Origin of the sequence: Streptomyces sp. B6B3 (genome assembly GCF_039871525.1) — a bacterium.
GTDB lineage: Bacteria > Actinomycetota > Actinomycetes > Streptomycetales > Streptomycetaceae > Streptomyces.
In genome coordinates this window covers 1-168522 of record NZ_JBDPLU010000020.1, presented here as the reverse complement: position 1 = coordinate 168522, position 168522 = coordinate 1, and the positions used below count along the sequence as shown (strand labels likewise).

The following is a 168522-nucleotide window of genomic DNA, read 5'->3' as shown; positions in this document are numbered from 1 at the left end:
TCAGCGGGCCGGGAGAACTCAGGAGTCCATCCGGCGCCCACGCGGCCACCGCGAAACCCGTCTACATCAGTCAATCCAGCGGCCCCTGACGAGGTCGGCCTGGAACCGCCTACTCACGAATTAGGAGAACCAGCATGCTCCGCCGCTTCCGCAACCTCGTCCGCCTCGGCCCGATCGAGGTCGGCACCGCCAACGACCGGCACGGCAACGAGAAACACACCGCCGCCTGCACCGCGCCCCGCTGCGGCTTCTCCGCCGAGTACGACACCCGATCCGCCGCCGAACTCGCCGCCCGCACCCACCGCTGCCCCGCCCACTGAAACGGAGACGAACCGCCGTGACTGTCAGCCTGCCGCTCGTCGTGATCCTCGGCCTCATCGCCTGGGGCGCCGTGAAGTTCCTCGGCGTCCGCCCCTGGCTCGTCGTCGTGATCGCCCTGTTCGGCTTCTACCTCTCCGACACCTTCGTCGCCCCCGCCATCGACTCCGGCACCCGCTCCGGCGTCGACATCGTCAACAACGACCAGGACTGAACCCCGACACCGCGCGAACGTCCCGGGGCGGCCTCGATACCGCCAAGCATCCGCCGCCCCGGGACTGAGACCCCTCCACGACCGAACGCCGCGAAGGAGCAGTCCCATCATCACCCGCACCATCCCGCCCCCGCTGCCCGAACTCGGCAGGCTCGCCGCCACGGGCACCCTGCCCGCACTCGGGCAACAACTCTCCGGCCTCGCCGGCTGCGTCCGCCCGGTCCGCCTGGCCGGACACCGCACGGAACACCACCTCGACACCACCACGGGCGAGATCGGCGCCGCCGTCCGGCACCTGGCGTCGGAAGACCTGCCCGCCGGGCATCTCCTCGTCCGCTGCAACAACCGCCGCACCACCCGCTGCGCCGCCTGCGCCGAGACCTACCGCCGCGACACCTACCACCTCATCACCGCCGGACTCCGAGGCGGCAAAGGCACCCCGGAACGAGTCGCCGCCCACCCGCGCGTCTTCGCGACGCTCACCGCGCCGAGCTTCGGCCCGGTCCACAACCGCCCCAACGGCCGGCCCACCTGCCGCTGCGGCGACATCCACGCGCCCGATGACGAACGCCTCGGCACGGCCATCGACCCCGACCGGTACGACTACGAAGCCGCGGTGCTGTGGAACGCCCACGCCGGGGCCCTGTGGCGGCGCTTCACCATCTACCTTCGGCGGGAGGTAGCCAAGCGCGCCGGCCTCACCCAACGCGCCTTCGCCACCCACGCGCGGGTCTCGTTCGCCAAGGTCGCCGAGTACCAGAAGCGCGGCGCCGTGCACTTCCACGCGGTCATCAGACTCGACGGACCCGAGGGCGGCGCCACCTCGCCTCCCGGCTGGGCGTCCGCCGAGCTGCTGACCGACGCGATCCGTGCGGCTGCCGCCGCCGTGCTCGTGACCGGGCCGGTCGTCGACGGACGGGCCCACGCCTTCACCTTCGGCCGGCAACTCGACGTCCGCACCATCCGCTCCGCCGACTTCGACGGCGGCTCCGAGCTGACCGACCAGGCCGTCGCCGGCTACATCGCCAAGTACGCCACCAAGGGCGCCGAGACCGCGACCGGAACCCTCGACCGGCCCCTGCGATTCCTCGCCGAACTGGCGCCGCTGAACATCTCCGACCACGCCCGACGCCTCATCCGGGCCGCGTGGACCCTTGGGGCCCGCAAGGACCTGGAACACCTCCGCCTGCGCGCCTGGGCCCACATGCTCGGCTTCCGCGGTCACTTCTCCACCAAGTCCCGCCGCTACTCCACCACCCTCACCGCGCTCCGCGACGCACGCGCCGAATGGCGCCGCGTCCAGGCCGGCGAGACAAACCAGCCGGGCGAGACCACGCTCGTCCTCGCCCACTGGGCCTACGCCGGAACCGGCCTGAGCCCCGCCGAACAGTGGCTCTCCGCCTCACTCGCACCCGCCCCCGGAACCCCCGGAACGGAAGGAGAACCGACCCCGTGACGACGGCACCGATCACGAGGAAATGGCACACCACCGCCGAAGTCGCCGCCATGCTCGGCTTCGGCCTCTCCAAAACCAAGATGCTCGTCCTCACCGGCGAGATCCGCTCCGTCAAGGTCGGCCGCAACCGCCGCATCCTCCCGGCCTGGGTCGACGAATACGTCCAGCGCTGCGCCGCCGAAGCCGAAGCCGCGGGGGAGTGGGCGGCATGAGCGGCAAACGAGGCAACGGCGAAGGCTCCATCTACCCCTACCGCAACGGCTTCGCCGCCTACGCCTGGGTCACCACACCCGAGGGCGGACGCAAGCGGAAGTACGTCTACGGGCCCACCCGGGCCGTCGTCCACGAGAAGTGGATCAAACTCCACGCCGAGGCCAGCAGAGGGCCGGTGGCGACCAGCGTGCCCACGCTCGGCCAGTACCTCGCCGACTGGCTCAAGGAGGTGGTTCAGCCGGAGCTGAAGCCGAAGACGAATGAGACGTACGCGATGCACGTCCGGCTGTACATCACGCCGGGCCTGGGAGCGAAGCGGCTCGACAAGCTGACCGTCCGCGACGTGCGGAAGTGGATCAACGACCTGATGGTCCAGTGCCAGTGCTGCGCCCAGGGCAAGGACGCCAAGCGGCCCGAGCGGCACCGGGACCCCATGCAGCGGCGGCACTGCTGCGCGGTCGGCCGGTGCTGTCAGCAGTTCCCCTCCCGGCGGACGGTCCAGGACGCCCGGACGGTGCTGCGGTCGGCGCTCACGCACGCCATGACCGAGGAGTTGATACCCAAGAACGTGGCCGGTCTGGTCAAGGTGCGGTCCGTGCGGCGGAAGAAGCCGCAACCCTGGTCCGTGGAGGAGGCGCGGACCTTCCTGGAGGCCGCCCGCGCGGCCGGCGACCCGCTCTACCCGGCGTACGTGCTGACGCTGGTCCTCGGCCTGCGCCGGGGCGAGGTGCTCGGGCTGACCTGGGACAGCGTGGATCTGGACGCGGGGGAGCTGACCGTTGAGCACTCGTTGCAGCGCATCCAACGGCGGCTCGTGCACGACGAGACCAAGACGGAAGCCTCGACGGCCGTGCTGCCGCTGCCGGACATCTGCGTCGCCGCGTTGAAGCTCCGCCGGGAGGCGCAGCGGGCGGCGCGGGAGGCCGCCGGGGAGCTGTGGACGGACAACGGGTTCGTGTTCACCACGCGCCACGGGACGCCGGTCGAGCCGCGGAACTTCAACCGGCAGTTCGCCGGACGGGCCGACCGGGCGGGGGTGCGGCGCATCCGGCTGCACGACACCCGGCACACCTGCGGGTCGCTCCTGGCGGCGCTCGACGTGCACCCGCGCATCGCCATGCAGATCCTTCGACACAGCAAGATCGCGGTCACGATGGAGGTCTACACCCACGTCCCGTCCGAGGCGACCCGCACGGCGCTCCGGAAGCTCGGCCGGCACCTGGGAGAGCGGCCCTCGGCCGAGTAGCTGAGTTGCTGTACTTCGCTGCTGTACGGCACACCAAAGCCCCCGCCGATGATCTTCGGCGGGGGCTCTGACCTGCGGTGGACCTGAGGGGATTTGAACCCCTGACCCCCTCGTTGCGAACGAGATGCGCTACCAGGCTGCGCTACAGGCCCGTGGTGTCGGACGTGGAAACTGTAGCACTGGGTCGGGGGCGGGCTGAAATCCGTTACTCGCCGGCGGCGCGGGGGTGGTCGTCGTCGGCGTACTGGTCGAAGAGGGGGGTGCGGCGGGGGGGACGTGGGCTCCTGGCGGGGGCGGGGCTGGGGGGTGCCGCCGGCGCTGGTGGAGCGGGCGGAGCTCCAGGTGCCGGGGGAGTCCAGATCAACGCCGCGGGTGGTGCGGGGGGCGACGGGGGCGTTGACGTAGGTGGGGAGGGGGACGGGCGCCGGGTCCCAGGTCTCGGGCTCGTCCGGGGCCGCGCCGTCGCGGCGGCGCTGCTGGTCCTCCCACTCCGCGTGGTCGGTCTGCTCCACCACGGCCCTGGCCGGCTTCTCCGGCTCCGGGTCGGGGCGGGCGGCGGCGCTGGCCTGAGTGCGCTGGTGCAGGCGCCGGGCGGCCTCCTCGGCGCGGCGGCGGTCCAGCGCGACCGCGTAGCGGCGGTTCTCCTGGCGGCGCACGTGCACCACGTAGGCGAGCAGCAGCAGGGCGGGCACCGCCGGGACCCAGAGCAGGCCGGGGCCGGCGGAGAGCGCGAAGACGCCGCCGAGGGTGAAGGCGAGGAAGAGCACCATGGTGGTGCGCCGGCGCCGTGCGAGGACCTTGGCGCGCGCCGTGGCCGCCGCGGTCTTGCCGCCGCCGGCGGGACCGGGGCCGCCGCCGGACGCGGCCGGCTCGGCGTCGCGCGGCTGGGACGCCGCGGGCGCGGTGGCCGAGGCCGGCGCGGAGACGGGGCTGGGGCCGGTGACGGGCTCGGCGAAGGCCCGGAGGTCTGCGGAGACGTCCGGGGTGGCTGGCTCGTCGGTGGTCTCGGCCGTCGCCCCCTCGTCGGGGTCCCCCGCCGCCGCGCGCCTGCCGCGCGTCAGCAACCGCAGGGCCGTGCTGAACCGCTCCGTCGGACGGGCCTCGTTCAGCTCGTCCTGCCGGCGGAGCCACATCGGCACGAGATACGCGGCCCAGGCCCCGACGATCACTGCGAAGATGAGGCCACTGCTGCTCACGCTCACACGGTAGAGGGATTGGCGCGAGTCCATCCGCCAAATCGGGCGGTGTGTCGCCCGAACTGACGCTCCTTCCGTGTAATTCTTCGGATTGTTATAAAGCCCGGGGGTGACGGGGCCGGTGCCGGAGCCGGTGTCGCGGCCTCGCCGGGACCCGCCGAATATCGAACATTCATTTGATTTCGGCGGAATCGGCGGGGTCCGCCGAGCCCTGTCCGTCCGGTGGTGAGTCGGAGCGCGGTCGGCGCTGCCGATGCCAGCGGGGCAGCAGGCCCTCCGGCGCCTCCTCCGATGTCAGGGCGAAGACCAGATGGTCCCGCCAGGCGCCGTCGATATGGAGATAACGCGGGCGCAGGCCCTCCTCCCGGAATCCCAGTTTCTCGACGACGCGGCGGCTCGGGACGTTCTCCGGGCGAATGCAGATCTCGATGCGGTGCAGCCCGAGGGTGAGGAAACAGTGGTCCACGGCGAGCGCCACGGCCGTCGGCATAACGCCGCGGCCGGCCACCGCCCGGTCGACCCAGTACCCGATATGACCCGCGCACATCGATCCCCAGGTGATTCCGGCGACCGTCAGCTGGCCGACCAGCCGTCCCTGACACGTCACCACGAACGGCAGCATGCGCCCGGCCTGGGCCTCGCCGCGCAGGTGACGGACCATCTGGCGGAACGTGGGGCGGCGCGGAGAGAGGTGCCCGGGCGGCGCGGGCGGGATGGTCGCCTCCCAGGGGCGCAGCCAGTCGCGGTTGCGCTGGTTGATCTCCCGCCACGGGCGGTGGTCGCGCTGTCTGATGGGGCGCAGGCCGATCTCGCCGTCCACGAGTTCGACGGGCCAGTGTGTGCTCACGGCTGGTGATCGCCGCCGCGCAGCTGGTCCACGGCGTGCCGGAGCAGCGGGCGCAGCACGGTCAGGCCGTCGCGGACGCCGCCGGCGGAGCCGGGCAGGTTGACGATCAGGGTGCGGCCCGCGACGCCGGCGAGCCCGCGGGAGAGCGCGGCCGTCGGTACCTTGGCCTGTCCGGCCGCGCGGATCGCCTCGGGAATGCCGGGGACCTCGTAGTCGAGCACCCGGCGGGTCATCTCGGGGGTGCGGTCGGTCGGGGTCACGCCGGTGCCGCCGGTGGTGAGCACCACGTCGTATCCGGCGCTCACCGCGGCGCGCAGCGCCGCCTCGACGGGCTCGCCGTCCGGCACCACCTGGGGCCCCTCGACGACGAAGCCCAACTCGCCGAGCGCCTTCGCCAGCAGCGGGCCGCCGGTGTCCTCGTAGACTCCCGCGGCGGCCCGGTTGGACGCGGTCAGCGCCAGCGCCCGGTACGCGCCCCCGTCTGCGGCCCCCGCCGCCCCCGTGGTCGTCATGACGCGCGTCTCCCGTTCTCCCCGGCCTTCCCGCCGGTCTGCTCCGCGGCGGCGCGGCGCCACGTTCCCGACCTGCCGCCGGACTTCTCCTCGACCCGGACGTCCGTGATGACCGCGCCCTTGTCCACCGCCTTGACCATGTCCACGAGGGTCAGCGCGGCGACGCTGACCGCGGTCAGCGCCTCCATCTCCACGCCGGTACGGTCGGTGGTGCGGACGGTCGCCGTGATCTCCACGGCCTCGTCGGTGACGGCCAGGTCCACGGTCACGCCGGACAGCGCCAGCGGATGACAGAGCGGGACCAGCTCCGGCGTGCGCTTGGCGCCCATGATCCCGGCGATCCGCGCGGTGGCCAGCGCGTCGCCCTTGGGCATGCCCGCGCCGCGCAGCAACGCCACCACCCGCGGTGCGACCAGCACCCGGCCGGTGGCCGTGGCCTGCCGCGCGGTGACCTCCTTACCGGAGACGTCCACCATCCGGGCCGCCCCGGCCTCGTCGAGGTGGGTGAGATGCGGGGTGCTCATGAGGAGTCACGTTACTCCGCGCTCAGCCCAGCAGCACGACCGTCAGGTGTGTGCCTGGACGCACCTCGGTGGTCGCCTCCGGGATGTCGAGCAACGCGTCCGCCTGGGCGAGGGCGGCGATGAGATGGGAGGAGGCGCCGCCGACCGGGCGGACGGTGCCGACCGCCTCGCCGGGGGCGGGCGGCGCGTAGACGCCGCGCAGGAACTGCCGCCGGCCGCGCGGCGAGGTGAGTGTCCCAGGGCCCCCCTCTGCTGCGGCCGTCAGGTCGAGCCGGGCCTCGACCCGGGGACGGTGCAGCGTTTCTGGCGGGTGCCCGGCCATCGCCCGCAGCGCCGGGCGGACGAAGAGCTCGAACGAGACGTAGGCGCTGACCGGATTGCCGGGCAGGGCGAACAGCGGGACGCCGTCCAGCAGCCCGAAGCCCTGCGGCTTGCCCGGCTGCATCGCCAGCCGCCGGAAGGTCACGCCCCCGGACCCGCCGAGCGCCTCCTTGACCACGTCGTACGCGCCGACGCTCACGCCGCCGCTGGTGATCACGAGGTCGGCGCCGCCGAGCTGGTCCGCCAGCGCGGCGCGCAACGTGGCGGGGTCGTCGGCCACGGAGACGGCCCGGTGGGCCGCGGCGCCCGCCTGTTCGGCGGCGGCGGCCAGCATCGGGCCGTTGGAGTCGTGGATCTGGCCGGCCGCGAGGTCCGCGCCGGGCGGCGCCAGCTCGCTGCCGGTGGACAGCACCACCACCCGGGGCCGCGGGCGCACGGTGACCGTCGCGCGCCCCACGGCGGCGAGCAGGCCGACCTGCGGCGGGCCGAGCACCGTGCCCGCGGGGACCGCGAGGGTGCCGGGCCGGATATCGCTGCCGCGCCGCCGGACATGCTGGCCCGCGCCGGCCGGGCGGTATACCCGCACCTCGCCCCAGCCATCCCCGTCCCGCCGACCCGGGGCGGGCGACATCGCCTCCGCCGGGCCGCCGCCGACGCCGCCGTCGGTCCACTCCACCGGGACCACGGCCTGCGCGCCGGGCGGCACCGGGGCGCCGGTCATGATGCGGACGGCCTGGCCGGGACCGACCTCGGGCGCACCGCCGCCGCCCGCCGCCGCCTCGCCGACGACGGTGAGCACGACGGGGCGCTCCGCGGCGGCGTCCGCGACGTCGGCGGTGCGCACCGCGTACCCGTCCATCGAACTGTTGTCGAAGGGGGGCAGGGCCGCCGGCGCCGTGACGTCCTCGGCCAGCACGCGGCCGAGGGCGTCCGCGAGTTGCGCGTCGACCGGGTCGAGCGGTCGGATCGCCCGCAGGACGTCGGACAGATGGTCGTCGACGGAGATCAGGTCACTCAAGGTTCGGCATCTCCTCGCCGACGTACCGGCGCAGCCACGCCCGGAAGTCGGGGCCCAGGTCGGGGCGTTCGCAAGCCAGGCGGACGATGGCCCGCAGGTAGTCGCCCTTGTCGCCGGTGTCGTACCGCCGGCCGGAGAAGATCACGCCGTGCACCGGGCCGCCCAGGGACGGGTCGAGGGCCATGGCCTGCAGGGCGTCGGTGAGCTGGATCTCGCCGCCGCGCCCGGGCGGCGTCTTGCGCAGCACCTCGAAGACGCCGGGGTCGAGCACGTACCGGCCGATGATCGCGTAGTTGCTGGGTGCGTCGGCCGCGGCCGGCTTCTCCACCAGGCCGGTCACCCGGCGCACCCCGTCCCGGTCCACGGGCTCGACGGCGGCGCAGCCGTAGAGGTGGATCTGCTCGGGCGCCACCTCCATCAGCGCCACGACGCTGCCGCCGTACGCCTGCTGGACCTCGGTCATCAGGGACAGCAGCGGGTCGCGGGGGTCGATGAGGTCGTCGCCGAGCAGGACGGCGAACGGCTGGTCGCCGACGTGCGGGGCGGCGCACAGCACGGCGTGGCCGAGGCCCCTGGGGTCGCCCTGGCGGACGTAGTGCATGGTGGCGAGGTCGTTGGACTCTCGGACGCGGGACAGCCGCTCGTCGTCTCCCTTGCGGTTGAGCGCCTCCTCCAGCTCGTAGTTCCGGTCGAAGTGGTCCTCCAACGGCCGCTTGTTCCGCCCGGTGATCATGAGCACGTCGGTGAGGCCGGCGGCGGTCGCCTCCTCCACCACGTACTGGATCGCGGGCCGGTCCACGACCGGCAGCATCTCCTTGGGGGTGGCCTTGGTGGCCGGCAGGAAGCGCGTGCCGAGACCGGCGGCGGGAATGACAGCCTTGCTGATCCGGGGTCGTGGTGACGTCATGTCGGTCACCCTATCCACCGGGTGTTGGAGCGACGAGCACTTTGACGGTGTGCGTCGTGCTATGGGTGCTTTTGGCGTTGGCCGGTCGCGGGAGAGGCTGTAACCGGTCGTGAAGGGAGCGCGTGGGCAACGTGGGCAACATGGGCAACATGGACGACGACGCGGCGACGGCCCGCCGGATGAAGCGCGAGGTGCGGCGCGATCTGCTCGCGGTGCGGGCGGCGCTGGCCGACGACGAGGTGGTGCACGCCGCCGACGCGCTGGAACGGCGGGTGCTGGCGTTGCCCGAGCTCGCGGATCTGGCGCCCGGCGCGACGGTGGCGGGGTACGTGTCGGTGGGCCGCGAGCCGGGCACGGCCGGGCTGCTGGCGGCGCTGCGCGGCCGCGGGGTGCGGGTGCTGCTGCCGGTGCTGCTCCCCGACTTCGACCTCGACTGGGCGGAGTTCGAGGGCGCGGGGCGGCTGGTGGAGTCCGCGCACGCCGGGCGGTCCCGGCTGCTGGAGCCGCGGGGGCCCCGGCTCGGCAGGGCGGCGGTCACGGACGCGGCCGTGGTGCTGCTGCCGGGGGTGGCGGTGGACCGCGACGGGGTGCGGATAGGGCGCGGCGGCGGCAGCTTCGACCGGGTGCTGGGCCGGCTGGCGGCGGCGGGCGCCGAACCGGCGCTGGTCGCGCTCGTGTACGGGCACGAGATGGTGGAGCGGCTGCCCAGGGAACCCCACGACCGGTCGGTGCACGTGGCGGTGACGCCGGAGGGCGTACACAGGTTCCCCTCCGGGGAGGGGTGACCCGGGAACACCCGCCGGCGACGACGGCTCCGGACGGTGAGACGGTCTGTGTGCCGGAGGAACGGACGCGGCCGCATGCCGGCGGGAGCCCGGGCGCTGGGTGCAGGGCGCTGCCGTGACGGGGAGGGCGAGCGCGCGGCGCGGGGTGGACGAGTGACGAGGGCAGAGTGAACGGGTGCGGGCCCGTTCGCCTCGGGAGGCCGCCGGTGCGGGTCTCGGCCGGGTTCCGGCCGAGGTCCGGTTCCGGCCGGGCCGCGTGGGCCCTCGCGGCGTTCGGGACGGGCGGGGACGTGCCGCTCAGGGCGCGCGTACGGGTCTGTGCGGCGCCGCGCGCGGGGTCCGTTCGGCCGCGGGGACAGGGGGGAGCGTCGGACAGGGCGGGGATCGGTTCCCGGTGCCCGGTACCGCCGGCCCGGGTGGCGCCCGCGGCGTTCGGACCGGCGGGAACGGTGCTGCTGGGGCGGGGGGTACGGCACGCGGCGCCCGCGGCGTTCGGACCGGCGGATACGCCCGTCACCGGGTGCAACCAACGCGCGCGGCGTCCGCGTGGGGTCCCGGCGGGAAGCCGCGTCGCTAGCCCGGGGTGAGGGTCAGCGTGTCCTGGGCGGCCGCGTCGACCGCGCCCCTGGTGTGCACCCACGGCAGGTACTCGCCGGCCGCCCACATGCTGGTCTGGTCGACGTAGTTCGGATGGTAGGTGTGCCCCGACGCGCCGGAGAGGTTGATCCACAGCGAGCCGTCGAGGTCGGCCAGGTCGACGATCATCCGCATCGACGGCACCCACGTGATCTCGTACCCGCCGGCCGCGTTCCAGCCGCTGGCGTCCACCGCGTCGCTGCCGCCCGAGAGGTTGTACGGGCCGCGGTTGAGCAGCCACTGGACCGGTCCCGGGCCCTCGGTGCCGAGCGTCTGGTTGTTCAGCATCAGCCGGTGCAGCCGGCCCCAGCTCCAGGTGTCGATGTCCTTGCCCAGCTCGGCCGTCATCTCCCAGCGGGCGTCGCGCATGGCTCGGCGCAGCAACTCGTCCCGGTTGAAGGTGCCGTCCTCGGTGGCCGTGGCGGGCGTCTGCCACCAGTGGCTGTCCGGATCCTCGAGGATGCCGAGCACCACCTGGAACCACCGGTCGCCGCCGTCCGGCTGCGCGGTGTCGGGGGAGCGCTCGCCGCACTCCTCGATCAGCCGGGTGTTGCCGTTGAGGTCCTCCAGCGGCTCGGACTCGTCGGCCGGCGGGACCTCCAGGCACTGGCCCTCGACGCGCAGTTCCTTCGGCAGCTTGTTGCCGAACGCGAGCTGCAGCAGATTGCGCCAGACGGCGTTGTAGTAGGCGGCGGCGGGGGAGTCGGCGTCCTGGGAGTAGTCCCAGCCCTCCAGCAGTTGCTGGGCCTCGGAGACGTAGTCGTCGCGGATCTCGATGTCCAGCAGGTACGGCACGAGCGTCTCGGCCATCTCGTTGTGGTTGTCCAGCTGGATGTCCTGCATGTCGCCCATCGAGACCTTGCCGCCCTCCTCGATGGTGGAGGTGATCAGCTCCTCGATGCGGTTGCTGCGGGTGCCGTAGCTCCAGTCCTCGGTCAGGTGGTACTCGTACTCGTCCGGATCTATGACGGGTTGGTTGGCCGTGACGATGTATCCCCGTTCGGGGTTGTACTCGTACGGAAGGTCCCTCTGCGGGATAGAGCCGGTCCAGTCGTAGGAGGAGTCCCAACCGGGGGACGGGTACCGGCCGTCGCCCTCGCCGCGCACCGGGATGTCGCCGGGGGCCTGGTAGCCGATGTTCCCGGCGGTGTCGGCGTAGATGAGATTCTGTGAGGGAACTGCGAAGTCCTGGGCCGCCGCCCGGAACTCGTCGAAGTTTGTCGCCGCGTTGAGCGAGAAGACCGCGTCCATCGTGTTGGACGGGGTGAGCGCGGTCCAGTTGAGCGCGACCGCGTAGCCGCTGCCGCGGTCCGGCGCGTCGGCGTCCACCGGCGCGGTGCCGCCGACGTCGGCCAGCTCGGAGTCCCGGTCGGAGATGATCGGCCCGTTGACCGTGGAGCGCACGGTGATCTCCCGCGGCTCGCCGCCGGCCACCTCGATGATCTCGTCCCGCGTCTCGTACGGCACCCACTCGCCGTCGCGCAGGTACTTGCCGTCGTCCAGCTTCTCCAGCCGCAGGTCGGTGACGTCGGCGCCGAGGTTCGTCATGCCCCAGGCGATCGACTGGTTGTGCCCGATTATGACGCCGGGCATCCCGGAGAAGGTGAACCCCGAGACGTCGAACGGGCACGCCTCGGTGACCTCGTTGCAGTGCAGGCCCATCTGGTACCAGACGGACGGCAGCGACGGCGCCAGATGCGGGTCGTTGGCTAGCAACGGCTGGCCCGAGGTGGTGTAGTCGCCGGAGATGACCCACGAGTTGGAGCCGATGCCGGCTCCGTTCGGGCCGAGCAGCGAGGGGATCTCACCCAGCGTCTCGGACAGCGATCCGAGCTGGCTGCTGAGGCCCTCGGTGGCGTCGGAGTACTCCTCGCTCCGGGTGTACGGCGCGGAGTAGGACTCGGTGCCGTTGCCCGGCTCGGTGACGATCGGGGCGTGCTCGTCGTACGGGTACGCCGGGTACAGCTCGGCGATCTCCTCCTCGCTGAGCCGCCCGGCGAGCAGCGCCCGGTCGATCTCGTCCTGCATGTTGCCCGTCAGGTCCCAGGCCATCGCCTTCAGCCACGCCACCGAGTCGACCGGGGTCCACTCTTCGGGCCGGTAGTCGTTCTCGAAGCTGAGTGCCGCGTACTCGACGGACAGCTCGGCGCCGCTGTTCTCGTCGAGGTAGGCGTTCACGCCGTCCGAGTACGCCTGGAGGTACGCCCTGGTCTCCGGGGACAACTCGTTGTCGTACTCCTGCTGCGCCACCTCGTGCCAGCCCATGGTGCGCAGGAAGGCGTCGGTCTCCACCTGGCCCTCGCCGAACATCTCCGACAGCCGGCCGGCGGTCATGTGCCGCCGTACGTCCATCTCCCAGAAACGGTCCTGCGCGTGCACGTATCCCTGGGCGCGGAACAGGTCCTCGGCGGTGTCCGCGTACAGCTGCGGGATGCCGTTGGCGTCGCGTTGGACGGTGACGGGTGCGGACAGCCCGTCGAGCGCGAGCTCCCCGCTCGTCTGTGGGTAGGAAGCCCGTACGGTGCTCACCGTCCAGTAGGCGCCGTAGCCGAGCCCGGCGACGAGCACGAGGACGAGGGCGATCACGATCAGACGAGCGCGTCGCCTGGGCTTCTTGGCGCGGGGCATCTCTGTCCTTCACAGGGCAGCAAGGCAGTAGGAAGCAACCATAGACATACGGCCACCAGGGTGAGCCTACGGGGAGTCACCCGCTCAGGCCGCAGCGTTCATAGGCTGGTAAATTCTCCGCAAAGGTGGCGCATTCGCACCATCGGGACCGTCGTTCCTGGCAGCGTCGCCGCACACTGCTCCCGCGTTCGCACGATGTCAGCGTTCGAGCGAGCATCCGGGGCAGCGTTCACGGGGACGGCGTCGTGGAAACGTTCGTGAAAACGTTCATGGCAGCGTTCGTGGCAACGTTCGGAGCAGCGTTCGTGGCGACAGCGTCCGGAAGGACGGCGTCCGTGGGAGCAGAGGAGGTCCGCCGCTGACTGTCGACCGCCTCAACGAGCTGCTGCTCGGCGGCGCACTGGTCCTGCTGGTCGCCGTCGCCGCGGTGCGGCTGACCTCGCGCAGCGGGCTGCCGACCCTGCTGCTCTACCTCGCCATCGGCATGGCGCTGGGCGAGGACGGATTCGGCGTGGACTTCAGCGACGCCGAGCTGACCCGGGTGCTCGGCTACGCGGCGCTGGTGCTGATCCTGGCCGAGGGCGGGCTCGGCACGCGGTGGCGGGACATCCGCCCGGCCATCCCCGCCGCGAGCGTGCTCGCCACGGTCGGCGTCGGCGTCAGCGTCGGGGTCACCGCGGCGGCGGCGCACCACCTGGTCGGGCTCGGCTGGGAGTCGGCGCTGGTGATGGGCGCCGTGGTGTCCTCGACCGACGCCGCCGCCGTCTTCTCCGTGCTGCGCCGGGTGCCGCTGCCGCGCCGCGTCACCGGGGTCCTGGAGGCCGAGTCCGGCTTCAACGACGCGCCCGTGATCATCCTCGTGGTCAGCCTCTCCGAGTTGGACCACGAGTCCAAACACTGGCTCGAGCTGGTCGGCGGGATGGCGCTGGAGCTGGCGATCGGCCTGGTGGTCGGGCTCGTGGTCGGCCGCATCGGGGCGCTCGGGCTGCGGCACGTGGCGTTGCCGGCCGCTGGCCTGTACCCCGTCGCGGTGCTGTCGCTGACCGTCCTGGCGTACGCCGCCGGCGCCCTGGCGCACGGCTCCGGCTTCCTCGCCGTCTACGTGGCGGCGCTGGTGCTGGGCAACTCCCGGCTGCCGCACCGGCCGGCCACCCGGGGCTTCGCGGACGCGGTGGCCTGGCTGGCGCAGATCGGGCTGTTCGTGCTGCTCGGGCTGCTGGCCGACCCGAGCGGGCTGTGGCAGGACTTCTGGCCGGCCATCGTGATCGGCCTCGCGCTGTTCCTGCTGGCCAGGCCGCTTTCGGTGCTGGTGTGCCTGCTGCCGTTCCACCGGTCCTGGCGGGACCAGGTGATGCTGTCCTGGGCGGGGCTGCGGGGGGCGGTGCCCATCGTGCTCGCCACCATCCCGGTCGTCGCCGGGGTCGAGGACAGCGACCGGATCTTCAACATCGTCTTCGTGCTGGTCGTGGTCTTCACCGCGTTCCAGGCGCCGACCCTGCCCTGGCTGGCGCGGCGCCTCGGGCTCGGCGGCGGCGCCGAGGGGACGGTCGAGGTGGACATCGAGTCGGCGCCGCTGGAGCGGCTGCGCGGGCATCTGCTGTCCCTCGCCATCCCGGAGGGCTCCCGGATGAGCGGCGTGGAGGTCGCCGAACTGCGGCTGCCGGCCGGCGCCGCGGTGACCCTGGTGGTGCGCGACGGCACCAGCTTCGTGCCGCAGCCCTCCACGGTGCTGCGACGCGGTGACGAACTGCTGGTGGTGGCGACCGATCCGGTGCGGGACGAGACGGAACGGCGGCTGCTCGCGGTCAGCCGGGGCGGCAAGCTGGCGGGCTGGCTGGGGCAGACCCGTGGCAGCAGCCGGGTGCGCCGACGGCGGGAGTGAGCCGACGTGACGGTGGGAGTGAGTAGACGCGGGACCGGGGAATGTTGCACGATGGAGCGTCGTTAGCACTCACTCAGGAAGAGTGCCAGGAGGAACCCGTGCCGACGTACCAGTACCAGTGCACCGCCTGCCACGAGGGCTTGGAGGTGGTGCAGAAGTTCACCGACGACAGCCTCACCGAGTGTCCGAGCTGCCAGGGGCGGCTGAAGAAGGTGTTCTCGGCCGTGGGCATCGTCTTCAAGGGCTCGGGCTTCTACCGCAACGACAGCCGCAGCTCCTCCTCCGGCGGCAGCCCGGCCGCCGCCAAGTCCGCTGACAAGGCGGACAAGACGTCCGCCGACAAGAGCTCCTCGGACAAGGGCTCGGACAAGGGCGGCGCCTCCGGTGACAAGAAGGCCGGCTCGGGTTCCTCCTCGTCGTCCTCGTCGTCTTCCAAGTCCACCACCAGCACCGCGTCCGCGGCATGAGCGCCGGGGACGCGACAGCGTCCGACGCGGCGACCCAGACGACGACCGGTGCGGGGGCCGAGGCGGGGGCCGAGATAAGGGCCGAGATAGGGATCATCGGCGGCTCCGGGCTGTACTCGTTCCTGGACGACGTGACCGAGGTCGTCGTCGACACCCCGTACGGGCCGCCCAGCGACTCGCTCTTCCTGGGAGACGTCGGCGGCCGGCGGGTCGCCTTCCTGCCGCGGCACGGCCGCGGACATCACGTGACGCCCAGCGGGATCAACTACCGCGCCAACCTCTGGGCGCTGCGCTCGCTCGGCGTGCGCCAGGTGCTCGGCCCGTGCGCGGTGGGCGGCCTGCGCCGGGAGTACGGGCCCGGCACGCTGCTGATCCCCGACCAGCTGGTCGACCGCACCAGGAACCGCGGGCAGACCTTCTACGACGGGGAGCGGCGCGCCGACGGCACGCGGACGAACGTGGTGCACGTCACGTTCGCCGACCCCTACTGCCCGGCCGGGCGCCGGGCGGCGCTGGGCGCCGCCCGGGAGAGCGGCTGGGAGGCGGTGGACGGCGGCACGATGTGCGTCATCGAGGGGCCGCGCTTCTCCACCCGGGCCGAATCGCTGTGGCACGCGGCGCAGGGCTGGTCGGTGGTCGGGATGACCGGGCACCCGGAGGCGATCCTCGCCCGCGAGCTGGAGCTCTGCTACACGTCGCTGGCGCTGGTCACCGACCTGGACGCCGGGGCGGAGATCGGTGAGGGCGTCTCGCACGCCGAGGTGCTCGCGGTCTTCGCGCAGAACGTGGACCGGCTGCGCACCGTCCTCTTCGACGTGATCGCGCGGCTGCCCAAGGACCGCGACTGCCTGTGCGTCGACGCCCTCGGCGGTCAGGACCCCGGCATCAGCCTGCCCGCCTGAGCGAACGGCGAGCGCCGCTCAGGCCGCCGCGTCGAGGGCCAGCTGTCCGGACTCCAGCCGCAGCAGGTGGCGCTTGCGGGTCAGGCCGCCGAGGCCGTAGCCGGTGAGCGCGCCGGAGGACGCGACGACCCGGTGGCACGGCAGGAAGAGCGGTACCGGGTTCGAACCGTTCGCGGCGCCCACCGCCCGGGCGGCTCCCGTCGGCAGGTCCAGATCGCGGGCCAGCGCGCCATAGCTCGTCGTGACGCCGTACGGGATGTCGGCCAACCGGTGCCAGACCCGGCGTTGGAACGGCGTGCCCGCGACGGCGACGGTCAGGTCGAAGTCGGTCAGTCGGCCGTCGAAGTAGTCGCGCAGCTGGTCGACGACGTCCCGGAACGGCGCCTCGTCGGCGGTCCAGGCCGGGTCGGGTCCGGCCGACTCCGTCAGGTCGACGCGGGTCAGCGCATGCCCGTCGCCGACGAGAAGCAGCTCGCCGAGGGGCGAGTCGACCAGCGTGTAGCGAGGCGCCGCGTCCTGGCGCCGCTCGTGAAACCGGATCACCGTTCGGCCTCCTCCTGTCTCGATCGCCCTTCCACTCTCGGGGCGGGAACGCCCCGCCGCTGGCGGGAATCGGACATCGTCGCGGCGGCAGCATTGTGGCGGGGCGGCGGCTGACGTGACCGGTGTGGGGGACGAGGTTATCCACAGCTGTGGATCTGTCCACAGAGCGCAGCGGGATCGTCGCGGAACGTGCAGGGTGATCCGCATGAGTGCGTTCACCACCACCCCGATGTCCTCCGGCTCCGAGCTCGCGGAACCGACCGTTTCCGGTACGGCGCGCCTCCTCCCGACGACGGCGGTTCCGCCCCACCACGCCCCGGCCGGTGCGGGCACCGTGGTCCGCGTCGCGCCCTCCCCGTCCGCGACGGTGCGCGGCACGGCCGGATACGACCTCGTGAGCCCGGCCCCCGGTCCGCCCGCCCCCGAGTCGCTCCATCCCGTGCCACTCGGCTCGGGTCCGGCCGCCGTCGCCGGCCGTGCGGCCGCGCCCGGTCACGCCGCTCCGAACGTCGTGGTCCTCCCCGGGCGCCAGCCCGGGCCCGTGCCGGCGTTCCCGCCCGTGCGGCCCCGCGGCGGGCGGCACCGGCTCCGGCGGGCGGTGTGGCGCCGGCGGCGGGCGCTGGCCGTCTCGCTGGTGGCCACCGCCGCTGCCGGGTTCGCCGTCACCCTTCCCCGGGGCCCGGGCGGCGCCGACGGTCCCGTCACCGCGGCGGCGGACGCCCGGGAGGGACCGGAGAGTCGGGCCGGCGAGGCGGACGCGGGTCCCGCCCGTCTGGTGGCGGCTCCGGTGCGGATCGCCGACCCGGCGGCGGTCCGGCTGCTGCGGCCCGGGGACCGGGTGGACGTGCTGGCCGCCGCGCCGCTGCCCGGCGACGGGGGAGCCGCCCGGGTGGTGGCGCGCCGCGCCGAGGTGGCCGAGGTGCCGGCGGGCGTGCCCGAGGATGCTCTGGGCGGCGGCCTCCTGGTGCTGTCCGTGCCGCCCGAGACCGCCGCCGCGCTCGCCGGCGCGGCGGCCTCGGCGGAGCTGGCGGTGGCCCGGTGGTGATCCGATGCCCTGGCCACGGCCTTACCCGAGAGTGTGATCCCGACTGGACACGCCTCCCCGACCTGGGGCAGCGTGAGCGGATCGGACCCACGGGAGACACCGACGAGACGGGAGTGAGGGAGCGCGGTGACCGAGGAGGACAAGGGCCTCGTTGCGGGGATCAGGGTGACTCTGGCCGGCTTCAGGGAGTTCCTGATGCGCGGCAACGTGGTCGAGTTGGCCGTCGCGGTGGTGGTCGGCACCGCCTTCACGAGCATCGTCAACTCGGTGGTCGAGGGTGTGATCAATCCGCTGGTCGGTGCCTTCGGCACCCAGGACCTGGACCAGTACGAGTCCTGTCTGCGCGGCCCGTGCGACTGGAACGACGCGGGCGAGGTGGTGTCGGGGATCCCCATCCGCTGGGGTTCGGTGATCAGCGCCTCGCTGACCTTCCTCATCACCGCCGCGGTCGTCTACTTCCTGATGATCCTGCCCATCACGCGGTATCTGGCGCGCCGGGACGCCAAGTCCGAGGTGCCGCTGGCCCCGACCGAGGTGGAGCTGCTCATCGAGATCCGGGACGAGCTGATCGCCCAGCGGACGGGCGCCGCCCGGCCCGATGCGTCCGATGCCGACCAGCCCGGGCCCGAGGGCCCCGAGGCCGAGACGGCGGCGGCCGGTGCGGCCAGCGTCGCGTCCCAGCGGTCCGGTCCCGACGGCGGCCGGGCGGACTCGACCTAGCTGTGTTGTTCGGGGAGGTTGGTGACGCGGGCGTCGTCCTACAGGTGGTGCGGCGGCCGTTCCCTGAGGAAGCGCACGAGGTCCGCGGTCCCCGTGCCGCCGAGCTCCGGATCGTCGAAGGGCCGCTCGCCCCAGCCCAGGTCGGCGTCGTCGGACGCCCCGCGGTCCAGCGGGTCGTCGAAGTGGAGTCCGGTCAGCGGCCGGGGGGATCCGGGGTCGGCCGGCGGCTGCTGGCTGGTGGGCTCGGGCGTGACGGGATCCGGGTCCCGCGGTGGGCCGTCCGGCCGGGTTGTGCCGCTCATGCCGCCAGCGTACGGCGCGCCGGTCCCCGGGTGCGGCGGGACGGCCGCGGCGGCGAGCGCCTCGTGCCACCACATGTCCCGCCCGGGCACCCACGGGATCGGCCGTCCCAGTTGGGGGACGACCAGCACGCTGCGCACCTCCGGGCACCCCCAGAGGGCCCGGTCGAGGCCGGCCTTGACGTCCAGCACGGAGCCGTCCGACCGGCAGCTGTTCGCGGTGATCACGACCCTGGCGCCGGAGGTGCGGATGCGGTTGCGGACGAAGCCCAGATGGTCCCCGACGGGCAGGGTGATCCGCATCGCGCCGATCCGGATGCAGGCGAGCGTGACGACGACGGACTCCAGGGACATCGGCAGCAGCACCGCGACGGGGTCGCCGTCGCGCACCCCGAGCGAGGTCAGCGCGTGCGCCGCCTGCGTGCCCTGGCGCAGCAGCTGGGCATGGCCGAGCACGTCGGCCGGCCCGAGCCTCCGCTCGCGTCCCGTGTTCTCGTCCCCCGGGCCATGGTCATCTGGCGACATGGAGGGCAGCCTGTCGGGTGCCGATTGATGTCCGATAAACGTCCGTTGGATGTCCGAGTTGCGTCGGGCGTCGCGTGGGGAGCGGGGGGTGCCAGGGAATCGGCGCCGTGGTACGGATGGGGGCCATGAGCGATGAGCACGCCGGCGACTCCGGGGCGGCCATCCCGCCCACCGGGCCGAGGAACGCGCTGACGGACGTGGCGGGCCTCCGGGTGGGGCATGCGGGGCGGGTCGGCGACGGCTGGCTGACCGGCTGCACCGTGATCCTGACGCCCGACATGGGGGCACCTCCCGGGCCCCCAGGGCCTGGGGGAGGCACCGTGGCCGCGGTGGACGTGCGCGGCGGCGGCCCCGGCACCCGGGAGACGGACGTCCTCGACCCGCGCAACCTCGTGGAGCACATCGACGCGGTCCTGCTCGCCGGCGGCAGCGCGTTCGGCCTCGACGCCGCCGGTGGCGTGGTCGAGTGGTTGGAGGAGCGCGGGCGGGGCTTCCGCATCGGACCGCGCCCCGACCAGGTGGTGCCGATCGTCCCGGCCGCGGTGCTCTTCGACCTCGGGCGGGGTGGCGACTGGCGGGCCAGACCGGACGCCGCGATGGGCCGGGCGGCGGCCGAGGAGGCGGAGCGGGCGGGGCCCGGCGCACCGGTCGTCGAGGGGTGCGTGGGCGCGGGCACCGGAGCGACGGTGGGCGGCATGAAGGGCGGGATCGGGACGGCCAGCGCCGTTCTGCCGTCCGGCGTCACGGTCGCCGCCCTGGCGGCCGTCAACGCGGCCGGCTCGGCCGTGGATCCGGAGACCGGCGCGCTGTACGGGGAGCCCAACACCCGACCGCCGGCCGACGCGCACGCGGAGGCCCGGCGCCGGCTGGCCGCCGCCGTGGCGGAGAGCGCCCGCCGCGCGGAGGTCGCCCGCCACCCCCCGTTGAACACGACGCTTGCCGTGGTCGCGACGGACGCCGAGCTGTCGCCGGCGCAGGCCCAGAAGCTGGCCGGCGTCGCCCACGACGGGCTGGCCCGGGCGATCCGCCCCGCCCACCTGATGACCGACGGGGACACGGTCTTCGCCCTGGCCACCGGGGACCGGCCCGGGCCGGCGGGTGCGACCCCCCTCGCGGCGGCCCTGGTGTTCAACGAGCTGCTGGCGGCCGGCGCCGACGTGCTGACCCGTTCCGTGGCCAGGGCGGTGTTGGCCGCCGAGGGCGTCGACACCCCCGGCGGCCGCTACCCCTCCTACCGTGACCTCTACTGACCGGGATCTCTACTGACCGTGGCCGGGTCGCGACATGCGGCGGCCCCCGCGGCGGGTGCCGCGGGGGCCGCGTGGCGAGGGCCCGCCCGGAGGGCGGGACGCCTCAGTGCGCCATGACGGGCACCGGCTGGCCGTCGGAGAGGGCCGCGTCGCCGTCGCCGTCACCGGACCCGGCAGCCGCCGGGCCTCCCTGGTGACCCTTGCTGTTGATCAGCACGAAGGAGACCACCGCGGACAGCACCACGATGGCGAACGCCCACCAGATGGCCTCGGTGTAGCCGTGCACCATCGACTCCAACTGGAGCCGCAGCTGGTCCTGCTGGCTGGTGACGCCGGCCGCGTGCGCCGTCAGGTAGGAGGTGGTGGCGCCGGCGGCGATGGTGTTCAGCAACGCCACCCCGATCGCGCCGCCCACCTGCTGCGAGACGTTGACCATCGCGGAGGCGACGCCCGCGTCCGTGGGCTTGACGCCCTCGGTGGCCACGCCCATCGCGGGCATGAACGCCGTACCCATGCCGAGGCCGAGCAGCAGCTGCGCCGGCATCACGATGCCCCAGTAGGAGCTGTCCAGGGACAGCTGGGTGAGCAGCAGCATGCCGAGCGCGGCGACGAGGAAGCCGGGCGCCATCAGGTAGCGCGGAGGCACCCGGGTCACCAGGCGGGTCCCGATCTGGGTGGAGCCGGTGATCATGCCCACCACCATCGGCAGGAACGCCACGCCGGCCATGACCGGGGAGTAGTCGCGCACGGCCTGCAGGTAGTAGGTGAGGAACAGGAACAGGCCGAACATCGCGATGATCGCCAGGCCGAGCGCGAGGTACGCGCCGCCGCGGTTCCGGTCGGTGACCACGCGCAGCGGCAGCAGCGGAGACTTCACCCGCGACTCCACGACCGCGAAGGCACCCAGCAGCACCACCGAGGCCACGAACATGGAGATGGTGACGCCCTCGGTCCAGTCCTCCTGCTCGGCACGGCTGAAGCCGTAGACCAGGGCGACGAGGCCCAGGGAGGCGAGCACCACGCCGGGCATGTCCAGCGTCGAGCGGTTCCGCGCCGACTCGGGCTCCCGGATCACCGCCACGGCACCGGCGGCCGCGACCGCCGCGAACGGGATGTTCACGAAGAAGGTCCAGCGCCAGTCCATGTACTCCGTGAGCGTGCCGCCGAGCAGCAGGCCCACGGCCGCACCGGCACCGGCGATGGCGCCGTAGATGCCGAACGCCTTCGCCCGCTCCTTGGCGTCCGTGAAGAGCACCGTGAGCAGGGACAGCGAGGCGGGCGCGGCCAGCGCGCCGAAGACGCCCTGGAGGGCACGGGAGGCGTAGAGCATGGCCTCGTTCGTCGCGGCGCCGCCGAGCGCGGACGCGGCGGCGAAGCCGATCAGGCCGATGATGAAGGCGCGCCGGCGTCCCCACAGGTCGGCCACCCGGCCACCGAAGAGGAGCAGACCGCCGAAGGCCAGCGCGTAGGCCGTGATGACCCACTGCCGGTTGCCGTCGGATATGCCCAGGTCCTCCTGGGCCGAGGGCAGGGCGATGTTCACGATGGTGCCGTCGACGACGACCATCAGCTGGGCCAGCGCGATGAAGATCAGCGCTTTCCAGCGCAGTGGGTCGAGATCGCTGTGAGCCTTGCTCACGGCGGTTTCTGGTGGCATGAAGGTGGCTACCTTACGTGTGATCGGTGTGACGATGACGTGCTGATGAGGTCTGTGATGGAGACTCCGCGGCAGCCGGAAACTGAGCGGTCGGCCCGATTTCGGCAAGCCGGAACGGAGGCTCTGGACCGGTGAGGTCCGGTGAGGTCGACGTGGATGGTGGTGGTCGTTCGGCGCGGGACGGAGATGTGGCGGCGGCGTGGACGCGCCGGCCGCCTCAGACCTCCTGGGACCAGACCTCTTCCTTGAGGTCGGCCACCTCCAGTGCCGGGCCGGGAAGTTCGGTGCGTGCGGGGGCGCGCAGCCCGTCCAGGAAGATCTGCAGATGCCGCCGGGCCATGGTCCGACCGCCGGGGCACAGGCCGCCGGGCATCGGACGGGTCAGCCGGCCGACCGCGATCAGCAGATCGCCCGAGCCGATGTCCGAGCGCAGCTGGCCCGAGTCACGTGCCCGGTCGATCAGCCGCTGGGTGATCGAGAACACCCGCTCGCGACTGGCCACGAGCTCCGGGTGCTCCCGGTCGACGCCGGAGTCGAGCAACTCGATGCAGAGCGCCCCGAGGCAGTCGTCGGCCGTGCTCAGCATCGCCTCGCTGAGCGCTTCGAACGGATCATGATCCCCCTCCAGGAGTCTCCGCGCGCGCTCGGTGATCCGGTGGTTCACGTAGAGCAGCACGTGGAAGAGCAGCGACTTCCGGTCCGGAAAGTGCCGGTACAGCGTGGCATTCCCGACTCCGGCGCGTCGAGCGATTTCGTCCAGGGGGACCTCGCCCCCCTCCGCCACGAACGCCTCGTTCGCGGCGTCGAGGATGCGCTCCCGGTTCCGAACGGCGTCGGCACGCAGCCTCGGCCGTGCGGCGGTGTGGGTGGCGCTCACGAGAACTCCCTCTGGTTCAGGCCCTGGTGCGCGGCGAGCGCCGCACACCCTGTGCGCGTCCGGTCGGCGTCCCGCCGGACGACTGACTAAACGGAGAGGGGTTCCCCGGATATTTCGTGTCGGGGGTGTGTTCTGTGTCACAGCCTGACAGTTGGCGGAGACTGCCAGGTCAGGGCCGCGAGAAGCGGGAGTGACGAAAGCGGCGGGGGGGGGGGGCCCCGGGGCGGGGCGCCCCACCACCCGTACCCTTGATTTATCCATCGTCTGGCTCGGCATCAAATAGCGGGTGCCGAGGACAGGAGTCATCTCATGCTGATCGCTCAGCGTCCCTCCCTCACCGAAGAGGTCGTCGACGAGTTCCGCTCCCGGTTCGTGATCGAGCCGTTGGAGCCGGGCTTCGGCTACACCCTCGGGAACTCCCTGCGTCGCACGCTGCTCTCCTCCATTCCCGGCGCGGCCGTGACCAGCATCCGGATCGACGGGGTGCTGCACGAGTTCTCCACCGTGCCGGGCGTCAAGGAGGACGTCACCGACCTGATCCTCAACATCAAGCAGCTCGTCGTCTCCTCGGAGCACGACGAGCCGGTCGTGATGTACCTGCGCAAGCAGGGCCCGGGCCTGGTCACCGCCGCGGACATCGCGCCGCCGGCGGGCGTCGAGGTGCACAACCCCGACCTGGTCCTGGCCTCGCTGAACGGCAAGGGCAAGCTGGAGATGGAGCTGACCGTCGAGCGCGGTCGCGGCTACGTCTCCGCGGTGCAGAACAAGGCCGTCGGCCAGGAGATCGGCCGCATCCCGGTCGACTCGATCTACAGCCCGGTGCTGAAGGTCACCTACAAGGTGGAGGCCACCCGCGTCGAGCAGCGCACCGACTTCGACAAGCTGATCGTCGACGTCGAGACCAAGGAGGCCATGCGCCCGCGCGACGCGATGGCCTCGGCCGGCAAGACCCTGGTCGAGCTGTTCGGCCTGGCCCGCGAGCTGAACGTGGACGCCGAGGGCATCGACATGGGCCCGTCCCCGACGGACGCGGCGCTGGCGGCCGATCTGGCGCTGCCGATCGAGGAGCTGGAGCTCACCGTCCGGTCGTACAACTGCCTCAAGCGCGAGGGCATCCACTCGGTGGGCGAGCTGGTGGCCCGCTCCGAGGCGGACCTGCTGGACATCCGGAACTTCGGCGCGAAGTCGATCGACGAGGTGAAGGCGAAGCTGGCCGGCATGGGCCTGGCGCTCAAGGACAGCCCGCCCGGATTCGACCCCGCCTCGGCGGCCGACGCCTTCGGCGCGGACGACGACGGCGACACGGGCTTCCACGAGACCGAGCAGTACTGAGCACCTTCCCGGTGCCCTGAGCCACCCCCCGGGCCCTGCGGGCCCGGGGTCCGGGGGCGGAGCCCCTGGTTTCGGGGAGGGGCGGGGTGGGGGAGAAACCCCCGCGCCACCCCCTCCCGCACACATCCGCTGACATCGGTACCTGACACGGCCGGTGCAGACACGACAGGAGAGAACGATGCCGAAGCCCACGAAGGGCACCCGGCTGGGTGGCAGCCCCGCGCACGAGCGCATGATGGTGGCGAACCTCGCCACCGCGCTGTTCGAGCACGGGCGGATCACCACCACCGTGGCCAAGGCCCGGCGGCTGCGGCCGGTGGCCGAGCGGCTGATCACCAAGGCGAAGAAGGGCGACCTGCACAACCGTCGCCAGGTGATGCAGACCATCCGCGACAAGAGCGTCGTCCACACGCTGTTCACGGAGATCGGCCCGAAGTTCGCCAACCGCCCCGGCGGCTACACCCGCATCATCAAGCTGGGTCCGCGGCGCGGCGACAACGCGCCGATGGCGGTCATCGAGCTGGTCGAGGAACTCACCGTGAAGCAGGAGGCCGTGGGCGAGGCCGAGGCGGCCACCCGGCGCGCGGTGAAGGAGTCCGACCTGGCCAAGGCGTCGGACAAGGTCGAGGACGAGAACGTCAACGAGGAGCCGCAGGACGCGGCCGCCGAGGACACCGAGGACACCGAGGACACCAAGGACGAGGACAAGAAGGACTGACCCGTCCGGTCCCCGCACGGCACACCGCCGGGCCCGTCCCCATCCGGGGCCGGGCCCGGCCCTCGTTCCGGTCCCTGGTCTCCGGCCCCGGTGTCCCAGCCCGCCCCACCGCTCCCGTGCTGTGGCGGGCCGGTGTCCATGCTCAGGGAGCGTCGGGCGACCCGTCGAAACCGTCGTAGAGGACGTAGACCCGTGGCGCGCCGCCCTCGTCCGGCAGCACGTGGTCGTCGTCGGTTCGTACCCCCGCGCGGACCACGTCGCCGGTGCGGGGATCGTAGACCCGGTACGCCCGCGGCATGGCACGGGCGTTCTCCGGGCGGAGGCTCAGCGGACCGCCGTGTTCGGCGAAGGCGAGGTACAGCCGGGTCGGGTCGGTCGTCAGAGCCCGTCTCGCGCGGGCCGACTGCCAGTCGGGGCGCATGTCGGTCAGCGGCAGGCCGTCCAGGATCCGACCGACGAGGCCGACGTGGCGGGACCCGGGGAAGTCGAGGGCCTCGCGCCAGCCCGCGCCCTCGGCGAGGTAGCGCGCACTCTGGCCGGGCTCGTCGGCGCGGTGGGCCCACTGCCACAAGCTGCCCGCGCCGTAGACGACGCCCATGGTGCCGCCCGCGCACAGGTTGCTCCACGCCTCGTGGCCCTGCCACCAGCCCTCGGCCTTGCCGCGCCGCCCGCCGTGCTCGTACGTCGGCTCGCCGTTGGCGACGGCCTTGACGGGTTGGTTGCGCCACATGTCGGCGACGCGTTCCGGCACGTGCTCGCCGCCGTGGCCGGTCTGGCACCACTGGAAGTCGAGCCAGGGCGCGTCCTGGTGGGCGTCGTTGTCCGCGTGGGGGCGGTAGTGAATGCCGCGGGGCTGGTCGTAGGCGTCCCACGCCGCCGTCTCCTCGCCGCCCGCCGCGACCTGCGGGTCCCAGCCGTCGCCGTCCCCGCCGACGAGGTAGACGGCCGGGTCGGCGCCGTATCTGGCCACCAGGTAGCGGCAGTAGCGCGCGTACTCGGACGGCGGCACCACGGTGCCCGCGACGGACAGGCCCTTCCAGCCGAAGCCCTGGAAGACCGGCTGCAACACGGGCACGATCTCGTGGTCGTGGAGGATGGCCAGCAGCCGGTCGAGGTACCGGAAATAGTCGGGGTTGAGCTGGTTGAGCCGCCCCTGGGGCAGGTCCTCGAAGCCGACGTCGAAGCCCTCGTCGGCGGTGCGGTCACGCGGGCCCGTCGCGCGCATGTCGGGCTGGACGCTCATCAGCAGCGCGGCGTTGAAGCCCTTGGCGTGTCGGTCGGCGGCGTAGACGCGCGTCTGTTCCTCGGTGGCGCGCCAGGGCAGCGCCCAGGCGGTGTCGGCCACCAGCAGTGCGGGGGTGCCGTCGGCGTGCACGAGACTGCGTCGGCCAGGGGACATCCGCCAGAAGCCGTGACGGCGGAAGCGGTTCGCGGGCGCGCCGGAGCGGCCGGTGACCTCGACGCGGCCGGTGACGCCCGCGAGGCCGCGATCGGCCACGGACGCCGAGGTGCGCCAGCGCCACCGGCCGTCGGGCAGCGGGGACGCGAAGCGGAGGCGCCAGGTGGTGCCGCCGTCCCAGAAGGCCGGGCGGCGCAGGGTGAGACCCGACTCGTGGAAGAAGTCGGCCCAGACCTCGACGCTGGCGTAGGCGTCGGGGTGGTCGTGTTCGGCGGTCAGGGTGATCTCGGCCCTGGACCACGCTGCGCAGTGCGTCGGCGACATCGTCGGCGTCGTGCTCGTCATCCCGACGGGCTCCTCTCGGCTCGGCTCACGGCTCACTCAACCGGCCCGTCGGACAGGTCCGTTCGCCGACTTGACAGGTACTTGCCACGGTCTTAGTTTCCCAGGTTGTCATAAAGATGTGCTGATGAATAAATATTCGCCACGTCATCGCCTGGGCGTGTGCCGAGCATCCAGGGGAGTTGCCACCGATGAGAACGCGACGGTTAACGCGCGGTGCGGCGGTGTTCGCGGCGGCCGTGACGCTGGCCACCACCGCTGCCTGCGGAGATGACGGGACGTCCGCGGGAGCCGAGGGGGACGGCACCGGAACCATCGAGTTCTGGGACAACAACGCCGGCGCCCGCACCGAGGTCTGGGAGCGGATCATCGCGGACTTCGAGGCCGCGAACCCGGACATCGACGTGAAGTACGTGGGCGTCCCGATCACCGAGGTCCAGTCGAAGTACGACACCGCCGTCCAGGCGGGCGGGGCCAGCCTGCCGGACGTCGGCCTGGTCTCCACCTCCTTCCTCGCCAACCTCGCCGTCCAGGGGGTGCTCGACCCGGTCAACAACCGCCTGGCCGACAGCCCGCTCGACGGCCAGCTCATGCCGGCCTTCACGGAGGCGGTCCAGGCCACCACCAACGAGGACGACACGATGTACACCGTGCCGCTCTCGGCCAACCAGGGCATCCTGTGGTACCGCCAGGACCTCTTCGAGGCCGCCGGCCTCGAACCCCCGACGACCTGGGAGAACTTCTACGCCGCGGCCGAGGCGCTGACCGACCGCGACGCGGGCGAGTTCGGGTTCACCATCCGCGGCGGCCCCGGCTCCATCGCCCAGGCCCTCGACGCGATGTACTCCCAGTCCGGCATCACCGACTTCTGGAACGAGGAGCGGACCGAGACCACGGTCAACGACCCCGCCAACGTCGAGGCCCTCGAGCGCTACGTCGACCTCTACGACGCGGTGACCCCGGAGGCCGACCTCAACAACGACTCCATCAACATGATCGCGACCTTCACCGGCGGCGCGGTCGGCATGATCCAGCACAACCTCGGCTCCTACGTCGACATGTCGACGGCCTACGGTGACGACGTGGCCGGCCTGCCCATGCCCACCGCCGACGAGAGCGGCCACCACACCTTCGTCTCCAACCCCGTCGACGGCATCGGGCTGTTCTCCTCCAGCGAGAACAAGGAGGCCGCCTGGCGCTTCATCGAGTTCGTCGCCTCGCACGAGACCAACAGCGCCTGGACGGAGTCCTCCGGCTCGATCCCCGCCAACAGCGAGGCCGCGGACGACGACTGGCTCGACGGCTACCCCGCCACCGTCGCCGCCATGGAGGCCCTCAACGACGAGGACACCACCATCGTCCAACTCCCCTACTACCTGCCCGACTGGAACGACATCACCAAGGCCGACACCGAACCCGACTTCCAGCGCGTGCTGCTGGGCGAGATGTCCGCCCAGGACTTCCTCGACAGCCTCGCCCAACAGCTGAACGACGCCCAGTCCGAATGGCTGGAGCGGCGATAGGGGGCCGCCGCGACCGTCCGCGACGCCGAGGGGCGCTGACCGGCAGTCGCGCGGCGCGTGTCGGGTGACGCTGAGGGCGGGCGCGGGCAAGGGGCGCTGTTCCCCGTGGCGTACGGCCCGTCACCCGCCCCCGGCTCGCCCCGGTCCGGCGCGGAAGACCTCGCCGAGCCGGCGGGCGAAGCCGGCCGGATCGTTCACGTAGCCGACATGGCCGCCGGGGAACAGGGCGAGCTCCAGGCCGAGTCGCTCGGCGAGCAGCACCGCCGGCCGCCGGACGTCCTGCCCGACCGACTCGCGGCCGGCCGCCACCGTGACGCGGCTCCCGGACGCCGCGAGCCCGGCCAGCGCGTCCAGATCGGGCACGAAGCCGCTGAACGACCGGACGACGTGCCCGAGGAAGAACGCGCTGTTGTCCCCGGCCGTGGGCAACTCCGGCGCGGGCCGGCCGCCGAACAGGGCGTCGCTCAACGCCTCCATGGCGGGCGCCACTCCCTCGCGCCGGAACGTCGCGTGGATCTCGTCGAGCAGCACCCGATGGCCCTCCGCGGCCGGCAGCAGGCTCAGCGCGGGCGGTTCGTGCGCCACCATCGCCCGCACCAGCTCGGGCCGGCGCGCGGCCAGTTCCAGTGCGACGAGCCCGCCGGCGCAGCTGCCCAGCACCCGGGCCGGCTCGCCGTCCGCCGCGACGTGGCGCAGCAGCCGTCCCGCGTCGTCGGCGTGCACCTCGACCCGCTGCTGGTCCGGCGGCCCCTGCAGCGGGCTGCGCGACTGGCCGCGCGGGTCGTAGCAGACGACGCGGTGATCCGCGACGAGGACGGCGGCCAGGTCCTCGAAGACGGCCGCGTCGGAGTTCCCGCCGGGGATGAGCAGCAGCGGTGGGCCCGCGCCGCGCACCTCGTAGTGCAGCGTGGCGCCCGGCACCGGCAGCGTGCCGACCTCCCGCGCGCCCGTTCCCCGTGGATGCGTGACGGTCACGACACCCAGGGTAGTCGCCGTCCCGGCCGCGTGTCCGGCGGTTCCGCGGGCTCGTTGGGCAGCGCGTGACCACTCCCGCCGGTCCCGCCGGCCCCCGGCTGCTGCTCAACGCGGAACCCTTCGGCTTCGGGCCGGCGGCCGCGGCCGCCATCCTCGCCGAGGAACTGGCGCCGGCCTGCGCGACCGTGGACTACGTCGGCGACGGCCACACGCTCGACCTGCAACGCCGGCCCCCGTACCGCGACATCCACGACGTGACAGGGCTGTCCGAGGACCAACGGCTGGCCCGGCTCACGGACCTGGCACCGCGCTACGACCTCCTCGTCACGGCCATGGACCGCACGATGGCCACGCTGGCCCGGCGCGCCGGCCTCCGGGTGGCGCTCTACGACGCGCTGACCTGGTTCTGGCGACCCGACGTGCCCGCCGTGGCCCGGGAGGCCGAGCTCTACCTGGCCCAGGACTTCTTCGGGGTGCGCGAGCGGGTGGCGGCCGATCCCGCGCTCCAGCGGCACACGGTGGTGGTGCCGCCGCTGATCCCTCCCCGGCGGGACCGGAGGCCCGGCCGGCACGTCCTGGTCAACCTGGGCGGCCTGCACAACCCGCTCTGGCCTCCCGACGTCGCCGTGGCGTACGCGCGGCTGCTGCTGGCCGCCGTCCGCGCCGCCGTGCCCGCGGACCGGCGGCTCGTCGTCGTCACCAGCCGTGGCATCGCCGCCGCGCTGGACGATCCGGACGTCGGATCCCACCCCCGCGACGCCGTGCTCGACCTGATGAGCACCGCCGCCCACGCCTGCATGACCTCAGGACTCGGCAACATCTACGACGCCGCGGCCACCGGCGTGCCCACCCTGTGGCTGCCCGCCGCCAACGCCAGCCAGCCCGAACAGGCCCGCCTGCTCGACCGGCACGGCTACTGCGACGCGCGCCTGGACTGGGCCGACATCGGCCGGCCCGTCGACTACACGGCCTCCGACCGGGCGGTCACCGAGGCACTCGTCCGCGTGGTGCGCGAGGTGACCGCCGCCGGCCCGCTGCGCGACCGCCTCGCGGCCGGCATCGCCGCGTTGACCACCGGCCTCGACGCCACCACCGGAAAGGCCCAGGCCCTCGTCGACCACTTCGGCCACGGCGGCATGCGCCACGCCGCCACCGCGATCCTGCGGTGCTGCGCTCAGCACCCGTGACCCCGGGCACCGACGGCCGAGCCCGCCGGCCCGCCGCGGCGCGCCCGTCTCACGCGTGCACGCGGCGCCGCCGCCATGTCGGGCCCCGCGCGGCCGGGCCGCAGCCCCGGGTGAGCGCGACGGCCCCCGACAGCGTGGTGGTGACCAGCAGCACCCGCGAGACGCCGGCGATCCGGAAGACCTTGCGCACCAGGGGCTGCCGGGCCACCACCCCGAGGGCGACGCCGCGCCCGCGCGCGACCCGTCGCACGCCCAGCAGCACGCCGACGCCCGTGGCGGTGACGAGCGGGGCGTGCACGTCGATGATCACGGTCCGCGCGCGGGAGCGCGCGATCAGGTCGGTCAGCCAGACCTCGACGGCGCAGGCCTCGTCGAGGTCGATGACGTCGTGCAGCTCGATCACCAGGCGGCTCGGATCGGGGCGGTAGTGGATGAACAACGCACACTCCAAGGAGAGTCCCGGTGGGGCCTCTTCCTGACCGCCAGAACCCTCTAGTGCCCCGCCCCGCCGAAACCATGCGCGCACCCGACCCGATCGGGCACGGGATGTCGGGTCCGGCGGCCGCGCGCTGCCTAGCGTGGTCGTCGTACCGGAGGAAGGGAATCGGGCGGTGCTGGACCGGCTCAACCAGGCCATGGAGCACATCGAGGGCCACCTCGACCAGTCGATCGACGTGGGCGAGGTGGCGCGCCTCGCGGTCACCTCGGAGTACCACCTGCGGCGGATGTTCTCCGCGCTCGCGGGCATGCCGCTGTCGGAGTACGTCCGGCGCCGGCGGCTCACCGTCGCGGGCGCCGAGGTACTCGCCGGCCGCGACTCGCTACTGGAGATCGCGGTGCGGTACGGCTACGGCTCGGGCGAGGCGTTCGCCCGGGCGTTCCGCGCCGTGCATGGCGTCGGGCCCGGCGAGGCCCGCCGCACCGGCGCGGCGCTCGTCGCGCAGCCCCGGTTGACCTTCCGCCTCACCGTCGAGGGGAGCAGCAGCATGCGCTATCGCATCGTGGACAAGCCGGCCTTCACCGTCGTCGGCCTCAGGGCCCGGGTGCCACTGGTGCACACGCGACCGAACCAGGCGATCATCGACTTCGTGCGCGGGATCGAGCCGCGGACGTTGGAGCGCCTGGAGCGGTTGTCGGACCAGGAGCCACGGGGCATCGTCGGGGTCACCGACGATGGGGATCCGGGCTTCGCCGAGGGCAGCGAGCTCGACTACTACCACGGGGTGGTCACGTCCGCGGCCGCGCCCGAGGGCACCACCGCCCTGGCCGTTCCGGCGGGCACCTGGGCGGTCTTCACCACCTCGGGGCCGGCGCCGGAGGCCATCCAGTACCTGTACCGGGACGCGTTCACCCAGTGGTTCCCGGCCAACCCGTACCGCACCCGCCCAGGACCCGGGATCCTGCGCACCCGCCTGTCGTCGGACGGCACCGAGGCCGACGCCGAACTGTGGCTGCCGGCGGAACGGGAGCCGCGCTGACGCCTACCCGGAGGACCCGGCGGACCCGGCGGTCCGGACGGCCGCTCAGCCGGCCGTGCCCTCGCACTCCTCGCTGCCGCCGCCGCTGCGGCACTGGCCGCCGGGGCCCTGGTAGGTGTCGGAGGTCTCCGAGTCGTAGGGAGCCTCGTCGAGCCCGGCCTCGGCGCGTTCGGAGACGAGCGAGCCGAGGGCCACGAGCAGGGCGACGCCCGCCACCAGTCCCTGCAGCGTCCCGGAGATCCGTGCCTGGTTCCGCAGCAGCAGGACGCAGCTCAGCACCGCGAAGGCCGCGACCAGCCCGAACCCGATCGCGGCGACCTCCCCGACGCTCGCCTCGCCGGGGTCCGGCACGCTCGAGGGGTCCAACGCCTCGTCGAGCGAGGACCCGATGACGAACAGGAACGTGATCCCCACACCGACCGCGTCCAGGAGCAACATGCCGAACGCCAGCCCCGCGTCGGCGCCCCGGCGCATGGGAAGCGGTGGACTCGGACTCGACAGACTCATGAGGACGACCTTCGCGGAACGCCCATGCGTGCGGATGAGTACATGTACCTAGTAGATACTCACCCGTCCCCAATTCGATGGCGTCCCCCGCCACGTGACGCCACCCTGGTCCCATGACGTTACCCAGGTACCAGATCCGGGGCCGGCACACCGACTCGACGATCACCGTCTACCAGGCGTACCCGCCGCGGATCGGGCTGCCCGCGGCCCGGGACGGGCGGTTCCCGGCCGCCTGGCAGCGGGACCGGATGACGTGGATCAAGCCGTCGTTCCTGTGGATGATGTACCGCTGTGGCTGGGGCGCGAAGGAGAACCAGGAGACCGTCCTCGCCGTCGAGATCAGCCGCGACGGCTTCGAATGGGCCCTGGAGCACGCCTGGCTGTCCCACTACGAGCCCGCGCTGCATCCCGACCAGGCCGCCTGGCGGCAGGGGCTCGGGCGGGCGCCGGCCCGCGTCCAGTGGGATCCCGAACGCGACCTGGACCTCAGGCCGTTGCCGCACCGCTCGCTGCAGCTCGGCCTCGCCGGCGAGGCCGCCCGCCGGTACGCCGACGAGTGGATCGTCTCGATCACCGACGTCACCGCGCTCGCCCGGAACATCCACGCCCACGTCCGCGACAGGGACCTCGCCGCGGCCCGCGGCCTGCTACCCGCCGAACGCCCCTACCCCGCCCCCGACGCCCTGCTGGACCACCTCCGCCCCCGAGGCGGCTGAGCCGCGCGGCCCGGACTACAGGCCCTCGTTCGGGGGCAGCCGGACGATGCGTTCGCGGTCCACGGCGAGGACGCCGTCGAGGGACTCCAGGACCGGGATCTGCTGCTCCCGGATGGTGCCCGTCAGCGAGCCGATGATGGCGTGTTCGGCGACGATCGTGAGGCCGGCCCGGCGGGCCGCCGCGACCACCTCGTCGAACCGGCCGGGGGCAACGGAGACGAGGACCCGGACCGGTTCCGGTTCGGCCGTCCCGGGCCCGGTCACGGCGCCTGGAGCAGGCCCTCGCCGATGTCCACGGCGTCCTGCGGCAGGGGGTGGGCGTCGGCCAGCAGCCGGCCGCGCAGGGTCTCGGCCGAGGCGTTCGGGTCCGCCTGGGCCAGCAGCGCCACGACGCCGGCCACGTGGGGCGTGGCCATGCTCGTGCCGCTGAGCATCTGGTGGGTGCCGTCGGGGGCGGCCGAGAGGATGTCGACGCCCGGCGCCGCGATGTTGAGCTCGCCGCCGCGACCGTTGAGCCCGGCGCAGGAGAACGGCGCCACGACCAGATCCTTGCCGAGCGCGCCCACCGCCAGGATGGAGGGGCAGTTGGCGGGACGCGTGACGGGTGACACGAACGTCGGGCGGTCGCTCTCGTTGCCCGCCGCGGCGACGATCAGCGTCCCTCGCTGCAGCGCGAGCCTGGCGATGTTCTCGTAGGTCTGCGGGAAGAGTTCGCCGGGGCCGACGGGGGAGCCGAGCGACAGGGATATCACCCGCGCGCCCTTGGCGATCGCCCAGGCCAGGCCCGCGACGATCTGGCCGTCCGTGCCCTCCCCGCGGTGGTTGAGCACCTTGCCGCAGAGCATGTCCGCCTCGACCGCCACGCCGTAACGGGGCGCGTCCTCCGGCTCCAGCGGACCGGCCGCGGTGCCGATGCAGTGCGTGCCGTGGCCGTGGCTGTCCTCCACGGTCTCGCCGGGCACGAAGGAGGCCGTGGCCTTGATCCGGTCGGCCAGGTCGGGGTGGTCGGTGTCCACGCCGGTGTCGAGGACGGCGATCTTCACGCCGCGGCCGGTGAGCATGGAGAGGTTGGCCTTGATCGCCTGGATGCCCCAGGTCATGCGGAGCTCGTCCCAGGCCGGGCCGAGCACGGCGGCGCCGCGGGCCCTGATGCTCCGGTCGACCTCCTCCTCGTCGCTGCGGTAGGTCGGGAAGAACCCGGTCAGCGACTGCCGGTCCTCGGTGATCACCGAGGCGTACACCTTCCGTTCCGGCTCCGCCGAGACGATGGTGGGCTCCGCCTCGGCCGCGGTCACCAGCGCGTGCCGCCGGTCCGGCGGCACGTCGACGACGGCGATGCCCAGCTCGTCGAACAGCACCGAGACGTCGGGTCGGTCCAGGAGTTCGGGTGCCCGCTCGGCCTGGGTGCCGCGCACCCGCTCGAAGGGCATGGTGTCGACGGCGGAGCGGAGCGCCTTCATCCCGCGTTCCGGTCGGCGTTGGTCGAGCTGGATCACGTACCGACCGGTGTACTCCGGGGTCCTGCGCCCGAAGCGCGCGTCGGCGCCCTCCGGCCGGTCACCGTGGGGACTGCTTCCCATGGGCTCGTGGTTCATCGCCGCTCTCCGTTCCGTGCGAGGTTCCGTGCGAGGTGCCCCGCCCCTCACGGTCACTCCGTCGGAGGTAGTTCGCAAAACGGTGCATAGTTCTCACGGCAGTGGATAGTCGGTATCGATGGGCCGAGTGCCGGGCCGGCCGTCCCCGCTCTGCGGGAAGTCGCTGTCTGAGAAGATCGGGGCGTGAGCGAGGAAGGCGGGGTCCCGGGCGGGGACGGCTCGGTGCGGGTGCGGCTGGACCTGGCGTACGACGGGAGTGCCTTCTCCGGCTGGGCCCGGCAGCGGGGGCGGCGGACCGTCCAGGAGGAGCTCGAGGAGGCGCTGCGGATCGTCACCCGGCAGGAGACGGGGTACGAGCTGACCGTCGCGGGCCGGACGGACGCCGGCGTGCACGCGCGCGGGCAGGTGGCGCACGTGGACCTGCCGCGCGACGTGTGGGACGCGCACGGTGAGCATCTGGCGCGCCGGCTGGCCGGGCGCCTGCCGCAGGACGTCCGGGTGTGGGGCGTCTCGGTGGCGCCGCCGGACTTCGACGCGCGCTTCTCGGCGATCTGGCGGCGCTACGCCTACCGCGTCAGCGACCACCCGGGCGGCGTCGACCCGCTGCTGCGCGGGCACGTGCTGTGGCACAACTGGCCGCTGGACCTCGCGGCCATGAACGAGGCGTCGCGCGGGCTGCTCGGCGAGCACGACTTCGCCGCGTACTGCAAGCGGCGCGACGGGGCGACGACCATCAGGGCGCTGCGCGAACTGCGCTGGGAGCGGCGACCGGACGGGGTCCTGGAGTGCACGGTGCGGGCCGACGCGTTCTGCCACAACATGGTGCGCTCGCTGGTGGGCGCGCTGCTGTTCGTCGGCGACGGGCACCGGCCGCCCGACTGGCCGGCGAAGGTGCTGGCGGCGGGCGTCCGGGACTCGGCGGTGCAGGTGGTGCGTCCGCACGGGCTGACCCTGGAGGAGGTCGGCTACCCGCCGGACGACCAGCTCGCGGCCCGGAACCGTGAGGCACGCAACCTGCGGACCCTGGGCGGCGCCCCGGGCCCCGAGCTCGGCGCGAGCGGCTGAGCCCGGTCCCGGGTCCCGGGACCGGGTGCGCGCTCAGGCGCCGCCGTCGCCTTCGCCGCCGCCCTCGGCCGGCACCTCGCGCAGCGCGGCGGTGCGCAGGTCGGCCGTGGTCTGGGCGGCCTCGTCGATCGGTACCTCCAGGGACCGCTCGCCGTCCTCCCGGCCGAACTGGCCGCCGCCGATGGTGCTGTAGTCGGCCCAGACGCACAGCGGGACCTGGATCGTCTCGCCGTAGTAGTCCTCGCTCTCGCCGAGCTGGCACTTCATGACGGTGTCGCCCTCGAGGCCGTCCGGGTTCACCTCCTGGGGCTCGCCCACCATCTCGCCCGACCACTCGTCGGCAAGCAGGGCGAACGTGTCGTCCACGGCCTTCGCCGGGTCCTCGACCTCTCCCGACAGGGCGGTCGCCAGGATGGACGTGGCCGGCCGGCCGTTCAGACCCTCGGGCGACTCCAGCTCGTCGTACTCCCGCTCGGTCAGGCCGCTGATGTACCTGCTGGACGTTGGACGCATGTCCTGCGCGCCGATCTGCTCCAGGCCCTCGTCGCTGAACACCGACTCGTTCATCGTCTCGACGCGCACCAGCTCCCCGCTGCGCTTGGGGAACGCGATCTCGTACCGGGTGTCGGGATCGCTGCCGGGGCCGCTCTCGTCGCCTCCGCCGCTGGTCAGGAAGAACACCCCGCCGCCGATGATCGCGAGCGCGGCCACGACGGCCACCACGATCACCGTGGTGTTCTTCTTCCCAGCGGGCGGCGGCGGGGGCTGCGGCGGCATGCCGTACGGCTGACCCGGGCCCTGCCCGTACGGCTGGCCGGGCTGCCCGTACGGCTGCCCCGGGGCCTGCCCCGGCGGCTGCTGGCCGTATCCGGGCTGCTGTGGTGGGTAGGCGTAGCCGGGCGGCTGCCCCGGCGTCGGTCCAGGGCCCGGCGGCTGCTGCTGGCCACCGTAGGGGCCCGGCTGGCCGGGCGGCTGTCCCTGGGGCGGCGGGGGGCCGTAAGGTCCCGGCGGTTGGTGACTCATCGAACTTCCCTCCACGGAGTGCCTCGACGGCGGTGCGCCGGCTCGCGCGGCCGTTGTCGGGTACACGCGAGAGGGTCACATCGACGTTGCCGGGCATCCTGTCCGATAAGCACGGGAACGCCACCCTGGGCGACGGGACTGATGCCAAGACATGACATTGCCCGGCCCGGGCGGCGGTCTCGTCGGCCGGCCCGGGATCCCGCTCGTCCTAGCCGTCGCCGTTCTCGCGCTCCTCCACCAGCGCGCTGGCCGAGGCGGACGCCTGGGCCTCGCCGCGCTGGATGATGCACTCGAACGCGTGATCGTTTCCGTCCAGGGATGCCTGCTGGGCCGGGGTGCCGTCGCCCTCGTCGGGGGAGCCGTCGCTGTTGCCCGCGATGGTGAAGTACGCGTAGCGGCCGACCTGGTTGGTCGTGGTGCGGCAGCCGCCGAGCTGGCAGAAGTCGGGCGCGTCGCCCGCGGTCAGCGGCAGCAGGTTGGCCACCGCGTCGTTCCGGGCGGCGCGGGCCGCCTCCTCGGTCGGGAACTGCGCCACGCCGACCGTGACGGCGACGCCGTCGCCCGTGTACGTGGCGCGCAGCAGCTCCGCGCAGTCGTTGTCCGTCAGCACGGCGCCGAGGTCCTGGGTGACCCCGGAGGCGCAGTCCCGGCTGCCGCGGGTGATGACCTCCTGGTACGTGCGGCCCTCGATCTCCATCACGTCACCGGCGAAGAAGTCGTCCGCCGAGAAGGGCGCGATGTCCTTGTCCGGATCGGAGATGAAGTCCTCCGGCTCGGGCAGCGGCGGGAGCGTCGTCTCCTCGAAGGTCGGCTCGGGACGGCTGGTGTCCGGGGGCAGGTCCTTCGGGTCGGGCAGAGTGGTGGTCGAGCCGCCGTCGTCGTCGCTCTGGTTCACGATGGCGAGCGCGACGACGGTGCCGATCACCGCGGCGGCCAACACCCCGCCCCCGATGCCCCACCAACGCCGCCGGTGGCGCCGGCGCTCCGCGTCGGCCGCCAGGGCGCTCCAGTCAGGTGTCTGCGGTGGACCCCCTGGAGTCCAGACGGGTCCCCCCTGCCCATAGCTCATGGGGCGAGCTTAACGGGGAACCGACACGCCCGAGTGCCCCGGTCGGGCGGGCCGGGCCGTGCGGGGCGCGGGAGGGCGCGCACGGGAGGACGCGCGGAGTCCGGAGGAGGGTCCGGAGGAGCGTCGGGAGGAGGGTCGGGAGGAGCGGGGGAGTGTGCTCGTTTTGACCCTTCCGGTCACGGGCAGGTACGCTGCTTGGTCGATAATGCGTATGGCTTGCTCGTTCTCACGTGAGGGGCCTTGCGCCGGTTCACCAGGATGGTTTCCAGGGGGCCTGCACCGGTTGCGTCACCGTAGTGCGGCCTGTCCCCAAGATCGCCGGGTGGCCTTGTCAGGATCTCTCAACACTGAAGAAGCGAAGGCTACCGACCGTGCGTACGTACAGCCCCAAGCCCGGCGATATCGAGCGGCAGTGGCACGTCATTGACGCCACCGACGTGGTACTTGGCCGCCTGGCCTCCCAGGTCGCCACCCTCCTGCGGGGCAAGCACAAGCCGGTGTATGCGCCGCACGTTGACACGGGTGACTACGTCATCATCGTCAACGCCGACAAGGTGCACCTCACCGGCAACAAGCGGACCCAGAAGCTCGCCTACCGGCACTCCGGATACCCAGGTGGCCTGCGGTCCGTCCGCTACGAGGACCTGCTCAAGAACGCCCCCGAGAAGGCCGTCGAGAAGGCCGTCAAGGGCATGCTCCCGAAGAACACCCTGGGCCGCCAGATGTTCGGCAAGCTCAAGGTCTATGCCGGCCCCGAGCACCCGCACGGCGCCCAGCAGCCGGTGCCGTTCGAGATCACCCAGGTCGCGCAGTAGTCCGGCCACCAACCCCTAGACGAAGAGATTTCTGAGGAGAACCGTGGCCGAGACCACCAACGAATCCCTTGACACCGAGGTCCCCGAGGTCGAGGAGTACACCACCGAGTCCACCCCCGAGGAGTTCGAGGGCTCCGGCGAGGCGCTCACCGAGCGCTTCGGCGACCCGCAGCCCGGCGCCGGCACCGGCCGCCGGAAGAACGCCATCGCCCGGGTCCGTATCCGCCCGGGCAGCGGGAAGTGGAAGATCAACGGTCGCACCCTGGAGAACTACTTCCCCAACAAGGTGCACCAGCAGTCGGTCAACGAGCCGTTCAAGGTGCTGGAGCTGGACGAGCGGTACGACGTGGTCGCCCGCATCGCCGGCGGCGGCATCTCGGGACAGGCCGGGGCGCTGCGCCTCGGTGTGGCCCGCGCGCTCAACGAGGCGGACGTGGACAACAACCGCGGCGCGCTGAAGAAGGCCGGGTTCCTGACCCGCGACGCCCGTGCGGTGGAGCGGAAGAAGGCCGGTCTGAAGAAGGCGCGTAAGGGCACTCAGTACAGCAAGCGCTAGTCGGGGAGCCCCTCTGGCGGCGGCCCGGCAATCAGGCGATCTTCGCCGACGTCCCGGCAGCACTTCGTGCTGTCGGGACGTTCTTTTTATACGGTTAACACGACGAGCCGCCTTGTAACAGCATTCGGAGGATCACTGTGGGACGACTCTTCGGCACGGATGGCGTGCGCGGCGTCGCCAACGCGGAGCTCACGGCGGAGATGGCACTCGGCCTGTCGGTCGCTGCGGCCAGGGTGCTCGCCGAGCCGAGCGGAACGGCGGCCGGCCACCAGCCGGGTCCGGGGAGCCCGCCCGCGGCGCCGAGCGCGTCGCGGCCGATGGCCGTGGTGGGCCGGGACCCGCGCGCGTCCGGCGAGTTCCTGGAAGCGGCCGTGGTCGCCGGGCTGGCCAGCGCCGGGGTGGACGTGCTGCGGGTGGGCGTCCTGCCCACACCAGCGGTGGCCTATCTCACCGGCTCCCTCGGCGCCGACTTCGGCGTGATGCTCTCCGCCTCCCACAACCCGATGCCCGACAACGGCGTGAAGTTCTTCGCCCGCGGCGGCCACAAGCTCGCCGACGAGCTGGAGGACCGCATCGAGGCCGGCTACCAGGAGCACGCCGCCGGCGAGCCGTGGGACCGCCCGGTGGGCGCGGGCGTCGGCCGGGTCACCGACTACCACGAGGGCTTCGACTCCTACGTCGCCCACCTCGTCGCCGTCCTGCCGAACCGGCTCGACGGCCTGCGGGTGGTGATCGACGCCGCGCACGGCGCGGCGTCCCGGGTCGCGCCCGAGGCGTTCGCCCGCGCCGGCGCCGAGATCGTCACCATCGGCGCCGACCCCGACGGCCTGAACATCAACGACGGCTACGGCTCGACGCACCTGGACGCGCTGCGCGAGGCCGTGCTGGACAACGGCGCCGACCTCGGCATCGCGGTGGACGGCGACGCGGACCGCTGCCTGGCCGCCGACCACACGGGCCGGGAGGTCGACGGCGACCAGATCCTCGCCGTGCTGGCCCTGGCGATGCGCGAGGCGGGCACGCTGCGGCAGGACACCGTGGTCGCCACCGTGATGTCCAACCTCGGCCTGAGCCTGGCCATCGAACGGGAGGGCCTGCTGCTGAAGCGGACCGCCGTGGGCGACCGGTACGTGCTGGAGGAGATGAAACGCGGCGGCTACTCGCTGGGCGGCGAGCAGTCGGGCCACGTCATCGCGCTGGACCACGCCACGACCGGCGACGGCACGCTCACCGGCCTGATGCTGGCCGCCCGGGTGGCGGCCACGGGGCGGCCGCTGGCCGAGCTGACCGGCGTGATGGAACGGCTGCCGCAGGTGCTGATCAACGTCCGCGACGTGGACCGCGGCCGGGTCGCCGAATGCCGCGAACTCGCCGAGGCCGTCGCCGACGCCGAGCGCCGACTCGGCACGACCGGACGCGTACTGCTCCGCCCCTCCGGCACGGAACCCCTGGTCCGCGTCATGGTCGAGGCCGCCGACCAGGCTCTGGCCCACACGATCGCCACGGGCCTGGCCGACGTGGTGAAGTCGCAGCTGGGCTGACCCGGGCTGGGCTGGCCCGGGCTGGGCTGGCCCGGGCTGGGTTCGGGCTGCGCGGCGAGGCCGCCGACCAGGCTCTGGCACACACGATCGCCACGGGCCTGGCGGACGTGGTGAAGTCGCAGCTGGGCTGACCCGGGCTGGGTTGACCCGGGCGCGATCACAGTCGGCGCAGGCGGAGGCGGCGGATGGCGTGGTCGGGGTCCTTCTGCAGGACCAGCGTGGCGCGGGCGCGGGTGGGGGCGATGTTCTCCAGCAGGTTCGGTTCGTTGACGGTGCGCCAGGTGTTCTCCGCGTACGCCAGCGCCTCCGCCTCCGGCACCCGCGTGTAGCGGCGGAAGTACGATGCGGGCTCGCGGAACGCCGTGTCGCGCAGCCGCCGGAAACGTTCCACGTACCACCGGTGGATGTCCGCGGGACGCGCGTCCACGTACAGCGAGAAGTCGAAGTAGTCGGCCAGGCCCACCCGGCCCGACGGGGCCTGCTGCAGGACGTTCAGGCCCTCCACGATGAGGATGTCGGGCCGGCGCACCGTCAGCTCCGCGTCGGGCACGATGTCGTACCGCAGATGCGAGTAGACCGGCGCGCTCACCTCCTCCCGGCCCGACTTGACGTCGGCCACGAAACGGACCAGCGCGCGCCGGTCGTACGACTCGGGGAAGCCCTTGCGCCGCATCAGCCCGCGCCGCTCCAGCTCCGCGTTGGGCAGCAGGAACCCGTCGGTCGTCACAAGCTCCACCCGCGGATGCTCCGGCCAGCGCGCCAGCAGCTCGCGCAGCAGCCGCGCGGCCGTCGACTTGCCCACCGCCACGCTGCCCGCGAGCCCGATCACGAACGGTGTGCGCCGGCGCGCTTCCGGGCTGCCGAGGAACGTGCCGACGGCGCCCCGCAACCGGTCGGTGGCGGCCACGTAGAGGTTGAGCAGCCGGGACAGCGGCAGGTACACCTCCCGCACCTCGGTCAGGTCCGTCACGTCGCCGAGGCCGCGCAGCCGGTCCACGTCGTCGGCGGTGAGCGGCAGGGGCGTGCGCTCGCGCAGGGCACTCCACTCCGCGCGGCTGAGATCGACGTAGGGGGTGGAGGCGGGCACCCGCCCATTCTCCGCCCCCGGCTAGTCTGCCCGCATGTGCGGGATCGTCGGTTACGTAGGACCCCAGGCCGCTCTCGACGTGGTGCTGGGCGGGCTCGGGCGGCTGGAGCGCCCTGGTTACGACTCGGCCGGCGTCGCGGTGCTGGCGGACGGCTGCATCGCGGCGGCGAAGACCGCGGGCGCACTGGCCGACCTGCGCGGCCTGCTGCACCGGCGCCCGCTGCCCACCGGCGGCACCGCCATCGGCCATATCAGGCGGGCCACGCACGGCGAGCCGACGGACGTCAACGCGCACCCGCAGCTGGACAACTCGGGACGGGTGGCGGTGGTGCACGACGGCGTCATCGACAACCACGCCGAGCTGCGCGCCGAGCTGGCCGCGCGCGGCCACCTGCTCGCCTCGCAGACCGACACGGAGGTGGTGGCGCACCTGCTGGCCGAGGCGTTCTCCTCCTGCCAGGACCTGGCCGAGTCGATGCGGCAGGTGTGCGGCGCGCTGCGCGGCTCGTTCGCGGTGCTCGCGGTGCACGCCGACGCGCCCGACACGGTCGTCGCGGCCCGCCGCGCCTTGCCGCTGGCGGTGGGGCTCGGGGACGGCGAGTCGTACCTGGCCTCCGACCGGACCGCCTTCGCCGCCGAAGCTCCCGACGCGCCCGAGGTGGTCGAGATCGGCTCCGACGCGGATCCCCGGGTGGTGCACGTCCGGCGGGAGTTCGACGAGGTGCGGTGCGAGATCACCGACCTGGCGGGGGGAGTGGTGCGGGCGTGATCGTCGGGGTGGGCATCGACGTCGCGGAGATCGAACGGTTCGAGGCGTCGCTGACCCGCACGCCCGAGCTGGCGCGGCGGCTCTTCGTGGAGTCCGAGCTGTGGCTGCCCAGCGGCGAGCGGCGCGGGGTGGCCTCGTTGGCGGCCCGGTTCGCCGCCAAGGAGGCGCTGGCGAAGGCGCTGGGCGCGCCGCCCGGGCTGCGCTGGACCGACGCCGAGGTGACCCAGGCCGACTCGGGCCGCCCCCATCTCACGGTCCGCGGCACGGTCGCGGCCCGCGCCGCGGAACTGGGCGTCCGCGGCTGGCACCTCTCCCTGAGCCACGACGCGGGGATCGCTTCCGCGATCGTCATCGCCGAGGGCTGAGCGCGGGTCCTGCCGCCGGGCACGGGGACCGACCTCGGGCGCGGGCGTCGGCGCCGAGGGGTGGGCCTGCCGACGCCGCGCGAGTCTCGTGGGTGTGCGGCGTACACCAGGCGTACCTGGGGCGCGGGCGTCGGCGCCGAGGGCTGAGCCCGCCGCCGGCTCCCGCGAGGCTGGCCGGGGCTCCCGGATGTTCAGCGCGGGCGTCAGCGCCGTGGGGTGGGCCTGCCGGGCGTTGTCCCCTGGGCGGCAGCCCTGAGCGGGCGGCGCAGGCGGTCCCAGGCCGTGGCCAGGGCCTCGCAGACCGTGGAGGCGGTGGCCGGGGTGGGCGCGAGGCGCCCGGCGAGGCCGTGCAGGTGCGCGCCGGCCGTCGCCGCGTCCAGCGGGTCGAGGCCGGTCGCGAGCAGCGCGCCGGTCAGGCCCGCGAGCACGTCGCCGCTGCCGGCCGTCGCGAGCCAGCCGGTGCCGGTGAGGTTGACCCGGACCGGGCCGGCGCCTCCGGCCGCCGCGATCAGCGTCGTGGAGCCCTTCAGCAGCACCGTGGCGGCGTAGCGTTCGGCGAGCTCCCGGACGGCCGCCAGGCGGGCGGACTCCACCCGCTCGCGGGACGTGCCCAGCAGCGCCGCCGCCTCGCCCGCGTGCGGGGTGAGCACGGTCGGCGCCGGGCGGGCGCGCAGCCGGTCCGGGTCGAGGCCGCGCAGCCCGTCCGCGTCCACCAGAACCGGCACCTCGGCGTCCAGCACCTCGGACACCGTCTCCGCGGCCGCCGGCTCGGTGCTGAGCCCGGGCCCGACCACCCACGCCTGGACCCGCCCGGCCTGGTGCGGCGGGCCCTCGGAGACCAGCGTCTCCGGGTAGCGGGCGATGACCGCGCCGGCGGACGCGCCCGCGTAGCGCACCGCGCCGGCGCCGCCGCGCAGCGCGCCGCCCACGGCCAGGACGGCCGCGCCGGGGTAGCGCGCCGATCCCGCCGCCACGCCGACGACGCCGCGCCGGTACTTGTCGCTCTCCGCCCCCGGCACCGGCAGCAGCGCCGCCACCCGTGCGTCGCCCAGTGCCTCGACCGCGGGCTCGTCCGGCAGGTACGGGGCCAGCCCGATGTCCACCAGGCGCACCTCGCCCGCGTGCTCCCTGGCCGGGTCGACCAGCAGGCCCGGCTTGTGCGTGCCGAAGGTGACGGTCAGCGCGGCCCGGACTGCCGGGCCCCGCACCTCGCCGGTGTCCGCCTCCACCCCGCTCGGCAGGTCCACGGCGACCACCGGCACCCGCCTGGCGGCCAGCCGGGCCACCAACTCGGCGGCCACCGGGCGCAGCCCGCCCGAACCGCCGAGCCCGGTGATGCCGTCCAGCGCCAGGTCCGCACGGTCCACGGCCTCCACGGCCTCGGCCGAGGCGCCCGCCGTACCGGCCGAGGAGCTCGCCGCATCGCCCGAGGCGCCCGCCGCACCGGCGGCCGTGACGAAACGGCCGCCCGCTGCGCGCAGGGCCGCGCTGCCGCCGGCGTGCGCTCGGTCCGGGGCGAGCAGCACCGCCGTGACGCCGGCGCCGCGCCGGGCCAGGCGTGCGCCGGCGAAGAGCGCGTCGCCCCCGTTGTCGCCCGCGCCCACCAGCAGCACCACGCGCGCCCCGTACACGCCCCCCTGGCGGCGTCCCAGCAGGCCCGCGCAGGCCGCCGCCAGGCCGGCCGCGGCCCGGGCCATCAGCGTGCCCTCGGGGAGCCTCGCCATCAGCGCCCGCTCCGCGGATCGGACGGTATCGACGCGGTGGGCGGCTCGGTGCGCAGTCCTCATGCGCCCAGTCTGGCTCAGCCGTGGGGATATTCCTGCGACACTGGGGACTGATGAGCGACCATTCTCCGCCAGGCGCGGCCCCCGAGTCGTGGCGGCTGCGCGCCGACATCGACCTCGCCGCGTTGCGTGCCAACGTCCGTGCGCTGCGGGCGCGCGCCCATGGTGGAGCGGGCGTGATGGCGGTGGTGAAGGCCGACGGATACGGGCACGGGCTGCTGCAGAGCGCCCGCGCGGCCCGTCAGGGGGGCGCCGCCTGGCTGGGCACCGCGACGGCGGAGGAGGCGCTCGCGCTGCGCGCGGACGGCGACACGGGCCCCGTGCTGTGCTGGTTGTGGCAGCCCGGCGGGCCCTGGCGGCAGGCCATCGAGGCGGACGTCGACGTCTCGGCCAGCGGCCGGTGGGCGCTCGCCGAGATCGTCGCGGCGGCCCGCGCCGCCGGCCGGACCGCCCGCGTCCACCTCAAGGCCGACACGGGTCTGGGCCGGAACGGCTGCCAGCCCGCGGACTGGCCGGATCTGATCGCTGCCGCCCGCGCCGCCGAGGCCGAGGGCGCCGTCCGCGTCACCGGCCTGTGGTCGCACTTCGCCTGCGCCGACGAGCCGGGGCACCCCTCGATCGCCGCGCAGCAGGCGGCGTTCACCGAGGCCCTCGCCGTCGCCGCGCGGGCCGGACTCGACCCCGAGGTCCGGCACTTCGCGAACTCGCCCGCCACCCTCACCCTCCCCGCCGCGCACTACGACCTGGTGCGGCCGGGCGTCGCGATCTACGGCCTGTCGCCCTCCCCCGAGATCGGCGACCCCCAGGACTTCGGGCTGCGTCCGGTGATGACGCTGCGCGCCCGGCTGGCCGGCGTGAAGCGGGTCCCCGGCGGGCACGGCGTGAGCTACGGGCACCGGTACACCACCCCGGGCGAGACCACGCTCGCCCTGGTGCCCGCCGGATACGCGGACGGCATCCCGCGGCACGCCTCGGGCGGCGGCCCGGTGCTGGTCGCCGGCAAGTGGCGGACCGTCGCGGGGCGGGTGGCGATGGACCAGTTCGTGGTGGACCTGGGCGGCGACGCGGCGGCGCCCGGCGACGAGGCCGTGCTGTTCGGCCCCGGCGACCGGGGCGAGCCGACCGCCGAGGACTGGGCGCGTGCCTCGGGCACCATCGGGTACGAGATCGTCACCCGCATCGGCCCCCGGGTCCCCCGGGTCTACCTGGATGACGAGCCCGCGGGACGGGAACCGGGGCAGGTATCGGTGCAGGGACCAAACGAGGGGGAGCGACCGTGAGCTGGGCGCGGCGGGCGGGGATAGCGGGCGTGGCGCTCGGGGTGGTGGCCACGGGCGTCGCGGTGGAACGGCTCACGGTGAGCCGCTCCGTACGGCGTCAGGCGCGGCTCGCGCTGGACGCCTCGGCCCCGTTCGGCACGCTGCGCGGCACGCCGGGCACGGCGTTCGCGGACGACGGCACCGAGCTGTACTACGAGATCGACGAGCCGACGGACGACGGCGCGGGCGAGGGCCCGGGGAACGCCGACGACGGCGGCGGGCCGACCGTGGTGTTCAGCCACGGCTACTGCCTGGCCCAGGACTCCTGGCACTTCCAACGCGCGGCCATGCGCGAGGCGAACGTCCGCGCCGTGTACTGGGACCAGCGCTGCCACGGCCGTTCCGAACGCGGCCGGGACACCCCCGACGGCCGCGAGCCGGTCAGCATCGACCAGCTCGGCCGGGACCTGCTGGCCGTGCTGCACGCCGCCGTCCCCGACGGGCCCGTGGTGCTGGTCGGCCACTCCATGGGCGGCATGACGATGATGGCGCTGGCCGACCAGTTCCCCGAGTACGTGGCCCGCCGGGTGGCCGGTGTCGCGTTCCTGGCCACCTCGGCCGGCGAGCTGGCCGACGTCACGTACGGCTTCCCGGCCCCAGCGGCGCGGGCCCTCCGCCGGGTGCTCCCCGGCGTGCTGCGGGTGATGAGCTCCCAGGTCGCGCTGGTGGAACGCGGCCGGCGCGCGGTCGGGGACGCGTACGCGGGCATCGTGCGCCGGTACGCCTTCGGCGACACCAGGGCCGTGGACCCCGCCGTGGCCCGGTTCGCCGAGCGGATGATCGACGCGGTGCCCGTCGACGTGGTCGCCGAGTTCTACCCGGCCTTCGGCCTGCACGACAAGTCCGCCGCGCTGGCCGTCTTCGGCGGCCTCGACGTGGACCTGCCGCTGCTGGTGCTCGCCGGCGAACGGGACCTGATGACGCCGCCCGAGCACAGCGAGCGGATCGCCGCCGCCCTGCCCACGGCCGAGCTGGTGCTGGTGCCGGACGCCGGGCACCTGGTGCCACTGGAAGCCCCGGACACGGTCAACGAGCGGCTCGGCGAGCTCGTGGCGCGTAGCATCCTGGAATCATGAACCAGCCGTCCGACGTGATCTCCGAGACCACCGTCACGGTGCCCGACCCCGACCGCATGCGGGAGCTGGGGCGGGCGCTCGCCGCGCTGCTGCGCCCCGGTGACCTGGTCGTGCTGACCGGCGAGCTGGGCGCCGGCAAGACGACGCTGACCCGCGGCATCGGCGAGGGGCTCGGGGTGCGCGGCCAGGTGACCTCGCCGACGTTCGTCATCGCCCGGGTGCATCCGCCGCTCGGCGAGGGGCCCGCCCTGGTGCACGCCGACGCGTACCGACTGGGCGGCGGCCTGGACGAGCTGGAGGACCTCGACCTGGACGCGGCGCTGGGCGACTCGGTGGTGGTCGTCGAATGGGGCGAGGGCCGGGTCGAGGACCTCGCGGAGGACCGCCTGCACCTGACGCTGCGCCGCCCGGCCGGCGAGCCCGAGCTGGGGGACGGCGCGGACGAGGGCGGCGCGGGCGACGAGGAGCGCACGGTGATCGTGACCGGCGTCGGCCCCCGCTGGGACGGCACGGACCTCGCCGCCCTCGCGGGCCGGGGTGGCGCCGGTGGCAAGACGGGCTAGCCGGCTAGGCGGCCGGTGAGGAGACCACCACGACCGGCGTCCCGACCTCGGCGAACAGCCACATCGCGTCGCCGTCCTCCCGGTCCTGCCGGACCCCGCCGGTGCGCTGCGTGCCGTCCGGGTCGGGCGTCGAACCGTCGAGCGCCGACGAGAAGCCGAAGACGATGCCGTCGGCCGCGACGTGGAAGATCAGGATGTGTTCGACCGGGACGCCGTCCGAGCCGGTCAGCTCGGGGGTGCGGCTGCTGATCTGGTACTCACCGGCGGGCGGATCGACCGAGCTGGGGTACACCTCGTGGGTCTGGCTGACGACCTCGCCCGTGCCGTCCTCGCTGATCTCGACGAGCCACACCCGCTGCTGCTCCACCGAGTAGACGATCCGCCGGCCCTGCCCGGATTCGGCGGGCAGCGGATGCGCGGCGCCGGTGTCCTGGCCGCCGTCCTGCGCCGCCCCCGTCTCGTCGTCCGTGCCGCCCTCCGACGGTCCGGTCGTCTCCTCGCCCGAGGGGCCGGCCAGCGGGTTCTCGTCCTTCGCGGCCGATGCCTGGTAGGCGAAGAAGGAGACGACGCCCAGGGCCACGACGGTGAGCAGGGTGACCCACGTTCCCGGCCGGGGTCCGGAGGAATGGCGAGACACGATCCCGCTGCCGCCTTTCGCCGGGGGACGATCCGCTGTTGATCGCCCCGTCATCCTCGCGACGCTATCAGGAGGCTGGCGGGCCGAGGGGGAGCGGCGGAGCCGTAGGCTTGCTGGCGTGCTGCTGCTCGCCATGGACACCGCCACCCCGGCCGTCACCGTCGCGCTCCACGGCGACGACGCCGGCGCCTCGGACGCGCCCGCCCCGCGCCTGCTCGCCGCCGCCGCACAGGTCGACGCCCGGCGGCACGGGGAGCTGCTGCTGCCCGCCGTGGACCGGGTGCTGGGCGAGGCCGGGCGCGAGCTGGACGAGGTGACGGGCCTGGTCGTCGGCACCGGACCCGGGCCGTACACCGGGCTGCGGGTGGGCCTCGTCACCGCCGCCGCGTTCGGCGCCGCCCGCGGCATCCCGGTGTACGGCCTGTGCACCCTGGACGGCATCGCGTTCGCCGCCGCCTCTGCCGCCGCCGGCGACTCCGCCGGCGATCTGGCGGGCCCGTTCGTGGTGGCGACCGACGCCCGCCGCAAGGAGGTCTACTGGGCGCGCTACGCCGACAGGCGGACCCGGGTGTCGGGACCGGCCGTGGACCGGCCCGCCGACCTGCCGCGCGAGGTCGCGGAGCTGCCGGCGGTCGGCGCCGGCGCGTTGCTGTACCCGGAGATCTTCACCGGCGCGCGCGGCGAGCTCCCGGCGCACGCCTCCGCCGCCGCGCTGGCGGCGCTGGCGGCCGAGCGGCTGGCCGCGGGCGAGGAGCTACCCGCGCCGCGGCCGCAGTACCTGCGCCGCCCCGACGCCCGGGTGCCGGCCGGCTACAAGGCGGTCACCCGCGCATGACCGGGCTGCGGGCCGAGCGGGGCGCGGCGGTCGCGCTGCGCGAGATGCGGTGGTGGGACCTGGAGGCGGTGCTGGCGCTGGAGCGCGAGCTGTTCCCCGAGGACGCCTGGACGCCCGGCATGTTCTGGTCCGAGCTGGCCCGGGCCCGGGGGGCGGGCCGCAGTCGCCACTACGTCGTGGCGGAGACCGCGCCCGGAGCCGCGGGTGCCGGCGACGCCGGCGACGCGGGGGAGCTGGTGGGCTACGCCGGGCTGGCCGCGGCGCCCGGCACCGGCGGACCCGGCGACGTCCAGACGATCGCCGTCACCCCGGCCTGGCAGGGCCGCGGGCTCGGGGCGCGGATGCTGGGCGCGCTGCTCGACGCCGCGACCGGCTTCGGCTGCGGCGAGGTGTTCCTCGAGGTGCGCACGGACAACGAGCGCGCACAGCGGCTGTACACCCGGTTCGGCTTCCGGCCGGTCGGCATCCGGCGCGGCTACTACCAGCCCGGCGGCCACGACGCGCTGGTCATGCGCCGCGACCACGCGGCGGCTCCCGCCACGGCGGGCACGCAGGTGGCCCGGGAGGGCCCGGAGCAACCGGAAAACCCAGTAGGTCCTGAAGAAGCAGGGAAGCATGGCTGACGAACCGCTCGTCCTCGGCATCGAGACCTCCTGCGACGAGACCGGCGTGGGCATCGTCCGCGGGCACACGCTGCTCGCGGACGCCATCGCCTCCAGCGTCGACGACCACGCCAGGTACGGCGGCGTGGTGCCCGAGATCGCCAGCCGCGCGCATCTGGAGGCGATGGTCCCCACCATCGAACGAGCGCTGAAGGAGGCCGGCGTCGCGCCGACCGACCTGGACGGCATCGCGGTCACCGCTGGCCCCGGGCTGGCCGGCGCGCTGCTGGTCGGCGTGGCGGCGGCGAAGGCGTACGCGTACGCGCTCGGCAAGCCCCTGTACGGCGTCAACCACCTGGCCTCGCATATCTGCGTCGACCAGCTGGAACACGGGCCGCTGCCCGAGCCGACGATGGCGCTGCTGGTGTCGGGCGGACATTCCTCGTTGCTGCTCGCGCCGGACATCACCGCGGACGTCCGGCCGCTGGGCGCGACCATCGACGACGCCGCGGGGGAGGCGTTCGACAAGGTGGCCAGGGTGCTGGGGCTCGGCTTCCCCGGCGGGCCGGTGATCGACCGCAGGGCCCGCGAGGGCGACCCGGCCGCGATCCGCTTCCCGCGTGGGCTGACCGGCCCGCGCGACGCGGCGTACGACTTCTCCTTCTCCGGGCTGAAGACCGCGGTGGCGCGGTGGGTCGAGGCGCGCCGGGCGGCCGGCGAGCCGGTGCCGGTGGCGGACGTGGCCGCGTCGTTCCAGGAGGCGGTCACCGACGTGCTCACCCGGAAGGCGATCCGGGCCTGCCGGGACCAGGGCGTGGACCATCTGATGATCGGCGGCGGCGTGGCCGCCAACTCCCGGCTCCGCGTGATGGCGGAGGAGCGTTGCGCCGCGGCCGGCATCACGTTGCGGGTTCCGCGCCCGAAGCTCTGCACGGACAACGGCGCCATGGTCGCCGCGCTCGGCGCCGAGATGGTCAGCCGCGGCCGGCCGGTCTCCGACCTCGGCCTGCCGGCCGACTCCTCCCTGCCGGTGACGGAGCCACACGTGCCGGGGCAGTCGCACGGGCACGCCGACGCCCACTCCCACGCCCACTCGCACTCGCACGAGATCGCGGGCGACAACCTCTACCCGGCCGGGGGTCGCGCCCACCGATGACGACGATCGCGCTGATGTGGGAGGCACGGGCCGCGTCCGGACGCGGCGCCGACCTCCTCGCCTGGGCCCGCGCCCAGACCCTGGACCCGGCGCCGGCCCGCCGCGAGACGTTCGCGGCGGACCCGGACCGGGTCCTGGTCATCACGTGGTGGCCCAGCCCGGACACCCACCCCCCGTCCGAACTCCTCGACCCACCCCCCGACCTCCTACACCGCCCCGTCCACCGCTGGCACTTCACCCAGGTGCCGGAGGACTGACCTGGAGGGCGCCGCACGCGGCCGCCGCGAGGTCCACGCCCCGTCCCGAGTGACCTCCCGGTCCGGTCAGTCGTGCGGGGCCGGGCCGATGCTGAGGGGGTAGTCGGGGAGCCAGCCCGACGGTTCGCCGCCGTTGAGCGGCTGCAGGGCGGCGGCGGAGCCGCTCGCGCCGAGCAGCGCCAGCAGCATGGCGCCCACCATCACAGAGATTCGCCTGACCATCTCGTCCCCCTTCGTCGCCCCGCAACTCCTCACGCCGCGGGGCGTGTTCGACGGTACGGAACCGCACTCAACCACAGGCCCGCCCGGGACGACCCCCGGTCGCGACCAGGCGTGACCAAATCCGAACATTCCGGGGCGTCCGTGCCCGGGCCGGCGCCCCGCCCGATCAGTCCGGCAGCGGGTACGCGACGATCTCCTCCGCCTGGGAGTGCACGAGGTACATTCGCTCCTCGTCCCAGGCGACCGAGAAGAGCCCAACGATCCTGTCCGACGCGGATCGGAAAGGGCCCAGATCGGTCCGCCCCGTTGCGTCACGCAGGTCCCAGGCCCACAGATGGGGGTCCACAGTCGCTGGCAAGCCGGCCTCGACGCCGATCGCCAGGACCCTTCCGTCCCTGATCCCTATCGGCGTGCCCCCCTCGTTCCACTGGCGAGCCCAGAGCTCCTCGCCCGTCGCCACGTCGTAGGCGTGCAGCTCCGGGTCCCCCGCATGCTGGATGAGCGCCACCCCCTCGTCCAACCGCACCAGGTCGCCCCGAGGGGACAGGGTCTCGGGGAACCCCCCGTCGCCCAGCTGGTGGGTGGGTTCTCCCGCGTCGTCGAAGACCTGCAGGATCCGGTTGTCGTCCACGGTGAGGTCCAGGATGAGCGGGTCGTTGGAGACGATCCGGTGCACGTCGTCGTAAGTGCCGATCTCCTGGCGGAGCAACTGCTCGCCGCTCTCCGAGTCGTACACGGCAAGACCTACGCCGCTGTCGTACTCCGGGATCCAGCCCAGTTCCCGGGCACGCTCGGGCAACTCCTGGATCCGTCCGTCAGGGTCGTTCTTCACCGCGACGAACTGGCCGTTGTGGGCGACTTCGTGGGTGCACTGCACGTCGGCCGACAGCATGGTCGGCAGTCTCTCGCCGCTCTGCAGGTCGAAGCGGACCACCTCCCCACAGAACGCGACGAAGGTGAGCACCTCCTCGCCGACGCTGACCGCGTCGCCCTCGTGCGAGTACCCGTTGTCGAATTCGGCGGACACGTCGTCCTGCCACAGCAGGTCTCCGCTGTCGGCGTCCAGGGCCGCGACGGTGCCGCACGTGACGCCACTGTCCTCACCGCTGCCGAACCCCTTTCCGAAGAGAACCGCGCCGACGTCCGTCTCGTTGACGCGCTCCGAGTACGCGCACACCTGGTCGGTGCCTTCAGGGGGCTGAACTCGCCATCGTTCGGCGCCGGACCGCACGTCGACTCCCCGCATCGTCTCCCCGTCGGGGAAGACCACGGTGTCCGTCGTCACCCAGGCCTGCGGTGTCTGGACAAGGTGGCTCAGACCGTCGACGTCGTCGCCGTCGGCCAGCGGAGTGCTCCAGAGCGGCTCCACGGTGGGGCCGTCGGTCCGATCGGTCGCGCTGCCCCCCTCGTCTCCGCCTTCGCCGGTGCAGCCGCTCGCGACGAGCAGTGCCACCAGCATGGCCGCCGTCAGTGTCGAGAATCGTCGCCTCGCCATGCCGTCCCCCGTATCCCCCGGCCGCTTCCGCAATATGTCGCGTCGCATTGCCTGTTGACGTCGGCACTCAACCACAGTTGCATCCGGTGCGGCCCGTGCCGCGGGCAAGCGTGACGGGAACAGAACATTTCCGGTGACCGGTCCACCCCGGGCGACCGCGTCGCCGCCGGCGTTAGGGTGGATGGCCGTGGCCGACCATGCGGAGACACCGCCCGCCGAACGAGGCGATCCGACCGACGCCACCTCGGTCGTCCCGCGGCGGCCGCTGCCCGGTGGCTTCGTCAACCAGGTGGTGCGGGTGGGCGACACGGTGCGCCGTCCCCCTCCGGAGGGCGCCCCCTTCGTTCGCGAACTGCTCGCGCTGTTCGAACGGCACGGCTGGGCCGGCGCCCCGCGCTTCCGGGGGGTCGACGAGGAGGGACGGGAGATCCTCGACTACGTCGACGGCCACGTGCCCTGGCGGGACGACCTGCGGGCCGGCGTGCGCTCCGACGAGAGCCTCGTGCGGGTGGCCGAACTGGTCCGCGAGTTCCACGATCTCACCAGCCGCTCCGAGCTCGCCGGCGACCACGAGGTCGTCTGCCACAACGACCTGTCGCCCAGGAACACCGTCTATGCCGGAGGCGACGGCCGCTGGTACCCGGTGGCCTTCATCGACTGGGACATCGCGGCCCCCGGCGACCGAGCCCACGACGTGGCCCACGTCTGCTGGCAGTACCTCGACCTCGGGCCGGACGTGACCGACGTGCCCGACGCCGCCCGCCGGATCCGGCTGCTCTGCGACGCCTACGGCGCCCTGGACGACGAGCGTCGGCGTGGCATCGTCGACGTGATCCTGTGGTGGCAGGACCGCTGCTGGCGCGGCATCGAGGCGGCCGCCGAGCGCGGGGAGCCGGCTATGGTCCGGCTGCGCGACATCGGTGCCTCCCGCAGCGTCCGCGCGGCGCACGACTGGGTCGCCGCCCACCGCCAGAAGCTGTCGGCCGCCCTGGACTAGCCACCCTGGGCTGGCTCACCTGGGCTGGCAGCCCTGGATAAGCCGCCCTGGGCCGGCTCACCTGGGACGTCTGCCCTGGGCTGGCCGCCCTGGATAAGGCGCCCTGGTCCAGCCCGTCCCCGCCCCGATCTAGCGGGCGGGCGTGGCCACCGGGCCGCCGCGCCAGGTGGGGAGTGGCTCGTCGCCGAGGGCCGTGGCCAGGGCGGCGCGGGCCTGGAGCCGGGTGGAGTCCAGGACCGGCAGCGGTGACACCTTCGGCGTCACCAGGAGGGGTATCTCCGTGCACACCAGCGCCACCGCGTCGCACCCTCGGGCCGCCAGTCGCTCGATCACGCCCACGAACGCCGCGCGCGACTCCTCGGTGAACACGCCGTTGACCAGCTCGTCCATGATGACCCGGTGCACCAGCTCCCGGTCGGCGGCCGTCGGCACCTCCGTGGCTATGCCGCGATCGCCCAGCGCCCGGGGATACACCGCCCCCTCCGTCAGGGCCCCCTCCTTCAGGGCCGCCTCCGTCAGAAACCTGGTGCCCAGGATGCCCACCCGGCGGAGACCCTCCAGCGCGGCCCGGTCCGCGACCACCCCGGCTATGTGCAGCCCGGGGAGCGGGAGGTCGTCCCCTGGCTGGTCGAGCGCCAGATGCGCCGTGTTGTCGGGGCAGACGAAGAAGTCCGCACCGGCCCGGGCCAGCCGCTCGGCGCTCACCGCCAGCGTGGCCCGCACCGCCGCGTGGTCTCCCGCCTCCCACGCCGGCAGGCTGCGCCCGAACGCGATGTAGTCCAGCGTGATGTCCGGATACACGTGCCCGCCGAGTCGCCGCACGCCCTCCTGACAGAAGGTCAGGAACGACAGCGCCGCGCCCTCCGTGCTGTGCGCCAGGATGCCGAGATGCCTCACGGGATTCTCCCTCCTCGGCCATGAGCCTCTGTTCGTCTCAGCGAACATCCGTCCGTTATAGTGGACACCATTCCCGCATCGTTCGTCAAGTCGAACGAGCGGACTCTTACGGCGAACGATCGGAGGCCATGATGGCAGGCGGCCCCAACCCCGCGGCTCCCGCCGGTCCCGGCGACCTGACCGCGCGGATCGCCGCGGCGATCAGACGGGAGCGCGACCGCGCGGGCCTGTCGATGACCGAGGTGGCCCGCCGCGCCGGCCTGGCCAAGTCCACGCTCTCCCAGCTGGAGTCCGGCGCGGGGAATCCGAGCGTCGAGACGCTCTGGGCGCTGGGCGTCGCGCTGGAGGTGCCGTTCGCCCGGCTCGTCGACCCGCCCCGCCCCGCCGTGCGGGTGATACGCGCCGGCGAGGGCCCCGCCGCCCACTCCGAGCACGCGGACTACACGGCGGTCCTGCTCGCCGCCTGCCCGCCGCACGCCCGTCGCGACGTCTACCGGGTCACCGCCCAGCCGGGGGAGCCGCGACTCTCCGAGCCGCACCAGCCCGGCACCGTCGAGCACGTCGTCCTCAGCGGCGGTCGCGCGCTCGTCGGCCCCGCGGACGACCCGCCCGAGCTAGCCCCCGGCGACTATGTCAGCTATCCGGGCGACGCCCCGCACGTCTTCCGGGCGCTGGTTCCGGACACGACGGCGGTGGTCGTCATGGAGCACGGTTGAGGCGGCCGGGACCGGTTGGTCGGACCCGACTGGCCGAGGGCGGCCGGCAGATGGTTGCGTTTCGGTGATCGTCGCAGCTCTAGCCAGGCGGGCGATCGATGATCGACAATCGCCCGCAGGGAGGCAAAGCGCGTGTCGGAGTACATACCGCAGCAGGGGACCAGGTCGGAGTCGGGGCAGGAGTCGGAGCAGTCAGCGGGGCCGGACAGCCCGGGGGACGAGGTGCGCCGAACGCTGCGCGCGTTCCTCGACTCGATGGTCCCGGAGTACGGGCCCGGGCTCTTCGCGCTGGTCACCCAGGACGGTCGGGAGGTGTTCTCGGGCGCGGCCGGCACGGCCGACCTCGCGCGACCCCGAGCGATCTCGGAGGCCGACCGCTTCCGCGTGGGCAGCGTGACCAAGCCGTTCGTCGCGGCCTTGGTGCTGAAGCTGGTGGAGGACAACGCGCTGTCGCTGGACGACTCCGTGAAGCGCTGGTTGCCCGGCATCGTTCCCGGCGCGGACCGGATCACCGTCGAGCACCTGCTGCGCATGCGCTCGGGCATCCCGCACTACGTCCCCGCGCTGTTCGGGGATCCGCCGGACCCCTCCGTCTACGCGCGGTACCACACGCCCGAATCGCTGGTCACGCACGCCGTCGGCGCCGCCGGCTGGCAGGAGCCCGACGCCCGGCACGCCTACTCCAGCACCAACTACGTCCTGCTCGGCCTCATCGCCGAGCGGGCCACCGGTTGGCGGCTGCCCGCCCTGCTGTGGGAGCGCATCCTCAATCCGCTCGGGCTGCGCGACACCGACCTGCCCGAGGCCGACCCGCACCTGCGCGGCCCGCACGCCACCGGGTACGCGCGCGCCGCGCTCGGCGAGCCGTACGCGGACCTCACCGCCGCCAGCCCCTCCGAGTCGTGGGCGGCGGGCGGCCTCGTCTCGACGCCGCACGACGTGGCTCACTTCCTGGACACGCTGATGACCGGCGGGCTGCTCGACGAGAGCAGCTGGCGGGCCATGTCCGACACCCACCCCACGGGCGACCGCCGGGGCTACGGCATGGGGCTGATGCGCCTGGAGCTCCCGCGCGGCCACCACGCCTACGGCCACACCGGCGCCACCGCCGGCTTCAACTGCGTCGCGCTCCGCACCGACACCGGCCGCACCGTCGTCCTCTACCGCAACGCCCTCGACCTCACCAACCCCCTCCCGCTGCACACCCCCTTCGTCATGGAGGCCCTGACCAGCTGAGAAGGTCCGCGGCCCCCCGCCCGGCTACGCCGGCACGGGCTGGGCCAGGAGCATGGTCGGGGTGTCGGCGACGCGGGTGAGGATGATCGTGACCGATTTCGCTCCAGCGAGGCGGAGCTTGGCGCGCAGGGCCTCCGGGGTGACGGCGGAGCCGCGCTTCTTGATGGTGACGGTGCCGACGTCCCGCTCGCGCAGCAGCGCGCGGAGGCGCTTCACGTTGAACGGGAGCCGGTCGGTGATCTCGTACGCCCTGGCGAACGGCGTCGGGGGCGGCGGCTCGTCGGTGGTCAGATAGGCGATGGCCGGGTCGAGGAGCCGGGCGTTCAACGTCTCGGCGAGTTCGGCGACGAGGTGCGCGCGGATCACCGCGCCGTCCGGTTCGAGGAGGTAGCGCCCCGGCGGGCCGGTGGGCGCCTGCGGGCCGGCGCCGACGAGGGTGTGCGGGCCGGGCAGGACGGTGGCACGACGCGGGTGGTCGGGGTTGGTGCCGAACCACAGCACGGCCTCCTTCACCTCGCCCCGGTGCGACACCCATTCCGCCTCCGTGGCCTCGGCCGGGATCGCGGCGTGCGGCAGTCCCGGCGCCACCTTCAGCGCGGCGAGCGGGGCCAGGCCGGCGATCCGCACGGCCTCGGAGAGCGGCGGCGAGTACGCCTCCGGATCGAAGGTCCGGCCCCGGCCGCCGCGCCGCGCCGGGTCGAGGAACACCGCGTCGTGGCCGGCGAGCTCCGCGTCCGGAAGGTCGCCGATCGCCGCCTGGCGCACGGTGACGCGGTCGGCGAGGCCCAGGGCCGCCGCGTTGGCCTCGGCGACCGCGCAGGTCAACGGGTCGCGGTCGACGGCGAGCACCCGTAGCCCGGCCCTGGCCAGGGCGATGGCGTCGCCGCCGATGCCGCAGCAGAGGTCGGCCACGGTGCGCGCCCCGAGTGCCGCGATCCTCTCCGCGCGCCAGGCGGCCACCGGCGCGCGGGTGGCCTGCTCCACGCCGTCGGCGGTGAAGTACATCCGCTCGGCGTCGGAGCCGAACTTCGCCGCGGCGCGCTGCCGCAGCCGGGCCTGGCCGATGGCGGCCGAGACCACCTCCGCCGGATGGTCGCGGCGCAGCCGGGTGGCCGTGGTCAGCTCCTCGGCCGGAGTGAGCTCCCGCAACCCGGCCAGCAGGCCCGCGCCCGGCTCCGTGAGCAGCGCCCGGAAGACGTCGAGCGGGGGCACCGAGGACGGGGACGGGGAGGAGGGTGGGGAGGGAGACGACGAGGAGGATGCGGCCACACGGGTCATTCTCGCCGGACGCTCCGGGTCGGTGCGCGCGGCGGCGGCCCGGCGGCTGACACCCTCCCGAATTATGAGGATTTTCCTACAAGTAGGAAAATTGCCACGGACGTGCTGCGCGCTCGCCCTGGCGCTGCTGGCCCTGGCCTGCACGGCACCGGCCCGCCCGGGCGCCGACCCCGACCCCGCGCCCCCGCGGCCCGGTGAGCCGCCTCCGTCCGAGGGCGCGGACGCTCCCGGCGCCGCGAAACCCGGACGGTCGGGAGCCCGGGCTCCGACGGCCGGGACGAGCCGTGCCGACGTCGCGCGCCGTTGGGGCCTGGACCTGGTGCCGCTGCGTCCGCCCGCGCCTCCCGGGCCGGACGAGCGGGTGCCCCTGGTGGGCGCGGGTGGTCTCCCGCCGGTGTTCGTCAGCGTGCCCACCGAGGACCGGGTCGTCTTCCTCACCATCGACGACGGCTCCGAACACGACCCGCGTGTCCCGGACATGCTGCGGGAGCTGGAGATCCCGTTCACCGCGTTCCTCGCCGACCGGCTGGTCGACGGCGGGTACGACTACTTCCGGGAGGCGTACGAGCAGGGCGTGGCGATCCAGAACCACACCGTCGGCCACCCGGAGATGCCCCTGCTGTCCTACGCCGAGCAGCGTGCCGAGATCTGCCGCCAGCAGGAGGTGCTGGTGCGGGAGTTCGGCGAGCGCCCCACCCTCTTCCGGCCGCCCTACGGCGCCTATGACGCCGACACGCTCCGCGCGGCCGCGGCCTGCGGGGTGGACGGTGTGCCGCTGTGGACGCAGGAGGCGTTCTCCGACCGCGTCGAATGGGCCCGCCCCGACGGCAGGTTCCATCCGGGGGACATCATCCTCAGCCACTTCCGGGGCGAGGGCGACTGGGCGGGCGACGCGTCGGGGGACATGGTGGACATGCTGCGCCGGATCGTGGACGAGGTCACCGAACAGGGGTTCGCCATCGCCCGCCTGGAAGACTACGTGTGAGGCGACACGCCTCGGCTCTGCCCGGGGTTCCACGCGAGGTCGCGCCCGAGGTCGTGCCCGCACGCCCGGCGCGCGCCCTGCCGGCCGCGCCACGCCCGCACCACCACGCCGCGCCGGCCAGTTGGCACTCTGGTTGACTGAGTGCTAACCGCGGCATAGTCTCGACGCTGGCACTCTCCACAGGTGAGTGCCAGCAACGCGCGACGGGCGGATCCGGCACCCGCGACGACGGGTCCACCAGGTCGCCATTCATCCAGACACATTGACCCCGTGAGATCTCCGAAGGGGGAGGTCGGATCGTGACGACCGCCAGTTCCAAGGTTGCCATCAAGCCTCTTGAGGACCGCATCGTGGTCCAGCCGCTTGACGCCGAGCAGACCACGGCCTCCGGCCTGGTCATCCCGGACACCGCTAAGGAGAAGCCCCAGGAGGGCACCGTCCTGGCCGTGGGCCCGGGCCGCTTCGAGGACGGCAACCGTCTTCCGCTCGACGTGAAGGTCGGCGACATCGTGCTGTACAGCAAGTACGGCGGCACCGAGGTGAAGTACAACAACGAGGAGTACCTCGTTCTCTCGGCTCGCGACGTGCTCGCGATCATCGAGAAGTAGTTCGCTCGGCAGTTCGACCAGCGAGCACGGAACAAGCAGAAGCAGGCGAGACCCGAACCGCGCCCCGGGACCCCACGGATACCCGGGGCCGGGGCGCGGCTCATTGCGGCACTCATTGCGGAAGAGGACACGCAAACCCATGGCGAAGATCCTGAAATTCGACGAGGACGCGCGGCGCGCCCTCGAGCGTGGCGTCAACCAGCTCGCCGACGCGGTCAAGGTGACCATCGGCCCGCGCGGCCGCAACGTGGTCATCGACAAGAAGTTCGGCGCGCCCACCATCACCAACGACGGTGTCACCATCGCCCGCGAGGTCGAGGCGGAGGACCCGTACGAGAACCTGGGCGCCCAGCTGGTCAAGGAGGTGGCGACCAAGACCAACGACATCGCGGGCGACGGCACCACCACCGCCACCGTGCTGGCTCAGGCGCTGGTCCGCGAGGGCCTGCGGAACGTCGCCGCCGGCGCCTCCCCCTCCGGCCTGAAGCGGGGCATCGACGCCGCGGTCGCGGCCATGGCCGAGGACCTGCGCGGCAGCGCCCGGCCGATCGACTCCAAGGAGGACATCGCCGCCGTCGCCGCGCTGTCCGCCCAGGACAAGCAGGTCGGCGAGCTGATCGCCGAGGCCATGGACAAGGTCGGCAAGGACGGTGTGATCACCGTCGAGGAGGCCCAGACCTTCGGCCTCGAGCTCGACTTCACCGAGGGCATGGCCTTCGACAAGGGGTACCTCTCGCCCTACATGGTCACCGACCAGGAGCGCATGGAGGCCGTCCTCGAGGACCCCTACATCCTCATCCACCAGGGCAAGATCTCGTCCATCCAGGACCTGCTGCCGCTGCTGGAGAAGATCATGCAGTCCGGCTCCTCGAAGCCGCTGCTGATCATCGCCGAGGACGTCGAGGGCGAGGCGCTCTCCACCCTGGTCGTCAACAAGATCCGCGGCACGTTCAACTCCGCCGCCGTCAAGGCCCCCGGCTTCGGCGACCGCCGCAAGGCGATGCTCGGTGACATGGCCACCCTGACCGGCGGCACCGTGATCTCCGAGGAGGTCGGCCTCAAGCTCGACCAGGTCGGCCTGGAGGTGCTGGGCACCGCCCGCCGCGTGACCATCACCAAGGACGACACCACCATCGTCGACGGCGCCGGCAAGAGCGAGGACATCCAGGGCCGGGTGGCGCAGATCAAGGCCGAGATCGAGGCCACCGACTCCGACTGGGACCGCGAGAAGCTCCAGGAGCGCCTCGCGAAGCTGGCCGGCGGCGTGTGCGTGATCCGGGTCGGCGCCGCCACCGAGGTGGAGCTGAAGGAGAAGAAGCACCGCCTCGAGGACGCCATCTCGGCGACCCGCGCCGCGGTGGAGGAGGGCATCGTCCCCGGCGGCGGCGCCTCCCTGGTGCACTCCGCCCGGGTGCTCGCGGACGACCTCGGCAAGACCGGCGACGAGGCCACGGGCGTGGCGATCGTGCGCCGCGCCGCGGTCGAGCCGCTGCGCTGGATCGCCGAGAACGCGGGCCTCGAGGGCTACGTCATCACCTCGAAGGTGGCCGAGCTGGACAAGGGCGAGGGCTTCAACGCCGCCACCGGCACCTACGGCGACCTGGTGAAGGACGGCGTCATCGACCCGGTCAAGGTCACCCGTTCCGCGCTGGAGAACGCCGCCTCCATCGCCTCCCTGCTGCTCACCACCGAGACCCTGGTGGTGGAGAAGAAGGAAGAGGAGCCGGAGCAGGCCGCGGGCGGCCACGGCCACGCGCACTGACCCGCGCGCCGACGCGCCGCGCGGCGCGGCGGCGCGAGACGCGGACTCCGAGGGGCCCGTTCCGCCATCCGGCGGGGCGGGCCCCTTGCGTGTCGATCGCCGTCGTGTCGGTGGCCGTCGCCGGCTGTCCGGTCACACGGCGATCAGCCCCAACTGCTCCAGCAGGCCGTAGTTGTCCCAGTTCCAGTAGGACTCCGCGATCTTCCCCTCGCGGAACCGGTGGGTGGTGTGCCCGGTCAGCGTGATCCGCCGGCCGCTGGGCTCCAGCCCCTGGAACTCGCCCGAGTGCGTCCCGGTCAGCGTCCACCTGGTCGTCACCAGGTCGCCCTCGGCGATCTGGCTCTCGATGACGAACGTGGGCGCGAAGGCGCTCATGTACATGGTCGCCTCGTCCTTGAATCCCGCCAGGTCCAGCGGGTCCACGGTGTTGGCCGGATCGTGCGCCCGGTAGTCGGGGGTGACCAGGTCGTCCAACGCGTCGAGCGCCCGCGGCTCCCCGCCGAGCACCTCGAAGTAACGCCGCGCGGTCGACGTGTTCAGCTGGTCGTCCCGGAAAACGTCGAGGTTCGTGAAGCGCGGCGGCGCGTCGCACAGCGCCACCATCTCCTCGTAGATCCGGTCGGTCTCCGGCAGCTTGGAGTTCCGCATCGCCTCCTCGTAGGACGGGAACTCGACGATCTCCACGACGTGCGCGGGGTCGTCCAGGTCGCGCCCCACGATCGAGTGGGTCGCGGTCCGCTTCCCCTGGGTCAGCGAGGCCCAGTCGTCCATGAGTCGATTCAGTTCCTCGACCCGGTGCGTCGTGCAGTCGATCACCTGAACGAATGACATGGCGAGTCTTCCTCCGAACGGCGTAGTCGTGCGGTGTATGACTCTTCCAGAATAGTTCTTTTACGCCATTCGACCGATATGCCCGTTCACGACGTGGACGATCCGTCTCGCCGTGGGCCGTACCGGCGTCCGGCCCGGGAGGACAGGCCACCCAGCGCGCGCCGGGGGACCAGTCGGGCCGCGCCCATCAGCGTCTTGTAGCGGGCGTCCGGTATGCACACGGTGCGCCGGCGGGCCAGCGCCCTGAGCCCGGCGTCCACCACCCGGTCGGCGTCCAGCCACATCCACCCGGGGATGCTGTCGGTGCGCATTCCCGCGCGTTGGTGGAACTCGGTGCGCACGAATCCCGGGCACAGCGCGAGCAGTCGCACCCCGCTCCCCGCCAGGTCCCGGGCCGCACCCTCGGTGAACTGGACCACCCACGCCTTGGACGCTCCGTACGTGCCGCGTGGCAGGAAGGCCGCCACCGAGGCCACGTTCACCACCGAACCGCGGCCGCGCTCCCGCATCGGCCCGACCGCCGCGTGGGTCAGCCGCAGCACCGCCTCGCAGTGCACCTTCAGCATGCGCAGCTCGTCGGCCACCGGCACCTCGGGGAACCGGCCCTTGAGCGCGAAGCCGGCGTTGTTGACCAGCAGGTCCACGGGCCGGCCGGGGTCGGTCAGCCGGGCCTCGACCGCGGTGAGACCCTCGTCGGTGGACAGGTCGGCCACCAGCACGGCGGCCTCGATGCCGTGCCGGTCATGCAGTTCCGCCGCCTGACGTCGCAGTGCGTCAGCGGATCGGGCGACCAACACCAGATCGTGGCGGTCGCGGGCCAGCCGCCGGGCGAACGCGGCGCCGATCCCGACTGTTGATCCCGTCACCAATGCAGTTGTCATACGCCAGACGGTAGTGGGCGGACCGGCTAGCCGGCGGCGCCGGGCTGGTGGGCGTTGGCGCGCACGAGGTCACGCCGGGCCCGGCCGAGCAGTTCCTCGCGCTCGTCCTCGGTCAACCCGCCCCACACGCCGTAGGGCTCTCTGACCGACAACGCGTGCGCCGCGCACTCGGAGCGCACCGGGCAGCGCATGCACACCTCCTTCGCCGCTTCCTCGCGAGAGCTGCGGGCGGCGCCTCGCTCGCCCTCGGGATGGAAGAACAGGGAGCTGTCCACGCCACGGCACGCGGCGAGCAGCTGCCAGTCCCACAGGTCGGCGTTCGGGCCCGGTAGGCGGGAGAAATCTGCCATCAGTCTGTCCTGTCCCATCGAGACGGCGAGCGTGCGGAACACTCAGCGTTGGCTCTACGTGGATGTAAATATGACTACCAGCTGAATATAGCCTCATACACCATGAAGTGGGCAAAAGGTCTAAATGGTACGGAAATGGATGTTGGGAACGTCGGGACATGGGAATCTGGAGAGTCGCTGTCGTGTGTCGGTCCGATCACGTAGAGTGCTTCTGCTGTGGGGTTGGTAGCCGTAACTCTTTCGGGTGACCGTCGTTGAGAGTGCGTAAACGGTTGACGCAGACCACAGCCCCCGGGAGGGGGTCTGGGCTGTCAATCGCACAGGTGACGACAGACAACTGCCTGGAGGCTCACAGTGATGCGCATCAGCTGCGGAGGGCGGCCATGACATCCGTCCTCGTCTGCGACGATTCCCCGCTCGCTCGGGAGGCGCTCCGCCGCGCGGTCGCGACCGTGCCCGGCGTCGAACGGGTCACGACGGCGGCCAACGGCGAGGAGGTGCTCCGCCGCTGGGGCGCCGATCGCTCCGACCTGATCCTGATGGACGTCCGGATGCCGGGCCTGGGCGGTGTGGAGACCGTCCGGCGGCTGTTGTCGGCCGATCCCGGCGCCCGCATCATCATGCTGACGGTCGCCGAGGACCTGGACGGCGTGGCGCTCGCCGTGGCCGCCGGCGCCCGCGGGTACCTGCACAAGGACGCCTCGCGCGCCGAGCTGCGGGCGACCGTGACCCAGGCGCTGGCCGACCCGACCTGGCGGCTGGCCCCGCGCCGGCTGCGCTCGTCCGACATGGGTGCCGCACCGACGCTGACCGCCCGCGAGATCCAGGTCCTGGAGGGCATGAGCCACGGCCGCTCCAACGCGGAGATCGGCCGGGAGCTCTTCCTCTCCGAGGACACCGTGAAGACGCACGCCCGCCGGCTGTTCAAGAAGCTCGGTGCCTCGGACCGGGCGCACGCCGTGGCCCTGGGATTCCGCTGGGGCCTGGTGCGCTGACCGGTCCGCTGGGGGGTCGCAGGTCCGGCCGCTGTCTGTGCAGGTGAGATGAGTCGGCCGTGACGCGGGGGCGAGGCCACGACCGCGTGGCTCCGCCCCCCGCGCCCGCCCTCGGCACTCCCGTTCGCGCACGTCCCCGTTCGCGCCGGTACGGCAGCCGCGCCCAGCCGCCCCCGGCCGCCCGAGACGTTGGGACCGCCGCCTTCGCCGAGTCCGGAGCGCGACCGTCGGTGGGCCGGTTTCCGGCCATCCCGGGACCTGCAAGAACGCTCGCGATCGCGGCCGCAACCGCAAAAGCTTCGCGCGTGCCGCATCCTTGAAGGATGACGCTCCATGGGGACGAGCCGGTTCGGTGTGAGGGGAGGGCGCAGACGATGCCTCGAAACGCGCCGTATCAGGCACCGCAGACCGCGACGGTGAGCGCTCCCGCACCGTCACATAACGCTTCGGTGCACAACTCGGCCCACGGCGGCCCGGACCACACGGCGCCGGTGCACCATGGTCTGATGCGCGATGACGAGACCGGAGTGATCGGCGCGCTCGTCCATCGTGCGGCTCGAGGCGACGCGCAGGCCACGCACGATCTTCTGGCCCACGTGCATCCCCTGGCGCTGCGCTACTGCCGGATGCGACTGGCCCGCCTCCCAGGAGAGGCCAGGCACTTCGTGGACGACCTCGCCCAGGAGGTGTGCCTGGCGGTGCTCTGCGCCCTGCCTCGCTACCGCGACACCGGGCGGCCGTTCGACGCGTTCGTCGTCGCCATCGCCCAGCACAAGGTCGCCGACCTGCAACGGGCCGCGCTGCGGCACCCCGGCGCCTGGGCCGTGCCCGCCGACGAGATGCCGGAGTGGCCGGACGACTCGCTGGGTCCCGAGGAGCGCGCGCTGCTCAGCAGCGACGCCGAATGGGCCCGCAAGCTGCTCGCCAACCTGCCGCGTCACCTGCGCGAGCTGGTGCTGCTGCGGGTCGCGGTCGGCCTGACCGCGGAGGAGACCGGCCAGAAGCTGGGCATGACCCCCGGCGCGGTCCGGGTGGCCCAGCACCGCGCGCTCACCCGACTCCGCGCCCTCGCCGGCCGCTGAGATCTCGCCGGTCGGGACCCGCCAGTCGTGACTCGCGCGTCGGGACCCGCGCGTCGGGACCGGTCCGCCGCCGGGCCCGGCCGGCCGCACGCGTCGGCCGCACGTGCGCGATCACGTGCACGGCGGGGTTTCGGGTGGCCGTAGCATGGAGACCCCGGGCGGGGCGGAAGAGACACGGAACGAATCCGAGGTTCGGGCATAGTGCGGAAGGGCTGTCATGACTGCTGACGCGGCGGGAGTGCCGGAGAAGTTCGCGACACTCGGGCTGACGTTCGACGATGTGCTGTTGCTGCCCGGCGCCGCGGACCTCTCGCCTGGTGAGATCGACACCTCCTCCCGGCTGTCGCGCAACGTCCGGTTGAACATTCCGCTGCTCTCGGCCGCGATGGACCGGGTCACCGAGGCGCGGATGGCGATCGCCATGGCCCGACAGGGCGGCGCCGGCGTGCTGCACCGGAACCTCTCGATCGAGGAGCAGGCCGCGCAGGTGGACCGGGTCAAGCGCTCGGAGTCGGGCATGGTCACCGACCCGATCACCATCCGCCCGGACGCCACCCTGAAGGAGGCCGACGCGCTCTGCGGCCGGTTCCGGATCAGCGGCGTCCCGGTCACCGACGCCGCCGGCCGGCTGCTCGGCATCGTCACCAACCGCGACATGGCGTTCGAGCTGGACCGCGGCCGTCAGGTGCGCGAGGTCATGACGCCGATGCCGCTGGTCACCGGCCAGGTGGGCATCTCCGGCGACGCGGCGATGGAGCTGCTGCGGCGGCACAAGATCGAGAAGCTGCCGCTGGTGGACTCCGAGAGCCGGCTGCGCGGGCTGATCACCGTCAAGGACTTCGTCAAGGCCGAGAAGTACCCGAACGCCGCCAAGGACGCCGAGGGCCGGCTGATCGTCGGCGCCGCGGTCGGGGTCGCCGGGGAGGCGTACGACCGGGCGCAGGCGCTGATCGAGGCCGGCGCCGACTTCATCGTCGTGGACACCGCACACGGCCATTCCCGGCTGGTCGCCGACATGGCCGCGAAGATCAAGTCCAACACCGACCGGGTCGACGTCGTCGCCGGTAACGTCGCCACCCGCGACGCCGCCAAGGCGCTCGTGGACGCCGGGGTCGACGGCATCAAGGTGGGCGTCGGGCCCGGTTCGATCTGCACCACCCGGGTGGTCGCCGGCATCGGCGTGCCGCAGGTCACCGCGATCTACGAGGCGTCGCTGGCCGCCCGCGAGGCCGGTATCCCGGTCATCGGCGACGGCGGCCTGCAGTACAGCGGCGACATCGCGAAGGCCCTGGTCGCCGGCGCCGACACGGTGATGCTCGGCAGCCTGCTGGCCGGCTGCGAGGAGTCGCCGGGCGAGCTGATGTTCATCAACGGCAAGCAGTTCAAGTCCTACCGCGGCATGGGCTCGCTGGCCGCCATGCAGTCCCGTGGCGACCGCCGCTCGTACTCGAAGGACCGTTACTTCCAGGACGAGATCGCCGAGGACGACAAGCTGATCCCGGAGGGCATCGAGGGCCAGGTGGCCTACCGCGGACCGCTCGCCTCCGTCGTGCACCAGCTCGTCGGCGGCCTGCACCAGTCGATGTACTACCTCGGCGGCCGGACCGTCGAGGAGATCAAGGAACGCGGAAAGTTCGTGCGGATCACGGCGGCGGGGCTGAAGGAGAGCCATCCGCACGACATCCAGATGACCACGGAAGCGCCGAACTACTCGCTGCGCTGACCGCCTGGCGCATCCCGGGGCCGCGGGCCCAGTGTCGAACGTAAGCACGTGAGAAAAGTGCGTAGGTGACTGAGTTGACTGAGATCGAGATCGGGCGCGGCAAGCGCGGGCGCCAGGCGTATGCCTTCGACGACATCGCCGTGGTGCCCAGCCGCCGCACCAGGGACCCGAAGGAGGTCTCGATCGCCTGGCAGATCGACGCCTACCGCTTCGAGCTGCCGTTCCTCGCGGCGCCGATGGACTCGGTGGTCTCGCCGGCCACGGCCATCCGCATCGGCCGGTTCGGCGGCCTCGGCGTGCTCAACCTCGAGGGCCTGTGGACCCGGTACGAGGACCCCGAGCCGCTGCTGGCCGAGATCACCGAGCTGCCGGAGTCCGACGCCAACCGGCGGCTCCAGGAGATCTACGCCGCCCCGGTCCGCGAGGAGCTGATCTTCCGGCGGATCAGGGAGGTCCGCGAGGCCGGCGTGGTGACCGCCGCCGCGCTCTCGCCGCAGCGCACCGCGCAGTTCTCCAAGGCGGTGCTCGACGCGGGCGTGGACATCTTCGTCATCCGCGGCACCACCGTCTCGGCCGAGCACGTCTCGGGCGCCGCGGAGCCGCTGAACCTCAAGCAGTTCATCTACGAGCTGGACGTTCCGGTGATCGTCGGCGGCTGCGCCACGTACACTGCGGCCCTGCACCTGATGCGCACCGGCGCGGCGGGCGTGCTGGTCGGCTTCGGCGGCGGCGCGGCGCACACCACGCGGAACGTGCTGGGCATCCAGGTCCCCATGGCCACCGCGGTGGCCGACGTCGCGGCGGCCCGCCGGGACTACCTCGACGAGTCCGGCGGCCGGTACGTGCACGTCATCGCCGACGGCGGGGTCGGCTGGTCCGGCGACCTGCCCAAGGCGATCGCCTGCGGCGCGGACGCCGTGATGATCGGCTCGCCGCTGGCCCGGGCCACGGACGCGCCCGGGCGCGGGCACCACTGGGGCATGGAGGCGGTGCACGAGGAACTGCCGCGCGGCAAGAAGGTGCGGCTGGGCACGGTCGGCACCACCGAGGAGATCCTCTCCGGGCCCTCGCACACCCCGGACGGCTCGATGAACTTCTTCGGCGCACTGCGCCGCGCCATGGCCACCACGGGCTACTCGGAACTCAAGGAGTTCCAGCGCGTCGAGGTGACGGTCAGCCTGACCCGGTGACGCGGGGCAGGGCCGGTGTGGCCCTGCCCGGCGCGTCTCACCGATTCCGCCGCCAGGGGCCGGTGATGGCCAGCAGGATGCCGGGCGTCTGGATGTTGGCGTACAGCGTGCGGCCGTCGGGGGAGAAGGTGACCCCCGTGAACTCGCTGTACTCCGGCTCCTCCTCGGTACCGAGGTTCAGCTCGTTGCGGGCCAGCGCGTACGTGTCGCCGTCCTCGTTCGCGCCGAACAGGTGCTGCACGCCCTCGCCGTCCTCGGCGATGATCAGGCCGCCGTACGGGGACACCGTGATGTTGTCCGGACCGTCCAGGCCGCCGGGCTTCGAGGGATCCGCGTTCACGCCCAGCAGCACCTTGAGGGTGACCGTGCGCCGCTTGGGGTCGTAGAACCACACCTGGCCGTCGTGCGGCAGGCCCGGGCTCTCGTCACGGGCGTACGAGGAGACGAAGTAGGTCCCGCCGTCGCCCCACCACATGCCTTCCAGCTTGCGGCTGCGGGTGACCTCGTTCTGCCCGAACTGCAGCCGGATCGGGGTCTCGCGGGCGTCCCGGTCGGGCACCTCGACCCAGTCGACGCCGTAGACCGTGCCGATCCGCGTGGCGCGGGACAGGTCGTCGACGAACCGGCCGCCGGAGTCGAAGCAGCGGAACGCCTGCAGCGTGCCGGCGTCGTCGGACAGGTGGCGCAGCCGGCCCCGGCCGTGTCGGAAGCCGTGCGGCGGCACCCAGCGGTAGAGCAGGCCGTTCGGCTCCGAGGCGTCCTCGGTCAGGTAGAGGTGGCCCTGCCGGGAGTCGACGACCACCGCCTCGTGGGCGAACCGGCCGAGCGCCTTGATCGGGCGCGGCTCGCGGCAGGCCTCCCGGTCGTGGGGGTCCACCTCGAAGACGTAGCCGTGGTCCTTGGTCATGCCGTTCTCGCCGGCCAGGTCCTCGGTCTCCTCGCAGGTCAGCCACGTGCCCCAGGGGGTGGAGCCGCCGGCGCAGTTCGTGGAGGTGCCGGCGATGCCGACCCACTCGGTGACGTGCTCGCCGTCGTCCACGACCTCGACGACGGTGCAGCCGCCGGCCGCCGCCGGGTCGTACACCAGGCCCTCGGTGAGCGGCACCGGGTGGTCCCACTCGTCGCGCGGGCCGCCCAGCTCGTGGTTGACGACCAGCAGGTCGGAGCCGCGCGGGCCCTCGAAGGTGGCGGTGCCGTCGTGGTTGGAGGGGGTGGACTCGCCGCTCTCCAGGAGCGTCTCGCCGGTCCGGGTGATGACCCGGTACGAGAAGCCCTCGGGGAGCGACAGCAGGCCCTCCGGGTCGGGGACGAGCGGGCCGTAGCCCAGCCCGTGGTGGCCGGGACGGCCGATCGCGCCGGGCGCGGTGGCCAGCACGCCGACGCTGCCGGCCAGCGCGATGCCGGCGCCGGCGGCCGCGGCCTGCACGACCGTGCGGCGGCTGATCGTGGCGCTGTCTGGTTTCTCTGCTGTGGTCATGGGGCACACACTGGCGCCGTTCGGCGAACTTCGGCTGAACCACAGGCGAAGGGGTGCGTGCGCGATGGCGCCGCCTGGCGACCGCCCCGCGGTCCTCCGGCCTGCGGTCCTCCGGCCCGGCGTCCCGCAGGCCGGAGGACCGGGCAGCGGACCGGGCGGCGCATCCCTCCGGCCGTCTCGGTCACAGGCGGTGCGCGGCCCCGGCGGGGGTCGCGCCTCGGGTGTCGAGCAGCAACTGGGCCTTCGCGGCCAGCCCCTGCAGGTCGTAGACGCTGTGGTGCTGGAGCAGCAGCGTGAGGTCGGCCGTGCTCGCGGCCTCGTACAGGGCGACGGCCGGCGGCACCTCCCGTCCGGCGACCCGCCAACGCGGTACGTACGGGTCGTGGAAGGAGACCCGGGCGCCCAACTCCAGCAGCCGGGCGGCGATCTCGCGGGCCGGCGACCCCGCCTGGTCGGGCGAGTCGGGCTGTCCCGTGACGCCGAGCAGCAGGACGTGGGCGCCGCGCGCCGACTTGCCGTACTCGTTGAGCAGGGCGGCGGAGCGCCGGGTGACGTAGCCCGGCATGCGCGCGTTGATGTCCCTGGCCACGCCGACGAGGCGGAGCCGGCCGCCGGGATCCAGGGGCCCGCCGGGGCCGCCGGGTCCGAGGCCGGGGCGCGGCACGGTCCCGTCGCCCGAGGGCCAGGGCGAGGGCCAGGGCCGGGCCTCGGCGCAGCGCAGCACGTCCCACAGGTCGATGCCGAGGTCGTGGCAGAGCATCGCCATCTCGTTGACCAGGGCGGTCGTCACCTGGGTGGCGTTCGTCCGCAGCACCTGGGCCGCCTCGGCCTCGGCCACGCCCCTGGCCCGCACCACCTTGTCGGTCAGCCGGCCGTAGAAGGCGGCGGCGGCCTCCGTGCAGGTGGGGGTGAGGCCGCCGATGACCCGCGCGCCGCGGCCGGCCGGCCCGGCGCGCCCGGGGGCGCTCGCCAGATGGAAGTCGCGCCCGGCACGCAGCCCCGAGCCCTCCTCCAGCATCGGGCGCAGCACGTCCCGGGTGGTGCCGGGGCAGACGGTGGACTCCAGCACCACCAGCGCCCGCGGGCCGAGCCGCGGGGCGAGCGCCCGGGCGGCGTCCGTCATGCCCCGGAGGTCCTGTTCCCCCGCGGCGTCCACCGGCACCGGGGTGCAGATCAACGCGGTGCGCACCCGGGCCAGCTCCGCCGGGTCACTGGTCGCGGAGAAGCCACGGGCCAGCATTCGGCGCAGCTCCGGCGTGGTGAGGAAGCCCTCGGCGGGCGGGCGTCCCGCGTTGAGGTCGGCGGCGGCCCGTTGGTCGGGCGTGAATCCCACGGTGTGGATGCCGGCGGCGGTGGCGGCCCGAGCGGCGGGCAGTCCCAGGTGTTCGAGGCCGAGGACGGCGAGATCGGCGGGCATGCGGTGGGGGCTCCCTCCGGCGGGACGAGCGGCACGGGTGGCCGGTCCGTAACGCAAGTCAGCTTAGGGGCATATATGAAAGATATGGTGGATTGTTCGTCCGACCCGTCGATGATCGCGCCAAAGCGCGGGAAATGGGGGAGCATCAAGGGCAGGAGTTGGGACAAGGACAAGATGAGGCCGGATCAGGTCGAACGAGGACGCGACGACGACCGAAGCACGACAGAACGAGACGAGACGTCAGCAGAGCGGTAACGACGCAAGCCTGGGAGGCAGCGGTGAGGACGGCGGCACTGGGGCCCGACGGTCGGACCAACGCACTCGCCCGAATGGCGGAGCGGGAACTCGACGTGTTGGTGGTGGGAGCCGGTGTGGTCGGGGCCGGCACGGCGCTCGACGCCGTGACCCGGGGCCTGAGCACAGGGCTCGTCGAGGCGCGGGACTGGGCGTCCGGCACCTCGAGCCGGTCGAGCAAGCTCATCCACGGCGGGCTCCGTTATCTGGAGATGCTCGACTTCGGCCTGGTCAGGGAGGCGCTCAAGGAGCGGGGCCTGCTGCTCGGCCGCCTCGCGCCGCATCTGGTCAAGCCCGTCCCGTTCCTCTACCCCCTCCAGCACCGTGGGTGGGAGCGGTGGTACGCGGGCACCGGCGTGGCGCTCTACGACGCGATGGCCCTCTCCTCGGGACACGGCAGGGGCCTGCCGCACCACCGCCACCTCAGCCGCCGGCGCGCGCTGCAGGTGGCGCCCGCGTTGCGGAAGGAGGCGCTGGTCGGCGCGCTGCAGTACTACGACGGCCAGGTGGATGACGCGCGTTTCGTCGCGACCCTGGTGCGCACCGCCGCCGGGTACGGGGCGCACGTCGCGAACCGCGCGCGGGTCGCGGAGTTCCTGCGCGAGGGCGAGCGGGTCGTCGGCGTGCGGGTGGTGGACCTGGAGCAGGACGGCAGCTACGAGATCCGCGCCAAGCAGGTGGTCAACTCCACCGGCGTGTGGACCGACGACACGCAGAGCATGATCGCCGAGCGCGGCCAGTTCCACGTGCGGGCATCCAAGGGCATCCACCTGGTGGTGCCCAAGGACCGCATCCACTCCTCGACCGGCCTCATCCTGCGCACCGAGAAGAGCGTGCTGTTCGTCATCCCCTGGGGCCGCCACTGGATCGTGGGCACCACGGACACCGCCTGGGACCTCGACAAGGCCCATCCGGCGGCCTCCAGCGCCGACATCGACTATGTGCTCGAACACGTGAACTCCGTACTCGCCGTGCCACTGACCCGGGACGACGTGGAGGGCGTGTACGCCGGCCTGCGCCCCCTGCTGGCGGGCGAGTCGGACGCCACGAGCAAGCTGTCCCGCGAGCACACGGTGGCGCATCCGGTGCCCGGGCTCGTGGTGGTGGCGGGTGGCAAGTTCACGACGTACCGGGTGATGGCGAAGGACGCCGTGGACGCGGCGGTGCACGGCCTGGACCGGCGGGTCGCGGCCTGCTGCACGGAGGAGGTGCGACTGGCCGGCGCGGAGGGTTTCCACGCGCTGTGGAACGCGCGGGCGCGCATCGCCGCCCGGGTCGGGCTGCACGAGGCGCGCATCGAGCACCTGCTGAATCGATACGGCTCGCTGACCGAGGAGGTTCTGGAACTGGTCGCCGACAACCCGAAGCTCGGCCAGCCGCTGCCCGCCGCCGACGACTATCTCAAGGCGGAGATCGTCTACGCCTGCACCCACGAGGGCGCTCGACACCTGGAGGACGTGCTCACCCGCCGCACCCGGATCTCCATCGAGACGTTCGACCGCGGGACGCGCAGCGCGCGGGAGTGCGCCGAGCTGATGGCGGGCGTGCTGGGCTGGGACGCGGCCCAGATCGAGCGCGAGGTGGAGCACTACGGGAAGCGGGTGGAGGCGGAACGCGAGTCGCAGCTCCAGCCCGACGACCAGACCGCCGACGCGGCGCGGCTGGGCGCACCCGATACCGTGCCGCTGTGATCTGATCGAATCTCGGCCAGATGGGGGACAATGGCCGGGATAATCGGAGGGGCGCGAGGCATGGGCCAGGACAACGGGGACAGCGCGGACGGCGCTGACGCGCCGGCGGAGCGGGAGCGCACGCCGGCGGACGGTGGCACGCTGAACATGGGCGCGGCGCCCGATCCCGCGCCGGACCCGGCGCGGGATCAGGACGCGGACCGGGACCAGGAGCGGCCACCGGCCGCCCAGCCGGTCACAGAGCCGGCGGAGGAGGCGGAGAAGAGGCCCTGGTACGCGACGGCCGCCACCTCCCCGCCTCCCGCCCAATCCCCCGCCGTCCCCCCGATGCCTCCCATGCCCCCGGCACCCCCCACAACCCCACCCGAGGAACCCCCGCAGCCGGTCGCGGAGCCCCCGGCGGAGCCGGAGGATCTCCCACCGGTTGACGCCGACCCGGCGGAGCCCGGGACGATGCAGATGGCGGCGCTTCCGCCGCAGGACGCCGTGCCGGCCGAGCCGCAGGACGCGGCGCCGGCTGGGCCGGTTGACGCCGACCTGGCGGAGCCCGGGACGATGCAGATGGCGGCGCTTCCGCCGCAGGACGCCGTGCCGGCCGAGCCGCAGGACGCCGCGCCGGTTGAGCCGCGGGATGCTGCGCCGGCTGGGCCGGTTGACGCCGACTCGCCTGAGCCTGGGACGATGCAGATGGCGGCGTTGCCGCCGCGGGATGCCGTGCCGGTTGAGCCGCAGGATGCTGCGCCGGCTGGGCCGGTTGACGCTGACCTGGCGGAGCCTGGGACGATGCAGATGGCGGCGCTTCCGCCGCAGGACGCCGTGCCGGCCGAGCCGCGGGACGCGGCGCCGGCTGGGCCGGTTGACGCTGACCTGGCGGAGCCCGGGACGATGCAGATGGCGGCGCTTCCGCCGCAGGACGCCGCGCCGGCCGAGCCGCGGGACGCCGCGCCGGCCGAGCCGGTTGACGCCGACTCGCCTGAGCCCGGGACGATGCAGATGGCGGCCTTGCCGCCGCAGGACGCCCCGCCGGCCGAGCCGGCTGACACTGCGCCGGCGGAGTCGCAGGTCGCTCCGCCTGGTGAGCCGGAGGATGCGGAGCCGGTTTCGTCGCGGACGATGGGGGAGTTGCGGGCGGCGGACTTCACGCCGGTGGATCCGCCGCCCGCGGTGGTCGGGCCGCCGGAGCCGTTGACGATGCAGATAACGGCGCTGCGTGACGAGGACCACGACGACGAGGACCGTTCGTTGGGCGGTGACGCGCCGCTCGTCGGGGTGTCGGTCGCGGCGGGACTGCCGGCGGACGACGAGGACCAGTCGCTGGGTGGTGACGCCCCCCTCATAGAGCTGCCCGCGGAGAGCAGCAGCGAGCCCTCGCACTGGGAGCCCGTGCAGACCGGCCGGGTGATCGCCGGCCGGTACCGGCTCGGCGACCCCGTGGGGCGTGGCGGCATGGGCACCGTGTGGCGGGCCCAGGACGAGGTGTTGGGCCGAGCCGTGGCGGTCAAGGAGCTGCGCCTGCCCACCGGTGTGGACGACGGCGAGCGCGAGCGCCTCGTCACCCGGACCCTGCGCGAGGCCAAGGCCATCGCCACCATCCGCAACACCGGCGTGGTCACCGTCTACGACGTGGTGGACGAGGGCTCCCGCCCCTGGATCGTGATGGAGCTGATCGAGGGCCGTTCGCTCGCGGACATCATCCGCGACGACGGCCCGATGGAGCCGCACCGGGTCGCGGAGATCGGCCTGGCCGTTCTCGACGTGCTGCGTGCCGCGCACGGCGCCGGCATCCTGCACCGCGACGTGAAGCCGTCCAACGTTCTGGTCGCGCACGAGGACGGCCGCGTCGTGCTGACCGACTTCGGGATCGCCAAGGTGGAGGGTGACCCGTCCATCACCTCGACCGGGATGCTCGTCGGCGCCCCGTCCTACATCTCCCCGGAGCGGGCCCGCGGCGAGTTGCTGGGCCCGCCCGCCGACCTGTGGTCGCTGGGGGCGCTGCTGTACTGCTGCGTCGAGGGCCGGCCGCCGTACGACGAGGGCGGCGCCATCGCCACGCTCGCCGCCGTGATGCACGACCCGGTTCCGCCGCCCCGGCAGGCCGAGGAGCTGACCGAGGTGATCACCGGGCTGCTCGCCAAGGAGCCGGAGCAGCGTCTCGACGAGCCGGGCACTCGGGAGTTGCTGCTGGCCGCGGTCCGGCCGGCTGTCGCGGAGGGGGAGTTGTCGGCGTCGGGAGACAGGATCGACAGCACCATGGTGGTGGCCCCGCGCCGCACCCCGGTGCCGGGCCCGCTGCCTCCGTCCGTCTCTCCCCCGTCCGTCTCTCCCGACCCGGAGGCCCGGGACGAGGCCGCCGCCGCGTCGGCCTCGTCCACGCCCGTGGCCGAGTTCCCGGCCGCGCCCGCCGCCACCCCCACCACGCCGCCCGCCACGCCTCCCACCACCCCGCCCACGCCTCCGCCCGCGGTCGGTTCGGGCCTGAGCGCCGCCGGGGCGTATCCGGCCCCGGCCACGCCGCCGACCGGGTTCGGCCCGCCGATCGTGCCCGCCGACCCGGCAACGCCCCCGCCGCCGCCCCCCGCGAACCGGCGCCGGGTGCTGCTCATCGCCGGTGCGGTCGTCCTGCTGATCGCGCTGCTCGGCGCGGCCCTGGCGGTCACCCTCGGGGGTGGCGACGAGTCACCCGGACGGGACGACGGCGAGTCGGGCGAGCCCAGTACCGGCGGCGACGACACCGCCGACCCCTCCGAGGATCCGACCGACGACCCGACGGACGAGCCGACGCCCGATCCGACCGACGACGAGACCACGGATCCCGACGAGGGCGACACCGGAGGCGCCCCCGGCGCCACCCCGGAGAACGACCCGGACGCGTCGATCCCTGACGACCCCTCGGGCTTCTCCCAACAGATCGACCCCGAGGCCCGTTTCTCGATGTCCCTGCCCTCCGAGTGGGAGCGCGACGACGCGTCGCCCGCCGGCTCCGGCGTCTACAGCGCACCGGGCGGCGGTCCGGCCAGCGTGGGCGTCGACTTCGACAGCACGCCGGGCGAGAGCGCGCTCTCCGCCCTGCGCCTGATGGAACCGAGCGTCTCGGGCGACAACAACGACTACGAGCTCGTCAGCGTCGCGCCCGTCGAGTGGCGCGACTATCCGGCGGTGGCCGACTGGGAGTACGAGCACACCGTGGACGGGGAGCGGGTGCGCGTGCTCAACCGCGCCTTCCGCGTCGACGACGACCACGGCTACACCATCTCCGTCAGTTGCCCGGCGGAGGACTGGGACGGGGCGGGGTGCACCGCGCTGCGGGACACGGCCTTCGACTCGTTCGAACCACTCGACTGACTCTCCATCAGGCGGATCAGGAGTTGACGGGGCGTGGCCGTGGTATGTCTACGGCACGTATCGTGAGAGGCCGGTACTACCGGGGGCGTGCGCGGTGGGGAGGTGAGCCTCGTGGACACGTATGACAGGTATGACGCTTATGCGGGACGGCTGTTGGCCGATCGTTACCGCCTTCCACGGGCTCCCTCGGAGGAGTTCGAGCTCGTCGAGTCCCGTGCGTATGACACCGTCGTCGGACAGGAAGTGCTGGTCCGGCAGGTGCCGCTGCCCGAGGTGGTGGACGCCGAGGTGCTGGACGGCGACGGCGGGGAGCACCCGGGCCGGCGCGGCGCACCCCGTGACCGCGCCATCCGCGATCCGGACGACCCCACCGTGCGCCGGGCGCTGCGGGCCGCGCTGGCCGCGTCCCGGCTGCCCGACCATCCGCGCCTTGACCAGGTCTTCGACGTCTTCGTGCAGGGCGACGGCCTGTGGATCGTCAGCGAGTTAGTCACCGCAAGACCGCTCGCCGCGGTGCTCGCCGAGGAACGCCTGAAGCCGTATCGGGCCGCCGAGGTGGCGGCGGACCTGCTCGCGGCGCTGCGCATCGTGCACGCGCACGGCTGGACGCATCGGAACCTCACCGCGCGCACGGTGCTGATCTGCGAGGACGGCCGCGCGGTGCTGACCGGCCTGGCGGCCGGGGCCGCCGAGGAGGCGCTGTGCGGCTACGACCCGCTGCCGCCGGACGACACGACGCGCGACGCCTTCGGCCCGCCCGACGAGCAGCAGGAGAAGCACGCGCCCGGCGCACGGGATGAGGCGAGCGCCCCCGGTGTGCCTCCAGTGGCACCGCCCGGCCGGCTGCGCGAGATGCTCGCGGCGGACGAGGAGCGCCGCGGCCTCCCCGAGGCGTCGGCGCAGGGCTACGAGGCGTACGAGGACCTCGAGGGATCCGGCGGTTACGGGGACTACGGGGGTTACGAGGGCCCCGGCCGCTATGAGGGGCCGTCGAACGGCCTGGACACCGCCGGCGGCTGGCACCCGGGCCGGCAGGACCCGCCGGACACCGGCCGGGGCGCCGACTGGCGGCGCGGTCCGTCGGGCGCGGGGCCGGCCGGCGGCGAACCGGGCGATCCGAACGATCCGAACGAGACGGGCGGCTGGCGCCCGCGCGAGCAGGGCGGCGCTCCTGACCCGAACGGCGCGGGCGGCTGGCGCCGCGGCCCCTCGGGTGCGGGGGCGACCGGCGGCGAACCGGGCGATCCGAACGAGACGGGCGGCTGGCGGCCGGTCGGCGTGTCCGGCGAGCGCAACGGCGCGGGCGGCTGGCACCCGACCGGCCCGCACGGACAGTCTGGCGACCGGTCTTCCGGCGGCGACCGGTACGGCGATCCACACAGCGCGGGCGGCTGGCCGCCCGGTGACCGGCCCGGCGGCCCACCTGGCGCGGGCGGCCGGCGACCCGGCGACCCGCTGGGGTCCGCGGGCTCGGAGCACGCGCCGCCGGCCGGTCAGGCGTGGGACGGGCAGGAGTGGAACCAGGACTGGGGCGCCCGGGACTGGGGCGCGCAGGAGTGGGACGGCCAGGCCGGTCCCGTCGACCCGGCGCCGGGCAGCGGCTCCTATCCGCCGAGCGTGCCCGGCTGGGGCGACCGGTCCGGGCCCGGCGGGCCCGCCTCGGGCGCCGAGGGCTGGGGAGGCGCACCCAGACCGGCCGAGGGACCCGTGGACCAGGAGGGGCGCGGGCCGGCCTCTCCCATGCCAGAGGCATATCGCCGCTGGGACACCGGCGCCGTGCCGCGCGTCGAGGAGAGCCCGCAGGGCGGCGCCGCCGGGCTCGTCGCGCGCATGCGGCAACAGGGCGGACAGCCGCAGCCGGAGGAGTATCCCCCGGGCCCCGAAGGCCCGGAGGGCACCCCCACGGCGGAGGGCACCCCCCCGGCGGAGGGCGACCGGCAGCCGGGCGGCGGGTTCCCCGCCTCCTGGGACTTCGAGGGCGGCGCCGACCAGGGCGGCCGGGCCGCCATCGCGGCGGCGCGCGCCGCCGAGGAACGGGCCGCGCGCAGCGGCGCCATCGCCGCCTATCGCGCCGGCACGCAGGCCGGCGCCAACGCCACCCGCGGCGGAGCCCAGCCCGAGGGCGCGCCGCCTTCGGGACACACGAGCCCCGCCGAGCTCCCCGGCCCCCGGCGTGTCAACCAGCCCGTGCGCCCCGGCTGGGAGTCCACACCCCGGCACGTCCAGCCTCCGCAGTGGCGGGACGAGGAGCAGCCGCCGCCCGCCGAGTCCGGGCCCGCACCGGTGCCCGACCTGCCGGACCGCACAGACCGCACAGTCCATCCCGTCCCCCGCGCCGCCGTCGATCCCCTCACGGATCCGCTCACCGGCCCGCTTCCCGCGCCCCTCGCGGACTCCGTGGAACCCCCCGTGCCGGTCACGCCGGGGGTGCGCGCCGAGCGCTACCGGGGACCGGACAGCGCGCTCGCCGCCGAACGCGCCCGTCAGGCGCGGATGACGACCGTGGGCGCCGTGACCGAGCGTTGGGCGCCGGAGCAGGCGGGACCGGTCTACGAGCACTGGCGGCTCGCGCCGCCGGTGGGCCCGGCCGCCGACTTCTGGGCGCTCGGCGCCCTGCTGTTCCGCGCGGTCCAGGGCTATCCGGCCTATCCGGAGGAGTCGACCGCGGAGCTCGTCCAGGCCGTCTGCGCCGAGCAGCCCGCGTTCGCCGAGGACTGCGGCGCGCTGCGCCCCGTCGTCGAGTCGCTGCTCCGCCAGGACCCCACCGAACGCCCCAGCGCCGAGGAGCTTCGCGGCTGGCTGCGCTCGTTGCTGCGCAGCGCCCCCGAGCCGGAGGTGGGCCGCAACACCGTCACCGCGCCCCCGCCGGCCCTGGAGCCGGGCCGTCCCGCCGACCCGCGGCGGCTGCCGATAGTGCGGCGCCGCGGCGTGATGGTGGGCCCGCTCCGCCGCCGCCCGCGGCTCCGCGCCCCGCGCGGACCGCGTGGCCCGCGCCGGCTCGGCCGGGTGCTGCTGACGCTGATCCTGCTGGGCCTGGCCGGCGCGGTGGCGTACGTGCTGGCGTTCGCCCCCGGCGAGGACGGGTCCACGGACACCGGCGCCGGGCCGACGCAGGACGCCGATCCCACCACCCCGCCGCCCGAGGTCGAGCAGGAGAGCGCGGGCGGCACCGGCGCGGAACCGGAGCCCACCGGGGAGAACGAGCCCACCGACGAGGGCGGCGAGGGCCAGTCAGGCGGCGGCTCCGGCGGCCAGCCGGACGACGGCCCCGCCGTGCCCGACGGGTACCGGTCCGTCGACGATCCGGCCGGCTTCGCGCTGGTCGTGCCCGAGGGCTTCGACCGGCAGGGCGAGACGGGCGAGGGCAGCGTCGTCTACGCGGACGGTGCCCTGGAGATCGTCGTGGTGCCGGGCCGGGACAGCACCGAGGAGTTCGGGGACGACCCGATGAGCTACCAGTTGCAGCAGCAGCCCGAGCTGGCGGCGTACCGCGCCGACGCGTACGGCACGTCGAGCGAGCTGTACGACATAGCCGTCGGCGACTCCACCATGGTCACCGGCGTCTTCGGCTGGCAGGAGGGCGGCTCCGCGTCGTTCGCCTGCAACCAGGTGATCGTCCTGGACGGCCGGTTCCACGTGGTGATGGTCCAGGGCCCCGCGGGTCAGGAGGACCGGATTCGCGAGATCAACGACGTGACGGGCGACAGCTACTCCGTCACCGACTGACACCCGGCCGCGCCCGCACAGCCCTCGCCGACCCCGCTCTGACCCCCGCACCCACCCTGCGCGGTCCCCGCCCCGGAACGTCACGGGTTCGTAGCTGTCCGGGCCCTGGGCGAGTCACCCGGGAGGCCCGCCCGGTATAGATGGGGGATGGACAGTGACGGGGGACAGGCAGAGGCGAACGAGACCACCAGCTACGAACTGCGCCCGCCCGTCCCGTCCCGCGCGACGGAGGACAGGGGGCCCGAGACGGAGCGGAGCGCGGACACCCCGTCCCGCGGCACGGTCACCCAGGTGGTGTCGGCGCCGACGCCGCCGGTCGAGAGTCAGCCCGGGCGCCTGCTCGGGAATCGCTACCGCCTCACCGGGCGGCTCGGCCACGGCGGGATGGGCACCGTCTGGCGGGCCCGTGACGAGGTCGTCGACCGGGACGTCGCGATCAAGGAGCCGCGGCTGCCGGCGTCCGTCGCCGACCGCCAGCGCACCATGGTGCACGAGCGGATGCAGCGCGAGGCGCGCGCCGCCGCCCGTATCGGCCACCCCTCGATCGTCACGGTGCACGACGTGGTCGTCGAGGACGGGCAGCCGTGGCTGGTGATGGAGTTGGTGCGCGGCGAGACGCTGGCCGACGTCCTGGAGACCGGCACGCTGGAGCCCAGGGAGGCGGCGCGGATCGGCCTCGCGGTGCTCGAGGGCCTCGCCGCCGCCCACGAGGCCGGCGTGGTGCACCGGGACGTCAAACCGGCCAACGTGCTGCTTGGCGGCTACGACCAGGTGGTGCTGACGGACTTCGGCATCGCCCAGGTGGAGGGCGAGCAGGGGCTGACCGAGACCGGCGTCTTCGTCGGCTCCCCCGAGTTCACCGGCCCGGAGCGCGCGCAGGGCCAGCGCCCGGGACCCGAGTCGGACCTGTGGTCGCTCGGGGTGCTGCTCTACGTCGCCGTGGAGGGCGTCTCGCCCTTCCGCAGGAACAACGTGGCGGCCACCGTGCAGGCGGTCATCTCCTCGGAGCCCCCGTCGCCGGTCCGCGCCAGGGGCGCGTTGGGCGAGTTGATCACGAGGCTGCTCGACAAGCGGCCAGGGGCCCGGCCCAGGGCCGAGGAGGTCCGCCGGATCCTCAGGGAGGTCATCGCCGCGCCGCCGACCGACGCCACTCGGCTCGCCGTCGACGGGGCATCGCCGACCGGGACCGCGCCGCCCGTGCGGCGACGACGGCGTTGGGCGGTGGTGGGCGGTGTGGGGGCCGCCGTCGTGCTGGTGGCGGCGCTGCTGTTCGCTCCGTTCGGACCGTTCGGCGGCGACGACGGTTCCGGGCTTCCCGAGGGCTGGGACGCCAAGGAGGAGGAACACTTCCGGATGACCATGGCGGTCCCCTCCAGCTTCGAGCGGGTCACCGACGAGGAGAGCCCCGACTGGCTGCTGTACCAGTCGCGGGACGACATCTACGAGGTCCACGTGTGGTTCTGGGAGGAGACGGAGGACCGGGGGCCGTTGCAGATGGCCGCCCAGTCGCTCGACGAGATGCGGGAGAACACCACGGACTACCAGGACGTCCAGGGGGACTTCTGGGAAACGGAGTTCCAGGAGCGGGAGTCGGCCGAACTGACGCTGTCGTCCCGCCCCGCCTACATCTACGACGAGGCGGACGACCGGGTCACCCAGCGGATGTCTCTGTTCTACGAGGGGCGGGACAACCAGGTGTGGCGGATACAGGTGAACATGCCGGGCGAGCGCGGCCCGGCCCGCGACTACGGCGAGCAGTTGTACGCCGACATCGTCGCGAACCTGGAGATTCGCGACACCGAGCAGCCGGCGGCGGGCGAGGGTTGAGCCGGCAGAAAGTTATTACCGCCGGGTAGTCACGCCCGGTCGGCCGGTCCTACCCTCCGCCTATGACGACAGCGGAGTCGCGACCTGCCAAGTCCCCCGAGGCGACCGAGCCGCCGGAGCCGCCCGAACGGGTCGAACCAGCAGAACCAACCGGAGCCGCCGAACCAGCAGAACCAACCGAACCAGCCCCGGACCTCGCGCCGGAGCCCGCGCCGGATCTCGTGGCCCGGGCGGCCAAGGTGGTCACGCCCGAGCTGGTGCGTCGGCTGGTCGGCGGCGTGCCCGGCAGCGGCAGCACCGCCTGTCACAGTCCGCTGACCGGCGGCGGCCGGCTTGCGGAGCTGCCCGAGGCCACGCCCGAGGAGGTCGCCGCAGCCTTCGAACGAGCCCGCGCCGCCCAACACGCCTGGGCCGCACGCCCCGCACGCCGGCGCGCCGCGGTACTGCTGCGCTTCCACGATCTGCTGCTGCGCCGGCAGGACGAGGTGCTCGACCTCATCCAGCTGGAGACCGGCAAGGCCCGGCTGCCCGCCCACGAGGAGGTGCAGACCGTCGCCGTCGCCGCCCGCCACTACGGCCGCAAGGCGCCGGCGTATCTGCGCCCGCGCCGCCGCACCGGCGCGTTTCCCGTGCTCACCCGGGTCCGCGAACTGCGGCAGCCGCGCGGGGTGGTCGGCCACATCTCGCCGTGGAACTACCCCCTGGAGCTCTCCGTCGGCGACGCCCTGCCCGCCTTCGCCGCCGGCAACGCCGTCGTCATGAAGCCCGACACGGAGACCGCGCTGACCACCCTGTGGGCGCGCCGCCTGCTGATCGAGGCCGGACTGCCCGAGGACGTCTGGCAGGTGGTGCTGGGCGAGGGCCCGGTGCTCGGGCCCGAGCTGATCCGGCACGCCGACTACGTCACCTTCACCGGCTCCACCCGCACCGGCCGCGAGGTGGCGCGCGCCGCCGCCGGCCGGCTGATCGGCGCCACGCTGGAACTCGGCGGCAAGAACGCCATGCTGGTGCTCGACGACGCCGACCTGGACAAGGCGGCGGCCGGCGCCGTGCGCGCCTGCTTCGCCTCGGCCGGCCAGCTGTGCGTCTCCATCGAGCGGATCTACGTGCACGAGGCGGTCGCCGAGGAGTTCCAACGCCGCTTCGCGGAGCGCACCGCCGCGCTGCGCGTCGGCCCCGCCCTGGACTACGGCACCGACATGGGCCCGCTCGCCTCCCGGGCGCAGCTGGCCCGCGTCACCCGGCACGTCGCGGACGCGGTGGCGGGAGGCGCCACCCTGGTGGCCGGCGGCCACCCGCGTCCGGACCTGGGCCCGTACTTCCACGAGCCGACCATCCTCGCCGACGTCCATCCGTCGATGCTGGTGTGCGCCGAGGAGACCTTCGGGCCCGTGGTGTCGCTGGCGAGCGTCGGCTCCGACGACGAGGCCGTCGAACGGGCCAACGCCACGGCGTTCGGCCTCAGCGCCAGCGTCTGGTCGCGCGACGCCCGCCGGGCCCGCCGCGTCGCCGCCCGGCTGCGGGCCGGCGCCGTCAACATCAACGAGGGCTACGCCGCCGCCTACGGCAGCGCCCAGGCGCCGCTCGGCGGCATGGGCGACTCCGGGCTCGGCCGCCGGCACGGCGCGGAGGGCATCCTCAAGTACACCGAGTCGCAGACCATCGCCCACCAGCGGCTGCTGCCGATCGCCCCGTCCCTCGGCATGGACGACCGCCGCTACGCCGCCGTCATCAGCGCCGCACTGCGGGCCATGAAGATCCTGAGGTTGCGCTAGATGAGCACGGAGCGGCACGACGACCACGAGAACGACTCCGACCACGAGAACGACTCCGACCACGAGAACGACTCCGACCGCGCCTACGACTACGACGTGCTGGTGGTCGGTTCCGGGTTCGGCGGCTCGGTGGCGGCGCTCCGGCTGACCGAGAAGGGTTACCGGGTCGGGGTGCTGGAGGCCGGGCGCCGCTTCGCCCGCTCCGAACTGCCGCGCAACTCCTGGGACCTGCGCGCCTATCTGTGGGCGCCGCGGCTGCGGCTCTACGGCATCCAGCGCATCCACCTGCTGCGCAACGTCATGATCCTGGCCGGCGCGGGCGTCGGCGGCGGCTCGCTGAACTACGCCAACACCCTCTACGTGCCGCCCGCGGCCTTCTTCGAGGACCCGCAGTGGCGCGCCATCACCGACTGGCGGGACGAACTCGCGCCGTACTACGAGCAGGCCCGGCGGATGCTCGGCGTCCGGCTCAACCCGACCGTCACGCCCTCCGACGTGCACCTGCGGGCCGCCGCCGAGCGGATGGGCGTGGGGGACACCTTCCATCTCGCCCCGGTGGGCGTCTTCTTCGGCGACGGCCGCGACGCGGACGGCTCCGCCGAGGAGAGCACCGAGAAGGCTGCCGGGCAGCTCCCGGATGCGCCCCCCGCGAAGCGGCTCGACGGGGCAGTGCCTGACCGTGACGCGGACGGCTCCGCCGAGGAGAGCACCGAGAAGGCTGCCGGGAAGGCTCTCGTGAAGCGGCCCGACGAGGACGTGCCCGATCCCTACTTCGGCGGCGTCGGGCCCGCGCGGCGGGCCTGCCTGCAGTGCGGCGAGTGCATGACCGGCTGCCGGCACGGCGCCAAGAACACCCTGAACGAGAACTACCTCCACCTCGCCGAACGCGCCGGCGCCGAGGTGCACCCGCTGACCACCGTGACCTCCGTCGCGGAACTGCCGGGCGGCCAGGAGGGCTTCGCGGTGACCATCGCGCCCACGAACGCCTCGCCGCGCCGGCGCCGCCGGCAGCGCACGCTGCGCGCCCGCCACGTGGTGGTCGCCGCCGGCACCTACGGCACCCAGACGCTGCTGCACCGAATGCGCGACGCGGGCACGTTGCCCCGGATCTCCGACCGGCTCGGCACCCTCACCCGCACCAACTCCGAGGCGCTGGTCGGCGCCCGCACCAACCCCCGTCGCTACCGCACCCGGTCGGGGCCGGCGGCCGCGGCCGACCGGGACCGCGGCCCCGACTTCACCCGCGGCGTCGCCATCACCTCCTCGATGCACCCCGACGAGCACACCCATATCGAGCCCGTGCGCTACGGCAAGGGCTCCAACGCCATGGGCATGCTGTCGATCAAGCAGTTCCGGCAGGGCGGCCGGCTGCCCCGGCTGCTGGCCTACGCGCTCACCACCGTGCGCCACCCCCTCGTCTTCCTGCTCTCCCTCTCCAACCGCCGGTGGTCGGAGCGGACCATCATCGCGCTGGTGATGCAGACCCACGACAACTCGCTGACCACCTACCGGCGTCGCCGCCGCCCGGGGCGCGGCCTGCTCACCGCCCGGCAGGGCCACGGCGCGCCCAACCCCGACCACATACCGGAGGGCGCCGAGGCGGCCAGGCATCTCGCCGACTCCATCGGCGGCTTCGCCGGCACGAACGTCGGCGAGCTGATCGGCACCCCGCTCACCGCGCACTTCCTCGGCGGCTGCCCCATCGGCGCCGATCCGGAGCAGGGCGTGGTGGACCCGTACCACCGGCTGTGGGGACATCCGGGCATCAGCGTGGTGGACGGCTCGGCGGTCTCCGCCAACCTCGGCGTCAACCCGGCGCTGACGATCACGGCCCAGGCGGAGCGGGCCATGGCGCTCTGGCCGAACCGCGGCGAGCCCGACCCGCGTCCGCCGCAGGGCGCGCCCTACCACCGGCAGGACCCGGTGCCCCCGCACCGGCCGGCGGTCCCGCCCCGCGCCTTCGCCGCCCTGCGCTGGCAGCGAGAACAGCCTGAGGCCATGGACAGTAACTGACCCCACCGACAGGTGAAGAGCCAGAGGAGCCGGAGGCGAGAGGGACTGAGGCGAGAGGGACTGAGGCGAGAAGACCGGAGGTGAGAAGACCGGAAGTGAGAAGGGGAGTGAAGAGGCCCGCTCCCCGGGGGAATGGGAACGGACCTCTTCGGTCTCTTCAGGGCCTGCACTGCCGACGGACGTCGGCCCCACGGATCGTTTCCGATCGCTCTTGGCCCCGATCGATTGCTAGGACCACCTATCTCGATCGGAAGTTGCCCGCATTCTGATCACAAACTGGCCACGGATTGCACATGGAGCTGCACATGGAGCCGCACGCGGGATCGCGCGGCCGCCGCGACCGACGGAAGGAGGGCCCGGCCCGCCGTTACGGAGGGAAAACGGCGGGCCGGGCCCGCTGATCAGCACCGGTGACAGGGCGGCGCCGGTGCTGAGGGATGCGGCGCCCGGGGGAGGAGCGCCGCCGCCGATGGCCGTGCGGTGAGGCTTGCGCGGCCGGCTCCCGGCGTCCCGGAAGCCAGCCGCCCACGTGTGACCGGCCCGCTGTCCCCTGCTGTCCGGCCACCGCTCCGGAACGAGGTCCCACGACGCGGAGCCCTCGCCACACCGGGAAGGTCCACAACGTCTCATCGCTCCGGGGACAAACCGTTCAACGAAGCCGCGAGCGGGCCAGTCACGCGCCGTACGGGTGACTCGCCGATCACGGGTCCGGGTCCCGGCCGGACCCGGCCGACCCCAGCCGACTCACGGCCGCACTCAGCCGGCCTGGTGCTCCCGGCCGCGGCACAGCTCCAGCAGCGTCATCGCCAACTGCGTTCCGGGACGGCCCAGCTCCTCCCGGTAGCGACGCAGGATGTCCATCTCCCTGGTCAGGTCCACCTGGCGCCCGCCGGCCGCGATCCGGGCGCGCTGGATCCGTCGGGAGACCTCCATCCGCTCCCTGACCAGGGCGATGATCCGGTCGTCCAGCTCGTTGATCTCCTGCCGCGCGCTCCCGATGGCCGTTGCCGTGTCGGTGCCGTTCGTCGCGGTGTGGTCGCTCATCTCGGGTTCCTCATCCTCTGCGGTGGTGTCCGCGGTGTCTGCCGCGGTGTGGAGGAGCCCCGGAACGGTGCGGTGCCGGAAACGCGAACGCCCCGGGCCGCACAGGCCCGGGGCGCCAGGGAAGTCGCTGGTTCAGCAGCGCTCGGCTTGGCAGCCGGCCGGGCCGGTGCCATAGCTAAAGGAGAACGCGCTGCTCATGTCGGCCAGTATGCCAGGCCCGCCACGGCCTCGTCCCCTCCCCGGCCGGCCCCGGCCGGCCCCGGGCGGGGGGACGGCCGACGCGCGACCGCTCGGTAGACTCGGAGGTCAGGAACCCCATCGCCACCCGGCACGAAAGGCACCCCGTGGCATCCGCGTCCACCGCGCCCAGCACCCCTCCGCAGCCGGACACGGTCCTTGTGGTCGACTTCGGCGCCCAGTACGCCCAGCTCATCGCCCGCCGGGTGCGCGAGGCGCGGGTCTACAGCGAGATCGTGCCCTCCACCACGCCCGTGGCCGAGATCCTGGCCCGCCGCCCGAAGGCGATCATCCTCTCCGGCGGCCCGTCCTCGGTGTACGAGGAGGGCGCCCCCGGCATCGATCGCGCGCTCTTCGAGGCCGGGGTGCCGGTTCTCGGCATCTGCTACGGCTTCCAGCTGATGGCCCAGGCGCTCGGCGGCCGGGTCGACAACACCGGCGCCCGCGAGTACGGGCGCACCCGGCTCAGCGTCCGGAGGCCGGGATCGACCCTCTTCGAGGGCACGCCGGCCGAGCAGCAGTCGTGGATGTCGCACGGCGACGCCTGCTCCGCCGCGCCCGAGGGCTTCGCGGTCACCGCCACCACCGCCACCGTGCCGGTCGCCGCGTTCGAGGACGACGAGCGCCGGCTGTACGGCGTCCAGTACCACCCCGAGGTGATGCACTCCACGCACGGCCAGCAGGTGCTCGAACACTTCCTGTACCGGGGCGCGGGCCTCACCCCGACCTGGACCGCCGGCTCCATCGCCGAGGAGCAGATCGCCGCGATCCGCGCCCAGATCGGCGACGGGCGGGCGATCTGCGCGCTGTCCGGCGGCGTGGACTCGGCGGTCGCCGCGGCCCTGGTCAACCGGGCCATCGGCGACCGGCTGTCCTGCGTGTACGTGGACCACGGCCTGATGCGGAAGGGCGAGACCGAGCAGGTCGAGAAGGACTTCGTGGCCGCCACCGGCGTCTCGCTCACCGTGGTGGACGCCGCCGACCGTTTCCTGACGGCGCTGGCCGGCGTCACCGACCCGGAGCAGAAGCGCAAGATCATCGGCCGGGAGTTCATCCGGGTCTTCGAGCAGGCCCAGGCCGAGCTGTTGGCCGAGGCCGGCGCGGCCGGGGAGCCCGTGGCGTTCCTGGTGCAGGGCACGCTCTACCCCGACGTCGTCGAGTCCGGCGGCGGCACCGGCACCGCCAACATCAAGTCGCACCACAACGTCGGCGGGCTGCCGGACGACCTGGAGTTCGAGCTCGTCGAGCCGCTGCGCAGGCTCTTCAAGGACGAGGTGCGGATGGTCGGGCAGGAGCTCGGGCTGCCCGAGGAGATCGTCCAGCGACAGCCGTTCCCCGGCCCCGGGCTCGCCATCCGGATCATCGGCGAGGTGACCAGGGAGCGCCTGGACACCCTGCGCGAGGCCGACGCCATCGTCCGCGCCGAGCTGACCGCCGCCGGCCTGGACCGGGAGATCTGGCAGTGCCCCGTGGTGCTGCTCGCCGACATCCGCAGCGTCGGCGTGCAGGGCGACGGCCGCAGCTACGGGCACCCGGTGGTGCTGCGCCCGGTCAGCTCCGAGGACGCCATGACCGCGGACTTCTCCCGGCTGCCGTACGACCTGCTGTCCGCGATCGCCACCCGGATCACCAACGGGGTCCCCGGCATCAACCGGGTCGCCCTCGACGTCACCAGCAAGCCGCCGGGCACCATCGAGTGGGAGTGAGCGCACGTCAACCGCGTGCGCGCCGCCTACTTCCTTGTCGACCTCGACCTCGACCTCACGGCGATCGGCCCTCTCTGACACCCGGGTCAGCTCAGCCGCCGGGCCCGTCGCCGCGGTGGCGGGTGACGCGGTCGCGGAGGCGGTTCGCCGTCTTGCCCGCCGTCTTGCCCTTCTCGCCGGACTCCAGCAGCAGGCCGCTCACGGCGACGAAGAGGCTGACGGTGCTCAGCGCGTAGACCATGGTGAACACCTTGGAGAACCCGGTCGTCGGGGCCAGGTCGCCGTAGCCGATGGTCAGCCCCGTGGTCACCGAGAAGTAGAGGCTGTCGAGCATCGACCAACCCTCGTGCACCCGGTAGAAGACCGTGCCGGTGACGACGGTCAGCACCAGGGACAGCGCGGCGCCGCGGAACACCCGGTCCTTCCAGGCCCGCCTCGCGGACGCCACCAGCACGCCGGCCAACACGACGAAACCGAACATCCCGCCAGTCTTGGCGACACTCCGCGGGGCGCCCGGTAGCGACACCGCTTCACCGGCTCCCGGAACCCGGCTTTGCGGGAACGGCAACGTCGCTTGCGTCCCGCCGGGCGTCGGACGCACGCTGCGAGCACCGAGCCGAGCCGAGGGAGAGACCGTGAGCAGCCACGCCCACCACGCCCACCAGCATCACCAGGCCCACGAGTCCGACGGGGACGGGATCGACCTCGACTGGGAGGCCATGGCCGAGCAACTGGAGCGTCAGGGCGAGCTGCACCGTGGCGTCGTCGAGGGCACCGCCGGATGGCTCGCCGAGTGGTGGGCGGAGCGGCGGGGCGGGCCGGTGGCGCGGGTGCTCGACATCGGCAGCGGGCCCGGGATCGCCGCCGCCGTGTTCGCCGAGGCCTTCCCCGACGCGGAGGTGGTCGCCGTGGACGGCGCGCCCGCGCTGCTGGAACGGGCCGCCGCGCGCGGGGTGCGCACCCAGCGGGTGGACCTGCCGGAAGGGCTCGGCGAGGTCGGCACGGCCGACCTGGTCTGGGCCAGCCGCGTGGTGCACCACCTGGGCGACCAGCAGGCCGCGCTCGAGGCGCTGGCCGGTCTGCTGCGGCCCGGCGGGCTGCTGGCGATCAGCGAGGGCGGTCTGCCGCCGCGCTTCCTGCCGCGGAACATCGGCATCGGCCGGCCGGGGCTCCAGGCCCGGCTGGACGCGGCCAACGAGGTGTGGTTCCAGGAGATGCGCGACGCGCTGCCCGACGCCACCGAGGCGGTCGACGACTGGCTCGGCATGCTGGCCAAGGCCGGGCTCACCCCGGTCGGCTCCCGGTCCTTCCTCACCGACCTGCCGGCCCCGCTGGGCGCCGACGCCCGGGAGCACCTGCACGGCACCCTCACCCGGGTCAGGGAGGTCCTTCCCGAGTACCTCGACGCGGAGGATGTCGCCGCCGTGGACGCCCTGCTGGCCCCGGACGCCCCCACCTCCGTACGCCACCGCCCCGACGCGTTCTATTTGACCGCGACCACGGTCCACGTCGCCGCGCGGCCGGCTGGTTAGCCGGCTGACGGGGCTCCGTCGGGGGTGCCTTGCAGCTCGCGGAGTCGCGCGGCAACAGGCTCCGCCTCCGGGGTGCCGAGGTCGGTGAAGAGGCGCCGGGCGTCCTCCCACCGGGCCCGCGCGGCGGCCGGGTCCCCGAGCAGCACGTGGCAGCGCGCCATTCCGTCACAGGCCCTGGCCTGCTGGTAGCGGTCGCCGAGCCGCCGCGCGAGCTCGGCGGCCGCCTCGTGGTGGCGCAGTGCCTCGGCGGGCCCGGCCGCGGGCCCGCCGAGCTCGCGCAGCGCCGCGCCGAGCTCGTTGAGCACGCCGACCTCGGCGGCCCGGTTGCCGATCGCGCGTTGGATCTCCCGGGCCTGCCGCAGGTGTTCCAGGGCCTCCGGGCCGTCCCCGACCTGGCGGTTGATGGAGCCGATGCTGCCGAGCACGTTGCCCTCGCCGAGCCGGTCGCCGCGCGCTCGGGCGATGGCCAGCAGTTCCTTGCCCATCGTCACCGCCTCCTCGGCGGCCGCGTACGTCTTCGGGTACCGCCCCAACGGCTCGTACAGCACGCCCGCGCGCCGGCCCTCGGCGTCGTGGGAGTCGTCGGAACCGGGTGAGTCGTCGACGAGCGAGCGGGCGATGGCCATCGCCTCCTCGAAGCACGGGAGCGCCTCGTCCAGCCGCCCGAGGTGCTGGAACACCTCGCCGAGGCAGCCCGCCGCCCGCCCCTGTCCGACGACGTCGCCGGCCGCCCGGAGCGCGTCCCTGGCCTGGCGCAGCGCCTCCGCGGCCTCGGCGTAGCGCCCGACCCGCCAGTGCGTCGTGCCCAGGAACGTCAGCGCCCGGCCGCGCTGCCCCGGATCCGCCGCGCGGGCGGCGTGCGAGTGCAACGTCTCGGCCTCCGCGTAGTGCCCCCCGACGTCGAGGTAGCGGAACAGGAGCGCGGACATCCGGACATGATGCTCGGGCCGGTCGTGGTCGGACGGACGGGTCGCGGCGTGCACGGCGCCGGCGACCAGAGCGGACCGCTCCGCGTCGAGCCAGACCGTCGCGGCCTCCCACCCGGACAGCCCGGGCAGTTCGGCCGGTGCGGGAGGTCCTGGCAGTTCGGTTGGCTCTGCCGTGGGAACTGCCGGGCGCTCATGGCGTTCGTAGGGCGCGAGGTGGTCCATGGCCTGTGCCGTGGCCCGTTCGTGGTGGTCGAACAGCCGGGACAGCGCGGCGCGCCGGGCGTGCGCCGGCTCCTCGTCGTGCGCCCTGGCCGCGGCGTACACGCCCACCAGATCGTGGAACTCGTAGCGTTCTGGCGCGGGTTCGCGGAGCAGGCTGGCGGCCAGCAGGGCCCGCAGCCCGTGCCGCGTGGCCACGACCTCCTCGTCGGCCAGCGCCGCCGCCGCATGCGCCTCGATGCCCGGCCCCGGATGCAGCGCCAGCAGCCGGAACAGCCGCCGCAGCGGCGCGTCCAGGCCCTCGTAGGACAGCCGGAGCGCGGCCTCGACGCCGCCGTCGACGGTCAGCCGGGACAGGTGGTCGTTGAGGCGTTCGAGATGGTCGGCCAGGGTCCAGTCGCCGCCCTGGCGGATCCGGCTGGCCACCACGCCGAGGGCCAGCGGCAGGTGCCCGACCGAACCGGCGATGCGTTCCGCGGTCGGCCGGTCGTCGTCCACCCGGTCGTTCCCGCCGGCGCGGCGCAGCAGTTCCAACGACTCGTCGGGCGCGAACGCCTCCAACGGCAGCCGCTTGGCGCCCGGCAGCCCGGTGAGGCGGTGCCGGCTGGTGACCAGCGTGAGGCAGCCGGGGCCCGCCGGCAGCAGCGGGCGCACCTGCTCCTCGGAGCGCGCGTTGTCCAGGCCGACCAGCACCCGCCGGCCGGTGACGCGCCGCCGGAACTCCCGCACCCGGCCCGGCAGGTCGAGCAGCCTGACCCGGTCGGGGGACATCCCGAGCCGGCGCAGGAAGCCGTCGAGCACCGCCGCCGGGTCGGCCGGCGCCAGGTCGGGGGCGTAGCCGCGCAGGTTCACCCAGAGCACGACGTCGAACCGCCGGCGCCGCGCGAGGCGGTGCGCGGCGTGCACGGCGAGGGTGGTCTTGCCGACGCCCGCCATCCCCTCGATCAGGGCGATCGGCGCCGAGCCGTCGGCCAGCCCGGCTCCGGTCGGCCCGTCCCGGGTCGGCTCCCGGGTCAGACCGTCGAGTTCGGTGCGCCGCCCGGTGAACGCCGGCAGGTCCGCGGGTGGCGCGTCCAGCACCGTGACCACCGCCGCCTCGGCGGCGTCGCCGGCGATCCGGGCCCGCGCCCCGCGCCACGACGCCGGGTCGCCGCCCAGCGCCCGCACGATCTCCGCGAGCAGTTCGGTGTTCAGCCGGGCCCGTCCCGGCCGGAAGCAGCGGTGCACCGTGTCGAAGCTCGGCTCCTCCGGCACCCCCCTGGTCCGCCGCCCGGCCAGCACCCGGCGGTGCACCTCGCGCTCGGACAGCCCGGCCCAGGCGCGGAGTTCGTTGAGGCAGGCGATGAGCTCGTCCAGCGTCCTGGCACCGTCCGGCCGCGGCGGTTGGATCGTCATACCGCTCTTCCTACCCGAGCGGGCGTCGTCCGGGGGGCCAACTGACCGACATTGACCGAGAAGTGGACGCCGCGCTTCCGGCGGCGGGATCGTGGAGGTACCACGGCCGGAGGGCGGGCGGTTCCACGGTCGAGCACGGGGGAGTCCGTCGCCCGCCCCGCGGCCGTGGGCTCATGCCCAGGGATGGGGGGCCATCTGTGCAGCCGACTCCGGCGACCTCGCTGCTGATCACCACCGTCGTGGATCTCGTCACCAGGGCGACCAACGGCGCACACCGAGACGTGTCCGCGCTGGTGCGGGAGCGCCTGGCGGGCTCCGCGGAGGGCCGGGCAGCGCTCGCGGGCCTGGCGGGCAAACAGGCGCATCCCGCGGCGGCCGACGCGCTGCGGACCGTTCTGCAACGGGAGATCGCGGCGGACGCCGCGTTCACCGCGGCCCTGGCCCGCGCGGTGATCGGCGAACCCGCCCTGGGCCCGCCGCCCGCCCGGCCCCACCCCCGCCTCCCCGGCCGCTGGTGAGATCGGGCCGGCCGTTCGGACCGGCTTCCCGTCAGACCAGGCGGCGGGCGGTGGCCCAGCGGGTGAGCTCGTGGCGGTTGGACAGCTGGAGCTTGCGGAGCACGGCGGAGACGTGGCTCTCGACCGTCTTCACCGAGATGAACAGCTCCTTGCCGACCTCCTTGTACGCGTAGCCGCGCGCGATCAGCCGCAGCACCTCGCGCTCCCGCTGGGTCAGTCGGTCCAGGTCCTCGTCCACCGGGGCCGTGTCGGAGGAGGCGAACGCGTCGAGCACGAAGCCGGCCAGCCGCGGCGAGAAGACCGCGTCGCCGTCGGCCACCCGGAAGATCGCGTCCACCAGGTCGGCCCCGGTGATCGTCTTGGTGACGTAGCCGCGGGCGCCGCCCCGGATGACGCCGATGACGTCCTCGGCCGCGTCGGAGACCGAAAGCGCCAGGAAACGCACCGGGTCCTGGGCCGCCGACAGCAGCTCCGCGCAGCGGCGCAGCACCTCGACCCCGCCGCCGCCCGGCAGGTGCACGTCCAGCAGCACCACGCCGGGCCGGGTGGCCCGGATGGTGGCGACCGCCTCGTCCACGTCGCCCGCCTCGCCGACGACCTCGACGCCGGTCTGCTCGGTCTCGCCGATCTCCGCCCGCACGCCGGCGCGGAACATCCGGTGGTCGTCGACCAGCACCACCCGCGCCCGACGCTCGGGCCCGCCCGCCGCCTCACCCGCCGTGCCGCCCGCGGCGTTGTCCCGCCCGTCGCTCTCAGCCACCCGAGTCACCTGCTCGTTCCATCGTGAGTCCCGCGTCGGTCCCGGCATCCGCTGGCCGTGTCCCTCGTCTCAGCCGCCGGGTTCTCAGCCACCCGAGTCACCTGCTCGTTCCATCGTGAGTTCCACCTCCGTGCCCTCGCCGGGCGTGGACCGCACCCGGGCGCTGCCGCCGTTGCGACGCATCCGGCCCATGATGGACTCGCGCACGCCCATCCGGTCCGCCGGGACCGCGTCCACGTCGAAGCCGGGGCCCCGGTCGCGCACCGACACGAAGACCGTACGCCCCTCCACCTCGGCGAACACCCGCACCGGACCGTTCTCGCCACCGTACTTGGCGGCGTTCACCATGGCCTCCCGCGCCGCCTGGAGCTGGGCGGCCAACTGCTCGTCCAGCGGGCAGTCGCCGACGCACACCACCTCGATGGGAACGCCGTGGTGGTCCTCGACCTCGGCGGCCGTGGCCCGCACCGCCTCCGCCAGCGTACGCGCCTCGTCCTCCGGTTCGGCCCGCTGCTCGCCGCCCTCCCGCTCCGCGGACTTGTACAGCCAGTCCCGCAGCTCGCGCTCCTGGGCGCGGGCCAGCCTGGCCACCTCCCTGGGGTGCTCCGCGTTGCGCTGGATGAGGGTCAGCGTGTGCAGCACCGAGTCGTGCACGTGGGCGGCCACCTCGGCGCGCTCCTGGGCGCGGATGCGCATGGTCCGCTCCTCGGACAGGTCCTGCACCATCCGCACCAGGTACGGGCCGGCCAGCAGCGCGATGCCGACCACCACGGCGACGGCCGCCTGCAGCATCGGGCCGAGGTTGGCGGTCGACTCGGCCGTGCCGCGCACCACCATGAAGGTGGCCACGCCCGCGCACACCAGCACGGCGCCGGCCGCGCTGCGCACCAGTGGCAGCCAGCGGCTGCGGCGGGTGGCCGCGGCCCAGTCGGCGCGGCGCGAGTTGTCCGCCTGCCGCCAGACGACGGCGGCGCCGACGCCGACGATCAGCATCGGCCACAGCGCGCTGCCGGAGATCGGGAACTGGATGTTGGCGCCGAGCACGCCCAGCGCGGCGGCCAGCATCACGAACGCGAACAGCTGCCCCTTCTCGGGCCGGCGCAGCAGCCGGCCGAGCCCGCCGGGGCGCCGCTTCTCCCGGGCGCCCGGCGGGAGCGGCGCGGCGCCCAGCGGCACGACGAACCAGAAGATGCCGTACAGCAGGATGCCCAGGCCGTTCGCCGTGAGGAGGAAGAGGAAGGCTATGCGGACCCAGGAGACGGGCAGCGCCAGATGCCCGGCGAGGCCGCGCGCCACCCCGCCCAGCCAGCGGCCCTCCGCGCTGCGGTAGAGCTTCCGCACCGGCGGCGCCTCGCTGGTCATCCCCGTCATGCCCCGATCGTCACACGAGAGACTGTCGATGGACATCAGGGGATACCCCCCAGAAGACGTGGGGGAAGCACCAGGGTGTACCCCGATGCACGCGTGACCGGCGAGCCGTCACCATGGGAGGCATGACCGAGGAGAGCCGCTCCGCCACCAGCCGCACGAGCCGCGCCGACGAGCCCGGTGCCGGCACGGGTCTGGGCGAGCGGCTGTCGCGCAGCCGCGACCACAAGGTGATCGGCGGCGTCTGCGGCGGCCTCGGCCGCCACTACCACCTGGATCCGGTGATCTTCCGGGTGCCGCTGGCGGTGCTGTCGGTCATCGGCGGCCTCGGCTTCGTCGCCTACGGCCTGGCCTGGCTGATCGTCCCGTTCGAGGACAGCGAGGAGAACGAGGGGCGCCGGCTGCTGTCCGGCCGGGTGGAGGGCCCCGGGCTGACGGCGTTGCTGTTCATCGTGGCCGGCTGCGGGCTGATGCTGGCCTCGCTCGGCGACCGGGGCGGCGCCACGTGGTTCTCGGTCATGGTGCTGGCGTTCCTGGTGGCCGCGGCGTACTGGTCGCGGCGGCGCAGCGCGACCGAACTGCGCGAGGCGGAGGGCGCGCCGGTGGCCGGGGTGACGGCCCAGGTCGTGGCGGACGCCCCGCCGGAGGCACAGGCGCCGCCGGTGCCGCCCGGTCCCTCGTGGTGGCGCGGCGCCGCGGTGACCGAGTCGACGACGGCCGAGCGCGCCAGCGGTTACCTGTGGGGACCGGCCGGCGCGCGGCCCGAGGGCGACGGATGGCCAGCCGGACGCCCCGGACCCGCGGCCGGCCCGGGGGCTCCGCGTGGGACCGGCGCGACGGCCGGCACGCGTGAGCCGGCCGCGCCGCACGACCCGTACCGACCGCCGGGACCCGGCGGTCGGTGGCCGGTCGGTCGGCCGCCGGTGCCGGCGGAGCCGCGCGAGCTGTGGCTCGGCGGACTGCTGCTGCTGCTCGCGATGTGCGCCTGCGTGGTGGGCACGGCGGCGGCCTGGGGCAACGACTCGCTGAGCGACGCGCTGGTGATCGGCCTCGCCGCGGCGCTCGCGGTGTTCGGCGTCGGGCTGGTGGTCAGCGCGTTCGTCGGCCGGCTCGGCGGCGGGACCATCGTCTCGGTGGTGCTGACGGCCGGGATGCTGGCCTGCGCCGCCGCGCTTCCGGAGAACATCACCACCAGCTGGTCGGACACCGAATGGCGGCCCGCGACGGCCGCCGAGGTCGAGCGGCGGTACGAGATAGGCACGGGGCAGGCGGAGCTCGACCTGAGCGGGCTCGACCTGCGGAAGGGGCAGACGGTGGTCACCGCGGTGGAGGCCGGGGCGGGCGACGTGCGGCTGATCGTGCCGCGCGACGTGGCGGTCACGGTGCACGTGGAGGTCACCATGGGCGCGTTCACCTTCGACGAGGACGGCCGGTCGACCGGGGAGGGTCCCCTCCATTCCTGGGGCGGCGTCGGACAGGAGCGCACCGCGAGCTACCCGCCGCCCAGCGGGGTGGAGCAGCGGGGCAGCATCGAGCTGTACCTGGACATGGGCATCGGACACATGGGGGTCGAGCGGAACGTGCTGCCGGACGTCGACACGAACGTTCCCGACGGGGAGCAGACCGACCGGCCGACGGAGACGCCGCCGGAGACTCCGACCCCGCGGGAGACTCCGGCCCCCGAGGAGGCGCCGTGAGTCGGCCCATACGGCGGCACCGCTTCGAGCCCGCGCGGCTCGTGCTGGGGCTGGCCCTGATCCAGATCGCCGTGCTGTACCTGGTCAGGGTGGCCGGCCGGGACGCCCCGCCGCTGCCCGTGCTCATCGTGCTGACGCCGGTGGCCCTGGTGCTCGCCGGAGCCGTCGCCATGCTCACCCACTCCGTCCGCCGCCGCGGCCGGCAGGGCAGCAAGCCCGACTGACCGGCCCGACTGACCGGCCCGACTAACCGAAGAGCCGGCGGTTGCGGCGGGCCTGTTGGGAGCCGAGCAGCGAGTCCAGGCTGAGCGGGCCGCCGCCGGCCAGCAGCAGGGTCACGAAGCCGAACAGGTACGGCAGGTCCTGGCCGAAGTAGTACGGGTCGCCGGACCAGGTCACGGTCAGCCAGAACGACAGCGCCAACAGCGCCCCGCCCGCGGCGGCGAGGCGGGTGAGCAACCCGACGAGGATGCCCGCGCCGACCACGATCTCGGCCACCGCCACCCCGTTGTTGAACAGCCCGGGATTGTCGACGGCCAGATCCACCAACCAGCCCGCGGCGGCGTCCTCCCGGGAGAACTCCAGCATCGCCTCCATCTGCTCGGTGCTCATGACGCTGCTGAACGGCCCGACGTCGGTGAACTTGTCGACGCCGGCGTAGACGAACGTGACGCCGAGGAAGAGCCGCAGCGGCAGCAGGGCCCAGCGGGCGGCGGTGTCCCGCAGCCCACCGCCGGGTCCACCGGTGCCGGGCAGCGCCCCCCGCGCCGCCGGGCCGCCGAGTTGTTCCGTGACAGACATGGCCGTGCACCTCCGGTCGCGTGTGGGGCGGATCAGTCTGCCAGCGCGGAGGGTCTCCGGCCAGGCTGACGGCACCTCAGGCGGGTCGCGTCGCGAAACGGGTGAATCCGCGAGGTGAACCCGGGCCGGTGGGGCCGGCGTTTCAGGCGGGTCGCGTCGCGGGCCGGTTGACGGAGGAGGTGGGCGGCGGGTTCTGGTGCTCGAGACGGAGGCCGGCGCGGGATATTCGGAACCCCGCCGTGGAGCCGGCCTTTCGGCGAGAGCCGCGGCGCCGACGCGGGTGCGGGCCGACCGCCTTACGGCGCGTCGGCTGACGGTGCTGCGTCCGGGGCGGTGCCGCGCCTCGCGCTGTGCCGTGCTCCGGACTCCGCGGCGCTTCAGGCCGGGCGCGTCGCGGCGGCGAAGGGCATCGAGTCCACGGGCGCGAGCGTGATCGGCACGCCGCTCCTGGAGGCGTGGATGATCTGGCCGCCGCCCACGTAGATGCCCACGTGGCTGATCCCGCCGTAGTAGAACACGAGGTCGCCCGGGGCCAGTTCGGCGGAGGAGACGGGAGTTCCGGCGCTCACCTGGCTGTAGCTGGTGCGCGGCAGCGCCACCCCGGCGGCGGCCCAGGCGGCCTGCGTCAACCCGGAGCAGTCGTAGGCGTCGGGCCCGGTGGCGCCCCATCCGTACGCCTTGCCCAGCTGGGCGAACGCGAAGGCGACGGCCGCCGCGGCACGGGCGTTGGGCGCGGCCGCCGACGCCTCGGCGGCGCCGGGGACGCCCGCGGCGGTGCTGGCCGTCGCGTTCGCCATCAGGATGCGCTGTTGCTCCTCGGCGGTCCGGGTGGCCAGCAGGTCCTCGGCCTCCGCGAGCTTGTCGCGGACCGTGTCCCGTTCGGTGTCGGCCCGCTCCTGGGCGTCGAGCAGCACGTCGGTCTCCTCGCCGGCCTCGGTGCGGAGTTGCTCGATGCCGCGCAGCTGACCCCGGATGTCCTGGACGGCCAGCGCCTGCCGCTCGCCGGTGCGGTCCACGAGCGAGGCCCGGTACAGGAAGTCGTCCGGATCGGAGGAGAGCGCGAGTTGCAGTTCGGGGGCGAGGCCGGAGGCGCGGTACTGGGCGGCGGCGTGGGTGCCCAGGGCGTTGCGGGAGGTGTTGAGCTCGTCGGTGCGCCGGGCGGCCTCGTCCCGCAGGCGGTCCAGCGCGGTCTCCGCCTGTTCGACCTGCTCGGTGGCCGCGTTGAAGCGCTCGGTCGCCTCCTCCGCCTCCCGGTGCAGGGCGTCCACCCGCTCCCGCACCTCGGCCAGGGTGGGCTGCGGGTCGGCCAGCGCGCTGCCGTCCAGGGCGGCAGCGGCGGCTCCCGCCAGGGTCAGCGTGGCGGCGACCGAGCGCAGGGCGGGCTTCGCGCTGCCGACGGGTTTCGGCTTGCGCTGCGCCGGCCGGCGCCAGACGGAGGTCTTGCGATGCTGAGCCATGGCCCGGCACGTTAAACCGCGCCCGGGCCCGACCGCAGCTCTCTGATCGGGATCGATCGGGACTGGCCGGGACTGGTGTCAACCGTGCAATTCACGATGGGAGTTGGGCCGAAAGAGGCGGACTTCTCACTGTTCCTGTTCGGCCGCGAGAAGCGGGTCGATGATGTCACGGAACGCGTCGAGGTTCTGGGCGCCGGACAGCGGATGGCCGTTGATGAGGAACGACGGCACGCCCGTGATGCCGAGCTCGTAGGCCTCGGTCGCGTCCCGTTCGACCGCCTCGCCGGCCGCGTCGGACTCCATGTCGCTCAGCAGCCGGTCGACGTCGGGGACGCCCGCCTCGTCGGCGATGCGGCGCAGGCTTTCCTCCTCGAACCGGCCCGAGTCCTTGTTGAACTCGTCCGCGAGCGCCGCCTCGCGGAACTCCCAGAAGCGGCCCTGCTGGCCCGCCGCCCAGGCGGCGCGGGCGGCGGCGTCCGACTCCGGGCCGTTGATGGGGTAGTTGCGGAACTCGATGCGCAGCTCGCCGGCGTCCACGTACTCCTCGACGAGCCGCTCGTGGGTGTTCCGGGCGTAGATGCCGACGAAGGCGTCCTGGAAGTCCGTGTACTCGATCATCACGACGGGGGCGTCGGCGTCGCCGAGCGCCAACGGATCGTCGGCCTCGCGACGGGCCAGGTCGAGCGCCGGGTTGTCCTCCGGCAGCGGCTCGACGGTTTCGCTCTCGCCGCCGGTCCCGTCCGTGCCGCCGGACGCGCCCGCCGGGTCGTCGGATCCGCCGCCCAGGGCGGAGAGCGTGGCGATCAGCAGCACGCCCACCACCACCGCGGCGAGCAGCGCCGCGGCGTACGGCCGAGCGGCGCGGGCGCCGTACGTGGTCCGCGCCGGCGTGCGCTGCGCGCCTCCCTTCCGGGAACCGCCACCACGCTGCGGCCCGCCCGGCCCCGGCCCGCGCTGCTTCGGGCCACGGGTCGCCGTCTTCCTGGGTCGCCTGGGGCGGGCTGCCGACATACGGCCAGCCTACGGCGACGGACGGTCGAGCCGGGAAGGAGGGAGGGGCGCGGTCGTGGCGTCGGGCGGCCGTCCCCCGCAAGGGAGGACGACCGCCCGCGCACGGCCCCGGTGGCCGGACGGGTGGCGCCTGCCCAACGCCTTACCGTCCGGCACCGAGGCCGGCATGTACTCGGCCGGGGTACACACCCCGCGTCCCCGGCCGAGGTCCCGCCCCGCGCGGCGGCGCGGGACCGCCGGGCGGCGCGTCCCGCGCCCACGGTGACGCCGCCCGGCGGGTCTTACTGGCCCGTTCTGTGGGCCTGCCAGTGGCTCGTTCAGCGGTGGTGTTCCACCTCTGAGGCGAGCCGCCCGGCGGGTCTTGCTGGCCCGTTCTGTGGGCCTGCCGGTGGCTCGTTCAGCGGTGGTGTTCCACCTCTGAGGCGAGCCGCCCGGCGGGTCTTGCTGGCCCGTTCTGTGGGCCTGCCGGTGGCTCGTTCAGCGGTGGTGTTCCACCTCTGAGGCGAGCCGCCCGGCGGGTCTTGCTGGACTTGCTTGCTGGAACCCTCTTCCTGGACCCGCCGGGTGGCGCCCGGCGGGCCGTTCGGAATCAGGAACCCGGCGTCACGAGCCCGACGTGTTGCCGGACGAACCGAGGTCGTCGGCGTACGAGGCGAGCCACGCCAGCGGCGCGTTCCAGTTGATCGTGATCTCGTTGGTCGCGTAGGACTCGATGTGGTCGATGTAGCACTGGGCCGGCGGGCAACCCACCAGCTGCTGCTCGGCGATCGGGTCCTGCAGGGCCTCGTTCGGGCCGCCGGCCAGCGAGCCCGCCGCCGGGTTCGGCAGGTCGGGGTCCAGCTGGTTGGCCCAGAACCGGTGGTGCTGGTTCTCGGACGCGCGCTCGCCGTAGCCGGTCACGTAGGACTGGTTCAGCGGGTTGCGGCCCAGCACGTAGTCCAGGCCGGCGATCGCGGCGTCGCGGTAGACCGCCTCGCCCGTCAGGTCGTGCGCGACGGCCAGGACGATCGCGTTGTTCAGCACCTGGCTGTTGGAGCCCCAGACGTACTCGCCCGCGAACGGCAGGCCGTACGCCGCGTCGGCGGCGTCGGCCGCGTAGGCGTCCGCCGCCGTGGTCAGCACGTCGCGGACGTCGGTCAGCTGGGCGTCGGTGAGGTCGTTCTCCACCGTGGCCAGGGTCAGGACGCCGAGGCCGGCGGTCTCGCCCCAGGACAGGCCGCCGGTCGGGAAGAGGGCCTCGGCGTCGCCGTGCAGCTCGGAGTCGAGCAGCGCCTGCCGGTACACGTCCGCGCCGGTGGTGGCGAACAGCTCGGCCGCCGCCCAGTAGAACTCGTCGCTGACCTTGTTGTCGCTGTAGGCACCGCCGCCGGTGCCGTCGTTCGGGTCGGCGAGCATGTTCGGGTGGGCCTGCGCCGCGTCCCAGGCCGTCTCGGCGGACGCGAGGCACTGGGCCGCGTAGTCCGCGTCGTACGGCGCGAAGAGGCGGGCGCACTGGGCCGCACTGGCGGCCAGGTTCAGCGTGGCCGCGGTGGACGGCGGGTGCAGCTCACGCGGCTGCGCGTCCCGGTCGGGCAGCAGCGGCAGGCCGGTCCACTGGGCGTCGTGGAGCTTGTGGTGGGCCATGCCCGCCAGCTCCTCGCCGGCCGGAACCTGCATGGCCATCAGGAAGTCCATCTCCCACTTGGCCTCGTCCAGGATGTCCGGCACGTCGTTGCCCTGCTCGGGCACGGCCAGCGAGCCGTCGCCCAGGGCCTCGCTGTCGCCGTTCTCGGCGGTCAGCGCGCGCTCGTAGGAGGACATCAGCTGAGCGACCGAGATGCCGCCGTTGACCACGTACTTGCCGTGGTCACCCGCGTCGTACCAGCCGCCCGCCGCGTCCAGGGTGTAGTCACACGGGTCGGTCGCCCAGCAGGTCACGCCGTCGTCGCCCTGGTTCGGCTCGACGTTGACGTGACCGGCGGGGCGGGCGTACTCCTCGCCGACCAGCGCGGCGTCGATCTCGATGCCGCTGCGGTTGTGGTAGTAGTACGCGAGCGCGTCGGTGCGGAGGGTGTCGTAGACCTCGGTGCCGATGTCGAACGGCTCGCTGGTCTCACCGTCGATGGTGACGGTGTAGCCCTTGCCCGCCGCGGTGACCTCGCTGAAGTCGAAGGTGTGGACGTTCTCCCGGGAGGTGGGGTCCTCGCCGACCGGCATGGTGTCGCCGGTGGCGGCGACGCCGCCGTCGGGCGCGTTGACCGTCCACTCCAGGGGCTCGGTGGCCTCGGTGACGACGCTGCCGACCTTGGCACCGTCCGGCAGGTAGCCGACCTGGTTGACCCGCACCGGCGATCCGGTCTCCGGGTCGAACGGCGGCGTCTCGGCTCCACCGCGCAGCGACACGTCGTCCACACAGAAGGTGAACGGGTCCTCGGAACCGCCGATCTGGAAGACGAGCTGCGCCGCCGGGTTGTCCGTGCCGGCGGTGAAGACGTGGCTGATGGGCGTGGCCTCGTCGGTGATCTGGTCGGTGGCGGACAGCTCCGCGGCCCAGGGGTCGACGTTCTGCTGGATGAGCGTGCGGATGGTGACGGGCGCGCTGGACGTGGGCGTGTAGGCGAACTCGTATGTCTCACCCGCGACCATCGGCAGGTCGTCCTGGCCGATGATGACGTCCCAGGCGTTGACGGTGCCGCCCGGAACGTCGGCGCAGAGGCGTCCTTCGACCACTTCGAGGGTGAGGTTCTCGGTGCCCCACCACGGCAGGTTGCTGCCGTCGGCGAAGTCGCCGTTGACGATCAGTTCGGGCCCTGGCTCGGCGTTCGCGGTGGGCAACGCGACGACGGCGGCCACCAGCCCGGCGACGGCCGCGGTGGCGGTGACCACCATCGGCCGTTTGCGGATGCGGCGATGAGTGCGTGGGGAACGGTCTGTCACGGCTCGGTCCTTCAAGAGATGGACATGACATGGGAGCGCTCCCAAGGAATCCTGAGGGGTGCGCGGGGCACCGTCAAGACATGCGTCACTAGACTCCGCGTCATGGACGTCCTGATCGAGGTCGTGGTGGGGCTGCACATCATCGGCATCGCAGCCCTGTTGGGCGGGTTCCTGACCCAGATGAAGGTGATGGGCGCCGGCGAGGCGCGGATCGTCCCGGCGATGATGCACGGCGCCTGGACCATGCTGGTCACCGGCCTGGCCCTGGTGGGCCTGAACCAGGCCGACGATCAGGAGGTGAACAACACCAAGATCGGCGTCAAACTCGCCGTGCTGCTGGCGATCCTGGTGCTCGCCTACGTCAACCGCGACGAGGATCGCGTCAACGCCCGCGTCTTCGGCGCGATCGGCCTCCTCACGGTGGCCAACGTGTTCATCGCGACCACCTGGTGAACGACGAGGCGGCAGCCACCGGCCGGGCGGCGCCGCCCGGGAGTCGGCGCCGCGCGCCGCGGCCGGCCGGCGGGCCGGTGCGCGCCGGGGGATCGGGGAGTCCGCGCCGGGGAGCCCGCGGCAGGCGAAGCCCGCGTCAGGCGAACTCGTCGAGGAGCCGGTAGAACGTGATCCGCGCCGGGTCCGGGTCGACGCCGTAGCGGGTCAGGTAGCGGTCGGCCGCCGCCTGGCCGCCGTACTGCGGGTTCAGGTCGCCCGCCAACGAGCGGGTGGCGATGGCCAGATCCAGCCACCGGTCGGCCACCCCCAGCCGGCCGGTGTCGAGGACGCCGGAGACCCGGCAGGTCTCCGGGTCGAGTATGACGTTCGGCACGCACAGATCGCCGTGGCAGACCACCAGGTCCCGCTCCTCCTCCCGCTCGGACGGCCGGGTGGCGAGCAGCTCCGCGACCAGCCTCTCGCGCGTCCAACCCTGCCGTTCGGCGTCCAGGTCGTCGAGGTCGGGCCCGGTGGCCAGCGCCTCGGGGATGGTCACCGCCAGCCGGCGGTCGAACGGGCAGTCCGCGATCGGCAGGGCGTGCAGCGCGCGGGTCAGGTCGGCCAACGCGTCCACCACGCGCGGCCTCGCCTCGGCCGGCCAGGGCGCCGCAGCCGACCAGCCGGGAAGCTCCGCGGTAACCAGCAGCCCGGGCCGGCAGTCCAGCACCTCGGCGGCCGGGATGCCGTGCCGCCGCAGCCATTCCAGCCGCTCGCCCTCCGCCACGAGGTCGAGGCGCGGGTCGTCGGACTCCTTGCGGTAGACGCCGTTCCGCCGGCTGACCACCGCCCCCGACATGCCGTCCGTCACGCGCTCCCACATGGGGCCAGGGTGCCACGCGGCACTGTCAGTGAGGACCGCGCCTCCTGACCCGGGGCCGGCAGCACCAGCCGACCGGCCACGCTCCCCGCCGCGCTCCGCCCGTTTCTCCCGCCGGACCCGGGACGTGCGGCTCGGCTCGGGTGCCCGCGGAACACCCGAATGGAGGCCCCGCATGGGTGTGCGATGACAGCCCGGAGGCCCGTCAGCAGAGGGGGTTCCATCCTGTTCGGAGGCGAGCCTCGTCCGAGCCCTTTGGATGGAGAAATCGACATGTCTTCTGTTTTCGCTTGACATGGGGATGAACGGTGACGACGTCGACAGGGGACTGGCATGGGCATCGTGAAGACGGGCATCAAGCGCAGGACCCGGCTGCTGCGAGAGATTCTGCGGCCTCCGAAACCGGGCTCCCTCGCGCACCGGTCGGCGACGCCGACCGCGACGGTCGCGACGGTGCGTAAGCCCCTGCGGGAGCGGAGGCGGAAGCGCCCGCCGAAGCGGATCACCGCCCTGACGTACACGGTTCCCCCGGCGAGCCGCCTCGTCGAGTCCCCGGTCTTCGTCCTCGCCCCGGTGCGTTCCGGCTCGACCCTGCTGCGGATGCTGCTCAACAGCCATCCCCGAATACGAGCCCCGCACGAGCTGCACCTGCGCGCCATCGGCGTCAACCTGGTCCCCGGCTACTCCGTCCGCGCCATGCGAGGGATCGACCTCGACCAGGCGGAGCTGGAGCACGTGCTGTGGGACCGGGTGCTCAGTCTGGAGCTGGAGCGCAGCGGCAAGGAACTGATCGCGGACAAGACCCCGGGAAACGTGTGGGCCTGGGAGCGCCTGCGGTACGCCTGGCCCAAGGCCCGGTTCCTGATCCTGCTGCGCCACCCCGAGGGCATCGTCTCGTCGCTGGAGAACGGCATGCCCAACGCGTCCAGGTCAGCTATCCAGCGCAACGTCCTCAAGTACTTCGTGCCGCTGGAGAAGGCCCAGCGGACCCTCGACTGCCTCACCGTGCGGTACGAGGACCTGACCGCCGATCCCGAGGCGGTCACCCGGCAGGTGTGCGCGTATCTCGGCCAGGAGTGGGACCCCGTCATGCTCGACTACGGGGCGCAGGACCACGGTCCGCTCAGGCACAACCTCGGCGACTGCAGCGAGAAGATCCGGTCCGGCAGCGTGCAGCCCGCCCGGCCCGTGTCAGGCATCGACGCCCTCTCCCCGAAGCTCCGGGCGTTCGCCTCGGCCTGGGGCTACGTCTGACGGGCCGACGGGTCGACGGGCTGCCTGTTCCCCGACGTGACGTGCCTGGTGACTTCGCGGCCCGCGTGCCGCCCCTCCCCCGTCGGGGCGGCACGCGGGTTTCCCCCTGTGTGGGTGTCGGCGCCGGAGGGGTGACGCCGACACCCGGGTCAGCGTTCCGAGCCGGCGCGCCCGGTTCGGAACGCCGGGTCCAGACGCATCCAGATGTTCCTGGTCATGCTGGTCATGTCAGCCGTTTCCTTCCTGGATCCTGTTGCTGGGTCTGGCCTGCTGGCCTGCTGGTCGTGCTGCCCCGGGTCAGCTGCCCTCGATCAGGTGCATCGCGAGGTCGGGCGAGAACGTTCCGGCGGGCACGTCCGGCGCGATCCCGCAGTTGCCGTCGGAATCCCCGGGAACCTTGATCCACAGCAGCATCTCGGCGCCGCCGCCCTCCTGGGGCGGGGTCCCGAGCATCCGGCCCGCCGGGTTGCACCATTCGCCGCCCAACGGACCGTTGCCGTTGCGGCTGGTGTCCACGACGAACGGGCGGCTGTAGTCGAACCGGGAGGACAACTCGGCGTTGACCGACTCGGAGAAGCCGATCGAGTCCTCGGTGGTCTTGTAGTTGGAGACGTTCACCGCGAACCCGTGCGCGTCGGCCAGGCCGGCGTCGTTGAGCCGCCCGGCCATGACGTCGGCCGCGATCCAGTCGGAGTTGCCGGCGTCCAGGTAGCTCCAGGTGTTCGGGGCGTGCGCGCCGAGCTGGTCGACGGCGTACCGCAGCAGCTCCAGCCGGGTGTCCGGATCGGCGTGCTCGGGGCAGGCGTCCAACTGGGCCAGCGCGTCCGGCTCGATCACCACCAGGGCGGGCGAGTCGCCGATGGCCGAGGCGAACGTGTCGATCCACGCCCGGTACTCGGCGGCGTTCTCGGCGCCGCCGCCGGAGTGGCTGCCACAGTCCCGGCCCGGGATGTTGTACGCCACCAGCACCGGCAACGCGCCGGCCGCCTCGGCGCCGCCCAGGTACTCGGACACGTCACCGGCCAGGTCCGTGTTCCAGCCGCCGAACCACTTGGCCATCGGCTGGTCCGCGATCTCCGACCCGATCTGCTCGACCCGCTCGTCGTCGGGGTTCTGCGCCACCCAGGTCGCCGGGTTGGAGGTGGGGTCGACGTGGAAGCCGTCGGTCATCTCCAGGGGGTTGCCGGCCGTTGCGGCCGTGGCGCTCGGCTCGTCGGCGACCCGCGGCTGCTCGGCGGACTGCTGGGATTCTGCCGCCATGAGCTGTCCCGAGCCGAGGGCGACGAGCGTGCCGAGCGCCACGGCGGCGACGGCTCCACCGGCGGCCTTGGGCAGGTGCATGCTGGAACTCCGTTCGTCGGGTGTGCCGTCGGCCCGGGAACCGGCCGACGACCTCCGGTGTCGGATCCTTCCGAGGATGGATCCCGGCCGTCCAGTCCCCGGCCGCGCAAGGGGACGACAAGGAACGTTCCAGGGCTGCGAGCTGGGATGACAGGAGTGCACGGAACAGTCCTGAAGCCGCCGTTGTACGCTGCCGATCGCGTGCCTAGGGTGAGGGGGCGCGGCCCAGGGGGCAGCAAGACAGCCATGGTTCCGTCGTGACGTCCGGAGTCCCATTGAGTAGCGCACACTGGAAGCCGTTGCCCGAGGGGCTGCCGCCCGCCGCGCGGGAACTGGCCGAGCACCTCCGCACGCTGCTGGACGACCACGGCGTGAGCCTCCGCCAGCTCGCCAACGACGCCGACGTCCACTACAGCCTGACCACCCTGCACCGGTACTTCTCCGGCCAGGCGCTGCCCCCGGCCCAGCTGATCGGGGTGCTGGCCGACCGGTACGGCGGCGGCGAGCGGCTGCACACGTTACTGGAGCGGGCCGGGAGCGCGGAGGAAGCTCCGGAGCCAGCCGTTGATGTGGCGGAGCCGGCGCAGGCCGGGGAGTCTCCGCCCGAGACCGACCCGGCCGTGGACCCTGTGGCACGCGCGCCGCGCCGCCGCACGGGGCTGCTCATCGCGGTCGCCCTCGCCCTGCTGGTGGGCGTCATCGCCGGCGCCATCGTGAACGGCGGCTCCGATCCCGAGGCCGCCGAACGCCCGCAGGACGGCGAGACGGCGGAGGAACTGGTCTTCAACGGCGACTTCGGCACGGGCCGCCTCACCCCGTGGTGGGAGCACGGCGATCTCACCGCCTCCCTGCAGGACGGCGAGATGCGGATCGACGTGCCCGGCGGCACCGAGTTCCCGTGGGAGGCCATGGTCGGTTACAGCGGACTCGGCCTGCGCGAGGGCGAGCACTACACGCTGACCTTCACCGCCCACGCGAGCTCGGTGGCGCCGGTGGGCGTGACGCTGCTCCGCGAGGGAAAGGGCGACGAGCCCGAACTGGAGACCCACACCTGGCAACGGTCTCTGGGCCCGGCGCCGCAGACCTTCACCTTCCCGTTCGTGGCGGGTCTGTCGAGCAACGCCATGCAGATCACCCTCCGCTTCGGCGGCGGCGAGGAAAGCCTCACGGCTTTTCTGGACGATGTCTCGCTGACTCGGACAGGCGACTGAACACGCTGAGTATTGTCAACACGCGTCCTCCAACTTCCCCCTTGTGCGGTTTATCTGACGTGAACCAAGCTGGCCGGGCGGTTTAAAACCGCTGGTGGGAGGCTCTGTTGCTGATCTCGTTCGGCAACAGAGGAGGTATTCCGAGAACCTGGGAGGGCGCCACGTGCCGCCGAAGAATGGATCACAGAATCCGAAACCGAATGCCCGACGCGTCTTCGCGCAGGAACTGCAGAAGCTCCGCGCGGAATCCGGCTGGTCACTGGCCGAACTGGGCGAGCGGAGCATGCTCGACAGGACACACCTGAATCGCCTGGAACGCGGCGAACGCCTGGGTGAACGCCGCAACGCCGAGATTCTTGATGAGGTCTACGGAGCCGGTCGGCATCTGCAGAACCTCTGGGACTTGGCCCGGGAGCAGGCATACCTCGACCGCTACGTGCGATACATGCGCCTGGCGGAGGACGCCCGGATCATGTGGCACTACTCGGTCAGCACCGTGCCCGGACTTCTGCAGACCGAGGAATACGCTCGCGAGCAACTGGGCACGGCGCAGCCCCGGGACGAGGAGCGGTTGGCGGAGCAGGTTTCCCTCCGGCTGGCCAGGCAGGCCCGGCTGGTCGGCGACGAGCCGCTGCACCTCCGGGCGATTCTCGACGAGTCCGCGCTGCGCCGGGAACTGCGTGACCCGGCTGCTTGGGCGCGACAGCTGGAGCACCTGGTGACGACGGCCGAACGCGACAACGTGACAGTCCAAGTGCTGCCGTTCGCTGCCGGACTGCACTATTTGCTGGGCGGATGTCTCACCATCCTCTCCATGCCGGACGGCCGGCCCGTGGCCTATCTGGAGGGGAGCACATCCGGAGATTTGATCGAGGACACCACAGAGGTCGATCAGCTCAGGCTGGCCTACGATCAGTTGCGAGATGTGGCGCTCTCGCCGCGGGACTCCCTGGAGTTCATCCGTTCCCTGATGGAGAAGGACAGCAGGACATGCGAGCCCCCCGACCCGACCTGACCGCCACCAATTGGCGACGGAGCAGCTACTCGAACGCCAACGGGGGAGACTGCGTGGAGGTCTCGGACGACTTCTCCGGCGTCGTGCCCGTGCAGGACAGCAAGAATCCCGGCCCCGCCCTGGTCGTCCCCGCCCCCGCCTGGCAGGCGTTCGTTGACTCCGTGAGGTTGTGACCTGGATCACAGGAACTGCGGGGCGTGCCCAGACACATCCGGGCATGGAGGCAACGCTGCATCAACGCGTGAGGTCGGGGGACCTCGACGCGTTCGACGAGATATACGACGCCCACGTGCGTGTGGTGTTCGCGCATGCCCTGCGCTCCACCGGGGACCGACATCAGGCCGAGGACGTCGTGTCGTTGACGTTCCTGGAGGCGTGGCGACTGCGGGACAAGCTGCGGGGTGAGGTGCTGAGCGTTCGCTCCTGGTTGCTCGGCATCGCCACCAACGTGCTGCGCAACACCGCCCGTTCCGCCCGCCGGCACCGGGCCGCGCTGTCCCGCCTGCCGCCCGGTGGCTCGGCACCGGACATCGCCGAGGAGGTCGTCGGCCGGATCGCCGACGCCGAACAACTGGCCGCCGCCGTCAGGGCGCTGAACGGGCTCCGCCGCAAGGAGCGCGAGGTGTTCACGCTGTGCGTGTGGTCGGGGCTGAGCTATCCGGAGGCCGCCGCCGCGCTCGGCGTTCCGGTCGGCACCGTGCGCTCCCGCCTGTCCCGGGCCCGCGCCCGCCTGCAGAGGTTGACGCAGGACGAACTGCGCGGCATCCGTACCGAAACGGAACCACCCGCTGCAAAAGGACACATACCTAGCAGTCGCCGCCCTGCGGCCTCGTCTAGGAGGGACACGACCTGATGAATCCCACGTCCGAACACGACCGCGACATCGCGGAGCTGACCAGCCTGCTGCCCGACCCGACCGCCCACGACCCCGGCATGGACCCGGAGCGGCAGGCGCTGCTCAGGTCCGCCCTGCGCGAGGAGTACGGCCGCAGCAGCACCCCGGACACGGCCGGGAGCCCGAGCCGTTCCCGTCGTCGCCTGACACTGGTCCTGGCGCCCACGGCGGTCGCCTGCGCCCTCGCCGTCACGGCGGGCCTGATCTACGCCGGAGGGGACGGCGACGAGGCCCCCGGCTCCGACCGGGACCAGGTGCAGGAGGTCCCCCCGACCGCCGCGGAACTGCTCACGCTGGCCGCGCAGGCCGCCGGCCGAGCCACACAGGAGCCCCCGGCCGACGACCAGTACGTCTACGCCGAGGTCACCGGCTTCATCCACAACCAGGTCATGACGGACGAGGATTCGTTCGAGCTGGAACGCCGGGAGGCCAGCTCCGAACGGTGGTCCTCGGTGGACGGCAGTCGGCGCTCCCTGGAGCGTGAGGAACACGGCGACGAGTGGTATCCCGCCGTGACCGACCCCTCGCTGTCCGAGCCGACCTACCGGTTGCTGGAAAGCCTGCCCACCGACCCCGAGGTGCTGCTGGAGCAGATCTACGACGAGGCCGAGAGGCAGTACGGTGCGAACAGCGGGGACCCGCTGCCGCCGGACCAGGGCGCGTTCGAGATCATCGGCACCCTGCTGTCCACTGGTCTGGTTCCGCCGGACACCGCCGCCACGCTCTACCGGGCCGCCGCGATGATTCCCGGCGTCGTCACCCATGAGGACGCCGAGGACGCGATGGGCCGCGAGGGAGTGGCCATCGCCCGGGAGCACGACGGCTGGAGCCGGGAGTGGATCTTCGCCGGGGACATGTCCCGGCTGCTGGGCCTGCGCGGCGTCGTCACCGAATCGGGCCCGTTCGGCGGGGCGGGCACGGTGTACGAGACGTTCGCCATCTCCCGCGTCGGCGTCGTCGACGAGCCCGGCCAGGTCCCATCCACCAGCCCCGGCGCCTGAGCCCGAGCCTGACCCGAACACCCGAACACCCGAACAACGCCGTCCCCGCCGCACCAGCCGGCGGGGACGGCGTCAGCTCTGGCCCTCCAGCAATTCTTCGAGCATCGGCCCCAGGCGCGTGGCGAGTTCGGGCGCGCTCTGTCGAAGCTCGGCCGTCACGAGGGAGAGTGCCTCGGCCAGGGCGCGGTTGAGTTCCGGCGCGGTCAGCTCGGTGACGAGAGTGGCTTCCAGCCGGGCCGTCAGCTCGTCAGGAAGCAGGTGCGCGCCCTTCGCGTGGGAGGTGGGGTGGCCGAGCCGGGCGCAGGCCAGTTCGACCACGTGGGCGCGCATCTCGCCGATCCAGTGCTGCGCCTGCCACCAACGCTCGCGCTGGATGCAGACGCGGGCGTGCAGGGCGTGGTGCCAGAGCAGCCCGATCAGCGTGTTGGCGTCCGGGGGAGCGAAGGGCTGGATGGGCCGCGTCCGGCCGAAAAGCGTCTGCCACTGCGGGCCGCGCGGGCCGAAGTTGGCCTCCGGGGTGAAGGTCACGTCGAGTTCGAGCCAGCCGGGCAGCAGGAAGACGCGGATGACGGCCGGCGGCGCCGACAGGTCCCAGTGGTGGCGCGCGTCGAGTTCGGCGTAGAACCAGCGGCTCCAGCGTTCCAGGGTCTCGGTCACGTCGTCGCCGCGAACGGAGAGCACCAGGTCGGTGTCCGACCAGCGGTCCTCGTTCCCGGTGGCGAGCGACCCGGTGTAGGCCGCGCCGACGACGGCCTCGTCGGCGCGGGCGCGCGCGAGCAGGAGGTCCCGAACCCGTTTCCGGTCTGCGACGGTGAACACCGTGGGATTCTGGGCGGGGGATCTAGGCGGGCCGCACGTAGCTGTAGATGGGCATCACGTCGATCGACTCGTACTTGACGACGTCGCCCGGCTTCGGGGCGTGGATCATCTGGCCGTCGCCGATGTAGAGGCCCACGTGGCTGATGTCGTCGTAGAAGAAGACCAGGTCGCCCGGCTGGAGCTGGTCGCGGGTGACCGAGGTCCCGTAGTTCACCTGGTCCCAGGTGACCCGGGGTATCTCGACGCCGGCCGCGAGCCACGCCGCCTGGGTGAGGCCCGAGCAGTCGTACGAGTCGGGTCCGGTGGCGCCCCACACGTACGGCTTGCCCAGCTGCGCCTCCGCGAACGCGATGGCCTGGTCGGCGAGCGAGGCGTACGAGCCGTCCGTGCCGCCGCCCGACGAGTCGCCGGCTGAACTCTCCTGTTCGGCGGCTTCCTGGGCGGCCTCCTCGGCCTCCTGCTGCTGGCGGCGTTCCTCGGCCTCGCGGGCGAGCCGTTCGGCCTCCTCCTGCTCCAGCCGCTCCAGCTCGTCGAAGGCCGCCTGCTCCTCGTCGGTCATCTCGTCCAGCAGCGACCGGGCGTCGGCGAGCTTCTCCTGGACGGTGTCCTTCTCGTCCTGCAGGGCGGCCTCGCGGTCCTCCAGCTCCTCCAGCGCGTCGGCCGCCTCGGCGCTGTGTTCGCTGGCGTCCGCCTGGCGGGTCTCGAAGTCCTCCAGGGCCTGCTCTTGTTGGTCGCCGAGCCGGTCCAGGGTGTGGCTCTGGTCGAAGAACGCCTTGGGGTCCGTGGCCAGCAGCAGCGTCGCGGTCTCGGGCATGCCGCCCCCGCCGTGGCGGTACTGGGCGGCGGCGAAGGTGCCGAGCACCCTGCGCGCCTCGTTGACCTCCTCGGTGGCCTCGGCGGCGGCGTCCAACGCCTCGTCGACGGTGTCCTGCTGCTCCTCGACGTCCTCCTCGGCCTCGTTGAAGCGCTGGGTGGCCGTGCCCGCCTCGCGGTACAGGCGGTCGACCTCGTCGCGGACCTCCTGGGCGCGGTCGCGGGCGTCGTTGGCGCGTTCCCGCTGCTCCTCGATCGAGGGAGTGTCGTCGTCGTCGGCGTACGCCGACGAGCTCAGCAGCGTCGCTGACACGAGTGCCGCGGCGCCGACGCCGATGGCGCCGCGTCGCGCGGCGGGCCGTTCCAGAAGGCCGGTGCGAGGCTTGCGATGGGAACCCACCCTGGGCGTCTCCTTCCCTGAGCCGACCGCGCACCGGGCTGGCCCCCCGAGGGCCGGCTGCGGCGGAGGCGACCCTCGTCGCCTGCCGCCGCACGCTAGCCACACATCCACTCGTTTGTGAAGGCTGTTATGCGATTTACCCGCGATGTGACCGAAATCATTTCGTGACCTTGGGCGATGTGTCCGGGTCGTTCCCGGTGTTCCCGGCTCGGCCGGCGGTCAGCCAGGGGTCTCGGGGCTCGGGGCGACCTTGGGCGACGTGTCCGACTCGCCCGCGACGATCCCGCCGTCGGCGGCGGTCAGCGCGCGGACCTGGGAACTGCACAGCGCGGCGGCGGTGACGGCCACGCTGAGGGCCACGCCGCCGAGCAACGTCGCCCGCGCGCCGAAGTGCTCGGCCAGCGGCCCGGCCGCGATCTCGCCGAGCGGGAGGGCGAGGAGCGAGCCGAGCATGTCGTACGAGTAGACCCGGGCCAGCCGGTCGTCGGGGATGTTCTCCTGCAGCGACACCTCCCAGGCGACGCCGAACTGCTCTATGGCGAGGCCGTTCACGAACATGGCGACGACGAGCAACGCGAGCGGCGCCGTCTCGGCGAGCGCGAGCAGCGGCAGCGCGTCCAGCGCCACCACGGCCACGCCGACGCGCAGCGGATGCTTCAGCCGGGCGCGGGCCACGAGCACGCCGCCGACCAGGGCGCCCACGAGTTGGGTGGCGAGCACGAGGCCCCACGCGGTGCGCCCGAACGTGTCGTCGGCGATCGCCGGGCCGAGCACCTGGATGCCGCCGGAGGTCACCGCGTTGACCACGAAGAACTGCGCGACGACGACCCAGACCCACGTCCGGGAGGCGAACTCGGTCCAGCCGTCCCGCAGCTCGCGCAACGGTCCGACGCGGCCGCCCGTCGGCGCTGATCCGGTGCTCGCCGCGGGTGGGAGGCGCAGCCCGTGGTAGGCGAGGGCGGCGCACAGGAACACGACGGCGTTGGCGGCGAGGCCCCAGCCGGGGCCGAGTGTGGCGGCCAGCGAGCCGCCGAGCGAGGCGCCGGCGATCATGCCGCCGTTGACGCCCATCCGGGCGACCGCGTTCGCGGCGCGCAGCAGTTCGGTCGGCACCGTGCGTGGGGTGAGGGAGGCCGAGGCGGGCATCGAGACCGCCGCCACGGCGCCGTTGAGCACGCTGAGCGAGACCAGCAACGGCAGCGTGGCGACGTCGAGGAGCAGGCTCGCGGCGATCGTCGCCTGCACGAGCGCGGCGGCGCCGCTCGCGCCCTGGAGGATGACGGGCTTGGGCAGCCGGTCGGCCAGCAGGCCGCCCCACAGCACGAGCAGGACGACCGCCGCCGACCTGGCGCCGACGACGAGCCCGAGATCGATGACCGACCCCGAGAGGTCGAGGACGGCGAACGCCAGGGCCACGGGCGCCATGGTGTTGGCGAGTTGGGTCAGCGTTCGCCCCGCCACCAGCCGCCGAAAAGCAACCAGCCGCAGCGGTGCCGTGACGCCCGGCCGGGTGGTCGGCCCTGTCATGACGCCCTCCGGAGGGTGGTAACCAGCCGCAGTGGCGCCCAGACGCCCGGCCGGGTGGTTGGCCCTGTCATGACGCCCTCCGGAGGGTGGTAACCAGCCGCAGCGGTGCCGTGACGCCCGGCCGGGTGGTTGGCCCTGTCATGACGCCCTCCGGAGGGTGGTGACCAGCCGCAGTGGCGCCCAGACGCCCGGCCGGGCAGCCTCCCGCGCGTCCGCCCCGGGGCCTTCCCCGGTCACTGCTCGGCCCGCAGGGCGAACAGCATCACCGTCGCGCTGATCCGCATCGCGCCCGGCGCGTCGGTGGGAAGCGCGCCGGCGTGGATCACGTCACCCAACTCCGCGGCGAGCGTGCGGGCCCGCTGCCAGGTCTCGGGGGACACCGTCATCTCCGCGTCGGTGAAGTCGCCGCGGACGTCCGTGTCCCGCGCGCGGCTGCGGCGCAGCAACTCCTCGCCGACGGCCGCGGCCAGCACGACGTAGTCGTCGCGGGAACCGGGAGCGACGGACTCGCCGCTGCTCGGCGCGTGCCGGTACCGCTTCGCGCGACCGCCCCGCACCGCCACCTCCTCGGCCAGTTCCAGGAGGCCGACGGAGTGCAGCAGCCGCAGGTGGTAGCTGACGTTGGCCTGCGAGGAGCCGAGCGCCCTGGCGGCCTCGGTGGCGCTCATGGGGCGGGCGGTCAGCAGCGAGAGCAGGCGCAGGCGGAGCGGGTGGGCCAGGGCCCGGAGGGCGCTCAGCTCGGGTTCGTGGTCGGGCGCGGGCATGACCGGAGTATGCGGCGGACGCACCGCCACCGTCAAACACTTCTTTTGGTGTTGCGCGAGGTTCGCCGCAACGGGGTGGAAGCTCAACGAGGAGCGGGGTCGTGGGCAGCAGCCAGGCGTGCCAGTCGGACCAGCCCAGCAAGCTCGCTACGCCGGGTTGTCGCGCAGCCTGCGCCGCTCCCAGCGGTTGGGGTGGCGGACCACGGCGCCCGCCATGCCGCCCGAGCCGGTGAGGCGGAGCAGCGGTGTGTCCGGGAGCCGGTCGGGGGTCGTCTTGTTCCGCAGGCCGCCGAGCCCCGGGTCCACGCCCGTGGTGTCCACCGCCCAGCCGTCCGGCACGATGATCGTGACGCCCGCCATCTCGCCGCGCACCTCGACCTCGAACTCGGGCCACGGGCAGATCGCCCGGGTGAAGTCGAGCTTGACGCCGCCCATCCCACCGCGCGCGACGATCCTGGCCGGCACCGTCCAACGGCCGACCCGCTCCGCGCCGTGCAGGCCGCCCTTGAGCACGAGCGGCTCCCCACGTTCGGCCGGCTGCGGCGGCGCGGCCGGCTCGGGCAGGTCGGCGGTGAGCTCCGCCAACTCGCCGTACGTCTTGGCCGTGAGCGCGCGTTCCAGGCGCTGCTCCAGCTCGGGGATCTCCAGCCGCCCCTCGCCGGCCGCCTCCCGCAGCCGTTCGACCACGGCCTCCCGGTCGTCGTGCGAGGCGCGCAACTCCGCGCGGCGGGCGGGCTCGGGCAGGCCCTCGGAGGGCGTGGAGTGCGGCATGAACATGGAGTCTAGAAGCGGTGTCGTCGGGCGTGGAGTGGTGGCCGCGCGCGAGGCGGTTCCGGGCTCGCGCCGGGGTGAGGAGTGAGAGTGGGGAGCCCTAGACTCGGGAGCGATGAGCGGCCTCTTTGACGACAACGCGCTGGCGGACCTCGGACCCACGGGCGAGGAGCCGCCGCCTCCGCCTGACCACGAGCACGGCGACGGCGGCGGCATCGGCGGCGCCGCGGACGAGGCGGTGGACGCGCTGTTCGCCGGCTCCTTCGCCGAGCCGAAGCGCGCCGACGAGGACGCCTACTACCGCAACGGCGCGCGGAAGCCGGTCACCGACCCCGCCGCGCTCCTGGAGGGGCTGAACGAGGAGCAGCGCGCCGCCGTCACGCACAGCGGCGCCCCGTTGCTGATCGTGGCCGGCGCCGGTTCCGGCAAGACCCGGGTGCTGACCCACCGGGTCGCCTACCTGCTCGCCGCCCGCGGCGCGCATCCGGGCCAGATCCTGGCGATCACCTTCACCAACAAGGCCGCAGGCGAGATGCGCGAGCGCGTCACCGAACTGGTCGGCCCGCGGGCGAACGCGATGTGGGTGATGACGTTCCACAGCGCCTGCGTCCGGATCCTGCGCCGGGAGAGCAAGAAGCTCGGCTTCACCTCCAGCTTCTCGATCTACGACGCCGCCGACGCGCGCCGCCTGATGGCGCTGGTCTGCCGGGACCTCGACCTGGACCCGAAGCGGTACCCGCCGAAGTCGTTCAGCGCCAAGGTCTCGAACCTGAAGAACGAGCTGATCGACCCCGAGGACTTCGCCGCCCAGGCCAGCGACGGCTTCGAGAAGACGCTCGCCGAGGCGTACACGCTCTACCAGTCGCGGCTGCGCGAGGCCAACGCGCTGGACTTCGACGACATCATCATGACGGCCGTGCACCTGCTCGACGCGTTCCCCGACGTGGCCGAGCACTACCGCCGCCGGTTCCGGCACGTCCTGGTGGACGAGTACCAGGACACCAACATCGCGCAGTACACCCTGGTCCGGCTGCTGGTCGGCGAGCAGGACCCGGCCGAGCTGTGCGTGGTGGGCGACGCCGACCAGTCGATCTACGCCTTCCGCGGCGCCACGATCCGCAACATCCTGCAGTTCGAGCAGGACTTCCCCCAGGCCACCACCCTCCTGCTGGAGCAGAACTACCGCTCCACCCAGACCATCCTGTCCGCCGCCAACGCCGTCATCGCGCGGAACGCGGACCGCCGCCCGAAGAACCTGTGGACCAACGCCGGCGCCGGCGCCGGGATCGTCGGCTGGGTCGCCGACAGCGAGCACGACGAGGCGCAGTTCGTCGCCGACGAGATCGACCGGCTGAGCGACGCGGGGGACGCCCGCCCCGGCGACGTCGCGGTGTTCTACCGCACCAACGCGCAGTCCCGGGTGTTCGAGGAGGTCTTCATCCGCGTCGGCCTGCCGTACAAGGTGGTCGGCGGCGTCCGCTTCTACGAGCGCCGCGAGGTCCGCGACGTGCTGGCGTACCTGCGGGTGCTGGCGAACCCCGAGGACACCGTGCCGCTGCGCCGCATCCTCAACGTTCCCAAGCGCGGCATCGGCGACCGCGCCGAGGCGATGATCGAGGCGCTGGCGTCGCGCGAGCGGATCTCGTTCGCCCAGGCGCTGCGCCGGGTCGACGAGGCGTACGGCATGGCGGCGCGTTCGGCGAACGCGGTCAGGCGCTTCAACGTGCTGCTGGAGGAGCTGCGCACGGTGGTGGAGTCGGGCGCGGGCCCGGCCACCGTGCTGGAGGCGGTGCTGGAGCAGACCGGATACCTGGAGGAGTTGCAGTCCTCCACCGACCCGCAGGACGAGACCCGGGTGGAGAACCTCCAGGAGCTGGCCGCGGTGGCCCTGGAGTTCGAGCAGGACCGGGGCGAGGACGACCCGGGCACGCTGGCCGACTTCCTGGAACGGGTCGCGCTGGTCGCCGACTCGGACGAGATCCCGGACACGGAGGACGGCGACGGCGGCGGCGTGATCACGTTGATGACGCTGCACACCGCGAAGGGCCTGGAGTTCCCCGTGGTCTTCCTGACCGGCATGGAGGACGGCGTCTTCCCGCACATGCGGTCGCTCGGCAAGACCAAGGAGCTGGAGGAGGAACGCCGGCTCGCCTACGTCGGCATCACCCGGGCCCGGCAGCGGCTGTACCTCTCCCGCGCCGAGTTGCGCAGCGCCTGGGGTTCGCCGCAGCACAACCCGCCCTCCCGGTTCCTCGACGAGATCCCGGACGAGTACGTCGAGTGGCGGCGGGCGGGCGGCATGGCCGCGCTGAGCGCGCCGAGCCGGACCGGCGGCACGCCGTCGTCCGGAATCGGTGGAGGAGGCGGGGGCATCGGCGGTGGAGTCGGCGGAGGCAACCGTCGGGGCACCGGCGGTTTCGCGACCCGGCGGATGGCGGACCGGCCCGTCGTGTCGCTCGCTCCGGGGGACCGGGTGACCCACGACAGCTTCGGCATGGGCACCGTCGTCGGGGTGCAGGGGAGCGGGGACCGGGCGGAGGCGACCATCGACTTCGGGGGCGAGAAACCCAAACGGCTGTTGCTCCGTTACGCTCCGGTAGAGAAGCTCTGAGCTGGGGCAAGGGGATGTCGCCGTCGTGTCACAGCTCGGGGAAAGGGGTTGTGGTGGGCGCCGCGGCGAGATGAGATGACAATGACAACATGAATCTCGTACTCCAGTTCTGATCATTTCCGAACACCCCCGGAGTACGTTCACCTCCACGAACCCCAGGGGAAAACACATGAGCCAGCCCTGGCAGCAGCAGCCGAACGGCGGGTATGGCCAGCCGCCGCAGCAGCCGGGCGGGTATGGCCAGCCGCCGCAACAGCCAGGTGGATACGGTCAGCCGCCGCAGCAACAGCCGGGCGGATACGGCCAGCCGCCGCAACAGCAGCAGCCGCCGCAGCAGCAGCCTGGGTACGGCTACCCGCAGCAGCAACAGCAGCCCCCCGGCTACGGCTACCCGCAACAGGGGCAGCCGACCGGCCCCATGCCCGGGCAGCCCGGCCAGCCGCAGCAGCCCTTCGGCGCCCCCGCCGGCGGCGGTTACCCGGCGCCGACCCCGCCGCCCACCCCGGTCGACAACGGCAAGGCACCGATCGCCATCCTCGCCGCCTTCGGCGCGATGGTCGTGCTGTTCCTGCTGTACGGCTACGGGCTCGGCAGCATCTACGACGCGCGCGGCGCGGCCGAGGACCTGATGGCCGGCCAGGAGCCGACCTTCCCGCAGTACACCTACGCGGCCATCGTCGTGGGTCTGCTGATCGCCCTCCCGGTCGGCAAGCTGGCCCCGCGCAACTGGGTCGTCGCTGGCGTGGCGGCGGCGTTCGCAGCGCTCGCCGTGTTCCTCGGCGAGATCCTCACCATGGCCGTGATCCAGGCCAACATGGAGAGCGAGGTCGTGGACATCACGGGCGCCACGGAGGAGGAGCTCGCCGCACAGGGGCTTGAGACCAAGAGCGCGTTCGGCTACTTCTTCGGCGACTTCGGGGACATCTTCGACGCCTGGAAGGACGGCGCGAGCGCGATCAACTGGATCTTCCTGTTCGTCGCCCCGATCGTCGTGCTCGCCGTCTTCAAGCGCATGAGCGACCGCGCGACGGCGCTGGGTCGCTAGCCGCGCCACCCAACGACTGCGCACAGAACGGCCCGCCGGCCCCGAGAGGGGCGGGCGGGCCTCTTCTTGTGGTGCGTGCCACTGCTCAGGTCGGTTCGAGACCGTGCTCGCGCAGCCAGGTCAGCGGGTCGATGGCGTCGCCGCCGTACGGGCGGACCTCGAAGTGCAGGTGCGGGCCCGTGGAGTTGCCGGAGTCGCCGGAGTACCCGATGACCGTGCCGGCCTGCACCCAGCCTGAGGTGTAGACCGTGCTGCTCAGGTGCGCGTACCAGGTCTCGGTGCCGTCCTCGGCGGTGAGGATCATCATGTTCCCGTAGCTGGCGTGCCACTGGGTGGTGATCGAGCCGTCGGTCGCGGCCATCACCGGCGTGCCGTAGCTGACGGGGAAGTCGATGCCGGTGTGCAGGGACATCCAGTTGATGCCCGCGTCGCCGAAGTACGCGCTCAGACCGTTCTGCTCGACGGGCAGCGCGAACTTCGGCCGGAGCGCCTCCAGCCGCGCCGCCTCCTCGGCGGCCTCGCGCTCCTCCGCCTCGCGCTGCGCCTCCAGGTCGAGCTGACCCTGGGTCTGGCTGGCGCGGTCGGCGTAGTCGTTGACCGCGGCCGAAACCCCGGTCAGCTGCGTGTCGAACTCCTCGTTCGCCGCCACCTGCTCGACGTCGCCGGGGTCGGGCGCGGCGACGGGGGCCGGGTCGTTGCCGGTGCCCGAGTCGCTGACCGTCGCGGCCGTGGCGACGGCGGTGACACCCAGCACGGCGAGGGAGGGCGCGGCGACGCTGAAGAACGCGGACCGGGCGCGCGGGGACGCGGCGCGTCGGCGTCGTGCCTTCCGCTGCACGGGGCCCGCGTCGGGAACGTGCGCGGCGGGGCGTTCCTCGGGAGCGTCCTCGGAGTTTCCGTCGTGCTCGATGTCTCCGGCGGGCGCGGCAGGGTCCTCCGGCGTGGCGTCGGCGACGTCACCGACGGGGCCCTCGTAGCCGTCGTAGCCCTCGGACGGGGCGTCCGGGTAGCCCTCGTAGCCGTCGGCCCCGGGAGTCTCCTGGACTCCTGGGGCCGGTGGTGTCGTCGCGAGGTCGTAGGTGTCGGGGATGCCCTGAGCCTCGGGAGCGTGCGCGGACTCGTCGAAGGAGTACGCGGCGTGCTGCTGTTGGGGGAGGCCGAGCTCGTCCGTGGCGGTCCAGGCCGCGTCGCCCTGATAACCGGCCTGATAGCCGGCCTGGAAGCCGTACTCGGAGGTGAATCCCGGGTCGAATCCGGCCTGGTGGCCACCGGGATAGGCGCCTCCGGGATCGTAGCCGCCCTCGGCCTGCGCGACGCCGTCGTATCCCGCGCCATAACCGGTTACCGCGCCATAATCCGCGTCGTACCCGGCGGCAAATCCATCCGCTCCCTCCGCGCCGTATCCGCCGGTGAACGGGTCGCCGGTGAGCGGATCGGTCAGCGGATCCGTCAGTGGATCGAAGACGGGGGCCGCCACGGTGCCGCCCGGGTACCCGGCGTGTCCGGCGTCGCCGTACGCCTCGGCACCGTACCCGCCGGAGCCGTACGCCTCCGCGCCGTACGCCTCCGCGCCGTATGCCGGCGCGGTCTCGTGGTGCGGGTACCAGGGGTCGCCGAGCTCGTCAGTGGGGGCGGTCGGGACGAAGACTCCCGACATCTGACGATCGGTCACCGATGTGCCTTTCGGCTGGACTACCGGAGCGGGCGGGGCCCGGCGACTGCGTGCGCGGCGACTGTACCCGGCGGTATGCGGCGGCCACAATCTTTCGCCTTGGCTTCTGTGGTTTCTCTGGCGCAGGAAACGGGCATTCGCCTGCCTTTCGGCTCCGCCCTTGCGTGGTCCCCCGCTACTGCGCACGATTCGTTCGACACATGTTCGACGATCGTTCGATTTGCTTGGCGCCGCCCGGGTCGATGCGAGATGCTTGCGTTAACGTTCGTTCGCCGTGGAGGCTGCAATGGCTGCAATGGGTGTATCGGGTCCGATTCGCGTCGTGGTCGCCAAGCCGGGTCTGGACGGGCACGACCGGGGCGCCAAGGTGATCGCGCGGGCGCTGCGGGACGCCGGCATGGAGGTCATCTACACCGGGCTGCACCAGACGCCCGAGCAGATCGTGGACACCGCGATCCAGGAGGATGCCGACGCCATCGGGCTCTCGATCCTCTCCGGCGCGCACAACACGCTCTTCGCCCGGGTCATCGAGCTGCTCAGGGAGCGCGACGCGGCCGACATCACCGTCTTCGGCGGCGGCATCATCCCGGAGGACGACATCGCGCCGCTGAAGGCCCGGGGCGTCGCGGAGATCTTCACGCCCGGTGCCCCGACCGGCGACGTGGTCGCCTGGGTCCGGGAGCACGTCGGCCGCACGGCCGAGACGGCCTGAGCCCCGCCCGTCCCCGTCCCCGCCCGTCCCCACCCTCCCGCCCTCCCTGCCCTTCCTCTCGGCACTCAGCCCCGCCCGATGTGACCGGTTTCACCGCCTGCCCGGCAGACGCGGTTAGGGGTGCCCGTGGGCGCACAGATACGCTGCACTTCGGACATGCCGCGTGCCCGGCGCCCTGTGCTGCTGCCGCGCCCACGCGGCCACGCGGCACGCCCACGGCTGAGACGACAACGAACCGCGAGATCACACTCCGCGAGATCACTGAGTGAGGACGGACGCGCGTGGACCTGTTCGAGTACCAGGCGAGGGACCTCTTCGCCAAGCATGACGTGCCGGTGCTGGCCGGTGAAGTCATCGACACGCCGGCGGCGGCGCGCGAGGTGGCCGAGCGACTCGGAGGTCGCGCGGTCGTCAAGGCGCAGGTGAAGACCGGCGGTCGGGGCAAGGCCGGGGGTGTGAAGCTGGCGTCCGACCCGGAGGACGCGGTGGCCAAGGCCGACGCGATCCTGGGTATGGACATCAAGGGTCACACCGTCCGGCAGGTGATGCTGGCGCAGACCGCGGACATCGCGGAGGAGTACTACGTCTCCTTCCTGTTGGACCGCACCAACCGGACCTTCCTGGCCATGGCCTCCGTCGAGGGTGGCATGGACATCGAGGAGGTCGCGGCGACCAAGCCCGAGGCGCTGGCGAAGATCCCGGTGGACTCCATCGAGGGCGTGACGCCGGCCAAGGCGGCCGAGATCGTCGCCGCGGCCCGTTTCCCCGCCGCTGTCGCCGACCAGGTCGCGGACGTGCTCCAGCGGCTGTGGAAGGTCTTCGTGGCCGAGGACGCGCTGCTGGTCGAGGTCAACCCGCTGGTCAAGACCGGTGACGGGCAGATCATCGCGCTGGACGGCAAGGTGTCGCTGGACGCCAACGCCGAGTTCCGCCAGCCCGACCACGCCGCGTTGGAGGACAAGGGCGCGGCCAACCCGCTGGAGGCGGCGGCCAAGGCCAAGGGCCTGAACTACGTCAAGCTGGAGGGCGGCTCGGTCGGCATCATCGGCAACGGTGCCGGTCTGGTGATGTCCACCCTGGACGTCGTCGCCTACGCCGGTGAGGCGCACGGTGGTGTGACGCCGGCGAACTTCCTGGACATCGGGGGTGGCGCCTCGGCCGAGGTGATGGCCAACGGTCTGGAGATCATCCTCGGTGACCCGGACGTCACGTCCGTGTTCGTCAACGTCTTCGGCGGTATCACCGCCTGTGACGCGGTCGCCAACGGCATCGTGCAGGCGCTTCAGCTGCTGACCTCGCGTGGCGAGGAGGTCACCAAGCCGCTGGTGGTCCGGTTGGACGGCAACAACGCGGAGCTGGGTCGCAAGATCCTCACCGACGCCGACCACCCGCTGGTCGAGCAGGTCGACACCATGGACGGCGCCGCCCAGCGCGCCGCCGAGCTGGCAGCCAAGTAGCACCCCACCAGGACGAGACAGGACACGAACACAGCCATGGCTATCTTCCTCACCAAGGAGAGCAAGGTCATCGTCCAGGGGATGACCGGCTCGGAGGGCCAGAAGCACACCCGCCGGATGCTGGCCTCCGGCACCGCCATCGTCGGCGGCGTCAACCCGCGCAAGGCGGGCCAGTCGCTGGACTTCGACGGCACCGAGGTGCCGGTCTTCGGCAGCGTCAAGGAGGCCGTCGAGGCCACCGGCGCGAACGTCACCGTGATCTTCGTGCCGGAGAAGTTCACCAAGGACGCGGTCATCGAGGCGATCGACGCGGAGATCCCGCTGGCGGTCGTGATCACCGAGGGCATCGCGGTCCACGACACCGCGGCCTTCTGGGCCTACGCCGGCCACAAGGGCAACAAGACCCGCATCGTCGGACCCAACTGCCCCGGCCTGATCACCCCCGGCCAGTCCAACGCCGGCATCATCCCCGCCGACATCACCAAGCCGGGCCGCATCGGCCTGGTCTCCAAGTCCGGCACCCTCACCTACCAGATGATGTACGAACTGCGGGACATCGGCTTCTCCACGTGCGTCGGCATCGGCGGCGACCCCGTCATCGGCACCACCCACATCGACGCCCTCGCCGCCTTCCAGGACGACCCGGACACCGATCTCATCGTCATGATCGGCGAGATCGGCGGCGACGCGGAGGAACGCGCCGCGGACTACATCAAGGCGAACGTCACCAAGCCCGTCGTCGGCTACGTCGCCGGCTTCACCGCGCCCGAGGGCAAGACCATGGGCCACGCCGGCGCCATCGTCTCCGGCTCCTCCGGCACCGCCCAGGCCAAGAAGGAGGCCCTCGAGGCCGCCGGCGTCCGCGTCGGCAAGACCCCCTCGGAGACCGCCCGCCTCGCCCGGGAGCTCCTCACCGCCTGAGCGCACCCCGGCCACCCGGCCAGCCCCCTCCGGGCCGGCGGCGACTCCTCACCGAGCCGCCGCCGGCCCGTTGTGCTGTTCGGTCGTGTCTCCCGCCTGCCGTGGGGCCTCCTCGTCGAGCCGCCGCCGGCCCGTTGTGCTGTTCGGTCGTGTCTCCCGCCTGCCCTGGGGCCTCCTCACCGAGCCGCCGCCGGCCCGGCGCGTACCAGTCCGCGCCCGGCTAGCCAGCCAGCGCGGCGGCGCCGATGGCCGTCGCCACCAGTGCCACCAGCGCCAGCGTCAGCCAGGTGCGGAGGCGGGTGGCGCGTTCGCTCGCCGCCCTGACCCGCGCGGCGCCCATCTCGACGGGCGCGATCCGCGCTGCCGTCAGCCCGACGAGCAGCTCGTGCAGCACCGTGCCCCGCTCGTCCGGCTCCGCGTCGGCCAGCCGGGGCACCCAGCAGGCCACGTACTCGCGGGCGCAGCCGATCCGCCCCCTCGTCGCGGCCAGGCTGGCCTCCGACTCGGCCGCGGTCCGCGTCTCCGTGAGCCCGACCGCGTCGTGCAGCACCAGGGCACGCCGGTAGCCGGGGGGCAGCCGGAGCAGCGCCTCCAGGAGTGCCCGGTCCCGCGGCGGCCCGGGAAACGTCCGCCCCGCGGCCCGCGCCCTGGTCCTGGGCCCGCCGCGCACCCAGCTGAGCCACGGGGAGAGCGCGTAGTCGTGCGCCGCCGCCCGCACCCAGCCCGCCGGGTCCGGATCGGCCGCCACCTCGGGCCAGCGCTCCCAGGCCAGCCGGAACGCGCGTCCCACCGCCCGCCGCGCCTGGCCCTGCCGCCCGCACAGCAGGAACGCCTGCCGGACCAGGGCGTCCGCGTGCCTGATGTGCAGCTGGTCGAACGCCGCCGCGGAATCCGAGGCCGAACCAACGGAAGACGAAAATAGGCTCATAGGTACATATTGATCGACACGACAAGAAAATATCCATTACACATATCAAGCGGGTGTTATTGGCAGCATGGGTACGTGAATCCTCTCCAGCGCGCTGCCCGGTGGATGTTCGAAGGACTGCTGGCGGCCGGGCTGGGTCTCGGCACGCTGGTCGCGGTCGTCCTCCTGCTGTGGACGATCTCGCCCTACCAGGACAGCGGCCTCCGCGACGCGACGCGGGTGGCGGCCGACCTGTGGCTGCTGGCCCACGGCGCCCAGCTGCTGCGGGCCGAGACCCTCGGCGGCGTGCCCGCGCCCGTCGGACTGACCCCGCTGCTGCTCACCGCGCTGCCCGCCTGGCTGCTGTACCGCGCGATGCGTGGCGCGCTCGAGGGGTCCGCCGAGATGTGGCGCACGGCCCGGGCGGTGGCCGGCGGCTACCTGCTGGCCGGCGCGGGCGCGGTGCTGTTCACGACCGGTGCGCCGCTCAGCGCGCGCCCGCTGAGCGCGGCGGTCTGCCTGCCGCTGTTCGCGCTGGCCGTCGCCGCCGGCGCCGTCTGGTCGCTGGGCGGCCACCCCTGGGTGCTGAACCGCTCGCTGGCCGACGCGGCCCGGGTCACGGCGGCCGGCACATTGGCGTTGGGCGTGGCGGGCACGCTGCTCGCCCTCGGTGCCGTGGTCCGGCAGGGCGGCGAGGCGCGGGACGGGCTGGACCAGCTGGGTGGCGGCTGGCCGGGGCAGGCGTCGCTGCTCGCGCTCTGCGTGGCGCTGCTGCCGAACGCGGCCGTGTGGGCCGCGTCGTACGGGCTGGGACCCGGTTTCACGCTCGGCGCGGGCAACCCGGTCGGCCCCTTCGCGCCGGCCGGCGACGGCGTCGCGCTGCCGGCGTTCCCGCTGCTCGTGGCGGCGCCGGACGGGCCGCCCGGCGGCTTCGGCTGGGCCTGCGCCGCCGCCGTGCCGATCGCGGTGGTGCTCGCCACGGCGTGGTGCGCGGCGCGCTCCGCCGTCCCGGCGCGTGGCGCGCGGGAGACGGCGACGAGCTGGACCGGCACGCTGCTGAGCGTGCTCCTCGGGGCGGCCGGCACGGGCGTGGCGCTGACGCTGCTGGCCACGCTGTCCGGCGGGCCGCTCGGCACCGGGACGCTCGCGCGGTTCGGCCCCGACCCCTGGCTCACCGGCCTGGCCGCCGCGGCCTGGATCACGGGGCTCGGCACCCCCCTGGCCCTCGTCCTGCGTGCCCTGCGCCTGCGCGCCCCCCGCCTCATCAGCTGGCACGCCCTCCCGCCACCCCCGGCGCCCCGGTCACCCCAGCCGCCTCGGGCGCCCCAACCGGTCCCGGCCACCCCGCGGGCGCCGGCCCAGACGCGGCGGGTCGTCGGGCGCCTGCGCCGCCGCCGTCCCGAACGGGTCGACGACTGGAGCGCCACGGTCTTCCGCGAGGCCCGCTGGGCCGAGCTCAAGCGCTCCTCCGGCGAGCTGATCCCGGAGTTCCCCGCCGGCGTGGGGCCGTCGGAGCGCCGCGCCGCCGACCGGGAGGCCGGGGAGCGGGACCGGCGGGGGTGACGGGGCGCCGCCGGGTGGGCTACGGGAGGGCTACGAGCCGCCGCCCGGCAGGCGTCGGGCGTGTTCGAAGGCGTCGAGCGCCTCCCCGTCGCGCCCCAGCGCGCTGAGCGCCTCGCCGCGCAGCCGCCACGCCCCACCCGACCGGCTGCGCAACGCCACCGCCGTGTCGGCCACCCGCCGGGCCAGGCCGGGGTCCTCCGCCGCCAACCCGGCCCGCGACACCCGCAGCAGCGCCTCGAAACACCGGTCGTCGGACGGGTCCACCGCTGTGTGCTCGACGACCAGCGCCCCGATCGCCGCCACCAGCCGCGTCGACTCGACGCCCAGCGTCCCCCGCACGGCGGCCAACCGGTCCGCACACTCCCGGACGCAGGCGTTCAGCAGATCCTCCGCCCGCGCCACGCTTCCCGGTCGCAGCCGCAGGAGGCCGGAGGTCCAGGACGATCTCGTCATCAGTGATCCCGTCGGTGGTGAGCTCTCGGTAGAGGGCTCGGAGAGTGCCTTCCCTCCCTAGCCACGGCCCGACACGTGAAGGCGTTGCATCGCACCCGAGTTCCCGGCAGTTCCCGGCGCTCCACCTCGGTGTCCACCTCGATCCGGTGGACCGTGTTGCATCGCACCCGAGTTTCCGGCAGTTCCCGGCGCTCCACCTCGGTGTCCACCTCGATCCGGTGGACCGTGTTGCATCGCACCCGAGTTCCCGGCAGTTTCCGGCGCTCCACCTCGGTGTCCACCTCGATCCGGTGGACCGTGTTGCATCGCACCCGAGTTCCCGGCAGTTCCCGGCGCACGGGTCCCGCGATGCAACCCTTTCGCCATCCGCGTCGTGGCTACAGACGGAAGGGGCAGGGATGCGACGGCAGGACGAAGAGCACTACCGGCAGTTCGCAGCGGGTCAGGCCCGGTCCATGCGTCGCACCGCCTACCTGCTGTGCGGCGACTGGCACCTGGCGGAGGACCTGATGCAGAGCGCGTTGCTCAAGATGTACCGCTCGTGGTCACGCCTGGACCGGCACGACGAGCTGAACTCCTACGTCCGGCGCGTGCTCGTGCGCACCTGGCTCGACGAGCGGCGGAAGCCGTGGCGCCGGTGGGAGCACACCAGCGAGCTGCTGCCCGACGCGCCGGACGACGACGCCGAACCGGACACGATCACGGAACGGATGCACGCCCGGGGCCTGGTGCGTCGGGCGCTGCTCGCCCTGCCGCCCCGCCAGCGCGCGACGATCGTCCTGCGCTACTTCGACGACCTCTCCGTCGCCCAGGCGGCGGCGGTGCTCAACTGCTCCGAGGGCAACGTCAAGAGCCAGACCGCGCGCGGTCTGCGGACGCTTCGCGAGCACATCGGTGACGGGGACCGGGTCCCGTCGAGTCAGGAGCCGACGCGATGAGAACAGACGATCCGATCGGGCTGGTGCTTCAGGACGCCGTCGCGGACGAGCCGCCCCTCCGACTCGACCTCGACGCCCTCACCACCCGTGCCCGACGCGAGCAGCGCCGCCGCCGCGCGGTGGTGAGCGCCGCGTTGGCCACCGTGCTGGTCGTCATGGCGGTGCTGGCGCTGCCGTCGCTGCGACCGTGGGCGCCCCAGGCCCCGCCGCCCGCCGCAAGCTCGGACGTGTGGCCCGAGTCGCCGTACGTCCCACTCACCGCCGAGGAGTCGGGGGCGGTGAGCGGCGCGCTCGTCGCGGTGACCGAGGCCGTGTTCGTCGAGTCGGACGGGGAGTGGCTGGTGCGGGGAGACCCGGAGATCGCCGGCGGCGAGGAGGTACACGACGCGAACCAGGAGACGGAGACCTGGGATGTGCGCCTGGGTCTGGCGACCGAGGGCTTCGTGTTCGAGGCCAGTATCCGGCTGACCGCGTCCAGCACCCGCCTCCCGCCGCTGAACTGCCGGGAGGCGGAGTACCACGAGCAGTGCTCGGGGCCGTGGATGTACACGAACGGCGTGATCGACTCCGGGCTCTACACGTTCGGCGGCGACGCCCCGGGGGCGGCCAGCATGGAGATGCGGCTCAGCGACTACCAGGCGATCGAGTTCACGGTCGCCGGCAACTCGTCGGTCCCGCGACCGTTCTCCGCCAACGAGATGCAGCCGGCGCTCGCCGACATCGCCTACCACATCGTCGAGGGCGAGCCACCCCCGCAGGACGCGAGCTAGCCGGCCCGAGCCAGCCGACGGGCTGTCCGGTCGGGGTGCCTGGCCACCCCGGCCGGGCGGCTACTCCTGGTCGGTGAGGAACGGGCGCAGCTGGCTCGGGAGGAGCTGCTCGCACGATTCGGCCGACGGGCGGGTGAGGGCGTCGTCGACGCAGTCGAAGTAGTCCTTGTAGACCAGCTGCACGGTGTACGTCGTCGCCACGATCAGCAGGGCCGCGGCGGCCAGCACGGTGCCCGCGATCGCCGCCGGCAGCTGCGGCCGGTCCGACCGCGGCTGCCCGGGGGCCGCGCCGCCGGAGCGCCGGCCCGGCGACGGCTCCTCGGGCGCCCGACCCTCCAGCTGCGCCACGAGCCGGTTGCGGCGGGCGTCGCTCCTGGTGCCGCCGTCGTTCTCCTTCGGGCCGCCGCGCAACGCGCTGATGCCCCAGTACAGGGCCAGCGCGCCGAGCAGCAGGGCCAGCCACTCCCAACCGAGCAGACCGGCGAAAACGCCCCACATCCCGGACAGCACCGAGAACCGCGCGTGCCGCTGCGCCGGGTCGCTCGGGTCCCAGCGCCGGCCGCCGCCCAGGCCGCCGTTGCCGTTCCGGTCGCGTCCCTCGGGTCCCGGCGGCGGGTCGCCGAAGCCACCGTTCTGCCGCCCCGGCTGCCGCCGGCTCCACTGGCTGCCCCAACGCGGCGGCTGGTCGTCCTGCCGCGGCGGATCTCCGTCCCCCCGGCCATCGCCCTGGCCGTCCCGGGCGCCGCCCGGGTCGTCCTGGTCCGGATGACGCGGTCGCCAGGGCCGATCGGGCTGACCCTCGGGCGGCGGAGCGAACGGGTTGTCCTCCTCGCGGGGCCGGTCCTGCTGGCCGGGACCACGGCGTCGGTCGGTCATCTCGCTCTTCGCGTCTCCTCCGGTACGCCCGCATGCCACTCCAGAGACACGCGGTGCCATGCTTCGACGGTACCCGGAGCGGGCGGTTAGGAGACACGGGGGGAGCCGAGCGCGGGGATATCCGGCGCCGGTGGCCCGGCCCTGCCATGCCCCGGGGCGTGGGGGCAGACGGGCCTGCCGGTATCGTGGCGCGGGGCCGCCCGCCCCGACCGACCCCGCGCACCGAGAGAAAGACCCTCGTCGTGGCTGCTGCCCCAGAGCCGGCGTCGCCGGCCCGCCTCGTCGTCCTGGTGTCGGGTTCGGGCACCAACCTCCAGGCCCTGCTCGACGCCGTCGCCGAGCACGGCGCCGCGGCGTACGGCGCCGAGGTGGTCGCGGTCGGCGCCGACCGCCCCGACATCGAGGGCCTGCGCCGGGCGGAACGCGCCGGGCTGCCGACGTTCGTCGAACGCGTCAGGGACCATCCGACGCGTGCCGCGTGGGACGCGGCGCTGGCCGAGGCGGTCGCCGCGCACCGGCCCGACCTGGTGGTCTCGGCCGGTTTCATGAAGATCGTCGGCGCGGACTTCCTGGCCCGGTTCGGCGGCCGGTTCATCAACACCCACCCGGCGCTGCTGCCGAGCTTCCCCGGCGCGCACGCGGTCGGCGACGCGCTGGCGCACGGCGTGAAGGTCACGGGCTGCACGATCCACTTCGTGGACGCCGGGATCGACAGCGGGCCGATCATCGCCCAGGGCGTGGTCGAGCTCCGCGAGGACGACGACGAGTCGTCGCTGCACGAACGCATCAAGGACGTGGAGCGGCGACTGCTGGTCGAGGTCGTGGGACGGCTGGCCCGCGACGGCTACACCGTCAAGGGACGAAAAGTGTCCATCCCGTGACCCACAGCGTGGACACGGTGACCGACAGCGCGATCGACAGCACGGCTGACAGCGCGATCGACAGCACGACCGACAGCGCGGCTGCGGTCGAGGTCGTGGGACGGCTGACCCGCGACGGCCACACCATCGAGGGACGAAAGGTGCCGACCCCGTGACCGACCCCCTGACCGACCCCGTGACCGACGGCGCGAGCAACGGCGAGACCGGCGCCGCGCGGCGGCCCATCCGCCGCGCGCTGGTCAGCGTCTACGACAAGACCGGCCTCGCCGAGCTGGCGCGTGGCCTGCACGCGGCCGGCGTCGAGCTGGTCTCCACCGGCTCCACGGCCGGCACCATCGCGGCCGCCGGGGTGCCCGTGACCGCCGTGGAGGAGCTCACCGGCTTCCCCGAATGCCTCGACGGCCGGGTGAAGACCCTGCACCCCCGGGTGCACGCGGGCCTGCTGGCCGACCTGCGGCGCGCCGAGCACCGGGCGCAGCTGGCGGACCTCGACATCGAGCCGTTCGACCTGCTCGTCTCGAACCTCTACCCGTTCCGGGAGACCGTCGCCTCGGGCGCCTCGCCCGACGAGTGCGTGGAGCTGATCGACATCGGCGGGCCCGCGATGGTCCGCGCGGCGGCCAAGAATCACCCGTCCGTGGCGGTGGTGGTCGATCCGGCGCGGTACGACGAGCTGCTGAAGGCCGTCGCGGACGGCGGCTTCGACCTGGCGGCCCGGCGCCGCCTCGCGGCGGACGCGTTCCGGCACACGGCGGAGTACGACGCGGCGGTGGCCACCTGGTTCGCCGAGGAGACCGCGCCGGACGCCGACGCCTTCCCGGCCTTCGTCGGCACCGCGCTGTCGCTGGACCGGGTGCTGCGCTACGGCGAGAACCCGCACCAGGCGGCGGCGCTGTACGGGGACGGCTCGGGCGCCGGGCTGGCCGCCGCGGAGCAGCTGCACGGCAAGGGGATGTCGTACAACAACTACGTCGACACGGAGGCGGCGCGCCGCGCAGCGCACGACCACGGCGACCGGCCGTGCGTGGCGATCGTCAAGCACACCAACCCGTGCGGCATCGCGATCGGCGCGGACGTCGCCGAGGCGCATCGCAAGGCGCACGCCTGCGACCCGCTCTCCGCCTACGGCGGCGTCATCGCCGTCAACCAGCCGGTGTCCGTGGCGCTGGCCGAGCAGGTCGCGGAGATCTTCACGGAGGTCATCGTGGCCCCCGGCTACGAGGACGGTGCGGTCGAGGTGCTCGCCAGGAAGAAGAACATCCGGGTGCTGCGCTGCGCCGGGGCGCCCGTGGCGGCCCGCGAGTACCGCCGCATCGACGGCGGCGCCCTGGTGCAGACGACCGACCGGCTCCAGGCCGCGGGCGACGACCCGGCCAGCTGGCGGCTGGCGGCCGGCGAGGCACTGTCGGACGCCGAACTCGCCGAGCTGGCCTTCGCCTGGCGCGCCTGCCGCGCGGTGAAGTCCAACGCGATCCTGCTGGCCAGGGACGGCGCCACGGTCGGCGTGGGCATGGGACAGGTCAACCGCGTCGACTCCGCCCGCCTCGCGGTGCAGCGCGCCGGCGAGGAACGAGCGCGGGGCGCGTACGCCGCCTCGGACGCGTTCTTCCCGTTCCCCGACGGCCTGGAGGTGCTCGCCGAGGCGGGCGTCCGCGCCGTCGCGCAGCCCGGCGGCTCCGTCCGCGACGAGGCCGTCATCGAGGCGGCCCGCGGCGCCGGGCTCAGCCTCTACCTGACGGGCACCCGCCACTTCTTCCACTGAGCCCGGGCCCCGCCGAGCCCGGGTCCTGCCGGGCTCGGCCGGGTCGGCCCTGGGGTCAGCGCCGGCGCTCGTACCGGAGGTACATCGTGCCCGAGGCGAAACGGCGGTCGTCGGTCAGGACCAGGGGAAGCGACCGGCCCTGCGGGAAGAACGGTTTGCCGCCGCCGACCAGCACCGGCAGCACGAAGAGCCGGAACTCGTCGATCAGCGGGAACAGCGAGGCGGCCAGTCCCGGGCCGCCGACGCTGAGGATCCCGTCGGTCGTCTCCTTCAGCCGCTCGGCCTCCGCCACGGCGTCCGCGCTCCGCACCAGCCGCACGCCCTCGGGCACGCGCTCCAGCGTGTCCGAGAAGACCACGCGCGGCGTGTCGACGTAGGCGCGGGCGAACTCCGCCTCGACCTCCGGCACGTCGTCCCGGCGGGCCGCCACCGTCCACGGCTCCTCCATCACCTCGAACATGCGGCGTCCGAAGAGGAAGACGGCCGTCTGTCTGGCCTGCTCGTTCGCGAGCCGGTGCAACTCCTCGTCCGGCGCGGAGAACCCGATGCCGCCGTCCGCGTCCTCGACGAAGCCGTCGAGCGACGCGAACATCGAGTAGACAATCCTGCCCATGGCTGCTCTCACCTGTCCCAGCTAGCCCGCCATTCGGTTACTCAGTCCATCACTTGTCGGATGGTAGGACTGCTGGGTGGGTGGGAAATCATCGCCGGGACTCCTCCGGCTCAGGGCTGGGGGCGGTGCAGGAGGTTCACCAGCACCTCGTGGAGCACCTCGTGGTCGCGGGGATCGTGCAGCCGGAACGGTCCGCCCGCCACCGTGTACCACTCGGCCGCGCCCGCGTAGCGGACCCGCAGGACCAGCGTGCCGTCCGGCTCGGCGTTGGTGTGCAACTCCAACTCGCCGGTGATGACGCCGACCTCCTTGGTCATCACGCCGCCACGGGGCGCGGTGAACTCCGTGCGCTTGTCCTCAAGGGTGTTCATGCCGGACATTCCAGCACATCGGCCGCTCTGTTGGCGGGTTCAGCATCGGGCGCGCGTGCATGCCGGTCGTTCCAGTGCATCAGCCGGGTTGTTGGCGGGCTGAGCATCGGGCGCGCGCAGCGCGTTCAGCAGGTGCCGAGCATCTCCTCGAGGGCCGCCTTCTCGTCCTCGTCGAGGGTCAGTTCCCAGTGGTGCTTGGCGCGGATCCACATCCGGCTGTAGACGCAGTGGAAGCTCTCGATCGGCTGCCAGTCGGCCGGGTCCTGGTCACCCTTGGAACTGTTGGAGTCCGCGCTGGCGGCCAACAGTTCCGGGTACTCCAGGTCGTTGGCGAACGCCTCGCGCTCGTCGGTGGTCCACTCGCTCGCGCCGGAGCGCCACGCCTCGGCGAGCGGGACCATGTGGTCGATGTCCACCTCGGAGGGATCCGTGACCACCATGTCGTCGTACGGGCTGTGCCACTCGCCGGACTCGGGGTAGCAGTCGCTGCCGACCGTGACGTCCGTGCCGTCGCGCTCCAGCACCGTCTCGCGGGTGGAGCACTCCCCGTCCTCGGTCCAGTGCGGGAAGAGGTCGCGCTCGTAGTCCGTCATCGAGCCCTCCTCCGCGACCGTGAGCTCCGCAAGCTCGGCCCGCGCGGTCTCGGCGTCCGGGACGTTCGGGGCCGTCACCGACTCCTCCGCGCTCCCGTCCTCCGCGCTCCCGTCCTCGGGCGTCTCCTGGCTTCCCTCGGTCTCCTCGGTGTCCTCGTTGTCCTCGGGCTGCTCCGCTCCGCCGTCCTGCTCGCGGGAGCCGTCGTCGGTCTCCGTGCCCTCGGTGCAGCCGAGCAACAGGACCAACGCGCTCAGCGGTGCGATCAGCACCGGGATGCGGCGGCGTGCCATCAGGTACCTCCCGTTCCGGTGTGGGGATCACCTGACGAATCGTTTACCCCAAAGTGATATATCCATGACTCTCCGTGGGCGGCGCGCGGGCGCGCGGCGGAGCGTTGGACGGCATTGTCTATGAGCTGACTTACCCGGACGCGCCGGTGTCACCGCCCCGTGCATCCCCCACCGCCCACTCCGGGGGCGGATTGGCTCACGGCGGGGGGCATCCGGGAGGATGGGGGCATGACTGCGCAGACTCTCGATGGCAAGGCGGCCGCGGCCGCGATCAAGTCGGACCTCACCGGCCGGGTCGCCGCCCTCACCGAGCGCGGGCACCGGCCCGGACTCGGGACGCTGCTGGTCGGCGAGGACGTGGGCAGCCAGAAGTACGTGGCGGGCAAGCACCGCGACTGCGCCGCCGTGGGCATCGCCTCGATCCAACGGGAGCTGCCGGCGACCGCGAGCCAGCAGGACATCGAGGCCGTGGTGCGCGAGTTGAACGAGGACCCGGCCTGCACCGGCTACCTGGTACAGCTGCCGCTGCCCCGCGGCATCGACGCCAACCGGGTGCTGGAGCTGATCGACCCCGCCAAGGACGCGGACGGCCTGCACCCGGTGAACCTCGGCAGGCTGGTGCTGAACGAGGCGGCGCCGCTGCCGTGCACGCCGAACGGCATCATCACGCTGCTCCGCCGCCACGAGGTGGAGCTCAACGGCGCGGACGTCGTCGTGGTCGGGCGCGGCATCACCGTGGGCCGCTCCCTGCCGCTGCTGCTCACCCGCCGCAGCGAGAACGCCACCGTGACCCAGGTGCACACCGGCACCCGCGACATGGCGGGGCACCTGCGCCGGGCCGACATCGTGGTCGCGGCGGCCGGGGTGCCGCATCTGGTCAAGCCGGAGGACGTGAAGCCGGGCGCGGCCCTGCTCGACGTCGGCGTCAGCCGCGACGAGAACGGCAAGATCGTCGGCGACCTGCACCCGGGCGTCGTCGAGGTCGCCGGCTGGGTGTCGCCGAACCCGGGTGGCGTCGGGCCGATGACCCGCGCGATGCTGTTGCAGAACGTGGTGGAGGCCGCCGAGCGCGCGGCGGACGCCGCGGACCCGGCCGGGGTGTGAACGCGTTGAAGGGAGGCACCGTGCCGGTATCCGACGACTACCCGACGCGCGGCACCGCGCGCCCCGAGGGCGGCCGGCGCACCGCCTCCGGCAGCGCCCCCGCGCCGATCCGGCAGTGGCCGCTGCTGGCCGTGCTGGGCACGACGCTGGTCGGGCTGCTGGTCACCCTGGCGAACTTCCGCATCGGCCTGCTGCTGATCGGCTGCGCCCTGCTGGGCGGCGCGGTGCTGCGCGGCTGGCTCCCGGCGGTCGGCATGCTGGCCGTCCGCTCCCGGCTCACCGACGTGTTGACCTACGCGATCCTGGGCACCGCGATCGCGGTGCTGACGATGATGGCCCAGCCCGACCCCTGGATCGAGGTCCCCTTCTTCCGGGAAGTACTCAGGTTCTCGGCCGGTTAGCCGGGCAGCCGAAGCAGGGGGGAGTGGTCGGCGGGCCCTCCGGGCTCACTCCTCCTCCGCCTCCTCGGGGAGCCACTCCGCGACGCGGTCGGGGTGGTTGGTGGCCCAGCGCTCGGCCGCGGCGCGTGGCGTGTACCCGTCCTCGGCGATCAGCCTGGCGACCGCGTTCTGGTCCGCCGCGGTCCAGCTGAAGGTCCGCAGGAACTCCGCGGCCGCGCCGCCGTGCTCCGAGAAGTACGCGTTGAGGTACTTCCGCAGCTCGATGTCGGGATAGCGGTCGCCGGGCACCTCGACCTCGGCGAGGTCCACCTCCGTGTTCAGCCAGTGCGGCTGCCACAGGTATGTGAGCAACGGCTCGCCGCGCCGGTCCGCCTCGACCAGCCGTTCGGCCAGGGCGTCCTCACTGCCCACCGCCACCGGCCGGTAGTCCAGGCCGAGGTCGTCGATGATCTCCTCGTCCCAGGTGGCGTAGTACGGGTCGGCGTGCAGCAGCTCGCCCCCGAGGTCGCTCGCGAACGTGTCGAGGTTCTCCGCCCGCAGCACGTCGGGGTGGGCGTCCGCGTAGTCCCCCGTCACGTACCAGCCGGCGTGCCCGGTGATGCCGAGCGCGCCGGCGTCCGTGACGTTCTTCTTCTCCTCCACGTACAGCTGCCGGCGGTCCGGCAGCGCGCCCCAGTCCTCCATGATCGCGTGCACCCCGCCGGTGCCGAGCTTGTCCCAGGCCGTCTCCTGCCCGCAGTCCCACAGCGTGACGGTGAGACCGAACTCGTACTCCAGCACGTGCGCCGCCATGGCCGCGGTGGCCTGCCCGCCCGTCCAGTCGGGCATGGCGATGACGAGCTGCTGGTAGTCCTGCGACTCGTCGCCGTCGGCGGTGCCGAGCAGGCCACAGGCGCTGACCGGGACGAGACACAGCACGGCCGCGGCGGTGCGGAGGGTACGGCGGGAGAGACGGCCCATGGCGAGTGGTCCTTCGCGAGGACGGGGCGAAACCTGACGGAAGGACTCTGTCAGACCAGACCCAGTCCGCGCACGGCTTCGCGCTCCTCCCCGAGCTCCCGCACCGAGGCGTCGATGCGGGTCCGGGAGAAGTCGTTGATCTCCAGGCCCTGGACGATCTCGTACGCGCCGTTCGCACAGGTGACGGGGAAGGACGAGATCAGGCCCTCGGGGACGCCGTAGGAGCCGTCGGAGGGCACGGCCATCGAGGTCCAGTCGTCGTCCGCGGTGCCGGTGACCCAGGTGTACACGTGGTCCACGGCGGCGTTGGCGGCGGAGGCGGCCGAGGAGGCGCCGCGCGCCTCGATGATGGCGGCGCCGCGCTTGGCCACGGTCGGGATGAACTCGTCGGCCAGCCACTTCTCGTCGTTGACGGCCTCCGCGGCGTTCCGGCCCGCGACCTCGGCGTGGAAGATGTCCGGGTACTGGGTGGCGGAGTGGTTGCCCCAGATGGTGAGCCGGCGGATCTCGGACACCGGGACGCCGGTGCGCTTGGCCAGCTGGGTCAGCGCGCGGTTGTGGTCGAGCCGGGTCATCGCGGTGAACCGCTCGGCCGGCACGTCGGGCGCGGCGGAGCGGGCGATCAGCGCGTTGGTGTTCGCCGGGTTGCCCACCACCAGGACGCGCACGTCGTCCGCGGCGTGGTCGTTGATCGCCTTGCCCTGCGGCTTGAAGATGCCGCCGTTGGCCTCCAGCAGGTCGCCGCGCTCCATGCCCTTGGTGCGGGGGCGGGCGCCGACCAGCAGCGCGATGTTCGCGCCGTCGAAGGCGGTGTTCGGCTCGTCGGTGATGTCGATGTCGGCCAGCAGCGGGAACGCGCAGTCGTCGAGCTCCATGGCGGTGCCCTCGGCGGCGGACAGCGCGGGGGTGATCTCCAGCAGGCGCAGGCGGACCGGCACGTCGGCGCCGAGCAGCTGTCCCGAGGCGATGCGGAACAGCAGCGCGTAGCCGATCTGACCGGCCGCGCCGGTGACGGTGACGGTGACGGGAGTGCGGGGCATGACGGGCGACCTCCTGGCGGAACGCGGCACGCGGAACGGTTTGGCAGGCGAACGGCTGCCGCGCCAGGCTATCCCGGACCCGCCGCGCGAAACCGGTCACCCCGGCGTTCCCGCCCGGCGTGCGCCGGCCGGGCACCACGCAACCGGAGCTCGGGGTCGCCGGCAGGTTGCCCGCGCCGCCTCAGGTGGCAGCCCTGCATTACCGGGGCAGGGCGTTCTGGCTGCCCCAGGTGGTGCAGCCCGCGGTGCCGTCGGCGAGGGCGAAGCAGACGCGGGCCTCGGCGGGGCGCTCGATGCCGAGCATCATCGTCAGCAGGTAGCGGTTGGCGGCGCTGGCCTGGACCGACTGCCGCCGGTCGCCGGCCTCGATCCACAGCTCGTCACCGGCGCGGGGCTCCACCAGCCGGGCCCACGCCGCCGCGCAGGTCCCGCTCACCCGCAACTCCGCGGTGCGGCCCTCGATCTCCCGGGTCGCGTGCGTCGCCGCGTCCATCCAGCATCCCGTCTCGCCCGTGTCGGAGTCCCGCCCGGTGCAGCTCGTGCCGTGACAGGGCCCGGAGACCACGGTCGGCGTCGGATCCGCCGCCGGGTCCCCGCGGTCGTCCCCGGCACTCCCCGTGGCCCAGACGGCGACGGCGACCATCAGCCCCAGCGCCGCGCCCCCGGCGACCCACTCCGCCCGGCCCAGCCACCGGCGGCGTACACCACCCGGCACGAGCGCGCCGGGTTCGGTGGGCGCGTCGGGTGCGGCGTCGGGGGTGGTGCCCGACGGGTCCGGGCCGGCGGGGGAGGCGTCGGGCCGGACGGCGACGCGCGTCGCGGCCAGGTCCGGGCTCGGATCCGGGCCAGGACCCAGACCCGGACCCGGACCCGGGGGAACGGATCCGGGCACGTCGGGGGGCACGCTGGGGTAGCCGTCGCGGCCGCTCCACGCGCGGTCCGCGAGGTCCCACAGGGCGAGCAGCCGGGTCGGCGGCATGTCGGCCAGCCGGGCCAGCGCCGCCACGGCCTGGCGCGGCGGCAGCGCCTTGCCGTTGAGGTAGCGCTCCCAGGACGACTTGCTGTAGTCGGTGCGCGCCCCCAGCGCGGCGAAGCTCAGCCCCGAGCGCGCCTTGGCCTTCCGCAACTGGTCGAGCAGGTGGCTGACCTCGGGCGTCCGGGCCCGGCCGTCAGGAGACATCGCGCAACGCCTGCCAGGTCATCGGGCCCACCAGGCCGTCGGCGGGCAGACCCACGGAACGCTGGAACGCCTCCACCGCCTCCGTGGTCAGCGGCCCGTATATCCCGTCGATGGGCCCCGGATCGAAGCCGTGGAACCGCACCAGGCACTGCACCTCGGCGATCGGCTCGCCGTTCGAGCCGACCCCGAACTCGGCGTCCTGGGTGGTGCTGTGGCCGGCGTACCTGCTGTCCTCGTACACGTGGAACTGGCAGGGATACGTGGTCGGCGACGCCCCCGTCGACTGCGGCGTGTCCGGCTCCGTCCGCTGCTCCGACGCCGACGTGGAGGCGTCCTCGGACGCGCTCCCCTCCGGGGACTCCCACGGCCGCACGGCGAGCAGGGCGGTGGCCGCCGCGATGAGCACCACCGCGAGCGCGGACACCAGCGACGCCCTGCCGAGCCGCCGGCCGTGTTCGTCCGCCGGCCCCTCCGCGCGGCTGGCCGGCTCGGGACCGGCTCCGCCACCGGGTTCACCACCCGTCGTACCGCTCCTCGTGCCGCTCGGCGCGGCCGTCTCGCCCAACGCCGCGCCCGACGCCGCGCCTGACGCCTCGCCCGACGTCTGGTCTGACGGGTCGGGCACCCGGGTGGCCACCTCCCACAGGGCGAGCAGCGGCGCCGGATCCGTGCCCGACACCCGGGCCAGCGCCTCGACGGCCTGTGGCGGCGGCACCGCCTTGCCGTTCAGATAGCGCTCCCAGGAGGATCTGCTGGAGGCCGTCTTGGCCGCCAACGCGGCCAGGCTGAGCCCGCTGCGGTCCTTTAACTGGCGCATCCGCACGACGAGTCGTCGTACCCCTGGATCCAGCGATTCCGGCAGGGTCTTCCAGCGCGACATGTTCCCACCCACGTCCGAGTCCGGCCGTACCATCCCGCTGATGCTCGTGAACATCCCACGGGCATCTCGTGACACCGTCCTACTCGTGCAATGACCGCCGGAAGCCCGGCGGTTCCCGGCCGCGTCCCGGACTCACCTCTTCCGGCCACGTCCGTCGTCCCGCGATCGTCTCATCCCGGCTGACGTCCTGCCAGGTCAGATCGATCCGCGTCCCACATTGTCCCCGACCGGCCAGGCACTATGGCGTGTCCGGGATCGGATCCCCACGATGGGTGACGTACGACGGGCGGCGGCGCGAGCCCCACTCCTCTCGCCGCCGCTCCCCACGAACACCGTCCCCCCACGGACCGCGCACCCCGTCCCCCCACCCCCTGTACCGCAGGCTCCACGTACCGCAGAGCGTCCCGGTCCGTCCCGCACGGGGGTGGGGACGGACCGGGAAGGGCAGCCGGACAACCCGGACAACACCGCGAAGACGAGCCGGACAACCGCGGGGCACGAGCCGGGCTCCCCGGGCGCCTCGGGGAACCTGAGAGACCTGAGAGAATGGCCCACATGGCCTCCGAACGTCCGACCCAACGACCCCGCGTGTTCTCCGGCATCCAGCCCACCGCCGGGTCCTTCCACCTCGGCAACTACCTGGGCGCCGTCCGCCAGTGGGTGGCGCTGCAGGAGACACACGACGCGGTCTACTCGGTCGTCGACCTGCACGCGATCACCATCGCGCAGGACCCGAAGGAGCTCCGGGACGCCACCCGGCTGGCCGCCGCGCAGCTGCTGGGCGCCGGCCTCGACCCGGAGCGCTGCACCCTCTTCGTGCAGAGCCACGTACCCGAGCACTCGCAGCTGGCCTGGGTGATGAACTGCCTCACCGGCTTCGGCGAGGCGGCGCGGATGACGCAGTTCAAGGACAAGTCGGCGAAGCAGGGCGCCGAGGGCACCACGGTGGGCCTCTTCACCTACCCGGTGCTGCAGGCGGCCGACATCCTGCTCTACCAGACCGACCAGGTCCCGGTCGGCGAGGACCAGCGCCAGCACATCGAGCTGACCCGGGACCTCGCCCAGCGGTTCAACGGTCGGTACGGCGACACGTTCACGCTGCCCGCCGCGTACATCCTCAAGGAGGCGGCGCGGATCGGGGACCTGCAGGACCCGGCGATCAAGATGAGCAAGTCGGCCTCCTCGCCCAAGGGCATCGTCTGGCTGATGGACGAGCCCAGGGTCTCGGCGAAGAAGTTCCGGAGCGCGGTCACCGACACGGACACCGTGATCCGCTACGACCCGGAGGCCAAGCCCGGCGTCAGCAACCTGCTGGACGTCTACTCGGCGCTGTCCGGCGAGAGTGTCGCGCGGCTGGAGGAGAAGTTCGCCGGTCAGCTGTACGGCGCCCTCAAGACGGAGCTGGCCGAGGTCTTCACCGACTGGGTCCAGCCGTTCCGCACCCGCACCCTGGAGTACCTGGACGATCCGGCCGAGCTGGACGCGACGCTGGCCAGGGGCGCGGCCAAGGCCCGCGAGGTCGCGACCCGGACCCTGGAGGCGGTCTACGAGAGGGTCGGCTTCCTCCCCCCTCGATAGCGCGTCCGGCCGCCGACCGGCGACGACCCACTTCCGGCCCGTGTTCGTGGGGCCAGGGGTGGGTCGCGCGGTGTCGTCATGCCGCCACGCGGCGAAGCGGGTGCCGAGGGATGCTCGCCATGGCGCGGAGGTGGCGGCACACTGACAGCCGGGACACGACGCGGCCCGATCCGCGAGGAACCGGCACACCGCCGGCACACGGCCGCCACGCGACCGGCACAACCCGGCCGTCCGCGGCCGGCCGACAGACGAAGACGACGACCACGACCGACCCGACCGACCGGGCTGACCACGAAGGTGATCACGAACGAGGAGGTAGATGACCTGTGGGGAGCGTCACGCTGGGCGTGTCCATCGCCGTACCCGAGCCGCACGGCACGTTGCTGCAGCACTATCGCTTCGGCTTCGGCGACGCCGCCGCCGCCGTGATTCCCACGCACGTCACGCTGCTGCCCCCGACCGAGATCGAACCGGTCGACCGCCCCGCGATCGAGGAGCACCTGGCGGCCATCGCCGCCGCCGGCCGCCCGTTCCCCATGCGGCTCTACGGCACGGACACCTTCCGGCCGCTCTCACCCGTGGTCTTCGTCCAGGTGGTCGAGGGCGGCTCGGCCTGCGGCTGGCTCCAGGAGCGGATGCGGGATCCGTCCGGACCACTCGCCCGCGACCTGCAGTTCCCGTACCACCCGCACGTCACCGTCGCGCACGGCATCGCCGAGGAGGCGATGGACGCGGCACAGACGTCGCTCGCCGACTACGAGGCGGCCTGGACCGTCGGCGGCTTCGCCCTCTACGAACAAAACCCGGCGGGTGCGTGGGCCCTGCAGCGGGAGTTCCGCTTCGCGTCGGACGCGACTCACCGCGCCGCCCCGGCGGCCGCGGCTCGGGAGCCGGCGCCGGAGGCCGCGTAACCACCCCGTCGGCCGCCATCGGTCCCGTGCGCCTCAGGCGCGCCCTCTCGGCGGGCGGGGCGGGGCCGGCGCCTCTAGGGTGAGCGGGTGCGGGCGGAGCCATGGAGACGTGTGCTGGGCTGGGGCGGACGGCTGGGCCGACTGATCCGGGTGCCCCAGGTGATCGCGTCCGGGCGGCGGGGCGTCGAACGGTTCCAGCGCAGCCGTCCCGGGGTGCTCTACCAGCATCTGGAGGACCGCAAGTGGGAGCGGCTCGCCGCGGCCATCACGTTCACCAGCTTCATCGCCCTCTTCCCCGCCCTCGCCCTGACCGCCGCCTGGGGCGCCGCGCTGCTCACCACCGAGCAGCTGGCCGAGGTGCGCCGCTGGTTCGCCGACCAGGTGCCGGGCATCTCGGATGAGCTGAACCTCGCCGAACTCTTCGAGAACTCCGAAACCGTCGGCCTGGTCGCCCTGGTCCTGGTGCTGCCCACCGGCCTCGGCTGGGTGGACGCGATGCGCGGTTGTCTGCGGACGCTGTGGGACCTTCCGGACCCCGAGGAGAACGTCCTGCTGCGCCGGCTGCGCGACCTCGGTGTGCTGGCCGGGGTGGGCGCGGTGACGTTGTTCTCGCTCGGCTCCTCGGCGCTGGCGATGACCGTCGTCTACGGGGCCACCAGCTGGGTGGGGGTGACCCGGGACGGCGTCGGCGCGGTGCTGCTGCAGACCGCCGCTTACCTGCTGGCGGTCGTCGCCACCTTCCTGGTGCTGGTGTACCTGCTGGTCTGGCTGCCCGGCGTGCGGCCGCCGCGCGGCACGGTCATCACGGCCTGCGTGCTGGGCGCCGTCGGATTCGAACTGCTGAAGGCGCTGCTCGGCGGCTACCTGACCGGCGTCGCCGCACGGAGCTTCTACGGCGCCTTCGGCGCGCCCATCGCGCTGCTGATCTGGATCAACCTGGTGGCCAGGCTGCTGCTGGTCTGCTGCGCCTGGACCGCCACGGCGGTCCCCTCCCGGGAACGGCCCCGAGTCGACGCCCTCGACGGCACGGAGTGAGCCAGCCCCGCCGTCACGGCTCCTCCGAGGAGCCCTTCCGCCGGTCCAGCCGTTCCTGGTCGCCCTGACCGTCTGCCCGGCTGGCCTGGTCGTCTGTCTGGCTGGCCTGACGGTCTCGCCGGTCCCGGCCGTCCTGGTCGTCTGTCTGGCCTTCCTGACCGTCTGCCCGGCCGTCCTGGTCGTCTGTCTGGCCGCCTGCCTTGCCGCCTGTCTGACCGCCTGCCTGGCTGGCTCGCCGGTTCTGGCCGCGTGGGCGGGCCGCCTGAGCCGCTCGTGTCAGCCAGGCCGCGAAAGGCGTCGAACCAGCGCCGCCCCCGCCGTCCGTGGCGCCCGGCGGGCGTCCGCCGCGGGTCAGCGGCAGGGGGTGGCGGCGGTGGAACACGAACGCCGCCGCGGCCAGTACCGCGAGACCGGCGAGCGTGAAGGCCAGCACCGTGCCGGCACCCACCCCCTCGCCGTTCTCGGACGCCGACGCGCCGTCCAGCGAGGCATCCTGCTCCGTGCCGTCCTGCTGGCCCTCGGGCGCGTCCTCGCCGTTCTGGTTGCCCTGCCCCTGGTCCGCGCCCGCCGCGCCCGCCGCGCCTTCCGAGCCCTCCGGGTCCTCGACCTCGCTCAGCGGCGGCACCAGCGTGCCGACCGGATCCACCCGGCCCGACGCCTCGAAGCCCCAGTCGAACAGCGCCGCGGTCTCCCGGTAGACCTCCAGGCTGTCACCGCGCGGGTCCAGACAGGTGACCAGCAGCACCTGGCCGCCGCGCTCCGCGACCCCGGTGAAGGTGTGGCCCGCGTCGGAGGTGTAGCCGTTCTTGATCCCGGCGATGCCGTCGTACGCCTCCAGGCCGAAGTCGCCGACCAGCAGCCGGTTGGTGTTCTGGATCTCGTAGGTCTCCCGGTTCTCCCCCCTGCCGGCGCCGGGGAAGTCGGCGGTCGGGGTCGCGGCGTAGTCGCGGAAGTCGGGGTTCTGCATGCCGGCGCGGGCGATCAGCGTGAGGTCGTACGCCGAGGAGACCTGGCCGTCGGCGTCGTAGCCGTCCGGGTTGACGACGTGGGTGTCCAGCGCCTGCAGCTCCTCGGCCCGCGCGTTCATCTCCGCGACGGTCGCCTCCGTGCCGCCGTTCATCGCGGTCAGCGCGTACACGGCGTCGCCGCCCGAGGCGAGGAACACGCCGTTCCACAGGTCGTCGACGGTGTACGTCCGGCCGTCGTCGATGCCCACCGCACTGGCGCCGGCACCGAGTTCGGCGAAGTCCTCGGGCCGGGCCCGGTACACCTCGTCGCTGGCGAACTTGGGCAGCAGCGTGTCCGCGAACAGCATCTTCAGCGTGCTGGCGGGCGCCAGCGGCCAGTGCGCGTTGTGCGCCGCCAGCACCTCGCCGCTCTCCGCGTCGGCCACGATCCAGGCCCTGGCCGAGAGCTCCTCGGGCAGTTCCGGGGCGTCGGCGTCGGGCAGCACCTGGGTGCCGGAGCGGCCGAGCAGCTCGCCGCCGACCTCCGACATCTCCGAGGGCGGCTCCGCGGGGCGCGCCGCCTGCGCCTGCGCCGGGGCGGCCGGCGCGAGGCCGATCGCCAGCAACGCGGGTGGGGCCACGGCCAGAGCACACAGCAACACGCGAGCACGGGTGCGACAAGAGGACGAGCGACTGATCGACACACCGTGAACTTACCCGGCCACACCGGAGTTCGGGCCAGCGGGCGGCCCAAACCGGTGAGGAACCCGCATCGGACGGCGGACACGCGTGTTCCATACTGAACCCCAGGTCGCAGAAGGGAGACCCATGCCCCCCACCATCGTGTTCGCCGTCGTGGTCCTCGGGGCCCTGGGCGGTGTGCACTACTACCTGTGGAAACGTCTCGTTCGGGATGTCTCGCAGCGCGGAGGTTGGTACTGGCGAGTGGGCACGGTAATGGCCGTGGTCATGCCGCTGACGGCAGTGACGACCATGCTCGGCAGCGAACTCGGCATGCCCTTCGGCGCACGGCAGGTGGTGGGCTGGCCCGGCTACTACTGGATCGCCTGTCTGCTGTACCTGCTGCTCAGCCTGCTGGTGGGCGAGGTGCTGCGCCCGTTCGCCCTGCGCTGGCTCCGGGCCAGGGCCGGTGGGGCGGGCGGCGACGCCACCCAACGCTCCGGCGCGCGGCCGCCGCTGACCCCCACCGGCGCGCCGAAGGCCGACCCCACCCGCGATCGTGAGCCGGTGGGCGCGCGGGCCGGCGCCGCCTCGGGGGCGGCACTGCCGGCCGGTGCCACGGCGATGAGCGCCCTCGCCGACTCCGGGGCCGACACCGACGCGCCCGCGGCCGCCGCGACCGCCGTCGCCGATCCGCCCGCGCTGACGGCCGGCCGTGACGCGAAGACGCCGGACGCGACCGGTGACGCGACGACCACGGCCGACGGCGGGAGCACGCCACCGCCCGGTACCTCGGAGGGAGACGCGGCCGCTGCCCCCTCCGACTCCGACTCCGACCCCGAATCCGCGGCCGCCGCGGCGGCCGAGCTGAGCCGGCGGCGTTTCGTGGCCCGGGGCATCGCGGTCGGCGCGGCGGCGATCTCCGTCGGGACCGTGGGCTACGGCTCCTACGCCGCCCGGCAGTTGACCACCAAGCACGTCACCGTGCAACTGCCGAACCTGCCGCGTGCCGCGCACGGTTACCGGATCGCGGTGGCCAGCGACATCCATCTCGGCCCGATAGCCGGCGGCTCGCACTGCCGCCGGGTGGTGGACGCCCTGAACGCCACCCAGCCCGACCTGATCACCGTCGTCGGCGACCTGGTCGACGCCGACGTGGACGATCTGCGCTCCGCCGCCGCCCCGCTGGCCGAGCTGTCCGCGCCCGACGGCCGCTTCTTCGTCACCGGGAACCACGAGTACTTCCAGGACCCGCACGCGTGGCTGGCCTACCTGCGGGAGCTCGGCCTGGTGCCGCTGGAGAACGAGCGCCGCGAGCTGCCCTACTTCGACCTCGCCGGCGTCAACGATCTGGAGGGCGAGGGCACCGACCACGGCGGCCCCGACTTCGAGGCGGCGCTCGGCGACCGCGACCCGCAACGCACCTCCGTGCTGATGGCGCACCAGCCGGCGCAGGTCGAGGACGCCATGGACTACGGCGTGGACCTCCAGCTGTCCGGGCACACCCACGGCGGCCAGATGTGGCCGATCACCTACCTCGCCGCGCTGAGCAACCCGACGCTGGCCGGTCTGGAGCGGCACGGCGAGACCCAGCTGTACGTCACCCGGGGAGCCGGCGCCTGGGGTCCGCCCGTCCGGGTGGGCGCAGATCCGGACATCACGGTCATCTCCCTCGCCTCGCCGGAGGCCTGACCGGCGGATTGTGCGAGTTTCGTCTCAGCCGTCCCCGCGAGTCAACTTCCTGGCCGCTTCCGGTGTCCTAGATAACGTTCAGGGAACAACCTGACAGCGTGACGGGAACGGAACGTGGTGGCGAAGGAGCGTGGGGTATGAGTGACCCTCTCTCGCACGGTGCGGGCGGGGATGCGGCGGAGACGGTGTCCGCCGGCCCGACCGGCGACGGAGTGGCCGGCACTGTCGACGGCACGGTCGGCGGCACTGTTGGCTTCCCCGTTGGCGGCACCGCCGACTCTGCTGCTGGCGGCACGGCCGACCCCCCGGCTGACGAGGCGGCCGACGCGTTGGACGATGCGGCCGCCGTGGTCGACGAGGCGGCCGACGGGATGGTGGACGCGGTCGTGGACGGGGCGGCGGCCCTGACCATCAGGGGGCGGGTGCGCGACTCGCTGGGGGTGGCGCTGCCCCGGGCGTTGGTCACCCTGACCGGATCGGACGGCGGGCGGCGCCTGGCCAAGACCCGGAGCGGCGAGGACGGGGCGTTCTCCCTCGCCGCCCCCAGCCACGGCGAGTACCTGCTGGTCGCCTTCTCCCCGCAGCTCGGGACGGTGCGGGTGGCCGTGCAGCTCACCGGCCGGCCCGTCGAGGTGGAGTTCCGGATCGACGTACCCGGCACCGTCGCACCCTGACGCGGGCGTCCCCCACCGCCCGCCACACCCACCCCAACCCCCAACCTCCAACCTCCAACCTCCAACCCCGCCCGCGATCCGGCCACCCCACCCCGGGACCGCGCACGGGAGCGGGCGCTGGTGCGTCAGGGGAGATGTGTGACACGGGTTCCGACTGGGGGCTGATGCGTCAGGGAAGCCCCGTGTGGTTGGCTGACCCCCGGCGTGTCTAACTGTCTTCTGCGAAGGGGCACGGGCGTGCGAGGGATCCGGGCCAGAGGGGTCATAGGCATCGTGCTGGCCGCGGTGCTGATCGTCGGCGCGATCGGCGGATGGATGCTGATGGCGTCGGAGGACGCCGAGGACGAGCCGATCGTCGTCGGCACGACCGTGGCGCCCACCATGGTGGACCCGGCCGGCACCTACGACGCCGGCGGCTGGGCCCTGGTGAGCAACCTCTACCAGTCCCTGCTGACCATCGTGCCGGGGCAGGAGGCGCCGGCGCCGGACGCGGCCAGCTCCTGCCAGTTCACCGACAACCAGCTCACCGTCTACCGCTGCACCCTCCGCGCGGGCCTGAGGTTCAGCAATGGTGACCAGGTCACCCCGCAGGACGTCCAGTTCTCCTACGAACGCATCCTGGCGATGGCGGACCGGGCGGAGCGCGAGGCGGCGGACGACAGCATCCCGGAGGACGAGAAGTTCCAGTACGCGGGCCCGGCCTCGCTGCTGGACACCCTGGAGGCCGTCCGGGTCGACGGCCAGGACATCATCTTCGAGCTGTCCAAGCCGAACGCGACCTTCCCCTTCGTCGTGGCCAGCCCCGTCGGCGCCATCGTGAACGACGCCAGCTACGAGGAGCACGAACCGCGCACGGACGGCGAGGTCGTCGGCTCCGGGCCCTTCCTGCTGACCGAGTTCGAGCCCAACGAGCAGGCCGAGCTGGAGCCCAACCCGACCTACGTCGGCGCCGCCCAGATCCCGCAGCACCCGGTCACCGTCCGGTACTTCGTCGAGTCCGACGACGGCGGGCGGGCCGACGACAAGCTCGCCGAGGCATGGGAGCAGGGCGAGCTCGACGTGAACGCGGGCGACATGCCGCCGGAGGTGATGGAGAACATCGGCCCCGGCGGGGGAGACGAGCGCGTCCACGAGTCGGCGGGCGGCGACATCCGGGTGATGGCCTTCAACACCGACCCGGGCATGGCCATGTCCGACCCGGCGGCCCGCCGGGCCGTCGCCGCCGAACTGGACCGCGAGGCCATCGCCCGGCACATCCAGCACGGCACCGTCGACCCCCTGTACTCGCTGATACCCGTTGGCTTCGCCGGCGCCAGCACCCCGTACTACGACGCCTACGACGCGCAGGAGATCGATCCGGAGGAGATGCGCCAGCAGCTGGTCGACGCGGGCCTGGAGGTCCCGGTGAAGTTCGAGCTCGCGTACTCGCGGGGCGCCGCCAGCCACGAGGAGGCGGAGCTGATCGAGGCGCAGCTGGAGGCCAACGGGCTGTTCGACGTGACGATCGACTACCACGACTGGTCGCAGGAGTTCATCCCGACCATCTTCGGCGAGCGCAGCTTCGACGCGTACCTCATCGGCTGGGTGCCCGACTACCCCGACCCCGGCACGTTCGTCGACCTCCTCGGGCCCGCGGACGGCCTGGCCACCGGCTACAGCGAGCCGGCCATCAACGAGCTGCTCGACGGCACCCAGGCCGAGGCCGACCGCGCCCGGGCGGCGAGGGACTTCGAGACCATCAACGAGCTGGCCGCCGAGGACGCCCCGATCATCCCCATCTGGCAGGCCAAGCACATCACCATCAGCGACGACTCCATCGCCGGCGCCGAGTACCTCTCCGACAACAGCGGCATCTGGCGCTTGTGGGAGCTGTACCGGTTGTAGTTGCCTCGGGGGTGCGGGGTGTCTGTCGGGCAACTCGGGGACGGGGATATCTGGCGCTTGTGGGAGCTGTACCGGTTGTAGTTGCCTCGGGGGGCGCGGGGTCTCTGTCGGGCAACTCGGGGACAGCGGCATCTGGCGCTTGTGGGAGCTGTACCGGCTGTAGTTCCCCCGGAGGACGCGGAGTGCCTCTCGGGCAACCTGTAGCCGTTGCGGGCTGGGGTGCCTGCCCGAGAGTCCTTCTCTCCGAGGAACCTCTCAGAGCACCTTGCCCGGGTTGAGGATGCCCAGCGGGTCGAAGACCCGCCTGATACCGCGTTGCAGCTCCAGGCTGTCGGGGCCGAGCTCGCGGGCCAGCCACTCGCGCTTCAGCACCCCGACGCCGTGCTCTCCGGTGATGGTGCCGCCGAGCTCCAGCCCGAGCGCCATGATCTCGTCGAACGAGGCCCGGGCCCTGCCGGACTCGTCCGGGTCGGAGGAGTCGAAGCACACCGTCGGATGCGTGTTGCCGTCGCCGGCGTGCGCCACGACGCCGATGGTCAGCCGGTGCCGGTCGGCGATCGCCTCGACGCCGTCGAGCAGCTCGGCCAGCCTGCTGCGCGGCACACACACGTCGTCGATCATCGTCGTGCCCTTCACCGCCTCCAACGCGCTGAGCGAGGACCGCCGGGCGGCCAGCAGCATCTCCGACTCGGCGTCGTCGGCGGCGGGCACCACCTCGGTGGCGCCCGTGTCTCGGCACAGCTCGCCCACCGCGGCCAGGTCGGCCGCCGGGTCGGCGGTGTCGAAGGCGGCGAGCAGCAGCGCCCGGGTGGATTCCGGCAGGCCCATCCTGGTCAGCCGGTTGACCGCCGCGATCGTGGTGGTGTCCATCAGCTCCAGCAACGACGGCGTGTGCCCCTCCGCCATGATCCGGGCCACGGCCTCGCCCGCGGCGGTCGCCGAGCCGAACTCGGCGGCCAGCACGAGCCGTGGCGGCGGCGCCGGCTTCAGCGCGAGCACCGCGCCCACCACGACGCCCAACGTGCCCTCGGAGCCGACGAAGAGGCGGGTCAGGTCGTAGCCGGCGACGCCCTTGGCGGTGCGCCGCCCGGTGCGCAACAGCCGCCCGTCGGCCAGCACCACGTCGAGGCCGAGCACGTACTCGGCCGTCACCCCGTACTTCACGCAGCACAGGCCGCCGGAGCCGGTGCCGATGTTGCCGCCGATCGTGCACTGTTCCCAGCTGGACGGGTCGGGCGGGTACGCGAGGCCGTGCGCCGCCACCGCCTTGGCCAGGTCGGCGTTGATCACGCCGGGCTCCACCACCGCGAAGCGGTTCACCGGGTCGATCTCCACGATGTTGTCCATCCGCAGCAGCGAGAGCACCACGCAGCCGTCGGTCGCGTTGGCCGCCCCGGACAGGCCGCTTCTGGCGCCCTGCGGCACCACGGGCACGCGCAACTCGGTCGCGGTACGCATCACGTGCCGCACCTGCTCGACGTCGCGGGGCAGCACCACCACCGCGGGCGTGCCGGCGGGGCAGAAGCTGGCCATGTCGTGTGCGTAGGAGGCGGTGATGTCCGGATCGGTCAGAACTGCCTCATCGGGCAGCCCTTCGCGCAGCTTCGTGGCAAGAGTGCTCATAACGGCAGCTTCGCACTTGGCGTTGGTCGTGCCTAGGGACGAGGTTGTTCCCGGACGGGCGGCCAACCGCCATGGTCCGGCACGCCCGCCGCGCACGGTCCGGGGGTGTCCGGCGGGAGGGGAGGCATGCGGGCGAGGGAATGCGGATGCACGGCCGGATGCGGGGTCCCGCGGGGGAGTTTGGGGCGAGCAGCCAGGGCCGCCACCCCCCACAGGAGTGACCCCGGCTGCCGCCTGTGCGAGCCCGACGGGGCTCGGGCCCGCACTCCCTACAGCGCTGTGCGACCTGAATACGTTACTGAGCGGATACGTCCGGATGCGCCATGGACTTGAGTCGCGGGTGACGCGTAGCGTTCAGGCACGTAGGACACACCGTCACCATCTCCGCTGTAAGTCTCTGCTGTAAGGAGGCGGCGCCAGCCGCAAAGGGGGGTCGGGGAGAGTGCAGGGGGCAGACAGTGAGCTCACCGCCGCTGTGCACGCGGCGCAGGAGGGGGACCAGATCGCGTTCTCCCGGGTCTTCAGGGCCGTCCACCCGCGGCTCCTGGGCTACGTCCGCACCATGGTCGCCGAGCGGGACGCCGAGGACGTCACCGCGGAGGCGTGGCTGCACATATCGCGGGATCTCGCCCGGTTCAGCGGCGACGCCGACCGGTTCCGCGGCTGGACCACGCGGATCGCCCGCAACCGGGCGCTCGACCACCTCCGGGCCCGCGGCCGGCGGCCGCAGGAGGCCCACGTGGACGAGACGGCGCTGGCCGACCTGCCGGGCGCCGACGACACCGCCGAGGAGGCGATCGCGGCGCTGGCGACCTCCCGGGCGTTCCATCTGGTGAGTCGGCTCCCCCAGGAGCAGGCCGGTGCAGTGGTGCTCCGCACGGTGCTGGGGTTGGACGCCCGGCGCGCGGCGACGCTTCTGGGCTGCCGCCCGGGCGCGGTGCGCGTCGCCAACCACCGCGGGCTGCGGCGGCTGGCCCAGTTGGTCGAGGATCCGCCGGAGAGGGGCCTATAGCCGGGGCATGTGCCGGGGGTTGTAACGGAAACCCGCCCTCCGGCGCAGTAAGAGACAGGCCGACTGGTCATCGGCCTGTCGGGCCCCCCGAGGTCCCCCCCGTACCTCAGGGATGCCCAAGGCGCGGGCGGGGCGGCATTCCCCCTAGCCCCGCCCGCGCACCCTGACCAGCGGACGGCCCTGCCGTGCGGCCGTCCCCCGTCCGAACCCGCATTCGACCCCTCACTCGAACGGCCGTCAACCAGGCCGCTGTGAGGCACCTCTCAGCCATTTCTACTCCCACCTGCCGGATCGCCGTCGCTACAGTCCGTGGCGAGGCGTGTGGCAACGGGGCCGCACGCGGGCCGAAACGGCCGAGAGGGCGGAGGGCACCGAACCATGGCGCGCGAGTCCGAGTCCGGGACACCGATCGATCCCGTCTACGGTCCGGAGTCGTTGAAGGACTGGGACGCGGCCGAACGGCTGGGCGTCCCGGGGGAGTATCCATACACCCGTGGCGTCTATCCCACGATGTACACCGGCCGCCCGTGGACCATGCGGCAGTACGCCGGCTTCGGCACCGCCGTCGAGTCCAACGCCCGGTACCGGCGGCTGATCGAGCACGGCAGCACCGGCCTGTCCGTCGCGTTCGACCTGCCCACCCAGATGGGGCACGACTCCGACGCCCCGCTGGCGCACGGCGAGGTCGGCAAGGTGGGCGTCGCCATCGACTCCATCGAGGACATGCGGGTCCTCTTCGACGGCATCCCCCTCGACCAGGTCTCCACCTCGATGACGATCAACGCGCCGGCCGCGTTGCTGCTCCTCCTCTACCAACTGGTCGCCGAGGAACAGGGGATAAAGGCGGACCGGTTGACCGGCACCGTGCAGAACGACGTGCTCAAGGAGTACATCGCGCGCGGCACCTACATCTTTCCGCCGAAGCCCTCACTGCGGCTCGTCGCGGACATCTTCCGGTACTGCCGGACCGAGCTGCCCCGCTGGAACACCATCTCGATCTCCGGCTACCACATGGCGGAGGCGGGAGCCACGCCGGCGCAGGAGATCGCCTTCACCCTGGCCAACGGCATCGAGTACGTGCGCACCGCGCTCTCCGCCGGCATGGAGGTGGACGACTTCGCGCCCCGGCTCTCCTTCTTCCTGGTGGCGCGGACCACGCTCCTGGAGGAGATCGCCAAGTTCCGGGCCGCCCGCCGCATCTGGGCCCGGGTGATGCGTGAGGAGTTCGGCGCCCGGAATCCGAAGTCGCTGATGTTCCGGTTCCACACCCAGACCGCGGGGGTGCAGCTGACCGCCCAGCAGCCCGAGGTGAACCTGGTGCGGGTGGCGGTCCAGGCGCTCGGCGCGGTCCTCGGTGGCACCCAGTCGCTGCACACCAACGCCTACGACGAGGCCATAGCGCTGCCCACCGACGCCGCCGCCCGGCTGGCCCTGCGCACCCAGCAGGTGCTGGCCCACGAGACGGACGTCACGGCCACGGTCGACCCGTTCGCCGGTTCCTACGCCATCGAGGCGATGACCGACGACGTCGAGGCGGCCGCCGTCGAGCTGATGGACCGGGTCGCGGAGCGGGGCGGCGCGGTGAGCGCGATCGAGCAGAGCTTCCAGAAGGCGGAGATCGAACGCAGCGCGTACCGGGTGGCGCAGCAGACCGAGTCGGGCGAGCGGGTCGTGGTCGGCGTCAACCGCTTCCAGTACAGCTCGCCCGACGACGAGCCCTACCAGCCGCTGCGGGTCGATCCGGCGATCGAGGAGCAGCAGGTGCGCCGGCTGACCCGGCTCCGCGCCGAGCGGGACGCCGCGGAGGTCCGGGCGGCGCTCGACGCGCTGCGCCGCGCCGCCGGCGACGAGCGGGAGAACGTGCTCCATCCGATGAAGCGGGCGCTCAGGGCGCGTGCGACGGTCGGTGAGGTGTGTCACGCGCTGCGCGAGGTGTGGGGCAGCTACGTGCCGTCCGAAACCTTCTGAATACGCCGAATGCGCGCGCAAACACCCTGCCGGCGCGGGCAGTCCATGAACGCGACATGGCTGCCCCACGACGTCTACGTGAACAATCGCCCACGGCTGGCGGAACCGGTATGCAACCGGCGAGAGTTGGTTTCACCGCAGCATGCTGTTAACTGTTCGTTGTGACTGAGTTGGCCCGAGGATCGGCCCCGATGCCTAGCGTTTCCACCGTGCCCGACCCGTCCCCCACCTCGCTCCGCGTAGCCGTGCTCGCGGACTCCGACACTCGGTGGAAATGGGGAGCTCTCACCGCGCGCCGACTGGCGCCGGGGTCGGCGGTTCACGGCTATCTCCTGCGCGGCCGCGCCACGCCCACGGCACGGCAGCTGGCGGAGACCGGGGTCCAGGCCGACGAGCTCCGCGAGATCGACGCCGTCGACTTCCTCGCCGAGCTCGGCGACCGGGCGCACAGTAGCGACGCCCAGGACCGGGCACTCGGTGACCGGGCGGACGCCGGGGGCGCGCGGGAGCCGTACGACGTGCTCGTGCTGTCCTGCGTGGGCGGCACCATCCAGGCCATGCTGCACGGCCTGACCCGGGCCTGGGAGAGCGCCGACCGGCGCCCCGTGGTGGTCACCGGCTACGTCGGCGTGGTCTACGAGAAGCTGGCCGACGGCCTGCTGCTGCGCCACGGCGCGGACCTGATCCTGGCCAACAGCCCGCACGACGCCAAACGCTTCCGCGCCGTCTACGACGGGGTCCGGGCCGACAGCTCCGCCGTCACCGAATGCGTACTGCCGTTCCTCGGCGGCCGCGGCTACGACCCGGACGCCGTGGCGCGCGGCGAGCGCCCGTACCGGGTGGTGTTCGCCGTCCAGCCCTCCGTGCCCGACGGCCGCAAGGAGCGCGCCTACCTTCTGGGGCGCGCCATCGAGCACGCGCGCCGGCACCCGGAGCGCGAGGTGGTGCTGAAGCTGCGCAGCCGCCCCGGGGAGCACACCACCCATGTGGAGGAACTGCCCTACCAGCGACTCGCGGACCGGCTGAAGGACGAGCAGCCGCCCAATTTCCGGCTCGCCTACGGGAACATGGGCGAGGTGCTCGACGGCACCGACCTGCTGGTCACGGTCAGCTCCACGGCCGCCCTGGAGTCCCTGCAACGCGGCATCCCCACCGTCGTGCTCAGCGACCTCGGCATCCGTGAACCGCTCGGCAACCACTACTTCATCGGCTCCGGCTGCTTCGCCTCCTGGGACGAACTCGACGACGGCCACCTGCCGGAACCAAGCCCGGAATGGCTCGCCGACCAGGGCATCACCCCGGCCGCGCCCCTGCCCGAGGACCACCTCGACGAACAGCCGTCCGACGAACACCTGTCCACGGAACATCTGTCCACGGAACGCCTGTCCACAGAAGCGCTGTCCGAAGAGAAGATCTCCGAAGAGGAACTGTCCGATTCCGCGAACTTCAACATAGCCCGCGGCCGACTCGTCGAGCTGCTCGGCCAGGCGCGGCAGGCCGGCCTGCCCCCGCTCGCCCCGTACTACACCGCCCGCACCGCGCCCGAGTACCTGCCCCGAATCCTGGCCAGGCACGGCCTGGACGCCAAGGGCGACCCCATCGGCGCGCCGCGCGCCGACGCCGGACCCGGCTCCGGCCTCCGGCGGGCCTCCCGCACCCTGCTGCGCCGCACCGCCCGCGGCGCCTACCGCGCCGGCGTGCAGCGCGTCGCCCCCATCATCCGCCGCTGGGGACAGCTGTGAATCGCGGAGACCGAGCCCGTTCCGCGGTGGGCGCCGTGGAGTGTTCCGAGTGGATCGGGCCTGTGCGCCAGGTGGCGTCTGTGCGGTGTGCTGGCAACGGTGCTGTGAACGGTTTGCGCTCCGGTGCAACCACGCGCCCCGGTCGCGAGTCGAACGTCACGACGAAGGGCGCGACCCGTGGGCCGTGGGGGAGACTGTGCCATGAGATAAGCGGTGGGACGGCCGTGGCGGCGGCGCCGCGGCCCGCCCTGCCCGACCCGAGCGAGACGAGAACGAGGCCGACCCCATGAGTGCTGCACTGACTGACGTTCCCGCGTGCGGAAACTTCGAGGGGGTGGCGATCCCATGAGTGCTGCACCGACAGCCGTTCGCGAATGCACGCCCGTGTGTACGCCCGCGGGCACGCCCGTGCACGAGGGGGTGCCGACCTCATGAGCACCGTGCTGGCCGTCATCCCCGCCCGCGGCGGATCCAAGGGCGTGCCCGGGAAGAACCTCGCGCCGGTCGGCGACGCCCCGCTGGTCGCCCGCGCCGTGCGCGAGTGCCGCGGCGCCCGCCTGCTGACCGGAGTCGTGGTGTCCACCGACGACCCCGGTATCGCCACCGCGGCGCACGCCGCCGGCGCGGAGGTCATCGAGCGCCCCTCGCAGATCTCCAACGACACCGCCACCAGCGAGTCCGCGGTGCTGCACGCCATGGGCGTCTACGAGGAGCGCCACGGCTCCGGCATCGACGTCGTGCTGCTGGTCCAGTGCACCAGCCCGTTCCTCACCCGCGAGGAGATCGACGGGGTGGCCGCCGCGATACTGGACGGCGCCGACTCGGCCCTGACCGTCGCCCCGTTCCACGGCTACGTCTGGCGCGAGGACGGGGAGCACACCGGCGGGTACGGGGTCAACCACGACAAGTCGTTCCGGCCGCGCCGCCAGGACCGCCCGCAGGACCTGCTGGAGACCGGCGCCGTGTACGGGATGCGCGCCGAGGGCTTCCGCACCGCCCAGCACCGCTTCTTCGGCCGCACCGAACTGGTGCGCGCCGACGCCGCCCGGGTGCTGGAGATCGACGATCCGCACGACCTCGCTCGGGCCCGTGCGCTGGCCCCGCTGCTGGACGGCGGCCGGGCCTCGCTCGCGGCCGAACCGTTCCCCGACGCGTTCGTGGACTACCTGCCGACCCGCGACGACATCGACGCGGTCGTACTCGACTTCGACGGCACCCAGACAGACGACAGGGTGCTCGTGGATTCCGATGGACGGGAGGTGGTCGCCGTGCACCGCGGCGACGGCCTCGGCATCGCCGCCCTGCGCCGCGCCGGGCTGCCGCTGCTGATCCTGTCCACGGAGGAGAATCCGGTCGTCGCCGCCCGGGCGCGCAAGCTGCGCATCCCGGTCATGCACGGCGTCGACCGGAAGGACCTCGCACTGAAGCAGTGGTGCGAGGAACAAGGAATCGCGCCAGAGCGCGTGCTCTACGCGGGCAACGACGTCAACGACCTGCCGTGCTTCGACCTCGTCGGCTGGCCGGTCGCTGTCGCCAGCGCCCATGACGTCGTGCGCGGCGCCGCTCGCGCGGTCACCTCCGCGGCAGGAGGGGCCGGCGCGATCCGCGAGATCGCCTCGTGGATCCTCGGAAAGGAACTCACAGCATGACCCCTGGCAACCGCCTTCGTAAGCTCGGTGACCGTGTCGCGGGGCCCGGCCGTCCCGTCTACATCACGGGCGAGATCGGCATCAACCACAACGGCGACCTGGAGAACGCCTTCGCGCTGATCGACGCCGCCGTCGAGGCCGGCTGCGACGCCGTGAAGTTCCAGAAGCGCACGCCGGAGATCTGCACCCCGCGTGACCAGTGGGACATCGAGCGGGACACCCCGTGGGGCCGGATGACGTACATCGACTACCGGCACCGTGTCGAGTTCGGCGAGGACGACTACCGGGCCATCGACGACTACTGCCGGCAGAAGGGCATCCACTGGTTCGCCTCGCCGTGGGACACCGAGGCCGTCGCCTTCCTGGAGCGGTTCGACGTGCCCGCGCACAAGGTGGCCTCCGCCTCGCTCACGGACGACGAGCTGCTGCGCACCCTGCGGGGCACCGGTAAGACCATCATCCTGTCCACCGGCATGTCGACGCCGAAGCAGATCCGGCACGCGGTGGAGGTGCTGGGCAGCGAGAACATCCTGCTCTGCCACGCCACCAGCACGTACCCGGCCAAGGCCGAGGAGCTCAACCTGCGGGTCATCCACACCCTCCAGGCCGAGTACCCGAACGTTCCGATCGGCTACTCGGGCCACGAGACCGGCCTGCAGACCACCCTGGCCGCGGTCGCGCTCGGCGCCGTGTTCGTCGAGCGGCACATCACCCTCGACCGCGCGATGTGGGGCTCCGACCAGGCCGCGTCGGTCGAGCCGCAGGGACTCCAGCGGCTGGTGCGGGACATCCGCATCATCGAGGAGTCGCTGGGCGACGGCGTGAAGCGGGTCTACGACAGCGAGCTGTCCCCGATGAAGAAGCTGCGCCGGGTCAAGGGCGTCGTCGCGGAGCAGGACGAGCAGCAGCTCGAGCCCGCGCCCGCCGTCTGAGTCCCACGCGCATGCACGCAGACGCCGCCCCGGCGGCCCGCACCCCGCAGAGCCGCCGGTGACCACCGGAACGGACGGAGCAGGCATGAGCGTGTCAGGCGTCAGGACCTCGGCCGGTGTCACAGCGCTATCCAGCGCCGGGACGCCGGCCGGCGTCGGGACCCCGGCCGTGGCCGGGACGCCCTCGGGCGTCCCGGCGCTGACGGAGCTCGTATGAGTGCCTCACGTGCGGAGACGCTGGCGTTCGCCGAGAGCCGGGTCCAGCTGCTGACGGAGCTCGCATGAGTGCCTCACGTGCCGAGACGCTGGCGTTCGCCGAGAGTCCGGTTCAGCTGCTCAACATCCTGGAGTGGGCCCACGCGGCCAGTCCCGGCGCCTTCACGGTGGTCATCCTGCCGCCGCAGGGCCCGGCCAGCCGCGGGCAGTTGCGCAGGATGGCCAAGCTCGCCAGGGACTCGGGCTGCCGCGTGCTGTGGCGCGAGGCCCGGGGCGGTGCCGTCACGCCGTCCCGGGCGCTGGCCGCGCTGGCCGGCCCGCTGCGCCGGGCGCGGCGGCTGGTGATCGGCGATCCGTTCTCGCACTATCTGCAGCTGCTGCTGTCGATGGCGCGGCGTTGCGACGTGGTGGTGGTCGACGACGGCACCGCCACCATGGAGTTCGTGGCCCAACTCGGGCGCGGGGAGCGGCTGGTGCGTTGGCACCGGACGGCGCCCCGGGGCGCCAGGGCCGCGCTTTTCGCCCCGGTGGCGCGCCGGGCGGTGTCCCGGCTCCGGCCAGGCAACGGGCGCCGGGTCGAGGTCTTCACGGCCATGCCGGTGCAGCCGTTGGACGGCATCACCATCACGGCCAACACCTTCGCCTGGACCCGCGCCCGCTTCGGGCCGCCGGAACTCACCGGCGGCTCCGACATGGTGGGCACCTCGCTGGTCGAGACCGGCGTGCTGGACGAGGAGCGCTACGTGGGCGCGGTCGTCGAACTGGCCAGGGCACACGGCGTCACCCGGTACTTCGCGCACCGGAAGGAGACCCCGGAGAAGCTGCTCCGGCTGACCCAGGAGGCCGGGTTGGAGATCGTCCGCCCGGAACTGCCCCTCGAACTGGTCTCCCGGTGCGGCCCCATCGGCTCGAAGATCCTCAGCTTCCCCTCCACCGTGGTGCACACCCTGCCGCGGGTGCTCTCCGACACCGACATCGCGGTCGCCGTGTGCGACATAGCGGAGACCTGGTACACCGACCGGGTCACAGACCGCGCCACCGGTTTCCTGACGACCGTCACGAACTCGGCCCTGGGCACCCACGGCCTGTCGAGCCTGCGCACCGGAAAGTAGCCGCCCGCGCCACCGGTTTCCTGACGACCGTCACGAACTCGGCCCTGGGCACCCACGGCCTGTCCAGCCTGCGCACCGGAAAGTAGCCGCCCGCGCCACCGGTTTCCTGACGACCGTCACGAACTCGGCCCTGGACACCCACGGCCTGTCCAGCCTGCGCACCGGAAAGTAACCGCCCAGGCGCGGCGCCGGTGCCAAGACCCCGTCTGCCCGACGTGAGATTGGCGACACCGGATGCGGGTACCCGGGAGCACGTAACGAACCAACTCAAGTCATACGCGGGTCAAAAAGGCACCTATACCCAGTCACTCGCGACCTCATGCGGTCCCGACGTCATCCCGCTGGATGAAGATTTCATGACAGGCTGCCAACGGCTCGCCGAAGAGGACTAATCTCAGTCACGTGAGTGATCTGCCGCATCCCGAGCCCGCATCCGTCCCGGGCGTCGCCCCGGCCGCCGTCACCCTGCCCGGCCTCGTAGCCGAGGAGCTCGAGGCGGAGCTCATCGCCTTCCGGCGGGATCTGCACATGCACCCGGAGCTCGGGAACCAGGAGGTACGCACCACCGCGGTGCTCAAGGAGCGCCTGGAGCGCGCGGGCCTGGTCCCGCGCGTCCTCGACAGCGGCACCGGACTCGTCTGCGACATCGTGCCGCCGAACGCGGACCCGGCGGACGAGACCCCGATGCTGGCACTGCGCGCCGATATCGACGCGCTGCCCATCCCCGACACCAAGACCGTCCCGTACCGCTCGACCATCCCGGGCCGCTGCCACGCCTGCGGGCACGACGTGCACACCACCATCGTGCTCGGCGCCGGCCTGGTGCTCGCCGAGCTGGCGAACACCGGGCGGCTGACCCGGCCGGTGCGGCTGATCTTCCAGCCCGCCGAGGAGGTGCTCCCCGGCGGGGCGAACGAGGCGATCGCCGCCGGCGTGCTCGCCGGCGTCGGCCGGATCCTGGCCCTGCACTGCGACCCGAAGGTCGAGGTCGGCCGGCTCGGCGTGCGCACCGGAGCCATCACCTCGGCCTGCGACCGGATCGAGATCAGCCTGGCCGGGCCCGGCGGCCACACCGCCCGCCCGCAGCTGACCACCGACCTGGTCACGGCCGCCGCCAAGGTGGCCACCGAGGTGCCCGCGCTGCTGTCCCGCCGGGTGGACACCCGCGTCGGCATGGCCGTGACCTGGGGCCGGATCACCGCCGGCCACGCGCCGAACGTCATCCCGCAGAGCGCGGAGCTGTCCGGCACCATGCGCTGCCTGGACCTGGCCGCCTGGCGCGCCGCCCCCGACCTGGTGCACGCGGCGGTCGACGAGGTCGCGGCGATGTACCGGGCGAAGTCCGAGCTCCAGTACATCCGCGGTGTCCCGCCGGTGGTGAACGACGCGGACTCGACCGCGCTGCTCACCCGCGCGATGACGCTGCGGTGCGGCGCGGCCTCGGTGGAGCCGACCGAGCAGAGCCTCGGCGGCGAGGACTTCTCGTGGTACCTGGAGCACGTGCCCGGCGCCATGGCCCGGCTCGGCGTCCGCCCACCGGCCGACGCCTCGCCCACCCCGCGGGACATCCACCAGGGCGACTTCGACGTGGACGAGCGCGCCATCAAGGTCGGCGTCGAACTGCTGACCGCGGCAGCCGCGCTGAGCTGACCAGCACACCTGGCCGGCGCAGACCTGCCGGCACACCTGACCGGCGCTGGGCTGACCGGCACACCTGACCAGCACACCTGGCCAGCACACCTGACCAGCACTGGGCTTACCGGCTCGTCTGTTGGGTGCGGATGGAGTGGGAACGCGGCGCCTCCGTGTTGCGGAGGCGTTGCGTTCACACCGATCTGATAACGGGCCCGAACCCCGGCTTCCACCCTGATCTACGCGCGTTACGATGCGCCCAGCAGCGCCGTAAGAGGCGCTTTCGACCGAAGGGATCCTCCCTCTTGCGCCGCGTAACCAAGCTTGCAGCCACGGTCGCCGTCACGGCCGTCCTCACTCTGACCGCGAGTGCCTGCGGTGAGAGCTCCACGGAAGACAACGCCGACGAGAACAAGGAGGCGGGCGTCGGCATCGCCTTCGACGTCGGCGGTCGCGACGACCACTCCTTCAACGAGTCCGCCGCCCGCGGCGCCGACCAGGCCGCCGACGAGCTGGGCGTCGACGTCGAGTTCATGACGGCGGGGAACGGCGAGACCGACGCCGAGCGGGTGCAGCGGCTGACCACCCTCGCCGAGGGCGGGTACAACCCCGTCATCGCCGTCGGCTACCTCTACGCCGGCGCGGTCGAGCAGGTGGCCGCCGACTACCCGGACACGACGTTCGGCATCGTGGACGGCGCCCCCGAGGGCGACAACGTCTACAGCATGCTGTTCGCCGAGAACGAGGGCTCCTACCTGGCCGGCGTCGCCGCCGCGCTGAAGACCGAGACCGACCACGTCGGCTTCATCGGCGGGGTGAACAACCCCCTGATCCAGAAGTTCGAGGCCGGCTTCGTCCAGGGCGTGCAGGACACCAACCCCGACATCGAGATCGACGTCGAGTACCTGTACGAGAACGACGATGCCGGGTTCAACGACGTCGCCCGGGCCCGTGACAAGGCCAACGGCATGCTGAGCCGCGACGTCGACATCATCTACACGGCCGCGGGCCAGTCGGGCGCGGGCGCGATCGAGGAGGTCGCCGGCACCGAGGGCGCCTGGGCGATCGGCGTCGACTCCGACCAGTACCAGCAGCCCGGCCTGGCGGAGTACCAGGACTCCATCCTGACCTCCGTGGTCAAGGGCGTGGACACCGCGGTGTTCGACCTGATCCAGCAGGTGGAGAACGGCGACGCGCCGTCCGGGGTGCACGAGTACAACCTGGCCGAGGGCGGCGTCTCCCTCGCCACCTCCGGCGGTTTCATCGACGACATCTCGGCCGAGATCGACGAGGCCACGCAGCGCATCGTCGACGAGGGATACGAGGTCAACGAGACCCCGTGACCCGCGGACCCGGCACCGGACACCCGGTGTCGTGCCGCCCAGGCGCCCCCGGCCGGCACGGCCCAGGAGGGGAGGCGCCAGGGCCGTGGCCCTCACGGGCCACGAGCACCGCCCCGGCGGGGCAGCGCCCCTCGCTGCCCACGCCGGGGCGCAGGGGCGTTGCCCTCCCGGCGCCATCTTCACGCGCTGTGCCTCGCCGCCCCGGGCCCGTTGCCCGGCCCCGCCCGTCAGTTCCGGGTGCCCGCTCCCCGGCGGCGGCGCACCCGGTAGCGTTCGGCCCGACCGGGTCCCGGCTCTGTCCTGCCGAGCCCACGGCCCGGGCCCGGCCGTGTCCCGTATCCGTCTGAGGAGAGTGCGTCATCAAAGCCTCCAGCAGCCCTCCGCAGCCCGACGGCGGCGCTCCCGGCTCCGGTGACGCCGGCGGTTCCGCCGCCGAGCGCACCGCCGCCGTGGAGCTGCGGGGCATCACGAAACGCTTCCCCGGCGTCGTGGCCAACCACGACATCGACATCACCGTCCGGCGCGGCACGGTGCACGCCCTCGTCGGGGAGAACGGCGCGGGCAAGTCCACCCTGATGAAGATCCTCTACGGCATGCAGAAGCCGGACGAGGGGACGATCACGGTGGACGGCGAGCGGGTCTCGTTCGGCAGCCCCGCCGACGCCATCGCCCGTGGCATCGGCATGGTGCACCAGCACTTCATGCTCGCCGACAACCTCAGCGTCCTGGAGAACGTCGTGCTCGGCGCCGAGCGCCTGCACGGCATCGGGGCCGGCGCCCGCCACCGGATCCTGGAGCTCTCCGACGCCTACGGGCTGAACGTCCGCCCCGACGTGCTGGTGGAGGAGATCGGCGTCGCCGACCGGCAGCGCGTGGAGATCCTGAAGGTTCTCTACCGGGGCGCCCGCACCCTGATCCTGGACGAGCCGACCGCCGTGCTGGTGCCGCAGGAGGTCGACGCGCTCTTCGGCAACCTCCGCGGGCTCACCGACGAGGGCCTGACCGTGCTGTTCATCTCCCACAAGCTGGGCGAGGTGCTCACGGTCGCCGACGCGATCACCGTGATCCGCCGCGGCACCACCGTGGCCTCCGTGCTCCCCTCCGAGACCACGCCGAAGCGGCTCGCCGAGCTGATGGTGGGCACCGAGCTGCCCACCCCGGAGACCCGCGAGTCCACGGTCACCGACCAGCCCGTGCTCACCGTCGCCGGCCTGCGGCTCACCGGCCTGGACGCTGACGGCCAGACCCGCACGCTGCTGTCGGACATCGACTTCACCATCCACCGCGGCGAGGTGCTCGGCATCGCCGGGGTGGAGGGCAACGGCCAGGTGGAGCTCGTGGAGGCCGTCATGGGCATCCGCGAGCCGGACGCCGGCCGGATCACCCTGGACGGCACCGACCTCTCCCGCGCGTCCACCCGCCGCCGCCGCGAGCAGGGCATCGGCTACATCCCGGAGGACCGGCACCGGCACGGCCTGCTGCTCCAGGCGCCGCTGTGGGAGAACCGGATGCTCGGCCACGTCACCCAGCGGCCCAACAGCCGCGGACCGTGGCTGACCGCGGCCGACGCCCGCGCCGACACCGAGCGGATCGTCGCGGAGTACGACGTCCGCACGCCCGGCATCGAGGTCACCGCGGCCAGCCTCTCCGGCGGCAACCAGCAGAAGCTGATCGTCGGCCGGGAGATGAGCCACCAGCCCAAGGTGCTGATCGCCGCGCACCCGACCCGGGGCGTGGACGTCGGCGCGCAGGCGGAGATCTGGGACCGGATCCGGCAGGCCAGGCACGACGGGCTTGCCGTTCTGCTGATCTCCGCCGACCTGGACGAGCTGATAGGCCTGTCCGACTGCCTGCGGGTGATGTACCGGGGCCGCCTCGTCGCCGACGCCGACCCGGCCACCATCACCCCCGAGGAACTCGGCACCGCCATGACCGGCGCCGCCACCGGCCACCTGGAACACGTCACCGACGAGCCCAGCGACGCCCCACCCCCCGGCGTCGAGCGCGCCGGCGGACCGGACGACACCGGGGATGCCGGGGATACCGGAGGCACCGAAGGAGAGGGGGAGAGGCCGTGAGCCGCCCACCGCGCGTTCTCGCCCGACTCGACCGCGAGAAGCTGATCCTCGCGCTGGCCGCCCCACTGCTGTCCATCGTGACGGCGGTGGCCATCACCTCGCTGGTGATGGTCATCACCGGCCAGAACCCGTTCAGCGCGTACGGGGTGATGCTGGACTTCGGCATCAAGAGCGACAGCCAGGTGTGGATCATCAACAAGGCGATCCCGTACTACCTGGCCGCCGCGGCCGTCGCCATCGGCTTCCGGATGAACCTCTTCAACATCGGCGTGGACGGCCAGTACCGGATAGCCGCCTTCTTCGCCGCCGTGGTCGGCGGAGCGCTGAGCCTTCCCGGCATCGTGCAGATCCCCGTCATCATCCTGGTCGCGATGGCCTGCGGCGCGATATGGGCGGGCATCGCCGGCTACCTCAAGGCGACCCGCGGGGTCAACGAGGTCATCACGACCATCATGTTGAACTTCATCGCCGGCTCGCTCATCGGCTACTTCCTCCAGGCCGACCGGCTCGGCGAACTGGACGGGGTCATCATCCACACCCCGGACATCCCCGAGTCCAGCTTCTTCTTCGAGTTCCCGACCACCCCCGACCCGGTGTACGGCACCATCGTGCTGTCCGTGCTCACCGGCGTCGGCTACTGGCTGCTGCTGGGCCGCACCCGCTTCGGCTACGACCTGCGCGCGGTGGGCCGGTCCGAGCCCGCCGCCGAGGCGAGCGGCGTCAGCGTCAAGCGCACCGTGGTCACCGCGATGCTGCTGTCCGGCGCGGTCGCCGGGCTGGTGGGCATGCCCACCCTGCTCAACGAGTCGGGCAACTACGGCAACGACTTCCCCGAGGGCCTCGGCTTCACGGGCATCGCCATCGCGCTGCTCGGCCGCAACCACGCGGTCGGCATGGGCTTCGCCGCCCTCCTGTGGTGCTTCCTGGAACGCACCGGCACGCAGTTGGAGTTCGAGGGCTACGCGCAGGAGATCGTTGACGTGATGCAGGGCATCATCGTGCTCTCCGTCGTCATCGCCTACGAACTGGTCCGCCGCTGGGGCCTGCGCCGCCAGCAACGCATGGTCGGCGAGGAACTCGCCCGCGCCGCGGCCGGCCCAGCCAGCCTCACCAAGGAAAAGGCCAAGGACAAGGGAGTGTCGGCGTGAGCAGCACTCTGAAAGATCGCGGGACCGCCTCGGGAGACGGCTCGGCGTCCGGCTTCGCCGGCCTGCTGCGACGGCTGCGTCCCCCCGCGGCCGACGGGCGGCGCCGGCTGTCCGGCCCGGTGATCCTGCTCCTGATCGCCGGGGCGCTGGTGCTGTTCTCCCTGGTCCGCGCGCTCACCGACGAGGCCAGCCTCACCGAGAGCGCCCAGTGGAGCAGTGCCATCGGCGCCGCCGTGCCGATCGGCCTGGCCGGCCTCGGCGGCCTGTGGGCGGAACGGGCCGGCGTGATCAACATCGGCCTCGAGGGCATGATGATGCTGGGCATGTTCGCCGCCGGCTGGATCGGCTGGCAGCACGGCCCGTGGGCCGCGGTGCTGGCCGGCATCGTCGGCGGCGCGCTCGGCGGCCTGGTGCACGCCGTCGCCACCGTCACCTTCGGCGTGGACCACATCGTCTCCGGCGTCGCCATCAACATCCTGGCGCTCGGCGTGGTGCAGTTCCTCGCCAAGCTGTGGTTCGGCGCCGAGGGCAGCGAGGCCGCGGCGGCCGGCGGCAACGACAAGCAGTCCCCGCCGATGGAGACCATGGAGCCGTTCACGGTGCCCGGCGTCTCCGACTGGCTCGGCGACATCGACGAGCAGAACGTGTTCCTGCTCTCCGACGCCGCGGGCATCCTGCGCGCGGCCGTGCAGAACGTCTCCTGGCTGTCGCTCCTCGCCGTGGCCCTCTTCGTCGGCAGCTACCTCGTGCTGTGGCGCACCTCGTTCGGCCTCCGGCTGCGTTCCTGCGGCGAGAACCCGCAGGCCACGGAGTCGCTCGGGGTGAACGTCTACCTCTACAAGTACGTGGCCCTCGTCGTCTCCGGCGGGCTGGCCGGGCTGGGCGGCGCGTATCTCGCGGTGCTCATCCACATGTACCTGGACGGCCAGACCGGCGGGCGCGGCTACCTCGGCCTCGCCACCATGATCTTCGGCAACTGGCGGCCCGGCGGCGTGGCCACCGGCGCCGGCCTCTTCGGCTTCATGGACGCCCTGCAGAACCGCGGCGGCGGCGACACGGTGCACGCGACGCTGCTGCTCTTCGCGCTCGCGCTGGCAGGCTGGGCGGTGTGGCAGCTCACCCGCCGCAGGCGCGGCTCGGCGACGGCCGGCGCGCTGCTGGCCGTGGTGCTGTGGGTGTGGTTCGCCACGACCGACACCATGCCGAGCGAGTTCGTCTCGGCCACCCCGTACCTGACGACGCTGCTGGTACTGGCGCTGTTCTCACAACGCCTGCGGCCACCCAAGTCGATCGGCAAGCCCTACCGCAGAGGCGAGAGCACATGAGCGAGCCCTCGAGCCAGTCCGCTGCCCAGCCTTCGGCAGACCTCAAGCCCTACCGCAGAGGCGAGAGCACATGAGCGAGCCACCCAGCCCGCGGCCTGCTGCCCAGCCCGCCGCCCAACCCCCTGCCCAGCCCTGGCAGGCGCTGCGCGCGGCTGCCAGGGAGGCGATGCGTCGCGCGTACGCCCCGTACTCGGACTACCCGGTGGGCGCCGCGGCGCTGGTCTCCGACGGGCGGACGGTCACCGGCTGCAATGTGGAGAACGCCTCCTACGGCCTCGGCCTGTGCGCCGAATGCGGCCTGGTGTCCGCGTTGCACGCCACCGGCGGCGGCCGGCTGACGCACTTCACCTGCTGCGACGGCCAGGGCCGGATCATCACCCCGTGCGGCCGCTGCCGCCAGCTGCTGATGGAGCACGGCGGCCCCGACCTCGCCGTCGACACACCCGGCGGCATCCGTCCGTTGGCCGAGTTGCTCCCCGACACATGGGGCTTCGGCACCGGGGCCGCCCCCGACCCGGACTCCGCCCCCGCCCCCGCCCC

General features: G+C 73.1%; 148 protein-coding genes, 1 tRNA gene and 2 pseudogenes. 90 read left to right on the top strand and 61 right to left on the bottom strand.

Annotated features, from left to right (window positions below; genetic code table 11):
* The first annotated feature begins 134 nt into the window (after positions 1 to 134).
* The 5 genes from ABGB06_RS31705 (at position 135) to ABGB06_RS31685 (ending at position 3447) form a co-directional block, all read left to right on the top strand.
* A complete protein-coding gene (locus tag ABGB06_RS31705) occupies positions 135 to 320 on the top strand; it encodes a mobile element transfer protein (RefSeq protein WP_347596141.1) in 186 nt (61 codons plus the stop codon).
* A 17-nt stretch (positions 321 to 337) separates the two neighbouring features.
* Positions 338 to 532, top strand: coding sequence for a hypothetical protein (locus ABGB06_RS31700; protein ID WP_347596138.1), 195 nt, complete (start codon positions 338 to 340; stop codon positions 530 to 532).
* Positions 533 to 665: 133 nt separating this feature from the next.
* Positions 666 to 1988, top strand: a complete 1323-nt coding sequence (locus tag ABGB06_RS31695) for a replication initiator (RefSeq protein WP_347596179.1) — start codon at positions 666 to 668, stop codon at positions 1986 to 1988.
* Entirely contained in the window at positions 1985 to 2200 is a 216-nt protein-coding gene (locus tag ABGB06_RS31690; RefSeq protein WP_347596135.1) for an excisionase family DNA-binding protein, read from the top strand. Before ABGB06_RS31695 ends, ABGB06_RS31690 begins: the two co-directional genes overlap by 4 nt.
* The gene (locus ABGB06_RS31685; protein ID WP_347596133.1) at positions 2188 to 3447 is read left to right on the top strand and encodes a site-specific integrase; all 1260 of its coding nucleotides are present in this window, start codon (positions 2188 to 2190) and stop codon (positions 3445 to 3447) included. The genes ABGB06_RS31690 and ABGB06_RS31685 overlap by 13 nt, the downstream gene beginning before the upstream one ends.
* Positions 3448 to 3525: 78 nt before the next feature.
* Here the strand turns inward: ABGB06_RS31685 and ABGB06_RS31680 are convergent.
* The 7 genes and pseudogenes from ABGB06_RS31680 to galU all read right to left on the bottom strand — a co-directional run bounded on the left by ABGB06_RS31680 (position 3526) and on the right by galU (position 8772).
* Positions 3526 to 3599, bottom strand: a tRNA-Ala gene (locus ABGB06_RS31680).
* A 53-nt stretch (positions 3600 to 3652) separates the two neighbouring features.
* Positions 3653 to 4643, bottom strand: a pseudogene (gene glpR, locus ABGB06_RS31675) (gephyrin-like molybdotransferase receptor GlpR).
* A 172-nt stretch (positions 4644 to 4815) separates the two neighbouring features.
* Positions 4816 to 5490 carry a GNAT family protein gene (locus ABGB06_RS31670; protein ID WP_347596130.1) on the bottom strand — a complete coding sequence of 225 codons (675 nt, stop codon included), beginning with the start codon at positions 5488 to 5490 and terminating at the stop codon, positions 4816 to 4818.
* Positions 5487 to 6002, bottom strand: coding sequence for a MogA/MoaB family molybdenum cofactor biosynthesis protein (locus ABGB06_RS31665; protein WP_347596127.1), 516 nt, complete (start codon positions 6000 to 6002; stop codon positions 5487 to 5489). Before ABGB06_RS31665 ends, ABGB06_RS31670 begins: the two co-directional genes overlap by 4 nt.
* Positions 5999 to 6526 (bottom strand): cyclic pyranopterin monophosphate synthase MoaC, encoded by a 528-nt coding sequence (gene moaC / locus ABGB06_RS31660; RefSeq protein WP_347596124.1) that lies wholly within the window; start codon positions 6524 to 6526, stop codon positions 5999 to 6001. The genes ABGB06_RS31665 and moaC overlap by 4 nt, the downstream gene beginning before the upstream one ends.
* A gap of 22 nt (positions 6527 to 6548) precedes the next feature.
* The gene (glp, locus tag ABGB06_RS31655; protein WP_347596122.1) at positions 6549 to 7865 is read right to left on the bottom strand and encodes a gephyrin-like molybdotransferase Glp; all 1317 of its coding nucleotides are present in this window, start codon (positions 7863 to 7865) and stop codon (positions 6549 to 6551) included.
* Entirely contained in the window at positions 7858 to 8772 is a 915-nt protein-coding gene (gene galU / locus ABGB06_RS31650) for a UTP--glucose-1-phosphate uridylyltransferase GalU (protein ID WP_347596119.1), read from the bottom strand. Before galU ends, glp begins: the two co-directional genes overlap by 8 nt.
* Before the next feature lie 149 nt (positions 8773 to 8921).
* Here galU and ABGB06_RS31645 point away from each other — a divergent pair, with 149 nt between their 5' ends.
* Complete coding sequence (locus ABGB06_RS31645; protein ID WP_347596176.1) at positions 8922 to 9557, top strand: 5-formyltetrahydrofolate cyclo-ligase; 636 nt, start codon at positions 8922 to 8924, stop codon at positions 9555 to 9557.
* A gap of 573 nt (positions 9558 to 10130) precedes the next feature.
* On the opposite strand, the gene ABGB06_RS31640 is transcribed toward ABGB06_RS31645, so the two are convergent.
* A complete protein-coding gene (locus tag ABGB06_RS31640; RefSeq protein WP_347596116.1) occupies positions 10131 to 12821 on the bottom strand; it encodes a penicillin acylase family protein in 2691 nt (896 codons plus the stop codon).
* Positions 12822 to 13179: 358 nt separating this feature from the next.
* On the opposite strand from ABGB06_RS31640, the gene ABGB06_RS31635 reads away from it, so the two are divergent.
* The 3 genes from ABGB06_RS31635 (at position 13180) to ABGB06_RS31625 (ending at position 16072) form a co-directional block, all read left to right on the top strand.
* Positions 13180 to 14703 carry a potassium/proton antiporter gene (locus tag ABGB06_RS31635; protein WP_347596173.1) on the top strand — a complete coding sequence of 508 codons (1524 nt, stop codon included), beginning with the start codon at positions 13180 to 13182 and terminating at the stop codon, positions 14701 to 14703.
* A gap of 98 nt (positions 14704 to 14801) precedes the next feature.
* Positions 14802 to 15170 (top strand): FmdB family zinc ribbon protein, encoded by a 369-nt coding sequence (locus tag ABGB06_RS31630; protein ID WP_347596114.1) that lies wholly within the window; start codon positions 14802 to 14804, stop codon positions 15168 to 15170.
* Positions 15167 to 16072 (top strand): S-methyl-5'-thioadenosine phosphorylase, encoded by a 906-nt coding sequence (locus tag ABGB06_RS31625; protein WP_347596111.1) that lies wholly within the window; start codon positions 15167 to 15169, stop codon positions 16070 to 16072. Before ABGB06_RS31630 ends, ABGB06_RS31625 begins: the two co-directional genes overlap by 4 nt.
* 18 nt (positions 16073 to 16090) lie before the next feature.
* Here ABGB06_RS31625 and ABGB06_RS31620 read toward each other — a convergent pair whose 3' ends face one another.
* Complete coding sequence (locus ABGB06_RS31620) at positions 16091 to 16615, bottom strand: methylated-DNA--[protein]-cysteine S-methyltransferase (protein ID WP_347596108.1); 525 nt, start codon at positions 16613 to 16615, stop codon at positions 16091 to 16093.
* Between the two features lie 205 nt (positions 16616 to 16820).
* Here ABGB06_RS31620 and ABGB06_RS31615 point away from each other — a divergent pair, with 205 nt between their 5' ends.
* Together ABGB06_RS31615 and mscL are read left to right on the top strand one after the other, a co-directional pair.
* On the top strand, positions 16821 to 17660 hold the full coding sequence (locus ABGB06_RS31615) for a hypothetical protein (protein WP_347596105.1): 840 nt from the start codon (positions 16821 to 16823) through the stop codon (positions 17658 to 17660).
* A 126-nt stretch (positions 17661 to 17786) separates the two neighbouring features.
* Positions 17787 to 18380, top strand: coding sequence for a large conductance mechanosensitive channel protein MscL (mscL, locus tag ABGB06_RS31610; protein WP_347596102.1), 594 nt, complete (start codon positions 17787 to 17789; stop codon positions 18378 to 18380).
* Between the two features lie 38 nt (positions 18381 to 18418).
* Here the strand turns inward: mscL and ABGB06_RS31605 are convergent, their stop codons facing one another.
* A complete protein-coding gene (locus tag ABGB06_RS31605) occupies positions 18419 to 19204 on the bottom strand; it encodes an AMP-binding protein (RefSeq protein WP_347596099.1) in 786 nt (261 codons plus the stop codon).
* Positions 19205 to 19329: 125 nt separating this feature from the next.
* Between ABGB06_RS31605 and ABGB06_RS31600 the strand changes: the two genes are divergently transcribed.
* Entirely contained in the window at positions 19330 to 20454 is a 1125-nt protein-coding gene (locus ABGB06_RS31600; protein WP_347596096.1) for a P1 family peptidase, read from the top strand.
* A gap of 103 nt (positions 20455 to 20557) precedes the next feature.
* Here the strand turns inward: ABGB06_RS31600 and ABGB06_RS31595 are convergent, their stop codons facing one another.
* Positions 20558 to 22093 carry an MFS transporter gene (locus tag ABGB06_RS31595; RefSeq protein WP_347596093.1) on the bottom strand — a complete coding sequence of 512 codons (1536 nt, stop codon included), beginning with the start codon at positions 22091 to 22093 and terminating at the stop codon, positions 20558 to 20560.
* A 235-nt stretch (positions 22094 to 22328) separates the two neighbouring features.
* A complete protein-coding gene (locus ABGB06_RS31590; protein ID WP_347596090.1) occupies positions 22329 to 22988 on the bottom strand; it encodes a TetR/AcrR family transcriptional regulator in 660 nt (219 codons plus the stop codon).
* A gap of 309 nt (positions 22989 to 23297) precedes the next feature.
* Here ABGB06_RS31590 and ABGB06_RS31585 point away from each other — a divergent pair, with 309 nt between their 5' ends.
* Together ABGB06_RS31585 and rplQ are read left to right on the top strand one after the other, a co-directional pair.
* Positions 23298 to 24320, top strand: a complete 1023-nt coding sequence (locus ABGB06_RS31585) for a DNA-directed RNA polymerase subunit alpha (RefSeq protein ID WP_347596087.1) — start codon at positions 23298 to 23300, stop codon at positions 24318 to 24320.
* 178 nt (positions 24321 to 24498) lie between these two features.
* Complete coding sequence (gene rplQ / locus ABGB06_RS31580; protein ID WP_347596084.1) at positions 24499 to 25038, top strand: 50S ribosomal protein L17; 540 nt, start codon at positions 24499 to 24501, stop codon at positions 25036 to 25038.
* A gap of 142 nt (positions 25039 to 25180) precedes the next feature.
* Here rplQ and ABGB06_RS31575 read toward each other — a convergent pair whose 3' ends face one another.
* A complete protein-coding gene (locus ABGB06_RS31575) occupies positions 25181 to 26782 on the bottom strand; it encodes a DUF4038 domain-containing protein (protein WP_347596081.1) in 1602 nt (533 codons plus the stop codon).
* A 188-nt stretch (positions 26783 to 26970) separates the two neighbouring features.
* Between ABGB06_RS31575 and ABGB06_RS31570 the strand changes: the two genes are divergently transcribed.
* Positions 26971 to 28302: a sugar ABC transporter substrate-binding protein gene (locus tag ABGB06_RS31570; protein WP_347596078.1), complete on the top strand. Its 1332-nt coding sequence runs from the start codon at positions 26971 to 26973 to the stop codon at positions 28300 to 28302.
* A 120-nt stretch (positions 28303 to 28422) separates the two neighbouring features.
* On the opposite strand, the gene ABGB06_RS31565 is transcribed toward ABGB06_RS31570, so the two are convergent.
* Entirely contained in the window at positions 28423 to 29277 is an 855-nt protein-coding gene (locus tag ABGB06_RS31565; protein ID WP_347596075.1) for an alpha/beta hydrolase, read from the bottom strand.
* Between the two features lie 65 nt (positions 29278 to 29342).
* Between ABGB06_RS31565 and ABGB06_RS31560 the strand changes: the two genes are divergently transcribed.
* Positions 29343 to 30464: a hypothetical protein gene (locus ABGB06_RS31560; RefSeq protein WP_347596069.1), complete on the top strand. Its 1122-nt coding sequence runs from the start codon at positions 29343 to 29345 to the stop codon at positions 30462 to 30464.
* A gap of 49 nt (positions 30465 to 30513) precedes the next feature.
* Here the strand turns inward: ABGB06_RS31560 and ABGB06_RS31555 are convergent, their stop codons facing one another.
* A complete protein-coding gene (locus ABGB06_RS31555) occupies positions 30514 to 30903 on the bottom strand; it encodes an STAS domain-containing protein (RefSeq protein WP_347596066.1) in 390 nt (129 codons plus the stop codon).
* Between the two features lie 172 nt (positions 30904 to 31075).
* Between ABGB06_RS31555 and ABGB06_RS31550 the strand changes: the two genes are divergently transcribed.
* Positions 31076 to 31942, top strand: coding sequence for an AraC family transcriptional regulator (locus tag ABGB06_RS31550; RefSeq protein ID WP_347596170.1), 867 nt, complete (start codon positions 31076 to 31078; stop codon positions 31940 to 31942).
* A gap of 45 nt (positions 31943 to 31987) precedes the next feature.
* Here ABGB06_RS31550 and ABGB06_RS31545 read toward each other — a convergent pair whose 3' ends face one another.
* Positions 31988 to 32449, bottom strand: a complete 462-nt coding sequence (locus ABGB06_RS31545) for a DUF6234 family protein (protein WP_347596063.1) — start codon at positions 32447 to 32449, stop codon at positions 31988 to 31990.
* Between the two features lie 113 nt (positions 32450 to 32562).
* Between ABGB06_RS31545 and ABGB06_RS31540 the strand changes: the two genes are divergently transcribed.
* On the top strand, positions 32563 to 33165 hold the full coding sequence (locus tag ABGB06_RS31540) for a DUF4291 domain-containing protein (protein ID WP_347596060.1): 603 nt from the start codon (positions 32563 to 32565) through the stop codon (positions 33163 to 33165).
* A 15-nt stretch (positions 33166 to 33180) separates the two neighbouring features.
* Here the strand turns inward: ABGB06_RS31540 and ABGB06_RS31535 are convergent, their stop codons facing one another.
* Together ABGB06_RS31535 and ABGB06_RS31530 are read right to left on the bottom strand one after the other, a co-directional pair.
* Positions 33181 to 33429, bottom strand: coding sequence for a hypothetical protein (locus ABGB06_RS31535; RefSeq protein ID WP_347596057.1), 249 nt, complete (start codon positions 33427 to 33429; stop codon positions 33181 to 33183).
* The gene (locus ABGB06_RS31530) at positions 33426 to 34760 is read right to left on the bottom strand and encodes a S8 family serine peptidase (RefSeq protein ID WP_347596054.1); all 1335 of its coding nucleotides are present in this window, start codon (positions 34758 to 34760) and stop codon (positions 33426 to 33428) included. The genes ABGB06_RS31535 and ABGB06_RS31530 overlap by 4 nt, the downstream gene beginning before the upstream one ends.
* 183 nt (positions 34761 to 34943) lie before the next feature.
* On the opposite strand from ABGB06_RS31530, the gene truA reads away from it, so the two are divergent.
* Complete coding sequence (gene truA, locus ABGB06_RS31525; protein ID WP_347596052.1) at positions 34944 to 35825, top strand: tRNA pseudouridine(38-40) synthase TruA; 882 nt, start codon at positions 34944 to 34946, stop codon at positions 35823 to 35825.
* 33 nt (positions 35826 to 35858) lie between these two features.
* Here truA and ABGB06_RS31520 read toward each other — a convergent pair whose 3' ends face one another.
* Positions 35859 to 36848: a hypothetical protein gene (locus ABGB06_RS31520; RefSeq protein ID WP_347596049.1), complete on the bottom strand. Its 990-nt coding sequence runs from the start codon at positions 36846 to 36848 to the stop codon at positions 35859 to 35861.
* 208 nt (positions 36849 to 37056) lie between these two features.
* Positions 37057 to 37917: a hypothetical protein gene (locus ABGB06_RS31515; protein WP_347596046.1), complete on the bottom strand. Its 861-nt coding sequence runs from the start codon at positions 37915 to 37917 to the stop codon at positions 37057 to 37059.
* A gap of 371 nt (positions 37918 to 38288) precedes the next feature.
* Here ABGB06_RS31515 and rplM point away from each other — a divergent pair, with 371 nt between their 5' ends.
* From rplM to glmM, 3 genes are all read left to right on the top strand, one after another.
* Positions 38289 to 38732 carry a 50S ribosomal protein L13 gene (gene rplM / locus ABGB06_RS31510; RefSeq protein WP_347596043.1) on the top strand — a complete coding sequence of 148 codons (444 nt, stop codon included), beginning with the start codon at positions 38289 to 38291 and terminating at the stop codon, positions 38730 to 38732.
* A 43-nt stretch (positions 38733 to 38775) separates the two neighbouring features.
* Complete coding sequence (gene rpsI / locus ABGB06_RS31505) at positions 38776 to 39288, top strand: 30S ribosomal protein S9 (RefSeq protein ID WP_347596040.1); 513 nt, start codon at positions 38776 to 38778, stop codon at positions 39286 to 39288.
* A 137-nt stretch (positions 39289 to 39425) separates the two neighbouring features.
* A complete protein-coding gene (gene glmM, locus ABGB06_RS31500) occupies positions 39426 to 40829 on the top strand; it encodes a phosphoglucosamine mutase (protein ID WP_347596037.1) in 1404 nt (467 codons plus the stop codon).
* Positions 40830 to 40986: 157 nt separating this feature from the next.
* On the opposite strand, the gene coaA is transcribed toward glmM, so the two are convergent.
* A complete protein-coding gene (gene coaA, locus ABGB06_RS31495; protein ID WP_347596034.1) occupies positions 40987 to 41916 on the bottom strand; it encodes a type I pantothenate kinase in 930 nt (309 codons plus the stop codon).
* 34 nt (positions 41917 to 41950) lie between these two features.
* Between coaA and ABGB06_RS31490 the strand changes: the two are divergent.
* Both ABGB06_RS31490 and ABGB06_RS31485 read left to right on the top strand, forming a co-directional pair.
* Positions 41951 to 42628, top strand: a pseudogene (locus ABGB06_RS31490) (glutamine--fructose-6-phosphate aminotransferase); the annotation flags it as partial.
* A gap of 53 nt (positions 42629 to 42681) precedes the next feature.
* A complete protein-coding gene (locus ABGB06_RS31485) occupies positions 42682 to 43050 on the top strand; it encodes a holo-ACP synthase (protein WP_347596031.1) in 369 nt (122 codons plus the stop codon).
* Positions 43051 to 43253: 203 nt separating this feature from the next.
* Here ABGB06_RS31485 and ABGB06_RS31480 read toward each other — a convergent pair whose 3' ends face one another.
* Entirely contained in the window at positions 43254 to 44837 is a 1584-nt protein-coding gene (locus tag ABGB06_RS31480; protein WP_347596028.1) for an NAD(P)H-hydrate dehydratase, read from the bottom strand.
* A 50-nt stretch (positions 44838 to 44887) separates the two neighbouring features.
* Between ABGB06_RS31480 and alr the strand changes: the two genes are divergently transcribed.
* The 3 genes from alr to tsaE are packed head-to-tail and all read left to right on the top strand — an operon-like array spanning position 44888 to position 47792.
* The gene (gene alr, locus ABGB06_RS31475; RefSeq protein ID WP_347596025.1) at positions 44888 to 46114 is read left to right on the top strand and encodes an alanine racemase; all 1227 of its coding nucleotides are present in this window, start codon (positions 44888 to 44890) and stop codon (positions 46112 to 46114) included.
* Positions 46111 to 47229 (top strand): alpha/beta hydrolase, encoded by a 1119-nt coding sequence (locus ABGB06_RS31470; RefSeq protein WP_347596022.1) that lies wholly within the window; start codon positions 46111 to 46113, stop codon positions 47227 to 47229. Before alr ends, ABGB06_RS31470 begins: the two co-directional genes overlap by 4 nt.
* Positions 47226 to 47792 (top strand): tRNA (adenosine(37)-N6)-threonylcarbamoyltransferase complex ATPase subunit type 1 TsaE, encoded by a 567-nt coding sequence (gene tsaE, locus ABGB06_RS31465; RefSeq protein WP_347596019.1) that lies wholly within the window; start codon positions 47226 to 47228, stop codon positions 47790 to 47792. The genes ABGB06_RS31470 and tsaE overlap by 4 nt, the downstream gene beginning before the upstream one ends.
* 4 nt (positions 47793 to 47796) lie before the next feature.
* On the opposite strand, the gene ABGB06_RS31460 is transcribed toward tsaE, so the two are convergent.
* The gene (locus tag ABGB06_RS31460) at positions 47797 to 48429 is read right to left on the bottom strand and encodes a L,D-transpeptidase (RefSeq protein ID WP_347596016.1); all 633 of its coding nucleotides are present in this window, start codon (positions 48427 to 48429) and stop codon (positions 47797 to 47799) included.
* Positions 48430 to 48547: 118 nt separating this feature from the next.
* On the opposite strand from ABGB06_RS31460, the gene tsaB reads away from it, so the two are divergent.
* The 4 genes from tsaB to ABGB06_RS31440 are packed head-to-tail and all read left to right on the top strand — an operon-like array spanning position 48548 to position 51279.
* On the top strand, positions 48548 to 49264 hold the full coding sequence (gene tsaB / locus ABGB06_RS31455) for a tRNA (adenosine(37)-N6)-threonylcarbamoyltransferase complex dimerization subunit type 1 TsaB (RefSeq protein WP_347596013.1): 717 nt from the start codon (positions 48548 to 48550) through the stop codon (positions 49262 to 49264).
* Entirely contained in the window at positions 49261 to 49887 is a 627-nt protein-coding gene (gene rimI, locus ABGB06_RS31450; protein ID WP_347596010.1) for a ribosomal protein S18-alanine N-acetyltransferase, read from the top strand. Before tsaB ends, rimI begins: the two co-directional genes overlap by 4 nt.
* A complete protein-coding gene (gene tsaD / locus ABGB06_RS31445; RefSeq protein WP_347596007.1) occupies positions 49880 to 51022 on the top strand; it encodes a tRNA (adenosine(37)-N6)-threonylcarbamoyltransferase complex transferase subunit TsaD in 1143 nt (380 codons plus the stop codon). Before rimI ends, tsaD begins: the two co-directional genes overlap by 8 nt.
* The gene (locus ABGB06_RS31440; RefSeq protein WP_347596004.1) at positions 51019 to 51279 is read left to right on the top strand and encodes a hypothetical protein; all 261 of its coding nucleotides are present in this window, start codon (positions 51019 to 51021) and stop codon (positions 51277 to 51279) included. The genes tsaD and ABGB06_RS31440 overlap by 4 nt, the downstream gene beginning before the upstream one ends.
* A gap of 66 nt (positions 51280 to 51345) precedes the next feature.
* Here the strand turns inward: ABGB06_RS31440 and ABGB06_RS31435 are convergent, their stop codons facing one another.
* Positions 51346 to 51501 carry a hypothetical protein gene (locus tag ABGB06_RS31435; RefSeq protein ID WP_347596001.1) on the bottom strand — a complete coding sequence of 52 codons (156 nt, stop codon included), beginning with the start codon at positions 51499 to 51501 and terminating at the stop codon, positions 51346 to 51348.
* 166 nt (positions 51502 to 51667) lie between these two features.
* On the bottom strand, positions 51668 to 52996 hold the full coding sequence (locus tag ABGB06_RS31430) for a PQQ-binding-like beta-propeller repeat protein (RefSeq protein ID WP_347595998.1): 1329 nt from the start codon (positions 52994 to 52996) through the stop codon (positions 51668 to 51670).
* A gap of 187 nt (positions 52997 to 53183) precedes the next feature.
* Here ABGB06_RS31430 and ABGB06_RS31425 point away from each other — a divergent pair, with 187 nt between their 5' ends.
* On the top strand, positions 53184 to 53993 hold the full coding sequence (locus tag ABGB06_RS31425) for a phosphotransferase (RefSeq protein WP_347595995.1): 810 nt from the start codon (positions 53184 to 53186) through the stop codon (positions 53991 to 53993).
* 129 nt (positions 53994 to 54122) lie between these two features.
* On the opposite strand, the gene ABGB06_RS31420 is transcribed toward ABGB06_RS31425, so the two are convergent.
* Positions 54123 to 54890 carry an amino acid racemase gene (locus ABGB06_RS31420; protein WP_347595992.1) on the bottom strand — a complete coding sequence of 256 codons (768 nt, stop codon included), beginning with the start codon at positions 54888 to 54890 and terminating at the stop codon, positions 54123 to 54125.
* A 128-nt stretch (positions 54891 to 55018) separates the two neighbouring features.
* On the opposite strand from ABGB06_RS31420, the gene ABGB06_RS31415 reads away from it, so the two are divergent.
* Positions 55019 to 55606 carry an XRE family transcriptional regulator gene (locus ABGB06_RS31415; protein WP_347595989.1) on the top strand — a complete coding sequence of 196 codons (588 nt, stop codon included), beginning with the start codon at positions 55019 to 55021 and terminating at the stop codon, positions 55604 to 55606.
* A 132-nt stretch (positions 55607 to 55738) separates the two neighbouring features.
* A complete protein-coding gene (locus tag ABGB06_RS31410; RefSeq protein ID WP_347595986.1) occupies positions 55739 to 56842 on the top strand; it encodes a serine hydrolase domain-containing protein in 1104 nt (367 codons plus the stop codon).
* 24 nt (positions 56843 to 56866) lie between these two features.
* Here ABGB06_RS31410 and ABGB06_RS31405 read toward each other — a convergent pair whose 3' ends face one another.
* Complete coding sequence (locus tag ABGB06_RS31405; RefSeq protein ID WP_347595983.1) at positions 56867 to 58054, bottom strand: class I SAM-dependent methyltransferase; 1188 nt, start codon at positions 58052 to 58054, stop codon at positions 56867 to 56869.
* A 157-nt stretch (positions 58055 to 58211) separates the two neighbouring features.
* Between ABGB06_RS31405 and ABGB06_RS31400 the strand changes: the two genes are divergently transcribed.
* The 3 genes from ABGB06_RS31400 (at position 58212) to groL (ending at position 61475) form a co-directional block, all read left to right on the top strand.
* Positions 58212 to 59105, top strand: a complete 894-nt coding sequence (locus ABGB06_RS31400) for a polysaccharide deacetylase family protein (RefSeq protein ID WP_347595980.1) — start codon at positions 58212 to 58214, stop codon at positions 59103 to 59105.
* Between the two features lie 299 nt (positions 59106 to 59404).
* A complete protein-coding gene (groES, locus tag ABGB06_RS31395) occupies positions 59405 to 59713 on the top strand; it encodes a co-chaperone GroES (protein WP_077059501.1) in 309 nt (102 codons plus the stop codon).
* A gap of 139 nt (positions 59714 to 59852) precedes the next feature.
* Entirely contained in the window at positions 59853 to 61475 is a 1623-nt protein-coding gene (gene groL, locus ABGB06_RS31390) for a chaperonin GroEL (RefSeq protein ID WP_347595977.1), read from the top strand.
* Between the two features lie 132 nt (positions 61476 to 61607).
* Here groL and ABGB06_RS31385 read toward each other — a convergent pair whose 3' ends face one another.
* The 3 genes from ABGB06_RS31385 to ABGB06_RS31375 form a co-directional block, all read right to left on the bottom strand.
* A complete protein-coding gene (locus tag ABGB06_RS31385; RefSeq protein ID WP_347595974.1) occupies positions 61608 to 62306 on the bottom strand; it encodes an ester cyclase in 699 nt (232 codons plus the stop codon).
* A gap of 86 nt (positions 62307 to 62392) precedes the next feature.
* Entirely contained in the window at positions 62393 to 63187 is a 795-nt protein-coding gene (locus tag ABGB06_RS31380; RefSeq protein ID WP_347595971.1) for an SDR family oxidoreductase, read from the bottom strand.
* A gap of 26 nt (positions 63188 to 63213) precedes the next feature.
* A complete protein-coding gene (locus ABGB06_RS31375; RefSeq protein WP_347595968.1) occupies positions 63214 to 63537 on the bottom strand; it encodes a WhiB family transcriptional regulator in 324 nt (107 codons plus the stop codon).
* Between the two features lie 383 nt (positions 63538 to 63920).
* On the opposite strand from ABGB06_RS31375, the gene ABGB06_RS31370 reads away from it, so the two are divergent.
* The 4 genes from ABGB06_RS31370 to ABGB06_RS31355 all read left to right on the top strand — a co-directional run bounded on the left by ABGB06_RS31370 (position 63921) and on the right by ABGB06_RS31355 (position 68527).
* Complete coding sequence (locus ABGB06_RS31370; RefSeq protein WP_019431595.1) at positions 63921 to 64532, top strand: response regulator transcription factor; 612 nt, start codon at positions 63921 to 63923, stop codon at positions 64530 to 64532.
* Between the two features lie 506 nt (positions 64533 to 65038).
* Positions 65039 to 65614: an RNA polymerase sigma factor ShbA gene (shbA, locus tag ABGB06_RS31365; RefSeq protein ID WP_347595964.1), complete on the top strand. Its 576-nt coding sequence runs from the start codon at positions 65039 to 65041 to the stop codon at positions 65612 to 65614.
* 217 nt (positions 65615 to 65831) lie between these two features.
* Positions 65832 to 67337 (top strand): IMP dehydrogenase, encoded by a 1506-nt coding sequence (gene guaB / locus ABGB06_RS31360; RefSeq protein ID WP_347595961.1) that lies wholly within the window; start codon positions 65832 to 65834, stop codon positions 67335 to 67337.
* A 74-nt stretch (positions 67338 to 67411) separates the two neighbouring features.
* A complete protein-coding gene (locus ABGB06_RS31355; RefSeq protein WP_347596167.1) occupies positions 67412 to 68527 on the top strand; it encodes a GuaB3 family IMP dehydrogenase-related protein in 1116 nt (371 codons plus the stop codon).
* A gap of 37 nt (positions 68528 to 68564) precedes the next feature.
* Here the strand turns inward: ABGB06_RS31355 and ABGB06_RS31350 are convergent, their stop codons facing one another.
* Together ABGB06_RS31350 and ABGB06_RS31345 are read right to left on the bottom strand one after the other, a co-directional pair.
* Positions 68565 to 70004, bottom strand: a complete 1440-nt coding sequence (locus tag ABGB06_RS31350; protein WP_347595958.1) for an alkaline phosphatase PhoX — start codon at positions 70002 to 70004, stop codon at positions 68565 to 68567.
* 181 nt (positions 70005 to 70185) lie between these two features.
* Entirely contained in the window at positions 70186 to 71421 is a 1236-nt protein-coding gene (locus ABGB06_RS31345; protein ID WP_347595955.1) for a nucleotide sugar dehydrogenase, read from the bottom strand.
* Positions 71422 to 71699: 278 nt separating this feature from the next.
* On the opposite strand from ABGB06_RS31345, the gene ABGB06_RS31340 reads away from it, so the two are divergent.
* The 6 genes from ABGB06_RS31340 (at position 71700) to ABGB06_RS31315 (ending at position 86089) form a co-directional block, all read left to right on the top strand.
* Positions 71700 to 73406 carry a glycerol-3-phosphate dehydrogenase/oxidase gene (locus ABGB06_RS31340; protein WP_347595952.1) on the top strand — a complete coding sequence of 569 codons (1707 nt, stop codon included), beginning with the start codon at positions 71700 to 71702 and terminating at the stop codon, positions 73404 to 73406.
* Between the two features lie 783 nt (positions 73407 to 74189).
* Positions 74190 to 76748, top strand: coding sequence for a protein kinase (locus tag ABGB06_RS31335; protein ID WP_347595949.1), 2559 nt, complete (start codon positions 74190 to 74192; stop codon positions 76746 to 76748).
* A gap of 111 nt (positions 76749 to 76859) precedes the next feature.
* Positions 76860 to 80474, top strand: coding sequence for a protein kinase (locus ABGB06_RS31330; protein WP_347595946.1), 3615 nt, complete (start codon positions 76860 to 76862; stop codon positions 80472 to 80474).
* Positions 80475 to 80621: 147 nt separating this feature from the next.
* Complete coding sequence (locus ABGB06_RS31325) at positions 80622 to 82301, top strand: serine/threonine-protein kinase (RefSeq protein WP_347595943.1); 1680 nt, start codon at positions 80622 to 80624, stop codon at positions 82299 to 82301.
* 62 nt (positions 82302 to 82363) lie between these two features.
* Positions 82364 to 84076, top strand: a complete 1713-nt coding sequence (locus tag ABGB06_RS31320; protein WP_347595940.1) for a succinic semialdehyde dehydrogenase — start codon at positions 82364 to 82366, stop codon at positions 84074 to 84076.
* On the top strand, positions 84077 to 86089 hold the full coding sequence (locus tag ABGB06_RS31315) for a GMC family oxidoreductase (RefSeq protein ID WP_347595937.1): 2013 nt from the start codon (positions 84077 to 84079) through the stop codon (positions 86087 to 86089).
* 756 nt (positions 86090 to 86845) lie between these two features.
* On the opposite strand, the gene ABGB06_RS31310 is transcribed toward ABGB06_RS31315, so the two are convergent.
* Positions 86846 to 87238, bottom strand: coding sequence for a chorismate mutase (locus ABGB06_RS31310; RefSeq protein ID WP_347596165.1), 393 nt, complete (start codon positions 87236 to 87238; stop codon positions 86846 to 86848).
* Positions 87239 to 87477: 239 nt separating this feature from the next.
* Between ABGB06_RS31310 and guaA the strand changes: the two genes are divergently transcribed.
* Positions 87478 to 89076, top strand: coding sequence for a glutamine-hydrolyzing GMP synthase (gene guaA / locus ABGB06_RS31305; RefSeq protein ID WP_347595934.1), 1599 nt, complete (start codon positions 87478 to 87480; stop codon positions 89074 to 89076).
* A gap of 91 nt (positions 89077 to 89167) precedes the next feature.
* Here guaA and ABGB06_RS31300 read toward each other — a convergent pair whose 3' ends face one another.
* Positions 89168 to 89557 (bottom strand): potassium channel family protein, encoded by a 390-nt coding sequence (locus ABGB06_RS31300; RefSeq protein ID WP_347595931.1) that lies wholly within the window; start codon positions 89555 to 89557, stop codon positions 89168 to 89170.
* 154 nt (positions 89558 to 89711) lie between these two features.
* On the opposite strand from ABGB06_RS31300, the gene ABGB06_RS31295 reads away from it, so the two are divergent.
* Entirely contained in the window at positions 89712 to 90608 is an 897-nt protein-coding gene (locus ABGB06_RS31295) for a methyltransferase (protein ID WP_347595928.1), read from the top strand.
* On the opposite strand, the gene ABGB06_RS31290 is transcribed toward ABGB06_RS31295, so the two are convergent.
* Positions 90605 to 93151 (bottom strand): NB-ARC domain-containing protein, encoded by a 2547-nt coding sequence (locus ABGB06_RS31290; protein WP_347595925.1) that lies wholly within the window; start codon positions 93149 to 93151, stop codon positions 90605 to 90607. The genes ABGB06_RS31295 and ABGB06_RS31290 overlap by 4 nt on opposite strands.
* Before the next feature lie 197 nt (positions 93152 to 93348).
* On the opposite strand from ABGB06_RS31290, the gene ABGB06_RS31285 reads away from it, so the two are divergent.
* Positions 93349 to 93669: a hypothetical protein gene (locus tag ABGB06_RS31285; RefSeq protein ID WP_347595922.1), complete on the top strand. Its 321-nt coding sequence runs from the start codon at positions 93349 to 93351 to the stop codon at positions 93667 to 93669.
* A gap of 31 nt (positions 93670 to 93700) precedes the next feature.
* Here the strand turns inward: ABGB06_RS31285 and ABGB06_RS31280 are convergent, their stop codons facing one another.
* Together ABGB06_RS31280 and ABGB06_RS31275 are read right to left on the bottom strand one after the other, a co-directional pair.
* A complete protein-coding gene (locus tag ABGB06_RS31280) occupies positions 93701 to 94429 on the bottom strand; it encodes a response regulator transcription factor (RefSeq protein WP_347595919.1) in 729 nt (242 codons plus the stop codon).
* Between the two features lie 84 nt (positions 94430 to 94513).
* The gene (locus ABGB06_RS31275; protein WP_347596162.1) at positions 94514 to 95791 is read right to left on the bottom strand and encodes a PspC domain-containing protein; all 1278 of its coding nucleotides are present in this window, start codon (positions 95789 to 95791) and stop codon (positions 94514 to 94516) included.
* 131 nt (positions 95792 to 95922) lie between these two features.
* On the opposite strand from ABGB06_RS31275, the gene ABGB06_RS31270 reads away from it, so the two are divergent.
* On the top strand, positions 95923 to 97494 hold the full coding sequence (locus tag ABGB06_RS31270; RefSeq protein WP_347595916.1) for a PspC domain-containing protein: 1572 nt from the start codon (positions 95923 to 95925) through the stop codon (positions 97492 to 97494).
* The gene (locus tag ABGB06_RS31265) at positions 97491 to 97718 is read left to right on the top strand and encodes a hypothetical protein (RefSeq protein ID WP_347595913.1); all 228 of its coding nucleotides are present in this window, start codon (positions 97491 to 97493) and stop codon (positions 97716 to 97718) included. Before ABGB06_RS31270 ends, ABGB06_RS31265 begins: the two co-directional genes overlap by 4 nt.
* A 22-nt stretch (positions 97719 to 97740) precedes the next feature.
* On the opposite strand, the gene ABGB06_RS31260 is transcribed toward ABGB06_RS31265, so the two are convergent.
* From ABGB06_RS31260 to ABGB06_RS31245, 4 genes are all read right to left on the bottom strand, one after another.
* Positions 97741 to 98295, bottom strand: a complete 555-nt coding sequence (locus tag ABGB06_RS31260) for a DoxX family protein (RefSeq protein WP_347595911.1) — start codon at positions 98293 to 98295, stop codon at positions 97741 to 97743.
* 377 nt (positions 98296 to 98672) lie between these two features.
* A complete protein-coding gene (locus ABGB06_RS31255; protein WP_347595908.1) occupies positions 98673 to 99752 on the bottom strand; it encodes an NlpC/P60 family protein in 1080 nt (359 codons plus the stop codon).
* A 126-nt stretch (positions 99753 to 99878) separates the two neighbouring features.
* Positions 99879 to 100763 carry a thioredoxin domain-containing protein gene (locus tag ABGB06_RS31250; RefSeq protein WP_347595905.1) on the bottom strand — a complete coding sequence of 295 codons (885 nt, stop codon included), beginning with the start codon at positions 100761 to 100763 and terminating at the stop codon, positions 99879 to 99881.
* Between the two features lie 603 nt (positions 100764 to 101366).
* Complete coding sequence (locus tag ABGB06_RS31245; RefSeq protein WP_347596159.1) at positions 101367 to 103631, bottom strand: glycoside hydrolase family 9 protein; 2265 nt, start codon at positions 103629 to 103631, stop codon at positions 101367 to 101369.
* A gap of 150 nt (positions 103632 to 103781) precedes the next feature.
* Here ABGB06_RS31245 and ABGB06_RS31240 point away from each other — a divergent pair, with 150 nt between their 5' ends.
* Positions 103782 to 104132: a hypothetical protein gene (locus tag ABGB06_RS31240; RefSeq protein ID WP_347595902.1), complete on the top strand. Its 351-nt coding sequence runs from the start codon at positions 103782 to 103784 to the stop codon at positions 104130 to 104132.
* Between the two features lie 136 nt (positions 104133 to 104268).
* On the opposite strand, the gene ABGB06_RS31235 is transcribed toward ABGB06_RS31240, so the two are convergent.
* Positions 104269 to 104991 carry an APH(3') family aminoglycoside O-phosphotransferase gene (locus ABGB06_RS31235; RefSeq protein WP_347595899.1) on the bottom strand — a complete coding sequence of 241 codons (723 nt, stop codon included), beginning with the start codon at positions 104989 to 104991 and terminating at the stop codon, positions 104269 to 104271.
* A 330-nt stretch (positions 104992 to 105321) separates the two neighbouring features.
* Between ABGB06_RS31235 and ABGB06_RS31230 the strand changes: the two genes are divergently transcribed.
* Positions 105322 to 106242, top strand: a complete 921-nt coding sequence (locus tag ABGB06_RS31230; RefSeq protein ID WP_347595896.1) for a sulfotransferase — start codon at positions 105322 to 105324, stop codon at positions 106240 to 106242.
* Between the two features lie 297 nt (positions 106243 to 106539).
* Here ABGB06_RS31230 and ABGB06_RS31225 read toward each other — a convergent pair whose 3' ends face one another.
* A complete protein-coding gene (locus tag ABGB06_RS31225) occupies positions 106540 to 107583 on the bottom strand; it encodes a glycoside hydrolase family 6 protein (RefSeq protein WP_347595893.1) in 1044 nt (347 codons plus the stop codon).
* 275 nt (positions 107584 to 107858) lie between these two features.
* Between ABGB06_RS31225 and ABGB06_RS31220 the strand changes: the two genes are divergently transcribed.
* From ABGB06_RS31220 to ABGB06_RS31200, 5 genes are all read left to right on the top strand, one after another.
* Positions 107859 to 108794, top strand: coding sequence for a carbohydrate binding domain-containing protein (locus tag ABGB06_RS31220; RefSeq protein WP_347595890.1), 936 nt, complete (start codon positions 107859 to 107861; stop codon positions 108792 to 108794).
* Between the two features lie 163 nt (positions 108795 to 108957).
* Positions 108958 to 109809, top strand: coding sequence for a helix-turn-helix transcriptional regulator (locus tag ABGB06_RS31215; RefSeq protein ID WP_347595887.1), 852 nt, complete (start codon positions 108958 to 108960; stop codon positions 109807 to 109809).
* Positions 109785 to 109982 carry a DUF397 domain-containing protein gene (locus ABGB06_RS31210; protein WP_347595884.1) on the top strand — a complete coding sequence of 66 codons (198 nt, stop codon included), beginning with the start codon at positions 109785 to 109787 and terminating at the stop codon, positions 109980 to 109982. Before ABGB06_RS31215 ends, ABGB06_RS31210 begins: the two co-directional genes overlap by 25 nt.
* A gap of 44 nt (positions 109983 to 110026) precedes the next feature.
* Positions 110027 to 110662 (top strand): RNA polymerase sigma factor, encoded by a 636-nt coding sequence (locus tag ABGB06_RS31205; protein ID WP_347595881.1) that lies wholly within the window; start codon positions 110027 to 110029, stop codon positions 110660 to 110662.
* Positions 110662 to 111705: a CU044_5270 family protein gene (locus tag ABGB06_RS31200; RefSeq protein ID WP_347595879.1), complete on the top strand. Its 1044-nt coding sequence runs from the start codon at positions 110662 to 110664 to the stop codon at positions 111703 to 111705. Before ABGB06_RS31205 ends, ABGB06_RS31200 begins: the two co-directional genes overlap by 1 nt.
* A gap of 72 nt (positions 111706 to 111777) precedes the next feature.
* Here the strand turns inward: ABGB06_RS31200 and ABGB06_RS31195 are convergent, their stop codons facing one another.
* The 5 genes from ABGB06_RS31195 to ABGB06_RS31175 all read right to left on the bottom strand — a co-directional run bounded on the left by ABGB06_RS31195 (position 111778) and on the right by ABGB06_RS31175 (position 116799).
* A complete protein-coding gene (locus ABGB06_RS31195) occupies positions 111778 to 112524 on the bottom strand; it encodes a hypothetical protein (RefSeq protein ID WP_347595876.1) in 747 nt (248 codons plus the stop codon).
* A 22-nt stretch (positions 112525 to 112546) separates the two neighbouring features.
* Entirely contained in the window at positions 112547 to 113737 is a 1191-nt protein-coding gene (locus ABGB06_RS31190) for an NlpC/P60 family protein (protein ID WP_347595873.1), read from the bottom strand.
* A 219-nt stretch (positions 113738 to 113956) separates the two neighbouring features.
* Complete coding sequence (locus ABGB06_RS31185; protein WP_347595870.1) at positions 113957 to 115264, bottom strand: MFS transporter; 1308 nt, start codon at positions 115262 to 115264, stop codon at positions 113957 to 113959.
* A gap of 233 nt (positions 115265 to 115497) precedes the next feature.
* Positions 115498 to 116028 carry a helix-turn-helix domain-containing protein gene (locus tag ABGB06_RS31180; RefSeq protein WP_347595867.1) on the bottom strand — a complete coding sequence of 177 codons (531 nt, stop codon included), beginning with the start codon at positions 116026 to 116028 and terminating at the stop codon, positions 115498 to 115500.
* A 147-nt stretch (positions 116029 to 116175) separates the two neighbouring features.
* On the bottom strand, positions 116176 to 116799 hold the full coding sequence (locus ABGB06_RS31175; RefSeq protein WP_347595864.1) for a DUF1707 domain-containing protein: 624 nt from the start codon (positions 116797 to 116799) through the stop codon (positions 116176 to 116178).
* A 115-nt stretch (positions 116800 to 116914) separates the two neighbouring features.
* Between ABGB06_RS31175 and pcrA the strand changes: the two genes are divergently transcribed.
* On the top strand, positions 116915 to 119410 hold the full coding sequence (pcrA, locus tag ABGB06_RS31170) for a DNA helicase PcrA (RefSeq protein ID WP_347595862.1): 2496 nt from the start codon (positions 116915 to 116917) through the stop codon (positions 119408 to 119410).
* Positions 119411 to 119579: 169 nt separating this feature from the next.
* The gene (locus ABGB06_RS31165) at positions 119580 to 120455 is read left to right on the top strand and encodes a hypothetical protein (RefSeq protein WP_347595859.1); all 876 of its coding nucleotides are present in this window, start codon (positions 119580 to 119582) and stop codon (positions 120453 to 120455) included.
* A gap of 85 nt (positions 120456 to 120540) precedes the next feature.
* Here the strand turns inward: ABGB06_RS31165 and ABGB06_RS31160 are convergent, their stop codons facing one another.
* Positions 120541 to 122127: a M23 family metallopeptidase gene (locus ABGB06_RS31160; protein WP_347595856.1), complete on the bottom strand. Its 1587-nt coding sequence runs from the start codon at positions 122125 to 122127 to the stop codon at positions 120541 to 120543.
* Between the two features lie 295 nt (positions 122128 to 122422).
* Here ABGB06_RS31160 and ABGB06_RS31155 point away from each other — a divergent pair, with 295 nt between their 5' ends.
* The 3 genes from ABGB06_RS31155 (at position 122423) to sucD (ending at position 125217) form a co-directional block, all read left to right on the top strand.
* Positions 122423 to 122839 (top strand): cobalamin B12-binding domain-containing protein, encoded by a 417-nt coding sequence (locus ABGB06_RS31155; RefSeq protein WP_347595853.1) that lies wholly within the window; start codon positions 122423 to 122425, stop codon positions 122837 to 122839.
* A 281-nt stretch (positions 122840 to 123120) separates the two neighbouring features.
* On the top strand, positions 123121 to 124296 hold the full coding sequence (gene sucC, locus ABGB06_RS31150) for an ADP-forming succinate--CoA ligase subunit beta (RefSeq protein WP_347595851.1): 1176 nt from the start codon (positions 123121 to 123123) through the stop codon (positions 124294 to 124296).
* Between the two features lie 36 nt (positions 124297 to 124332).
* Entirely contained in the window at positions 124333 to 125217 is an 885-nt protein-coding gene (gene sucD, locus ABGB06_RS31145) for a succinate--CoA ligase subunit alpha (protein WP_347595848.1), read from the top strand.
* Between the two features lie 220 nt (positions 125218 to 125437).
* Here sucD and ABGB06_RS31140 read toward each other — a convergent pair whose 3' ends face one another.
* Positions 125438 to 126145: a hypothetical protein gene (locus ABGB06_RS31140; RefSeq protein ID WP_347595845.1), complete on the bottom strand. Its 708-nt coding sequence runs from the start codon at positions 126143 to 126145 to the stop codon at positions 125438 to 125440.
* A 75-nt stretch (positions 126146 to 126220) separates the two neighbouring features.
* On the opposite strand from ABGB06_RS31140, the gene ABGB06_RS31135 reads away from it, so the two are divergent.
* Positions 126221 to 127687 (top strand): DUF6350 family protein, encoded by a 1467-nt coding sequence (locus ABGB06_RS31135; RefSeq protein WP_347595842.1) that lies wholly within the window; start codon positions 126221 to 126223, stop codon positions 127685 to 127687.
* Between the two features lie 30 nt (positions 127688 to 127717).
* Here ABGB06_RS31135 and ABGB06_RS31130 read toward each other — a convergent pair whose 3' ends face one another.
* Positions 127718 to 128140 carry a hypothetical protein gene (locus ABGB06_RS31130; RefSeq protein ID WP_347595839.1) on the bottom strand — a complete coding sequence of 141 codons (423 nt, stop codon included), beginning with the start codon at positions 128138 to 128140 and terminating at the stop codon, positions 127718 to 127720.
* Between the two features lie 398 nt (positions 128141 to 128538).
* Between ABGB06_RS31130 and ABGB06_RS31125 the strand changes: the two genes are divergently transcribed.
* Together ABGB06_RS31125 and ABGB06_RS31120 are read left to right on the top strand one after the other, a co-directional pair.
* Positions 128539 to 129078: a SigE family RNA polymerase sigma factor gene (locus ABGB06_RS31125; protein ID WP_347595836.1), complete on the top strand. Its 540-nt coding sequence runs from the start codon at positions 128539 to 128541 to the stop codon at positions 129076 to 129078.
* A complete protein-coding gene (locus tag ABGB06_RS31120; protein WP_347595833.1) occupies positions 129075 to 129848 on the top strand; it encodes a hypothetical protein in 774 nt (257 codons plus the stop codon). Before ABGB06_RS31125 ends, ABGB06_RS31120 begins: the two co-directional genes overlap by 4 nt.
* A gap of 60 nt (positions 129849 to 129908) precedes the next feature.
* Here the strand turns inward: ABGB06_RS31120 and ABGB06_RS31115 are convergent, their stop codons facing one another.
* On the bottom strand, positions 129909 to 130724 hold the full coding sequence (locus tag ABGB06_RS31115; RefSeq protein WP_347595830.1) for a hypothetical protein: 816 nt from the start codon (positions 130722 to 130724) through the stop codon (positions 129909 to 129911).
* A gap of 242 nt (positions 130725 to 130966) precedes the next feature.
* Between ABGB06_RS31115 and purN the strand changes: the two genes are divergently transcribed.
* Genes purN through purH form a run of 3 tightly spaced genes read left to right on the top strand, consistent with a single transcriptional unit; the run spans position 130967 to position 133367 of the window.
* Entirely contained in the window at positions 130967 to 131605 is a 639-nt protein-coding gene (gene purN, locus ABGB06_RS31110) for a phosphoribosylglycinamide formyltransferase (protein ID WP_347595827.1), read from the top strand.
* On the top strand, positions 131602 to 131760 hold the full coding sequence (locus ABGB06_RS31105; RefSeq protein WP_347595824.1) for a hypothetical protein: 159 nt from the start codon (positions 131602 to 131604) through the stop codon (positions 131758 to 131760). Before purN ends, ABGB06_RS31105 begins: the two co-directional genes overlap by 4 nt.
* A 20-nt stretch (positions 131761 to 131780) precedes the next feature.
* Positions 131781 to 133367 carry a bifunctional phosphoribosylaminoimidazolecarboxamide formyltransferase/IMP cyclohydrolase gene (gene purH, locus ABGB06_RS31100; RefSeq protein ID WP_347596156.1) on the top strand — a complete coding sequence of 529 codons (1587 nt, stop codon included), beginning with the start codon at positions 131781 to 131783 and terminating at the stop codon, positions 133365 to 133367.
* 55 nt (positions 133368 to 133422) lie between these two features.
* Here the strand turns inward: purH and ABGB06_RS31095 are convergent, their stop codons facing one another.
* The 3 genes from ABGB06_RS31095 to ABGB06_RS31085 all read right to left on the bottom strand — a co-directional run bounded on the left by ABGB06_RS31095 (position 133423) and on the right by ABGB06_RS31085 (position 135235).
* Entirely contained in the window at positions 133423 to 133980 is a 558-nt protein-coding gene (locus ABGB06_RS31095; RefSeq protein ID WP_347595821.1) for a dihydrofolate reductase family protein, read from the bottom strand.
* 110 nt (positions 133981 to 134090) lie between these two features.
* On the bottom strand, positions 134091 to 134351 hold the full coding sequence (locus ABGB06_RS31090) for a hypothetical protein (RefSeq protein WP_347595818.1): 261 nt from the start codon (positions 134349 to 134351) through the stop codon (positions 134091 to 134093).
* Positions 134352 to 134476: 125 nt separating this feature from the next.
* A complete protein-coding gene (locus ABGB06_RS31085) occupies positions 134477 to 135235 on the bottom strand; it encodes an HNH endonuclease family protein (protein WP_347595815.1) in 759 nt (252 codons plus the stop codon).
* 228 nt (positions 135236 to 135463) lie between these two features.
* Between ABGB06_RS31085 and ABGB06_RS31080 the strand changes: the two genes are divergently transcribed.
* The gene (locus ABGB06_RS31080; RefSeq protein WP_347595812.1) at positions 135464 to 136339 is read left to right on the top strand and encodes a bifunctional methylenetetrahydrofolate dehydrogenase/methenyltetrahydrofolate cyclohydrolase; all 876 of its coding nucleotides are present in this window, start codon (positions 135464 to 135466) and stop codon (positions 136337 to 136339) included.
* A 20-nt stretch (positions 136340 to 136359) separates the two neighbouring features.
* Complete coding sequence (locus ABGB06_RS31075) at positions 136360 to 136740, top strand: DUF3017 domain-containing protein (RefSeq protein WP_347595809.1); 381 nt, start codon at positions 136360 to 136362, stop codon at positions 136738 to 136740.
* A 45-nt stretch (positions 136741 to 136785) separates the two neighbouring features.
* Here ABGB06_RS31075 and ABGB06_RS31070 read toward each other — a convergent pair whose 3' ends face one another.
* The 4 genes from ABGB06_RS31070 to ABGB06_RS31055 all read right to left on the bottom strand — a co-directional run bounded on the left by ABGB06_RS31070 (position 136786) and on the right by ABGB06_RS31055 (position 140800).
* Positions 136786 to 137700: a glycine betaine ABC transporter substrate-binding protein gene (locus ABGB06_RS31070; protein ID WP_347595806.1), complete on the bottom strand. Its 915-nt coding sequence runs from the start codon at positions 137698 to 137700 to the stop codon at positions 136786 to 136788.
* Positions 137701 to 137750: 50 nt separating this feature from the next.
* Positions 137751 to 138740, bottom strand: a complete 990-nt coding sequence (locus tag ABGB06_RS31065; RefSeq protein ID WP_347595803.1) for a malate dehydrogenase — start codon at positions 138738 to 138740, stop codon at positions 137751 to 137753.
* Positions 138741 to 138939: 199 nt separating this feature from the next.
* Positions 138940 to 139920: a helix-turn-helix domain-containing protein gene (locus ABGB06_RS31060; protein ID WP_347595800.1), complete on the bottom strand. Its 981-nt coding sequence runs from the start codon at positions 139918 to 139920 to the stop codon at positions 138940 to 138942.
* On the bottom strand, positions 139910 to 140800 hold the full coding sequence (locus tag ABGB06_RS31055) for a peptidoglycan-binding protein (RefSeq protein ID WP_347595797.1): 891 nt from the start codon (positions 140798 to 140800) through the stop codon (positions 139910 to 139912). Before ABGB06_RS31055 ends, ABGB06_RS31060 begins: the two co-directional genes overlap by 11 nt.
* A gap of 555 nt (positions 140801 to 141355) precedes the next feature.
* Between ABGB06_RS31055 and trpS the strand changes: the two genes are divergently transcribed.
* The 3 genes from trpS to ABGB06_RS31040 all read left to right on the top strand — a co-directional run bounded on the left by trpS (position 141356) and on the right by ABGB06_RS31040 (position 144324).
* On the top strand, positions 141356 to 142378 hold the full coding sequence (gene trpS, locus ABGB06_RS31050) for a tryptophan--tRNA ligase (RefSeq protein WP_347595794.1): 1023 nt from the start codon (positions 141356 to 141358) through the stop codon (positions 142376 to 142378).
* A 326-nt stretch (positions 142379 to 142704) separates the two neighbouring features.
* Positions 142705 to 143289 carry a 2'-5' RNA ligase family protein gene (locus tag ABGB06_RS31045; RefSeq protein WP_347595791.1) on the top strand — a complete coding sequence of 195 codons (585 nt, stop codon included), beginning with the start codon at positions 142705 to 142707 and terminating at the stop codon, positions 143287 to 143289.
* Positions 143290 to 143400: 111 nt separating this feature from the next.
* Positions 143401 to 144324 carry a YihY/virulence factor BrkB family protein gene (locus tag ABGB06_RS31040; protein WP_347595788.1) on the top strand — a complete coding sequence of 308 codons (924 nt, stop codon included), beginning with the start codon at positions 143401 to 143403 and terminating at the stop codon, positions 144322 to 144324.
* Positions 144325 to 144337: 13 nt separating this feature from the next.
* Here ABGB06_RS31040 and ABGB06_RS31035 read toward each other — a convergent pair whose 3' ends face one another.
* A complete protein-coding gene (locus ABGB06_RS31035) occupies positions 144338 to 145912 on the bottom strand; it encodes a D-alanyl-D-alanine carboxypeptidase (RefSeq protein WP_347595785.1) in 1575 nt (524 codons plus the stop codon).
* A gap of 187 nt (positions 145913 to 146099) precedes the next feature.
* Between ABGB06_RS31035 and ABGB06_RS31030 the strand changes: the two genes are divergently transcribed.
* The 3 genes from ABGB06_RS31030 (at position 146100) to ABGB06_RS31020 (ending at position 150202) form a co-directional block, all read left to right on the top strand.
* On the top strand, positions 146100 to 147644 hold the full coding sequence (locus ABGB06_RS31030) for a metallophosphoesterase (protein WP_347595782.1): 1545 nt from the start codon (positions 146100 to 146102) through the stop codon (positions 147642 to 147644).
* A 137-nt stretch (positions 147645 to 147781) separates the two neighbouring features.
* Positions 147782 to 148318 carry a carboxypeptidase-like regulatory domain-containing protein gene (locus ABGB06_RS31025; protein WP_347595779.1) on the top strand — a complete coding sequence of 179 codons (537 nt, stop codon included), beginning with the start codon at positions 147782 to 147784 and terminating at the stop codon, positions 148316 to 148318.
* Between the two features lie 237 nt (positions 148319 to 148555).
* Entirely contained in the window at positions 148556 to 150202 is a 1647-nt protein-coding gene (locus tag ABGB06_RS31020) for an ABC transporter substrate-binding protein (RefSeq protein WP_347595776.1), read from the top strand.
* Positions 150203 to 150457: 255 nt separating this feature from the next.
* Here the strand turns inward: ABGB06_RS31020 and ABGB06_RS31015 are convergent, their stop codons facing one another.
* Positions 150458 to 151825 (bottom strand): FAD-linked oxidase C-terminal domain-containing protein, encoded by a 1368-nt coding sequence (locus tag ABGB06_RS31015; protein WP_347595773.1) that lies wholly within the window; start codon positions 151823 to 151825, stop codon positions 150458 to 150460.
* A gap of 442 nt (positions 151826 to 152267) precedes the next feature.
* On the opposite strand from ABGB06_RS31015, the gene ABGB06_RS31010 reads away from it, so the two are divergent.
* From ABGB06_RS31010 to ABGB06_RS30955, 12 genes are all read left to right on the top strand, one after another.
* Positions 152268 to 152837, top strand: a complete 570-nt coding sequence (locus tag ABGB06_RS31010) for an RNA polymerase sigma factor (protein ID WP_347595770.1) — start codon at positions 152268 to 152270, stop codon at positions 152835 to 152837.
* A 378-nt stretch (positions 152838 to 153215) separates the two neighbouring features.
* Positions 153216 to 154805, top strand: a complete 1590-nt coding sequence (locus tag ABGB06_RS31005; RefSeq protein WP_347595767.1) for a methylmalonyl-CoA mutase family protein — start codon at positions 153216 to 153218, stop codon at positions 154803 to 154805.
* Positions 154806 to 154996: 191 nt separating this feature from the next.
* Positions 154997 to 156547 (top strand): DUF6716 putative glycosyltransferase, encoded by a 1551-nt coding sequence (locus tag ABGB06_RS31000; protein WP_347595764.1) that lies wholly within the window; start codon positions 154997 to 154999, stop codon positions 156545 to 156547.
* A gap of 431 nt (positions 156548 to 156978) precedes the next feature.
* On the top strand, positions 156979 to 158196 hold the full coding sequence (locus ABGB06_RS30995) for an acylneuraminate cytidylyltransferase (protein ID WP_347595761.1): 1218 nt from the start codon (positions 156979 to 156981) through the stop codon (positions 158194 to 158196).
* Positions 158193 to 159128: an N-acetylneuraminate synthase family protein gene (locus ABGB06_RS30990; RefSeq protein ID WP_347595758.1), complete on the top strand. Its 936-nt coding sequence runs from the start codon at positions 158193 to 158195 to the stop codon at positions 159126 to 159128. Before ABGB06_RS30995 ends, ABGB06_RS30990 begins: the two co-directional genes overlap by 4 nt.
* Before the next feature lie 281 nt (positions 159129 to 159409).
* Entirely contained in the window at positions 159410 to 160456 is a 1047-nt protein-coding gene (locus ABGB06_RS30985) for a hypothetical protein (protein WP_347595755.1), read from the top strand.
* A gap of 411 nt (positions 160457 to 160867) precedes the next feature.
* Positions 160868 to 162106 carry an amidohydrolase gene (locus ABGB06_RS30980; RefSeq protein ID WP_347596153.1) on the top strand — a complete coding sequence of 413 codons (1239 nt, stop codon included), beginning with the start codon at positions 160868 to 160870 and terminating at the stop codon, positions 162104 to 162106.
* A gap of 287 nt (positions 162107 to 162393) precedes the next feature.
* Positions 162394 to 163431, top strand: coding sequence for a BMP family ABC transporter substrate-binding protein (locus ABGB06_RS30975; RefSeq protein ID WP_347595752.1), 1038 nt, complete (start codon positions 162394 to 162396; stop codon positions 163429 to 163431).
* Positions 163432 to 163790: 359 nt separating this feature from the next.
* Complete coding sequence (locus ABGB06_RS30970) at positions 163791 to 165509, top strand: ABC transporter ATP-binding protein (protein ID WP_347596150.1); 1719 nt, start codon at positions 163791 to 163793, stop codon at positions 165507 to 165509.
* A complete protein-coding gene (locus tag ABGB06_RS30965; protein ID WP_347595749.1) occupies positions 165506 to 166657 on the top strand; it encodes an ABC transporter permease in 1152 nt (383 codons plus the stop codon). The genes ABGB06_RS30970 and ABGB06_RS30965 overlap by 4 nt, the downstream gene beginning before the upstream one ends.
* A 62-nt stretch (positions 166658 to 166719) precedes the next feature.
* Entirely contained in the window at positions 166720 to 167982 is a 1263-nt protein-coding gene (locus tag ABGB06_RS30960; protein WP_347596147.1) for an ABC transporter permease, read from the top strand.
* Between the two features lie 166 nt (positions 167983 to 168148).
* The coding region (locus tag ABGB06_RS30955; RefSeq protein WP_347596144.1) for a cytidine deaminase at positions 168149 to 168522 on the top strand (374 nt) is incomplete at its 3' end.

Bases quoted from the DNA above. Each gene is read 5' to 3' on its own strand.
- ABGB06_RS31705 (WP_347596141.1), top strand. From the start codon at position 135: ATGCTCCGCCGCTTCCGCAACCTCGTCCGCCTCGGCCCGATCGAGGTC.
- ABGB06_RS31665 (WP_347596127.1), bottom strand. From the start codon at position 6,002: ATGACGACCACGGGGGCGGCGGGGGCCGCAGACGGGGGCGCGTACCGG.
- moaC (WP_347596124.1), bottom strand. From the start codon at position 6,526: ATGAGCACCCCGCATCTCACCCACCTCGACGAGGCCGGGGCGGCCCGG.
- galU (WP_347596119.1), bottom strand. From the start codon at position 8,772: ATGACGTCACCACGACCCCGGATCAGCAAGGCTGTCATTCCCGCCGCC.
- ABGB06_RS31645 (WP_347596176.1), top strand. From the start codon at position 8,922: ATGGACGACGACGCGGCGACGGCCCGCCGGATGAAGCGCGAGGTGCGG.
- ABGB06_RS31640 (WP_347596116.1), bottom strand. From the start codon at position 12,821: ATGCCCCGCGCCAAGAAGCCCAGGCGACGCGCTCGTCTGATCGTGATC.
- ABGB06_RS31625 (WP_347596111.1), top strand. From the start codon at position 15,167: ATGAGCGCCGGGGACGCGACAGCGTCCGACGCGGCGACCCAGACGACG.
- ABGB06_RS31615 (WP_347596105.1), top strand. From the start codon at position 16,821: ATGAGTGCGTTCACCACCACCCCGATGTCCTCCGGCTCCGAGCTCGCG.
- ABGB06_RS31605 (WP_347596099.1), bottom strand. From the start codon at position 19,204: ATGTCGCCAGATGACCATGGCCCGGGGGACGAGAACACGGGACGCGAG.
- ABGB06_RS31600 (WP_347596096.1), top strand. From the start codon at position 19,330: ATGAGCGATGAGCACGCCGGCGACTCCGGGGCGGCCATCCCGCCCACC.
- ABGB06_RS31585 (WP_347596087.1), top strand. From the start codon at position 23,298: ATGCTGATCGCTCAGCGTCCCTCCCTCACCGAAGAGGTCGTCGACGAG.
- rplQ (WP_347596084.1), top strand. From the start codon at position 24,499: ATGCCGAAGCCCACGAAGGGCACCCGGCTGGGTGGCAGCCCCGCGCAC.
- ABGB06_RS31575 (WP_347596081.1), bottom strand. From the start codon at position 26,782: ATGACGAGCACGACGCCGACGATGTCGCCGACGCACTGCGCAGCGTGG.
- ABGB06_RS31570 (WP_347596078.1), top strand. From the start codon at position 26,971: ATGAGAACGCGACGGTTAACGCGCGGTGCGGCGGTGTTCGCGGCGGCC.
- ABGB06_RS31545 (WP_347596063.1), bottom strand. From the start codon at position 32,449: ATGAGTCTGTCGAGTCCGAGTCCACCGCTTCCCATGCGCCGGGGCGCC.
- ABGB06_RS31540 (WP_347596060.1), top strand. From the start codon at position 32,563: ATGACGTTACCCAGGTACCAGATCCGGGGCCGGCACACCGACTCGACG.
- ABGB06_RS31530 (WP_347596054.1), bottom strand. From the start codon at position 34,760: ATGAACCACGAGCCCATGGGAAGCAGTCCCCACGGTGACCGGCCGGAG.
- ABGB06_RS31520 (WP_347596049.1), bottom strand. From the start codon at position 36,848: ATGAGTCACCAACCGCCGGGACCTTACGGCCCCCCGCCGCCCCAGGGA.
- ABGB06_RS31515 (WP_347596046.1), bottom strand. From the start codon at position 37,917: ATGAGCTATGGGCAGGGGGGACCCGTCTGGACTCCAGGGGGTCCACCG.
- ABGB06_RS31480 (WP_347596028.1), bottom strand. From the start codon at position 44,837: ATGAGGACTGCGCACCGAGCCGCCCACCGCGTCGATACCGTCCGATCC.
- alr (WP_347596025.1), top strand. From the start codon at position 44,888: ATGAGCGACCATTCTCCGCCAGGCGCGGCCCCCGAGTCGTGGCGGCTG.
- tsaE (WP_347596019.1), top strand. From the start codon at position 47,226: ATGAACCAGCCGTCCGACGTGATCTCCGAGACCACCGTCACGGTGCCC.
- rimI (WP_347596010.1), top strand. From the start codon at position 49,261: ATGACCGGGCTGCGGGCCGAGCGGGGCGCGGCGGTCGCGCTGCGCGAG.
- tsaD (WP_347596007.1), top strand. From the start codon at position 49,880: ATGGCTGACGAACCGCTCGTCCTCGGCATCGAGACCTCCTGCGACGAG.
- ABGB06_RS31440 (WP_347596004.1), top strand. From the start codon at position 51,019: ATGACGACGATCGCGCTGATGTGGGAGGCACGGGCCGCGTCCGGACGC.
- ABGB06_RS31435 (WP_347596001.1), bottom strand. From the start codon at position 51,501: ATGGTCAGGCGAATCTCTGTGATGGTGGGCGCCATGCTGCTGGCGCTG.
- ABGB06_RS31430 (WP_347595998.1), bottom strand. From the start codon at position 52,996: ATGGCGAGGCGACGATTCTCGACACTGACGGCGGCCATGCTGGTGGCA.
- ABGB06_RS31415 (WP_347595989.1), top strand. From the start codon at position 55,019: ATGATGGCAGGCGGCCCCAACCCCGCGGCTCCCGCCGGTCCCGGCGAC.
- groL (WP_347595977.1), top strand. From the start codon at position 59,853: ATGGCGAAGATCCTGAAATTCGACGAGGACGCGCGGCGCGCCCTCGAG.
- ABGB06_RS31385 (WP_347595974.1), bottom strand. From the start codon at position 62,306: ATGTCATTCGTTCAGGTGATCGACTGCACGACGCACCGGGTCGAGGAA.
- ABGB06_RS31380 (WP_347595971.1), bottom strand. From the start codon at position 63,187: ATGACAACTGCATTGGTGACGGGATCAACAGTCGGGATCGGCGCCGCG.
- ABGB06_RS31375 (WP_347595968.1), bottom strand. From the start codon at position 63,537: ATGGCAGATTTCTCCCGCCTACCGGGCCCGAACGCCGACCTGTGGGAC.
- ABGB06_RS31370 (WP_019431595.1), top strand. From the start codon at position 63,921: ATGACATCCGTCCTCGTCTGCGACGATTCCCCGCTCGCTCGGGAGGCG.
- shbA (WP_347595964.1), top strand. From the start codon at position 65,039: ATGCGCGATGACGAGACCGGAGTGATCGGCGCGCTCGTCCATCGTGCG.
- guaB (WP_347595961.1), top strand. From the start codon at position 65,832: ATGACTGCTGACGCGGCGGGAGTGCCGGAGAAGTTCGCGACACTCGGG.
- ABGB06_RS31350 (WP_347595958.1), bottom strand. From the start codon at position 70,004: ATGACCACAGCAGAGAAACCAGACAGCGCCACGATCAGCCGCCGCACG.
- ABGB06_RS31345 (WP_347595955.1), bottom strand. From the start codon at position 71,421: ATGCCCGCCGATCTCGCCGTCCTCGGCCTCGAACACCTGGGACTGCCC.
- ABGB06_RS31335 (WP_347595949.1), top strand. From the start codon at position 74,190: ATGCAGATGGCGGCGCTTCCGCCGCAGGACGCCGTGCCGGCCGAGCCG.
- ABGB06_RS31325 (WP_347595943.1), top strand. From the start codon at position 80,622: ATGGACAGTGACGGGGGACAGGCAGAGGCGAACGAGACCACCAGCTAC.
- ABGB06_RS31320 (WP_347595940.1), top strand. From the start codon at position 82,364: ATGACGACAGCGGAGTCGCGACCTGCCAAGTCCCCCGAGGCGACCGAG.
- ABGB06_RS31315 (WP_347595937.1), top strand. From the start codon at position 84,077: ATGAGCACGGAGCGGCACGACGACCACGAGAACGACTCCGACCACGAG.
- ABGB06_RS31300 (WP_347595931.1), bottom strand. From the start codon at position 89,557: ATGTTCGGTTTCGTCGTGTTGGCCGGCGTGCTGGTGGCGTCCGCGAGG.
- ABGB06_RS31290 (WP_347595925.1), bottom strand. From the start codon at position 93,151: ATGACGATCCAACCGCCGCGGCCGGACGGTGCCAGGACGCTGGACGAG.
- ABGB06_RS31275 (WP_347596162.1), bottom strand. From the start codon at position 95,791: ATGACCAGCGAGGCGCCGCCGGTGCGGAAGCTCTACCGCAGCGCGGAG.
- ABGB06_RS31270 (WP_347595916.1), top strand. From the start codon at position 95,923: ATGACCGAGGAGAGCCGCTCCGCCACCAGCCGCACGAGCCGCGCCGAC.
- ABGB06_RS31260 (WP_347595911.1), bottom strand. From the start codon at position 98,295: ATGTCTGTCACGGAACAACTCGGCGGCCCGGCGGCGCGGGGGGCGCTG.
- ABGB06_RS31255 (WP_347595908.1), bottom strand. From the start codon at position 99,752: ATGGCTCAGCATCGCAAGACCTCCGTCTGGCGCCGGCCGGCGCAGCGC.
- ABGB06_RS31250 (WP_347595905.1), bottom strand. From the start codon at position 100,763: ATGTCGGCAGCCCGCCCCAGGCGACCCAGGAAGACGGCGACCCGTGGC.
- ABGB06_RS31245 (WP_347596159.1), bottom strand. From the start codon at position 103,631: ATGGTGGTCACCGCCACCGCGGCCGTCGCCGGGCTGGTGGCCGCCGTC.
- ABGB06_RS31240 (WP_347595902.1), top strand. From the start codon at position 103,782: ATGGACGTCCTGATCGAGGTCGTGGTGGGGCTGCACATCATCGGCATC.
- ABGB06_RS31235 (WP_347595899.1), bottom strand. From the start codon at position 104,991: ATGTGGGAGCGCGTGACGGACGGCATGTCGGGGGCGGTGGTCAGCCGG.
- ABGB06_RS31230 (WP_347595896.1), top strand. From the start codon at position 105,322: ATGGGCATCGTGAAGACGGGCATCAAGCGCAGGACCCGGCTGCTGCGA.
- ABGB06_RS31225 (WP_347595893.1), bottom strand. From the start codon at position 107,583: ATGCACCTGCCCAAGGCCGCCGGTGGAGCCGTCGCCGCCGTGGCGCTC.
- ABGB06_RS31210 (WP_347595884.1), top strand. From the start codon at position 109,785: ATGCGAGCCCCCCGACCCGACCTGACCGCCACCAATTGGCGACGGAGC.
- ABGB06_RS31205 (WP_347595881.1), top strand. From the start codon at position 110,027: ATGGAGGCAACGCTGCATCAACGCGTGAGGTCGGGGGACCTCGACGCG.
- ABGB06_RS31200 (WP_347595879.1), top strand. From the start codon at position 110,662: ATGAATCCCACGTCCGAACACGACCGCGACATCGCGGAGCTGACCAGC.
- ABGB06_RS31185 (WP_347595870.1), bottom strand. From the start codon at position 115,264: ATGACAGGGCCGACCACCCGGCCGGGCGTCACGGCACCGCTGCGGCTG.
- ABGB06_RS31180 (WP_347595867.1), bottom strand. From the start codon at position 116,028: ATGCCCGCGCCCGACCACGAACCCGAGCTGAGCGCCCTCCGGGCCCTG.
- ABGB06_RS31175 (WP_347595864.1), bottom strand. From the start codon at position 116,799: ATGCCGCACTCCACGCCCTCCGAGGGCCTGCCCGAGCCCGCCCGCCGC.
- pcrA (WP_347595862.1), top strand. From the start codon at position 116,915: ATGAGCGGCCTCTTTGACGACAACGCGCTGGCGGACCTCGGACCCACG.
- ABGB06_RS31165 (WP_347595859.1), top strand. From the start codon at position 119,580: ATGAGCCAGCCCTGGCAGCAGCAGCCGAACGGCGGGTATGGCCAGCCG.
- ABGB06_RS31155 (WP_347595853.1), top strand. From the start codon at position 122,423: ATGGGTGTATCGGGTCCGATTCGCGTCGTGGTCGCCAAGCCGGGTCTG.
- sucD (WP_347595848.1), top strand. From the start codon at position 124,333: ATGGCTATCTTCCTCACCAAGGAGAGCAAGGTCATCGTCCAGGGGATG.
- ABGB06_RS31140 (WP_347595845.1), bottom strand. From the start codon at position 126,145: ATGAGCCTATTTTCGTCTTCCGTTGGTTCGGCCTCGGATTCCGCGGCG.
- ABGB06_RS31130 (WP_347595839.1), bottom strand. From the start codon at position 128,140: ATGACGAGATCGTCCTGGACCTCCGGCCTCCTGCGGCTGCGACCGGGA.
- ABGB06_RS31125 (WP_347595836.1), top strand. From the start codon at position 128,539: ATGCGACGGCAGGACGAAGAGCACTACCGGCAGTTCGCAGCGGGTCAG.
- ABGB06_RS31120 (WP_347595833.1), top strand. From the start codon at position 129,075: ATGAGAACAGACGATCCGATCGGGCTGGTGCTTCAGGACGCCGTCGCG.
- ABGB06_RS31115 (WP_347595830.1), bottom strand. From the start codon at position 130,724: ATGACCGACCGACGCCGTGGTCCCGGCCAGCAGGACCGGCCCCGCGAG.
- ABGB06_RS31095 (WP_347595821.1), bottom strand. From the start codon at position 133,980: ATGGGCAGGATTGTCTACTCGATGTTCGCGTCGCTCGACGGCTTCGTC.
- ABGB06_RS31090 (WP_347595818.1), bottom strand. From the start codon at position 134,351: ATGAACACCCTTGAGGACAAGCGCACGGAGTTCACCGCGCCCCGTGGC.
- ABGB06_RS31085 (WP_347595815.1), bottom strand. From the start codon at position 135,235: ATGGCACGCCGCCGCATCCCGGTGCTGATCGCACCGCTGAGCGCGTTG.
- ABGB06_RS31080 (WP_347595812.1), top strand. From the start codon at position 135,464: ATGACTGCGCAGACTCTCGATGGCAAGGCGGCCGCGGCCGCGATCAAG.
- ABGB06_RS31070 (WP_347595806.1), bottom strand. From the start codon at position 137,700: ATGGGCCGTCTCTCCCGCCGTACCCTCCGCACCGCCGCGGCCGTGCTG.
- ABGB06_RS31065 (WP_347595803.1), bottom strand. From the start codon at position 138,740: ATGCCCCGCACTCCCGTCACCGTCACCGTCACCGGCGCGGCCGGTCAG.
- ABGB06_RS31060 (WP_347595800.1), bottom strand. From the start codon at position 139,920: ATGTCTCCTGACGGCCGGGCCCGGACGCCCGAGGTCAGCCACCTGCTC.
- ABGB06_RS31055 (WP_347595797.1), bottom strand. From the start codon at position 140,800: ATGTCGCGCTGGAAGACCCTGCCGGAATCGCTGGATCCAGGGGTACGA.
- trpS (WP_347595794.1), top strand. From the start codon at position 141,356: ATGGCCTCCGAACGTCCGACCCAACGACCCCGCGTGTTCTCCGGCATC.
- ABGB06_RS31030 (WP_347595782.1), top strand. From the start codon at position 146,100: ATGCCCCCCACCATCGTGTTCGCCGTCGTGGTCCTCGGGGCCCTGGGC.
- ABGB06_RS31025 (WP_347595779.1), top strand. From the start codon at position 147,782: ATGAGTGACCCTCTCTCGCACGGTGCGGGCGGGGATGCGGCGGAGACG.
- ABGB06_RS31015 (WP_347595773.1), bottom strand. From the start codon at position 151,825: ATGAGCACTCTTGCCACGAAGCTGCGCGAAGGGCTGCCCGATGAGGCA.
- ABGB06_RS31005 (WP_347595767.1), top strand. From the start codon at position 153,216: ATGGCGCGCGAGTCCGAGTCCGGGACACCGATCGATCCCGTCTACGGT.
- ABGB06_RS31000 (WP_347595764.1), top strand. From the start codon at position 154,997: ATGCCTAGCGTTTCCACCGTGCCCGACCCGTCCCCCACCTCGCTCCGC.
- ABGB06_RS30995 (WP_347595761.1), top strand. From the start codon at position 156,979: ATGAGCACCGTGCTGGCCGTCATCCCCGCCCGCGGCGGATCCAAGGGC.
- ABGB06_RS30990 (WP_347595758.1), top strand. From the start codon at position 158,193: ATGACCCCTGGCAACCGCCTTCGTAAGCTCGGTGACCGTGTCGCGGGG.
- ABGB06_RS30985 (WP_347595755.1), top strand. From the start codon at position 159,410: ATGAGTGCCTCACGTGCCGAGACGCTGGCGTTCGCCGAGAGTCCGGTT.